At 70.4% G+C, this 229,997-nt stretch carries 192 protein-coding genes, 4 tRNA genes, 3 rRNA genes, 2 pseudogenes and 2 riboswitches (2 of these 203 cut by a window edge); of the genes and pseudogenes, 74 read left to right on the forward strand and 127 right to left on the reverse strand.

The window, feature by feature from the left end:
* Positions 1-332, forward strand: partial view of a GNAT family N-acetyltransferase gene (locus AB1046_RS15285; protein WP_369370161.1) — the 3' portion only. It extends 793 nt beyond the left edge of the window; only the last 332 of its 1,125 coding nucleotides appear in the window; its start codon lies off the left edge, out of view; it ends in the stop codon at positions 330-332.
* A 37-nt stretch (positions 333-369) separates the two neighbouring features.
* On the opposite strand, the gene AB1046_RS15290 is transcribed toward AB1046_RS15285, so the two are convergent.
* From AB1046_RS15290 to AB1046_RS15320, 7 genes are all read right to left on the reverse strand, one after another.
* Complete coding sequence (locus AB1046_RS15290; protein ID WP_369370162.1) at positions 370-1,863, reverse strand: M81 family metallopeptidase; 1,494 nt, start codon at positions 1,861-1,863, stop codon at positions 370-372.
* A gap of 123 nt (positions 1,864-1,986) precedes the next feature.
* The gene (locus AB1046_RS15295) at positions 1,987-2,457 is read right to left on the reverse strand and encodes a hypothetical protein (RefSeq protein ID WP_369370163.1); all 471 of its coding nucleotides are present in this window, start codon (positions 2,455-2,457) and stop codon (positions 1,987-1,989) included.
* A gap of 138 nt (positions 2,458-2,595) precedes the next feature.
* Positions 2,596-3,261, reverse strand: a complete 666-nt coding sequence (locus tag AB1046_RS15300; RefSeq protein WP_369370164.1) for a response regulator transcription factor — start codon at positions 3,259-3,261, stop codon at positions 2,596-2,598.
* Positions 3,258-4,754, reverse strand: a complete 1,497-nt coding sequence (locus AB1046_RS15305; protein WP_369370165.1) for a sensor histidine kinase — start codon at positions 4,752-4,754, stop codon at positions 3,258-3,260. The genes AB1046_RS15300 and AB1046_RS15305 overlap by 4 nt, the downstream gene beginning before the upstream one ends.
* Positions 4,751-6,004 carry a phosphotransferase gene (locus AB1046_RS15310; RefSeq protein ID WP_369370166.1) on the reverse strand — a complete coding sequence of 418 codons (1,254 nt, stop codon included), beginning with the start codon at positions 6,002-6,004 and terminating at the stop codon, positions 4,751-4,753. The genes AB1046_RS15305 and AB1046_RS15310 overlap by 4 nt, the downstream gene beginning before the upstream one ends.
* Before the next feature lie 137 nt (positions 6,005-6,141).
* On the reverse strand, positions 6,142-7,857 hold the full coding sequence (gene pgi, locus AB1046_RS15315) for a glucose-6-phosphate isomerase (protein ID WP_369370167.1): 1,716 nt from the start codon (positions 7,855-7,857) through the stop codon (positions 6,142-6,144).
* On the reverse strand, positions 7,854-8,618 hold the full coding sequence (locus AB1046_RS15320) for a copper homeostasis protein CutC (RefSeq protein WP_369370168.1): 765 nt from the start codon (positions 8,616-8,618) through the stop codon (positions 7,854-7,856). Before AB1046_RS15320 ends, pgi begins: the two co-directional genes overlap by 4 nt.
* A 108-nt stretch (positions 8,619-8,726) precedes the next feature.
* Here AB1046_RS15320 and AB1046_RS15325 point away from each other — a divergent pair, with 108 nt between their 5' ends.
* Positions 8,727-9,908, forward strand: a complete 1,182-nt coding sequence (locus tag AB1046_RS15325) for a PrsW family intramembrane metalloprotease (protein ID WP_369370169.1) — start codon at positions 8,727-8,729, stop codon at positions 9,906-9,908.
* Between the two features lie 5 nt (positions 9,909-9,913).
* Here AB1046_RS15325 and AB1046_RS15330 read toward each other — a convergent pair whose 3' ends face one another.
* Positions 9,914-11,059, reverse strand: coding sequence for a M20 family metallopeptidase (locus AB1046_RS15330; protein WP_369370170.1), 1,146 nt, complete (start codon positions 11,057-11,059; stop codon positions 9,914-9,916).
* 43 nt (positions 11,060-11,102) lie between these two features.
* A complete protein-coding gene (locus AB1046_RS15335; protein ID WP_369370171.1) occupies positions 11,103-11,456 on the reverse strand; it encodes a DoxX family protein in 354 nt (117 codons plus the stop codon).
* A gap of 126 nt (positions 11,457-11,582) precedes the next feature.
* Between AB1046_RS15335 and AB1046_RS15340 the strand changes: the two genes are divergently transcribed.
* Complete coding sequence (locus AB1046_RS15340; protein WP_369370172.1) at positions 11,583-11,963, forward strand: winged helix-turn-helix transcriptional regulator; 381 nt, start codon at positions 11,583-11,585, stop codon at positions 11,961-11,963.
* A gap of 59 nt (positions 11,964-12,022) precedes the next feature.
* On the opposite strand, the gene AB1046_RS15345 is transcribed toward AB1046_RS15340, so the two are convergent.
* The 4 genes from AB1046_RS15345 to AB1046_RS15360 form a co-directional block, all read right to left on the reverse strand.
* Positions 12,023-13,828 (reverse strand): CocE/NonD family hydrolase, encoded by a 1,806-nt coding sequence (locus AB1046_RS15345; protein WP_369370173.1) that lies wholly within the window; start codon positions 13,826-13,828, stop codon positions 12,023-12,025.
* A 176-nt stretch (positions 13,829-14,004) separates the two neighbouring features.
* On the reverse strand, positions 14,005-14,721 hold the full coding sequence (locus AB1046_RS15350) for an ABC transporter ATP-binding protein (protein WP_369370174.1): 717 nt from the start codon (positions 14,719-14,721) through the stop codon (positions 14,005-14,007).
* Positions 14,721-16,415, reverse strand: a complete 1,695-nt coding sequence (locus AB1046_RS15355; protein ID WP_369370175.1) for an ABC transporter permease — start codon at positions 16,413-16,415, stop codon at positions 14,721-14,723. The genes AB1046_RS15350 and AB1046_RS15355 overlap by 1 nt, the downstream gene beginning before the upstream one ends.
* An 8-nt stretch (positions 16,416-16,423) precedes the next feature.
* Positions 16,424-17,515, reverse strand: a complete 1,092-nt coding sequence (locus AB1046_RS15360; protein WP_369370176.1) for a thiamine ABC transporter substrate binding subunit — start codon at positions 17,513-17,515, stop codon at positions 16,424-16,426.
* Positions 17,511-17,615: riboswitch (TPP riboswitch) on the reverse strand. It overlaps the preceding gene by 5 nt.
* 39 nt (positions 17,616-17,654) lie before the next feature.
* On the opposite strand from AB1046_RS15360, the gene AB1046_RS15365 reads away from it, so the two are divergent.
* The 3 genes from AB1046_RS15365 (at position 17,655) to AB1046_RS15375 (ending at position 18,715) form a co-directional block, all read left to right on the forward strand.
* Positions 17,655-17,936 (forward strand): DUF4235 domain-containing protein, encoded by a 282-nt coding sequence (locus tag AB1046_RS15365; RefSeq protein ID WP_369370177.1) that lies wholly within the window; start codon positions 17,655-17,657, stop codon positions 17,934-17,936.
* A gap of 72 nt (positions 17,937-18,008) precedes the next feature.
* Positions 18,009-18,479, forward strand: coding sequence for a cyclic pyranopterin monophosphate synthase MoaC (gene moaC / locus AB1046_RS15370; protein ID WP_369370178.1), 471 nt, complete (start codon positions 18,009-18,011; stop codon positions 18,477-18,479).
* Positions 18,476-18,715 (forward strand): MoaD/ThiS family protein, encoded by a 240-nt coding sequence (locus AB1046_RS15375; RefSeq protein ID WP_369370179.1) that lies wholly within the window; start codon positions 18,476-18,478, stop codon positions 18,713-18,715. The genes moaC and AB1046_RS15375 overlap by 4 nt, the downstream gene beginning before the upstream one ends.
* A 53-nt stretch (positions 18,716-18,768) precedes the next feature.
* Here AB1046_RS15375 and AB1046_RS15380 read toward each other — a convergent pair whose 3' ends face one another.
* The 12 genes from AB1046_RS15380 to AB1046_RS15435 form a co-directional block, all read right to left on the reverse strand.
* Entirely contained in the window at positions 18,769-19,266 is a 498-nt protein-coding gene (locus AB1046_RS15380) for a molybdenum cofactor biosynthesis protein B (RefSeq protein ID WP_369370180.1), read from the reverse strand.
* Entirely contained in the window at positions 19,263-20,195 is a 933-nt protein-coding gene (locus tag AB1046_RS15385; protein WP_369370181.1) for a sulfite exporter TauE/SafE family protein, read from the reverse strand. The genes AB1046_RS15380 and AB1046_RS15385 overlap by 4 nt, the downstream gene beginning before the upstream one ends.
* 151 nt (positions 20,196-20,346) lie before the next feature.
* Positions 20,347-20,805, reverse strand: coding sequence for an Rrf2 family transcriptional regulator (locus AB1046_RS15390; RefSeq protein WP_369370182.1), 459 nt, complete (start codon positions 20,803-20,805; stop codon positions 20,347-20,349).
* 51 nt (positions 20,806-20,856) lie between these two features.
* On the reverse strand, positions 20,857-22,116 hold the full coding sequence (locus tag AB1046_RS15395) for an AGE family epimerase/isomerase (protein WP_369370183.1): 1,260 nt from the start codon (positions 22,114-22,116) through the stop codon (positions 20,857-20,859).
* Between the two features lie 170 nt (positions 22,117-22,286).
* A 5S ribosomal RNA gene (rrf, locus tag AB1046_RS15400) occupies positions 22,287-22,403 on the reverse strand.
* A 151-nt stretch (positions 22,404-22,554) separates the two neighbouring features.
* Positions 22,555-25,675 (reverse strand): 23S ribosomal RNA (locus AB1046_RS15405).
* A 570-nt stretch (positions 25,676-26,245) separates the two neighbouring features.
* A 16S ribosomal RNA gene (locus tag AB1046_RS15410) occupies positions 26,246-27,767 on the reverse strand.
* The 16S, 23S and 5S rRNA genes sit together here, the layout of an rRNA operon.
* 718 nt (positions 27,768-28,485) lie before the next feature.
* Positions 28,486-29,178, reverse strand: a complete 693-nt coding sequence (locus tag AB1046_RS15415) for a 3-oxoacid CoA-transferase subunit B (protein WP_369370184.1) — start codon at positions 29,176-29,178, stop codon at positions 28,486-28,488.
* Positions 29,175-29,888, reverse strand: a complete 714-nt coding sequence (locus AB1046_RS15420; protein WP_369370185.1) for a 3-oxoacid CoA-transferase subunit A — start codon at positions 29,886-29,888, stop codon at positions 29,175-29,177. Before AB1046_RS15420 ends, AB1046_RS15415 begins: the two co-directional genes overlap by 4 nt.
* Positions 29,885-31,078 carry an acetyl-CoA C-acyltransferase gene (locus tag AB1046_RS15425; protein ID WP_369370186.1) on the reverse strand — a complete coding sequence of 398 codons (1,194 nt, stop codon included), beginning with the start codon at positions 31,076-31,078 and terminating at the stop codon, positions 29,885-29,887. The genes AB1046_RS15420 and AB1046_RS15425 overlap by 4 nt, the downstream gene beginning before the upstream one ends.
* Positions 31,079-31,227: 149 nt before the next feature.
* Positions 31,228-31,300 (reverse strand) — tRNA-Arg (locus AB1046_RS15430).
* Between the two features lie 197 nt (positions 31,301-31,497).
* A tRNA-Ser gene (locus AB1046_RS15435) sits at positions 31,498-31,589 on the reverse strand.
* Between the two features lie 238 nt (positions 31,590-31,827).
* On the opposite strand from AB1046_RS15435, the gene AB1046_RS15440 reads away from it, so the two are divergent.
* On the forward strand, positions 31,828-33,540 hold the full coding sequence (locus AB1046_RS15440) for a GMC oxidoreductase (protein WP_369370187.1): 1,713 nt from the start codon (positions 31,828-31,830) through the stop codon (positions 33,538-33,540).
* A gap of 70 nt (positions 33,541-33,610) precedes the next feature.
* Here AB1046_RS15440 and AB1046_RS15445 read toward each other — a convergent pair.
* The 5 genes from AB1046_RS15445 to AB1046_RS15465 form a co-directional block, all read right to left on the reverse strand.
* Positions 33,611-33,695, reverse strand: a tRNA-Ser gene (locus AB1046_RS15445).
* 123 nt (positions 33,696-33,818) lie between these two features.
* On the reverse strand, positions 33,819-34,538 hold the full coding sequence (locus AB1046_RS15450) for an ATP/GTP-binding protein (protein ID WP_369375728.1): 720 nt from the start codon (positions 34,536-34,538) through the stop codon (positions 33,819-33,821).
* Positions 34,539-34,629: 91 nt separating this feature from the next.
* Positions 34,630-35,040 (reverse strand): DUF742 domain-containing protein, encoded by a 411-nt coding sequence (locus AB1046_RS15455; RefSeq protein WP_020017526.1) that lies wholly within the window; start codon positions 35,038-35,040, stop codon positions 34,630-34,632.
* Positions 35,041-35,050: 10 nt separating this feature from the next.
* A complete protein-coding gene (locus AB1046_RS15460) occupies positions 35,051-35,500 on the reverse strand; it encodes a roadblock/LC7 domain-containing protein (protein ID WP_020017525.1) in 450 nt (149 codons plus the stop codon).
* Positions 35,501-35,538: 38 nt separating this feature from the next.
* Positions 35,539-39,744 (reverse strand): ATP-binding protein, encoded by a 4,206-nt coding sequence (locus AB1046_RS15465; RefSeq protein ID WP_369370188.1) that lies wholly within the window; start codon positions 39,742-39,744, stop codon positions 35,539-35,541.
* A 142-nt stretch (positions 39,745-39,886) separates the two neighbouring features.
* Between AB1046_RS15465 and AB1046_RS15470 the strand changes: the two genes are divergently transcribed.
* Positions 39,887-40,864, forward strand: coding sequence for an NAD(P)H-quinone oxidoreductase (locus tag AB1046_RS15470; protein WP_369370189.1), 978 nt, complete (start codon positions 39,887-39,889; stop codon positions 40,862-40,864).
* A gap of 94 nt (positions 40,865-40,958) precedes the next feature.
* A complete protein-coding gene (locus AB1046_RS15475; RefSeq protein WP_369370190.1) occupies positions 40,959-41,594 on the forward strand; it encodes a bacterial proteasome activator family protein in 636 nt (211 codons plus the stop codon).
* 19 nt (positions 41,595-41,613) lie between these two features.
* Here AB1046_RS15475 and AB1046_RS15480 read toward each other — a convergent pair whose 3' ends face one another.
* The 3 genes from AB1046_RS15480 to AB1046_RS15490 form a co-directional block, all read right to left on the reverse strand.
* Positions 41,614-42,738 (reverse strand): hypothetical protein, encoded by a 1,125-nt coding sequence (locus tag AB1046_RS15480; RefSeq protein WP_369370191.1) that lies wholly within the window; start codon positions 42,736-42,738, stop codon positions 41,614-41,616.
* 117 nt (positions 42,739-42,855) lie between these two features.
* Positions 42,856-43,431 carry a dCTP deaminase gene (gene dcd, locus AB1046_RS15485; protein WP_369375729.1) on the reverse strand — a complete coding sequence of 192 codons (576 nt, stop codon included), beginning with the start codon at positions 43,429-43,431 and terminating at the stop codon, positions 42,856-42,858.
* A gap of 73 nt (positions 43,432-43,504) precedes the next feature.
* Positions 43,505-43,981 carry a TM2 domain-containing protein gene (locus tag AB1046_RS15490; protein WP_369370192.1) on the reverse strand — a complete coding sequence of 159 codons (477 nt, stop codon included), beginning with the start codon at positions 43,979-43,981 and terminating at the stop codon, positions 43,505-43,507.
* Between the two features lie 156 nt (positions 43,982-44,137).
* On the opposite strand from AB1046_RS15490, the gene AB1046_RS15495 reads away from it, so the two are divergent.
* Positions 44,138-44,208 (forward strand) — tRNA-Gly (locus AB1046_RS15495).
* A gap of 67 nt (positions 44,209-44,275) precedes the next feature.
* Here the strand turns inward: AB1046_RS15495 and AB1046_RS15500 are convergent.
* Complete coding sequence (locus tag AB1046_RS15500) at positions 44,276-44,647, reverse strand: hypothetical protein (RefSeq protein WP_369370193.1); 372 nt, start codon at positions 44,645-44,647, stop codon at positions 44,276-44,278.
* Positions 44,644-44,943 carry a hypothetical protein gene (locus tag AB1046_RS15505; RefSeq protein ID WP_369370194.1) on the reverse strand — a complete coding sequence of 100 codons (300 nt, stop codon included), beginning with the start codon at positions 44,941-44,943 and terminating at the stop codon, positions 44,644-44,646. The genes AB1046_RS15500 and AB1046_RS15505 overlap by 4 nt, the downstream gene beginning before the upstream one ends.
* Before the next feature lie 140 nt (positions 44,944-45,083).
* On the opposite strand from AB1046_RS15505, the gene AB1046_RS15510 reads away from it, so the two are divergent.
* Positions 45,084-45,803, forward strand: a complete 720-nt coding sequence (locus tag AB1046_RS15510) for a GntR family transcriptional regulator (protein ID WP_369370195.1) — start codon at positions 45,084-45,086, stop codon at positions 45,801-45,803.
* A gap of 94 nt (positions 45,804-45,897) precedes the next feature.
* Here AB1046_RS15510 and AB1046_RS15515 read toward each other — a convergent pair whose 3' ends face one another.
* Together AB1046_RS15515 and AB1046_RS15520 are read right to left on the reverse strand one after the other, a co-directional pair.
* Positions 45,898-46,935: a pirin family protein gene (locus AB1046_RS15515; protein ID WP_369370196.1), complete on the reverse strand. Its 1,038-nt coding sequence runs from the start codon at positions 46,933-46,935 to the stop codon at positions 45,898-45,900.
* A gap of 528 nt (positions 46,936-47,463) precedes the next feature.
* Complete coding sequence (locus AB1046_RS15520) at positions 47,464-48,390, reverse strand: hypothetical protein (RefSeq protein WP_369370197.1); 927 nt, start codon at positions 48,388-48,390, stop codon at positions 47,464-47,466.
* Between the two features lie 398 nt (positions 48,391-48,788).
* Between AB1046_RS15520 and AB1046_RS15525 the strand changes: the two genes are divergently transcribed.
* Both AB1046_RS15525 and AB1046_RS15530 read left to right on the forward strand, forming a co-directional pair.
* A complete protein-coding gene (locus tag AB1046_RS15525; protein WP_369370198.1) occupies positions 48,789-49,400 on the forward strand; it encodes a TetR/AcrR family transcriptional regulator in 612 nt (203 codons plus the stop codon).
* A gap of 64 nt (positions 49,401-49,464) precedes the next feature.
* A complete protein-coding gene (locus AB1046_RS15530) occupies positions 49,465-50,760 on the forward strand; it encodes an MFS transporter (protein ID WP_369370199.1) in 1,296 nt (431 codons plus the stop codon).
* A 24-nt stretch (positions 50,761-50,784) separates the two neighbouring features.
* On the opposite strand, the gene AB1046_RS15535 is transcribed toward AB1046_RS15530, so the two are convergent.
* The 3 genes from AB1046_RS15535 to ptsP form a co-directional block, all read right to left on the reverse strand.
* Positions 50,785-51,921 carry a magnesium and cobalt transport protein CorA gene (locus AB1046_RS15535; RefSeq protein ID WP_369370200.1) on the reverse strand — a complete coding sequence of 379 codons (1,137 nt, stop codon included), beginning with the start codon at positions 51,919-51,921 and terminating at the stop codon, positions 50,785-50,787.
* A gap of 315 nt (positions 51,922-52,236) precedes the next feature.
* The gene (locus tag AB1046_RS15540; protein WP_369370201.1) at positions 52,237-53,115 is read right to left on the reverse strand and encodes a sugar phosphate isomerase/epimerase family protein; all 879 of its coding nucleotides are present in this window, start codon (positions 53,113-53,115) and stop codon (positions 52,237-52,239) included.
* Between the two features lie 58 nt (positions 53,116-53,173).
* Positions 53,174-54,721, reverse strand: a complete 1,548-nt coding sequence (gene ptsP, locus AB1046_RS15545; protein ID WP_369375731.1) for a phosphoenolpyruvate--protein phosphotransferase — start codon at positions 54,719-54,721, stop codon at positions 53,174-53,176.
* A gap of 271 nt (positions 54,722-54,992) precedes the next feature.
* Between ptsP and AB1046_RS15550 the strand changes: the two genes are divergently transcribed.
* Both AB1046_RS15550 and AB1046_RS15555 read left to right on the forward strand, forming a co-directional pair.
* The gene (locus AB1046_RS15550; RefSeq protein ID WP_369370202.1) at positions 54,993-55,490 is read left to right on the forward strand and encodes a PTS glucose transporter subunit IIA; all 498 of its coding nucleotides are present in this window, start codon (positions 54,993-54,995) and stop codon (positions 55,488-55,490) included.
* Between the two features lie 18 nt (positions 55,491-55,508).
* Positions 55,509-56,153: an HAD family hydrolase gene (locus tag AB1046_RS15555; RefSeq protein ID WP_369370203.1), complete on the forward strand. Its 645-nt coding sequence runs from the start codon at positions 55,509-55,511 to the stop codon at positions 56,151-56,153.
* 44 nt (positions 56,154-56,197) lie between these two features.
* Here the strand turns inward: AB1046_RS15555 and AB1046_RS15560 are convergent, their stop codons facing one another.
* Positions 56,198-58,204, reverse strand: coding sequence for an NHL domain-containing thioredoxin family protein (locus tag AB1046_RS15560; protein WP_369370204.1), 2,007 nt, complete (start codon positions 58,202-58,204; stop codon positions 56,198-56,200).
* Between the two features lie 10 nt (positions 58,205-58,214).
* Entirely contained in the window at positions 58,215-58,430 is a 216-nt protein-coding gene (locus AB1046_RS15565) for a hypothetical protein (protein WP_369370205.1), read from the reverse strand.
* A 261-nt stretch (positions 58,431-58,691) separates the two neighbouring features.
* Between AB1046_RS15565 and AB1046_RS15570 the strand changes: the two genes are divergently transcribed.
* Both AB1046_RS15570 and AB1046_RS15575 read left to right on the forward strand, forming a co-directional pair.
* Positions 58,692-59,753, forward strand: coding sequence for a hypothetical protein (locus tag AB1046_RS15570; RefSeq protein WP_369370206.1), 1,062 nt, complete (start codon positions 58,692-58,694; stop codon positions 59,751-59,753).
* A 232-nt stretch (positions 59,754-59,985) separates the two neighbouring features.
* Positions 59,986-60,330 carry a hypothetical protein gene (locus AB1046_RS15575; RefSeq protein ID WP_369370207.1) on the forward strand — a complete coding sequence of 115 codons (345 nt, stop codon included), beginning with the start codon at positions 59,986-59,988 and terminating at the stop codon, positions 60,328-60,330.
* A 28-nt stretch (positions 60,331-60,358) separates the two neighbouring features.
* Here the strand turns inward: AB1046_RS15575 and AB1046_RS15580 are convergent, their stop codons facing one another.
* Together AB1046_RS15580 and AB1046_RS15585 are read right to left on the reverse strand one after the other, a co-directional pair.
* Positions 60,359-62,551 carry a prolyl oligopeptidase family serine peptidase gene (locus AB1046_RS15580; RefSeq protein WP_369370209.1) on the reverse strand — a complete coding sequence of 731 codons (2,193 nt, stop codon included), beginning with the start codon at positions 62,549-62,551 and terminating at the stop codon, positions 60,359-60,361.
* A gap of 48 nt (positions 62,552-62,599) precedes the next feature.
* Positions 62,600-64,648 (reverse strand): cytochrome c oxidase assembly protein, encoded by a 2,049-nt coding sequence (locus tag AB1046_RS15585; RefSeq protein WP_369370210.1) that lies wholly within the window; start codon positions 64,646-64,648, stop codon positions 62,600-62,602.
* Between the two features lie 38 nt (positions 64,649-64,686).
* Here AB1046_RS15585 and AB1046_RS15590 point away from each other — a divergent pair, with 38 nt between their 5' ends.
* Entirely contained in the window at positions 64,687-65,100 is a 414-nt protein-coding gene (locus AB1046_RS15590) for a WhiB family transcriptional regulator (RefSeq protein WP_369370211.1), read from the forward strand.
* A gap of 255 nt (positions 65,101-65,355) precedes the next feature.
* On the opposite strand, the gene AB1046_RS15595 is transcribed toward AB1046_RS15590, so the two are convergent.
* The 5 genes from AB1046_RS15595 to hisC all read right to left on the reverse strand — a co-directional run bounded on the left by AB1046_RS15595 (position 65,356) and on the right by hisC (position 70,436).
* Positions 65,356-66,252 (reverse strand): dihydrolipoamide acetyltransferase family protein, encoded by an 897-nt coding sequence (locus AB1046_RS15595; RefSeq protein WP_369370212.1) that lies wholly within the window; start codon positions 66,250-66,252, stop codon positions 65,356-65,358.
* Positions 66,162-66,833, reverse strand: a complete 672-nt coding sequence (locus tag AB1046_RS15600) for a biotin/lipoyl-containing protein (RefSeq protein ID WP_369370213.1) — start codon at positions 66,831-66,833, stop codon at positions 66,162-66,164. Before AB1046_RS15600 ends, AB1046_RS15595 begins: the two co-directional genes overlap by 91 nt.
* A 17-nt stretch (positions 66,834-66,850) precedes the next feature.
* A complete protein-coding gene (locus AB1046_RS15605) occupies positions 66,851-67,885 on the reverse strand; it encodes an alpha-ketoacid dehydrogenase subunit beta (protein ID WP_369370214.1) in 1,035 nt (344 codons plus the stop codon).
* A 5-nt stretch (positions 67,886-67,890) separates the two neighbouring features.
* Positions 67,891-69,060 carry a pyruvate dehydrogenase (acetyl-transferring) E1 component subunit alpha gene (gene pdhA, locus AB1046_RS15610; RefSeq protein WP_369370215.1) on the reverse strand — a complete coding sequence of 390 codons (1,170 nt, stop codon included), beginning with the start codon at positions 69,058-69,060 and terminating at the stop codon, positions 67,891-67,893.
* Between the two features lie 287 nt (positions 69,061-69,347).
* Positions 69,348-70,436, reverse strand: a complete 1,089-nt coding sequence (gene hisC / locus AB1046_RS15615; protein WP_369370216.1) for a histidinol-phosphate transaminase — start codon at positions 70,434-70,436, stop codon at positions 69,348-69,350.
* Positions 70,437-70,450: 14 nt separating this feature from the next.
* Between hisC and AB1046_RS15620 the strand changes: the two genes are divergently transcribed.
* On the forward strand, positions 70,451-70,858 hold the full coding sequence (locus tag AB1046_RS15620) for a phage holin family protein (protein WP_369370217.1): 408 nt from the start codon (positions 70,451-70,453) through the stop codon (positions 70,856-70,858).
* An 18-nt stretch (positions 70,859-70,876) separates the two neighbouring features.
* Here the strand turns inward: AB1046_RS15620 and AB1046_RS15625 are convergent, their stop codons facing one another.
* Both AB1046_RS15625 and AB1046_RS15630 read right to left on the reverse strand, forming a co-directional pair.
* Positions 70,877-72,358, reverse strand: coding sequence for a hypothetical protein (locus AB1046_RS15625; protein ID WP_369370218.1), 1,482 nt, complete (start codon positions 72,356-72,358; stop codon positions 70,877-70,879).
* A gap of 50 nt (positions 72,359-72,408) precedes the next feature.
* On the reverse strand, positions 72,409-72,660 hold the full coding sequence (locus AB1046_RS15630; protein ID WP_369370219.1) for a hypothetical protein: 252 nt from the start codon (positions 72,658-72,660) through the stop codon (positions 72,409-72,411).
* Between the two features lie 204 nt (positions 72,661-72,864).
* Between AB1046_RS15630 and purB the strand changes: the two genes are divergently transcribed.
* Both purB and AB1046_RS15640 read left to right on the forward strand, forming a co-directional pair.
* Positions 72,865-74,364 (forward strand): adenylosuccinate lyase, encoded by a 1,500-nt coding sequence (purB, locus tag AB1046_RS15635; RefSeq protein ID WP_369370220.1) that lies wholly within the window; start codon positions 72,865-72,867, stop codon positions 74,362-74,364.
* A gap of 41 nt (positions 74,365-74,405) precedes the next feature.
* Entirely contained in the window at positions 74,406-75,770 is a 1,365-nt protein-coding gene (locus AB1046_RS15640) for an amidohydrolase (RefSeq protein WP_369370221.1), read from the forward strand.
* A 37-nt stretch (positions 75,771-75,807) separates the two neighbouring features.
* Here AB1046_RS15640 and AB1046_RS15645 read toward each other — a convergent pair whose 3' ends face one another.
* Positions 75,808-76,398 (reverse strand): TetR/AcrR family transcriptional regulator, encoded by a 591-nt coding sequence (locus AB1046_RS15645; protein WP_369370222.1) that lies wholly within the window; start codon positions 76,396-76,398, stop codon positions 75,808-75,810.
* A 120-nt stretch (positions 76,399-76,518) separates the two neighbouring features.
* On the opposite strand from AB1046_RS15645, the gene AB1046_RS15650 reads away from it, so the two are divergent.
* The 3 genes from AB1046_RS15650 to AB1046_RS15660 all read left to right on the forward strand — a co-directional run bounded on the left by AB1046_RS15650 (position 76,519) and on the right by AB1046_RS15660 (position 79,327).
* Entirely contained in the window at positions 76,519-77,367 is an 849-nt protein-coding gene (locus AB1046_RS15650) for an SMP-30/gluconolactonase/LRE family protein (RefSeq protein WP_369370223.1), read from the forward strand.
* A 155-nt stretch (positions 77,368-77,522) separates the two neighbouring features.
* Positions 77,523-78,881 (forward strand): acetamidase/formamidase family protein, encoded by a 1,359-nt coding sequence (locus tag AB1046_RS15655; protein ID WP_369370224.1) that lies wholly within the window; start codon positions 77,523-77,525, stop codon positions 78,879-78,881.
* 71 nt (positions 78,882-78,952) lie between these two features.
* Positions 78,953-79,327: a hypothetical protein gene (locus AB1046_RS15660; protein WP_369370225.1), complete on the forward strand. Its 375-nt coding sequence runs from the start codon at positions 78,953-78,955 to the stop codon at positions 79,325-79,327.
* A gap of 69 nt (positions 79,328-79,396) precedes the next feature.
* Here AB1046_RS15660 and AB1046_RS15665 read toward each other — a convergent pair whose 3' ends face one another.
* The 3 genes from AB1046_RS15665 to AB1046_RS15675 are packed head-to-tail and all read right to left on the reverse strand — an operon-like array spanning position 79,397 to position 84,487.
* The gene (locus AB1046_RS15665; protein ID WP_369375733.1) at positions 79,397-80,275 is read right to left on the reverse strand and encodes a hypothetical protein; all 879 of its coding nucleotides are present in this window, start codon (positions 80,273-80,275) and stop codon (positions 79,397-79,399) included.
* A gap of 34 nt (positions 80,276-80,309) precedes the next feature.
* A complete protein-coding gene (locus AB1046_RS15670; RefSeq protein WP_369370226.1) occupies positions 80,310-81,647 on the reverse strand; it encodes a YhgE/Pip domain-containing protein in 1,338 nt (445 codons plus the stop codon).
* Positions 81,644-84,487 (reverse strand): MMPL family transporter, encoded by a 2,844-nt coding sequence (locus AB1046_RS15675; RefSeq protein ID WP_369370227.1) that lies wholly within the window; start codon positions 84,485-84,487, stop codon positions 81,644-81,646. The genes AB1046_RS15670 and AB1046_RS15675 overlap by 4 nt, the downstream gene beginning before the upstream one ends.
* A 125-nt stretch (positions 84,488-84,612) precedes the next feature.
* Between AB1046_RS15675 and AB1046_RS15680 the strand changes: the two genes are divergently transcribed.
* Positions 84,613-85,317 carry a TetR/AcrR family transcriptional regulator gene (locus AB1046_RS15680; RefSeq protein WP_369370228.1) on the forward strand — a complete coding sequence of 235 codons (705 nt, stop codon included), beginning with the start codon at positions 84,613-84,615 and terminating at the stop codon, positions 85,315-85,317.
* Positions 85,318-85,350: 33 nt separating this feature from the next.
* Here AB1046_RS15680 and pgm read toward each other — a convergent pair whose 3' ends face one another.
* Positions 85,351-87,042, reverse strand: coding sequence for a phosphoglucomutase (alpha-D-glucose-1,6-bisphosphate-dependent) (pgm, locus tag AB1046_RS15685; protein ID WP_369370229.1), 1,692 nt, complete (start codon positions 87,040-87,042; stop codon positions 85,351-85,353).
* Between the two features lie 74 nt (positions 87,043-87,116).
* On the opposite strand from pgm, the gene AB1046_RS15690 reads away from it, so the two are divergent.
* Positions 87,117-87,452 (forward strand): rhodanese-like domain-containing protein, encoded by a 336-nt coding sequence (locus AB1046_RS15690; protein WP_369370230.1) that lies wholly within the window; start codon positions 87,117-87,119, stop codon positions 87,450-87,452.
* Between the two features lie 20 nt (positions 87,453-87,472).
* Here AB1046_RS15690 and AB1046_RS15695 read toward each other — a convergent pair whose 3' ends face one another.
* Positions 87,473-89,173 (reverse strand): glycoside hydrolase family 10 protein, encoded by a 1,701-nt coding sequence (locus AB1046_RS15695; RefSeq protein ID WP_369370231.1) that lies wholly within the window; start codon positions 89,171-89,173, stop codon positions 87,473-87,475.
* Between the two features lie 267 nt (positions 89,174-89,440).
* Complete coding sequence (locus tag AB1046_RS15700; RefSeq protein WP_369370232.1) at positions 89,441-89,749, reverse strand: GNAT family N-acetyltransferase; 309 nt, start codon at positions 89,747-89,749, stop codon at positions 89,441-89,443.
* Positions 89,750-89,813: 64 nt separating this feature from the next.
* Between AB1046_RS15700 and AB1046_RS15705 the strand changes: the two genes are divergently transcribed.
* The 3 genes from AB1046_RS15705 to AB1046_RS15715 all read left to right on the forward strand — a co-directional run bounded on the left by AB1046_RS15705 (position 89,814) and on the right by AB1046_RS15715 (position 93,203).
* Positions 89,814-91,034: an MFS transporter gene (locus tag AB1046_RS15705; protein WP_369370233.1), complete on the forward strand. Its 1,221-nt coding sequence runs from the start codon at positions 89,814-89,816 to the stop codon at positions 91,032-91,034.
* Between the two features lie 125 nt (positions 91,035-91,159).
* Complete coding sequence (locus AB1046_RS15710) at positions 91,160-91,624, forward strand: NfeD family protein (RefSeq protein ID WP_369370234.1); 465 nt, start codon at positions 91,160-91,162, stop codon at positions 91,622-91,624.
* Between the two features lie 97 nt (positions 91,625-91,721).
* Positions 91,722-93,203, forward strand: coding sequence for a flotillin family protein (locus AB1046_RS15715; RefSeq protein ID WP_369370235.1), 1,482 nt, complete (start codon positions 91,722-91,724; stop codon positions 93,201-93,203).
* A 77-nt stretch (positions 93,204-93,280) separates the two neighbouring features.
* Here the strand turns inward: AB1046_RS15715 and AB1046_RS15720 are convergent.
* The 4 genes and pseudogenes from AB1046_RS15720 to AB1046_RS15735 all read right to left on the reverse strand — a co-directional run bounded on the left by AB1046_RS15720 (position 93,281) and on the right by AB1046_RS15735 (position 98,852).
* Positions 93,281-94,584: pseudogene (locus AB1046_RS15720) on the reverse strand (MFS transporter).
* 321 nt (positions 94,585-94,905) lie between these two features.
* On the reverse strand, positions 94,906-96,015 hold the full coding sequence (locus tag AB1046_RS15725; RefSeq protein ID WP_369370236.1) for a hypothetical protein: 1,110 nt from the start codon (positions 96,013-96,015) through the stop codon (positions 94,906-94,908).
* Positions 96,016-96,095: 80 nt separating this feature from the next.
* A complete protein-coding gene (locus tag AB1046_RS15730) occupies positions 96,096-97,535 on the reverse strand; it encodes a hypothetical protein (protein WP_369370237.1) in 1,440 nt (479 codons plus the stop codon).
* Positions 97,536-97,772: 237 nt separating this feature from the next.
* Positions 97,773-98,852 (reverse strand): VIT1/CCC1 family protein, encoded by a 1,080-nt coding sequence (locus AB1046_RS15735; RefSeq protein WP_369375735.1) that lies wholly within the window; start codon positions 98,850-98,852, stop codon positions 97,773-97,775.
* Between the two features lie 252 nt (positions 98,853-99,104).
* Here AB1046_RS15735 and AB1046_RS15740 point away from each other — a divergent pair, with 252 nt between their 5' ends.
* Entirely contained in the window at positions 99,105-99,716 is a 612-nt protein-coding gene (locus AB1046_RS15740) for a ribonuclease H (RefSeq protein ID WP_369370238.1), read from the forward strand.
* A 90-nt stretch (positions 99,717-99,806) separates the two neighbouring features.
* On the opposite strand, the gene AB1046_RS15745 is transcribed toward AB1046_RS15740, so the two are convergent.
* From AB1046_RS15745 to AB1046_RS15765, 5 genes are all read right to left on the reverse strand, one after another.
* Positions 99,807-101,279: an adenylosuccinate lyase family protein gene (locus AB1046_RS15745; protein ID WP_369370239.1), complete on the reverse strand. Its 1,473-nt coding sequence runs from the start codon at positions 101,277-101,279 to the stop codon at positions 99,807-99,809.
* Between the two features lie 508 nt (positions 101,280-101,787).
* The gene (locus tag AB1046_RS15750; protein ID WP_369370240.1) at positions 101,788-101,928 is read right to left on the reverse strand and encodes a hypothetical protein; all 141 of its coding nucleotides are present in this window, start codon (positions 101,926-101,928) and stop codon (positions 101,788-101,790) included.
* A gap of 157 nt (positions 101,929-102,085) precedes the next feature.
* Positions 102,086-102,994, reverse strand: a complete 909-nt coding sequence (locus AB1046_RS15755) for an intradiol ring-cleavage dioxygenase (protein ID WP_369370241.1) — start codon at positions 102,992-102,994, stop codon at positions 102,086-102,088.
* Entirely contained in the window at positions 102,987-104,810 is a 1,824-nt protein-coding gene (locus tag AB1046_RS15760; RefSeq protein WP_369370242.1) for an FAD-dependent oxidoreductase, read from the reverse strand. Before AB1046_RS15760 ends, AB1046_RS15755 begins: the two co-directional genes overlap by 8 nt.
* A gap of 65 nt (positions 104,811-104,875) precedes the next feature.
* Positions 104,876-105,889, reverse strand: coding sequence for an AraC family transcriptional regulator (locus AB1046_RS15765; protein ID WP_369370243.1), 1,014 nt, complete (start codon positions 105,887-105,889; stop codon positions 104,876-104,878).
* Positions 105,890-105,980: 91 nt separating this feature from the next.
* Here AB1046_RS15765 and AB1046_RS15770 point away from each other — a divergent pair, with 91 nt between their 5' ends.
* Both AB1046_RS15770 and AB1046_RS15775 read left to right on the forward strand, forming a co-directional pair.
* Positions 105,981-106,658, forward strand: coding sequence for a histidine phosphatase family protein (locus tag AB1046_RS15770; RefSeq protein ID WP_369370244.1), 678 nt, complete (start codon positions 105,981-105,983; stop codon positions 106,656-106,658).
* A gap of 22 nt (positions 106,659-106,680) precedes the next feature.
* Complete coding sequence (locus tag AB1046_RS15775; protein ID WP_369370245.1) at positions 106,681-107,172, forward strand: PH domain-containing protein; 492 nt, start codon at positions 106,681-106,683, stop codon at positions 107,170-107,172.
* An 87-nt stretch (positions 107,173-107,259) separates the two neighbouring features.
* Here the strand turns inward: AB1046_RS15775 and AB1046_RS15780 are convergent, their stop codons facing one another.
* Positions 107,260-108,087: a MerR family transcriptional regulator gene (locus AB1046_RS15780; protein WP_369370246.1), complete on the reverse strand. Its 828-nt coding sequence runs from the start codon at positions 108,085-108,087 to the stop codon at positions 107,260-107,262.
* Positions 108,088-108,129: 42 nt separating this feature from the next.
* Between AB1046_RS15780 and AB1046_RS15785 the strand changes: the two genes are divergently transcribed.
* Complete coding sequence (locus AB1046_RS15785) at positions 108,130-108,612, forward strand: DUF6194 family protein (protein WP_369370247.1); 483 nt, start codon at positions 108,130-108,132, stop codon at positions 108,610-108,612.
* On the opposite strand, the gene AB1046_RS15790 is transcribed toward AB1046_RS15785, so the two are convergent.
* From AB1046_RS15790 to AB1046_RS15800, 3 genes are all read right to left on the reverse strand, one after another.
* Positions 108,609-109,361 carry an MOSC domain-containing protein gene (locus AB1046_RS15790; protein WP_369370248.1) on the reverse strand — a complete coding sequence of 251 codons (753 nt, stop codon included), beginning with the start codon at positions 109,359-109,361 and terminating at the stop codon, positions 108,609-108,611. The genes AB1046_RS15785 and AB1046_RS15790 overlap by 4 nt on opposite strands.
* Before the next feature lie 44 nt (positions 109,362-109,405).
* Positions 109,406-110,635 carry a metallophosphoesterase family protein gene (locus tag AB1046_RS15795; protein ID WP_369370249.1) on the reverse strand — a complete coding sequence of 410 codons (1,230 nt, stop codon included), beginning with the start codon at positions 110,633-110,635 and terminating at the stop codon, positions 109,406-109,408.
* An 86-nt stretch (positions 110,636-110,721) separates the two neighbouring features.
* Positions 110,722-112,149, reverse strand: a complete 1,428-nt coding sequence (locus AB1046_RS15800; RefSeq protein ID WP_369370250.1) for an amino acid permease — start codon at positions 112,147-112,149, stop codon at positions 110,722-110,724.
* Between the two features lie 39 nt (positions 112,150-112,188).
* On the opposite strand from AB1046_RS15800, the gene AB1046_RS15805 reads away from it, so the two are divergent.
* From AB1046_RS15805 to AB1046_RS15825, 5 genes are read left to right on the forward strand one after another with little or no spacing between them, the layout of a single operon-like run.
* Positions 112,189-113,511 (forward strand): NAD(P)/FAD-dependent oxidoreductase, encoded by a 1,323-nt coding sequence (locus AB1046_RS15805; protein WP_369370251.1) that lies wholly within the window; start codon positions 112,189-112,191, stop codon positions 113,509-113,511.
* 45 nt (positions 113,512-113,556) lie between these two features.
* Positions 113,557-114,654: a metalloregulator ArsR/SmtB family transcription factor gene (locus tag AB1046_RS15810; protein ID WP_369370252.1), complete on the forward strand. Its 1,098-nt coding sequence runs from the start codon at positions 113,557-113,559 to the stop codon at positions 114,652-114,654.
* 32 nt (positions 114,655-114,686) lie between these two features.
* The gene (locus AB1046_RS15815; RefSeq protein ID WP_369375737.1) at positions 114,687-116,378 is read left to right on the forward strand and encodes an FAD-dependent oxidoreductase; all 1,692 of its coding nucleotides are present in this window, start codon (positions 114,687-114,689) and stop codon (positions 116,376-116,378) included.
* A 33-nt stretch (positions 116,379-116,411) separates the two neighbouring features.
* Entirely contained in the window at positions 116,412-116,864 is a 453-nt protein-coding gene (locus tag AB1046_RS15820; protein ID WP_369370253.1) for an arsenate reductase ArsC, read from the forward strand.
* Positions 116,861-117,628: an aquaporin gene (locus AB1046_RS15825; RefSeq protein ID WP_369370254.1), complete on the forward strand. Its 768-nt coding sequence runs from the start codon at positions 116,861-116,863 to the stop codon at positions 117,626-117,628. Before AB1046_RS15820 ends, AB1046_RS15825 begins: the two co-directional genes overlap by 4 nt.
* On the opposite strand, the gene AB1046_RS15830 is transcribed toward AB1046_RS15825, so the two are convergent.
* Positions 117,581-119,137, reverse strand: coding sequence for an FAD-dependent oxidoreductase (locus tag AB1046_RS15830; RefSeq protein ID WP_369370255.1), 1,557 nt, complete (start codon positions 119,135-119,137; stop codon positions 117,581-117,583). The two genes, AB1046_RS15825 and AB1046_RS15830, sit on opposite strands and share 48 nt — an antisense overlap.
* A gap of 119 nt (positions 119,138-119,256) precedes the next feature.
* On the opposite strand from AB1046_RS15830, the gene AB1046_RS15835 reads away from it, so the two are divergent.
* Both AB1046_RS15835 and AB1046_RS15840 read left to right on the forward strand, forming a co-directional pair.
* Positions 119,257-119,622, forward strand: a complete 366-nt coding sequence (locus tag AB1046_RS15835; protein ID WP_369370256.1) for an ArsR/SmtB family transcription factor — start codon at positions 119,257-119,259, stop codon at positions 119,620-119,622.
* A gap of 105 nt (positions 119,623-119,727) precedes the next feature.
* Positions 119,728-120,501 (forward strand): VOC family protein, encoded by a 774-nt coding sequence (locus AB1046_RS15840; RefSeq protein WP_369370257.1) that lies wholly within the window; start codon positions 119,728-119,730, stop codon positions 120,499-120,501.
* Between the two features lie 55 nt (positions 120,502-120,556).
* On the opposite strand, the gene AB1046_RS15845 is transcribed toward AB1046_RS15840, so the two are convergent.
* Genes AB1046_RS15845 through AB1046_RS15855 form a run of 3 tightly spaced genes read right to left on the reverse strand, consistent with a single transcriptional unit; the run spans position 120,557 to position 123,118 of the window.
* Positions 120,557-121,213 (reverse strand): uridine kinase, encoded by a 657-nt coding sequence (locus tag AB1046_RS15845; protein ID WP_369370258.1) that lies wholly within the window; start codon positions 121,211-121,213, stop codon positions 120,557-120,559.
* Between the two features lie 46 nt (positions 121,214-121,259).
* Entirely contained in the window at positions 121,260-121,751 is a 492-nt protein-coding gene (locus AB1046_RS15850; RefSeq protein ID WP_369370259.1) for a CoA-binding protein, read from the reverse strand.
* Entirely contained in the window at positions 121,748-123,118 is a 1,371-nt protein-coding gene (locus AB1046_RS15855; RefSeq protein ID WP_369370260.1) for an O-acetylhomoserine aminocarboxypropyltransferase/cysteine synthase family protein, read from the reverse strand. The genes AB1046_RS15850 and AB1046_RS15855 overlap by 4 nt, the downstream gene beginning before the upstream one ends.
* Before the next feature lie 79 nt (positions 123,119-123,197).
* Here AB1046_RS15855 and AB1046_RS15860 point away from each other — a divergent pair, with 79 nt between their 5' ends.
* Positions 123,198-126,737 carry a S41 family peptidase gene (locus tag AB1046_RS15860; protein WP_369370261.1) on the forward strand — a complete coding sequence of 1,180 codons (3,540 nt, stop codon included), beginning with the start codon at positions 123,198-123,200 and terminating at the stop codon, positions 126,735-126,737.
* 18 nt (positions 126,738-126,755) lie between these two features.
* On the opposite strand, the gene AB1046_RS15865 is transcribed toward AB1046_RS15860, so the two are convergent.
* Complete coding sequence (locus tag AB1046_RS15865; protein WP_369370262.1) at positions 126,756-127,448, reverse strand: class I SAM-dependent methyltransferase; 693 nt, start codon at positions 127,446-127,448, stop codon at positions 126,756-126,758.
* Between the two features lie 126 nt (positions 127,449-127,574).
* On the opposite strand from AB1046_RS15865, the gene AB1046_RS15870 reads away from it, so the two are divergent.
* The 4 genes from AB1046_RS15870 (at position 127,575) to AB1046_RS15885 (ending at position 130,995) form a co-directional block, all read left to right on the forward strand.
* Positions 127,575-128,546: a helix-turn-helix domain-containing protein gene (locus AB1046_RS15870; RefSeq protein WP_369375739.1), complete on the forward strand. Its 972-nt coding sequence runs from the start codon at positions 127,575-127,577 to the stop codon at positions 128,544-128,546.
* 79 nt (positions 128,547-128,625) lie between these two features.
* Positions 128,626-129,423: an amino acid ABC transporter substrate-binding protein gene (locus AB1046_RS15875; protein ID WP_369370263.1), complete on the forward strand. Its 798-nt coding sequence runs from the start codon at positions 128,626-128,628 to the stop codon at positions 129,421-129,423.
* A 62-nt stretch (positions 129,424-129,485) separates the two neighbouring features.
* On the forward strand, positions 129,486-130,145 hold the full coding sequence (locus AB1046_RS15880) for an amino acid ABC transporter permease (RefSeq protein ID WP_369370264.1): 660 nt from the start codon (positions 129,486-129,488) through the stop codon (positions 130,143-130,145).
* Positions 130,132-130,995, forward strand: coding sequence for an amino acid ABC transporter ATP-binding protein (locus AB1046_RS15885; protein WP_369370265.1), 864 nt, complete (start codon positions 130,132-130,134; stop codon positions 130,993-130,995). Before AB1046_RS15880 ends, AB1046_RS15885 begins: the two co-directional genes overlap by 14 nt.
* Positions 130,996-131,017: 22 nt before the next feature.
* Here AB1046_RS15885 and AB1046_RS15890 read toward each other — a convergent pair whose 3' ends face one another.
* The 6 genes from AB1046_RS15890 to AB1046_RS15915 all read right to left on the reverse strand — a co-directional run bounded on the left by AB1046_RS15890 (position 131,018) and on the right by AB1046_RS15915 (position 137,744).
* Complete coding sequence (locus tag AB1046_RS15890; RefSeq protein ID WP_369370266.1) at positions 131,018-131,824, reverse strand: ABC transporter ATP-binding protein; 807 nt, start codon at positions 131,822-131,824, stop codon at positions 131,018-131,020.
* Entirely contained in the window at positions 131,821-132,915 is a 1,095-nt protein-coding gene (locus AB1046_RS15895) for an ABC transporter substrate-binding protein (RefSeq protein WP_369370267.1), read from the reverse strand. Before AB1046_RS15895 ends, AB1046_RS15890 begins: the two co-directional genes overlap by 4 nt.
* The gene (locus AB1046_RS15900; RefSeq protein WP_369370268.1) at positions 132,912-133,703 is read right to left on the reverse strand and encodes an ABC transporter permease; all 792 of its coding nucleotides are present in this window, start codon (positions 133,701-133,703) and stop codon (positions 132,912-132,914) included. The genes AB1046_RS15895 and AB1046_RS15900 overlap by 4 nt, the downstream gene beginning before the upstream one ends.
* Positions 133,700-133,993, reverse strand: a complete 294-nt coding sequence (locus tag AB1046_RS15905; RefSeq protein WP_369370269.1) for an MTH1187 family thiamine-binding protein — start codon at positions 133,991-133,993, stop codon at positions 133,700-133,702. Before AB1046_RS15905 ends, AB1046_RS15900 begins: the two co-directional genes overlap by 4 nt.
* 90 nt (positions 133,994-134,083) lie before the next feature.
* Positions 134,084-134,205: riboswitch (TPP riboswitch) on the reverse strand.
* A gap of 114 nt (positions 134,206-134,319) precedes the next feature.
* Positions 134,320-135,303, reverse strand: coding sequence for a Gfo/Idh/MocA family protein (locus AB1046_RS15910; protein WP_369370270.1), 984 nt, complete (start codon positions 135,301-135,303; stop codon positions 134,320-134,322).
* A gap of 122 nt (positions 135,304-135,425) precedes the next feature.
* Entirely contained in the window at positions 135,426-137,744 is a 2,319-nt protein-coding gene (locus AB1046_RS15915) for an immune inhibitor A domain-containing protein (protein ID WP_369370271.1), read from the reverse strand.
* Positions 137,745-137,905: 161 nt separating this feature from the next.
* Here AB1046_RS15915 and AB1046_RS15920 point away from each other — a divergent pair, with 161 nt between their 5' ends.
* On the forward strand, positions 137,906-139,111 hold the full coding sequence (locus AB1046_RS15920; RefSeq protein WP_369370272.1) for an MFS transporter: 1,206 nt from the start codon (positions 137,906-137,908) through the stop codon (positions 139,109-139,111).
* Positions 139,112-139,115: 4 nt separating this feature from the next.
* On the opposite strand, the gene AB1046_RS15925 is transcribed toward AB1046_RS15920, so the two are convergent.
* On the reverse strand, positions 139,116-139,676 hold the full coding sequence (locus AB1046_RS15925; protein ID WP_369370273.1) for a septum formation family protein: 561 nt from the start codon (positions 139,674-139,676) through the stop codon (positions 139,116-139,118).
* Between the two features lie 266 nt (positions 139,677-139,942).
* On the opposite strand from AB1046_RS15925, the gene AB1046_RS15930 reads away from it, so the two are divergent.
* Positions 139,943-141,235, forward strand: coding sequence for an endonuclease/exonuclease/phosphatase family protein (locus AB1046_RS15930; protein WP_369370274.1), 1,293 nt, complete (start codon positions 139,943-139,945; stop codon positions 141,233-141,235).
* Between the two features lie 80 nt (positions 141,236-141,315).
* Here the strand turns inward: AB1046_RS15930 and AB1046_RS15935 are convergent, their stop codons facing one another.
* The 4 genes from AB1046_RS15935 to AB1046_RS15950 all read right to left on the reverse strand — a co-directional run bounded on the left by AB1046_RS15935 (position 141,316) and on the right by AB1046_RS15950 (position 145,585).
* On the reverse strand, positions 141,316-142,080 hold the full coding sequence (locus AB1046_RS15935) for an ABC transporter ATP-binding protein (protein ID WP_369370275.1): 765 nt from the start codon (positions 142,078-142,080) through the stop codon (positions 141,316-141,318).
* Positions 142,077-142,901: an ABC transporter ATP-binding protein gene (locus AB1046_RS15940; RefSeq protein ID WP_369375741.1), complete on the reverse strand. Its 825-nt coding sequence runs from the start codon at positions 142,899-142,901 to the stop codon at positions 142,077-142,079. The genes AB1046_RS15935 and AB1046_RS15940 overlap by 4 nt, the downstream gene beginning before the upstream one ends.
* Positions 142,902-143,145: 244 nt before the next feature.
* Positions 143,146-144,135, reverse strand: coding sequence for a branched-chain amino acid ABC transporter permease (locus AB1046_RS15945; RefSeq protein WP_369370276.1), 990 nt, complete (start codon positions 144,133-144,135; stop codon positions 143,146-143,148).
* A 13-nt stretch (positions 144,136-144,148) separates the two neighbouring features.
* Complete coding sequence (locus AB1046_RS15950; protein WP_369370277.1) at positions 144,149-145,585, reverse strand: branched-chain amino acid ABC transporter permease; 1,437 nt, start codon at positions 145,583-145,585, stop codon at positions 144,149-144,151.
* A gap of 251 nt (positions 145,586-145,836) precedes the next feature.
* Between AB1046_RS15950 and AB1046_RS15955 the strand changes: the two genes are divergently transcribed.
* Positions 145,837-148,140 (forward strand): S9 family peptidase, encoded by a 2,304-nt coding sequence (locus AB1046_RS15955; protein ID WP_369370278.1) that lies wholly within the window; start codon positions 145,837-145,839, stop codon positions 148,138-148,140.
* A 31-nt stretch (positions 148,141-148,171) separates the two neighbouring features.
* On the opposite strand, the gene AB1046_RS15960 is transcribed toward AB1046_RS15955, so the two are convergent.
* The 3 genes from AB1046_RS15960 to AB1046_RS15970 form a co-directional block, all read right to left on the reverse strand.
* Positions 148,172-149,464: a glycoside hydrolase family 3 N-terminal domain-containing protein gene (locus tag AB1046_RS15960; RefSeq protein WP_369370279.1), complete on the reverse strand. Its 1,293-nt coding sequence runs from the start codon at positions 149,462-149,464 to the stop codon at positions 148,172-148,174.
* A 19-nt stretch (positions 149,465-149,483) separates the two neighbouring features.
* A complete protein-coding gene (locus AB1046_RS15965; protein WP_369370280.1) occupies positions 149,484-150,611 on the reverse strand; it encodes a low specificity L-threonine aldolase in 1,128 nt (375 codons plus the stop codon).
* 138 nt (positions 150,612-150,749) lie between these two features.
* Complete coding sequence (locus tag AB1046_RS15970) at positions 150,750-150,953, reverse strand: cold-shock protein (RefSeq protein WP_036971009.1); 204 nt, start codon at positions 150,951-150,953, stop codon at positions 150,750-150,752.
* Positions 150,954-151,291: 338 nt separating this feature from the next.
* Here AB1046_RS15970 and AB1046_RS15975 point away from each other — a divergent pair, with 338 nt between their 5' ends.
* Both AB1046_RS15975 and AB1046_RS15980 read left to right on the forward strand, forming a co-directional pair.
* Entirely contained in the window at positions 151,292-152,572 is a 1,281-nt protein-coding gene (locus AB1046_RS15975) for an ABC transporter substrate-binding protein (RefSeq protein WP_369370281.1), read from the forward strand.
* Positions 152,573-152,754: 182 nt separating this feature from the next.
* Entirely contained in the window at positions 152,755-153,489 is a 735-nt protein-coding gene (locus tag AB1046_RS15980; RefSeq protein ID WP_369370282.1) for a hypothetical protein, read from the forward strand.
* Positions 153,490-153,564: 75 nt separating this feature from the next.
* Here AB1046_RS15980 and AB1046_RS15985 read toward each other — a convergent pair whose 3' ends face one another.
* Positions 153,565-157,548 (reverse strand): TM0106 family RecB-like putative nuclease, encoded by a 3,984-nt coding sequence (locus tag AB1046_RS15985; protein ID WP_369370283.1) that lies wholly within the window; start codon positions 157,546-157,548, stop codon positions 153,565-153,567.
* Positions 157,549-157,691: 143 nt separating this feature from the next.
* Between AB1046_RS15985 and AB1046_RS15990 the strand changes: the two genes are divergently transcribed.
* The gene (locus AB1046_RS15990; protein WP_369370284.1) at positions 157,692-158,948 is read left to right on the forward strand and encodes an excalibur calcium-binding domain-containing protein; all 1,257 of its coding nucleotides are present in this window, start codon (positions 157,692-157,694) and stop codon (positions 158,946-158,948) included.
* A 117-nt stretch (positions 158,949-159,065) separates the two neighbouring features.
* On the opposite strand, the gene AB1046_RS15995 is transcribed toward AB1046_RS15990, so the two are convergent.
* The 4 genes from AB1046_RS15995 to AB1046_RS16010 all read right to left on the reverse strand — a co-directional run bounded on the left by AB1046_RS15995 (position 159,066) and on the right by AB1046_RS16010 (position 163,214).
* On the reverse strand, positions 159,066-160,421 hold the full coding sequence (locus AB1046_RS15995; protein ID WP_369370285.1) for a hypothetical protein: 1,356 nt from the start codon (positions 160,419-160,421) through the stop codon (positions 159,066-159,068).
* A 2-nt stretch (positions 160,422-160,423) separates the two neighbouring features.
* On the reverse strand, positions 160,424-161,173 hold the full coding sequence (locus tag AB1046_RS16000; RefSeq protein WP_369370286.1) for a SigE family RNA polymerase sigma factor: 750 nt from the start codon (positions 161,171-161,173) through the stop codon (positions 160,424-160,426).
* Between the two features lie 137 nt (positions 161,174-161,310).
* A complete protein-coding gene (locus tag AB1046_RS16005) occupies positions 161,311-162,642 on the reverse strand; it encodes a hypothetical protein (protein ID WP_369370287.1) in 1,332 nt (443 codons plus the stop codon).
* On the reverse strand, positions 162,639-163,214 hold the full coding sequence (locus tag AB1046_RS16010; protein WP_369370288.1) for a SigE family RNA polymerase sigma factor: 576 nt from the start codon (positions 163,212-163,214) through the stop codon (positions 162,639-162,641). The genes AB1046_RS16005 and AB1046_RS16010 overlap by 4 nt, the downstream gene beginning before the upstream one ends.
* A 203-nt stretch (positions 163,215-163,417) precedes the next feature.
* On the opposite strand from AB1046_RS16010, the gene AB1046_RS16015 reads away from it, so the two are divergent.
* A complete protein-coding gene (locus AB1046_RS16015) occupies positions 163,418-164,170 on the forward strand; it encodes a response regulator transcription factor (RefSeq protein WP_369370289.1) in 753 nt (250 codons plus the stop codon).
* Complete coding sequence (locus tag AB1046_RS16020; RefSeq protein WP_369370290.1) at positions 164,167-165,216, forward strand: sensor histidine kinase; 1,050 nt, start codon at positions 164,167-164,169, stop codon at positions 165,214-165,216. Before AB1046_RS16015 ends, AB1046_RS16020 begins: the two co-directional genes overlap by 4 nt.
* 9 nt (positions 165,217-165,225) lie before the next feature.
* Here AB1046_RS16020 and AB1046_RS16025 read toward each other — a convergent pair whose 3' ends face one another.
* From AB1046_RS16025 to AB1046_RS16065, 9 genes are all read right to left on the reverse strand, one after another.
* Positions 165,226-165,993, reverse strand: coding sequence for an amino acid ABC transporter ATP-binding protein (locus AB1046_RS16025; protein WP_369375743.1), 768 nt, complete (start codon positions 165,991-165,993; stop codon positions 165,226-165,228).
* Between the two features lie 44 nt (positions 165,994-166,037).
* A complete protein-coding gene (locus AB1046_RS16030) occupies positions 166,038-167,015 on the reverse strand; it encodes an amino acid ABC transporter permease (RefSeq protein ID WP_369370291.1) in 978 nt (325 codons plus the stop codon).
* Between the two features lie 31 nt (positions 167,016-167,046).
* Positions 167,047-167,976 carry an ABC transporter substrate-binding protein gene (locus AB1046_RS16035; RefSeq protein ID WP_369370292.1) on the reverse strand — a complete coding sequence of 310 codons (930 nt, stop codon included), beginning with the start codon at positions 167,974-167,976 and terminating at the stop codon, positions 167,047-167,049.
* A gap of 248 nt (positions 167,977-168,224) precedes the next feature.
* Positions 168,225-168,401 carry a methionine/alanine import family NSS transporter small subunit gene (locus AB1046_RS16040; RefSeq protein WP_369370293.1) on the reverse strand — a complete coding sequence of 59 codons (177 nt, stop codon included), beginning with the start codon at positions 168,399-168,401 and terminating at the stop codon, positions 168,225-168,227.
* Positions 168,398-169,960, reverse strand: a complete 1,563-nt coding sequence (locus AB1046_RS16045; protein ID WP_369370294.1) for a sodium-dependent transporter — start codon at positions 169,958-169,960, stop codon at positions 168,398-168,400. The genes AB1046_RS16040 and AB1046_RS16045 overlap by 4 nt, the downstream gene beginning before the upstream one ends.
* A gap of 96 nt (positions 169,961-170,056) precedes the next feature.
* Positions 170,057-171,313, reverse strand: a complete 1,257-nt coding sequence (locus AB1046_RS16050; protein WP_369370295.1) for a D-arabinono-1,4-lactone oxidase — start codon at positions 171,311-171,313, stop codon at positions 170,057-170,059.
* 42 nt (positions 171,314-171,355) lie between these two features.
* Positions 171,356-171,736 (reverse strand): STAS domain-containing protein, encoded by a 381-nt coding sequence (locus tag AB1046_RS16055; protein WP_369370296.1) that lies wholly within the window; start codon positions 171,734-171,736, stop codon positions 171,356-171,358.
* 251 nt (positions 171,737-171,987) lie between these two features.
* Entirely contained in the window at positions 171,988-172,455 is a 468-nt protein-coding gene (locus AB1046_RS16060) for an aminoacyl-tRNA deacylase (RefSeq protein WP_369370297.1), read from the reverse strand.
* Positions 172,456-172,529: 74 nt separating this feature from the next.
* Complete coding sequence (locus tag AB1046_RS16065) at positions 172,530-174,215, reverse strand: M15 family metallopeptidase (RefSeq protein WP_369370298.1); 1,686 nt, start codon at positions 174,213-174,215, stop codon at positions 172,530-172,532.
* Between the two features lie 438 nt (positions 174,216-174,653).
* Here AB1046_RS16065 and AB1046_RS16070 point away from each other — a divergent pair, with 438 nt between their 5' ends.
* The 4 genes from AB1046_RS16070 to hrpA all read left to right on the forward strand — a co-directional run bounded on the left by AB1046_RS16070 (position 174,654) and on the right by hrpA (position 182,633).
* On the forward strand, positions 174,654-175,121 hold the full coding sequence (locus AB1046_RS16070; RefSeq protein WP_369370299.1) for a hypothetical protein: 468 nt from the start codon (positions 174,654-174,656) through the stop codon (positions 175,119-175,121).
* Positions 175,122-175,321: 200 nt separating this feature from the next.
* The gene (locus AB1046_RS16075) at positions 175,322-175,990 is read left to right on the forward strand and encodes an HNH endonuclease family protein (RefSeq protein ID WP_369370300.1); all 669 of its coding nucleotides are present in this window, start codon (positions 175,322-175,324) and stop codon (positions 175,988-175,990) included.
* A gap of 152 nt (positions 175,991-176,142) precedes the next feature.
* On the forward strand, positions 176,143-177,738 hold the full coding sequence (locus AB1046_RS16080; RefSeq protein ID WP_369370301.1) for a glycoside hydrolase family 76 protein: 1,596 nt from the start codon (positions 176,143-176,145) through the stop codon (positions 177,736-177,738).
* Positions 177,739-177,953: 215 nt separating this feature from the next.
* On the forward strand, positions 177,954-182,633 hold the full coding sequence (gene hrpA, locus AB1046_RS16085; RefSeq protein WP_369370302.1) for an ATP-dependent RNA helicase HrpA: 4,680 nt from the start codon (positions 177,954-177,956) through the stop codon (positions 182,631-182,633).
* A gap of 60 nt (positions 182,634-182,693) precedes the next feature.
* On the opposite strand, the gene AB1046_RS16090 is transcribed toward hrpA, so the two are convergent.
* A complete protein-coding gene (locus AB1046_RS16090; RefSeq protein ID WP_369370303.1) occupies positions 182,694-185,078 on the reverse strand; it encodes a hypothetical protein in 2,385 nt (794 codons plus the stop codon).
* A gap of 210 nt (positions 185,079-185,288) precedes the next feature.
* On the opposite strand from AB1046_RS16090, the gene AB1046_RS16095 reads away from it, so the two are divergent.
* On the forward strand, positions 185,289-185,486 hold the full coding sequence (locus AB1046_RS16095; protein ID WP_369370304.1) for a PspC domain-containing protein: 198 nt from the start codon (positions 185,289-185,291) through the stop codon (positions 185,484-185,486).
* A 21-nt stretch (positions 185,487-185,507) separates the two neighbouring features.
* Here the strand turns inward: AB1046_RS16095 and AB1046_RS16100 are convergent, their stop codons facing one another.
* Together AB1046_RS16100 and AB1046_RS16105 are read right to left on the reverse strand one after the other, a co-directional pair.
* Entirely contained in the window at positions 185,508-186,932 is a 1,425-nt protein-coding gene (locus AB1046_RS16100) for a hypothetical protein (RefSeq protein ID WP_369370305.1), read from the reverse strand.
* Between the two features lie 87 nt (positions 186,933-187,019).
* Entirely contained in the window at positions 187,020-188,300 is a 1,281-nt protein-coding gene (locus AB1046_RS16105; RefSeq protein ID WP_369370306.1) for a hypothetical protein, read from the reverse strand.
* A gap of 560 nt (positions 188,301-188,860) precedes the next feature.
* On the opposite strand from AB1046_RS16105, the gene AB1046_RS16110 reads away from it, so the two are divergent.
* Positions 188,861-190,294, forward strand: coding sequence for an alpha-amylase family protein (locus tag AB1046_RS16110; protein ID WP_369370307.1), 1,434 nt, complete (start codon positions 188,861-188,863; stop codon positions 190,292-190,294).
* A gap of 126 nt (positions 190,295-190,420) precedes the next feature.
* Here the strand turns inward: AB1046_RS16110 and AB1046_RS16115 are convergent, their stop codons facing one another.
* A complete protein-coding gene (locus tag AB1046_RS16115; RefSeq protein WP_369370308.1) occupies positions 190,421-192,859 on the reverse strand; it encodes an esterase-like activity of phytase family protein in 2,439 nt (812 codons plus the stop codon).
* A 100-nt stretch (positions 192,860-192,959) separates the two neighbouring features.
* On the opposite strand from AB1046_RS16115, the gene AB1046_RS16120 reads away from it, so the two are divergent.
* Together AB1046_RS16120 and AB1046_RS16125 are read left to right on the forward strand one after the other, a co-directional pair.
* A complete protein-coding gene (locus AB1046_RS16120; RefSeq protein ID WP_369370309.1) occupies positions 192,960-194,261 on the forward strand; it encodes an MFS transporter in 1,302 nt (433 codons plus the stop codon).
* Positions 194,262-194,366: 105 nt separating this feature from the next.
* Positions 194,367-194,771: a hypothetical protein gene (locus AB1046_RS16125; protein ID WP_369370310.1), complete on the forward strand. Its 405-nt coding sequence runs from the start codon at positions 194,367-194,369 to the stop codon at positions 194,769-194,771.
* A gap of 85 nt (positions 194,772-194,856) precedes the next feature.
* Here the strand turns inward: AB1046_RS16125 and AB1046_RS16130 are convergent, their stop codons facing one another.
* Positions 194,857-195,684, reverse strand: coding sequence for a hypothetical protein (locus AB1046_RS16130; protein ID WP_369370311.1), 828 nt, complete (start codon positions 195,682-195,684; stop codon positions 194,857-194,859).
* A 97-nt stretch (positions 195,685-195,781) separates the two neighbouring features.
* On the opposite strand from AB1046_RS16130, the gene AB1046_RS16135 reads away from it, so the two are divergent.
* Together AB1046_RS16135 and AB1046_RS16140 are read left to right on the forward strand one after the other, a co-directional pair.
* A complete protein-coding gene (locus tag AB1046_RS16135; RefSeq protein ID WP_369370312.1) occupies positions 195,782-199,066 on the forward strand; it encodes an SNF2-related protein in 3,285 nt (1,094 codons plus the stop codon).
* 51 nt (positions 199,067-199,117) lie between these two features.
* A complete protein-coding gene (locus AB1046_RS16140) occupies positions 199,118-200,047 on the forward strand; it encodes a hypothetical protein (protein ID WP_369370313.1) in 930 nt (309 codons plus the stop codon).
* A 70-nt stretch (positions 200,048-200,117) separates the two neighbouring features.
* On the opposite strand, the gene AB1046_RS16145 is transcribed toward AB1046_RS16140, so the two are convergent.
* On the reverse strand, positions 200,118-200,513 hold the full coding sequence (locus AB1046_RS16145) for a hypothetical protein (RefSeq protein ID WP_369370314.1): 396 nt from the start codon (positions 200,511-200,513) through the stop codon (positions 200,118-200,120).
* 289 nt (positions 200,514-200,802) lie between these two features.
* Between AB1046_RS16145 and AB1046_RS16150 the strand changes: the two genes are divergently transcribed.
* Positions 200,803-201,723: an HNH endonuclease gene (locus AB1046_RS16150; protein WP_369370315.1), complete on the forward strand. Its 921-nt coding sequence runs from the start codon at positions 200,803-200,805 to the stop codon at positions 201,721-201,723.
* 112 nt (positions 201,724-201,835) lie between these two features.
* Here the strand turns inward: AB1046_RS16150 and AB1046_RS16155 are convergent, their stop codons facing one another.
* Complete coding sequence (locus AB1046_RS16155) at positions 201,836-202,300, reverse strand: very short patch repair endonuclease (protein ID WP_369375745.1); 465 nt, start codon at positions 202,298-202,300, stop codon at positions 201,836-201,838.
* 50 nt (positions 202,301-202,350) lie between these two features.
* Here AB1046_RS16155 and AB1046_RS16160 point away from each other — a divergent pair.
* Positions 202,351-203,288, forward strand: a pseudogene (locus AB1046_RS16160) (NaeI family type II restriction endonuclease).
* Here the strand turns inward: AB1046_RS16160 and AB1046_RS16165 are convergent.
* On the reverse strand, positions 203,281-204,540 hold the full coding sequence (locus AB1046_RS16165; protein ID WP_369370316.1) for a DNA cytosine methyltransferase: 1,260 nt from the start codon (positions 204,538-204,540) through the stop codon (positions 203,281-203,283). The pseudogene AB1046_RS16160 and the gene AB1046_RS16165 sit on opposite strands and share 8 nt — an antisense overlap.
* Positions 204,541-204,731: 191 nt before the next feature.
* Here AB1046_RS16165 and AB1046_RS16170 point away from each other — a divergent pair, with 191 nt between their 5' ends.
* Positions 204,732-205,736: a hypothetical protein gene (locus AB1046_RS16170; protein ID WP_369370317.1), complete on the forward strand. Its 1,005-nt coding sequence runs from the start codon at positions 204,732-204,734 to the stop codon at positions 205,734-205,736.
* 112 nt (positions 205,737-205,848) lie between these two features.
* On the opposite strand, the gene AB1046_RS16175 is transcribed toward AB1046_RS16170, so the two are convergent.
* Both AB1046_RS16175 and AB1046_RS16180 read right to left on the reverse strand, forming a co-directional pair.
* The gene (locus tag AB1046_RS16175; RefSeq protein WP_369370318.1) at positions 205,849-206,334 is read right to left on the reverse strand and encodes a hypothetical protein; all 486 of its coding nucleotides are present in this window, start codon (positions 206,332-206,334) and stop codon (positions 205,849-205,851) included.
* A gap of 497 nt (positions 206,335-206,831) precedes the next feature.
* On the reverse strand, positions 206,832-207,536 hold the full coding sequence (locus AB1046_RS16180; protein ID WP_369370319.1) for a hypothetical protein: 705 nt from the start codon (positions 207,534-207,536) through the stop codon (positions 206,832-206,834).
* 249 nt (positions 207,537-207,785) lie between these two features.
* Between AB1046_RS16180 and AB1046_RS16185 the strand changes: the two genes are divergently transcribed.
* On the forward strand, positions 207,786-208,310 hold the full coding sequence (locus AB1046_RS16185; protein WP_369370320.1) for a PDDEXK nuclease domain-containing protein: 525 nt from the start codon (positions 207,786-207,788) through the stop codon (positions 208,308-208,310).
* Positions 208,311-208,396: 86 nt separating this feature from the next.
* Here AB1046_RS16185 and AB1046_RS16190 read toward each other — a convergent pair whose 3' ends face one another.
* Both AB1046_RS16190 and AB1046_RS16195 read right to left on the reverse strand, forming a co-directional pair.
* Entirely contained in the window at positions 208,397-209,269 is an 873-nt protein-coding gene (locus AB1046_RS16190) for a hypothetical protein (RefSeq protein ID WP_369370321.1), read from the reverse strand.
* Positions 209,266-209,865 carry a DUF6318 family protein gene (locus AB1046_RS16195; protein WP_369370322.1) on the reverse strand — a complete coding sequence of 200 codons (600 nt, stop codon included), beginning with the start codon at positions 209,863-209,865 and terminating at the stop codon, positions 209,266-209,268. Before AB1046_RS16195 ends, AB1046_RS16190 begins: the two co-directional genes overlap by 4 nt.
* A 291-nt stretch (positions 209,866-210,156) precedes the next feature.
* Here AB1046_RS16195 and AB1046_RS16200 point away from each other — a divergent pair, with 291 nt between their 5' ends.
* Positions 210,157-210,363, forward strand: a complete 207-nt coding sequence (locus AB1046_RS16200) for a hypothetical protein (protein WP_369370323.1) — start codon at positions 210,157-210,159, stop codon at positions 210,361-210,363.
* Between the two features lie 111 nt (positions 210,364-210,474).
* On the opposite strand, the gene AB1046_RS16205 is transcribed toward AB1046_RS16200, so the two are convergent.
* From AB1046_RS16205 to AB1046_RS16255, 11 genes are all read right to left on the reverse strand, one after another.
* Entirely contained in the window at positions 210,475-214,887 is a 4,413-nt protein-coding gene (locus AB1046_RS16205) for a LysM peptidoglycan-binding domain-containing protein (RefSeq protein ID WP_369370324.1), read from the reverse strand.
* Complete coding sequence (locus tag AB1046_RS16210) at positions 214,887-215,360, reverse strand: pilus assembly protein TadG-related protein (protein ID WP_369370325.1); 474 nt, start codon at positions 215,358-215,360, stop codon at positions 214,887-214,889. The genes AB1046_RS16205 and AB1046_RS16210 overlap by 1 nt, the downstream gene beginning before the upstream one ends.
* Positions 215,357-215,803, reverse strand: coding sequence for a TadE/TadG family type IV pilus assembly protein (locus AB1046_RS16215; protein ID WP_369370326.1), 447 nt, complete (start codon positions 215,801-215,803; stop codon positions 215,357-215,359). Before AB1046_RS16215 ends, AB1046_RS16210 begins: the two co-directional genes overlap by 4 nt.
* The gene (locus AB1046_RS16220) at positions 215,800-216,180 is read right to left on the reverse strand and encodes a TadE/TadG family type IV pilus assembly protein (protein WP_369370327.1); all 381 of its coding nucleotides are present in this window, start codon (positions 216,178-216,180) and stop codon (positions 215,800-215,802) included. The genes AB1046_RS16215 and AB1046_RS16220 overlap by 4 nt, the downstream gene beginning before the upstream one ends.
* A gap of 3 nt (positions 216,181-216,183) precedes the next feature.
* Complete coding sequence (locus tag AB1046_RS16225) at positions 216,184-216,477, reverse strand: hypothetical protein (RefSeq protein ID WP_369370328.1); 294 nt, start codon at positions 216,475-216,477, stop codon at positions 216,184-216,186.
* 85 nt (positions 216,478-216,562) lie between these two features.
* Positions 216,563-217,483, reverse strand: coding sequence for a hypothetical protein (locus AB1046_RS16230; RefSeq protein WP_369370329.1), 921 nt, complete (start codon positions 217,481-217,483; stop codon positions 216,563-216,565).
* Position 217,484: 1 nt separating this feature from the next.
* On the reverse strand, positions 217,485-218,363 hold the full coding sequence (locus tag AB1046_RS16235; protein WP_369370330.1) for a type II secretion system F family protein: 879 nt from the start codon (positions 218,361-218,363) through the stop codon (positions 217,485-217,487).
* A complete protein-coding gene (locus tag AB1046_RS16240; RefSeq protein WP_369370331.1) occupies positions 218,360-220,018 on the reverse strand; it encodes an ATPase, T2SS/T4P/T4SS family in 1,659 nt (552 codons plus the stop codon). The genes AB1046_RS16235 and AB1046_RS16240 overlap by 4 nt, the downstream gene beginning before the upstream one ends.
* Positions 220,015-220,932, reverse strand: coding sequence for a hypothetical protein (locus tag AB1046_RS16245; RefSeq protein ID WP_369370332.1), 918 nt, complete (start codon positions 220,930-220,932; stop codon positions 220,015-220,017). Before AB1046_RS16245 ends, AB1046_RS16240 begins: the two co-directional genes overlap by 4 nt.
* Positions 220,933-220,935: 3 nt before the next feature.
* A complete protein-coding gene (locus tag AB1046_RS16250; RefSeq protein ID WP_369370333.1) occupies positions 220,936-221,634 on the reverse strand; it encodes an SAF domain-containing protein in 699 nt (232 codons plus the stop codon).
* A 504-nt stretch (positions 221,635-222,138) separates the two neighbouring features.
* Positions 222,139-222,996: a sigma factor gene (locus AB1046_RS16255; protein ID WP_369370334.1), complete on the reverse strand. Its 858-nt coding sequence runs from the start codon at positions 222,994-222,996 to the stop codon at positions 222,139-222,141.
* Positions 222,997-223,247: 251 nt separating this feature from the next.
* Here AB1046_RS16255 and AB1046_RS16260 point away from each other — a divergent pair, with 251 nt between their 5' ends.
* The 6 genes from AB1046_RS16260 to AB1046_RS16285 form a co-directional block, all read left to right on the forward strand.
* Positions 223,248-223,577 carry a hypothetical protein gene (locus AB1046_RS16260; protein WP_369370335.1) on the forward strand — a complete coding sequence of 110 codons (330 nt, stop codon included), beginning with the start codon at positions 223,248-223,250 and terminating at the stop codon, positions 223,575-223,577.
* The gene (locus tag AB1046_RS16265; protein ID WP_369370336.1) at positions 223,574-224,710 is read left to right on the forward strand and encodes a conjugal transfer protein; all 1,137 of its coding nucleotides are present in this window, start codon (positions 223,574-223,576) and stop codon (positions 224,708-224,710) included. Before AB1046_RS16260 ends, AB1046_RS16265 begins: the two co-directional genes overlap by 4 nt.
* Before the next feature lie 14 nt (positions 224,711-224,724).
* Positions 224,725-225,009 (forward strand): hypothetical protein, encoded by a 285-nt coding sequence (locus AB1046_RS16270; protein WP_369370337.1) that lies wholly within the window; start codon positions 224,725-224,727, stop codon positions 225,007-225,009.
* A gap of 112 nt (positions 225,010-225,121) precedes the next feature.
* Positions 225,122-225,928 (forward strand): hypothetical protein, encoded by an 807-nt coding sequence (locus AB1046_RS16275; RefSeq protein WP_369370338.1) that lies wholly within the window; start codon positions 225,122-225,124, stop codon positions 225,926-225,928.
* A 6-nt stretch (positions 225,929-225,934) separates the two neighbouring features.
* On the forward strand, positions 225,935-229,774 hold the full coding sequence (locus AB1046_RS16280) for an ATP-binding protein (protein ID WP_369370339.1): 3,840 nt from the start codon (positions 225,935-225,937) through the stop codon (positions 229,772-229,774).
* Positions 229,771-229,997, forward strand: the start of a protein-coding gene (locus AB1046_RS16285) for a hypothetical protein (RefSeq protein WP_369370340.1). It continues 1,753 nt past the right edge of the window; only the first 227 of its 1,980 coding nucleotides appear in the window; the start codon lies at positions 229,771-229,773; its stop codon lies beyond the right edge, outside the window. The genes AB1046_RS16280 and AB1046_RS16285 overlap by 4 nt, the downstream gene beginning before the upstream one ends.

A 229,997-nucleotide genomic window follows, 5' to 3' on the forward strand; every position in this document is an offset into this window, starting at 1 on the left:
CGATCACCACCGCCAAGGGTGACCAGTACGTGGTGGCCGCCGCGGAGCACGTGGCCACGGGCGAGCTCGCCGCGATGACCATGCTCCAGTGGAACGACGAGAAGCCCGACCACACCGACCAGCAGGCGACGGTAGTGCTCCGGGCGCACCGCGGGCACCGGCTCGGGATGCTCGTCAAGGCCGTGAACCTGCGGGAGCACGCGCGCCTGCGGCCCGAGGCCAAGCGCATCTACACCTGGAACAACGAGGAGAACCCGCACATGCTCGGGATCAACATCGCGCTGGGCTTCGTCCCGGCGGGCGGCAGCGCGGAGTTCCAGGGCCCGCTGTAGTTCCGGCCCGCTGTAGTTCCGGGGCCCGCTGCAGGGGTCAGAGCAGCTCCGGGGTCAGGTCCGGGCCGTCCCCGAATGCCTTGTCGTCGTCGAACGGGTAGAGGGGGCCACCCAGGTTGGTGTGGCGCAGCCGGAGCAGGTCCTGGTCCACACCGCCCGGGGTGAGCAAGAGCATCCAGTCCTCGGCCATGTCGTGAAGCTCGGTCTCGAGGTTGCCGATCTTCACGATCACGACGTCGGTCCCGCGCGGGTCCAGGCCGATCGCCGTGAAGTCCGACTCCAGGTGATAGGGCTTGCGGCGTTCGGTCAGGACCACCTTGAGCCCCCCGACCGCCACGACGCACACGATCCCCGCGACCGGGTCGCCCGTGCGGACGTGCTCCACGACGCCGCGTAGCGTGACGGGCCCGTGGGGGCCGTCGTCGACCCGGGCTCCGGCCTCCACCTCGACGACGGCGCCCACCCCGGCGTCGGCGATCGTGTTGGCGGCCACGGCGTCGGGCAGGGACGCGTAGATCGCGGTGCGGCCGCCGTCGGCGGGCGAGGCCGCGAAAGCGGGCTCCGTCAGGAGCCGCGCGAGCGTCCAGGTGACGTCGCCCGCGCCGCCGGCCATGGGGTTGTCACCGGTGTCGGACAGGACGAACGGTCGCGCGTCGCTCGCCAGCACGGCCGCCAGGCACTCCTCGTAGGTGCCGGCGGGCGCGACGAGCGCGAACTCGTCGCGGGCGTCCCAGTACCGGCGGGCCAGGCGCTCCGCCTCCCGGGTGATGACCGCCTCGTCATCACCCATCACAACGACGGCGGCCCGGCAGCGCGGCTCGTCCGCCCACGCGTACCCGGCCCAGACCGAGGCATCCAGCACGCCTTCGAGCGCGCCGACCCGCGCCACGTCCTCGTAGATGCTCTTCGCGGGCTCGAGCAGGGTGCTCGTCTTCTCCCCCGGGAGCAGCACCGGTACCTGCACCCACGCCTTGCGCGGGCGCCCGGGGCCGTCGATCCGGCGCACCAGGTTGGTGGCCGCACGCTCGCGCGCCTCGTCGTCGTCCTCGTGCGCTCCCCTGCGGTGGCAGGCGATGAGGTCGACGGTCCCGGCGAGCTCCCGCGACACGTTGCCGTGCACGTCCATGGAGGCGGAGACCAGGCAGTGCGGCCCGACGGCGGCGCGCACGGCGCGCGCGAGGTCCGCCTCGGCGTCGGTGTACCCGAGCACGGACATGGCGCCGTGGATCTCCAGCAGCACCCCGTCGAACGGGCCCTGGGCCTCCAGGGCCAGGCCGATCTCGGTGCGGACCGTCTCGTAGACGTCGGTGAGGACCGCGCCGCCCGGGAGCGCACCGGCCCGGAGCACACCGACCCACTCTGCCTCGCGGCGCAGCGACGTGCCGTCGCGGAGGAACGGGTACCGCCGGACTAGCTCGTTACCGCGCAGCAGGGTGAACGCCTCCCAGCCCGAGCGGTGCGGGGAGAACGTACTGGACTCGATGGCCATGCCGCAGATCGCGATCCGCGGTCGATGGTTGGTACGGGTCACGCGCGCAGTGTAGGCGGGACGGGTTACGACTTTGTACTACTTCTAGTGGTAAAAGACCAGGTGACCGGCGGTCGATCCGCCGGTCACCTGGTCCTGCCGATCAAGCGGGCGAGCCCGCAGGGGTCAGTCGTCGGCGCCGTCGTCGTCCGCGTCGTTCGGCGTGTTGTCGTTCGGGGTGTTGTCGTCCTGGTCGTCGGACGCGTCGTAGTTCGCGTCGTTCGGGGAGTCCGCCGACTGCGCGGAGCCCGCGGTGTCGGTAGCCGACTCGTTCGGGGAGTCCGCCGACTCGGGCGACGGGTCGTAGTTCGCGTCACCCGGGGAGTCCGCCGACTGCGCGGAACCCGCGGTGTCGCGGGCCGACTCGTTCGGCGAGTCCGCCGATTCCGGCGAGGAGTCGACGGGCGCGGCCGGCGCGGCGCCGTCAGCCGGCTGCTCTCCACCCGACAAGGCGACGGCGGCGGACGACTCGGCACGCGGGGCGGGGTCGTTCAGCGCCGCCGCGGTGCTCGCGCCGGCGACACCGATCACGGCGGCCGCTCCGACGATGGCCCAGCGCTTCTTCATGGTCGGCTTCTTCATGGTCGAGGGGTTCATGCGAGTGACCTCCCGGGTCTCGTGGCACCCCCTTCGGGTGCCTGCTGATACGAGTCTGTGCCGCCAGGATGAGGCGACGAGGAGACCCGGATGAGACGCCTCTCATCCTATTCAGGCGGGTGCTGTCCGGGCGGTGCGTCAGCCCCGGAACCGGTAGCCCGCCCCGCGCACGGTCTCGATCCGGTCCGCCCCGAGCTTCTTGCGCAGGTAGCGCACGTAGACGTCCACCACGTTGGACCCGGGGTCGAAGTCGTAGCCCCACACGCGCGACAACAGCTGCTCCCGGGACAGCACCTGCCCGGGGTGCTGGAGGAACACCTCCGCGAGCGCGAACTCCCGCGCGGAGAGCTCCGTCTCGCGCCCCTCCACCGTGGCGGTGCGCGTGCGCAGGTCGAGCCCCACATCGCCGTGCTCCAGCCGGTCCGACGGCGCGGCCTCCCCCGTGGTGCGGCGCAGCCGCAGCCGGATCCGCGCGAGCAGCTCGTCGAACCCGAACGGCTTGGACATGTAGTCGTCGGCCCCGCCCTCCAGGCCGGCCACCCGGTCGGACAACGAGTCCCGCGCGGTCAGGATCACCACGGGCAGCGTGGAGCCGACGTCGCGCAGCCGCTGCAGCACCGTGAACCCGTCCAGCACGGGCAGCCCGATGTCGAGCACCATGAGGTCGTAGCCGCCCGACATGGCGTGGGCGAGCGCGGAGGCGCCGTCGGACACCACTGTGGGCTGGAACCCGTGCGCCTTGAGGCCCTTGCGCACGAACTGCGCGATGCGCTCCTCGTCCTCCGCGATCAGGATCTGGTTCAACGTGCCTCCCCCGTCGTCGGATAGCCGGCCCCGGCCTGGCCTGTCGGCCCGGCCTGCGCGGCATGTCCGACGCCGTCCGCGGGCCACGTCATGACGAAGCGCGCCCCGCCGCCGTCGGCCCGTTCGACCGCCACGTCTCCGCCGTGCCCCTGCGCGATGGCGCGCACGATCGCGAGACCGAGCCCGGACCCGGATACCCCGCCTGTTGTGCTCCCCCGGGCGAACCGGTCGAAGATCCGGTCGGCCTCTTCCGCCGGCACACCCGGCCCGGTGTCCCGCACCCAGAGGCGGACCTGGCGCCCGGCCGGTCCGTAGAACACCTGCGTGCCGAAACCCACCTCGTCCTCGGGGCCGGTGAACTTCACCGCGTTGTCCGCGAGCTGCAGCACAGCCTGCGTGAGCCGGTTCGCGTCGGCGGCCACCTCGACGTCGGCCCGCGCGTCCACCACCCAGCGGCGCGCGCCGAGCGCGCGCGCCTTGTCGTGCACGTCGTCCGTGAGCCGGCCCAGGTCCACCGGGGCGAGCGTCACGAAGTCGGACCGCTCCGCCTTGGCCAGCAGCACCAGCTCCTCGACGATCTCGCCCATCCGGGACGTCTCGTCGAGCAGGAGGTCCCGGGTCTCGCGCACGTCGGCCGGGTCGTCCGGGTCGAGCACCTCCAGGTGGCCGCGCAGCACGGTCAGGGGCGTGCGGAGCTCGTGCCCGGCGTCGTCCAGGAACTGCCGCTGCGTCTCGATCGCCGTCGACAGGCGGTCGAGCATCGTGTTGAAGGCGCCGGCGAGGTCACCGAGGTCGTCGTCGGTGGCAACCGCCACCCGCTGGGACAGGTCGGTCTCGGTGACCCGGGTTGCGGTGGCGCTCAGCTGCTGCAACGGCCGCAGCAGGCGGCTCACCACGAGCCACGCGAACAGCCCGAGCAGCACCAGCGCCACGGAGCAGACGATCGCGTAGGTGCGCATGACCGCGGTCTCCGCCGCGAGCGACCGGTCCAGGGCGGACGCCATCACGTACGCGCCCACCTCCTGCCGGTCCGGCACGACGACCGGTACGACGACGAACCACACCCGGCCGATCTCGGTCTCGATCTCACGCTGGACGGTCTGCTCCGACTGCGGCGTGAGGCCGTCCACGACGGCCTGGACCACCGGGCTGTCGACGACGGACCGCCCCAGGGCGGGCGGGTTCGACTGCTGGTGCACCCCGTCCAGGTAGCTGACGAAGATCTCGTTGTTGCCGGGAACGTTCCGCTCCATGGCGACGCTCATGAGCCGTCCCGCGCCGTGGAACGGCTCGCCCGTCTCCGGGTCCACCCCGTCGCTGGCCAGCCGCTGGAGCTCCCCGATCTCCTGGTTGAAGTCCTCGGAGATGCCGTCCATGATCTGCTGGGACTGGATGGCGTGGGTGAGCAGACCCGCCCCGAGCAGGCCGATGGCGGTGACCCCCACGACCACCGCCACCACCTTGGTCCGTACCGACGGCCGGCGCAGGCTCATACGGTGCCCACGCCGGACAGCGCGAGCCTGGACCCGTCCAGCCAGCCGGCCACTACATCCAGCCGGCGCGACGTCGCCGCCTGCCAGTCGCGTTCCTGGACCCGGTGCGGGCCCGTGGCCAGGGAGAGCAGCACGCCGGCGACCCGCGCCGCCAGGTCGCTGCGGTCGGCGCCCCGGCCCCCAGGGGCAGCCACGAAGCCCGCCGCGTAGTCCACGGCGAGCCGGCGCATCCGGTCGGCGTACGCCGACTGCGCGGCATCGGGCGCGTGCACGAGGGACAGCACGTCGAGGTGCGCGACGAGGCACGCGAGGTCGTCGGCCCGGTGCCCCGGGCCGGCCGAGTCGACGTCGAGCAGCCCCGTGATGTGGCCGTCGGTGAGCATGATCTGCGCCTCGTACAGGTCGCCGTGCGTCGGGTCCGCGCCGGTGCCGCGCTCCGCCAGGCGCTCCTGGACGGCACCGGCCAGGTCGGTGGCGCGGCTGGCCTCCGCGGGCAGCGCCGCCCCGATCACACCGGCGTAGTGCTCGGCCGACTCGCTCCAGGCGGGCCGGCGGGGCAGGTCACGCACCTCGGCGGGCAGCCGGTCGAGCACGTTCAGCACCTCCAGCGGGGACGGGATCCGGCCCCGGTCCCGCACGGCGGTGCGCATCTCCGTGCCGTACAGCGGGGAGAGCACGAGCAGGCCGTCGTCGGACCAGCCGAGGGGGCGGGGAACCGGGAGCCCCGCCCGCGACAGCAGCGCGTGCCGCTGGTGCAGGTCCGCGACCTTGCGCGGGCGCAGCACCTTGAGGAACACGCGGGACGACGCCGCCCTGGCCTCGATCACTGCGCGCCGGGTGGGGCGGTAGGCCCGGACCTTGAGCTCGGGGTGGGCGCGCTCCGCGGGCCCGACTCCCAGGCCGGCCAGGAGCTCCTCGACGGCCGCCGGGTCGAACGCGCGCGGCAGGGCGGGCAGCGCAGGGTCGCCGGGGAACCGCCACACGGCGACCGTCGCGTCGCCGTCGGACAGCGTGACCACACCCGGCTTGCGCCCGTCCCGGGCGCGGCCGACGCTCGCGCCGAGCGTCTCCGAACGGGTCACCCCGTCCCACCGCACGGTCGCGCGGTAGGCCACGGTGGTGGTGGAGCCCGGCCGGTGGTCCACCTGGCGCACGCGCCAGTCCACGAGCTGACCGCCGGCGGTCGCCACCGCGGCGTCAAGAAGGCCCGCGGCAGTGTCACCGGTCAGCAGGTCGAGGTGCGTGTTCACCCGGCCATCCTCGCAGCCGGTACCCACCGAAGCCCTGTAACCGGGATTAGAAACCTCTCACGTCTGTTTGTTGTGGGCGCGATCGTTGGCCCTAAACCGGACGCATCGGCGCAAAGATCGCGCCCACAACAAAGAGGTCAGGCGCGCAGCTCGCGGTACTTCGCGATCAGGGCCGCCGTCGACGGGTCCTGCGCTCCCAGCGCTGCCTCGTCGCCCGCGACCGCCGGAGCGATCTCCAGGGCGAGCTTCTTGCCGAGCTCCACGCCCCACTGGTCGAACGAGTCGATGCCCCAGACGATGCCCTGCACAAACGTGATGTGCTCGTACAGCGCGACGAGCTGCCCCAGCACGGACGGGGTCAGCGCGGGGGCGAGGATCGACGTAGTGGGCCGGTTGCCGCTGAACACCTTCGCGGAGACCAGCTCCTCGGCGACGCCCTCGGCCCGCACCTCGTCGGCTGTCCTGCCGAACGCGAGCGCCTTGGTCTGCGCGAAGAAGTTCGCGAGGAACAGGCCGTGCACGTCGGCGCCCGCGGCGACGGCGCCGCCGTCGCCCACCGGGTCGGTCAGGGGGTAGGCGGGGTTGGCGACGGCGATGAAGTCCGCCGGGATGAGCCGTGTGCCCTGGTGGATGAGCTGGTAGAACGCGTGCTGCCCGTTGGTGCCCGGCTCGCCCCAGAAGACCTCGCCGGTCTCGGACGTGACGGGGGTGCCGTCCGAGCGCACGGACTTGCCGTTGGACTCCATGGTGAGCTGCTGGAGGTACGCCGGGAACCGGTGCAGCAGCTGCGTGTAGGGCAGGACGGCGTGCGTGTGCGCGTCGCGGAAGTTCACGTACCAGACGTTGAGCAGCCCCATCAGCGCGGGCACGTTGCTCTCGAACGGCTCGGTCCGGAAGTGCTCGTCGATCGAGTGGAACCCGGCCAGCAGCTCAGCGAACGCGTCCGGCCCGATCGCCACGGCCAGCGAGGTGCCGATCGCCGAGTCGACGGAGTAGCGGCCGCCCACCCAGTCCCAGAACCCGAAGGCGTTCTCGGGGTCGATCCCGAAGGCCGCCACCTTGTCCAGGGCGGTGGACACCGCGACGAAGTGCTTCGCGACGGCGTCGGCGCGGCCCTCCTCGGAGTCCTCGATGGCACCGGCCGCGATCAGCGAGCGCCACAGCCAGTCGCGCGCGAGCCGGGCGTTGGTGAGGGTCTCCAGCGTGCCGAAGGTCTTGGACGCGACGATGAACAGGGTGGTGGTCGGGTCCAGGTCGGCGGTCTTCTGCGCGACGTCGGTGGGGTCGATGTTGGAGACGAACCGGCACTCCAGGCCGTCCTGGACGTAGGGCTCCAGGGCCTCGTACGCCATGACGGGGCCGAGGTCGGAGCCGCCGATGCCGATGTTCACGATCGTCTTCACGGGCTCGCCGGTGACGCCGGTCCACTCCCCGGAGCGCACCTTCTCGGCGAACGCGTACACCTTGCTGAGCTCGTCCTGCACGTCGGCCGTGATGTCCTGGCCGTCGACGGTCAGGGGGTCCTCGGCCGGGCGGCGCAGCGCGGTGTGCAGCACCGCGCGGTCCTCGGTGACGTTGATGTGCTCACCCGCGAACATCGCGTCGCGGCGCTCGGCGAGCCCGACCTCTTCGGCCAGGGCGAGGAGCGAGGCGAGGACCTCGTCGGTGAGCAGGTTCTTGGACAGGTCCACGTGCAGGTCAGCGGCCTGGTAGCTCAGGCGCTGGGCTCGGGCGGGGTCTTCTGCGAACCAGCCGCGCAGGTCGGGCTGGAGGTTCTTGGAGAGCTCGGTGAGCGAGCCCCAGGCGGTGGTCGTGGTGGCGTCGACAGGCAGACGGGCTGGCACTGAGGTCATGAGACAACCGTAGTGCGGAGCGCCTCCGCCGCAGCCTTTGCCAGTGTCTGATCGGTCACCTCGTAGCCGGCACCGTCGCCGCCGCCGGGCCCGCCGGCGTCGGCCACCGTGCGCTTGGCGGAGAGGTGGACGGCGTCCACACCCACGCTCACCAGGGCCGGGATGTCCGCGGCCGTGATGCCGCCCCCCGCCATGATCTCGATGCCCAGCTCTGCGCTGCGCTCGACGAGGGCGGCAAGGCGGTCCAGGCCCTCGGCCGCTCGGGCCGCGCCGCCGGAGGTGAGCACGCGGGCGACACCCAGCTCGGCCAGCGTGTCGAGGGCGGCGATCGGGTCGGCGACGACGTCGAGCGCCCGGTGGAACGTGACCTCGGCGGTGTCGGCGGCCTCCACCAGGTCGCGCATCCGCGCCTCGTCCACCCGGCCGGACTGCGTCAGCGCGCCCAGCACCACGCCGTCGGCCCCGGCGTCGACCAGGAGGGAGATCTCGCGGAGCATCAGGTCGTGCTCGGCGGACGTGTACACGAACCCGCCGGGCCGGGGCCGCACCAGGACGTGCACCTCCAGGATCGGCGCGCTGTCCGACGTCGGAACTACCGCCGCGGCCTCGACCACCGCCTCGACGAGCGCGGCGCTCGGCGTGATACCGCCGGTGGCGCCGAGCGCGGAGCAGAGCTCGACGCGTCGGGCACCGACATCGGCAGCGATCACCGCCCCGGCCGGGTCCTGGACAGCGAGCTCGAGAGCGACACGTTGGGGCACGTGCGCCAGCGTAGTCGGGTGTAGGGCCGCGTTCGCCCGCCGAGTCGCCGGCCGGGTCTCGCCGCGTCGCCCGCCATGGGCGCGGCCGAGTCGGTAGGGTCCCATGGCATGGCCATCGATCCCAGTGCGATCCTCCAGGGTCGCGCCCCAGGGCGTGCCCCGATCGGAGTCATCCTCGGGATCGTCTTCGCGTCCGTCTGCCTGCTCGTCATCCTGGCGTTCGACGCCGTGACGGGCGGCGCGTCGTTCATCGTCGGGCTGCTGCTCGCGGTGCTGCCGGTCGCCGTCTGGCTGCCGCTGGTGCTCGCGCTGGACCGCCTGGAGCCGGAGCCGGTGAACGCCCTGGTCTTCGCGTTCCTGTGGGGTGCGGGCGTGGCGGCGCTGTTCGCGAGCATCCTGAACACGCTGGGGCTGTCGCTGCTCACCGAGACCGAGCTCACGGGCGATGAGGAGGGCTGGTACCTCGTCGCGACGTTCGTAGCGCCAGTGGTCGAGGAGCTGCTCAAGGGCGCCGTCCTCTTCGGCATGCTGTGGTGGCGGCGGCAGGAGCTGAACGGCCCCACCGACGGCGTCATCTACGCCGCGATGGTGGGCCTCGGCTTCGCCGCGACGGAGAACATCCAGTACTTCATCGACGCCCAGGAGTCGGACCAGCTCGGGTACGTGTTCGTGCTGCGGGCCATCGTCTCGCCGCTGCTGCACCCGCTGTGCACGGCGATGACGGGCATCGGCGTCGCGGTGGCGGCCCTGGCCGGGCCCGGCCGGCTGCGGCGCACGGCGCCCGTCTACGGGCTGTTCGGCGCGATCGGCCTGCACAGCCTGTGGAACGGCTCCACCAAGTTCGGCACCGTCGGGCTCGCTGGCGCATACCTCGTGGGCTTTGTGGTGCTCATCGGGCTCATCGTGATCCTGGCCCGGGACCGCCGTCGGATCGTCCAGCTCATCGACCACTACCTGCCCCTGTACGGGCCGGTGGGCATCGTGACGACCGACGACCTGCGCATGCTCTCCACCCTGCCCGGGCGCCGGGCGGCCCGGCACTGGGCGCGATCCGCGGGCGGCCGGGGGGCCGAGCGGGCCATGACCGACTACCAGCAGGCCGCGACCGAGCTTGCCCTGCTGCACCAGCGGGCCGGCGCCCAGCGCGACCTGGACCCGCACGGCCTGGAGCAGCAGCGGCAGTACCTGGTGTGGCTCATGCAGCAGGCACGCGCCACGTTCCTCGCACGGCAGCCCCGGCCGCCGGCCTCCCCCTGGGGCACCACGGGCTTCGGCCAGGCAGGCCGTTGATCTAGTCAGCGGGTGGCGACCAGGTCCACGATCAGGGCGCGGAGCAGGGCGGTGCGGTCGGCGATCCGGTCGACGAGCACGTGCTCGTCGTCCGCGTGCGCGCCACCGCCCACGGCGCCGAGCCCGTCCAGCGTGGGGGTACCGACGCCCGCGGTGAAGTTGCCGTCGGACGCCCCGCCCACGGCAGCGCCGATCAGCGCAGGCAGCCCGGAAGCTTCGGCGATCCGGGAGGCCCGCGCGAACAGGTCGGCCGACAGCGCGGGCTCCAGCGGCGGCCGGTTGATCCCGCCCTCGATCTCGAACGTTCCACCGGGCAGCACGGGGGTCAGCGCGCGCACCGCGGCGTCGACCCGCTCCTGCTCCGCGACGGTCCGCGCGCGGACGTCCACCGCGAACCATGCCTCGGCCGGGACGGTGTTGCGCGTGGTGCCGGCGGCGGCGACCGTCGGCACCACCGTGGTCCCGAGCTCCGGGTCGCCCAGGGCGGCGACCGCGAGCACCTGGTGCGCCAGCTCGACCAGGGCGTTCACACCCTTCTCGGGTTCCAGGCCGGCGTGCGCGGCCCGGCCCTTGATCAGCACGCGGTAGATGGAGGTGCCCTTGCGCTCCAGCTTCAGCGCGCCGCCGTCGGCGGAGGCCTCCAGCACAAACGCGGCGTCCGCCCCGCGCGCCTCGTCCTCGATGAGAGCCCGGGACGACGGCGAGCCGACCTCCTCGTCCCCCGTCACCAGGAGGGTGACCCCGGTCCGGTCGTCGAGGGACGCGAGCACGTGCAGCGCCATGGCCAGACCGGTCTTCATGTCGAAGCTGCCGGGACCCCGCAGCACGCCGTCGTGGATGCCGAACGGATGTGTCTCCAGCGAGCCGAGCGGCCACACGGTGTCATGGTGCGCCAGCACCAGCACGCGCGTGGGGCCGCCGAGCCGCCACCGCAGGTGGATCCCGAGCCGCTCGGGCTCGACGCCCAGGTGTGCGGAGCCGAGCCGGGCCACCAGCTCGACCGACCGGGCCAGGGCATCCGGGTCCGACGACGGAGACTCGCACTCGACGAGCGTCCGCAGGTCGGCGATCAGCGCGTTGACGTCGAGTGGTGCGTCGGCGTCGAGCCGTGCGTCGGTGGCGGGCAGAGCGGGAGTCTCGTCGAAGGCCATGGGGGCACGGTATCCGTCCGTCCCTGAGGCACGGCGCCGACGGTCAGAGCACGAGCAGCTGCAGCGTGAACGCCGCCGCCGAGACCAGCATCAGCACGCCGGTCGGCACCAGGCCCGCCCAGTCCTTCACACGCAGGTGCGTGATCATGGCGCCGAGGAAGTACAGGACGAAGCACCCGGTCGCCGCGATTCCGATCGGCGCCCACCAGATCCCGGCGAGGGTGCCGGCCGCTCCCGCGATGAGCAGGGCACCGAGCACCGGCACCAGCCGCTCGGGCACACCGAGGTGGGTGTTCATCTGCTGGGGCATCTCCGAGCCGGGCCGCACCTTGTTGTAGCCGCTGCCGGCGGTGGCGAGGGCAAGCAGGGCAGAGACGATGACATGAGCGACGAACACGGGTCCTCCGAGGACGATGGCCGGGCCTGGCCGGCGAGAAGAGCGCGCCCTGATCGGGCACGCTCTGAATGGTCCGGGACCCGCGAGGGCTTGCCAAGGACGGGGTTAGCAACTCACTATTAGTAAGTGACTTCCCAGACGACGAGGCCCTTGGCCCGCACCCCCGAGAACCCCGTGAGCGAGGGCGACTGCCAGCTCTTCCAGCGCACCGTCGAGCTCACCGGCCGCCGCTGGTCAGGCGCCATCCTGTGGGCCGCGGTCGCGGGTGCTCGGCGCTTCGTCGAGTACCGCCGCTTCGTCGCGGGAATCTCCGACCGGCTGCTGACCCAGCGGCTGCGCGAGCTCGAACAGCAGGGGTTCATCACGCGCGAGGTGGTACCGACCATGCCCGTGCAGATCCTGTACACACCGACCGAGGCGGGGGCCGAGCTGATCGCCGCCATGCAGCCCCTGGGCGAGTGGGGGGCCAAGCACCGGGACGTCCTGGAGCGGATCGAGCCGGAGTAGGACACAGGGGTCTCGACAGGCCCGACCACCGCCGGCCGAACCTGTCGAGACCCCGCACGTCAGAGCTCGAGGTCGAAGCTCCCCGCGCCAACTCCGGTCAACGTGGTCGTGTTCGCGGTGAGGTACCGGGCCAGGTACGGCGCCGGCTCACCCTGGGTGGCGACGTCGGCGGCCGGGTCCTGCAGGTCGAGCAACAATCGCGCGCCCGTCACGGTCACGGTGTTGCCGGACGGTTCGTCCAACCAGCCGCTGGGCGTGATGGTCCCGACCTGCACACCGAGCTGGTGCCCGGCCACGAGCGTCCAGTCGGTCGACTTCAGGTCGAGCTCCAGCCGCCCGGCCCGCTCGATGAGCGCCACGTTCTCGTCGAACAGGGTCGCCCTGCCGCCCGGACCGATGTCCCAGAGCCGCACCAGCACGTTTCCGGCCGCGCCGGCGGTGAGCTCCACCGACGGGGTCCCGGTGATCCGCACGTCCGCGGCAACCGGCGTCGAGTACGTCAGGTACGACGTCGCGGCTATCCGGAGCGACCCGTTCCGCTCGGGCAACAGCTCGGGCAGCTGCCCTGGCAATTGCTCAGGGAGGGCCGGGGCGTTCTCCATGTCCCAGCCGCCCACCTGCGCCGTCGTCAGCCCGGAAGCCGAACCGGAACCCGACCCGGAAACCGAGGTACGGCCGTTGTCCAGGTAGGAGCCGCTGTCCAGGGTGGCCACAACGGGGCTGGCGACCTCGGGCCACGTGTCCTGCGCACGCCATGCGCCGGTGTTGTCCTGGATCGCGTACGCCGGGTCCTCGACGCCGGGCTCGATGCCCTTGAGGAACTCGTCGTAGAACCGCAGCATCTCGTCGTAGAAGCCCGCGCGGCCCATGGCGAGCCGCCCGTCGGGGACGGTGTCGCCGCCCCGCACGTGGTCCCACGGGCCGAGCCAGCCGCGCTCCACGCCCGTGTGGTTGTCGAGGTAGACCTGCATGTCCTCGGGCTTCGTGTTGGGCTCGATGAAGCCCTGGGTCACGAAGAGCGGAGTGTCGGTGCCGGCCGCGTCGTCGGCCAGGTTGCGGGCGTCCCAGTACGCCGAGGCGAGGTCCGGCTCGTCGGGGTCCGAGAGATTGTTCGAGAGGCACTCCGGGTGCGCGCGCTCGTAGCGGGCATTCGCGGCGTAGTGCGCGTCGTCGCCCGCCATGGGCGCCATCGTCGCTATGCCGTTGTACGCGTTGGGTGTCCCGGTCACGTTGGGCCGCGCCACCTCGTTGCTCCACAGGTAGTTGTACATGTTCCACACCGGCTCCTGGGCCACCACCGCCTTGAGCGGCTCCAGGCCCAGGTTGTTGCCGGCCAGCCCGGTGACGGCGTCGTACGACTTGCCGTACATGCCCACGTCGCCCGTGGACCACGGCTGGCTCGCCGACCACTCGATCGCGGCGGCGATGTCGGCCTGCTCGCCGGGCCCGACCCAGTCGAGGCACCCGGTGCTGCCGCCGAAACCACGGTTGTCGACCATGACAAACGTGTACTCGTTGGCCATCAGGTCGGCGCCGTTGATGAAGTCCTGGAACCGCGCCGACGGGCCCACGATGGCCCAGCCCTCCGAGCCGGTCTGCCCGGCGTGCGCGAAGTAGGGCCCGACCGACAGGATCACCGGCGTCTGCGCATCCGGGGCCAGATGAGCGGGTCGCAGGATGTCGGCGTGCAGCTCCGCGCCGCCCGCCGACGGGAAGTACGCCTCGGTCCACGCGGCGCCCTCGGGCACCCGCTCGTTCTCCTCGTGGGTGATCGGATCGGCAGCGGCCAGATCTACGGCGGCCTGCCCGGCGACGGCGGACATACCACCCGTCGCCAGCGTGAGCGTGGCCACTGTGGCGACCATTGGCACCGTTCTGCGAAGTCTCGTCCCGAGTCTCATCGAAGCGCCCTCCCAGGGTGAAAGCCGGTCAGATTTGTCCGGTTCACCCGAGAGGGTAGGGATTATTTACCCACAATGCACGTATTTGCCCAAGATTTGACGCAGACGTAACAATTCGCCAGCCGGGGCCATGCCCACAGTCAGCCGCGCAGCCCCAGGAACTCCGCCACACGGTCCGACGCCGGTGCGGTCCGCAGCTCGTCCGGCGCGGCCACCTGCAGCAGCCGTCCCCGGTCCAGCACACCGACCCGGTCGGCCACGGCGGACGCCTCAGCGTGGTCGTGCGTCACGAACACCGCGGTAGTCCCCGTCTCGACCAGCGCGGCCCGCACCTCGCCCGCCAGCCGCTCCCGGAGCTGCCGGTCGAGCGCGGACAGCGGCTCGTCGAGGAGCAGCAGGCGGGGCCGGGGAGCCAGGGCGCGCGCGAGGGCGACCCGCTGCTGCTCCCCGCCCGACAGCGTGGGCACCGCCCGCTGCTCGTACCCGGCGAGCCCGACGAGGTCGAGCAGCTCGGTCACCCGGGTGTCCCGTTCCTGGCGGGTGAGCGGTTGGGTCTCCAGCCCGTAGGACACGTTGCGCCGCACGTCCCGGTGCGGGAACAGCTGACCGTCCTGGAACATCAGCCCGAACCGGCGCTTGTGCACCGGGACCCCGGCGAGGTCCGCGCCGTCGTACAAGACCTGACCGCCGGCCAGGGGTTCCAGCCCGGCCACCGCGCGCAGCAGCGACGACTTGCCGCACCCGCTCGGGCCGAGCAGCGCGACGATCTCGCCGGCCGCGACGGTCAGCGATACCCCGTCGACGGCGGTGGCGTTCCCGTAGCGCACCGAGACGTCCCTGATCTCCAACCCAGTCATCAGAGCTCCCCTCCGGCGCGCTCGTCGCGCAGTTGTTCAGCCATCATCATCACGCCGGCCGTCAGCGCGGCGAGCACCACCGCCGCCGCGAGCGCCATCCCATAGTTCTCCGCGCCGGGCCGCCCGATGAGCCGGTAGATGACTACGGGCAGGGTGGCGCCGTCGGGCCGCGCGAGGAACGACGTCGCGCCGAACTCGCCGAGGGAGACCGCGAAGGCGAACCCGGTGGCCAGGCCGACCGAGCGCAGGGCGATCGGCAGGTCCACGGTGCGTAGCACGCGGCCCGGGCCGGACCCGAGCACTGCGGCGACCTCGCGCAGGCGGGGGTCGATCGCGCGGAGCACGGGCAGGACGGTGCGGACGACGAGCGGCACGGCGACGACGGCCTGCGCCACGGGGACGAGCAGCCCGGAGGTCCGCAGGTCCACGCCCAGCACGGGCTGGTCCATGGTGATGAGGAATCCGAAGCCGACGGTGACGGCGGATACGCCGAGCGGCAGCATGAACAGCCCGTCCAGTCCTCCGACGGCGCGGCGCGCGCCCAGGGACCGCGGCCGCCGGGACACCACGAGCGCCACAAGAGCGCCCACGACCAGCGAGATCAGAGTGGCGACGAGCGCGACCCGCAGCGACGTCGCCGTGGCCTCCCATACCGTCACGACCAGGGCGTTCCGCTCGCCGGTGGTCCCGAGCGCCACATAGTTGCCCGGTCCCCAGGACCCGTCCGGCTCCCGGAAGGACCGGGCGACCAGCCCGGCCAGGGGCAGCACCATCAGCCCGATGACGATCGCCGCGCCCGCCAGCGCTGCTGTCACGTCGCGGGGCGAGCGCCAGGTCAGCGGCCGGGCCGTGCCGCGCGCCGGTACGAGGTGCAGCGCGGCCTCGCGGCCCCTGCGGGCCCGCGCGGAGACGACGAGCGCTCCGGAGATGACAACAAGCTGCAGGATCGACAGCACCGACGCCGACCGCAGGTCCAGGAACTGGGTGGTGCGGGTCCAGATCTCGGTCTCGATGGTCCCGTACCGCACGCCGCCGAGCACCAGCACCACCCCGAACGCGGTGGCGCAGAACAGGAACACCACCGAGGCGGCCGACGCGACGGCGGGCGCCAGCGACAGCAGCGTCACGGTCCGGAAAACGCGCGCGGGCCCGGCGCCGAGCGAGGCGGCGGCTTCCTCGGCGCGCGGGTCAAGCCGCTCCCACAGCCCGCCGACGGTCCGCACCACTACAGAAACGTTGAAGAAGACGAGCGCGACGACTATCCCGGCCAGGGACTCCTCGAGCCCGAGGAAGCCGAGCATGCCGGTGGGCGCGAACAGCGTGCGGAACGCCACGCCGACCACCACGGCGGGCAGCACAAACGGCACGGTGACCAGCCCGCGCACCAGGCCGCGCCCGGGGAAGGACCGCCGGTACAGCAGGTAGGCGAGCGGCAGGCCGAGCAGCACCGAGAAGGCGGTGCCCAGCGCCGCCTGGGTCAGCGTGAGCCCCACGAGCCGCCACGTGCGCGGCCGGGACAGCACGTCGGTAAAGCCGGTGAGGTCGAGCGCGCCGTCGGGCACGAACCCACGGACGACGAGCGCGGCCACCGGCCACGCGAAGAAGATCGCGAGGAAGGCGAGGGGGACGGCGACCGCTACGGCCCAGAACAGCGGCGCGGGCCGCAGGCCGCGCCTCAGCCGGCTGTCGCTCAACCGGCCCCTCAACCGACCACGGTCTCGGTCCATCGCTCGATCCACTCGTCGCGGTGCTCGCTCACCTGGTCCGGGTCCACCTCGAACGGCGTGTCGGCCTGGGGCGCGAACCGCTGCCAGTCGTCGGGGAGCGCCACCGAGGAGTCGGCCGGATACATGTACATCGACTCCGGCAGCGCGGCCTGCACGTCCTGCGTGAGCAGGAAGTCCACGAGCGCCTGGGCGCCCTCGGGGTTGTCGCTGCCCGCGAGCACGCCCGCGTACTCGACCTGCCGGAAGCAGGTCTCCAGCAGGGCGCTCGTGGTCGTCTCCGAGCCGTCCTCAGTCACCGTGAACGCGGGTGACGTCGCGTACGACAGCGCGAGCGGACGCTGGCCGCCCTCGCCCGCCCCCGAGAAGTCCACGTAGTACGCGTCCTCCCAGGAGTCGGCGACCTGGACGCCGTTGTCCACGAGCGAGGCCCAGTAGTCCTCGAACCCGTCCTCGCCGAAGGCTCCGATCGTCGCCAGGAGGAACGCAAGTCCCGGCGACGACGTCGCAGGGTTGGCCACCACGAGCAGGTCCCGGTACTGCGGGTCCGCCAGGTCCTCCAGGGTCACCGGCACGTCAAGGCCGGACTGAGCGAACCAGGCCTGGTCGGCATTGATGCAGACGTCGCCCTGGTCGACCGGGGTCAGCGCCCCACCGAGCTGCTCGACGCCGTCCGGCAGCTCGGCAGGGGTGTACTCGTCGAGCACCCCCGCCTCCAGCGCGCGGGAGGCGAACGTGTTGTCGATGCCGAACACCGCGTCGCCGAGCGGGGCGTCCCTGGTCAGCACAAGCTGGTTCACCAGGGTGCCGGCGTCACCCGCGGCGGAGACCTCCAGGGTGTACCCGGACTCCTCCTCGAACTGGGCGACGAGCTCCTCGTCGAGCGCCCAGGAGTCATGGGTCACCAGGGTCACGGTGCCCGACGCCGACGGGTCGCCGCCGGTCCCTTCTGCGCCGGAGCCGCCGGAACAACCGGCGACCAGCAGCGACACGGCGAGTGCCCCGGCGACCATGCTCGCGGCCGTGCCGGGATGGATGGTGCCCCTGTGGGCACCGGAAGGACGCGACATCGTGCCTCCGACTTCCTCCGCCGGTGCTACCCGGATCAGGTTCAAGGGTCTGCGGCTCTCCGCACTCTCAGCGCCATCAGGCGCTCCCCTGTCGTTTCGTAAGGGAGCCTAGTCGCCCGCCGGGGGCTACGGTGTGCAGGTGGCTCAGATTGAGACGGAACAGACACTCGCCGAGAAGGTGGGCACCCTCGCGCTGACGATCGCGGCCGGCTGGGTCGCGCAGAAGGCGGTCAGCCTGATCTGGAAGGGCGTGACGGGTAACGACGCCCCCAACAAGCCGGACGACCCGGAGCTGGACCTGGTGCAGGCCGCCGTGTTCGCGGCGGTCGCGGCCGGGACCGCGGTGTTCGCCAAGCGCCTGGCGGCGAAGGGCGCGCACCAGGCGGCGGTACGGTTCGCGGCGCGTCGTTCAGCCGTGTGACCGGACGCCGTGTGACCGAATGCCGTGCGACCGAGTGCGGCCCCGGTCTGTAGGTCGTGACACCCTGGTCGCGTGAGCTTCACGCATCTTGATGACCGCGGCCAGGCCCGCATGGTCGACGTCACCGCCAAGCAGCCGACCATCCGCTCCGCCACGGCTTCGGGCACGGTGCGGTGCGCATCCGCCGTCGTGCAGGCACTGCGTGACGGCGCCGTGCCCAAGGGCGACGTGCTGGCAGTGGCGCGCATCGCGGGCATCGCCGCGGCCAAGCGGACGCCGGAGCTGCTGCCGCTGGCCCATGTGATCGGTGTGCACGGCGCGGCGGTGGACCTCGAGGTGACCGACGACGGCGTCACCATCACCGCCACGGTCCGCACCGCCGACCGCACGGGTGTCGAGATGGAGGCCCTCACGGCCGTGGCCGTCGCCGGCCTGGCCGTGATCGACATGGTGAAGGGCCTGGACAAGTCCGTCTCGCTCGCCGACGTGCGGCTGGAGCGCAAGACCGGCGGCAAGTCGGGCGACTGGGAACGCGCGGAATGATCACGGTCCGCTACTTCGCCGGCGCCCGCGAGGCCGCAGGCCGCGCCACTGAACAGCTCGGCGGCCCGATGTCGGTCGCCGCCCTCCGTGGCGCGCTCACCGCCGCTCACCCGCGCCTGGACGCCGTGCTGCCGAAGTGCGCCCTGCTGATCGCCGGCGCCCGGTCGACGTCGGACGAGGCGGAGGTCCCGGACAACGTCACCGTCGACGTGCTGCCCCCCTTCGCAGGAGGCTGACCCCTCTTTGGTGGTGGGGCAGTGTTTGGTGGTGGGCAGTGGTCGTTAGTGGGTCAGTGGTCGGCGCCGTCGAGCTGGGCGAGCACGTGCGGCCAGAGCGCGAGGACCACGTCAACCCCGTCCCGCACGCCCCCGGAGGAGCCGGGCAGGTTCACCACGAGCGCCCGCGTCCCGTCTCCGGCGTGCGCCACACCCGCCAGCCCCCTGGAGAGCGCGGCGGTCGGCACCCCCGCGGCGGTGCCGCGCTGACGAATCGCCTCGGCAATCCCCGGGATCTCGTAGTCGAGCACCAGCCGCGTGCCCTCGGGAGTGAGGTCCCGCGGCGTGATGCCCGTCCCGCCGGTGGTGAGGACCAGCCGGGCGCCGGCGCCGAGCGCGGTCCGCAGCACATCGCGGACCTGCTCGACGCCGTCGGGCACCAGGTGGGTGACCACGTCGGTGTGGTGCGCCTCGCGCAGCAGACCCACCGCCGTCGGACCTGACTGGTCTTCTGCCTCGCCCCGTGCACAACGGTCGGAGACGGTGATTACCGCAACTCGGTCGGACGTCATGCCGACACGCTATCGGCCTCCGGCTCCTCGCTCACAGCAACCTTGGCAGTCTCGGCGGCTTCGGCGGCCTTGGCCTGGCGGTGTGCGCGCACCGACCATGCGACGGCGGCGGCCCAGGCGACCCAGATCACGGCGTACACGGCGATCGCCACGCCCTCGGGGGCGGCGATCCAGTCGCTGCGGAGCAGCGTGCGCGAGTTGGTCAGGACGATGACGCCGCCCACGAGCGAGCCGAGGATGCGCGGGGGCACGATCCGCACCAGGTAGGCAGCGATCGGTGCGGCGATCAGGCCACCGATGAGCAGGGCCAGCACCCAGGTGAAGTCGATGCCCTCGCCGCTGAGGCCGACGAAGAAGCCGATGCTCGCGGCCACAGCCACCAGGAACTCGCTGGTGTCGATCGAGCCGATCACCTTCCGCGGCTCCAGGCGCCCACTCGCGAGGATCGCAGGCGTGCCGACGGGGCCCCAGCCGCCGCCGCCGGTGGCGTCGAAGAAGCCGGCCACCAGGCCGAGGGGGGCGAGGAATCGCTTGCGCAGCGGCTTGTCCGAGCGGGGCGGCAGGCCCCGGACCGTGAAGCGGATGAGGATGTAGATCCCGAGCGCCAGCAGGATCAGCGACATCACGGGACCAGCTACCTCTGTCGACAGCGACGAGAGGAAGGTGGCACCGGCGAACGCACCGATCGCACCGGGGATGCCGATCTTGGCGACCACCTTCCAGTCCACGTTGCCGAAGCGCCAGTGCGAGGCGCCGGAAGCGAGGGTGGTACCGATCTCGGCGAGGTGCACGGTGGCCGACGCCGCGGCCGGGTTGGTGCCGATCGCGAGCAGGAGCGTCGTGGAGGTGACGCCGTAGGCCATGCCCAGACTGCCGTCGACGAGTTGCGCGCCAAGGCCGACGAGCGCGAGCAAGATCAGGGTTCTCATGGTCGTGTGACCTTCCGGGTCCGGGGGAGTACGGCCAAGCCGTACAAAACGGCCCGCGTCAGGGTATCCGCCCCACCCGGTCGGAAACAACAAGCATCTCAAGGATCGGATAAGCCCGCATATTCAAAGGGATTCGAGGCCCTTCAACATCTCACGGGTTGGACCAGGCCGAGTCACCCTGCGTCAGCGCCCGGACTTCGTCCGGCAGCGTGCCCGACACCAGGTCAGCGAGCGATACCGCCTCCAGCACCGCACGCACGTTGGCACGCAGCGCTACCCAGACGTGCAGGAGGGGCGCGGCCGGCCCCTGGAACTCCAGGTCGGACGGCCGGCTTCCCCGGACGAAGACGAGTGGCCCGTCCACGGCGCGGACCACGTCGGCGATCGTGATCGACTCGGCCGCCCGCGCCAGGCGGTACCCGCCGCCCGCACCGCGGTGGCTCGTGACGAGTCCGTCGCGGCGCAGATCACTCAGGATCCCCTCCAAAAAGCGGTGGGGGATGTCCTGAGCCCGGGCCAGGGTCTCGGCGCGGACAGGTCCGTCGTGGTCGGCGGCCGCCAACTCTGCTGCTGCTCGGACGGCGTAGTCGGCTCGTGCGGAGATCCTCATGGGCCCATTCTCTCCTGCGTGCCGCCCATGGTGTGCTGGGCGGCCTGGCCGTCAGGCCAGGATGTGACCAGCCAGCTGCGCCGAGGCCGCGAACGAGCCGGTGAGCGGCAGCTCCGACAGGATCACCGCCTGCGCGGCGTGATAGACGTCGGGCTTGCCGACCCACGTGCGGCCTGACGGGTGGTTCTCCGTGTCGAGCTCGTGGTGCCACGAACCGTGCTGACCGTCGACCAAGTGGTCCTGGATCCAGGCCCACCACTCGGCCTCGAGCTCGGCGTAGCGCGCGTCGCCGGTAACACGCCACAGCACGTGCGCAGTGGCTGCTCCTTCGGCCGCTACCCAGTGGAACCGGCGGGCTTCGACCGGTTGGCCGGCCCAGTCAGTGGTGTACACAAAGCCACCGCCGCCCTCGGCGTCCCACCCGTCCGCCACAGCGCGGTCGAAGAGCTTCGTCGCCGCCTCGGTCCGGTGTCCGGCAGTGCCCGCCTCCGCATCGATCTGCAGCAGCAGCCGCGCCCACTCCAGCCCGTGCCCCGGCGTGGCGCCGTACGGCTTGAACGGGTCGTGCGGCCGGTCGGCGTTGTACTCGAGGAGCGGGCTCCACTCGGCGTCGAAGTGCTCGGGGATGCGCCAGTCGTTCGACCTGGCCCAGCCCACCACACGATCGCCGATCGCGGCCGCCCGTTCGAGCCAGATCGGGTCCCCGGTGGCACCATGAGCCGCGAGCAGTGCCTCGACGGAGTGCATGTTCGCGTTCACCCCGCGGTAGTCCGACGTCGTGGACCAGTCACGCGACCGTTCGTCCAGGTGCAAGGCGTGCTCCGGCTCCCAGAACCGCGCGTCGAGCACCGCAAGAGCCTCAGTGAGCAGCTCAGGCGCACCAGGGATGCCGGCGACCTTGCCGGTCGAGGCGGCCAGCACGACGAAGGCATGCGCATAGGCCTCCTTGTTACCCACCAGCTCGTCGCCCGCACCGCGTGCGGCAAGCCACCCGCCGAACTCGGGGTCCGCCAGCACCTCCTGCAGGCCGCTGATCGCCCGCGCGGCATACTCGCCGGCCCCGCTCACCCCCAGCAGATGCCCGACGGCGAAGATGTGCGCCATGCGCGCCGTAATCCACGTCTCAACCGGATGCGAGGTGTCGGGCTGTCCCAGGTCGTCGAGCCAGCAAGCGGCCCCGTCCTCGCGGATCGACCCTTCGGCAAAACGCAGCAGCGAGACGAAGTGACCGCGGCGCCACTCGGAGTCGGTACGGCCTGCGGGCTGGCTGCTGGTGGGAACCGCGCCGGTGCGGGTTGCTTCTGCGTTCACACGACCACGATAGTCGCGGCAACTGTGTGATCGGCAAGTTGCCCAGGGCGTGGTCGCCCACGGGCTGCAAGCGGGAAAGGCTGGGAAATGCCGTAAGGGGGTGGGAGTCTCTTCTCGAGCGATCACACGATCGCAAGAGAAGAGCCTCCCACCCCCTTACGGGAATGGTTGTCCGGCGGCGTCCTACTCTCCCACCCCGTCTCCAAGGCAGTACCATCGGCGCTGTAGGGCTAAGCTTCCGGGTTCGGAATGGGACCGGGCGTTTCCCCTACGCTAAGACCACCGTAACGCTATCGAGAACAAGGCAACCCCTTTTTGCCCTCACCAGGCGCCCCTTCGAGAAGGGGGTTGTGGCGGGGTGGGGGTGGTGCCCGTGACTCGGGAACCGCATAGTGGACGCGTCGCAAAACATTTGATGATTATTACCCGTGTTGGGTGGTGTTGAAGTTGTTGGCAGTTAGTACCGGTCAGCTCCACAGGTCTTTAGTCCCTGCTTCCACATCCGGCCTATCAACCCAGTGGTCTGCTGGGTGCCTCTCACACCACAAGGGTGTATGGAAACCTCATCTCGAAGCAGGCTTCCCGCTTAGATGCTTTCAGCGGTTATCCCTTCCGAACGTAGCCAACCAGCCATGCTCCTGGCGGAACAACTGGCACACCAGAGGTTCGTCCGTCCCGGTCCTCTCGTACTAGGGACAGCCCTTCTCAAGTTTCCTGCGCGCGCAGCGGATAGGGACCGAACTGTCTCACGACGTTCTAAACCCAGCTCGCGTACCGCTTTAATGGGCGAACAGCCCAACCCTTGGGACCTACTCCAGCCCCAGGATGCGACGAGCCGACATCGAGGTGCCAAACCATGCCGTCGATATGGACTCTTGGGCAAGATCAGCCTGTTATCCCCGGGGTACCTTTTATCCGTTGAGCGACGGCGCTTCCACAAGCCACCGCCGGATCACTAGTTCCGACTTTCGTCCCTGCTCGACCTGTCGGTCTCACAGTCAAGCTCCCTTGTGCACTTGCACTCGATACCTGATTACCAACCAGGCTGAGGGAACCTTTGAGCGCCTCCGTTACATTTTAGGAGGCAACCGCCCCAGTTAAACTACCCACCAGGCACTGTCCCTGAACCAGATCATGGTCCGAGGTTAGACATCCGAAGCGATCAGAGTGGTATTTCAACAATGACTCCACCCGAGCTGGCGCCCGGACTTCACAGTCTCCCACCTATCCTACACAAACCGCACCGAACACCAATACCAAGCTATAGTAAAGGTCCCGGGGTCTTTCCGTCCTGCTGCGCGTAACGAGCATCTTTACTCGTAGTGCAATTTCGCCGAGTTCGCGGTTGAGACAGCGGAGAAGTCGTTACGCCATTCGTGCAGGTCGGAACTTACCCGACAAGGAATTTCGCTACCTTAGGATGGTTATAGTTACCACCGCCGTTTACTGGGGCTTAAATTCTGAGCTTCGCCCAAGGGCTGACTCGTCCTCTTAACCTTCCAGCACCGGGCAGGCGTCAGTCCGTATACATCGTCTTGCGACTTCGCACGGACCTGTGTTTTTAGTAAACAGTCGCTTCTCCCTGGTCTCTGCGGCCCTCCCCGCGTCCCCCAGCAAGTGGGTTAACAGTTCAGGCCCCCCTTCTCCCGAAGTTACGGGGGCATTTTGCCGAGTTCCTTAACCACGATTCACTCGATCGCCTTAGTATTCTCTACCTGACCACCTGAGTCGGTTTAGGGTACGGGCGGCTAGTCCCTCGCGTCGAGGCTTTTCTAGGCAGCATAGGATCACCAGATTCCCACCAAAGTGGTCTCTATCAGCTCTCACCCTATGTGTTCCACGGATTTACCTATGGAACGGGCTACGACCTTGGACATGGACAACCATCGCCACGCCTGGCTACCTTCCTGCGTCACCCCTGTTAACACGCTTACCTACTACCGGATCAGGTCCCACGCCTTACTCACGATGTCACCCGAAGGTGACGGTGTGAGGTTGGGGTGGTTAGTATCACCGGGCTCGGTATGGGCGGTACTTCGCCGGTAGGAGAATATCAACTCCTTGTCCATCGACTACGCCTGTCGGCCTCGCCTTAGGTCCCGACTTACCCAGGGCGGATGAACCTGGCCCTGGAACCCTTGGTCATTCGGCGGACGGGATTCACACCCGTCATTCGCTACTCATGCCTGCATTCTCACTCGTGTAGGCTCCACCGCTAGGTCACCCTGCGACTTCACTGCCCACACGACGCTCCCCTACCCACCCACACACCTGAACACACACCACAAGGATGCATGCTGGGCTAACGTATGAGTGCCACGGCTTCGGCGGTGTGCTTGAGCCCCGCTACATTGTCGGCGCGGAATCACTTGACCAGTGAGCTATTACGCACTCTTTCAAGGGTGGCTGCTTCTAAGCCAACCTCCTGGTTGTCTGTGCAACTCCACATCCTTTCCCACTGAGCACACGCTTAGGGGCCTTAGCCGGTGATCTGGGCTGTTTCCCTCTCGACCACGGAGCTTATCCCCCGCAGTCTCACTGCCGCGCTTGCACTTACCGGCATTCGGAGTTTGGCTGACGTCAGTAACCTGGTGAGGCCCATTAGCCATCCAGTAGCTCTACCTCCGGCAAGAAACACGCGACGCTGCACCTAAATGCATTTCGGGGAGAACCAGCTATCACGAAGTTTGATTGGCCTTTCACCCCTAACCACAGGTCATCCCCCAGGTTTTCAACCCTGGTGGGTTCGGTCCTCCACGCCGTCTTACCGGCGCTTCAACCTGCCCATGGCTAGATCACTTCGCTTCGGGTCTAGACCCGGCGACTATGGACGCCCTATTCGGACTCGCTTTCGCTACGGATACCCCACACGGGTTAACCTCGCCACCGAGCACTAACTCGCAGGCTCATTCTTCAAAAGGCACGCCGTCACCCCTGCTAAGAAGGCTCCGACGGATTGTAGGCACACGGTTTCAGGTACTATTTCACTCCCCTCCCGGGGTACTTTTCACCTTTCCCTCACGGTACTTGTCCGCTATCGGTCACTAGGTAGTATTTAGGCTTAGCAAGTGGTCTTGCCAGATTCACACGAGATTTCACGGGCCCCGTGCTACTTGGGATCCCCTCCACCAGGCCGCACCATTTCGTCTACGGGACTCCCACCCACTACGGTCCGGTATTCAACCCGGTTCGACTATGACACGACTTTCTTACTGGCTGAAGAACTGTCAGATTCTCCCAGAAGGTCCCACAACCCCGCACACGCAACGCCTGACAGCTTGACACGCATACGGTTTGGCCTCATCCGCTTTCGCTCGCCACTACTCACGGAATATCTCTTCCTGTCGGTACTGAGATGTTTCACTTCCCGACGTTCCCTCCACACACCCTATACATTCAGGCGCGGGTAACCGAACATGACTTCGGCTGGGTTCCCCCATTCGGAGACCCTCGGATCACAGCTCGTCTGCCAACTCCCCGAGGATTATCGCAGGCTACAACGTCCTTCTTCGGCTCCTAGTGCCAAGGCATCCACCAATGTGCCCTAAAAAACTTCAACAAACCAACAATCACAGAAACCAAGAAACAAACCATGACAACAACCACAAACCCACCCAGGAAACCTGGGAGATCCATGGTCACACATCACGGTCGCAGTCTTGGAAAAAATCAAAGATGCTCGCGTCCACTATGCAGTTCTCAAGCAACGGACGAACCCACCAGGCACACCATGACCACCACTACCGGACACGCCGGCTGGTATGACCACGACCCAATGACCCGTACCTCAATCCAGAAACACCCACACACCCCCCACACCATCCACGAGGGACAGTCAGGGAAGCGGGCCGGTTGTCTCAGGACCCAACAGTGTGCTTGGCAGACCCCCGTCCACGACCAGCCGCGTTCCAGCCCGTGACAAGCACCGGCGTACTAGCAACCAACCCGCGAGCGAGCAGTCTTTCGTCAATGTTCCACCCATGAGCAACCACCCCAGACGCGTACGGCCTGGGCCTGGCCTCTGCCACCAGCACCATGCCACCCAGATCCGAAGACCTGTCAGTCCGAAGACCTGGCAGCGGTTGGCGTCCCCCGGTGTCCGGGGGCCTGATGGAGATGAGCTCCTTAGAAAGGAGGTGATCCAGCCGCACCTTCCGGTACGGCTACCTTGTTACGACTTAGTCCCAATCGCCAGTCCCACCTTCGACCACTCCCTCCCTTGCGGGTTGGGCCGTGAGCTTCGGGTGTTACCAACTTTCGTGACTTGACGGGCGGTGTGTACAAGGCCCGGGAACGTATTCACCGCAGCGTTGCTGATCTGCGATTACTAGCGACTCCGACTTCACGGGGTCGAGTTGCAGACCCCGATCCGAACTGAGACCGGCTTTTTGGGATTCGCTCCACCTCACGGTATCGCAGCCCTCTGTACCGGCCATTGTAGCATGCGTGAAGCCCAAGACATAAGGGGCATGATGATTTGACGTCATCCCCACCTTCCTCCGAGTTGACCCCGGCAGTCTCCCATGAGTCCCCGGCATAACCCGCTGGCAACATAGGATAAGGGTTGCGCTCGTTGCGGGACTTAACCCAACATCTCACGACACGAGCTGACGACAACCATGCACCACCTGTGTACGAGTGTCCAAAGAGTTCGTCATCTCTGACGCGTTCTCGTACATGTCAAGCCTTGGTAAGGTTCTTCGCGTTGCATCGAATTAATCCGCATGCTCCGCCGCTTGTGCGGGCCCCCGTCAATTCCTTTGAGTTTTAGCCTTGCGGCCGTACTCCCCAGGCGGGGCACTTAATGCGTTAGCTACGGCACAGAACGAGTGGAACCCGCCCCACACCTAGTGCCCAACGTTTACGGCATGGACTACCAGGGTATCTAATCCTGTTCGCTCCCCATGCTTTCGCTCCTCAGCGTCAGTAACTGCCCAGAGACCTGCCTTCGCCATCGGTGTTCCTCCTGATATCTGCGCATTCCACCGCTACACCAGGAATTCCAGTCTCCCCTACAGCACTCTAGTCTGCCCGTACCCGATGCAAGCCCACAGTTGAGCCATGGGATTTCACACCAGACGCGACAGACCGCCTACGAGCTCTTTACGCCCAATAATTCCGGACAACGCTTGCGCCCTACGTATTACCGCGGCTGCTGGCACGTAGTTAGCCGGCGCTTCTTCTGCAGGTACCGTCACTCTCGCTTCTTCCCTGCTGAAAGAGGTTTACAACCCGAAGGCCGTCATCCCTCACGTGGCGTCGCTGCATCAGGCTTTCGCCCATTGTGCAATATTCCCCACTGCTGCCTCCCGTAGGAGTCTGGGCCGTGTCTCAGTCCCAGTGTGGCCGGTCGCCCTCTCAGGCCGGCTACCCGTCGACGCCTTGGTAGGCCATTACCCCACCAACAAGCTGATAGGCCGCGAGCCCATCCCCCACCGAAAAACTTTCCAACACCCACCATGCGGCAAGTGTTCATATCCGGTATTAGACCTCGTTTCCAAGGCTTATCCCGAAGTAGGGGGCAGGTTGCTCACGTGTTACTCACCCGTTCGCCACTGATCCACCCAGCAAGCTGAGCTTCACCGTTCGACTTGCATGTGTTAAGCACGCCACCAGCGTTCGTCCTGAGCCAGGATCAAACTCTCCGTAAAAGAGAAACATCCACACCCCACCCAAAGACGAGGCATGAACAATGATACCGACCAGACTAAACCTGGCTAGATTCAGTCCAACCAAACAAAACCCCTACAAGCGTCACTCCACCAACCGAAAAGTCAGCAAAGCCACACCCACACAGGGCATAAAACATTGGCATTGACTATCAAGCACACTGTTGAGTTCTCAAACAACCGACGCACACCGCCAGAGTCATCATCCGCTGGATGCTGACCCCATCCGGGGCAACCTCTTTAACTTACCAGACCGGAACCCGCCTCGCAAATCCGCTGGTTCGAAGAACCAGCTCGCTCTGCAAGAGAGGGATCCACATCCGATATCCCGCAGGGCAGTGTTTATCGCCCTGCATCAGAGATGGGATCCAGCCCCGGCGCGGCCACTCGATCCGTTTCCGGGCCTCGTGTCCGTCGGCCCGTCGGGCTGACATCCAGAACAATACGTCAGGCTCTGGGGTGCGTCAAAGCCGGGACGCGTGACAGCGGACACAGAGCCGCAGTTCACCGGCTGTTTTTCCAAGAGGACCTCAGGGCGGGGCGGTCCGAAGCCATGCCGAGCGGCCCCTGCGGCCCCCTGGGCCGCTCCCTCGGGCGCGGACAGGCCAAGAACTCCCCTGGTCGGCCATGTCTACGTAATCTTTGATTCAGATTTCGCCATCAAGGCAGATCGCACTCGCCAAGCGTCCCGAGCGGGCGCCTAGTCCGCTGCAGAGCGCAGCCGGAGGCCCAGCAGCTCCTCGAGCTCGCCGTGCGTCAACCCGTAGGTCTCGACCACCCGTGCCCCGTCCCCGGCGGGAAGACCCGGTCCCACGTCGATCACCGCCACGTCGCTGTAGATCCGCGACACGCAGCCGACACCGGTGAGCGGGAGCGTGCACTCGCTCACGAGCTTCGGCCGGCCGTCCTTGGTCAGCAGCGTCATCATGACGACGCTTCGCTTGGCACCCACCGCGAGGTCCATCGCCCCGCCCACAGCGGGGACCGCACCAGCCTTGCCCGTGGACCAGTTCGCGAGGTCACCGGACGTCGAGACCTGGAACGCACCCAGCACGCAGATATCGATGTGCCCGCCGCGCATCATGGCGAACGAGTCCGCCTGATGGAAGTACGCGGCCCCGCGGAGCTCCGTCACGGGGGCCTTGCCCGCGTTGATGAGCTCCGGGTCCGCGAGCTCCGGGTCGGGTGCCGGTCCCATACCCAGCAGCCCGTTCTCCGTGTGCAGCGTGATACCCGAGTTCTCGGGCAGATGGTCACCCACGAGCGTCGGGAGGCCGATACCCAGGTTCACGTACGAACCTGGAGGGATGTCCGCGGCCACCCGCGCGGCCATCTGCGCTCTGGACAGCGGCGCACTACCCAGTGCGCCGGCCTCGATCATCTCGGCGCTCATGATGCGGCTCCCCGGTCCGCGGGCCCGGTGCCCGCAAGTGCGGTGACGCCGTCTACCGGCACCACGGCGTCGACGTATATGCCTGGGGTCACCACCGTCTCGGGATCGATGGACCCGGTCGGCACGACCTCACTCACCTGCACAACCGTCCGTCGCGCGGCGGTCGCCATGACGGGCCCGAAGTTCCGGGCGGTCTTGCGGTAGACGAGGTTCCCGACGCCGTCGGCCCGGTGTGCCTTGACCAGCGCGACGTCGGCGCGAATGGGGGACTCGAAGACCATGGGGACGCCGTCGATCAAACGGGTCTCCTTGCCCTCGGCCAGAGGCGTGCCGTAGCCCGTCGGCGTGAAGAAGCCGCCGAGGCCTGCGCCCGCCGCGCGGATGCGCTCGGCCAGGTTGCCCTGCGGCACCAGCTCGAGCTCGATGTCGCCCGCGCGATACGCGGCGTCGAAGTGCCAGGAGTCGACCTGGCGGGGGAACGAGCACACGATCTTGCGCACGCGGCGCTCACCGATGAGCCGGGCCAGGGCGTCCTCGCCGTTGCCCGCGTTGTTGGAGACGACGACGAGGTCGCCGGCGCCCTGTTCCAGCAGCGCCTCGACCAGCTCGACCGGCTGACCAGCAGGGCCGAAGCCGCCGATCATGACCGTCGAGCCGTCGGCGACGTCGCCCACCGCTTCCAGCGCCGTCCGCGCGAGATGGACACTCATGCGCCGGCCCGCACATTCTCCAGGACCACGGCCATGCCCTGGCCGACGCCGATGCAGATCGCCGCGACGCCCCAGCGCCGGTTCTCCGCGACCAGCCGGCGCGCGAGGGTGCCGAGGATCCGGGTGCCCGACGCACCGAGCGGGTGGCCGAGGGCGGTCGCGCCGCCCCACGCGTTCACGATGTCCGGGTCGATGCCCCACGCGTCGACGCAGGCGAGCGACTGAGCGGCGAACGCCTCGTTGAGCTCGACCGCACCGACGTCGGCCCAGCCGATGCCGCTCTTCGCGAGGGCTCGGTCGGCGGCCTCCACCGGGGCGTAGCCGAAGTACTGCGGCTCGTTCCCCACCGAGGCGCGGCCCGCGATGCGGGCCAGCGGCTCCAGGCCGATGTCGTCCGCCACCGACTCGGAACCGATCAGGGCGGCGCTCGCGCCGTCCGTCAACGGGGAAGCGTTCCCCGCGGTGATGGTGCCGCCCTCCGCGCGGAAGGACGGTTTCAGCGCTGCCAGCTTCTCCAGGGTGCCGCCCGGGCGGATGGGCTCGTCGCGCTGCAGGTCGGAATCGGGATGGGCACTGACCAGATCGTCGTACCGGCCGGCCTCCCACGCCTCGTGCGCCAGGCGGTGGCTGCGCAGCGCGAACTCGTCCTGGCGCTCCCGCGTGACGCCGTACTTCTCGCGGAGGCGCTCCGTGGCCTCGCCGAGGGAGACTGTCCAGTCGGGCTGCATCTTCGAGTTGACCAGGCGCCAGCCGAGGGTGGTGGAGACGAGCTCCGTGTTGCCCGCTGGGTAGGGCCGCTCCGGCTTGAGCAGGACCCAGGGAGCGCGGCTCATCGACTCGACACCCCCCGCCACAACGACCTCGGCGTCACCGGACTCCACGGCGCGCGCCGCCTGGACCGCTGCCTCCAACGACGAGCCGCACAACCGGTTCACCGTGACGCCCGGGACGGACAGCGGCAACCCGGCCAGCAGGACTGCCATGCGTGCCACGTCCCGGTTCTCCTCGCCGGCACCGTTCGCGTTGCCGAGGATCACGTCGTCGATCCGGGCCGGGTCCAGGCCCGGTGCCCGACGTACCTGCTCTCCGACGACGAACGCCGCGAGGTCGTCCGGACGTACCGTCGCGAGAGCGCCGCCGTAGCGGCCGAAGGGCGTGCGCACCGCGTCGTAGACGAATGCCTGCCTCATCGAACTACACCCCTGTCCGTTCGCAATGCGCACACAAGTTCCGTATGCGTACGCTCACGGTAACAGCCAGGCCCGGGCAGGGAACAGCCTCTGATTACGGACAGCAAGAAGGCCCCCCACCCGGCTTGTCGCCGAGTGGGGGGCCAATGTGCGCCCGAAGGGATTCGAACCCCCAACCTTCTGATCCGTAGTCAGATGCTCTATCCGTTGAGCTACGGGCGCCTGCTGTACTGCGATGCTACCGGCCCGCCGTTCACACGACCGACCGACGAGAACATTACCGCCTGTTCGACGCGGGCCCAAACCCAAATCCACGCCAACCTGGGAGAACTCCGTCACAGCTCCCCAGGGGGTCGCCGTGCGTTGAAGAAGACTCCCACAGTAAAGGCCCCGGGCGTCGCGCGCGGCCGGGACCTTCCTGGCGGAGACGGAGGGATTTGAACCCTCGAACGGGTTGCCCCGTTACCACCTTAGCAGGGTGGCGCACTAGACCTGACTATGCGACGTCTCCTTGCGACAGCTTCTACCCATGCAGGTCGATGCCGCGCGGCCCAGGGTACCTGGCGTACGGCGGGCTGAGCAAAGCGGAGGGGCCGACCGCTCCCCGACCCGCTTCGTTTCGCCGTCATCCCGCCGATTCTCGGCTGGAACGCGGCCGTCGTCCGCGGCGGACGGACCGTCTGGCGGAGCCAGACGAACGCCCTGCGCCCGTATTTCACACGGCGTCAATAGCGGGTAGATTCGCGCTCATGGACTACGACGTCTTGGTGATCGGGTCGGGCTTCGGTGGCAGCGTCGCCGCCCTCCGGCTGACCGAAAAGGGCTACCGGGTGGGCGTGCTCGAGGCGGGCCGGCGGTTCGAGGACCACGAGTTCGCCAAGAACTCCTGGCACCTCAAGCAGTTCCTGTGGGCGCCCGCCCTCGGGTGCTACGGGATCCAGCGCGTGCGGCTGCTGCGCAACGTGCTGTGCCTGACGGGCGCCGGGGTGGGCGGCGGCTCGCTGGTGTACGCCAACACGCTCTACCGCCCGCTAGACCCGTTCTACGCCGACAAGGCCTGGTCGCACATCACCGACTGGAAGTCCGAGCTCGCGCCGTACTACGACCAGGCGGAGCGCATGCTCGGCGTCGTCCAGTACCACGGGCGATCTCCTGCCGACACGATCATCCGGGGCGTCGCCGATGACATGGGTGTGGGCCACACGTTCCGGCCCACCCGCGTCGGCGTGTACTTCGGCCCCGGCGGTGCCGAGGCGCCGTCGCCGGGCGAACGTGCCGCCGACCCCTACTTCGGCGGCGTGGGCCCGGAGCGCACCGGCTGCATCGAGTGCGGCGAGTGCATGACCGGCTGCCGGCACGGCGCCAAGAACACCCTGGTCAAGAACTACCTCTACCTCGCCGAGCGCGCGGGCGCCGAGGTGCACCCGCTCACGACGGTCGACGTCGTACGCCCGCTGCCCGACGGCGGGTACCTGGTCCGCACGCGTCGCACGGGCCGTCCATTGAGCGGCCGACGGACGTTCACCGCCCGGGAGGTCGTGTTCGCCGCCGGCACGCTCGGCACGCAGCGCCTGCTGCACGCGATGAAGGACGCCGGCACGCTCCCGCGCCTGTCGGATCGGCTCGGGCATCTCACCCGCACCAACTCGGAGGCGCTCCTCGGCGCGATGACGCACCGGGTCGGCTCCACGGACTACTCGCGCGGGGTGGCGATCACCTCGTCGTTCTACCCGACCGAGAGCACGCACATCGAGCCCGTGCGCTACGGCCACGGCTCCAACGTGATGGCGGCCCTCCAGCACATGCTCGTCGACGGCGGGCCACACCGGTTTGCCCGCTGGCTCGGCGAGATCGGCAAGAACCTCAGGCAGCTGCCCATCCTGTTCGACTGGCGGCGCTGGTCCGAGCGGACCGTCATCGCACTGGTCATGCAGGCCCACGACAACTCGCTGACCACGGTGACCAAGCGCGGGTTCTTCGGCCGGTTCATGACGTCGAAACAGGGCACGGGTGCCCCGAACCCGAGCTGGATCCCCGAGGGGCACGAGGCCGTACGGCGGATGGCCGAGAAGCTCGGTGACGACCACAACGAGGGGATCGCGGGCGGCACCATCGGCGACCCGTTCAACATCCCGCTGACCGCGCACATCCTCGGCGGCTGCGCTATCGGCGACAACCCCACGGACGGCGTCGTCGACCCCTACCTGCGGGTGTTCGGCCACGACGGCCTGCACGTCATGGACGGCGCCGCGGTGACCGCCAACCTCGGGGTGAACCCGTCGCTCACCATCGCCGCGCAGGCTGAGCGCGCATGCGCGCTGTGGCCGAACGCCGGTGACCCCGACCGGCGGCCGGCCGTCGGGTCCGGGTACGCGCCGGTGGAGCCGGTGCGGCCCGTCGCGCCGGTTGTGCCCGAGACGGCGTCGGCCGCACTGCGCCTGCCCATCGTGGGGATCAGCTGACCTCGGCGGCGCAAGCACGAAAAAAGGCTGGGCTCCCGTCCGGGAGCCCAGCCTCTTGTCACTCAGCGAGCGGAGGGCGAGGGATTCGAACCCCCGGTGCGTTGCCGCACAACGGTTTTCAAGACCGTCACATTAGGCCGCTCTGTCAGCCCTCCTCGCGCCCTTACCCATCCTGGAACGGACGGTACGGCGCGGCGACACAGTCTAACGTCGAACGGAACAGCGACGGCGGGCCGCCCTCAGGGTGGCCCGCCGTCCGCGGAGTGCTGGAGGGTAGCTCAGCTCTGCGCCTGTGCGCCGGACCGCAGCTGCCGCATCGCGAGCTGAACCAGCGCGATGAGCGTCTGCTTGGTCGCCGCACGGGACCGCGCATCCGTGTAGAGCATCGGCACGTGTGCGGGGATCTGCAGCGCCTCACGCACGTCCTCGAGCCGGTGCTTGGCCACGCCGTCGAAGCAGTTCACGCCCACGACGAACGGGATGTTGCGCGACTCGAAGTAGTCGATCGCCGGGAAGCACTGCTCCAGGCGGTCGGTGTCGACCAGGACGACGGCGCCGATCGCGCCGCGCACCAGGTCGTCCCACATGAAGAGGAAGCGGTCCTGGCCCGGGGTGCCGAACAGGTACAGCCAGAGGTTGCCCGGGAGCTCCACACGACCGAAGTCCATGGCCACCGTGGTGGTGGTCTTGCGGTCGGTGACGCCGCCGACGTCGTCCACGCCCACCGAGTGCTCGGTCATGGCGGCTTCGGTGTTCAGGGGCTCGACGTCGGAGATCGACCCGATGAACGTCGTCTTGCCCACCGCGAAGCCACCCGCGACGACGATCTTGACGACCGTCGGCGCCGTGCGCTCAGCCGCGGGCTGCGCGCCCGGAGCCGCCTGCGACCCAGCGTTGCCGCTGGGCGCCTGCTGCATCACCGGGGGCGCAGGTTGTGCCTGCGCCGGACGAGACGCCTGTGCGGTGGGCGCCGAGGCTCCACCGCCACCACCCAGCACGCTCTGGCGCGCGGGCGTGTTCGAGGAAGCGGTCGCAGTGCCAGCGTTACCCGACACCGGGGCCCAGTTGGGACCGCTGCGGGCCCCGCCGTCAGAGGGCGGAAATGCCATTCAGAACACTCTCCAAGACGCTCAGCGACAGGCCCGAGTTCGAGCTGCCGTGGCCTGTGTGGACGTTAACCGGTGTCGAGGTGTGCACGGTGACGTGCCCTTCCTCCTGCATGTCCGCCACAAGGATCCGGACGACACCCAGGGGCAGCCGCAGAAGGGCCGAGAGCTCGGCGATCGACACGTACGTGTGCGCGGCATGCTGGAGGATGGCGCGCTTCTCGGGAGGTAGCCCGAAGCTGCTGACCGCGCCGGGCAGAACCTCCACGAGAGCCTCGAGCGGCAGATCGGACAGCTCCGACCGCACTCGGCCTCCGGTGACCGCGTAGGGGCGCACGGTGGACGTCTCACGGACATCCCCCTGCCCCTGGGAACCGAAAGGTGCGTACGTCATGGTCGAGTCCTCATCCCACGCTGGCGGCTCGGGTCTGCCCATCGACCGGGAGGCTGCCACGCATCTCCGAGATCAGCTGAGGCGTGAGCGTGGCCTCGGTGCGGGACACCAGAAGAGCCATCTCATAGCCGATCAGGCCAATGTCACACGTAGCCTCTGCGACCACGCCGAGCACTGACCCGTTCGACACGTTCATCAAGAAAAGAAAGCCGTTGTCCATCTCGATGATCGCCTGACGGACATTACCGCCGTTGAGCTGCCGAGAAGCTCCACGCGTAAGGCTTGACATACCCGAAACGATTGCCGCGAGCTGGTCGCCACTTGTGCGGTCCAGCTGGTCGGACATCGCCATGAGCAGGCCGTCTGCCGACACTACGAGCGTGTGCCGGCTGCCGGGAACGGTACGCACGAAGTTGTCGAGCAGCCACCCGAAATTCGTTGCTTCGGTGCTGAGGGTCACTCTCTGTTCCTCCTAGTCAGAATCCACAGACGCGCTTGTCACCGCGACTGCGGCGCTGAGTCAGGGACATGATTCACGGTCGAGGGTGCCCACGTCGAGTCCCCATCGGCCTTCTTACCGTTCTCGTGCTCTGATCCGCCCTCGTCCACGGACTCCGACCGGCCACGCGCGGTGGCCGACTGGAATGCCGAAAGACGTGAGCGAAGCTGCTCAGGATCACGGTCGATGCGAGCTGAGAGGCGTTCGACAGTGGGGTCCGCCCCGGTGCCGGAGGCACCGCGAGTGCGGCGGGTCAGACCACCGTTGGCAACCTCTGTGCTGACGGCTGCCGGACGGTATGAGTCGTTCTCCTTCACATCATCTTCCTGGTAAGCCCCCCGGCGCAGGAGGCTTGTCATCTCCTCGTAGAGGACCGCCGAGGCCGTCCACTCCGACCGAGCCTCCACCGAGTCCCGCACGTACTCCGGGTCCAGCGGATCCTTGCCGTCACCGTCCGTACCAGCGGCCCGCTTGGCGAGCGGAGCCGGTGAGCCGTACGAGGTCGGGTCGTACACAGCGCCGGTCGGGTACGGCTCGCTGAACTCGCGAACCGGGGCCTCGAAGGACTGCTGCGCGGTCGCCATCGGGAGGGCCTGAGTGGCCGGGCCCGACGCGAACGAGGTGGGCGCCTGCTCAGGAGCAGGCGCAGGAGCGGGCGCTGCCGCCGCGCGGGGTGCCGCGTCGACGAACGGGTTGGTGCCGTGCGCCGGGGCGGGAGCCTGCGTCTGCGCGACAGGCACGGGAACCGTGCCGCCCGCCGGGACGCTCGGCACAGCCGACGTCAGCGACTCCTGGACCGCCCGCTGGTAGCCCTCCTGGTAGCCCCGCTGGTACGTCGGGTCAGCGACCGGCGCCTGCTGCAGGGCCTGGGTCGGGAAGGCCCCGGTCGCCGGGCCAGCCTGCTGCGGAGCGGGAGCGCTCGGCAGCGGGCTGGTCGGCGTCCGGAACTGCGTCGGCAGCTCCTGCGGCTGGAAGTCCTGCGGCTGGTACGTCAGCTCAGGGAGATCCTGGGCCTGGAAGTCCTGCGGCTGGAAGTTGTGCGCGGGAAGGTCCTGTGGCTGGAAGTCCTGTGGCTGGAAGTTCTGCGGCTGGAAGTTCTGCGCCTGGAAGCTCTGCGTCTCCACGTTCGGCGCGGCCGGGGCACCGAAGGGCGACACACCGGCCACAGGGCCGCTAACGGTCTGGATCGGACGCGAGGCCGGGCGGTCCAGCGGCTGGTAAGCGCGCAGCTCGCCGGTGGCCGGCTGACCTGGGCGACGGCCGAACAGACCGCGCCGCTGCTGGGCCGGCTTGGCACCCTGAGAACCGGATGCGGTCGACCGGCGGCTCGGCAGGTCCGCCATGAGCTCCTCGAACGCGGGCAGCGCCTCGTAGGACGAGTCGGGACCCGGAGCGTCCGCCCCGAAGCCCTGGACCTGCCTGTCGTCGCCCTGCACCGGGGCACCGAAGCCCTCCTGCTGCCGCCCGAAGCTGCGGGCCGAGGCAGGGGCCGGCGCCGCCTGGGCGCCGCTCGCAGCCGGGAACCGCATCACGTCGGTGTCGGACATCCCCGGCAGCGCGGCCGGGTCCTGGGTGATCGGGTCCAGCTGCAGCGACTGGGTGCCGCCGTCGACCGGGTCGATCGTGTTCAGGGAGCGGAAGCTCGAGAAGAGCGCGCTGCGCTGGTCCACGTCCACCGCGACCGGCGTCGTGTCCTCGAAGATCGGAGCGATCGGTTCCTCGACCTGAGGCGCACGCTGCCGGCTCGGGAGCGAGCTGCCCTCGGACACGTTCGACGGCGGGGCCCAGGCGTTGTCGTCACCCTGGTACTCCTGCGGGAGCGACGGCGTCTGGAGCTCCGGCAGCACGATCGAGCCGGTCGGCGTGACCTCGCCGAGGGACTGCGCCGGGGTCGAGCTGCGGCGCCGGGCCAGGCCGAGCGCCGTCGTGCCGTCTGTCAGGGCGTTGAGGTCGACCTGCTGGGCGGTGGGCGCCGGCTGTGCGGCGAACGCCGCCGCGGCGATCTGCGACGTGCCGGTCGGGACCGGCAAGCCGCCCTGCTGCGGGACCGAGGTCGTCGCCGGTGCTGCCGCGGAGACGGCGGGCGAGCCGAAACCGCTGGTGGGTACACCCGCCGCGCTTCGCATCGCGCCGGTACCCGGGCCGGTGGCAAAGCCGCCGCCGTTGAACTGCGAGGCGGCCGCCTGCGTGTTGGCCTCGAGCGGGTCCGTCGGCATCGGCAGCGGCATCGCGTTGTCCGGCATGAACAGCACCGCCGGGAAGCGGACCGTCACCTCGGTGCCGGTGCCGCCCTCGCCCACGCCGAACGCCACCTGGGCGCCGAGCCGGTCCGACAGCCGGCCGACCACGTAGAGGCCGAGCCGCTGGGCGCCGACGGCGTCCGACGCGGCGTGGCTGAGCACCTTGCGGTTGGCCTCGGCGACCTCGCCGGGGTTCATCCCCAGGCCGTGGTCGCGGACGATGACGGTGACGAACTGCTCGTCGCGGGCCGTGGTCACCTCGACCGGCGTGTGCGGCTCGGAGAACATCGTCGCGTTCTCGAGCAGCTCGGCCAGCAGGTGTGCGGCGTTCAGCGCGTTGTGGCCCAGCATCATCGGGTCGACGACGAGGTTCAGGCGCACCCGGTCGTACAGCTCGATCTCGGAGGACGCCGTACGGATGACGTCGGAGACCGGCATGGGCTGGCGGACGCGACGGCCGGAGTCGATACCCGCGAGGACGAGGAGGGACTCCGCGTTGCGGCGCATCCGGGTCGCGAGGTGGTCGAGGCGGAACAGGTTCGACAGCGTCGACGGGTCTTCCTCGGAACGCTCCAGGTCGTCGAGGAACGCGAGCTGCCGGTTGAGGAGCACCTGGTCGCGGCGGGCCACGTTGACGAACATCTCGGCGATGGAGCCACGGAGGGCTGCCTGTTCGCGGGCGACGTCGATGGTTGTCCGGTTGACGTCGTTGAACGCGGCGGCCAGCTGGCCGATCTCGTCCGACGACTCGACGGTGATCGGGTCGAGGTCGATGCTCGGCCCCTGACCCGGCACCGACACCTGCTCCACCAGGGTGGGGAGGCGGTCCCGGACGACGCCGGCGGCCTGCGTGAGGCGGCGTAGCGGCGAGACCAGGCGGCGGGCGATGACGAGCGCGGTGATGATCGAGAAGCCGAGGGCCGCGATCGCGATGCCACCGGTGAGGTAAGCGCGGTTCGCGGCGACGTCGGCCTGCTCCTGCGCGAAGGCCGAGGCGTCCTCACGGACGGCGTCACGGACGATGCGGCCCTCCTCGACCCACCTGGCGGACTCGTCGCCGAACGCCGCGGCCTGCGCGGGCTGGATCGACGCGAGGTCGCCACGGGCCACGTAGCCGCGGACAGTGCCGTAGACGCCGTCCATGCCGGGCACCTGGTAGTCGCCGGGGATCCGGTCGAAGAGGTCCTGGGTGGAGTCCCACTCGCGGTCGCCCAGGTTCACCAGGTCCGCCGCGCGCAGCGCCATGGTCCTGGCGCCTTCCTCACCGAGCTGGGTCGCGAACAGGCCGAGGGTCAGCGCGACCACCGGGCGCTCGTAGGTGTTCGTCAGCATCAGCTGGTCCATCGAGTGGTACGCCTCGAGGCGGGTACCCAGGTCACGGTCCTCGGAGGTGTCCGCGATGGCGTCCATCACCTCGAGGGCGCCGTCGATGTAGGTGCCGTAGGCGTCGGTCGCCGTCTGTTCGGTGAGCCGTCCTTGGGCGACCTTCGTCTGCACGTCGGTGATGGCCGCGCGGTCCTCGATGGTCTCCGCGACCGCGTCCTTGACGCGCTGGTCCAGCATCGAGATGTCGATGTCCAGCAGCGCCCGGTCGCGTGCGTCGAGAGCCGTGATCGTCTGCGCCTGGGCCGCGGGGGCCGCCCACACGGGGTTGCCGGCCTCGTCCGTGACCGGGTTGCCGGCCTCGTCCAGCTCGGGCGTGCCCTGGAGCAGCGCGAGACGGGCGCCGTCGCCGGTCGGCCCGTCATCGATCATCGCCAAGATGTTGAGCGACCGTTCCTGCGCGAACGTCGTACCTGCATTGTCCTGGTACTCCAGCGCGGCGACGAGATCGCTCGTCTGCTGCGCGCGCATCGCGTCGACCACAGCCAGACCGATGATGTACGCCGCTGCGATGACCAGGACGATGGCAGGCGTGACCAGGGTCGCAAGAACTTTCCCGCGCACTCCCAACCTGCGGAACATGCGTACCTCTCTCCATCACTGATCCGGAAGGGGGTGGCGTGCGTGTGCCCGCCGTGCATCCCTCGGTGCTGCGTACAAGTTACCGGCACCCGGTTTCCGCTGGCGACCCTCGTGAGGCCACACGGAAGTAGGCTTCATCGATGTGCGAGCCGTCACGATATCCGGACCGGGCCCCTCAGGGAAACTCTCCATTTCATCCCTGAATCACCCGATTGCTGGCCAAAGCGACGTAGTGATCACTGTCGCTGCTGCCGGCGTGAACCGTGCTGACCTGCTCCAACGCGCCGGATACTACTCCCCTCCCGCCGGTGCCCCTGACTGGCCGGGGCTTGAGATATCAGGAACTGTGAAGCGTGTCGGCCCCGGCGTGTCGCGTTGGCGCGCCGGTGACAGAGTAGTCGCACTGCTTGAAGGCGGCGGGTATGCGGAGGAAGTGGCGATCCGCGAGACGCAGGTTCTCCCCGTGCCCGACGGCGTCGACCTGGTCGATGCGGCAGGCCTTCCCGAGGCGGCGTGCACGGTCTGGAACAACCTCGTCGACGTCGGCCGCCTGCGCGCCGGCGAGTGGGTGCTGGTCCACGGCGGGTCGGGCGGCATCGGGACCTTCGCCATCCAGGTCGCCAAAGCGCTCGGTGCACACGTCGCCACCACGGCGGGCGGGCCGGAGCGCGCCGCGCGCTGTGCCGAGCTCGGCGCGGACCTCGTCATCGACCACCGGGAGCAGGACTTCGTGAACGAGGTGCAGCGAGCGACCGACGGTCGCGGCGCCGACGTCGTGCTCGACATGCTCGGCGGTGGCGCCCTGGGCGACAACGTGCGCGCCCTGGCCCGCGGTGGCCGCCTGGTGGTCATTGGCATGCAGCGGGGCCGGCGCGGCGAGCTCGACCTCGGCGAGCTCCTGGCCCGGCGCGGGACGGTCACCGGCACGCTCCTGAGGTCCCGTCCCCCGGACGAGAAGGCGCGCATCGCGGCCGACGTCGAACAGCATGTCTGGCCGATGGTCGCCGACGGCCGGGTACGGCCGGTCGTGCACGCCCGGATTCCGTTCACCGAGGCACAGTCGGCGCACGAGCTGCTGGAGTCGGGCGAGCCCTTCGGCAAAGTGCTCCTGACCCCCTGATCATCCTGTGCCTATATATAGGCATGGCTGAGAATTTCGTTCCTTGCCTCTGGCTGCCATGCGGGCAACCACCGATCCGGGCAAGACTGGGTCCATGACCGACGAGCGAGCCACCCCCCAGCCCGACGAGAGCACCGATCGCGCAACCGGCCCGGCACCCACCGTGCACCCCCAGGTGGTGACCCCCGATGGCGCGGCCGTGCCGCCGGAGCAAGAACCCGAGGGCGCCGGTGACAAGGCCGCCGTCGACGAGGCCGAGGCCGTCGTGCGGCAGGTCGAGGAGCCGGCCAAGGTCATGCGGATCGGCGGCATGATCAAGCGCCTGCTCGACGAGGTGCGGGACGCGCCGCTGGACGAAGCCGCCCGCACGCGCCTGGCAGAGATCCACGAGCGCTCGATCCACGAGCTCGAGGACGGGCTCTCCCCCGACCTCGTCGACGAGCTGCACCGCATCACGCTGCCGTTCTCGGACGACTCCGCGCCGTCCGACGCCGAGCTCCGCGTGGCCCAGGCGCAGCTGGTGGGCTGGCTCGAAGGCCTGTTCCACGGCATCCAGACGGCGCTCGTGGCACAGCAGATGGCAGCCCAGGCGCAGCTCTCGCAGATGCGCCGTGCACTGCCGCCCGGCACCGGCGCGTTCAACCCGACGGGCCCCGGCGGCCCCACCCTGCCGGGTGGTCAGGGCGACGAGTCCGGCGGCGACCGCCGCACCCCGGGCCAGTACCTCTGACCTGACCCTGAACCAGCCCTCAGAGGTCGGAGGGGTCTACCAGAAAGCCATCCTCGTCGGCGATCTCGCCTCCGGCGGCGGTGTGGATCGCGCTCGCGAGCCGGGCCACCAGCTCTGCCGAGCGCTTGCGCGCCACCCGTAGCTCCATCGTGGGGACCTCCTGCTGCGATTCTGCGAGGTCTTGCGGCTCCCAGTGCACCCAATAGCGCACCGCACCCTGCTCGGCCCACGGCAGGCCGCGCAGGAGGCGGGGCAGCTTCTCCTCGCCGCTGATCTCGACGGAGACGATCCCGTCGACGCCGAGCTCCACGACCAGGCCGTACCCGTCCAGGACGCGCGGGCCGGTCAACGCCCGGATGTCGTAGTCGTCCGCGGCCGCGTGCAGCTTCTTGCGCAGCACCGGGTCCAGGGTCTCGCCCGGGTACAGCGCCTTGTCCGCGATGCCAGCCGGCGGACCGCCCCACTCCTTGCCCTCCATGTGCAGGCGGGCTCGCGGGTGGACCTTCTGCAGGATCGTGTGGGCGGCCTGCGGGTCGAGCCAGACGTCGGAGTACACGGTCATGTCGATGGCGGCCCCGGCGTCCGGGGTGAGCACTACGCCGGCCCCGGGCTTCGCCGTCGGACCGCCAGGTGCCTGGATGTCCCACAGGCCGCCCACGTCCAGCCGGAGCGAGCCGCCCAGCCGCCGCGCGACGGCGACGAGCCACTCGACGAGGCGGCGTTCCTCACGCTCGGGCATGCCCACCGCAAAGGCCCTGCCGATGCCGTCGCGGTCGCCCGCCGGGAACGGCGGCTCGCCACGCTCCCGGTGACACACGATGTCGAAGGCCATCGCCGCGCCCGGCGGCACGCCGAGGTCGAACCCGTCGCCCGAGGGCAGGTACGGCCCGTTCATCACCGCGTGCCGCGAGACCCGCAGCACGCCCACCTCCTTGCCCTGCGCGCGGCGCCCCTGCGGGGCTCCTGCCACGTTCCCCGGGAAGATGCCGACCGGCACCACGTCCCAGCGGGTGGCGGAGAACCGGGAGAGCGCGAGGACCTCGATCTCGTCCAGCTCGACGTCTCCCGGCACGACCAGTACGTGCCTCGCCTGGTGTGACTGCGCAACGGTGCGCGGCAAGGGCAGGAGCGCAGGAGCGGCCATCGGGGTCCCTTCGAGGTCCGGATGCCCGGTCCGTGCCGGGCATCCGGAGCCTACCGTCCGGCGAAGGCCGTCAGCGGCGCGATGGACCCCGTCGGCAACGCCGCCGGGGCCCGGCGGTCACACCTCGGTGCGGTGGAAGTTCTTCGCGGAACGGGACGCCGTCGGGCCGCGCTGACCCTGGTACCGCGACCCGTACAGGTCCGAGCCGTACGGGTGCTCGGAGGCCGACGACAGCCGGAAGAAGCACAGCTGCCCGATCTTCATGCCCGGCCAGAGCTTGATCGGGAGCGTGGCGACATTGCTGAGCTCCAGCGTCACGTGCCCGCTGAACCCCGGGTCGATGAAGCCGGCCGTCGAGTGCGTCAGCAGGCCCAGACGGCCGAGGGAGGACTTGCCCTCGAGGCGGGCCGCCACGTCGTCGGGCAGAGTGACCGCCTCGTAGGTGCTGCCCAGCACGAACTCGCCCGGGTGGAGCACAAACGCCTCGTTGTTGTCCGCCTCGACCAGGCGGGTCAGCTCGGGCTGGTCCACCGCCGGGTCGATGAACGGGTACTTGTGGTTGTCGAACAGCCGGAAGAACTTGTCGAGGCGGACGTCGATGCTCGACGGCTGCAGCATCGACGCGTCGTACGGGTCGAGGACAACGCGGTCGGCCTCGAGCTCGGCACGGATATCGCGGTCGGAGAGGAGCACCCCGATACGGTACTGGGCGCTACCGGGCGGCGCCGCCCGGTGGTAGGGCAGCGCCGTCGTCATCGGGCTGCTGTCACCACTGCAGCGGCTTGAGCTTCGAGTCCACCGACCAGTAGCCCTTGCGCATCACGAGATACAGGATGCCTTCGATCGCGCCCCAGATCGCCGGCACGAACCACGCCTGCCCCAGCGACACCACCGTGATCAGCAGCATGATCCAGCCCAGGCCCTTGTAGCCGAGGTAGAACCGGTGCGCGCCCACCACACCCAGCAGGATCCCGAGCAGGCCCGCGGTGATGCGGGACTTGCGCCCCGGTACGTGACCCACGGGCGGGGAGGGGCGGTCGTAGTCGTACTGCTGCTGATAGTTCGCCGGGCTGCTGCCGCCGGCCGGCCCTGCCCCGGCGGTCTTCGGCTGCCTCGGCACCTTCGGCGTCTGCAGCGCCCGGGTCTCGCGCTGCGACTGCGGGGGCCTGGGCGGACGCGGCGGAAGGGGCTTGGTCTCCTGGTAGATCGGCTCGGTCGGCTTCTCGCTGGGGTGCTCGGTCACTGCTGCTCCGGCTGCTCGGCGACACTCGCTCCGAAACCGGTTCGGGCATCCGGGCGAGGTTGGGTATGATCGGGTCGCGCACCAGGTTCGTGGGTGCTGTTGCGGGAACCCTAGCGGGATTCTCAAACAGCAGATACCCATACAGAACCGGACGATGCGGGTGTAGTTCAATGGTAGAACTTCAGCTTCCCAAGCTGATAGCGCGGGTTCGATTCCCGTCACCCGCTCAGCAAGAACGCCGCAGTCCGGACCCACCGTCCGGACTGCGGCGTTCGTCTGTGTGGGGAGCAGTGCTCAACCCCGGACCGGCGCCGTCACGTGTAGCGAGACCGGGAGCCCGCGCTCAGCGGCCTGCACCCAGCCGCTCCAGCAGCGCCACAACACGGGCACCCGCCCGTCGTCGTGCCGCCCCGGGCGCTCGGCGAGATGGAGCATCCTGGCGAGCCTCAGCGCGTCGGGTACCCGCGCGGCGACGACCTCGACGGTCAGCACCCGCACCACGTCGTCCTCGAGATCGAGGTGGTCCACACCCGCCCGGACGTCCAGCGTATGGATGTCGAAGATGTGGGCGATCATCGCCGTGACCCCGACGAGCTCAGCCAGGTGCGCGCCCGGCGCCGGGCAGTCGTCAGGGTCGGGGCCGGGGTCACAGGAGCCGGCGCTCACGCCGGCCACGACCGGGGCGCCCGCATGCTCCCGCGCAGAGCGCCGTAGACGAACATGTCCATGCCGTTCCAGCGGCCGGTCCAGACCGTGAAGCCCGGTCGCGTGGCCGGATAGTCCGTCGCGGCGGTGATGCCGAGCTGAGCGGCGATGTCCGCTCCCTCGATCAGCCGCGCCGGATGCACGACCAGATGATCGCGAAACACCTCGACCCACTTGACCCTCGCGTCTCCCACCTCCGCCAGCAGCTCCGCCGCGCCGGCCGCAGAATCGGCCAGGCTGCCCGCAATCGTCGCCATTCCTCCCACCTCTCCGCACCTACCTCTAGGCGCATAGACAGCCTGTTGCGGGTTAACTGGGAGTCGCAACCGCTACGCCGAAAAGTTGCGTATACGCACTGGCTGCGGGTTAGGTGGGTTCCGTGTCTAGAGAGGGACGTGTGACTGCCGCAAGCATCGCCAAGGATCTTCGTGCCGCGATCCGCTCCGGGACCTACAAACCGGGCGATCGTCTTCCGAGCGAAGCAGCGCTCATGTCGACCTACGGCGTGGCGCGCATGACCGCGCGCCACGGCCTGTCGATGCTCAAGGACGAGGGCCTGACCGTGACCCGGCACGGGTCCGGCGTGTTCGTCCGCGCCTTCGAGCCGATCGTGCGGGACAGCACGGGCGGAACGGTCGACGCGTCCACCGTGACCGCCGAGATCGACGAGACCGGCGCCGGGCTCAAGGTCCGCACCCTCGCCGTCACGGCAGAGGCCGAACCGTCCGAGAAGGTTCGCGCGGCGCTCGGCCTCGCCGACGGCGACAAGGTGACCGTGCGCGAGCGTCTGCACCTGCGGGAGCGCAAGCCCGTGCTGTTCGCGACGTCGTACCTGCCCGCGTCGATCGCTGGCGGGACACCGATAGCGGACCAGGAGGTCGGGCCGGGCGGCACGCACGCGCGCCTGACCGAGGCCGGGCACGCGCCGGTGCGGTTCCGCGAGGACGTGGTGGGCCGGATGCCGACGATCGAGGAGATCGAGGAGCTGCGGATCGAACCCGGCACCCCGGTGCTCTCGGTGACACGCACCGCGTTCACGCAGGACGGCACGCCGGTCGAGGTCAGCTACGTCGTGCTCGACGCCGGTGAGTTCATGCTCCGCTACGACATCGGCTGAGCCGGAGGTGCAGTGCAGGGTGGGGGCCGAGGAACGAGGCACGCGCCCGGAGCGGAACCGCAGGCTCAGCCGACATGGGTAGAGCCTGAGCCGATCAGCGGCCCGGCCGCGCCCTCGGCTTGAGGCGCAGGTCGGGCAGCTCCGGCGCGCGGAGCGGTCCGCTCCGGTAGCCCTGCACCTGGCCGAACCGGCGCCCGGCGGCGCCGTCGGCGTAGGTCGTCGAACCGTCGTCGAGGTCGGCGATCTGCGCCATCCAGTCGTCGCGAGCCCGGACGACGTCCTCGTGCGTGCGGCCCATGAAGTTCCACCACATGATGATGTCCTCGGCGAACGGCAGCCCACCGATCAGGACCGCCCGGGCCGGCGCCCCTGCGGCGGCGCGCACCAGGAGGGTGGGTCGCCCGGGCGCGGCGTAGCCGAGGTTCGACGGCGGCACCACGCTCTGCTCGAACGTCACCTCCCCGCTGTCCACGAGCAGGGCGTGCTCGTGCGCCGGGTCGACGTCGAGCCGCACCTCAGCGCCGGGCTCCAGGTCGACCTGCGCGCCCACGAGCGGCGTGTACGTCGTCGCGGGCGAGGCCAGCTCCTGACCACCCACCGCGAGGCGCCCGATGAACATCCGCACGACGGCGCCGTCGTGCCGGGCGACCGGCAGGTCGCCGTGGTGCTCGAAGTGCGGGTCGATGCCGAGGGCCGAACCGGGCAGCGCCGTCCACAGCTGCACACCGTGCAGCCGGGGTGGGCGCGACCCCTTGGGCGACTCCTCCGAGTGCGAGATGCCCACGCCCGCTGTCATGAGGTTGAGCTCGCCCGGCCGGACCGTCTGGAGCGAGCCCACCGAGTCGCGGTGCAGGATCTCGCCCTCGAAGAGCCAGCTCACCGTCTGCAGCCCCGTGTGGGGGTGCGGCGGGACCTGCATGCCCTCGCCGGACGTGACGTCGTCGGGCCCGTAGTGGTCGCTGAAGCACCAGGCCCCCACGAGCGAGCGCGCACGCTGTGGGAGGGTGCGGCGCACGTTCATCGCCCGTGGCCCCCCGAGGGGCACGTCGCGCGGGGTGAGAAGCTCGACGCCGTCGCCCTGCTCGCCCGCGGTGCAGACCTGCTCGGCCGGCCGGATCTCGAGGTTGCTCATACACCGAGCCTAGAACCGGTCCAGGTTCCTGGGCAGTCCCGGGACTACCCCCGGGACAAGGCCAGGGCCCCCGGGGCAGGCCGGGGGCCCTGGCTTAACCGCGCACCCTGGTCCGCACTCAACGAGGACCAGAGCGTCGTGTCGACGTCACGACCCCGAGGTAACCGTCAGACCCGGATCGCCGGGCCTGTTCTCCACGGATACTTCGGACGCGGGCGGTTTTCCGGCCCCGTACGGGCACCTGTGGCGTCATCCACAGCCCGTACCGCGGTACGGGACGTCCCGTCGTTCTCCGGTCAACCATGTGTTCGATGCTCGGGCCGGTCGGTACTGCTGCAGCGCACCGCATCTGCACCCGAATCGTCGAACCATTGCCACGTTTCTATCCGCGTGTCGCACGACCGGCAACCGCTCCGGGGTTGTAATTTTCACCCTCTCTTTGCCCACAGTTCTATCCACAGGTAAAGCCCCGGATTTCCCGTACCACACACAGGGCTGTGGATAAAATCTGTGGAAAACTCTCCGAGGTCAGACCCAGGCGCGAGAACTCTGTGCGCCGCCCGCTGTCGGGTCGCTGCGCCCGTCCAGCTCCTCCGGAGTGGCGATGAAGCCGCCGTCGTCCACGAGGATGCCCGCGATGCGGCTCTGGAGCGTCACCGCGAGGCGGGCGAGCGAGGCGCGCATACGTGACCTGGCGATGACGTGCAGCCCGGACGCGTGCTCGAGCTCAAGATCGTAGGGGTCGGCCGGGAGCCAGCTCATGCGGTACACAAACGGTCCGTAGCTGCGCCAGTCCAGCGGCCCGAGCGAGCGCGGCACCCGGTCGACCCGCTCGACGTCGACGACCAGCGCCCCGTCGTACGCCGTGCTGCCCGCGAGCGTGTAGCGCGGCGAGCCGTCGGGCGTGACCTGCTCGGCGGACACGTCGGCCGTCGCGATGAAGGACCGCAGCATCGGCAGCAGGTCGGCCGCCAGGACGGCGTGCGCGGAGTAGAGCGCCAGGTTGACGGATGCGGAAGGGTCCGGGATCAGCGGCTGCCGGCCGTCGGTGAGCAGACCTCCGCCGGTCTTGCGGGCCGCAGCAACCATCCACTGCACGATGCGCAGCTCCTCACCCTGCGGGAGCGCATGGGGAAAGGCGCGGGCGATGCCGTCCCGGTCGTCGTACGACGTCGGTGCCGCGCCGCGCACGTCCCGCAGGCCGTCACCGCGCGCCACGGAGTACGCCTCCGCGTTGCCCGCGGAGATCTGCAGCTCAGCGAGGTGCGCCTCGCCGACCTCAAAGGGTCCGGTGGCCACATGCTCCTCCCCCAGGCGCATGACGCCGGGGATGAGCGCGTCGGGCTGTGCCATTCCCCGGAACCGGGCGCCGGCCATACGTCGGCTGCCCGCGGTGCGGGCCGGTTCTCGGAGCCACGCGATATCGGAGAACCACGCGGCCCCGAGCTCGCTCACGGCTACGGGGCCGTTGGTACTGGGCAGGATCAGAATGTGACCCGAGGCGTGTTCCGCTGGAAGCACACCCGCCAGAAATGTCATGCGGGAACTTTACTGCGGGCCACCTTCCACGATGATGCAGGCGTGTTACAGGGGTGAAACACGGTCGTGACAGTGCGCGCACTCTGCTGCAACGCATAGCGATCGGATTTCCGCGGGCACGCAGGTATATGCCAGCGAATATACATTTGGCGACTGAGTCTCAGAGCGGGAACGGCGAATGCATAGACATTCAGCACCACAAAGACGGTGTATCCGGGCTTAACACCATCCGCGGGCTGGAGCCTGCCGCTGGCCCTGCCGGACCACCGATCCGGCGTCCCAGTTACCTGACGACGAAGGCATATGATGTCAGCATGCCCAAGATCATCGGGAAGAGCCTGCACGAGCACCGCCAGATGACTAGGCACAAGCTGTTCACCGCTCTGTCCACCCTCATGGCGGAGCGCGGGTTCGACACCATCACCCTGGCCGACATCGCCGCCGCGGCGCACGTCGGCCGGACCGCTGTCTACAACCACTTCCACGACAAGGAAGCGCTGCTCCTCGGGTTCATCACGCACGAGACCGAGCAGTACGCCCACACCCTGGAGCGGGCGCTCGACGGCGTGAGCGATCCCGTGGAACAGCTGCGTACCTATATCCGCCAGCAGGCTCAGCTCACCCGCGTCTTCCATCTTGCCCCCGGTCCGGACCTGCGCACGGTCCTGTCCCGCGCCACGCAGCAGCGCCTGCGCGAGCACGCCGACATCGTGGAGGCGATCCTGCGTCGCATCCTGACTGCCGGGGTCGATGCCGGGACGTTCCCGCCCCAGGACATCGAGCCGACGGTGCACCTCGTCAACGCCTGCCTGTCCGGGCGCCTCATCCCCGACGAGCCGGTCGCGCGCGAGCGCACCATCCGCGCCGCGGAGGCGTTTGTGCTGCGGGCGGTCGGGGCACGCGTCCCGGACCGCGTCCTCGCCTGAGCCGCAGGCTCGGGCGATACAGATAGAGCTTGAGCGGTAGAGCCTGAGCGGTAGCCTCTGGCGGGTGTCTTCCGCCGCCATTCCCTCCGGGCCTGCGCCCGAACCCGGACCGCTCGGCGGCGCGTTCACGCGGGTCGTCGCCGCCAACCTCAGCTCGAGCCTGGGCGACGGCGTCGCGCGTGTCGCCGCGCCGCTGCTGGCCGTCCAGCTCACGGACGACCCGCTGCTCGTGTCGCTCGTCGCGGTAGCCGCCCTGCTCCCGTGGCTCCTGTTCGCCATCCCGGCGGGTGTGCTCGTGGACCGCATCGACCGCCGTCTCGCCCTCGGCCTCGCGGGCGGCGTGCGTGCGCTCGTCGCGGGCGGCCTCCTCGCGTTGAGCGTCACCGGTGCGCTCACCATCTGGTGGCTCCTGCTGGTCGTGCTCCTGTACGGAGTACTGGAGACGGTGTACGACGGCGCCATCCGCGCCGTCGTGCCGTCGCTCGTCGGCAAGCGCGACCTGCCGCGGGCGAACTCCCGGATCGAGGCCACCGAGATCGTGGTGCAGCAGTTCGTCTCGCAACCGCTCACGTCGTGGCTGCTCGCGCTCTCTGCGGTCTGGGCGCTCGGGCTGAACACCGCCGCGTACGCCGTGGCGGGCGGGCTCGCCCTGGCGCTGCCCGCCATCGCGTCCGGCGTCGCCGGCCGACGGCGGAGCACCGAGCCGAGCGCGCCCGACGCCGATCAGGGCACCGCACGCACCACCGGCTGGCGGGCCGAGCTCGTCGCCGGCTTCCGGTTCATCTGGGCCGACTCGATGCTGCGGCCGCTGTGGATAGTGAGCGTGCTCATCGGTGTCTGCTGGGCAGCCATCACCTCGACTCTGGTGCTGTTCATCCTGGAGCGGCTCGACGTGCCCGAGGCCTGGTACGGCACCTTCCTGCTGGCGGGCGCCGCGGGCGCCCTGGCGGCGGCCGGGGTCACGAACCGGCTCAAGACGCGCTTCGGGACCGGGCCGGTCATGGCGGTCGCGAACGCGGTAGGCCTCGGGGCGTGGTTCCTCGCCGGCGCGTTCCCCCTGGCCTGGGTCGGGGCGATCGCCCTCTTCTTGACGTTCGGCAGCACAACGACGTGGAACGTGCTTGTCATGTCGCTGCGCCAGGCCGCGGTGCCGAACCACCTGCTCGGCCGGGTGCACGGCACGTGGCGCACCGCGCTGTGGGGCGCGATGCCGATCGGCTCCCTGCTCGGCGGCCTGCTGGCGCGCTCCGGCTACAGCACGCCGCTGCTCGTCGGAGCGGCGGCGGGCCTGGTGGTCACCGCCGTCGGGCACCGATACATCGTGTCCCTACCCGACCCCGAGACGCTCGACCCCGCATAGCGCCGACAGCGCGGCCGAACCGGCTCAGATCCAGCGCTTCCAGCGGAAGACGCCGAACAGGCCCACGCTCACGAACAGCATCGCGACCAGGGCCACCGGGTAGCCGTAGACCCAGTCGAGCTCCGGCATGACTTCGAAGTTCATGCCGTAGATCGTGCCGACGAGGGTCGGGGCGAACAGGATTGCCGCCCAGCCCGAGATCTTCTTGACTTCCTCGCCCTGCCGGATGCTGACCTCGGACAGGTGCTTCATCTCCTCGTTCTGCCGCTGCGCCGCGAGCGTGGCGGCGACGGTGAGGATGTCGCGCAGCGCAGCCCGGAAGACCTCGATGCGGTCGGCGGCCTCGGTGAGGTGGTCGGCGACGTCGCGCAGGTAGGCCTGCAGCTCCTGGTGCACGCCGTACTTGTCGGCGCCCTTGGCGAGCGAGGCGCAGAGGCTCTGCTCGGGCCGGACCGCGCGCTGGAAGTCGATGACCTCGCGGGAGAGCTCGTAGATGCGCCGCGACACGTCGGGGACGCCGCCCCACACGTCGGACTCGATCTCGTCGATGTCGTGGTCCAGCCCCGCGACCACCGGCGCGTACCCGTCCACGACGCTGTCGAGGATGGCGTACAGGACGGCCTCGGGCCCGCGGGCGAGCATCTCGGGGTCCGACTCCAGCCGGCAGCGCACCGCGGCGAGGTCGGGCGAGGCGCCGTGCCGCACGGTCACCACGAAGTCCGGGCCCACGAACACGTGCAGCTCGCCGAACTCGACCTCCTCGGCGTCGTCCAGGTAGCGCGCCGCGCGCAGCACCACGAACAGGGTGTCGCCGTACCGCTCGATCTTGGGCCGCTGGTGCGCCTGGATGGCGTCCTCGATCGCGAGCGGGTGCAGGTCGAACTCGCGCGCGAGCGACGTCAGCTCGGCCTCGTCCGGCCGCTCCAGCCCGATCCAGGCCATGCCGCCGGGCCGGGAGCGGAGCGCGCTGAACGTCTCGGCGAGGTTGTCGTAGCCGGCGGTGCGGACGCCGTCGTCGTAGATCGCGGCCGCGACCACCGACGAGCGGGGTTCCGGCGCGACGGTGCGCGGGGTGCTGTCAGGGACGACGCCGACGGCGCGCCGCTGACGCAGGGCGCCCAGCAGCGGACGGGAGGGGCGGGAGGGCAGGAACGTGGCCATGGGGAACTCCTGGGGTCGAGCGCAGGAAACGGACTGCGAACGCACCGCAACGCCGGACGGCCGTACTACCGGTGGACCTCACGCCCAGAAAGTGGGCGGAGCGCACCGGTGCGCGAGAGCCCGCTGGGACGCGGGCCGGGAACCGTCAGCTCAGCTGCGGTTCGGACTACTCGGAGGCTCGCTACGTGTCATGCGCGCCACCTCCTTAAGGTCCAGGCGGCGGATCGCCGCACCGTCTCGTTCTCGACAGTGGCCCAGTCTAGCCATGCCCGCGCGTGGAATCGAACCCCTTCGAGAGCAGGATCACAGAACTCGTCACCAGGCGTCGTGGGCCCGGTGGTGCACCCCGGGCGGGGTGTGGAACTCCCGCGGCGTCGGCGACAGGTAGGCCCGCGCGAACTCCAGCGAGGCGGCCAGGTCGTCGTGGCGCTCGGCGGCCGTGCGCGCCGCACGGGTCGAGATCTCCACGCAGACGTCGCCGCTCCACTTGCGCGCGACCAGCTCCTGCAGCACCTTCTCGGCCTGCATGCTGCCGCGGCCGGGCACCAGGTGCTCGTCCCGGGGGCCGTGGTTGCCGTCCGCGAGGTGCACGTGCCGCAGGCGGTCGCCGAAGACACCCAGCAGCATGAGCGCGTCCTGCTGCGCCACGCTCGCGTGCGACAGGTCGAGGGTCACGGCGTCGTAGTCGTGCTCGGCGGGGTCCCAGCCGGGCAGGTAGGCCTGGAACTCACGCTTGCCACCGCGCCACGGGTACATGTTCTCGACGGCGATCGTGATGCCCGTCTTCTCGCTCAGCGCGCGCACCTGCTCCTGGAACTGCCGCGCGTACTTGTACTGCCAGCGGAACGGCGGGTGCACCACCACGGTCTCCGCCCCGAGCTCGAGGGCCATGTCCGCGGTCCGTTCGAGCTTCGCCATCGGCGACCGGCCCCAGACCCGCTGGCTCACCAGGAGCGTCGGTGCGTGCACCGATCGCACGGGCATGCCCGTGTCGGCGGCGAGCTTCGCCAGGGACCGGGGGTTCTGCGTGACCTCCTCGGACCAGATCATCACCTCGACGCCGTCGTAGCCGAGCTCGGCCGCTGACTCGAAGGCCAGCGGCACACGTCGGGGGAACACCGACGCCGTCGAGAGCGTGACCTGCACGTCTGGTGCAGCGCTCTCCTGCGAGTCGGTCCGGATCGGTTCGGGCATGCGGGCCACCTTAAAGCGACTACGTGACTGGAATGTGACCTGAGGGTTCAGATGAGGTTCAGGTGAGAAGACGTTCTCGGACGGCGTCGCGCGCCGCCTGCGCCGTCGGGAGGTCGAGAACCGCCCGGGCCAGCGCCGCGCACTCGTCGCGGGACACCCCGGCCAGGGTGCTGGCTACGTCGGCCAGCGCACGGGGTGTCATAGACAGTGACGTTACGCCAAGCCCCACGAGGACGGGAGCGAGGAGGGGATCGGCCGCCGCCTCGCCGCACACACCCACCGGGACGCCGTGCAGCGCGCCGCCCTCGCACGCCAGGCGGACGAGCTGCAGGACGGCGGGCTGCCACGGGGTCGACAGGGCGGCCACACCGGCCAGGTCGCGGTCGGCCGCCATCGTGTACTGCGTGAGGTCGTTGGTGCCGAGGCTCGCGAACGACACCTCCGCCAGCACGTGCCGCGCCTGCAGCGCGGCGGCGGGGGTCTCGATCATCACGCCCGACTGCGCCAGGCCGTGGGCGGAGCACGCGGCGGCGAAGTCGCGGGCCTCGTCGACGGTGGCGACCATCGGCGCCATCACCCAGACCTCGGCCGTCTCCGCGGCGGCCGCCTGCGCTATCGCGTCCAGCTGGCGGTCCAGCACGTCGGGGTGCGCGACGGCGGTGCGCAGCCCCCGGACGCCGAGCGCCGGGTTGTCCTCGTGGTCCGGGGTGAGGAACCGCATCGGCTTGTCCGCGCCGGCGTCGAGCGTGCGGACCACCACCCGGCCGCCCGGGAAATGGGACAGGACCGCCCGGTAGGCGGTCACCTGCTCCTCGATGCTGGGCTCCTCGCCGCGGCCCAGGAAGCAGAACTCGGTACGGAACAGGCCCACGCCGCGCGCGCCCGCCGCGGCCGCCGCCTCTGCCGCCGCCGGGTCCGCGACGTTCGCGACGAGCTCCACCTCGACCCCGTCGCGGGTGACACCCCGGCCGTCGAAGGTGGCGGCGGTGATCCGGCGCCGGGCTCCCTCGACGTCGTCCGCGGACGGGGTGCGCAGGACGGTGCCGAGCGTGCCGTCCACCACGATCTCCTCGCCGTCGACGAGGTCGCCCGCACCGGGCAGGGCGACGACCGCCGGGATTCCGAGGGCGCGGGCCAGGATCGCCATGTGCGAGGTGGGGCCGCCACGCGCTGTCACGACCGCGGTGACCACTGCCGGGTCCAGCATGGCGGTGTCGGCCGGGGCTAGGTCGCTCGCGACCAGCACAAACGGGTGCCCCGGGTCGGGCACGCCCGGCGGGGCGGCGCCCGTGAGCGCGGCGACTATGCGGTCCCGCACGTCCCGCACGTCGCGGGCGCGCTCCGACATGGGCGGGCCGAGCGCCTCAAGCTGCAGGGCTACCGAGCCCGCCGCGTCCCACACGGCACGCTCCGGGGTGAGGCGGTCCTCCCGGACTCGGCGAGCTGCGCCGGCGGCGAGGGTCGGGTCGGCGGCCATGGCCGCCGTGACCGCCAGGACGTCGGCCGCGGTGCCCGCTGCGCGACTCGCGCGCTCCGCCAGGTCCGACTCGACCCGTGCGGCCGCCTCCTCGACGGCGCGGACGGCGTCGTCGGCCGAACCCGTCAGGCGACTGGTCCGCGGCTCCGGGACGCGGGCCGGGCATCCGGACCACTACGCCCACCGCCCGACCCGGGCTCGCCGGGACTCCCGTGAGCCTCTCGCTCGTCATCCGTGCGCTTCCCCCCAAGCTCTTCGTCGAGTGCGCTCGGAACGTTACACGCGAGCGCCCCGAGGGGCGAGACTCAGTTGCGGAGGCGGGGACGGGCCTGCCACGCCGGTCGGCGCGTCAGGCAAAGAAAAGCTCTCGGCACAGTCCGTGGTCTGACAAGATGACACCATGGCTGAGGCCCTGATCGTCGGCTCCCCCGTCGCAGGACGGGTGGTCGCGATGCGCGACGTGCCCGATCCTGTCTTCGCCGAGAGCATCGTGGGACCGGGGCTCGCGATCGATCCCGACCCCGGGCTCGGTGGGCGCGTCGTCGCGCCGTGCGCGGGGGTGGTGGTGAAGCTGCACCCCCACGCGTTTGTGCTGTTGGCGCCGCCCGCGGAGGAACCGGAGCCGGGCGCGGCCCCCGGCGGCCGGGGAGTCCTCGTACATCTTGGCATCGACACCGTCCAGCTCAAGGGCGAGGGTTTCACGCTGCTGGTCGCCGAGGGGGACACGGTGGTGGCCGACCAGGACCTCATCGTCTGGTCCCCCACCGCGGTGTCCGACGGCGGCCGCTCGCCCCTGGTGCCCGTCGTCGCCCTGGACCTGGGGCCCCGCGGCCTCGACGAGCTGGTCCGGCCGGGCACGCGCGTCCAGGCAGGGGATCCCCTGTTCCGCCTGACGTGACGCCCTAGGGTCGTGGGCATGGTGCGCACCGTGGTGTTCGACGTCGGAGAAACGCTGATCGACGAGTCCCGGATCTGGCTTCGCTGGGCCGAACGGCTCGGCGTCCCGCCGCTCACATTCCTCGGTGTGCTCGGCGGCTGCGCCGCGCTCGACCTGCCCCACCGGGATGCGTTCGAGATGGTCCGGCCAGGGCTGGACGTCGACGCCGAGATCGCGCGCTGGGCCCGGGACGACCCGGACGGCCTGCGGAACGGGTTCGACGCCGAGGATCTCTACCCCGACGTCCGGCCTGCGTTGACCGCACTGCGCGAGGCCGGCTACGACGTCGTCATCGCCGGGAACCAGCCGCCGGAGGCGCGTGCCGCGCTGGAGGCGATGGACCTGCCCGCGAGCGCGATCCGCACCTCGGACGAGTGGGGTGTGGAAAAGCCCGAACCCGAGTTCTTCGCCAAGGTCGCCGAGCTGTCCGGGGTAGCGCCCGAGGAGATCGCCTACGTCGGTGACCGGCTGGACAACGACGTGCTCCCCGCGGCCGACGCCGGGATGCGGCCGATCCTGCTTCGCCGCGGGCCGTGGGGATACCTGCACGCGCGTCGCCCCGAGGCGTCGCGCGCGACGGTGATCGGCTCGCTGACCGAGCTGCCCGAGGTGCTGTCGCGCTGACCTGGCGCAGGCCGACGGGCGCTGGGCCCGCCGGCCCGGGTGCCTCAGCCGCGCAGCGGGAGCGTGAGTCCGGCGTCGCCGTCCGGCACCACCCGGACCGGGACGCCCCAGTCCTGCTGCGCCAGGTGGCAGGCCGGGAAGACGTCGGGGTCCGGCTCGCCGTTCGGCAGCAGCGGCACCTCGTCGCACGACGCAGCCTTGGCGGTCACGTGCAGTACGCCCTCGGTCACCTCGGGGTTGATCACCAGGTCCCGGAACAGGTCGGTGCCGCTCCCGGCGCCCGAGAGCAGCAGCTCGGGTGGTGTCGAGCTGACCTGGAGCGACGTCGACGGACCCCAGCGCTCGTCGAGCTTCTGGCCCGGGGCGGGCACAAACGGCACGTCCACCCGGAGCGCCCCGGCGCCGATGTCCGTGGCGGGGCGGGCCACCCGGTGCGCGCCGTCGTCGAGCACCTCGCCCGCGAGGCTCGCCGGGAGCGCCACCCGGGTAAGCCGGTGCGCCGCCGACTCCACCACCAGCAGGTGCACGGCGTCGCCGGCGACCTCGACGAGCACGTCCGATGGCTCGGCCAGGTCCTTCGCCAGGGTCGTCACCTCGCCGGACGCCGGGTCGTAGCGGCGCAGCGCGCCGTTGTAAGTGTCCGCGACAACGACGGAGCCGTCGGGCAGCGTGGCCACACCGAGCGGATGCTGCAGCAGCGCCTGGCCCGCGGGTCCGTCGCGGTGCCCGAAGTCGAACAGCCCCTGGCCGACGGCGGTCTCGATCGTCACGTCGGTCTCGTCCACGGGGACGACACGGCGCAGCGCAGAGGTCTCGGCGTCGGCGAGCCAGAACGAGCCATCGGGGGCTGGGGCGAGGCCCGACGGCTGTGCGAACCAGGCGCCCACACCGGGGCCGTCCTCCAGGCCCTCGTTCATCGTGCCCGCGAGCAGGCGCACAGCACCCGACCCGTCGAGGGCGCCCGGATCGAACGACCACAGCGTGTGGCTCCCCGCCATGGCGACGACGAACGCGCAGAGCTCGTCGGACCACGTCAGATCCCACGGGGAGCTCAGCCGAACCTGGCGAGCGAGATGGACCGCAGCCGGGTCGAACGCCTCGGCCGGCCCGCCGATGTCCGGACGATGCGCCGCACCCCGCGGAACGTCGGCCCCACCGACCCACTCCGCCCGCAGCACCACGTTCTCCTGGCCGCCCACCATGAACTGCTCGCCCGTGCCCGCGACCGTGAAGACGACCCCGTCGGACAGCCGCACGCCCCGCAGGGCGTGGTTGACCGTGTCGGCCACCACGGCGTCGTACCCCAGCGAGGCCCGGAGGTCCTCCGGCACCAGGCACAGGCCGTTCGGCTCGCTGAACCGCGCCTCGCCGGCGCCGCCGTCCAGCAGCCCGCGCTCGCCCGACCCGATGCGCCGCACGAGCGTCTTGCCGTCGGGCGCGAGCTCGGCGAGCGAGTGGTGCCCGGCGTCCGCGACCAGGAGGTTCCCGTTCGGCAGGGCGAGCACCTTCGCAGGGAAGCGCAGCGTGCCCGACGCCGGAGCCGGCGGCACGTACGGCCCGGACCCGCGGTGCAGCGTGCCCTTGGCCGCGTGCTCGGCGATCAGGTCGCCCACGAGCGCGGCGATCGCGGAGCCGTGCCCCTCGCCCGCCATCTGCGCCACGATGTAGCCCTCGGGGTCGATCACCACGAGCGTGGGCCACGCCCGCGCCGTGTACGCACCCCAGGTGACGAGCTCCGGGTCGTCCAGTACGGCGTGCCGCACCTCGTACCGCTCGACGGCGGCGGCGAGCGCGTCCGGGTCGGCCTCGTGCTCGAACTTGGGCGAGTGCACGCCGATGATGACGAGCTCGTCGCGATGCTGCTCCTCGACCTCGCGCAGCTCGTCGAGGACGTGCAGGCAGTTGATGCAGCAGAAGGTCCAGAAGTCGAGGACGACTACCTTGCCACGCAGGTCGGCGAGGGTGACGTTGCGGCCACCGGTGTTCAGCCAGCCGCGCCCGACAAGCTCGGACGCGCGGACCCGGGGCAGATTCTGGACCTGAGTGCTCACCGGCCCATTGTCACTCCTGGGGCGTGCTGCCCTTCGGGGCGTCCGGCTTGCGGGCACGCCACTGCTCGACCAGGGCCTTGTCGGCCCGGCGGCGTGTGAGGTCGCTCTTGCTGGAGTGCACGGCCGCCCGGTGCGCGAGCAGAGCGGCACGGTCGCGCTCAAGAGCCCACATCAGAGCCTGGCGCACGTCAGCGCGACTTACCCGTGCGCTCCGTGTCTCGTCCATCGTCCCGATCATTCTCGCCGTCTCAGTTCCACCGGCGCCCAGGTGCGGTCGCCGCCAACGATTCAGGAGGTCACCCGGGGATGTTTTGTGACATCCCAGGTCTACCTGGCTTTCACCCGGTCATGATTGGGTGTAGCAGAGGAACGTACCGTGCAAACCCGGCGGCGGTATATCCGTCTATCGGATGACTTTGTGGGACAGACCGGCGTGTCGCCACTTGGCGTGCCGCGCCGCGTGGGTGGGTGAAGAGAGGATCAGGGCATGGACCGCGACCAGGCCAGGAAGATGAAGGAGCAGCTCGCAGCCTTCGCCCGAGAGCTCGCCGAGAAGCACGGAGTCGTGGCTACCCCGCGGTCGGTAGGCAGCCAGTCGGTCGCCGAGGCCGCCGACGTCGTACGCGCCCCGACCCTCGCGCTCGGCCTGGTACCCCAGGCCGAGGGCGGCTTCGGTATCGCTGTCCGGTACCGGCTCGGGGTTCCCCGGGCGCGTTCGATAGTGCGCAAGATCTCGGCGGAGGTCGGGCCCGACGTCGACGTCCGCCGCACCGGCCGAATCCGCCCCGTCAGCGACCTGGGTCCACGCCCGCCCGCACCGACGTCGCAGGCCGACGGCGACACGGACCGGAGCCGGCCGCTGCGACCCGGCATCTCGATCGGCCACGTGGGGGTCACGGCGGGCACGCTCGGCGCCTTCGTGACCCGCACCGGTCCCGGTGCGGTCGACGGCGAGCTGTACGCACTCTCCAACTACCACGTCCTGGCCGGGTCGCCGGCGGCCCAGCCGGGCGACATCGTCCTGCAGCCCGGACCCGCCGACGGCGGGCTCGCGCCGGGCGACCGGATCGGCGAGCTCACGCAGGTTGTGGACCTGGACGCCGTCGAGCCGTCCTACACGGACGCCGCGATCGCGCGGCTCGACAACGTCCCGGTCGACTTCGAGTACCCCGTGGGGCGCGTGGTGAAGACCGCGCGGGCCCTCGGTGGTGAGATCGTCGGCAAGATCGGCCGCACGACGGCGATCACCCGCGGGCGGGTCACCGCCATCGAGCTCGACGACGTCATAGTCGGCTACGAAGACCTCGGTGCGCTCGCCTTCGACGACCAGATCGAGATCGAGTGCCTCGACGACGGCCCGTTCTCCCGGGGCGGCGACTCGGGGGCGCTCGTGTACCGGGAGGACGGGGTGGCGCTCGGCCTGCTGTTCGCCGGGTCGGAGTCCGGCGGGCGCAGCGGGAAGGGTCTCACCTACGCCAACCCGATCGACCGGGTGTTCGACATCCTCGGGATCGAGCTGGCCGGAGAGCCGGCTCGACCGTTCGGATGACGCCCCTGATGAGGCTCAGGCGGCGTTCGGCATGCGCACCAGCGTTTCCCGCGCCGGGCGTGTCGCCGTCGGCGATGATGGGCTCGGGCGTGTTCGCCCGGCGCGTCGTGGAGCACAACCCGGCTGACCTGCGACGCCGTCCGAGGCCCCGGAATGTGTCCGAACCCATCTCCCGGACCGCTGGTAGGGGGTAGACACGGGGGACACAATGGATGACCAGGAGGTGATCGGGATGGCAACACTTGACGAGGCTCGGTCGGCAAAAGCCGCATTGCGGAAAAAAGTTACCGGGCTCGACGGTGTGATCGGAGTTGGCGTCGCCCCTGAGTTCACGACGGCCCTCGGACATGCACCGCGCGAATATCCGGCACGTCCCCACACCGGGCCGGGCAGATCGGGCGGATCCCCCGTCGAAGTACTCCCCGACGAGGTCTCGGTGGAGCAGGTCACCGGACCCGGCGGAAGCTGGGTGCTGCAGGTCAACGTGACGGACCCGGGCCTGGTGGACAAGGTCCCCGAAGAGATCTCTGACGTCGCAGTGCGCGTCCGGGTAGTGGGGGCCGTCCGAGCGGGCTGACGCACGTCAGCCGCCCGGACGGCGTGCCTCAGCCGAGGGTGGTCGGCAGCTCCGGCTTCTCGTCCAGCACCTGCTCGGCGAGGAACGCCGAGATCACCTGGTACCAGACCTTGGCGTTCTGCGGCGTGAGCACCCAGTGGTTCTCGTCCGGGAAGTACAGGAACCGGTGCACGGTCTCCCCGTCGTCCGACGCCGGGAGGCCCGACTTGGTGAGCAGCTCGAACCACAGGCGCAGGCCTTCACCGACCGGCACGCGGTAGTCCTTGTCCCCGTGGATCACGAGCATCGGCGTGCGGATCTCGCCCACCGACAGGTGCGGGCTGTTCTCCAGCGCCATCTCCGGCGTCATCTCGCGCGCCCAGTAGAACCCCGCGTCCGTGGTCGGGCCGAACTGGTCCAGCGCCCACAGGCTCGCGTGCGTCACCACCGCCCGGAACCGGTCGGTGTGCCCGGCCACCCAGTTGGCCATGTAGCCGCCGAACGAGCCGCCCATCGCGGCCGTACGGGTCTCGTCGATCTCCGGCAGCGCCTCGGCGGCGTCGGTGATCGCCATGAGGTCCGTGAACGGCGCCCTGCCCCAGGCGCCCCAGCCGCGCTGGATGAACTCCTGGCCGTACCCGGTCGACAGCGCCGGGTCCGGCAGCAGCACGGCGTACCCCTGCGCCACCATCAGCCACGGGTTCCAGCGCCAGCTCCAGGCGTTCCACGAGCCGAGCGGGCCGCCGTGGATCCACAGCAGGAGCGGGGCCTTGGCCTCCGGCCCGACGTCGGCAGGCAGCGCGAGCCAGGCGCGCACGCGCGTGCCGTCCTCGGTGGTGGTCTCGATCTCGGTGAGGGTGCCCGGCAGGGCCGGGGCCGGCACCGGCGAGCGCAGGAGGTCCGCGGCGACCGGCGTCCGCTCCCCCGGTGCGCCCGAGGCGAGGAAGGCTGCGAGGCCGATCCGCACCGGCTCGGCGGGCGCCGCGTAGGAGGTGCGCAGTGCGAAGACGGTGGCGCCGTCGGGAGTGACGGAGAGGTCGGAGAAGACCGCGTCGTCGGCGGTCAGCTTCTCGACGATCACGTCGCCGCCCGGGAGCGCCGCCGAGAACGTGAGCAGGAAGACCGGGCCGCGGCCGTCGTCGTCGGCCTGGACCAGCAGGCCGCTGCCGTCCGGGAGCCAGGTGGGGCGGCCGGGCCAGCGGTCCCAGTCGTCGGCGAGGACCACCGGTTCGGCTGAGCCGTCGGTCGGGACCAGGGCGAGGCGGACCACCGGGGCCTCGTCCGGGGACGAGATGGACTCGGTCACGTAGGCGACCCAGGCGCCGTCGGGCGAGATGCGTGGTGCGCCTGCATCGCCGTCCGGGTCGTCGACGAGTACCCGGCGGTCGCCGGTCGCGGTGTCGATGGCGACCAGGTGGCTCCGGAGTGCCGCGCCGGGGTCGCTGACGCTCCAGCTGCTGACGAGCGTGCTGCCGTCGGCGGACAGGTCCGCCGAGTGCTCGTCGAGGTGCCGGCCGGGCCCGGTGAGGTCACGCAGGTCGAGGTGCGTGCCGGGGGCGGAGGCTTGGTCCGGTGCTGCGTCCGGCGCCGGGTCTCCCGGCGCCGCGCCGTCCGGCGTAGGAGCGGCTGGCAGCGGCACCGCCGGGGCGTCGGCGAGGGCCGCGAGGTCGCCCGCGAAGCGTCGCTCCTGGTCCGGGCCGAGGTCGTGGTCCCAGAACCGGACCGGGTAGCCGGTGTGCAGGATCGCTGACACCTTCTGGTCCTTGCGGGCCTTGCGCAGCTTGGCGTCCTGCTTCAGGTCCTGCGCGGAAGGCAGGAGGCCGGCGGCGACGCTGACCGTGTCGGCGTCGCGCGCCGTGAGCGTGCCGGAGACGCCGCCTGGCGGGGCCGCGATCACGCGGGCCTCGCCGCCGCCCGCCGGCAGGAGCCAGAGGACGGGCCCCCGCTCGTCGCCGTCCTTGCCGTCCGGGTCGGGCCGGGCGGAGGTGAAGAGCAGGTCGCCGGTCCGGGTGAAGACGGCGGACGACTCGCCCTTCGCCGAGCGGGTCAGGCGGCGGGGCGGGGTCTCGCCCGTCGGGTCCACCTCCCACAGCGCGGTGCGATACCCGGTGCGCTCGGCGTCGAGCGTCTGGAGGGTGGCGACGAGCCGGGTGCCGTCCTGGCTGGCCGTGAGGCCGGTGACACGCGGGACGGCGACGTAGTGGTCGAGGTCGTGGAACGGGGTCTGTGGGGATTCGCTCACGCGCCCGTCCTATCACGCCGCCCCTGGGTTGTGGGCGGGATTTTTGGGTCAGCCCTCGCCGCGCTTGGCTGCCTGGTCCGCCTTCTCGGCCAGCATCCTGTTGTACGCCTCCAGCTCGGCGTCGCCGTCGCGCTCTGCCTTGCGGTCGGTGCGCTTGGCCTCGCGCGCGTCGGACCGGGTCCAGGAGATGGCGACGCCGATCGCGAGCAGCAGGGTCGGCAGCTCGCCGATACCCCAGGCGACGGCGCCGCCCGTCTGCTGGTCCTCGATGGCGCTGGCCCCCCAGGGGCGGCCCATGAGCCCGAACCAGTCGGGCACGAGCAGCGCGGTGCCCGAGGTCAGCGTCACGCCGAAGAAGGCATGGAACGCCATCGTGGCGAACAGCAGCACGAGCCGCAGCGGGTAGCTGGGCCGGGAGGGCCCGGGGTCGACGCCGATCAGCGCGTTCGCGAAGAGGTAACCGACGAGCGTGAAGTGGGCGACCATCCACAGGTGGCCGGCGTAGGTGGTGAGCGCGAGCTCGAACAGCGGCGTGAAGTAGAAGACGATCATGCCGCCCGCGAACAGGACGGCGGCCACCACCGGGTTGGCCATGAACCGGCCGAAGGCGGAGTGCACCAGGAGCAGGACCCACTCGCGCGGGCCCCGCGAGTCGTCCTTGCGCGCGGGAACGGCCCGGGCGAGCAGGGTGACCGGGGCGGCGAGCACGAGGAACAGCGGCACCACCATCGCCAGGACCATGTGCTGCACCATGTGGGCGCTGAACAGGACGTGCCCGTATGCGGCCGCGCCGCCGTTGGTGGCCCAGAACAGCACCACCATGCCGAGGCACCAGGAGATGGTGCGGCCCACGGGCCAGGCGTCCCCGCGGCGGCGTAGCCGCAGCGCCCACCGCACGTACACGAACACGGCGGCCGCGCAGGCGAACGCGAGGATGACGTCCCACTGGAACTCGGTGAGCCAGCGCAGCGGCGTGGGCTCGGGCGGCAGCGGGTGGCCGGTGACGAGCTCGGCCGGGGTGGCGTCGACGATCTCGTCGTCGGGCACAGGAGGCGCCGTAGAGCCGAGAGCTACCGCCACGCCCGACACCGCGCCCATCACGCCGACCTCCACGGCGGCGAGCCGCCAGAACAGCCCGATTGCGGCGTTCCTGGTGCTGGTCCCGGTGGAGAGCCGCGCGATGACCGTGCTGCGGTGCAGGTAGCCCAGCCCGCCGAGCACAACGAGCAGCACCGCCTTCACCACGAGCAGGATCCCGTAGTCGGTGCTGAGCCCGTCGATCGAGCCGATCCGGATCCAGGCGCTGACCAGGCCCGAGACCGCGACGGCGACGAAGCACCAGAACGCGATCTCGGAGTAGCGGCGGATCACGTCGGCGGTCGCCGCGTACCGCACGCCGATGAAGACGATGGCGCCGAGCCCACCGATCCAGAGGGCCGCGCCGCCGAGGTGCAGGAACAGGGCCGAGATAGCCAGGTCGTGGCTGGAGGCTCCGGCGGCGTGGCCGGTCGAGGACTGCATGCCCAGCGCCACCAGCGGCAGCGCGAGGGTGCACAGCGCACCCGTGGACCCGCGGACCAGGAGCGCGACGGCGGCCGTCACGGCCGCGATGATCACGATCCCCAGGTAGGTGCGCCCGAGGGGGATGGTGGAGACGTACTCCATGAGCGCCGGGCCGAACCCCTCCGCGTCCAGGGGCAGGTACGTGGACCATGAGAACCGAAGCACCAGCTGCACGAGCGCCGCGAGGGTCCACAGGCCGGCGGAGACCCCCGCGACCCCGAGGGCGCGGTCCACCAGCGGCCCGCGGGGCAGCACCCAGGCCGCCAGCGCGAGCGCGCCGACGGTGATCGCCACTGCCAGCTCGGTTACCACCGTCGCGACGGGCATGCCCCACCGCACGACGACGCCGGGGTCGGCGAAGTTGGCGAACGCGGTGAAGGCACCGGAGAACGTGCCCGCCGCGAAGAGCGCGGCCAGCGCCACGAGGGCCGCCGCTGGCAGGGCGCCGACGAGCCACGACGGGCTCGTGGGGCCGCTCGCGGGGCTGGTCCGGGCGGCTCTGCTGGTCCTGTTCCGGGCGTCGGTCGGGGTCACGCGCTCCAGCCTAGGCGCGCCGCAGAGCGGTTCCGAACGTGTCCGGGTCATCCGGTCGACCACACGTCGACCACGACCTGAGCACCCCAGAATCGGGCATTCCGGGAACGTTCAGGAAAAATTCGGTCGGATTATGCACCAAACCCAACCCTTTAGCCCTCTACTACGTTGTGACCAGTGTGGACCTCGCGAACATCATCACCGAGACCGATGACTCCGTACCGTGCTCGGAACAGCCCGAGCTCTGGTTCGCGGAACACCCCGCGGACCTCGAAGAAGCGAAACGCGCCTGTGCGGTCTGCCCGCTCAAGGCCCAGTGCCTGGCGGGCGCGCTCGACCGCCGCGAGCCCTGGGGCGTCTGGGGCGGAGAGATCGTCGTCGACGGCACGGTGCGCAGCCGCAAGCGTCGTCGCGGCCGGCCGCGCTCGATCGGGGGCATGCGCGTGGCGTGACCGCCGCGCGGCGTGACTGCCGCGTAGCCAGCGAACGTTGCCCGAGGCACGGCGATCGAGCGGTCGCCGTGAGATGCCGGAGCAGTGCGCCTGTCCGTACCACGGATCTCCCAGACCGATCCGGAGGGGCGCACTGCACCGGTAGCCTTGTATCAGGCCATTTGAACGTGCCAGACCCCGCAGGTCACACAAAAATGTCAGACCCTCAGTCACGCAGGTGGCTGAGGGTCTGACACTTTTGTGAGCCTCTGGAGCTCAGCTCCAGACCAGGCCGTGCGCCGGCTCTTCGAGCACCCGCGCGACGTCGGACAGGAACCGTGCACCCAGCTCGCCGTCGGCCAGGCGGTGGTCGAAGCTGAAGCTGAGCTGCGTCACCCAGCGCGGCTTGACCTTGCCCTTGTGCACCCAGGGCTGCTTGCGGATCGCGCCGAAGGCGAGGATCCCCGCCTCCCCCGGGTTCAGGATCGGCGTACCGGTGTCGATGCCGAAGACACCCAGGTTGGTGATCGTGATGGTGCCGTCGGACATGTCGGTGACCGAGGTGCGTCCGGCCCGCGCGGTCGCCGTCAGCCCCGCCAGGGCCTTGGCGATGCCGAGCAGGTCGAGCGTGTGCGCGTCCTTGATGTTCGGCACCACGAGTCCGCGCGGGGTCGCCGCGGCGATCCCCAGGTTCACGTAGTGCTTGTAGATGATCTCCTGGGCCGCGTCGTCCCACGAGGCGTTGATCTGCGGGTGCCGCTTGACGGCGAGCAGCACCGCCTTGGCCGCGATGAGCAGCGGCGTCACCTTGACGTCAGTGAAGTCGCGGTCCTCCTTGAGCTTCGCGACCAGCGTCATCGACTTCGTGACGTCGACCGTGTGCAGGACCGTCACGTGCGGGGCGGTGAACGCGCTGGCCACCATGGCCTCGGCGGTGCGCTTGCGGACGGACCGCACCGGGACGCGCGTCCGCCGCCCGTCCGGTGAGACCACGCCCGAGGCGAGCCACGGCTCGTCGTCGGGGTAGCTCGTCAGCTTCTGCACCGACGAGCGCTCGGCGTGCGCCACCACGTCCTCGCGCGTCACGATGCCGCCCGGACCTGACGCGTGCACACCCGCCAGGTCCACCCCCAGGTCCTTGGCGAGCTTGCGGACCGGCGGCTTGGCCAGCACACGAGCCCGCGCGGCGGTGGTGGTACCGACGTCCGACGCCGGCGCGGGGCCGGCGGTGCGGGCGTGGTGACCGCGACGGGCGCGGCCACCGGCGCGGGCGTCGCCACCGGCGCGGGCGTCGCCACCGGTGCAGGCGTGGCGACTGCGACGGGCGCGGTGGGGGCCGCGGCCGGCGCCGACGACTGGTGCCGCCGACGCCGTCCGCTCGGCTTCGCCTCGGCGGTGCCGTAACCGACCAGCACCGATCCGGAGCTCTCGTCCTCATCGCCGCCGGCCGCGGGGGCACCACCGGAGGCGGCGCCGTTCGGCGTCGACCCGGCCGGGCCGGCGTCGTCGGACACCGTGATCTCGATGATCGGGGTGCCGACGTCGACGGTGGTGCCCGACGCCACGAGCAGCGCCGACACCGTGCCGTTCCAGGGCGACGGCAGGTCCACGAGGGACTTTGCCGTCTCGATCTCGACGATCGTCTGGTTGATCTCGACGGTGTCGCCGACTGCGACCTGCCACTCGACGATCTCGGCCTCGGTGAGGCCTTCACCGACGTCGGGGAGTGGGAACCTCTGGGTCTTCAAGCTCACTCTCGGCTCACTCCTGGTCAGTGCGCGAAGGCACGGTCGACGGCGTCGAGCACACGATCGACGCTCGGCAGGTACTCGTGCTCGTGCTTCGCCACCGGGTACTGGGTGTGGAAGCCGCCCACGCGGAGCACGGGCGCCTCGAGCGCGTAGAAGCACTCCTCGGTGACCCGGGCCGCGATCTCGGCACCTGCGCCGAAGAACACGGGTGCCTCGTGGATGACGACGCAGCGCCCCGTCTTGCGCACGCTGGAGACCAGCGTGGCGGTGTCGAGCGGGGAGACTGCGCGCAGGTCGAGCACCTCGGCGGAGCGGCCCTCCTCAGCGAGAGCGTCAGCGGTCTTGAGCGCGGTAGCGACGGACGGACCGTAGGCGACGAGCGTGACGTCGGTGCCCTGGCGGAGCACCTTTGCGACGTTGAGCGTGTCCGTGCCGAGCGGCGTGTCCAGGTCGACCGGGCCCTTGCCCCAGTAGCGGCTCTTGGGCTCGAAGTACAGCACGGGGTCCGGGGAGGCGATGGCCTCCTGGATCATCGTGTAGGCGTCCTGCGGGTTGCTCGGCGAGACCACGCGCAGGCCCGCGGTGTGCGCGAACAGCGCCTCCGGGCTCTCGCCGTGGTGCTCCACGCCGCCGATGCCGCCGCCGTACGGGATGCGGATCACTACGGGCAGCTGCACCGCGCCACGCGTGCGGTTGTGGATCTTCGAGAGCTGCGTGGTGATCTGGTTGAACGCTGGGAAGACGAACCCGTCGAACTGGATCTCGCAGACGGGCCGGTAGCCGCGCATGGCCAGGCCGATGGCGGTGCCGACGATGCCGGACTCCGCCAGTGGCGTGTCCACCACGCGCTGCTCGCCGAACTCGGCCTGCAGGCCGTCGGTCACCCGGAAGACGCCGCCCAGCGGGCCGATGTCCTCGCCCATGAGCATTACCTTGTCGTCACGCCGCATCGCGGCGCGCAGGCCTTCGTTGACCGCCTTGCTCAGCGACAGCGTCGTGGTGCCAGACGCCGGTGCAGGGGCGCCGCCGGAGGTGGTGTGCGTTCGTTCCGCCATGGTTGTCATCGTGCGCCTCCCTGCGCTGAGTCCGCGATCGCGTACTGGGGGGCCGGCGGGTCGCCGGCGTCGTAGGCCTCGTACCAGGCCCGTTCCGCGGCGACGACGCCGTGGGGGGTGGCGTACACGTCGTCGAACGTGCTCGCGACGGCCGAACCTCCGTCGAGGGCACGGACGCCGGTGCGCAGCGCTGCGCTCAGCTCGTCGCCCGTAGCCTTGATCTCGGCGACGAAGTCGTCGTCGAGCGCGTCCTCGGCCCGCAGCAGCGCGCCGAGACGGTCGATCGGGTCGAGGAGGCGCCACTGCTCCTCCTGCTCGGAGCTGCGGTAGCGGGTCGGGTCGTCCGACGTCGTGTGGGCGCCCATGCGGTAGGTGAACGCCTCGATGAAGCTGGGGCCCTCACCCGCGCGCGCCCGCTCGAGCGCCTCCTGCGTGGCGGCGTACACGGCGAGCACGTCGTTGCCGTCGACCCGCAGGCTGGGCAGGCCGAACGCCTCACCCCGCTGGTAGAGCGGGCTCCGCGTCTGCCTGATGGTGGGCTCGGAGATGGCCCACTGGTTGTTCTGCAGGAAGAACACGACGGGCGCGTTGTTCACGGCGGCGAACACCATGGACTCGTTGACGTCACCCTGCGAGGTGGCGCCGTCACCGAAGTAGGTGATGACGGCGGTGCCGTCGTGCTTGTCGTGCGGGGTGCCGTCCCGCTGGACGCCCATCGCGTAGCCGGTGGCGTGCAGGGCGTGCGCACCGATGACGATCGTGTAGACCTGGGTGTTGAACTCGTTCGGGTTCCACCCACCGTGGTCCGAACCGCGGAAGAACCGCAGCCGATCGACAGGGTCCACTCCGCGGACGTGCAGCACTCCGTGCTCCCGGTACGACGGGAAGACGTAGTCCTGCGGCCGCAGGGCGTGGGCACTGCCGACCTGCGCGGCCTCCTGGCCACGAGCCGGCGCGAACAGAGCGAGCTCGCCCTGGCGCTGCAGTGAGGTCGCCTCGTCGTCGAAACGGCGAGTCAGGACCATGTCGCGGTACATGCCTCGAAGGTCTTCCGAGGTCAGAGCAGCGGCGCGGTCGCGATATCCCTTGGTAGCGCGTGTGGTGACGCGGTTGCCTTGGGGATCGAGTAGCTGCAACGTCGGGATCGCCTCGTTGGAGCTGATATTCGTAGTCACGCTTCCTCCTTCGACTGCGGACGCGAGCGCCCGCTGTTGCGGAGACGCCCGGTCCGTTCCGGGGACCTTTCCATCCTGGCACGGGTCCGGCCGGAAATTTAGCCGATCCGCAACCTACGCTCTCGTAGCCTACGCAAGCGTAGGCTACGGGTCCGTAGGTTGGTCTGCCGCGATGTCGGCCAATCTCTCGGGCGGCCGTTTGTCGGAACCCACCAACAGCCGCGACGCAGTCTCTGCCGACCGGGTCCGGGACCTGGCCTGGAGCGCCTGGGTCTCGCCGGGCCGAGTCAGCGCCAGGCCGACGCGATCGTCAGGAATGCGTCGTTCGCCTCAGGCTCGCCGATGCTTACGCGCAGCCCGTCGCCGGCGAACGGGCGCACCAGTACGCCGGCCGCCTTCGCCTCGGCGGCGCGTTGCATAGTTGACTCGCCCAGGCCGAACCAGACGAAGTTCGCCTGCGTCTCCGGGAGGTCCCAGCCCTGGTCACGCAGGCTCCCGACGACGCGCGTGCGCTCGCCGACCAGAGCCTCGACCCGCTCCAGCAGCTCGCCCTGCGCCGTCGGCTCCAGCGACGCCAGTGCGGCGACCTGTGCCACGTGCGAGACGCCGAACGGCGTCGACACGGCGCGGATGCCCGCGGCCAGGCGCGGTTCGGCGACCGCGTAGCCGACCCGCAGCCCGGCCAGCCCGTACGCCTTGGACAGGGTGCGCAGCAGCACCACGTTGGCGTGCCGCCGCAGCAGGTCGACGCCGTCGGCCACCTGGGGATCGCGGACGAACTCGAGGTAGGCCTCGTCCACCACGACGAGCACGTCCTTGGGCACCGCCGCGAGGAACGTCTCCAGCTCGTCGGCGTGCACCGCCGGGCCCGTCGGGTTGTTCGGCGTGCAGACCAGCACCACCCGGGTGGCGGGCGTGACGGACGCGGCCATCGCGGGCAGGTCGAGCCGGCCGGTGCCCTCCTGGACCGGGACCAGAACGGCCTTGCCGCCGGCCACCGCTACGGCGATCGGGTACGCCTCGAAGGACCGCCACGGGAACACGACCTCGTCCCCGTGCTCGACGACGGCCTGCAGCACGTGCGACAGCACCGCCACGGAGCCGTTGCCGACCACCACGTTCTCCGGCGCGACCCCGGTACGCGCCGCGAGCGTCTCGACAAGCTCGCCCGCGTACATGTCCGGATACCGGTTCGCCTCTGCCGCGGCGCGCGCTATCGCGTCCAGCACCGACGGCAGCGGCGAGTAGGGGTTCTCGTTCGACGACAGCTTCCAGGCCTGTGCGCCGGCGCCGGCACGCGCGCCGGGGACGTAAGCGGGCAGCGACGACACGGCACGGCGGAGCGGTACGGATGCTTCTTCCACGGGGGTCAGCATGCCACGATGGCCAGATGAAGATAGTGGCGCGCATCGTCATCACCGCACTCGCAATCGCACTGTCGGCCCTGATCCTCGGCTCGCACATGGACATCGTGAGCAACGGGACCACCCTCGGCGCGATCCTCGCCACCCTGGGGGTCGCGATCGTGTACGGCCTGGTCCACATGATCGTGAAGCCGATCGTCCAGCTGATCTCGCTCCCGCTCTACATCCTCACGCTCGGCCTGGTGTCGTTGCTGGTCAACACGCTCATGCTGTGGATCACGACGCTCATCACCAACCAGTCGTGGTTCTCCGACACGCCCAACTGGGGCCTGGAGGTGACCGGCGGCTTCTGGTGGTTCCTGCTGGCGGCGCTCGTGATCTCGGTGGTGCAGACCATCCTGCTGGCGCTGCTGCCGAAGCGGATCTCTGACTGAGGCGCCGCGCACCGGTGGTCACGGGTCGGCCCGTTCGGCCCGGTAGAAGCTGGTGCTCACCACCCTCCCGTCCAGCCGGACGGCGATCCGGTCGGCCACCTCGGTCACCCGCGGGTCGCCCGACCCGGTCGCGAGGTCCAACGTGCGGATGTGCGTCGCTATCGAGTGCGCCTGCGGCAGGCTGCCCGACGCCGCCCGGTCGCCTGCGTGGTCCGAGTCCCGCAGCGACCGGACGACCGTCACGCGGTCCCGCGTGCGCGGGTTCTCCGCGGCGGAGCGGCCATCGGTGTTCGAGACCAGCTCCTCCGGCGTCTCCAGGTTCAGCACCGGCACCCCCGGCGGCGTGGCCAGCAGGCCTGTCGGTGACCCGGCGGTGACCAGAGCGCCGATCCGGTACCGCTCCGCGAAGCCCGCCCGGGCCAGCAGCGCCCCGGCCGCGATCCCACCCAGGCTGTGCCCAACGAGGGTCACTGGCTCGTCGGGTCCGACGCCGGAGTCCGCGAGCGCCTGCTCGATCGCCGCCGTTGCGCCGTCGGCGTCGCCGGCGACCAGCTCGAGGTCGGTCCGGCCGTCCCAGGGATGGTCCGCGGGCAGCGCCGCCTGGGTACCGGGGACCAGCACGGTCCAGGACACTGCGCCGTCGGCCCCCGTCACTTTCTGGACGGCCACTGTGGCCGCGGGCACTCCGGTGCGGCTCGGGTAGAGGTCGTCGACCCGGGCGAGGGCCTCCTGCACTGACCACGCTCCGGTGTCGGCCCAGGCCGGGGCTGCGCCGTCCGGGAGATCCTCGGGGGCGAGCCGCGTGACCCGGATACCGGGAGCGTCGTTCCCGAGCAGCGGTGCCTCGCGGGCCACGTGCGCGAGCACGCCGGCCCCTCCGGCGGCCCCCGTGCGACCCTGCGCGAGCCCCGGCTGGGCCAGGGCGACCCCGTGGCCCGCACCGGCGAACGCCTCGTCCGAGTAGGGCGCCAGGCCGCGGGTCGCGGTGGCCGCGGCGAGCCCGAACCCCGCCGGGGAGAGGCCGCCGGTGAGTACTCCCGCGCGCAGCCGGCCCGCCAGCTCGGCACCGCCCAGGATGCCGACCCCGACGAGCCCGGCCCAGCCCAGGCTGCCGGCCACCACCGCGGGAATGAAGGTCCCAGCGGTGATCGCCGCGCCCAGCACCCGCTCGGCCGTCGGCTCCGCGTCCTCGTACAGGCCCGCCGCCCGCAGCAGGCGCCAGCCCAGCAGGTCGCACAGCTCGGCCCGGGCGACGAGGCACCGCGCCGCGTCTCGCGCGGCCGCCTCGAGCGCCAGGGCGGCCGGCGCGAGCCAGGCGGCCTGGTCGAGGGCGGCGGCGGGCCGGCCCACCGCGCCGGGCAGCACCAGGTCAGCGCTCGCCGCGGCGCACCGCACCGCGGCCGCTCTGAGGTCCTGGGCGGCGCCCGCCATCCGCGCCGCCGCGCGCCGCACCGAGTCGGACTCGACGCTGGTGGCGCCCGCTCCCCCGAAGACCGTCATGGTGTCCGCCGGGGCACGCGGGCCTTCCGGTGGACCGAGCCCGGCCGCCGTCATCCCGAACCGCCCGCGGCGAGGTAGGCGGCACGCCGCATCGCCTCCTCCACCAGGGACAGGTCTCGCACGACGGCGCGCACCGCATCGCCGACCTCCGCCCGGTACAGCCGCGCCGCGGGCGACTCCCACTCCACCTCCATGGCTGCCCGCAGCTGGTCCGTCCCACGGGCCACCAGCTCCAGCGCGGCCGCGAGCGCCGCCGTCGGGTCTCCTCTGCCGGGCCCGGGTGGCAGGCACGCATCGTTCATTGGCTCTCCCTCGTGGTTCGGCCTCGGTCGTTCTTCCTCGTACGACGACGCTAGGCGTGCGCCGGGCGCCGTCGTCGGCCCTGGACAGGCGCCTGTGCACAGGTGGCCGAGAAGGGTGGCTGTGGTCGGGCTCGCGCCCGCGGAACGGCGTCACGAGGGTCTGTGCGCGCCGTCGACGAATCCCGGACGGGCGCGCGTGGGAGAATGGAGCACGTGCCTGAGACGACCACTTCCCCCGCAAGCACGGCCAGTGCCGCCGCCGCCCGCGTCACCCTGGCGGACGTGAGCCCGGCCATCGCGCTCGGACCGCTCGACGGGCGGTACCGCAAGAGCGTCGCCCCGCTGGTGGACCACCTGAGCGAGGCCGCGCTGAACCGCGAGCGCATCCACGTCGAGGTGGAGTGGCTGATCACCCTGTGCAACGGCGCGCCCGGCATCGAGGCACCCGTGGTCCCTGGCGCCCCCACGCTGTCGCCGCAGGAGGTCGACTACCTCCGCGCGATCCCTGCGACGTTCGGCGCGGCCGAGATCGCCGAGCTGGCCGAGATCGAGCGCGAGACCGTCCATGACGTCAAGGCCGTCGAGTACTTCATCAAGCGCCGCATCGCCGCCGCGCCGGAGGCTCTGGGCAGCACCAGCCTGCCCGCGGCGAGCGAGCTCGTGCACTTCGCGTGCACCAGCGAGGACATCAACAACCTGTCGTACGCGCTGATGGTGCGGGGCGCGGTCCGGGCGGTGTGGCTGCCGGCCGCTACCGCCGTCGTCGACCAGCTCGCCGGTATGGCGCGGGAGCACGCCGCCGCGCCGCTGCTCAGCCGCACGCATGGGCAGCCGGCGACACCGTCCACCCTGGGCAAGGAGCTCGCCGTCCTGGCGCACCGCCTGCGGCGTCAGCTCCGCCGTGTCGACGGCGCCGAGTACCTGGGCAAGCTGAACGGCGCAACCGGCACCTACGGCGCGCACACGGTCGCCGTCCCGTCCGCGGACTGGCCTGCGGTCTCCAAGGCGTTCGTCGAGGGTCTTGGCCTGGACTGGAACCCGCTGACCACGCAGATCGAGTCGCACGACTGGCAGGCCGAGGTCTACGCCGACGTCGCGCGCTTCAACCGGATCCTGCACAACCTCGCGACCGACGTGTGGACGTACATCTCGCTCGGGTTCTTCACGCAGATCCCGGTCGAGGGCGCCACGGGCTCGTCCACGATGCCGCACAAGGTGAACCCGATCCGGTTCGAGAACGCCGAGGCCAACCTCGAGATCTCGTGCGCGCTCCTGGACACGCTGTCGGCGACGCTCGTGACGAGCCGCCTGCAGCGCGACCTCACCGACTCGACGACGCAGCGGAACATCGGCCCGGCGTTCGGGCACAGCCTGCTCGCGATCGACAACGTGTCGCGCGGCCTGGACCGCCTCGCCGTGAACGAGACCCTGCTGCGCGAGGACCTCGACGCCAACTGGGAGGTGCTGGGCGAGCCCGTCCAGTCCGCCATGCGCGCGGCGTCCGTCGCGGGCGTGCCCGGCATGGAGAACCCGTACGAGCGCCTCAAGGACCTCACCCGCGGCCAGCGGGTGGACGGCGTGCGCATGCGCGAGTTCGTGGCGGGCCTGGGCCTGCCCGACGACGTCGCCGCACGGCTCGCGGCCCTGACCCCCGCCACGTACACGGGCCTGGCCGAGCAGCTGGTGCACGACTACCTGGACTGACGCCCACCCGGCGCGGGGGGGCGGGCGCACCACTCCATACGATGGAGCGCATGAACCGCTCCACCCCACCCAGCACCGCGTACCTCGACCATCTGGTCGCCGAGACCGCGGGGCGGCGGGAAGCTCTGGCCGGGTCAGCATCCGCGGCTGACGGCTCGAGCGGATCCGCGGACGACGGCGGCGCGCCCGCCGCGCTGCACGCCGCGGTGGAGCGGGCGGCCGAACGGCTCGAGCCGGAGATCGCGGAGATCGTCCGGCGGCTGCACGAGCACCCTCAGCCGGCCTTCGAGGAGCACCGCAGCGCTGCGACGCTGGTCGAGGTGCTGGCGCGGCACGGCATCAAGGCGGAGCTCGGGTCCCACGGGGTGCCGACGGCGTTCCGGGCCGAGGCCGGGGATCCCGCCGGTCCCACCATCGCGATCTGCGCGGAGTACGACGCCCTGCCCGGCATCGGCCACGCCTGCGGGCACAACATCATCGCGGCGGCCGCCGTCGGCGCATTCGTCGCGCTGCACCAGGTCCTGGCCGACGACGACGCCCCGGCCGGCCGCGTCGTCCTGCTCGGGACGCCCGCCGAGGAGGGGCACTCCGGCAAGGAGGTCCTGGCGCGCAACGGGGCGCTGGAGGGCATCGACGCCGCGATCATGGTGCACCCGTACGGGCTCGACGTCGCCGACCAGGTCTGGCTCGGCCGCCGCCTCCTGACCTGGACGTTCACCGGACGGCCCGCGCACGCCTCCGCCCAGCCGTACATGGGCCGCAACGCGCTGGACGCCGCCACCCTCGCCTATCAGGGCATCGGCCTGCTGCGGCAGCAGATGCCGCCGGTGGACCGTGTGCACGCGACGATCGCGGAGGGCGGTACGCGGCCGAGCATCATCACGGAGCGGGCCGTTGTGCACCTGTACGCGCGGTCGAAGTACGTGGACACCCTGCGTGACCTCTCGCGTCGCCTCGACGACGTCGCGCGCGGTGCGGCCCTGATGACCGGCACCGACGTCGAGATCAGCTGGGACGACGGCGCCCACCCGAGCCTCCCGGTGCGCACCAACCGGGCGCTCACCGAGCGCTGGGTCACCGCGCAGCGGCGGCGCGGCCGGGACCCGCTGCCCGCCGGTGTGCTCTCGGAGACGCTCGCGGCGTCCACCGACTTCGGCAACTTCTCCTTCCGGATCCCCGGCATCCACCCGCTGGTGCAGGTCGCGGCCCCGGACATCGCCCTGCACACCGCCGAGTTCGCGGCCGCCGCGGCGACCCCGGCGGCGGTGTCCGCCGCCGTCGACAGCGCGGCGGGACTCGCGTCGACAGCCCTGGACTACCTGTCCGACGCCGGGCTCCGCGCCGCCGTGCACGAGGAGTTCGCCGCGGAGGGCGGCGCCGTCGACGTCGTGCGGTACTTCGACTGACGGTCAGGGACTACGGGCGGTCAGGGACCACGGGCGGTCAGGCGCGCGGGCCGTAGGCGCGCAGGAAGGTCGCCACCGCACGGTCGGCGATGCGGGCCAGGTCCGCGGCCGGAAAGCTTGCGCGGCCGAGCAGCATCGCCTCGTTGATCGGCGAGGCCATGACGAGCCAGTTGAAGTCCGTCGCAGCGGCCGCCGGATCGTCCACGACCAGCCGACCCTCGCGGGCGAGCTCCGCGAACCGGGCCGCGAGGCCGTCGATCGTCCGGCCCGGACCCTGGGCGAAGAAGGCCTGCCCGTGCTCGGGGAATCGGCCCGCTTCGGCGATCACCAACCGGCGCAGCGCGAGTACCCGAGGCGCAAGCACGGCACCGAGCTGCCGGACGGCGAGCTCGTGCAGGTCCGCGGCCAGGTCGTCCCCGGTGCCGAGCCGGTCGATCTCGGCGGAGACCGGGTCGGCAACCACGTTGACGGCACCGCCGACCACCGCGGCGAAGAGGCGCTCCTTGTCGACGAAGTGCTGGTAGACGGTCTGTTTGGCGACCCCCGCGGCGCGCGCGACCACGTCCATGCTCGTCCCGCGGAAGCCGTTGTCGAGAAAGACTCTCGTCGCCGCTTCGAGAATCGCCACCTGCTTTCGGCTCGGCGGCTCGGAGTGGGCTGCGGGGGGAAGTTGATCGACCACAGAGCAAAAGTACGCTACGTTGACCGACAAGACTAGACGGTCCAGTCTAGCGATAAGGAGCTGATCATGACCGTGCTACTCCCTCCCCCGCGACTGCTCACCGATGACCTGACGATGGTCGAGTCCGGACGCTGGCACGACGGCCGGCTGTGGTTCGCCCACTGGGGCAGCGGTGAGGTGATCGCCGTCGACCTGGCAGGTAGGCGTGAGGTCGTCGGGCCGGGCCACGACACGATGGGCTGGTCGATCGACTGGCTGCCCGACGGCCGCCTGCTCGTCACCGGCCCGGATGAGCTGACCCGGGTCGAGCCGGACGGCACGACGGTTCAGCACAGCCCGCAAGGCGCTAACGAGCTTGTCGTCGACCCGGCCGGCCACGTCTACGTCAACGGTGCCGACTTCGACTTCGCCGGCGGCGGTGCACCCGAACCCGGCTGGATTCGCCTGGTCGAACCCGACGGCACCACGCGGGACGTCGCCGGCGACATCGACTTTCCCAACGGCATGGTGGTCACTCCCGACGGCTCCACGCTGGTGGTCGCGGAGTCCTTCGCCGGCCGGCTGTCGGCCTTCGACATCGCGGCGGACGGCTCGCTGTCCGGCCGTCGCACCTGGGCGGAAGGACTCGGACCGGACGGTCTCTGCATCGACGCCGAGGGCGGCATCTGGTGCCAGACCGCCGACACGTTCGCGCACACCGGGAGCGGTCCTGCGGGTGCGGTGGTCCGGGTGCTCGACGGCGGGGAGGTCACCCACCGCATCGAGACCGAGCTGCCCTGCTTCGCGTGCGCACTCGGCGGCCCGGAGAATCGGCACCTGTTCCTCCTGTGCAACGAGTTCGAGGGCATCGACCAGCTCGGTGCGGTGCTCGCCCGGCGCAGCGCGCGGATCTACGTCACCGAAGTTCCCGCGTAGAGCAGCTACTACACCTCGCTGCGACAGGCTCGGTTCCAAGACATGAAACCGAGGAGCCGAATCGTTACGACGGGCTTATACGGGCGAAACGTTCGGTTCCTAACTTCGGGATCGCGCAGTGCACCGGCGCGCGCGATACGAAGGAGCGTTGACCTATGACTCTTCCCGGACACCAAGACAGACGCACGGCGGCTGACACCCTGGTCTCAGCACTGGGCCGGCGCCGGTTCCTGCAGGCAGCGCTCGGCGTGGGGGCAGGGTCGGCACTGGCGGCCGGGTCTGCGGTGCCGGCCGCGGCGACGACGTCGGCTGCGGCAGCGACGTCGGCAAGGTTCTCCGGCGTCCTGCAGCCCGGCCGCGGCCGCATCCCGGGCAACGTCTACCTGGGCTCCGACGTCGAAGACGTGCTGTGGGGCTACGTCCCGTCCGTGCACGCCGACGCCGTGGCGCGGGTGCGCTCGGGGCGGACCATCACCATCGACTCCGTGTCCCACGAGGGCATCCTCGAAGACCAGGGCCGCGACCCTGTCGCCTACTTCGCCGAGCACGGCGTGCGACGGCGCGACGTGCTCGACGACGCCGCCGAGATCGCCGCCGGGTACTCCCGCACCTCACGCAACTTCGACGTCGACGGGCCGCACATCGTGACCGGTCCCGTGTTCGTGGAGGGCGCCGAGCCGGGCGACGTGCTGAAGATCGAGACGCTCGAAGCCACGCCGCGCGTGCCGTACGGCGTCGTCTCGTCACGGCACGGCAAGGGCTCGCTGGCCGCAACGGCCACCGGCGCCCCAGCAGGGATCACGCTCGACGAGGTGATGCCGCCCGTCGAGACCGACGGGCGCGGCACCGGCATCCCGACCGACTACGGCAACGTGTCCGTGTTCGCCGAGGTGCAGGGCAACCGCGCGACGATGGGATCGGGCAGGGGCCGGGTGCGGTTCCCGCTGCGGACCTTCTTCGGGATGATGGGCGTCGCCTTCGCCGAGACGACAAACCTCACCGCACCCGAGGCAAACTCGATCCCGCCGACCCTCGGTGGCGGCAACATCGACATCAGCCACCTGGGCGCCGGCTCCACCTTCTACCTTCCGGTCAGCGCCGAGGGCGCGCTCTTCTACGTCGGGGACCCGCACATGGCGATGGGCGACGGCGAGGTCGCGCTCACCGCGATGGAGGGCTCGCTGCGCGGGACGTTCCGGCTCACGGTGTGCAAGCCCGGCTCCGGGGACGCGCCCTCGGTCGCGTACTCCTACCCGTTCGCCGAGACCAGGGACGCGTGGATCCCGATCGGTCTGTCCGACCCGGACGGCTCGGTGGGCGGGCAGCTCAGCGACCTCGACGTCGCGATGCGCCGGGCCGTCGTCAACGCGCTCGACTTTCTCGAGCACGACCACGGCCTGGACCGGGCGGTCGCGTACGCCTACCTGTCGGCGGCGGCCGACTTCGCGATCTCGCAGGTCGTCGACCGGACGGTGGGTGTGCACGGCCTGATCCGGAAGTCCGACCTGGGCTGAGCGGGCCCGGGCCACATCCTGGCCGCGAAAACAGCAGGCCCGGAAGCGGCGAGCAGCCTTATGGTCGGGCCATGACGACGCCGGAGATCGCTCCTGTCGACACCTGGCTCGCTGTCACGCGCGAGGACGGCGAGACCGTTGGCTACCTCGAACCCGTGACCGACGACTACGCCGACGTGATCCCGCGCAACCGCCTCGGTCACGCCGTCGGCGATGCCAGTGACTATCACGCGGCCGAGGAACTTGTGCTCGACCGCGGTCTGCATGAGCTCGCTGAACCCTGGCTGCTCGACGGCGAAGGCCCCGAGCTCACCGTCATCGAGCTCTCCCCCGAGGGCATAGTGCTGCGCGACGCGTTCCTGTCCAAGGCGCTGATCGCGACACAGCGCATACAGGTCCCGTGGCCGGACACAGCGGGCCGCCTCCGCCTCGCTCCTCCTCGTTGAGTGCGGGATGTTCGTTCGGTCCGCAGGTGTTGACCGAACGAATATCCCGCACTCGACGGTGCGTTCTGGTCAGGCTGGGCGGAGGAGCTCCGTGACTCGGACCGTCCGCTGACGCGCCACGATGAGCGTGGTCACCGCCAGGCCTGCGAGGGCCCACAGGGCCATCGCGGCGATCGCCGTCCCGATGCCGCCCGTGCCACCCTCGACGAGCCGCACGAGGCCGACCTGGCCCGGACCCACCGGGAGGAACCCGGCCAGTCCCGCCAGCACGCCCGGCACCGTCGACACCACACCCGTCGCGATCACAAGCACCGCCATCAGGAGGCTCACGCCCCGGCCGATGTGCCCGAACGCGGCGGCCAGCGCCTGGTTGACCGCCACGAAGGCGACCGAGACCAGCGCGCCGAAGCCCATGGTCGCGAACCATCCACCGAGGTCCAGGCCCTCGATCCCGGCCAGGACCGCACCCGTCGCCAGGCCGGTGACCAGGCCGATCGCCGCCGGGATACCGAACGTCTCGAGCACCAGCCGGAGCGCGCCACGGGTGGACCCGAGGGCGTGCAGCGGCACCGGCGAGAACACGAGCATCAGCGCGAGCGCGCCGAGCCAGAGCGCCAGCACAGCAAACATCGGGCCCGTCGTGCCGGTGTTGAGGTCGGTGACCTCGCCGTCCGTTGCGACAGGGTCGGCCACCACGGACGCGAGCGACTGGCGCTCGTGCTCCGTGTAGTTCGGGATCTCCTCGGTGGCCTGGCCCAGGCCGTCGGAGAGGTCCGTCGCCCCGCCGGCCAGCTCGCCGACGCCGTCGGCCAGTCCGTCCACACCGGTCGCGAGCTGGTCGGATCCCGTCTCAAGCTGGCCGACGCCGCTGGCCAGCTCCGTAGCCCCCGAGGCGATGCCGCCGGCGCCGCCGGAGAGCTCCTCGGCGGCACCCGACAGCTCGGCCACACCGACCGCAGCCTGGTCGGCGCCGGTCTGCAGATCAGCGAGGCCACCCGAGAGCTGGTGCGCACCGCCCGCCAGGGCCGACGCGCCGCCGGATACCTGCTGCGCGCCACCGGAGAGCTGGTTCGCGCCCTGAGAAAGGCCAGCGATGCCGGCAGTCAGCTCGTACAGGCCCGTGGGCTTCGATCCGGGAGTGCCCGGCAAGCCCGGATGCACCGTCGGCTACCTGCTGGGCCCCGACCTCAAGCTCCTTGAGGTCCGGCAGCTGGGCGCACAGAGCCGTGAGCCGAGGATCGAGCGCAGGGGTGGTACACGACTGCTCAAGACCCTGGACCAGCTGAGTCACCCCACCGGACACACCCTCCGCACCTGTCGCCAGCTGCGACGCGGCCGCCGCCGGGCCAGGCGCCCCTTCGCTTCCCTCAAGCTTCGCGGAAGTCTCCGCCAGCCCAGCTGCCAGGCCCTGCGCACCCGACGCCACACCCTGCGCACCAGTCGCGAGGTCGTCAGCGCCTGACGCGAGGTCTGCGGCGCCCGCGGCGGACTGCCCGGCACCGTCGGCCAGCTGGCTCACGCCCGCCGCCGCCTGGTTCGCACCCGTAGCCCACTGCCCCGCGCCGGAGGCCCACTGGCCCGCGCCGCCCGCCAGGCTCGTCACGCCGTCGCCCACCCCGGCTATGCCGTCCGAGGTCTGGTGCGCGCCGTCGGCCAGCTCCTGTGCGCCCTCGCCCGCGTCGGTGGCACCGCTGGCGAGCTGGTCGGCGCCGTCGGCGGCCGTGCCCAGCTCTTCCGACAGTGTGGAGAAGCCCACGAGCACGTTGTCCACGTAGGTCTCGGTGAGGGTGCTGCCGAGCACGCCGGTGGCGGTCTGCGCCACGACCTGCGCGAGAGCGTCGTCGAGCACGCGTCCGTCGGGAGCGGTGGCTACGTCGATGGTCGCCTGCTCCGCCTCCGTCGGGTCGTCCCCGCTGAACGACGTCGCCGCCGCAGAGAAGCCCTCCGGGATGGTGATGACCGCCGAGTAGGTGCCGTCGGCCAGTCCGTCGGCGGCGCTCGCCGCGTCGGAGATCTCCCAGTCGTAGCTCGCGTCGGACGCCGGGATCGCCGCCGCCTCGCCGGCTTCGGCGTCGGCCGACTCGCCGCCGCTCACCAGACCCGCGGCGAGCTGGCGGCCGAGCGGCACGGTCTGGCCGTCGATCTCCACCGGCTCGTCGAGGTTGACGATCGCGGCCTTGACGGTGTCGAGGCGCTCCTGCGGGTTCCACAGGGCAGAGATGAGCAGCCCCAGGATCATCAGGGGAAGCAATGCCACGGCGACGGCGCGCCACGGGTTGCGGAAGGGCTCGGGCCGGAGCCATCTCGTTGCGGTTGTCATGCGCGCACCTCCTGTTCGGTCAGGTCTGCTTGTTGATCGGGGATCGCACCCGGGGACGTGTCGTAGGTGCTCGGGCCGACGTCCAGCACCGGGGTGCCGACTGGCGCCAGGTCGGTCGCCGCGAAGCCGGTCGAGCCGAGCAGCACCGCGACCCCCGCGGCCTGTGCGCCGGCCACGGCCTGCGCCAGCTCTGCACGCGCCGCCAGGTCGCCAACCGTCTCGGTGGCGTCCACGACCAGCACTCTCGGCTTGTCGCGCAGTGACCGGCGGACCGCCTCGGCGGGATGTCCGCCCTCGGCCGCCGAGTCGACGACCGCTACCTTGTGCCGCACGGACGACGCGCGCTCGGGCAGCACCAGCCCGGCGGTCTTCGCCACACCGCCCGATACCTTCAGCCGCCCTGCGACAGCGAGCAGGAACGCGCTCACCGGGGCCGTGGCATCACCGTGCACGAGCAGCGTGCCGCCGTCGGGCACCCGGACGCTTACCGGGCCGACGATCACACCGGACCGGCCGTGCACCTCGAGGTCTCCGGTCGCCACCGCGTCGGTAGCACCCGGCTCCGGCCAGTCCACGAGCGACAGCTCGCGGGCCAGGCCCTCGCCCTCCACGTCGAACGACGGCAGCACCCGGTCGAGCCACTTCGGCATGTACCAGGCCTTCTCGCCCAGCAGCGCGAGCACGGCGGGGACGAAGACCATGCGCACCACGAACGCGTCGACGGCGACGCCGACGGCGAGGCCGAGCGCGATCGGTTTGAGGTTCATGTCGCCGTGCGGGACGAACGCCACGAAGACAGCGATCATGATGATCGCCGCGGCGGTGACGACCTTGGCCGAACCCTGGAACCCGCTCGTGATCGCGTGCTTGGCGCTGCCGCCGTGCACGAAGTCCTCGCGCATGCGGGACACGAGGAACACCTCGTAGTCCATCGCGAGGCCGAACAGGATGCCCATGAGCACGATCGGCATGAAGCTGATCACCGGCCCGGTGCGGGTCACGTTGAGCGCCTCGGCGAGCACGCCGTGCTCGAACACGAGGGAGACCACGCCGAACGCGGCGCCCACGGAGAACAGGTAGCCCACCGTCGCCTTGATCGGCACCGCGATGGAGCGGAACACCATGGTCAGCAGGATCAGCGACAGGCCGACCACAACGAGGGCGAACGGCAGCAGCGCGTCACCGAGCTTGTCGGACACGTCGATACCGACGGCCGTGAAGCCGGTGACCGCGAGGTCCACGCCGTACTCGTCGAGGAAGTAGTCGTGCTGTGCGCGGATCTCGCGCACCAGGTCCTCGGTCTGGGCCGACGTCGGGCCGCCCTCGGGGACCACCTGGATGATGCCGGTGTCCGCTGTCGGGTTCGGGGTGGCGAGGGGGACGTCGGCCACACCCGGCAGATCCGCGATCTCGTCGCCGATCTGGTCCATGAGCGCTACCGGGTCGGTGCTGGTCACGATGGAGCCGGTCACGATCAGCGGGCCGTTGAAGCCGTCACCGAAGTGCTCGGAGACGAGGTCGTAGGTGACGCGAGCCGGATCGTCCTCCTCCATCACGCCGGCGTCCGGGAGCGCGAGGCGCAGGTCCAGGGCGGGCAGGCTGAGCGCGCTCATGGCTGCGATGACCAGCACGACGGTCAGCGCCGGGACCTTGGTCACTGCCCGTACCCACCCGGTGAAGAAGCGGTTGGGCCGCTGCTCGGACGAGGGCACCGTGGCGGCGGCACGCGACCGGGGCGCCTCGGCGCCGTCGGCGACCGCTGCCGCCCGGGCGGCCCGGTCCTGCTCGGCCGCCTCGCGCCGTGCGCGGCGCGACGGCTTGGGCCGCAGCCGCTCCCCCGCGAATCCGAGCAGCGCCGGCAGGAGTGTGAGGGACACCAGCACGGTGACACCTACCGTCACCGCCGCCGCGACACCCATGATGGTGAGGAACGGGATGCCGGCAACTCCCAGGCCGACGAGCGCGATCATCACGGTGAGGCCGGCGAACACGACGGCGGAGCCGGCAGTCGCGGTCGCCCGCGCGATCGACTCGTCGACGGCCAGCCCCTTGCCGAGCTGTTCCCGGTGCCGGGACACGATGAAGAGGGCGTAGTCGATGCCGACCGCCAGGCCGAGCATCACTGCCAGCATGGGCGTGGTCGAGTTGATCGGGCCGAGGGCCGTCGCGGCGAACAGCAGCCCCATCGACGCTCCGACGCCGAGCAGGGCGTTCAGCAGCGGCAGGCCGGCGGCCACGAGCGAGCCGAGCGTGAGGACGAGCACCACCAGCGCGACCAGCAGGCCGATGCCCTCGGTGAGCGTCAGCTCGGGAAAGCTCGAGGAGAAGAGCTGGCCACCCAGGTGCGCCTCCGCGCCGTCGGGCAGGGACTGCGCGAGCACGTCGGCCTCCACGCCCAGCGCGTCCTTGGTCTCCTGAGTGATGGAGCCCTGATCGCCGTCGAGCTGGATCGTCAGCAGCGTCGCGCGCTCGTCGTCGGACACCGAGGCCGGCATCTGATCGTCGTACGGCGAGGTGACCACCTCGACCTGGGAAACGTCGCCAAGCTCCTCGACGCCGTCCTCGATTGCCGTGCGCATTGCGGCGTCGTTGATCGACCCGCCTTCGGGCGCGACCACAATTACCTGCGCCGAGGCGCCACTGACCTGCGGGAACGTAGCCGCGAGGCGGTCGAGCGCCTCCTGGGACTCCGTGCCGGGGATGGACACCTGGTTGTCGAGGCCTTGCTGCAGCAGGCCGGCCGCACCGCCCACGAGGACGAGCGCCACGACCCAGATGGCTACGACGAGCCGACGGGCGCGGACGGCCCAGCGGCCGAGCGAGTAAAGAACGGAGGACACGCACACTCCTGGGAGAGGTGGGGCACAACAGGGGACGTTCGATGCACCACTGTATCGGATACGCCGGTGTATCCGATACACGCTTGTATTGATAGACTGGTCACTTGCCACCCCGAGGAGTTGCCGTGACCACCGAGCCCGCCACAGACGTCGGCTCCGGGTCGTCCGTCGAGCGCGCGTTCGCCACGGCCCTGACCCCGCGCCGTGAACGAACCCGCGAGCGTCTGCTTGACGCCGCCTTCACCGTCTTCGCCCGCCAGGGCATCCACGGCGCGTCCATCGAGGCCGTCTGCGAGGCCGCCGGGTTCACCCGCGGCGCCTTCTACTCGAACTTCAGCAGCAAGGAAGAGCTGTTCCTCGCGCTCGCCGAACGGGCGATGCGCCGGCAGCTCGCCGCGCTGGAGTCCGTCGGCAAGGAGCTGGAGCCCGACATCATGCGGTGCGGCACCTTGGATCCAGACACGATCCAGGCCGTCCTCGCGGTAGTGGTCACCGACCACGGAGACGCCCGGCAGTGGGCGATGATGCGCGCGGAGCTGGAGCTGCTCGCGATGCGCGACCCCGCCGTCGGCCTCCCGTTCCTTGCTCAGGAGGAGACGCTCCGCAAGGAGCTTGCCTCGGCGATCGAGCGCCTCCTGGGCGACCTCGGCCTGCGGTTCACCGTCGACCGGCGGACAGCGGTCGACCTGCTGCTCAGCGTCTACGAGTCGTCCGCACGGATGGCGGCGGTCGCGGGCTCCACCGCCGAGACACCAGAGGACGACGGCGCCGTAGCGGGCACCGCCGTCCTGAGCGATCTGGTCAATCTCCTGGTGACGACCGTCGACTGATCCCCGGCCCGGAGTCGGCCGACGAGGCTGCGGTCAGGCCAGCGCTTCGTCGACCAGCGTCTTCGCAGCGGCCTGCACCTCGGTGAGGTGCTCGGCGGACACGAACGACTCCGCGTAGATCTTGTACACGTCCTCGGTGCCGCTGGGGCGCGCGGCGAACCAGGCGTCCGCCGTCGTCACCTTGAGCCCGCCGATCTTCGCGCCGTTTCCGGGCGCCTCGGTGAGCTTCGCCGTGATCTCCTGCCCGGCGAGCGTGGTGGTGGTGACGTCCGACGGCGACAGCGCGCCGAGCCGGGCCTTCTGCTCCCGCGTGGCGGCGGCGTCGACGCGGGCGTACCAGCTCTCCCCGTACTGCTCGACCTGTGCGGCGTGGTGCTCCGACGGGGACTTGCCCGTGGCCGCGAGGATCTCCGAGGCGAGCAGCGCGAGCAGGAGCCCGTCCTTGTCGGTGGACCAGACGCGGCCGTCCTTGCGCAGGAACGACGCGCCCGCGGACTCCTCGCCGCCGAACCCGACCTCGCCGGAGAGCAGGCCCGGGACGAACCACTTGAAGCCGACCGGCACCTCAACGAGGCGCCGGCCGAGCCCGCCGGCGACCCGGTCGATGAGCGCGGACGACACGAGGGTCTTGCCGATCGCGGCGCCCGTGGGCCAGCTCGGCCGGTTTCCGCCGTAGAGGTATTCGATGGCGACGGCGAGGAAATGGTTGGGGTTCATCAGGCCGTCGGCGGTGACGATGCCGTGCCGGTCGGAGTCCGCGTCGTTGCCGGTGGCGACGTCGAAGGGCGCCTCCGCCCCGGACGGGAGGTCCGTCATCCGCTGCACCAGCGAGGCCATCGCGTACGGCGAGCTGCAGTCCATGCGGATCTTGCCGTCCCAGTCGAGCGTCATGAACGCCCAGCGCGGGTCGACCTGGGGGTTCACGACGGTGAGGTCGAGGTCGTACCGCTCGGCGATCGCCCCCCAGTACTCGACCGACGCCCCGCCCAGCGGGTCGGCCCCGATGCGCACTCCCGACGTCCGGATGATCTCCAGGTCCAGCACGCTCGCGAGGTCGTCCACGTAGGTCGAGAGGTAGTCGTGCCGGTGCGTGGTCTCGGCCGCGAGCGCCTGGTCGAGCTGCACCCGCTTCACCTGCCCGATTCCGGTGCGCAGGAGCTCGTTGGCCCGGTCCGCGATCCACCCGGTCGCCTCGGAGCCGGCGGGGCCGCCGTGCGGCGGGTTGTACTTGAAGCCGCCGTCGCGCGGCGGGTTGTGGGACGGCGTCACGACTATCCCGTCGGCGAGCCCGGCGCCTGGCGCGGCCAGGCCGGGAGTGCCCTCGGCGAACCGCGTCTGGTTGTGCAGCAGGATCGACTGGCTGACGGCGGGTGTCGGCGTCCACGAGTCGCGTGCGTCGACCATGACGTCGACGTCGGCCGCGGCAAGCACCTCGAGCGCCGTCTGCCAGGCCGGGTGGGACAGCGCGTGCGTGTCCCGCCCGATGAACAGGGGGCCGTCCGTGCCCTGGTCACGCCGGTACTCAACGATGGCCGCGGTGATCGCGACGATGTGCGCCTCGTTGAAGGCGTGGTCCAGGCTCGACCCCCGGTGGCCGGACGTGCCGAACACGACCTGCTGGCCGGGGTCGTCCGGGTCCGGGGTGAGGTCGTAATAGGCACCGACCACCTGGTCGACGTCGATCAGGTCGCTGGACTGGGCGGGAGTTCCGGCACGGGCATCCATACAGCCGATACTGCCAGGTACCGGGCGTGTCCGTCGCCGCCGGAGTGCTCGCGTCGCCGTCGTAGGCTGAAGACATGTTCCCGCCGATGCAGCCCGAGGTCCCCTCGGTCCACCCCAGTGAGCTCGATCCGACGTCGCCCGTCCCCGACGGTTCAGTACTGCTGGACGTGCGCGAGCAGCACGAGTGGGACGCCGGCCACGCTCCGGGCGCCGTGCACATCCCGCTGAGCGACCTGCCCGCGCGGTTCGGGGAGCTCGACGCCGAGGCGCCGATCCTGGTCATCTGCCACTCCGGTGGCCGCTCGGCGAGTGCCACCCAGTGGCTCAACGACGCCGTGGGCTTCGAGGCGACGAACCTCGACGGCGGCATCGTGGCCTGGCAGGGCGCGGGACTTCCCGTCGAGCGCTGACGCGCTCGGCTCGGTGACGCCTACTCGGTGACGCGCGGCCGGCTCGGGCCGGTCTCGTTCCAGACCCGGTCCAGCGCCGTCACGACGTAGGTGTAGTGCAGGTTGGGCACGGCCGAGGCGTCGAGCCAGGACTGGATGCGCCCGCCCGTGGAGCGGAACGTCCCTACGAGGTTCGCCGGGTCGTCCGTGTCCACGGTTCTCGCGTAGCCCGGCACGCGGTACACCGCGAACGACGTCGCCCGGGAGGCCCTGGCGCCCATGTCGGCCACGTGGATCTGGACGCCGTCGGACACCCTGCGGGCCTTCGTGAGAACCGGGGTGACCACGGGCACGGCCGGCAGGTGCGGCATCGGCGGCACGAGTGCCAGGTTCTGGTAGTGGTCCTCGATGACCTGCGACATGGCGCCCTGCGGGTCGGCGGGCACGTGCTTCGCCGAGTAGTAGACGTTGCCGTGGATCGGTCCGACGTCGTGGCTGACCTCACGGCACAGGTCGAGGTGGTTGGAGAGCTCGGCCGGGTCGGTGAAGACCCCGCTCGTCACCTTGTAGAGGGCCTCACCGATGTACAGCTGGGTGCCGGACTGCGCCGCGATCTCGGCCCACCACGGGACGAGGGCCGCGTAGTCGGCGATCGCGAGCCCGATCTGCCAGTAGACCTGCGGGTTGATGTAGTCGAGCCAGCCTTCGAGCACCCACTTGCGGGTGTCGGCGAACTGGTCGTCGTACGACTCGGACCCGCCCGTGTCCGAGCCCAGCGGGTCGGTGGTGCTGTTGCGCCAGATGCCGAACGGGCTGATCCCGAACTTGACCCAGGGCTTGGCCTCCTTGATGCGGCCGCTCATCGTCTCGACGAAGCGGTCCACGTTGCCCCGGCGCCAGTCCTCGATCGTGTCGAAGCCCGCGCCGTACTGCTCGTACGTCCCGGCGTCGGGCAGTACCTGGCCGGCCACCGGGTACGGGTAGAAGTAGTCGTCGAAGTGCACACCGTCGATGTCGTAGTTCTCGACCGCGTGCAGGATCGCCCGCTGGATGTGCTCCTGCGCCTCGGGGATGCCCGGGTCGAAGTAGAGCCTGCCGCCGTAGGGCCACACCCAGTCCGGGTGCTGCCGCGCGGGATGGTCGGCGACGAGCTGCGCCAGATCGGCCTGCATCGACACGCGGTAGGGGTTGAACCAGGCGTGCAGCTCGATGTTGCGCTTGTGCGCCTCGGCGACCATGAATCCGAGCGGGTCGTAACCCGGGTCCTGCCCCTGCGTGCCGGTCAGGTACTGCGACCACGGCTCGTACGGGCTCTCCCAGAACGCGTCGGCAGTGGGCCGGACCTGCACGAACACGGCGTTCAGCCGGTTCTCCTGGGCCACGTCGAGCCAGTGCAGGAACTCGGCCTGCTGGCTCGCCGCGTCGAGGCCGCTGGCCGAGGGCCAGTCGATGTTGACCACGGAGGCGATCCACATGGCACGCAGCTCACGCTTCATCCTCGGGTCGGACGACGGCGGCGGTGTGGCGTTGCCCGTCATGGCCGGGGCGCCGAGCGCCGTTGCGGGGTCCAGGGCCGCGATCGTGACGCTGATCGCCGCGGCCGCCGTGCCCGTCGCCGCCATCGTGAGGAACTCACGCCGCCCCATCCCCGACATCAGCCCCGCCGCCTTGGCCGGTGGAAGCGACCTGGTGCGCGCATAGGCGGGCAGGTGTGTCGCCTCGTGGCGGGCGGGTTGCCTCACGTGCTTGACCTCCGGTACTGGCTGCTGGGGGTTGGTGCCGTGGTGCTCGGTGATGTGGTTGTGCTGCTGCGACCTTGCTGCTGTGGTCCCGCTGCTGCGCTCCTGCAAAGTTGGCCGGCGCCGAGCCGGAAACACTGAGGTGACAAACAATGCCACCGGGCGGCGCCGTGGGGAAACTCTCGCACATGTCGCTACGGATGTGAAGTTTACAAAGTGATCGAGATCATGAAACTTACTTTCACACCTCGCTGACCGGCCACTACGGCCTCATTCCGGCGTGTGCCCCCGCAGCAGATCGTCGTACTCGGGCGCGTGCTTGCGGACGTAGGCCCGGATGTAGGGGCACATCGGCACGATCTTGTCGCCCGCGTCGCGCACCATACCGAGCGCGGCCTTCGCGAGCTGCCCCGCCAGCCCCTGGCCCTCGTACTCCTCGAACACCTCGGTGTGCACAAAGATGACAGTTCCCGGATCTCTCTGGTAGACGGCGAAGCCGGCCAGCTTGCCGTCGACACTCACCTCGAAACGGGACTCCTCTGGGTTGTCGGTCACCGTCACCTGCGGTTCGTCGGTCATGGGAACATCGTGGCCCACCGGAAACAGCGGGACCAGTGTCAGTGGTCGATGCGACACTCGAACCGTGCCAGAGACTGCCGCAACACCCAGATCCAATCCGTACGCGGCAGTGCTCCGCACTCCTGGCGCGCTGAAGTTCTCCGCGGCCGGGGCGCTCGCCCGGCTACCCATGTCGATGATCGGCATCGGAGCGGTGCTCATGGTGCAGGGCCTCTACGACAGCTACGCCATGGCGGGCCGGGTCGCCGCGGTGCTGGGTCTGGCCCAGGCGTTCCTCGCCCCGCAGATCGCACGCTGGGTGGACCGGCGCGGCCAGCGGTCCGTGCTGCTGCCGGCGCTCGCCGTCTCCGCCGTCGGCCTGGGCGGGCTCATCACCGCGGCAATGCTCGGCGCGCCCGAATGGGTGCTGTGGCCGTTCGCCGCACTCGCCGGTGCGAGCCAGGGCTCCTACGGCTCCATGGTCCGCGCGCGCTGGAACCACGCGCTCGACGACCCGCGTCGCCTGCACACCGCGTACTCGCTGGAGTCCTCGATCGACGAGCTGGTCTACATCGTGGGCCCGGTGCTCGCCACGACGCTCGCCACCGCCGTCGCGGCGCCGTCGGCCCTGGTGGTCGCCGGGATCGCGACGGTGGTGGGCGGTCTGCTGTTCTTGATGCAGCGCGCCACCCAGCCGCCCGTCGTAGTGCCCGACGCCGAGGCGCGGCACCGCGCAGTCGTCCTCACTCCCGGCATGCCGGTGCTGGTGCTCGTCTTCGTGGCGATGGGCATGATCTTCGGCTCCACGGAGGTCTCCACCGTCGCGTTCGCCGAAGAGCTGGGTAGCAAGGGTCTGTCCGGTGTGGTCCTCGCGGTGTTCGCGCTCGGCTCGCTGCTCGCCGGCCTCCTCTACGGGGCCCGCCACTTCACGAGCCCGGCGTCGCACCGGTTCGTGATCGGGATGGCGACGCTCGGCGCCGGCGTGTCCCTGTTCCTCCTGGCGAACTCGCTCTGGATGCTGGCGGTCGTGATGTTCGTGGCCGGGCTCGCGATCGCGCCCACCATCATCACCGGCAACGGCCTGGTGCAGGAGATGGTCAGCAGGCACCAGCTCACCGAGGCGTTGACCTGGGTGGGCACCTCGATCGGGATCGGCACGTCGCTGGGCGCGTCGGTTGCAGGCGCGCGCGTGGACGCAGCCGGAGCGGACGCGGGCTTCCTGGTCGCCGTCGGCGCGGGCTGGTTCGCCGCCCTGCTGACCCTGGCCGCGAGCCGCACGCTCCTGAGAAAGCCGGCGGCGCGGTAGCTGACCCCTCCTCGATCCTGGCTGGAGCCGGTTGACCGGCACTTCACCCGCTCTACCGCCAGATCGCGGAAGCCTTCCTGATACGTTTTAGCCGACTTTTACAAAACTTCAAGAACGGACCCGGGATGCTCGTCTTCATCATCATCGGCCTCCTCGGGCTGGCGCTCGCGATTACCTCTTTGGTGATCGGCGACTTCTTCGAGCTGGCCGACGGCGCGCTCTCGGGCACCTCGCTAGGCGCAGGAGCCCTGCTGTTCGGCGCGACCGGCATGGTGGTGCTGTCCTCGGGACTTCAGCCGTGGGTCGCCTACCCGGCCGGCCTTGTGGTCGCCGTGCTGGTGATCATCCTGGTCAACGTGATGATCAAGCGCCTCAAAGCAGGTGACGACGGCACCCCCGTCTCCCTGGTCGGCATCCAAGGCACCGTGACGTCGGACGTCGACCGCGGCCACGGCGAGGTGTCGCTCGACGCCACCACAGAGCTCGAGACCCGGCTCGCGTTCTCCGACGAGCCGATCGAGCAGGGCCTTCGGATCATCGTCGTCGAACAGCACGGCGCACGCGTCAAGGTCGAGCCCGTCCCGCGCTGAAGCGCTCCGACGCTCCTCGCAAGAACCGCGCGCACGATCCCTTTACCGGCTGGGACCGACCTTCGGCCTGGCCACCGCCCTTACCCCAGGAGCCGAGATGGAACTGACCGGTCAACTAGTGGGCATCATCGCCGTAGTGGCGGGTGTGCTCGCGATCTTCCTCGTCCTCGCGTTCATCGCGAGCCGCATCCGGCGCGTACCGCCGAACGAGGCGTTGATCATCGTGGGCCGCGGTGCGGGCAAGTCCGAGGCGCAGATGGCGAGCCAGCGCGTAGTGGTCGGCGGCCGGGCGTTCGTGTGGCCGGTGCTGCAGCAAGGCTTCGCGATCTCCCTGGAACAGCGGCAGATCGGCATCACTGTCGAGGGCGTCGACAAGAACCGCATCAAGATCGCGATCAAGGCGTCGATCAACTTCAAGGTGCGCGGTGACGAGGAAGGCGTGCGGCGAGCAGCCCAGCGCTTCCTGTCCCAGCAGCATCTGCTGACCGAGATCATCAAGGAGTCTCTCGAGGGCTCGCTGCGGTCGATCGTCGGCGACATGACGATCGAACAGATCATCTCGGACCGCAAGGGCCTGTCCGACCGCGTGGTGCAGTCCACCAAGACGGACCTCTCGGAGCAGGGCCTCCAGGTCGACCTGCTGAACATCTCCGACATCTCGACGCCCGGGTCGGACTACCTCGCGAACCTCGGCCGCGCCGAAGCCGCCAACGCCCGTCAGCTCGCCGAGGTGTCCGAGGCGGAGGCCAACCGGGCCGCGGAGTTCGCCGTGATCGAGGCGGCCGAGCAGATCGCCGTACGCAAGAAGGCCCTCGACCTCAGGAAGGCCACCATCAAGGCGGAGACGGACCGGGCGAATGCCGAGGCCGACGCCGCCGGCCAGCTCGCCCGCGCCGAGCAGGACCGCCTCGTGGCCCAGCAGGAGCGCGAGGCCATGGCCGAGAAGGCTCGCGTGGAGCAGGAGCGCCTCGACATCGAGGTGCGCAAGCCGGCCGAGGCTCAGGCGTACGCGGAGGTCCAGGGTGCCAATGCCCGTCGCGATGCCAACAACGCGGCCACGGAGGCCGAGGCGTTCAAGCGCACCACCATCGCCGAGGCGAACAAGACTGCCGCGCTGCAAGACGCCGAGGCGTCCGCCGAATCGGTGCGCCGCGCCGGTGAGGCTGAGCGGGACAGGCAGGTGGCGCTGGCCGCCGGTATCGAGGCCGAAGGCCGGGCGCGCGCCATCGCCGTCGAGGCGGAGGGACTTGCGGAGGCAACCACTATCGATGCCAAGGCCGAGGCGCTGCGCAAGTACGGCGAGGCCGCTCTGGTGCAGGAGCTCATCGAGCGCCTGCCCGACATCGTGCGCGCCGCCGCCGAGCCGATCGCCTCGATCCAGGGCATGACTGTGATCTCGACCGACGGCGCCTCAGCGATCACGAAGAGCGTGACCTCCGTGCTCGGCGAGGGCCAGGGGGTCATCAAGCAGCTCACAGGCGTGGACATCAACCAGCTCATCTCGAACCTGGCAGGACAGACCAACGGCGCCGGCTCGAGCTCGGCCGGTAAGACCACGGACGTCGCCCCGAAGAGCTGACCCACCCCCTATGTTGTGGGCGGGATCGTTGTGACCAGGCACCCGTCACCGGCGCAACGATCCGCCCGCAACAAGGATCAGGGTTCCGGGTGGCGCGCGTCGTAGCCCCAGAACCGCGGCGTCAGGCGCACGATCAGCCAGAGCAGCACCACGCAGGTGAGCCCGCCGACGACGGCCGCCCACCCCTCGCCGAACCACGCCGCCTCGGCGCCGAGGACCATCTCGCCGAGTCGCGGCCCGCCCGCGACCACCACGATGAACACCCCTTGCAGGCGACCGCGCATGTGGTCGGGGGTGGCGGTCTGCAGGATGCTCTGCCGGAACACCGACGACACGCTGTCCGAACCGCCCGCGAACGCAAGGGCGATCCCGGCCGCCACGACCGCCCAGACGATCGCCCCGTCCGGTGAGCCCCGCCCCACCAGGACGAGGACCAGCCCGAACGCGGCGATCGACAGGCCCCACGCGGTGATCGACCAGATGATCACCTGCCCCTGCTTGCGCATGCGCGTCAGCCCGCCGGAGAACACGCTCGCGAGGATGCCGCCGATGGCGAAGGCCGCCGCGAGCACACCCGTCGTCGTCTCGCCGCCACCCAGGTAGATGACGCCGGCCGCCGGCCACAGGACGCGCGGGAAGGCGAGGACCATCGCGCAGATGTCGACGAGGAACGTGGTGCGCACGTTCGGCTGGGTGGCGAGGTAGCGCAGGCCGTCCAGGACCGAGCGCAGCCCGCTGGCGCGCACGCGGCCGTCCGGGGCCGTGCCGTCGGCGGCGGAAAGCTCCGGGAGCACGGGCGGCAGCCGGAACACCGCCCAGAGGGCCGCGAGGAACAGCACCATGTCCAGGGTGTACGCCAGGCGTAGCCGAGCTGGGCCACGAGCAGCGCACCGATCAGGGGGCCGCCGGTCAGCGAGATGTTCATCGACAGCGTCGAGAGCGCGTTCGCAGCGGGCATCAGCTCCCTGGGCAGCAGCCGGGGGATGATCGCCGACCGGGCCGGGTTGTTGATCGCGAACGCCGCGCTCTGGAGGGCGACCAGCCCGTACAACAGCTGCACCGACTCGAGGTCCAGCCAGGCCTGCGCGGCGATACCGGCCACGACCAGCCACAGCACCGCCGACGACAGGAGGGACACCTTGCGCCGGTCGTACCGGTCCACCAGCGCCCCGCCGTACAGGCCGAGCGCGACCAGCGGGACCAGCGAGAACAGGCCCAGCAGGCCCACCGCGAGCGTGGACCCGGTCAGCGCGTAGATCTGCAAGCCCACCGCGACGATGGTCACCTGCGTGCCGATGTTCGAGATCGACAGCCCGAACCACAGACGCCGGAAGTCCGGCGACACCCTCAGCGGTGTGGTGTCGGCGAGCAGATGGCGCATGGTGCTCCGATCGTAGGCCCCGGTCCGACGCCGGCCGAGGGCCTCCGCTGTGACGTGCGCCTCCCGCGCACGGGAGAGGGCACGGCAGAGGGCATGACAGGGGGCATGACAGAGCGGGCGCTCAGGTCACCCCCCGATGGCCTGAGCTCCCGCTCTGTTCTGTCCCGGTCCGCGGGCCGGGGCGCCCCCCAGCGGCGCCCCGACCCCACGAACCTGCCGACCCGGATTTGGGACGGCCCCCGAAGTGAGCCACCGTGGTGACTCACAACCGGAACCGCACCCCGGGCCGTTGTCTCCGTCAGAACATGGTCAGACCACGTTCTAACGGCGACGTAAGCGGAGCACCGCGATCCCCAGCCCCAGAAGGAGCGAGATCAGCGAGAGCTGCCCCGTGATCAGGTGTCCCGGCTGGATGTTGGCTGTACCCGGTACGACCACCGGTTCCGCCACCTCCGCGGGCTCAGGCAATGTGTCGTGCAGGCTTTCGCTCAGGCCACCCGGCAGGATCGTCCCGTCGTACTCGGACGGCGCGGGAGCAGGCTTGGCATCGTCGCCCCAGCCGATGTCGACGCTGTCGTCACCATCGGTGCTTCCAGAGTTGGCGGTGCTGTCGGCAAGGAGGTCTCGCGCGGCATCCGGCGCCGAGGCAGGCAGGCTCTGGCTGGTCACACCGTGGCGACCGGAGGTCTTGCCCGGGCCAGAACCCGTGCTGTCGACATCGTGGTCGAGGCGGGTGGGAGTCACGTTGCCGCGAGGCGTCTCGGATCCACCCGGGTGGTGGCCGGATCCGGGAGGGGTGGTTCCAGGAAGATCGACGCCCGGCTCTTCGACGCCCGGCTCCTCCGTACCTGGTTCCTCCGTACCTGGTTCCTCGGTGCCCGGCTCTTCCGTTCCCGGCTCCTCCGTTCCCGGCTCCTCCGTTCCCGGCTCCTCCGTTCCCGGCTCCTCCGTACCCGGTTCTTCGGTGCCCGGCTCCTCCGGCAGGGGGACCTCCGGTAAGGGGACCTCGATATCGGTCGGCGGGACACCAAGCAGGTCGCTGACCAGCCCGTTCTCGCCCAGCGTCCCGTCGACAACTCCGGCGACGTCGACGTGCACGAGCGAATCAAGTATTCCGTCCCGGCCGACGATGTCGCCCACCAGGCCCGCGTCGACGTCCCTGTCGACCTCGGTGTCGACATCCGTGTCCGCGTCAAAGTCTTCGGCCGGTGTCTCAGCCAGCTCGTCTTCCGTGCCTGCCGGGGGCGCGACGTCGCCAGGCGCGTCCGGGTCGCCGCGTGTGTCGGCGGCTTCCTGGCTGGTCTCGGTGGTCCCCTGAGTGACTGGATCCAACAGACCTTCCCCCGCGGCGTGCGCGGTGGAGGCGCCGACGACCACGAGGCCGCCCGCAACAAGTACCGTGTACAGGGCGCGTCGGATGCTTCTGTCCATACGTCTCTCCTTGGCTGGCGTGGAGCCGACGGAAATTCACCGTCGGGAGGTGCCGCACACGAGGGCGCGACCCAGCCAGGTCAGGCAGGAGAGACAGGGATGTCCGTGTAGCTGCTCGCCAGCTTGGCGCGCGACTCGTCCGTCGCGACGCGCCAGGTGCGAGCGCGGAAGATCAGGAGCGCGGCGAGGACGGCGAGGAGCTCGCCGCCCAGCAGCTTGAACTGGGGTCCGCCGCCGCCCAGGAGGCCGGCAGCACCCGCGACGACCGCGTTCCCGGCGCCCCCGGCGGCGAGCGGGAAGCCCGCGCCGAGGAGGCCGGGGCCGTCCGAGTGGACGACGTCCGCCATCGCAACGCTCAGCGCACGCGCGGTGTCCGCGGCGGTGATGCCCTCAAGGGCGCTCACCTGCGGCAGGTCGAGCATCGTGCCCTGGTCCCGGAGAGAGGTCCAGACCACGACCGAGACGGCACCGGAGGCCTGCAGCGCCCTCGGGTCCGTCGACTCCGCGTTCCCGGTCTGGTCGACCGGGATCGCCGTAGTGGGCCCGCCGGGTGCAGCGGGCAGTCCTGGCGCCGGCAGTCCTGGCGCAGGCAGCGCGGGCGCCGGAACGAGCGGCTCCACGATCGGGTTCAGCGGCTCCACAACCGGGGCGAGAACCTCACCCACAGGTGCGATCACCTCGCCGACCGGAGCCAAGATCGGCGCGAGGGCATCCGTGACCGGAGCGGTCGCCGGCTCGAGCGCGCGGACGATCGGGGCGGTCACGCCGCCGACGACGTCGGTCACCGGAGAGACCAGGTCGACCACCGGGTGGAGCAGACCGCTGGTCACGGGGGCGAGCGGCTTCGTGACCGCGCCGAGCACCGGCGCCAGTGGGGAAACAATCTGCCCGACGACGCCGGTCACCGGCTTGAGCTGCTCACCGAGCGGCTCGGTCACCGGCTTGATGGCCGTGCCAACCTGCTCGGTCACCGGCTTCAGGACGGGATCGGAGATCTGCTCGACGACCTCGGCGACCTGCGCCACTGGCTTCTTGGTGATCCCGGAGACGGCCTCGGCTACGGGCTCCGTCACTGCCGTCCGGACCGGCTTCGTCACCGGCGCGGCCGCCTGCGCGGCAGGCTTCGTCGCCGGCTCGGGCGCGGCCTGCGCGGCGGGCTTCGGCGCAGCCTCGGCGTTCTGCTCGGGCGCGGGGGCGGCTGACTCCTGTGCGGGCGGCTCCGTTGCCGCCCCGCCGCCGCCCGGCCCTGCCTGCTCAACAGGAGCCTGCTCAACCGAAACCCGGGTCAGCCCGAGTACGTCGGTAGTCCTCACGAGGGTCTGCGCCGTCGCCTCCACCGTGTCGCTGAGGGCGGAGCCGAGCGTCCCGGCGTCGGCGGCACTCGAATCGGCGGCACTTGACGGAGCCGCGAGAGTGACGCCGAGCGCGAGGCCCGCAGCGCTGAGGGCGAAGGTTCCGACGGCGCGCGCGACAAGACGACGGAGGTTGTCCCCCGTGCCCGTCAGCGCGTCCTTCGACATCGGACTCCCACCCTCCGGCCCCAGTGGCCAGCAGATATGTATGCAGATTCAATCTGCGCGGGGTTCCGGATATCGGCAACTGCACACCTGCGGTTTGCGGATCGAGAGTTTTGTGCTTCAGAACTGCGACATGTCGGAAGATGGGCGTTATCCCAGCCATCGCGCGGCAATGCGCACCATCGGCCCTGCCTCGGGACCCTGTGGGTGAACTCTGCCGAGCGGGTGAACTCTGCCGGGTCAGCCGACGGTGGCACCGAAGACGAGCCCGAGGACGTACGTGACGCCCGCCGCCCCGAGGCCGATACCGATCTGGCGCAGCGCCCTGGTGAGCGGCGACGTCCCCGACAGCAGCCCGACGACGGCGCCGGTCACCAGCAGCGCGATCCCGACGAGCGCCGTCGCGACGATCACGGCTGCCAGCCCTTCGAGACCGAACAGGTAGGGCAGCACCGGGATCACGGCGCCCGATGCGAAGAAGCAGAAGGAGGAGAGCGCCGCGCCCCAGGCCGTGCCGTGCGTCTCGAGATCGTCGACGGCGCCGGTCGGCTCGTCGTCGAGCGAGGCCTGCAGGAGCCGCCCCCGGCTGTCGGCGGGCGAGACGGCGAGCCGGGCGAGCACGGCGTCCGCACGCGCCGTCGCCTCCTCGATGCTCATGCCCCGCGCCCGGTACACGAGCGCGAGCTCGTTCGCGTCGACGTCGAGGTTGGGCAGGGCGGCGTCGGCATCGGGTGACGGCGACGACGCCTCCAGCAGCTCCCGCTGCGACCGCACCGACACGAACTCGCCGGCGCCCATCGAGAGGGCGCCCGCGAGGAGGCCCGCGAGCCCGGACAGCAGGACGGTGCTCGTCGCCACCCCGGACGCACCGATGCCCAGCACCAGCGCGAGGTTCGACACGAGCCCGTCGTTCGCGCCGAAGACGGCGGCGCGGAACGTGCCCGACAGCCGGTTCCGGCCACGGGTCGCGAGCGCCCGCACCACCTCTTCATGGATCTGCTCGTCGGCCGCCATGGTGACGGTGGCATCGGCGTCGTGCGAGTACGACGAGCGGGCCTCGGCCCGCTGCGCCAGCGCCAGCACGAAGACCCCGCCGAAGCGGCGGGCGAGGAAGCCGAGCCCCCGGGTACGGAGGTCGCCGCGCACGGGCGGGCCGACGTCGGGACCCAGCAGCGCGAGCCAGTGCGACTCGTGCCGCTTCTCCGCACGCGCGAGGGCGAGCAGGATGTCGCGCTCCTCGCCGGTGCGTCGCCCGGCGAGGTCGCGGTAGACGGCGGCCTCGGCGCGCTCGTCGGCCAGCAGCCGGCGCCACCTCCGGATGTCCGAGCGGCTCCGGCTCCGGGCGGGGCGAGGCTCGGGCGCGTGCTCGACGGGTGTCGGCGCGCTGTCGGACGGGTATCGGGCGGGGCCGGACGGGACGTGAGGCACACCGTCATCATGCCCAGGGAATGCCGCGCGTGGGTTTCGTGGCTCCGGCGCCCGGATTTCGCCCCACCGAACTCCGGGCCGGCCCGGGCTTCGACGTCGTGTCGCCCGGCCAGCCGTACGGATTCTCGGGCAGAAGGATGCACAATGGACGCCGTGATCATCGTCAGCACGCACGGGTCGGCCGCACCCGGCGGCGCGATCGGATGGGCGTGGATCAACCACGCGGGTGGCCAGTTCGACTCGGGCGGCGCTGCCCGTGGAGACGACCAGGTCGCGGCGCTCTCAGCCCTGCTGCGCGCGATCGAGGCACACCCCGGCGACGAGCCCCTGCTCGTCGAGTCCAGCTCGCAGTACGCCATCCGCTCCGTGTCCGAATGGTCCGAAGGGTGGAAGCGCAACGGCTGGCGCTCCCCGTCGGGCGAGCCTGTCCCCAACCTCGACCTGGTGGAGGGTGTGGACCGTGTCGTCGCGGAGCGCACCGGGCCGGTCCGGTTCCACTGGGTACGGGGACACGTGGGCAACCCTTATAACGAGCGCGTCGATCAGCTCGCCGGCTTCGCCGCCGAGGAATGGGCGGCGGGACGCGGCGGCGTCGGCGAGATGCTTGTGCCCGACGCCGGGATGATCCCCGACGCCGAGCTGCGCCGCGGGAGCCTCACCGCCGAGACCCGCGAGATACCGGTACACCTGACACCGCCGGCCCCGGTGGGATCCGGGGCCGGGCGGACATGGGTGGCGGAGACCCTGTTCGACTGACGGTAAACGGACTGCGCCCCTGACTCGCCGCACTTGGTGCGGCGAGTCAGGGGCGCAGGGTCGGTCGGTCGGACGACGGCGTCGGCCCGGCTAGAGACCGACCAGCAGGAGCTCCTCCGCGGTCCGGGCTACCGGCGCGACCCGACCGGTGGTGACCGGTGCGACGTCGGCGGCGTCGTCCATCTGCTTGACCGTCTCGCGGACGGACAGCGGCACCGGCTGCGCCGTGCGGGCGCTGAACTCGAGCCTGTCGGCCACGGCGCGCGCGTGCTGCGCCATCTCGTGCGCGATCGTGACGCTCTCGCCAAGGTAGGCGCTCGGGTCGATCAGGCGGCAGATCTCCGCGCGGTCGAAGTACGCGCTGACCGTCGCGTTGCGGACCAGCAGGTCGAGGAACTGCGCGTCGCCGCACGCCGACTCCTGCGCCACCTCGTACACGACCTCGTGCGCCTTCTGCCGGCCGATGCGCTCGCCCAGCTCCATCATGAGCGACTCCGAGCCGATGAGGCCCTCGCTCAGGGCGAGGTTGGCGCGCATACGCTGCTCGTCCAGCTCGAGGCCGTCGAGGATCACGTCGAGGCGGGTCAGGATGTCGCCGGCCAGGACGGTCGCGCGCCGGACCGTCTCCTCCAGGAGGTCGGTCATGCCGCCGTTGGCCTCGTGGTCGTGCTGCATCGACTCGAGGGCGGGCGCGGCGAGGGCGCGCAGCTGGGCGCTCATCGACAGGAGGTCGAGGGCGAGCTGCGGGTTGCGCTTGTGGGGCATCGTCGAGCTGCCGACGGTGCCGTCCGGGATCGGCTCGAACGCCTCGCCGAACTCCGGCTGCATCATCGAGTAGATGTCCTTGCCGATCTTGCCGGCGGTCCCGGCGACCTGGCCGAGGACAAGCACAAGCTCGACGATCCCGTCGTTGATCGCGCGTGACGGGACCGGCATGGTGCCGAGCCCGAGGTGGTTGGCGACCCGGCGCTCGACCTCACGCCCGGCGGGGCCGAACGAAGCGAACGTGCCGACGGCGCCGCCCATGAGGACCCGGAACAGCCGGTCCTCGAGGCGTTCGAGGCGGTCGGTGTGCGCCGTGAGCTCGTCGATCCAGACCGCAACCTTGAAGCCGAACGTCACCGGCACAGCGTGCTGGCTGTGCGTGCGGCCGGCCATCGGCACCGCTGCGGAAGCGTCCGCCTGCTTCGACATGCCGCGCAGCACCTTGGCGAGCAGGTCCTTGACGGCGCGCTGCGCGTCGCGCAGCACCAGCACGTCGGCCGTCTGGGTGATGTTCTGCGTGGTGGCACCCCAGTGCACCCAACCGCCGTGCTCGCGCCCGACGACGCGGGCGAACTCCTCGATCAGCGGCATGAGCGGGTGGCTTGCCGACACGGTCTCGGCCGCCACGCGCACGAGGTCCAGCTTCTCGATCTGCGCGGCCTGCGCGATCGCCTCGCCCGCCGGCTCCGGGATCAGGCCTACCTCGGCCTCGGCGAGCGCGAGCGCCGCCTCGACGTCGAGCCTCGCCTGGAATCGGTTCTCGACACTGAAGAGGTGCGCGATCCCGGCGTCGGGCACACGACCGTCAGTAAAGTGTCGAATCGATTCGTCGTTCATCCCTGGTAACCCCACTCAGCTCTTGTGTCGTACGTGATTGGACGTGCTCTGGCTGCCGCGTCCCCGTCTCGGGGCCGGGCTGCCGGCGAGTTCCTTCCACGTCGTACCGGCCGCCGCGGGACCTTGCCCGCCTGGCTTGCCGTGCCGAACTCGCCGTACCCCATGCGTGTGCATCAACCTGCTGTACCGACCTGCTGTACCGAATTGTGGAAGAAGGTGTACGGGCAAGGCTAGCGGAAGTGTTTCCAGAATGTAACGGGAGTGAGGTCTGTCACATGATTTGTAGGCGCCGCACGGCCCCAGACCTGCTGTTCGACGCCGATTACCGGGCCAGCGGGTGAACTTTCGGGAGATTGGCGGCTGTCTCGCATGGCGGGACGACGCGAGCCCGGCCGCAACTGCCACTGGGTGGCGTGCGGCCGGGCTCTCTGCTGAGGCACCAGCTGTGCGGAGCGAGCGCGGGTGCGGGTCAGCCCGTGGGCGCGTCGTCGGCCGGGGTTTCGCTCTCCTCGCGTTGCGACACGTAGGTGTCGGCGACGCTCCGATGCAAGAGCGTGATCCGGCGAGGGTTGGCGATGGAGTGGTACTGGGCGTTGTCGGCGTCCGTCATGGTCCTCCTCCGGTGCAGGCGTACGGCTACGGTGCACGTGGTTCTCCGCTGATGTGCGGGTCTCCTATTTTTGTTGCTACCGGGCCGCGGAGTCGACACAAGAGGCTGTGACATGGCCCTCATCAGGGCGTCGCAACCTTGTCGCGCGCGCGATCGTTCAGTCGGCCGGGGCCAGCACGACGTCGAACCGCGTGCGCGACCACATGCCCTCGACCGCGCGGCCGTCGGGCGTGGGGGTGCCCGCCGGCTGCTCCTCGAAGTCCATGACGAGCGAGTCCTTGACACCGAACACCGAGTCCGACGCGAGCTGCTCGTCGCCGCGCACGAAGATGTGGGTCACGAGCGTCCGCAGCCCGGGCGCGGTCACCATGAAGTGCAGGTGCGCCGCGCGCATGGGCGATCGGCCCGACGCCGCGAGCAGCGCGCCGACAGGCCCGTCGTGCGGGATCGGGTACGGCGTCGGCGTGATCCCCCAGAAGCGGTAGCCGCCGTCGTCCTCCGAGAAGAGGTGGGCGCGACCAGACGTGCGGTCGTCGCCGTACTGGACGTCGTAGAAGCCGTCCTCGTCCGCCTCCCACACCTCGATGCGCGCGCCCGGCACGGGTTTTCCCGACGTGTCGGTGACCGTGCCCTCGACCCAGCAGGGCTGGCCGGTAGCTCCGCCCGCGATGTCCCCGCCGTTGTTGATGAACGGCGCGTCGTCCACGAAGAACGGGCCGAACACCGTGGCCTCCGTGGCGCCTCCGTAGGCCTCGTTGTTGATGGCGATGGTCTGCATGGAGGCACCCAGCACGTCGGACAGCAGGATGAACTCCTGCCGCTTGTCGTCGGTGATGTGCCCGGCGGTGGTGAGGAAGCTGATGCCCTGGTTCCACTCGTCCTCGGTGATCCGCACCTCGCGCAGGAACGCGTGCAGGTGCCGGGTCAGGGACTGCAGGACGGTCCGCAGCCGCTCGTCGTCGGCGCCGTCGAACGATGCCACCACGCGGTCGGTGAGCTCCTGCTCCCGGGCGGCCTGCTCCCGGGTCGCCCGCTCGCCGCCCACCTGCTCGCCGGTCTCACTCATCGTGACCTCCCCTGCCGAGTATCGCCTTCAGTGCGTCGCCCAGCGCGGCCGCCGGGTCGTCGGCGAGCGTCTGCGCGCGCCACGCCACGTGCGAGTCCGGGCGGACCAGGATCGCGCCCGACTCCTCGACGCCGCGCATCTTGGCCCAGTCGTAGTAGGTGTCGATGACCTCCCGGCCCGGCCCGATGACGACGGCCTCGAGCGGCACCCCGAGCTCGTCGGCGACCTTCGCGGCAGCGTCGGCCCATGCCTCGCCCGCGATACCCGTGACCAGGGTGAACTGCCCGTACGGAACGAGGTCGTGGGTCGAGATCTTGTAACCGTCGACGTCGGCCAGCCAGACGTGCGGGAACCGCGCGCCCGGCACCGTGGACTGCTTGTAGTAGAGCTCGGGGTCGCGCTCGTCGAGCGGCTTCGGCGATCCGTCGGGGACGACGGCGACCGACTCGTAGAACTGACCCATGTCCACGCCGTGGGCGTTGAACTCGTAGTTCTTGAGGTCCATCGCCTCGACCAGTGCCGCCCGCTTGGCCTCGCCCGCTGGGGTGTTCGCCTTGCGCTCGTCGATCGCTGCCTGCATCGCCTCCGGGGTCTCGGCGTCGAGCACACCGAGCACCTCCATGAACCGGAACTCGCCGCCCGACTTGTTGGCCCGCAGCACTATCTGCTCGGCGACGGGGGCGCGCTCGGTCGAGTACGTGTCGAGCAGGGACGGCGCCGCCTGGCCGTTCAGCACCGCCGCGATCTTCCACGCCAGGTTGTACGAGTCCTGGACGGACGTGTTGGACCCGAGCCCGTTGCTCGGCGGGTGCCGGTGCACGGCGTCGCCGGCACAGAGGACACGGCCCTTCTGGAGGTGGGTCGCGTACATCTGGTTGTTGCCCCACAGCGAGTAGCCGGTGATCTCGACGTCCAGATCGTCCACGCCTACGAGCTGGCGCACGATCTCGGCGGCAGCGGCGTCGTCGAGCTGCGGCGGATCGCCCGTGATGTCGTATCCCCAGACGATGAGCCACTCGTTCCACGGCCGGACCATCCGGACCAGGCCCGCGCCGATGCCGCCCACGTTCGAGCCGGGCTGCAGCACCCAGTACAGGACGGACGGGCGGTGTCCCACGAGGTCCGTGAGGTCGGCCTTGAAGGTGATGTTCATGGAGCCGGCGATGTCCATCGCGCCCTCCATGGGCAGGGCGATGTCGGCGGCCACCTGGGAGCGGGCGCCGTCGCCGCCGATCAGGTACTTCGACCGGATCGTGTACCGGACGCCGGTGACGCGGTCGAGGACAAGGGTGCTGACACCGTCGTCGTCCTGGGTGTGGCTCAGGTACTGAGTGGAGAACCGCGACTCGGTACCGCGCTCGGTGGCGTTCTTCACCAGGATCGGCTCGAGGTAGGTCTGCGGGATGTCCACCGTGAGCGACGGCGAGGCGAGGCGCGCGTCGCCCTCGCGGGCGGGGTGCGTCTCCCAGGTGAGGATGCGGCCGATCTCCTCGCCCGCGATCGTCGTGCAGAACACCGTGTCGCCCACGAGCTCGTGGGGCGTCGCGTCCGCGAGGACCTGGTCCTCGATACCGAGGTCGCGGAAGATCTCCATGGTCCGCTGGTTGGTGATGTGCGCGCGGGGCGTGTTCGCCGTCCAGCGGTACTTGGTGATCATGATGTTGCTGATCCCCAGGCTCGCCAGGAACAGGGCCGCGGAAGCGCCGGCGGGCCCGGAGCCCACGACCAGCACGTCCGTCTCGACAACTATGTCGGTGCTCGTGTCCGTGCTGCTGGGGAGTTCGGTCGCGGTCTGACCGTCGTCGAAATCAGGCATGCGTCAGAGCGTGGCGCAGTCTCGCGCGCGAGAAAAGTGCTGACCAGGGAAGTCGGCCGAAACCCTCAAGGCCTGCGAAGCAGACCCATATGCCTGCGGGCCTCCGACGGCGACATCCCCGCCTGCTCCCGGAACACACGCGAGAACTGTGCGGCCGACGAGAACCCGCAGCGCAGGCCGATCGCCTCGACGGTCTGCTGCTCGTACGACGGCATACGCAGCATCCGTCCTGCCATCTCCACCCGACGACGGGCGACGAACCGCGGCACGCTCGTGCCGCGCTCGGCGAACACACGCGAGAGCTGCCGCTCGCTCAGGCCGATCGCGTCGGCGATCCGACGAGCGGACAGCGTGGGGTCGCGCAGCCACTGCCGCACGTACTGCGCGGCCGCCGCGAAGTGCGCGCCGGCAGTCTGCGCCCCAGCCGCCGCGGGCTGCGCCACCACTGCCGCGACCAGGTCGAGAGCCGCCCCCTCGTCGGCGACGCCGTCGCCCTTGGGCCCCACGGCGCGGGCGACGAGGGCGGCCAGGGCCGCCGCGTAGGAGCTGATGCCCGACGGCGGTCGGGTGCCCGACGTGCCCGACGTGCCCGACGTGCCGAAGTCGATCATCTGGGCCGTGCGCGGCACGGTGCCGCCAACCGCGCGGAAGACGTCGTGCGGGATCTTGATCGCGAGCTCCTCCAGACCCTGGGAGAACCCGCGCAGGAACGGCCGGTCGGCGTCGCACACCAGGAGCTGGCCGGGGCGCAGCATCCGCACGCCGTCGTCGTGACAGAAGAACGCCTCGCCCACGAGCGTGAAGTACAGGGCAACGGACCCGGTGGGGCGGCTGCGGACCATGCCAGCGGTGCGCTCGACGGCGTGCGGGTTGGCCTCGACGTGCGCCAGATGCAGCCGGTCCAGCTGGAGGTTGGCCTCCGATGCCTCGAGCGTCTCCTCGTCGAGCATGCGGCACTGCAGCGCCACCAGGGCGTCGGCGTTGTGCTCCTCCCACAGCTCGATCCGCCGCACTGTGGGCAGGCCTCGCGTGGAGAAGCGGTCGACGGCGCCGTGCGACGCCAACGTGGCACGGGTCACGTTCCCCAGGGTAGGTGCAGCGCACAGCCCGCACCAGGATCGGCGGTGGTCAGGGGGTGCATCCGGGCGCCAGTCGCGGGATGCTCGGTCCATGCCTCTGAAGCCCTCGCGCGACCCCCAGCTCGTGTTGCTCCGGCACGGCCAGACCGAGTGGAGCGTGAGCGGGCAGCACACCGGGCGCACCGACCTCCCCCTCACGGCGGCCGGCGAGGACCAGGCCCGGTCGGCGGCGGATACGCTCGCGGACTACGAGTTCGCCGCGGTCTACACGTCGCCGCTCGCCCGGGCGCGGCGGACGGCGGAGCTGGTGGGCTACCCCGACGCCGTCGTCGACGAGGACCTCGCCGAGTGGGACTACGGGCCCGTCGACGGCCTTACCTCGCACGACGTCTCCGGGATCCTGGGCCGCGAGTTCATGATCTTCGACGACGGCGTCCGCGTGCTGCCGCCGTCCGCCGAGCACGGCGACGGGCGGCCCGGCGAGACCCTCGACGAGGTCGCCGTGCGAGCGGCGCGGATCATTACCCGGGCGGAGGAGTCGCTCGCCGGCGCGGCCGGGGCTGAAGCTGGGTCGGGCACGGCGTCGGGCACCGGCGGCGACGTGCTGCTCGTCGCGCACGGGCACCTGCTGCGTGTGCTCGCCACCGTCTGGCTCGGCGTGGACCCGCGCCTGGCGGCCCGGTTCGAGCTGGGCACCGCCGCCGTCTGCCTGCTCGGCTACGGGCACAATCTGCGCACCATCGAGGGCTGGAACCTGGCCGCGCAGTAGGTTCAAGCAGTAGGTTCGCGGCATGAGGGAAGAGCACCTCGCCGACGGCGAGACCATCGTGTTGCAGCTGCGCACGCATCCGAAGAAGGTCATCAAGCCGATCCTGCTGCTCCTGGTGCTGGTCGCGGCCCTCATCGCGCTCTGGGTGCTGCCGCTGCCGGTCGACCAGATCGTGCTGTGGTTCGCGACGCTCGCGATCGTGGTGCTCGGCCTCGCGGCCGCCGCCGCACCTTTCCTGCGCTGGCGCACCACGCGCTACATCGTCACCAACCAGCGTGTCGCGCTGCGCACCGGCATCCTGACGCAGACCGGCCGGGACATCCCGCTCTACCGGATCAACAACGTCACGTTCGAGAAGCAGCTCAGCGACCGGTTCTTCGGCTGCGGCACCCTCGTGATCTCCGACGGCACCGACCAGCCGGGCATGGTGCTCGAGGACGTGCCCGACGTCGAGCAGGTGCAGCGCACCCTGCAGGACCTGATCCGCGAGGGCAAGCAGATCAGCGACGACTGAGGCCGAGTCTCAGGGCGTTGCCTCCCAGAGCGCACTGATTGCATGCTCACGGACATCCTGCCGCTCGGGTCACGGACATCCTGCCGCTCATGTCACCGGCCGCGGACTGACCCGATCGAGGACGGCGGCGAGATCCGCTCCCGCGCGTAGCAGGGCGACCGCGCGATCGGCAATCTGTTCCAACCGCCAGTCCAGGATTCGCCGGGCCTCAGGGATCCCCTCGACGCCATCGGCCCCGTGCAGGGTCGAGATGACCTCCCGCACGGCGGGGATCCCGTATCCGCTGCCGCGCAGCGCGGCCACGATGCGCGCCTCGTTGACCGCAGCTGGCCCGTACTGCCGGGCCCGCAGGGTCGTCACGCGCTCCGGAACCGCGAGCCCCTCCTGCTCCCAGAACCGGAGCGTGGACGTGCGCACGCCGAGGGCGGCGGCCAGCTCGGTGATGGTCATGACGTCCGTGCTGGGGCCGCCGGTGCGGTGCCGGTCCGCGCTGTGCCGGTCCGCGCCGTCGCCGTCGGGCAAGGACGTTTCGGCCTGGATCTTGCTCAGCGCCTCCTGCGCGTGGAGCGCCTCGTCGCGCTCGCGGGCGAGCTGGACGTGCAGGGAGCCGATCGCAGCGGCGGCGTCGGCGAGGCGCCCGGTCCTCGGCTCGGAGAACAGCTCGGCGAGCAGACGGCGAGCGACCACGGGCCCGGCCGCGCTCGCGAGTCCGCGATAGGCACGCAGCGCCTGCACGTGCACCGGCGTGTAGGTGCGGTATCCGTTCGCCGAGCGGACAGCCGGCGGGATGACCCCCAGCCGCTCCAGGTCCCGGACCTGTTGCAGGGAGTAGCCCGACTCTCGCGCGACGTCGGCCGTGCGGAGCGGCGGGCTCTCTCGCGTCGGGCGCCGGGTAGTTGTGCGCTCACCGGTCATTCACTCAACCCCACATAAGCACTTGAAGGTGATGCTTGAATCATGAGCATCAGCCTGAGTATCAACCAGATCATCGACGCCGTGCGAGACCTCGACGGCGCGCTTGTCGTCGCCCCCGCCGTCGGCGACCCGGCCTTTCCGGAGCTGGCCTGGGGCGACGCCTTCTTCTACTACGCCCCTGATCGCGTCATGCCCCGGAACGTCCAGCCGTACGGGACGATCGTCACGAAGGACTACCCGGGTGATACCGCCTCGGACCTCGACCCGGCGGACCGCTGGCGCGTGAACATTCATGTAGACCGGGCGGCGTTCCGGGAGCTCGTCGGAGATCGGGACGCCGGGGGCGGTGACGTCGGGAATCGCGTCGATCCTGCGACACCCGACGTCGTGCAGCAGCACCCGGTCTACGGTTCGGCCGGCTGGGTCGCCGTCGTCAACCCTGGCCCCGCAACCGGAACCACTGTGCTCCGTCTCCTGCGTGAGGCCCACGACGCGGCCCGCGCCCGCTACGAGCGGCGACGCTAGTCGACTGTCGCGCGGCCCGCGGCCTGTTCGGTGCGGCGGAGCATGTCCACGCTGAGCCGGATCTCGCCCGCGACGTGAGCGTTCAGCAGTCGCTGCGCCAGGATCTCCAGGGTGTCGGGGTCCGGCGCACCCTTCTCATCGGGCTCGGCAGCGACGTCGGGCGCGGCAGCGGCCGGCGCCGTCGTCGCCGGATCTTCTCCGCGGGCTACGCCGAACCGGCCGGCGAACCAGTCCGCGACCGTCACCCCGTGCCCAGGCCGGTGCACAACGTCGACGACGTCCCCCGAACCGAGGTCACCGTTGTTGATCACCCGCAGGAAGGCACCCGTGCGGTTCGCCTGCGTGAACCGGCGTACCCACCGCTGCTCCTCCAGACGGCGACCGAAGGTCTGGCAGGGAATGCGTGGCTGCGTAACCTCCAGCAGTGCCGAACCGACCTGCCACCGTTCGCCGATCACCGCGCGGTTCACGTCCATCCCGCGAGTGCGCAGGTTCTCGCCGAACAGGCCGGGCGTGACCTCCCGACCGAGCTCGGCGGACCAGAAGTCGGCGTCCTCCTGCGCGTACGCGTACACCGCCTGGTCGAGACCGCCGTGGTTGGCGCGGTCCGCCTGCACGTCCGCGTACAGGCCGAAGGGTCGGACCTTGACCCGCCCCTCGACGGGCCGCTTGTCGATCGCCGTCACACCCACGGTGCCGGCGTCGGGCAGCAGTACGTGAACGCGGCAGACCGCGAGAAGCTCAGCCATGCGCACATGCTCTCATCCGCACGGCTGAGCCCCCGCGGTCGTGCTCACTTGCGCTTCGGCAGCGGCAGCGGCTCCATCCACTGGTCGTTCGCCGTGAGGTCGATGCCGAACTCCCCGGCGAACCGCATGCGCGTACCGGTCAGCACACCGTCTACCGACTCGTCGAGGTCGTAGACCCGCGCGCCGCGCAGCCGGTTCCGCCCCGCCCCGTCCAGGCCGTACGTGCCGAACCCGGTGTTGCCTGCGTAACCCAGCCGCACGCCGTAGTAGTCGCCCGTGTAGGTGTTCACGTGGTCGTGGCCGCAGAACACGCCGCGCACGTCGCCGCGGTGCTGGATCGCCGAGAACATGCCCGAGTTGAACGGCCCGGGGCACTCCTCCTCGTTCCGCTCGCCCTCGATCCGGTGCCGCGCCAGGCCGCGCTCGTGGTCGGCGTCGGACCGGCCGTCGGTCGAGCCGAACCACATGAAGCGGTACTCCCACAGCGGGATGTGGATGAACATGAGGGCCGGGATCGCCCGCCCGTACCGACGCTCGATCTGCTCCGACGTGTCGTAGTACCACTTGACCTGGTCCATGCGCAGCCAGTCCCAGTGGGGGTAGCCGTCGAAGTCCTGGCCGGCCAGCGTCTCCGGCGCGTACCGCCCGGAGTCGAGCAGCCAGAGGTTGAACGCCGGCCGGCCGTTCGTACCGTCGATCAGGATGTTCGAGTTGCCCTGTCCGGTGACGCCGCGCGCCGTCGGGCCGTTCACGTTGTAGCGGTAGGACCGGTAGAAGGCGAGCATGTCGGCCTCGTCGACGCCGCTGTCCGGCGTCGAGTCCTCGTCGTGGTTTCCGAACGTGATGGCCCACGGCACGGCACGCTCCTCCATCGGCTGCACCACGTTGTTCATCGCCTGGTGCATCTCCAGCGGGGTGTCGCAGCCGCCGGTGATGTTGTCGCCGTTGAGGATCACGAGGTCCGGCTGCTCGTCGTCGAGCACCGCCCGCATGAGCTCCAGGGTGCGGCGGTCGATCTTCTCGTCGTCCTGCGTGTCGTTGAACTGGACGATCTTGAACTTGCCGTCCCGTCCGAACCGCAGGTCACGCTTCGGGTGCTGGCCGAGCAGGGTCGTGGCCGACGCCGGCGCGGCGATCGCGACCGTTGCCGCCGTCGCGGCGGTCGCCGCGCCGATGCTGCTCAGGGAAAGGAACGTCCGTCGGTCGACGCCGCTCGCGGGGCTGTCGCCCGGGATGATCTCGCTCGGCAGGTCGCCGGTTGTCTTCTCGCTCATGCCGACGACGATCGGAGGCCCCGCTGGCGACCGGCCGACCGGCGGGTGGACCCCCGATGACGGTCTGCTGAACGGCTGCCGTCGGGCTACCGGCGGCTGCGTTCCGCGGGCGCGCGACACACCGCCCGCGTGATGGCGTAGACCGCCAGGATCACCACGACGAGACCGGCGGTCGCGGCGATCTGCGGCCGGGCAGCGGCGTCGGACAGCATGAGGCCGACCACCGCCACGAGTGCCACCAGCGTGACCCACGAAAGCCACGGGTAGCCCCAGGCGCGCAGCTGCAGCTCCTCACCCCGCTCGGCCGCCGCGGCCTCCAGCTGCGGCCGCAGCCGCAGCTGCGAGACGACCACCATCAGCCACACCACCAGCAGCGCCGAGCCGACGGCGTTGAGCAGCACACCGAGCAGCGACTCGGGCAGCAGGTAGTTCAGCAGCACCGCCACCACGCCGAAGAAGACCGAGACCAGCACGGCCACCCACGGCACGTCGCGCCCCGAGACCCGGGTGGCGACCGCGGGGGCGTCGCCGCGCCCGCCGAGGGAGAACAGCATGCGGGACGTCGCGTAGATGTTGGCGTTGAAGGCGCTCAGCAGCGCGAGCACAACAACCACCTCCATGAGCCGCGCCGCGCCGTCGAACCCCGCCATCTGGAGCACGGAGACGAACGGCGACTCGAGGCGAGCGGCGTCGGTCCAGGGGATCAGCGCGACCATGATGGCTACCGAGCCCACGTAGAAAAACAGGATGCGCCAGAGGATGGTGCGGGTAGCGGTCGCGACCGCCGACTGCGGGTCGCGCGCCTCGGCCGCCGCGATAGTGACGATCTCGATGCCACCGAATGCGAACACCACGGTGAGCAGACCGGCCGCGATGCCGGGCAGGCCCGCGGGCGCGAACCCGCCGTTCGCGGCCCAGTCCCCCAGGACGCTGCCCGTCACGGGCACGACGCCGACGACGATGAGGACGCCCAGCACCAGGAAGCCCACGATCGCGGCGACCTTGATGGTCGCGAACCAGAACTCGGCCTCCCCGAACTGCCGCACCCCCACCAGGTTGATCGCGCCGAACAGCGCCACGACGACGGCGGCGACCGCCCACTGCGGCACCGCCGGCCACCAGCCGTGCACGATCCCGGCCACACCCGTCACCTCGACGCCGAGCACCATGACGATGGTGAACCAGTACAGCCAGCCCAGCAGGAACCCGGCCCAGCGGCCGAGTGCGGCCTCCGCGTAGACGGAGAAGGATCCGCTGGACGGCAGTGCCGAAGCCATCTCCGCGAGCATCCGCATGACGAGCACCACGATGGCGCCCGCGATCGCGTAGCTGAGGAGGACCGCGGGCCCGGCCGCCGCGATACCGAGGCCCGAGCCGAGGAACAGGCCCGCACCGATGGCGGAGCCCAGCCCCATCATCGTCAGGTGGCGGGGCCGTAGGCCATGGCCAAGCTGCCGGCCCGGGTCGGCAGCGCTCTTCGGATCTTCGCTCTTCTGGTCCTTGGTAGTGCTCACGACCGACCACGGTAACGCGGCGGTGAGACACTTTGGCACGTGACCGACTCTGACGAGGACTACGGCCTCGAGACTCCACTGATCGGCCACCCCGAACCGCTGCCGCACGTGGTCGTGGTGGGTGGCGGATTCGCCGGGATGGCCACGGTGCGAGCCCTGAAGGATGCGCCGGTGCGGATCACCCTGATCGACCGCCGCGTCTACAACACGTTCCAGCCGCTGCTCTACCAGGTGGCGACGGGTGGCCTGAACCCGGGCGACGTCACCTACTTCCTGCGCGGCCTGCGGCTGAACCAGAAGAACGTGCACGTGATCCACGAGCACCTGGTCGGGGCGGACCACGCGGCCAAGCGGATCCGCCTGCTCAACGACCACTGGGTCGGCTACGACTACCTCGTGGTGACGGCGGGTGTGACCACCAACTTTTTCGGCACGCCGGGCGCCAAGGAGTACGCGTTCCCGATGTACTCGCGGTCGCAGGCGCTCCGGATCCGCGACAACCTCTTCATCCGCCTGGAGAAGGCCGCGAAGTCGAAGCGGGTCGACGACGGGCTGCGGGTCGTCGTCGTGGGCGGCGGAGCGACCGGGGTCGAGGTCGCGGGCGCGCTCGCGGAGCTGCGCACCGCCGGCCTCGAGCCCGCCTACCCCGAGATCCACGGCGACGCGTTCGAGGTCAAGGTGGTGCAGCGCGGCGGCGAGATCCTCAAGGCGTTCGCGCCCAAGCTCCGGGAGTACGCCGCCAAGGAGCTGCGGCACCGCGGGGTCTCCCTGCACCTGGGCGCCGGCGTGGCCGCCGTGGAGCGTGAGGCCGTCGTGCTCACGGACGGGACGCGCATCCACGCCGACCTCACCGTCTGGTCCGCGGGCGTGCGTCCGCACGAGGAGGTCGCCGCGTGGGGCCTGCCGCAGGACGAGGACGGCCGCATCAAGATCGGCGAGGACATGCAGGTGGAGGGGCTGCCGGGGGTCTTCGCGGCGGGCGACATCGCCGTCTCGCCGTCGGACCTGCCGCAGCTGGCCCAGCCCGCGATCCAGGGCGGCCTCGTGATCGCCCGGAACATCCGGGCCCTGCTCGAGGGCCGCCCCTTGCAGAACCTGCGCTACATCGACAAGGGCACGATGGCGGTGATCGGCCGGCGCGCCGCGATCGCCGAGATCAACCTGCCGGGCGGCAAGCCGCTGCGGATCACCAAGGGCTCAGCGTGGCTGGTCTGGCTGTTCGTGCACATCATGTCGCTTGTCGGCCCCCGTAACCGGGTCACCACACTCGCGGGCCTGACCACGCGCTACGGGTTCTGGTTCCACCGGCGGCCGATCCCGATCGTCGGCGACGTCCCGACGGTGCGGCCGCCCCGGACGTGACGCGCTAGCCTTGCGCTCTGTATCGATGAGTGTCAACATAGAGACATGTCGATACAAGAGGGAGCTTCCTCTGCGGAGGCGCACGCGATCGGGGCCGACGCCGCCGCGGATCTTGCGTCGACGCTCAAGGCCATCGCCGACCCGCTGCGGCTCCGCATGCTGTCGGCCATCGCGAGCTCACCCACCGGCGAGACGACGGCAGGTGAGCTCGCGACGCTGACCGCCGTCTCGCAGCCCACCGTGTCGCACCACCTCAAGGTGCTGCGGGACGTCGGCCTGCTCACCTCGGACCGCCGCGGCACCTGGGTCTGGTATCGCATCGCGCCCGCGTACCGGGGTGCGGTCACCACCCTGCTCGACCGGTTCGCCCCGGCGGCCGTCGAGGTGCACGGCGGCCTGGCCGGAGCCGCCGCGGCGGGAAGCGCGGCGGCGGGACACGGCGAGGTGGCCGGTCTCGACAACGTGGAGCCGGCCCTCGACCGGCTCGCGACTTCGCTTGCCGAACGGTTCCCCGGCACGCCCGAGCGTGAGTGCTTGCGCGTGGTCCGGGAGTCGTTCGCGGCGCTTGCCCGCCGCGGCGGCCACGCCGCCTACCTCGTCCCCCTCACCGAGCACTTCGCGCGGCAGCGCATCATCGACGCCGAGAAGGTGCGGGCGCTGGACGCCGAGCACAAGCCGCAGGTGCTCTTCGTGTGCGTCGCCAACGCCGGGCGGTCGCAGCTCGCCGCGGCGCTGATGCAGCACTACGCCGGCGACCGGGTGGTGGTCCGGTCCGCCGGTTCGGCACCCGCGAGCGACGTGCACGCGGCAGTGCGCACCATCCTCGACGAGCTCGGCGACCCGGTCGCCGCGGACACGGTCGACGACGTCAGCCGCTTCTACCCCAAGCCTCTGACCGACGACGCCGTCCGCGCGGCCGACGTCGTGGTGACGATGGGCTGCGGTGACGCCTGCCCGATCCTGCCGGGGAAGCGGTACGAGGACTGGATGGTCGGCGACCCCGCGCTGGCCTCCCCGGCCGGGGTCGCCGCCATCCGGGACGAGCTGGACGGGCGGGTGCGCGGGCTGCTCGCGTCGCTGCTGACGTCTCCACCGACACCCGGACCAACGGCCCGGCCGACCACGACCGGAGAATCTCGATGAGCGCCTCGGCGAGGCCGTGGCAGCCCCGGCCGTTGAAGGTCGTCATCGTCGGATCGGTCGCGGCCGGCACATCGGCGGCCGCCAAGGCTCGGCGCAACACCGAGACCGCGCAGATCACCGTGTACGAGCGCGACCACGACATCTCCTACTCCGGGTGCGGCCTGCCCTACTTCGTCGGCGGGGAGGTCGACGGGATCGACGAGCTGACGCCGCGCGACCCGGCCTGGTTCAAGGCCCGGTACAACGTCGACGTGCGCACCGGGCACGAGGTCACCGCCGTGGATGCGGAGGCCCGCACCGTGACGGTCCGTGACCTGACCACCGGCCGCACCTTCGTTGACGGCTACGACGAGCTGGTGCTGGCGACGGGTGTGCGCAGCGTGGTCCCGCCGCTCGCCGGCATAGACCTGCCAGGGGTGTTCACGGTCCGCAACCCGTCCGATGCGCGGGCGATCCGCGAATGGGTCGAGCAGCGCCAGGTGCGCCGCGCCGTCGTCGTGGGCGCCGGCTACATCGGGCTGGAGATGACCGAGCAGCTCACCAGGCGCGGCATCGAGGTGACCGTGGTCGAGGCGCTGGAGCACGCGATGCCCCGGATGGACACCGACATGTCCGCGCGCGTCGATGCGGAGCTGCGCCGCAACGAGGTCGACCTGCGCCTGTCCACACGCGTCGCCGCGATCGAGGGGGACGACGACGGTGTGACCGGCGTGCGCGTCGGTTCGCCGGACGACGGCGATACCGTCCCGGCCGACCTGGTGATCGTCGCGGTGGGCGTGCGGCCCAACCTGGAGCTTGCGCAGCAGGCCGGGGTGCGGATCGGTCCCACGCACGCAATCGCCGTCGACCGGCAGGGCCGTACCAGCGTGAAGCACCTGTGGGCGGTGGGAGATGTCGCCGAGTCGTTCAACCTCATCACCGGCGAGCCGATGTGGGTGCCGCTCGGCTCCACCGCGAACAAGACGGGCCGCATCGCCGGCGACGCGATGACCGGGGGCAGGCTCGAGCACCGCGGAATCCTCGGCACCTCCATCGTGCGTGTATTCGATCTGGGTGTCGCCCAGACCGGGTTCACCGAGGAGCAGGCGCGCGCCGCCGGGTACGACATCGAGGTGCTGCACAACATCAAGCCCGACCGGCCGGAGTACCTGGGTGGCAAGCCCTTGGTGATCAAGGCCGTTGCCGACCGGGCCTCGAGCAGGCTGCTCGGCGCCCAGGTGATCGGGGCGTCAGGAGCGGACAAGCGGATCGACGTCCTGGCCACCGCGATCACCTTCGGCGCCCATGTCGCCGACCTGTTCCACCTCGATCTCGCCTACTCCCCCACCTACGCCACCAAGGACCCGGTGCACTACACCGGCATGGCGCTGGCCAACGCGATCAGCGGTCAGGCGCCGCTCGTCACCCCGGCCGAGCTGGACCGGCGTCGGGCCGACGGAGAGCGGATCCAGGTGGTGGACGTGCGCTCCGCGAAGGACCGTGCGAAGTCCGCCGTGCCGGACTCGGTGCACATCCCCCTGGACCAGCTGCGGCAGCGGTCGGGCGAGCTTGATCCGAACCTGCCCACAGTGACCTACTGCAACAAGGGTGTCACCGGGAACGCGGGCCAGAACGTGCTGCGCAACCTCGGCTTCTCCGACGTCGCGAACCTCTCGGGCGGGAACCAGAACTACCAGCAGAGCCACCGGACGCGCGCCCCGGCGCCGTCCCGAGCAGACCACTAGTCCGAACGATCCACGTACCGCAATGGAGAGCCCGTGTCCGAGCCCCAGACCCAGACCCAGACCCAGACCCAGACCCAGACCAAGCCGTCCGCCCTGTTCGTCTGCGTGCACAATGCGGGCCGGTCCCAGATGGCCGCGGGTTTCCTCCGCGCGCTGTCCGACGGCGCCGTCGAGGTCCGGTCCGCCGGGTCCATGCCCGCCGAGATGATCAACCCGGTCGCCGTGGAGGCCATGCTCGAGAAGGGCATAGACATCCGCGAGGAGAGGCCGAAGGTGCTGACCACCGAGGCGGTCGAGGCGTCCGACGCCGTCATCACCATGGGCTGCGGCGACGCCTGCCCCTACTACCCCGGCAAGAACTACCAGGACTGGGAGCTCGACGACCCGGCAGGCCAGGGCATCGAGGCCATCCGCCCCATCCGCGACGAGATCGAGCGGCGCGTACGCGGCCTGATCGCCGAGCTCGGCGTGCAGCCGGTCGCGTGAGCGCATCTCGTCCCGTCCCCGGCCCCGCGCCGTTGTGGCGGCGGGTGGCCGGCGAGGCCCTCGGGACCGGGCTGCTGGTCGCGACGGTGGTCGGGTCCGGTATCGCAGCAGCGAACCTGTCGCCCGACGACGTCGGACTGCAGCTCCTGGAGAACTCGATCGCCACCGCGCTCGGCCTCGCCGTGCTGATCTCCGTGCTCGGGCCCGTGAGCGGAGCGCACCTCAATCCCGTGGTGACCCTGGTGGACCAGGTCCTCGGCCCGCGCGAGCCTGCCGGGAGGCGGCTCGGCGAGGTCGCCGCCTACATCGGCGCGCAGGTAGCCGGCGCGATCGGGGGCGCACTGCTGGCGAACGCCATGTTCGGTGAGCCGACGTCGATCGCGACCACGGAGCGGGAGTCGGGCGCCGCGTTCCTCGCCGAGGTTGTTGCCACGGCGGGCCTCGTCCTGGTGATCTTCGGCCTGATGCGCGCCGGGCGCGCCGGCCTGGTCGCCCCGGCCGTGGGCGCCTACATCGGCGCTGCGTACTGGTTCACCAGCTCGACAGCGTTCGCCAACCCGGCCGTCACCGTGGGCCGCATGTTCAGCGACACCTTCGCGGGGATCGCGCCCGGCTCCGTGCTGCCGTTTGTGCTGGCGCAGCTGGTCGGCGGGGCGATCGGCGTCGGGCTGACCGCCGTGCTGTACCCGGCCCGACCCGGGCCGGGTACAGCGGGGTCAGTCGGCCGACCGGCCGTGCGCCACTCCCGTGCTGAAGCCGACTGATCCGGTCGGCACTGATCCCGTTGCCGGCGTGCCCGCCGGCGCTGCCCCGATCGTGACCTGCTGGGAGCCGGCCGGAGCGGCACAGCACGACCCGGACCCTGAGGTGGCGAGCTCTGGCGAGACGACCCCGTCCTCGTCGGCGGCCATGGCGAGGTCGGACGAGCAGACGCCGGTCTGCGGGAGGTTCAGCTCGACGGAGTCGGCCGCCGCACGATCGCCGGCCAGCGCGGCGGCGATGGACCGGACCTGCTCGTACCCGGTGGCAAGGAGGAAGGTCGGGGCCCTGCCGTAGGACTTCATGCCCACCAGGTAGAAACCGGCGTCCGGGTGCGCGAGCTGGGCCTCGCCGTGCGCGGGGACGGTGCCGCAGGAGTGGAAGTTCGGGTCGATGAGCGACGCGATCTGCCGGGGCGCCTCCACCACGGGGTCGAGGTCGAGCCGGACCTCCCGCAGCATCGCCAGGTCAGGCCGGAAGCCGGTGGCGGCCGCGATGTTGTGCACGGTCAGGTCGAGGACGCCGTCGTCGCCGTCGCGGCGCGCCGTGCCGAGGACGCGCACCGTGTCTCCGCCGACGGATTCGTTGGTGCCGACCGACGGCACGAGCCGGTCGATCACCACCCGGGTGAGCAGCTCGATCCGACCAGCCTGCACCGCGTCGCGCAGCCGGGTGCCGAGCAGGCCACGCGCGGGAAGCTCGTCGTCCGCCCCGCCGCCGTACAGGCGGCGCGGCGATCCGCTACGGATCGCCCAGGTGATCCTGGTCCTGGGTGCGTCTTGTTCGGGTGTGTCCTGCTCGGCGAGCTCGACCAGGCTGAGCAGGGTGTTCGCCGCCGAGTGGCCCATGCCGACCACCAGCGTGTGTCGGCCGGCGAACAGGTCCCGGTCACGGCCGAGCACGTCCGGCAGGGCGCCCCTGAGGAAGCGCGCCGACGTCTCCTCGCCCATGGCGGGCAGGCCCGAGGTCCCCAGCGGGTTGGGCCGCTCGAAGGTTCCGGACGCGTCGATCACCGCCTGCGCGCGGATCTCCTCGACAGCGCCGACGAGACCAGCGCTGGCACCTTCCGCAGGTCCGGTAGTGACCCGCACCAGGTAGGGCAGCCGCTCGCGCCCCAGCGAGCGGGAGCGGTCCGCGCCGTCCCTGGTCACGGCGAGCACCCGCACGCCATAGCGGATCTGCGCCCCGGCGGACTCGACGAGCGCGGCAGCCAGTGGTTCGAGGTAACGCTCGACGAGGTCAGCGCCCGCAGGTAGCGCGTCCGGGTCGGGCTCGTCCCACTGGTCTTCCTCCGTGCCGGAGGTGAGCAGACGGCGGGCGGCGGCGTCGACGTCGTACCGCCATGGCGAAAAGAGCCGCACATGCCCCCATTGCGCGACGGCGGCCCCAGGGCCGTCGCCGGCCTCCAGGACCAGGGGTTCGAGCCCGCGCTCGGCGAGGTGGGCCGCGGCGGCCAGGCCTACTGGACCCGCGCCGATCACCACGACCGGAAGGTTCTGCGCTGTCGTCGTCATGTTCCCGTCACCATCTTCTCTGTTCGTCGCTGTCATGCACTGTCGGTCAGATTGAAGAACTTCGATGCGTTACTGAGCAGAACATATCCAGAAACTTCGATGCGTGGCAAGATGGGGGCATGACGACGATCGCGATCGAGACCACACCGGCAGCTTCGCCGTCCGGCGCCTGCTGCGCTCCCCTCGTCCGGGAAGCTGCCGACCCGGCCGCCGCCGCGGAGCTCGCCCGCTCCTTCAAGGCGCTGGGCGACCCCACCCGGGTGCGGCTGCTCTCGATCGTCGCGGCGCACGACGGCGGCGAGGCCTGCGTGTGCGACCTCACCGAGCCGGTCGGCCTGAGCCAGCCCACGGTGAGCCACCACCTGAAGATCCTGGTCGACGCCGGTCTGCTCGCCCGGGAGCAGCGGGGCAAGTGGGCCTACTACTCGGTGGTGCCCGGGTCCCTCGACCGGCTCGGTGCGTTGCTCAACGAGGCGGCGAAGTAGCAGGATCGCGCGGGCGGTCGGGGCCTCGGCGGGGAGTGTCAGTGACCAGGTGCAAGGTAGGAGCGTAAGCACTCCTCGTATGACCACCTCTTGAAGGGCCGAGTCATGACCGAACCCACGTCCACCGAGCAGACTTCCGCAGACGGCAAGGGCGCCGCGCCCGTGTCCGGCGGGATCGGCACTCTGAAGACCGTGGCCCTGGACGTCCCTGACCTCGCCGTCGAGGCCACCTTCTGGACGGCCCTGACGGGCGGTGCCGTCGACAAAGATTCCGACGACTGGGACTGGGTCACCGTGGTCACTCCCGACCAGTGGCGCATCGCGTTCCAGCTTGCGCCTGACCACATAGCACCGCAGTGGCCGGGTCAGGAGCACCCCCAGCAGGCGCACCTCGACCTGTACGTACCGGACCTGGCGGCCGGGAGCGCCCGCGCGGTGGAGCTCGGGGCGCGCGTCCTGCGGGAGAGCGAGCAGTGGATCACCCTCGCCGACCCCGCCGGGCATCCCTTCGACCTCTGTCTCAAGGAAGGGTCGGAGGGCGTCGCGGTCATGGGCACCACGTTCGACTGCGCCGACGCATCGGCGCTCGCCCAGTTCTGGTCGGGTGTGCTGGGTCAGCCGGTGACCTACGACGCCGACGGCGTCGCCATGCTCGGCGGCGACAGGCCGGTGCTCTTTCAGTCCGTCGAGGAGTACAACCCGCCGCGATGGCCGGATCCCGCTTACCCACAGCAGGTCCACCTCGACATCCGGGTGCCCGATCTCGATGCCGGCGAGGCAGCGGCACTCGCACTCGGTGCCGCACGCCTCCCCGGCCAGGGTGACGGGTTCCGGGTGTTCGCCGACCCGGCGGGGCATCCGTTCTGCCTGGTGCTCTGACCGGGGCTGGTGCTCTGGCGCCGGCTGGCGCTCCGACTCGGGGCGGTTCGCCGGTTCAGGCGTGCGTGAGGGCGGGGTGGTCCGGGTGGTCCACCCGGACCACCAGGTCCGGCAAACCCTCGATCTCGCGTGCGTACTGCTCGTAGGCGGGGATCGTCCACGTCTGCTCGGGTGGCGTCCGACGCCGGATCGTGGCCGGCTTGAGCGAGAGGTGCACCGCGACGTCGACGTCGAGCCCCCGGCCGATCGCGAGTGCGCCGTCGAGCACCAGGACGGTTCCCGGCGCGGTGGACACGTAAGCGGAACGGGTGGCCCGATCGGTGTCCGGGTCGCGCAGGCTGGGCAGGTACTCCCGCCGCTCGACAACACGGGTCAGGGCCTCACGGTTCAGCGCACCGACGTCGATCCAGCTGTCGAGCAGGCTGTCCGGGTCCTCGCGCCCCCGCTCGAGGCGTAGCGACCGCGGTCGAAGGTAGTCACCGACGCTGACCCGGGCCGTGGGGCGGCCCGCCGCTTCGAGCGGCGCGACGAGCGCGTCGGCAAGCCGCTCCGGACGTGTGGACGGGTGCCCGTCGATGAGCAGCCGCACCGGAGAGCCGGCGTCGTGGCGCCCCGATGGCGCGCCAGCCCGGTCCCCCGAGCAGGCGAGGACGAGGTCGACGATGCGTTCGACGAGGACCGTCTCGCTGACCGGCTCTGCGCGTGTGCTCATCGTGAGGTGACTCTAGGACGTGCGCTGGGTTCAGCGATCAATGGTGCTAGCGGTCCGCCCGGCGGGAGCTGATCACGCCGGTGTCGAACCCCGCCAGATGCAGGCCGCCATGGAATCGCGCGTGCTCGATCTTGATGCACCGGTCCATCACCACCTTCAGCCCGGCGGCCTCGGCCTTGCGCGCCACGTCCTCGTGCCAGGAGCCGAGCTGCAGCCACAGCGTCTTGGCGCCCACGGCCAGTGTCTCGTCGAGCACGGAGGGCAGGTCGTCGTGCCGCCGGAAGACGTCGACGAGGTCGGGGACGACGGGCAGGTCGGCCAGGCTCGGGTACACGGGATGGCCCAGGATCTCGGTTGCGTGCGGGTTCACGAAGTACAGGTCGTACGGGGAGGAGGAGAGCAGGTACGTCGCCACGAAGTAGCTCGCCCGCGCCGGGTTGGTCGACGCCCCGACTATCGCTATCGACTTGGTGGAGCGCAGGATCCGGAGCCGTTCGGGCGCGCTCGGACCCTGCCAGGTCCTGGTGGTCTCGCTCATCGGTTCGCTCCCGTCGCCTTGGTCAGGGCCTGGTCGAGGTCCCAGAGGATGTCGTCGAGGTCCTCCAGGCCCACGGAGATGCGGACCAGGTCCTCGGGCACGCCCGCGGCCTCAAGCTGGTCGCCCGACAGCTGCTGGTGCGTCGTCGACGCCGGGTGGATCACCAGGGTGCGCGAGTCACCGACGTTCGCCAGGTGCGAGGCGAGCTGCAACGCCTCGATGAACAGCCGGCCGGTCTCCCGGCCGTCGAGGGCGGATTCGGCGTCGGACAAGCCGCCGTCGGCGAGTGCACCAACGCCGTCGGACGCGCCGACCGCCGGGGCCTGCAGACCGAAGGCGAACACCGAGCCCGGCCCGAGCGGCAGGTACTTCTGCGCGCGCTCGTAGTGCGGGTGCGACGGGAGGCCGGCCCAGAGCACGTAGGAGACGCGCGGGTCGGAGTCGAGCCACTCGGCGACGGCGCGGGCGTTCTGAAGGTGTGCGTCCAGGCGGTGCGGCAGGGTCTCGATGCCCTGCAGCAGCTGGAACGCGGACTGCGCCGAGAGCGCGGGCCCGATGTCGCGCAGCTGCTCGGACCGCAGCTTGGTGAGGAACCCGTACTCGCCGAAGTTCCCCCACCAGCTCACGTTCCCGTAGGACGGGACGGGCTCGGTCATCTGCGGGAACTTCCCGTTGCCCCAGTCGAACCGGCCCGACTCCACCACGACGCCGCCGAGCGTGGTGCCGTGCCCGCCGAGGAACTTCGTCACGGAGTGGATCACGATGTCGGCGCCGTGCTCGATCGGCCGGGTCAGGTACGGCGTCGCGAGCGTCGCGTCCACGACCAGGGGGATGCCCGCGGCGTGGGCCACCTCGGCGAGCCCTTCGAGGTCGGCGACCTCACCCGACGGGTTGGCAACGACCTCCGTGTACAGGACCTTGGTCTCGGGTGTGATCGCGGCGGCATAGTCCGCGGGATCGGTGCCCGGCACAAAGGTCGTCTCGACGCCGAAGCGGCGCAGGGTCACATCGAGCTGCGTCACCGTTCCGCCGTACAGCTGCGCGGACGCGACCACGTGGTCCCCCGCACCGACGAGCGCGGCGAAGGTGATGAACTCGGCCGACATGCCCGACGCCGTCGCGACCGCGCCGATGCCGCCCTCCAGCGACGCGAGGCGCTCCTCGAGCGCTGCGACAGTCGGGTTGCCGATGCGCGAGTAGATGTTGCCGTACTTCTGCAGCGCGAAGAGGTTCGCGGCGTCGGCGGTGTCCTTGAACACGAACGACGTGGTCTGGTAGATCGGCACCGCCCGCGCCCCGGTCGCCGCGTCGGGGATGCCCCCGGCGTGGAGGGCCCGCGTGCGGAACCCGAAGGTGTGCTCGGTCACGAGAGCCAGCGTAGGGCTCGCCTGCTGCCCACAGCGATTCCCAGTGACGGGTGTCAGACCCCGCGAGTACGTTGAACCGGTGACCAAGCCCTATCTCCGGTACCCCCACATCCACGGCGACCAGGTCGCCTTTGTAGCCGACGACGACGTCTGGCTCGCCCCCGTGTCCGGCGGCCGCGCATGGCGCCTGACCAGCGATCACGCCCCCGCCACCACACCGCGCTTCTCGCCCGACGGCACGCGGCTGGCGTATGTGTCCCACCGGGACGGCCACCCCGAGGCCTACGTGGTCGAGCTGTCCGACGGTGCCACCCGGCGCCTCACCTGGTTCGGCGGCACCGCGACGACGGTGCTCGGCTGGGACGACGCCGGCCGGGTGCTCGTCTCCTCCAACGCCGGCACGCACGAGCGGTCCCTGACCGTGGTGCGCGCGGTGGGGCTCGACGGCGTGGTCGAGACCCTGCCCTACGGGGCCGCCTGGGGTGTCGCCGAGCATCAGGGCGCGGACGGCGCCCGCACGACCGCCCTCGTCTCCGCGGGCTACCGCACCCCCGCGTACTGGAAGCGATACCGCGGCGGCACGGCCTCGGTGCTGTGGCTCGACCGCGGCCCGGCCGGGCCCGACGGCGCGGCCGACTGGCAGCGCCCCCTGCCCAGCGACACCGCCGGCACCTACGACCCGATGTGGATCGGCGACGCGCTCGTGTTCACGTCCGACCGTGCGGCGACGTTCCCCGACCACGCCGACGAACAGGCGAACCTGTGGGTGTGGGACGGCCTGGCGACCGGCACCCAGGCCCCTGAGCCGCGACAGCTCACCACCCAGACCGAGGCCGAGGGCTACGTCCGCGACGCGTCGTCCGACGGCGCGCGCATCGTGTGGCACAGCCGTGGCGACCTCTGGCTGCTCGACGAGCTGGCCGGCGCTCCACGCCGCCTGGACATCACGCTCACCAGCGCCCTCCCGCAGCCGTACTCGGCCGACCCGCACTCGACGCGGACCAGCATCGACGGCCTCGCTGTCGACAAGACCGGCGACGCGAGCGTCGTGGGCTGGCTCGGCACCGCGTTCTGGGTGACGCATCGCGCGGGCCCTGCCCGGGCGCTGGTCGCCGACCCGTCGGTCCGCGTGCGCGAGCCCGTGCTGCTCGGCGATACCGGTCGGGCGGCCGTGGTGACCGACGCGCCGCACCGCTCGGGCGCGGACGAGAGCCGGGAGGACGCCCTTGAGATCCACGCGCTCCCCGGCACCTCGGGCGTCGCCCCAGACGCCACGCCGCAGCGCCTCGCGGCCGGCGAGCTGGGCCGGGTGCTGCACCTTGCCGCCAGCCCCAACGGCGACGTGGTCGCGGCGATCTCGCACGACGGGCGGGTGAGCCTGGTCGCCGTGCCCACCGACGACGATGCCGACACCGGCACCGGCGGAGACACGAGCGCCGTCGTGCCCGGCACCATCACACTGCTCGGCCGGTCCACGAACGGCGAGGCGGAGTCCCCGACGTTCTCCCCGGACGGGCGGTACCTCGCCTGGTCCAGCCCGACCGGCGCCGAGGGCGACTACCACCAGATCCTCGTGGCGGACCTGCACTCCGAGACCCCGACGGGGACCCCGCTGACCTCGGGCCGGTTCCACGACTTCTCGCCGGCGTTCAGCGACGACGGCAAGTACGTCGTGTTCCTCTCGAACCGCACGTTCGACCCGTCCTACGACTCGCACGAGTTCGCCCTGTCGTTCAGCGCCGCGACGCGGCCCTGGCTCATCCCGCTGTCAGCGACCGAGCCTGCGCCGTTCGGGCCGAGCGCCGACGGCTGGCGCCTGAGCAAGCCGGACGAGAAGGACGGCGACAAGCACGCCGACAAGGACGCCGACAAGGACGCCGACAAGGACGCCGGAAACGACGCCAGCAACGATGGCGACGCCAGCGACACGGAGGGCACCGAGCACAACAAGAGCAAGCCCGACGAGGCCTCGCCCGACATCGACTTCTACGGCGCCGAGGAGCGTGTGGTGCCGTTCCCGGTGACCTCGGGCCGCTACCGCGACCTGCTCGCTGCCAAGGGCGGTGTGCTCTGGGTGCACGAGACCGACGATGCGGGCGTGCTCGGCTCGCGGCACGCCGGTGCGGAGGACGAACCGACGCCCAACGCGCTGCAGTTCTGGTCGTTCGAGGCGCGCAAGGCCACGGACATCGCGGAGAAGGTGAGCTCGTACGCCGTCTCAGGCGATCGCGAGCGTCTGGTGATCCGGTCGGGATCCGGGCTCAGCACGCAGTCGGCCACGAGCAAGCCGGGCGACGAAGACCCCAGCGCGTTCGACATCGACCTGTCGCGCGTCCGCTACGAGGTGGACCCGCGCGCCCAGTGGCACCAGATGTTCGACGAGAACGCCCGCATCATGCGCGACCACTACTGGCGCGCGGACATGAACGGCGTCGACTGGGACGGCGTGGTGGCGCGGTGGCGTCCCCTCGTCGACCGGCTCGCCACGCACGACGACCTGGAGGACGTGCTCTGGGAGACGGTCGGCGAGCTCAACACGTCGCACGCCTATGTGCGGCGGCCGCACGAGCCGGGTGACACCTCCCGCAAGCTCGGCCTGCTCGGCGCGGACCTCGCCCGGACCGCCGAGGGCTGGCGGATCGAGCGGGTGCTGCCGAGCGAGTCGTCCGATCCGGGGGCGCGGTCGCCGCTGCGCGCGGCGGGTGTCGACGCGCGGCCCGGCGACCTGATCGTCGCCGTGGACGGACGACCAGTGGACCCGGTGGCCGGCCCGGCGGCGAACCTGGTCGGCGCGGCCGAGATCCCAGTCGAGCTCACGCTCCGACGACCGCCTACGACGGATGATGACGCGGCGGGCCCCGAGACCACGGATGCTGGAGCGGCAGGCGGCGACTCGACCAGCAGCGACCGCCGGGTCGTAGTCGTGCCGCTCGCCAACGAGTCCGACCTGCGCTACCAGGACTGGGTGCGGTCGCGCCGCGAGTACGTCGCCGAGAAGTCCGGCGGGCGGCTCGGCTACGTGCACGTCCCGGACATGATGAGCACCGGGTGGGCGCAGCTGCACCGCGACCTGCGGCTCGCCGCGGACTGCGAGGGCATCGTCGTGGACGTGCGGTTCAACGGCGGCGGGCACACCTCGCAGCTCGTGATCGCGCGGCTGGCCGCACGCGTCGCGGGCTGGGGGCTGAACCGGCACTACGACCGCCCGACCCCCTACCCGGACCGCGCACCGCGCGGCCCGGTGGTGCTCGTCACCAACGAGTACGCGGGGTCCGACGGCGACATCGTGAATGCGGCCGCGCAGGCGCTCGACGTCGGGCCGGTGATCGGCGTGCGGACGTGGGGCGGTGTGGTCGGCATCGACGGCCGCTTCGAGCTGGTGGACGGTACCGGCATCACCCAGCCGCGGTACGCCTTCTGGCTCGACGGCAAGGGGTTCGACGTGGAGAACCACGGTGTGGACCCCGACATCGAGGTGCGGCACACGCCGGCGGACTACTTCTCCGACGTCGACCCGCAGCTCGAAGCCGGCATGGCCGAGGCGTTCCGCCGGCTGGCGGAGCGTCCCGCGGCGGCACCCCCGGCGCTGCCGGAGCCGAAGGTGCGCCGCCGGTCGTAGCCGCGGGCCCGCGACCGGTCAGTCGCGGGTGGCCTGCACAAACGTGATCGGCCCGAAGCGATGCTCCACGTGCGCCACCTCGCGGGCGTCGGTGAACCCGGCGTCCGCGAGGAGGCGCAGCAGGCCGCCCTCGAGATTCCGGGCCGTGTGCGGGTTGGCGGCCACGGCCGAATGGCCGCGGCCGGATCTGCCGTGCGCGCCGTCAGCTCTCCCGAAGTCCACGATCGTCACCTTGCCGCCGGGCCGGAGCACCCGGAGCGCCTCGCTCCCGAACCGGACCCGCGCCTCGTCGGGCACGTGGTGCAGCGCGAGGGAGGACACGATGTGGTCGAGCGATCCGTCGTCGGCGGGGAGCCGCTCGGCGAAGCCCTGGACGAGGGTGAGCGGCTCCCGCAGCCGGGACGCCTTGCGGGCCGCGAGGCGCAGGGCGGCTGCGTCGGGATCGAGGCCGGTGACCCGTGCGGCCGGCTGCGCACGCAGCACGGCGAGCGACAGGTTCGCGGTGCCGCAGCCGACGTCGAGCACGGACTGCCCGGGGGCGATGTCCGCGAGCGCCACCGTCCGCTCGTGCAGGGGCCGCACGCGGGAGAACCGCGAGAACACGTCGTAGAGCGGAAGCAGCCAGGGCTTGCCCATTCCCGGCAGGAACTCGCGCTCGCGTTCCTCGGGGGTGCGGTGGTCGAGGATCCGTACCGTGGTGGTGTCGTTCATCTCTCCAGCATTGGACATCCTGCGGTGTGCTGGCAGGACGGAAGTCGGTGACGACTGCACGATCCTCGGTCGGGGAGTAGCGTCGGGCGCGGCACTACGACGGCGACAGGGGACGGTGACGTGACGATGGCACCTGCTCAGGCTCGGTTGCGTACCGTGCGCCCGGACGGCACCCCGGTCTACCGGCACCCGGCGCGCCCCGGGGCCGCGCAGGTCCAGGTGACCCGGATCGACTTCGAGGCCGAGCACCCGCACCTGCCGCCCGACCACCGGCACGCGCACGACTTCCTGGTGCTCGTCTACATCGAGCGGGGCGGCGGCACGATCACGCTGGGTGGCCGGGACACGCCGCTGCGCGACGGCGATGTGCACACCGTCGCGCCGGGTGAGGCGATCAGCTCGGCGTCGCTCGCGGACCTGCACCACTGCCGGGCCTGGAGCGTGGCTTTCACGCCCGACGCCGTCCCGTCGCTCGCCTCGGTGTCGCCCCTCGCCTGGGCGCACCACCCGCTCCTGGCGCTGTTCTCCGCGGGCTCGGTGGGCTCCACGGGATCGGCAGGTTCGGCGGGTTCCACAGGTTCGGCGGGTTCAGCAGGTGCCACGGGTTCCGGACACGTCCCGGAGGCCGAGCGCCCCCGCTGGTCGGCGTGGCTGGCAGACCTCGCGGAGGAGCTGGCGGAGCCGGACCGGCTCGGGGCGCGGGAGGCGGCGGCGGCCCTGCTGACGCGGGTGCTCATCGGGGCGGCGCGCCTGGCGCCGTCGGCCCCCGCACCGCCCGACCCGCTCGTGACGCGGGTCTTTGACGAGATCGAGACGACGTTCCGTGAACCGGTCTCCGCGTCCGACGTCGCTCGGGCGCTGGGTTACACGCCCGGGCACCTGACCACCGTGGTCCGGGTGCGCACGGGCCGCACCCTGCTCGAATGGATCACCGAGCGCCGGATGACCGAGGTGCGCCGGCTGCTCCGCGAGACCGACCTGCCGCTTGGTGTCGTCGCGGCGAGGACGGGGCTGCGCGACGCGGCGTACCTGGTTCGGCGGTTCAAGGGTCGGTACGGGATCACGCCGGAACGCTGGCGTCGGAGCGAACGTGCGTGAGTTCAGTCTTTCTATCGGCTAACTTTGGGTCACGCATCGGCACGACCGATATGTGCCGCCCACGAACGGAGCCATCAACATGCCTCGCAACCGCGCCTTTCTCTCGGCCGTCGCAGCCTCGGCTGCCCTCCTGGCCCTGACCGGCTGCGGCAGCTCCGGCGAGCCTGGCGGCGCGGGCGAGGAGCTCGGGCTGGTGTCCGGGGACACGTTGACCGTCGCCACGGAGGGCACGTACCGGCCGTTCAGCTACCACGACGAGACGGGTGAGCTGGTCGGGTACGACGTCGAGGTCGCGCAGGCCGTCGCCGAGAACCTGGGCCTGGAGATCGAGTTCCAGGAGACCCAGTGGGACGCGATCTTCGCCGGCCTGGATGCCGGCCGCTTCGACACCATCGCGAACCAGGTGACCATCACCCCGGAGCGTGAGGCCGACTACGTCTTCTCGACGCCGTACACGGTGTCGACGGGTGTGCTCGTCGTGAGCGCGGACAACACCGACATCACCAGCTTCGCCGACCTCGACGGCCGGACGACCGCCCAGTCGCTCACCAGCAACTGGCGCGAGCTCGCCGAGGAGAGCGGTGCGACGGTCGAGGGTGTCGAGGGCTGGGCCCAGGCGGTGGCGCTCCTGGAGGAGGGCCGCGTGGACGCCACGATCAACGACAGCCTCACCTACCTCGACTACGCGAACACCGAGGACGCCTCGGGCATCAAGGTCACCGCGGAGACCGAGGAGGAGTCGCAGTCGGCGTTCGTCGTGACGCCGGAGCGCGAGGCCCTCGCCACGGCGATCGACGGCGCCCTGGCTGACCTGCGCGCCGACGGCACCCTCGCCGAGCTGAGCGAGCAGTACTTCGGCGAGGACGTCTCCGAGTGAGCCCGCGCACCACAGCGGACCCCCGGGCCACCCGTCTCCGCTGACGGCATCGAGAGGGAGACATGGACTGGCAGCTCATTGCCGACTCGTTCTGGCCACTGCTGTCGGGCGGCCTGACCGGCACCATCCCGCTGACCCTGGCATCGTTCGCGATCGGGCTGGTGCTCGCCCTCGTCGTGGCGCTGCTGCGGCTCTCCCCGAACCGGCTCCTGTCGTGGATCGCCCGCGCGTACATCTCGCTGATCCGCGGCACCCCGCTGCTGGTGCAGCTGTTCGTGATCTTCTACGGCATGCCGTCTCTGGGCATCCTGCTCGACCCGTGGCCCGCCGCGATCATCGCGTTCTCCCTGAACGTGGGCGGCTACGCGGCCGAGGTGATCCGTGCGGCGATCCTGTCGGTGCCGAAGGGGCAGTGGGAGGCGAGCTGGACGGTGGGTATGTCCCCCGCCCGGGCCCTGGGCCGGATCATCCTGCCGCAGGCCGCACGCGTGTCGGTGCCGCCGCTGTCGAACACGTTCATCTCACTGGTCAAGGACACGTCGCTCGCGTCGCTGATCCTCGTGACCGAGCTGTTCCGCAGGGCGCAGGAGATCGCCGCGTTCTCGAGCGAGTTCATGACGGTCTACGTCGAGGCCGCCCTGATCTACTGGCTGTTCTGCACGGTGCTGTCCACGGGGCAGAACGCACTTGAGAAGAGGCTGGACCGGTATGTCGCACACTGAGGACCAGCAAGGCGAGGACCGCCCCATCGAGGACGCTCCGATCACAACCCTCCTGACGGCCCACGGCCTGCAGAAGTCGTTCGGGGACAACCACGTGCTGCGCGGGGTCGACCTGAACGTCCGCCGCGGCGAGGTGATCGCCCTGATCGGCCCCTCGGGCAGCGGCAAGACAACGGTGCTGCGCTCGCTCAACGGCCTGGAGACGCCCGACGCCGGGGTGCTCGAGCTCGACGGCGGCCCGGTCATCGATTTCGGCGCCCAGGCCGCCGCCGTCGGGTCGGCTGCCTGGGCCGGACGGCGCACCGCCGCCCGGCTCGCGAAGGAGAATCGCTCGGCCCTGCGCGACCGGTCCGCGATGGTGTTCCAGCACCACAACCTGTTCCCGCACCGCACGGTGCTGGAGAACGTGATCGAGGGCCCCACCCAGGTGCAGCGGATCCCGCGCCAGACGGCGGTCGCCCGCGCCGAGGAGCTGCTGGCGCGCGTCGGCCTGGCCGACAAGCGCGACGCCTACCCGCACGAGCTGTCGGGCGGCCAGCAGCAGCGGGTCGGGATCGTGCGTGCGCTCGCGCTCCAGCCGGACCTCCTGCTGTTCGACGAGCCGACGTCGGCCCTCGACCCCGAGCTCGTGGGCGAGGTGCTGACCGTCATGAAGGAGCTCGCGGACGAGGGCTGGACCATGGTCGTGGTGACCCACGAGCTGCAGTTCGCGCGCCAGGTCGCGACCGAGGTGCTGTTCCTCGACGGCGGCGTGGTGGTCGAGCGCGGCGCCCCCGCGCAGATCTTCAGCGACCCGGCGGAGGAGCGCACCCGCCGCTTCCTGGACCGAATCCTGCACCCCCTGGACTGACCTTTGGTTGTGGGCGCCCTGGTCAGTACTCCAGGGTCGCCAGGACTTTCTCCCGGCTGGGGGCCGCGGCGTCCAGGACGACTCGGCCCGGGCGGGCGCTCAGGACGATGATCCGGTCCGCCAGGGCTAGGGCCTCGTCGACGTCGTGCGTCACCAGCACTACCGTTCGCTGCCCGACGGCGGGAGCCGCGCCCACTCCGGGCCCGCCCGCCGGGCCCGCGCCGGCGCCCGCGAGCCCCACGCCCGCCAGCCACTCGTTCATCCGCCGCCGCGTGATCGGGTCCAGCGCACCGAACGGCTCGTCGAGCAGCAGCACCGGGCGCCCCGCCAGGCAGGTGCGCAGGAGCGCGAGCCGCTGCCGCATCCCGCCCGACAGCTCGTGCGGCCAGGCCCGCTCGAAGCCCGCCAGCCCGAACGTCTCGAACAGCTCGGCGGCGCGCGCCTCGGCATCGGCCCGGGGTATCCGGGCGATCCGGGCGCCGAGCAGCGCGTTCGACCACGCCCGGCGCCACGGCAGCAGGCCGTCCCGCTGCGGCATCCAGGCGGTGGCGGGTCTGCCGCCGGCACCTCGCTCGGCTCCGCCACGGGACGTCGCGGCGCCCCCGGGTGCGGCCCCGTCGTCGGGCAGCGTAGGCAGCGCGAGCGAACCAGAGACCGCCGCGCCCGGCGGCAGCAGGCCGCCGAGCGCGCGCAGCAGCGTCGACTTGCCGCACCCCGACGGTCCGACGACGGCGACAAACTCGCCGTCCTCAACCGTGAGATCAACCCCGTCCAGCGCCGCGACGTCGCCGAACCGGACGCCGAGCCCCCGCGCCTCAAGCACACTCACGGCTGGCTCTCGCCTGGCTCGGCAGAGTCCTGCGCGTCCGCGCCTGGAAGGTACTGGTCGGTCCACGCGGCGTCCGTGTCGAAGCCGGGCTCGGTCAGGCCCTCCTCCTCGAGGAAAGCGACGAACCCGTCCCAGACCTCGGCCCGCTGCGTACCCCAGTCACCCGACGCATACTGCGGCCCCAGCCACTCCGCGCTCGCCGAGACCAGCTCCGGGTCGAGCTCTGGCGCGGCCTCCAGCAGCACCTCCGCCGCCCGGTCGGGATCGGCTGCGGCCTCCTCGTACCCGCGCGACAGCGCGGCCAGGAACCCGCGCGCGACGTCCGGGTCCTCGTCCAGCAGCGCCCGGGACGTCGCCACGAGCGGCGTGTACCAGTCGGGCACGCAGTCGAAGTGGTCGCGGAATGCGATCGTGTCGACGTCGAGCCCGTCGACCTCGCCCAGCCGGATCGTGTCCCAGGCGTCGAACACCCAGGCGGTGTCGAACTGGTCCTCGGTCAAGCCGATGCGGAAGTCGTCGCTGACCAGCGGCGTGAACTCGACCTGCGCGGGGTCGCCGCCGTCGCACTCGACAAGCTTGCTGATCAGGGCCTTCTCGAGGTCGGACTCGTAGGAGCCGTACCGCTTGCCCTCGAGGTCACGGGGGCGGGTGATGCCGTCGTCGGACAGGCTGATCAAGGACGACGTGTTGTGCTCGATCACGGTGGCCACGGAGACGACGTCGGCCCCAGCGGCCCGCGCCGGGACCAGGCCCTCCGCGACGGAGTACGCAAAGTCGGCCTGCCCGGCCGCGACGAGCTGCAGCCCGGACGTCTCGCCGGGCTCGACGATATTGACGTCGAAGCCCTCGTCCGCGAACCAGCCCTCGGCCTGGGCGAGGTAGAGGCCGGAGTGGTTGGTGTTGGGCGTCCAGTCGAGCACGACGGTGACCTCGCGCAGACCGGCGTCGGACGCCGCATCACCGCCCTGGCCTCCCGAGCCGGTGCCGCACCCGGTGAGGGCCACTGGCACAACCGCAGCGAGCGCCGTCGTGCGCACAAGGAGGGACCGCGTACGGAAGTCCCGTGCACCGAGGGACTGGGAGTGCTTCATGATTTTCCTCTCTGCCACGGCGTCGCGACACGCGTGAGCGCTGCGACGAGGGCGAAGAACAGGCCGGACAGGAGGGCGATCAGGACGACGCCCACAAAGATCTGGTCCACGGCGTACGCCTTGCGGGACCGCTGGACGAACACACCGAGCCCGGACTGCCCGGCGAGGTACTCAGCCACCACTGCCGCGCCCACGGCGTAGGTCGCGGCGACCCGCAGCCCCGCGAGCGCGCCCGGGATCGACGCCGGCAGCCGGACCAGCAGGAACTGGTCCAGGCGTGTGCCGCCCAGGCCGGCGACCATGTCGGAGTGCTCGGCGTCGACGGCGCGCATGGCGCCCACCGCCGAGACGAGCACGGGAAAGAAGACGGTGAGCGCCACGAGGACCACCTTGGGCAGCAGGCCGAAGCCCGCCCACAGGATCATCAGCGGCGCGAGCACCACCACCGGCACCGTCTGCGTGAGCACAACCAGGGGGTAGACGGCGTCGCCGGTCACTCGCGAGGCCGTGACCAGGATGCTCAGCACCAGGCCCGCCACCGTGCCGAGGGCGAGCCCGGCCACGGCTTCGGTGAGCGTCGTGACCACGTGCGGGCCGAGCAGGGGCGCCACCTCGACGGCGGTGCGCGCCACCTGCGACGGCGCGGGCAGCACGAACTCGGGCACGTCCGCGAGGCGCACCCACCCCTCCCAGACCGTGAGCAGCACGACGACGGTGACGAGCGGGGGGACTACGCGCCCGGCCCGCCGCCACCGAAGGCCCCGAGCGCCCTGGGCGCCCTGGCTCACGCCCGGAACTTGGTGATGAGGTCCGCGATGGTGGGACCGGCGTCGGCGGCGGCCTCGCTGACCTTGATGTTGGACTGGACGCCGTCCGCGCCCGCGCCGAGCGTCGCCTCGTGGACGGCGCGCAGCAGCGCCCACACCTCGTCGGGGCTGCCCTGGACGAACGTCCCCATGGCGCCCACCTCGTAGGTGAGGCCGGAGGCCTGGATGACGGCGATTGCGGCGTCCACGTACGCGTACTTCGCGTCGGGTGTACCGCTGGGACGGGGAGAGACCTGGATCTCGGCGAGCATGTGCGACCTCCACGGGCAGGCCAGAGGTCGCCGGTTCCGACGGGGGGGCGCGCGACCACGTCCCCGCCGGGGACGGCCTCGACCGAACGCCCGTGCCGTCAGGCACGTCCTTCCGCTGGCATTACCCAGTTCAAGTGATCGGGTCGACGGCGTCGGCACAAGGCCCAGGCCATCCTCTCAGCCCGGCTACCCGAGCTCCCCGCGTTGGCGGAGGTACGGTACCTCTTCGCACGGCAGGTTCGGAAGCCTGCTCACCTTCGAGCCCTAGGTTTCTTCGCCTTGAGGCGTCTCAGAGCGGAGAAACTTAGGGCTCGAAAGGGTGGGGGTCATTCACCCGGGTACTTGAGGTCTATCTGGGTGCGGATGGTGTCCAGCGTCGTCATGATCGCTATCGTCTCCGCGCGCGGGAGCAGGGGGCTGTCCAGCTCGCCCGCCGCGACCAGGCGCTCCGCCTCGGCGGCCTGGAACTGCATGCCCCGGCTCGGTACAGCGCCGTCGAAGGTCTCGATCTCAGCGCCTTCGGAGTTGTACACGTGCACGAGCGTCGGGCTGTACCAGACGGCGTCGATCTCGATGCGGCCCTCGGTTCCGAGGATCGTCGCGCGGTTGGGTCCCTTGGTGTCCGACGCCGAGATCGTCGTGGCGACCCGTGCGCCGTCGTACCCGAAGATCGTGGCGATGGTGGCGTCCGCGCCGGTCTCCTTGAAGGTCGCGTGCGACTGGATCGTGAGCGGCTCGCCGAACAGGTCCCAGGCGAACGAGACCGGGTAGATGCCCAGGTCGAGCAACGAGCCGCCGCCCAGGGCCAAGTTATTGATGCGGTGCTCCGGGTCGTCGGGCAGGTCCTGCGTGTGGTCCACCATCAGGGTCCGCACCTCGCCGATCGCACCGGACGCGATGATCTCCCGGACGCGCGCCATGTGCGGCAGGAACCGGGTCCACATCGCTTCGAGCGCGACGAGCCCTCGGGCCTCGGCGAGGTCCATGACCTCGCGCGCCTCGGCGGCGTTCAGCGTGAAGGGCTTCTCGATCAGCACGTGCTTGCCAGCCTCCAGCGCGAGCTTCGCAGCCTCGGCGTGCATCGGGTGCGGCGTGGCGATGTAGACGATGTCGACCTCGGGGTCGTTCACGAGGTTCTCGTAGGAGCCGTGCGCCGTCGGGATGCCGAGGCGGTCGGCGAACTCCCGTGCCTTCTCCAGGGACCGGGACCCCACCGCCTGCACGGTGAAGCCGTTGTCGTTGAGGTCCGAAACGAAGGCTGCGGCGATGCCGCCGGCCGCGAGGATGCCCCAGCGCAGGTGTGTCGTCATGCCTTCGAGCGTAGTGCTGCATCTCGCCAGGGTTGAACCAGGGGGTCAGACACTGCTGGGGGCATGGACCTTGAGTCCATGCCCCCAGCAGACCTACGTACTTCGGATGTCAGCTGACCAGGTCAGCTGACGGGTCCGTTGACCTGGATGGTCATGTGCCCGTTGCGGGTGTCCTGCGACACCACCTTGATGGTGGTGCCGGTGCCGCCGACCTTCACGGAGTGTCGCGGGTTGTCCGGGTTCCAGTACGCCTCCGGGTTGGTGTCGTCGAACGTCGACACCTGCCGCTGCTTACCCAGGACCAGGGTGGTCAGGGAGGTCGCGGACACCTGGCGGTGCAGCGACAGCGTGTCCGTCTTCTGCAGCCCGAACGTGGCGTCGAAGGACTGGATCCGGTTGCGGGCGAGGGTGCCGTCCGACCACGTCAGAATCTGGGGACGCGCGTCGACCGGCAGGGCCTCGCCGCCACCTTCGTGCTGCGACGTGTTGTTGTCGCCGTAGAGGCTGTTCACGTACCAGATCAGCAGGCCGTCCTGGTAGGCGTAGTGCTCGACCTGATCGGGCGAGGTGAAGGACCAGCCGAAGTTGTACGGCCCGGTCTTGAGCGTCTGGTCGTACCCGCCGTACACGCGGTTCTCGGCCACGTAGTAGTGCGTGTAGTTGACCTCGTAGGTGCCGTCTGCGCCGACCGTCAGGAAGCCGTCGGTGGTCCAGTCGGCGAAGTCCTCGAAGTCCTCGCTCAGGGCGTCGCCCACGGCGACGTCGTCAACCAGCAGACCCTTCTCGTTCGCGCCGCCGTCGCTCGAGTAGCGGAACCGGACCGACGCCGTGTCACCGGCGTACGCCGAGAGGTCGGCCGACAGCTCGACCCAGGCGCCCGCCGAGGTGCCGGTGATGCCGCCGCCCGGGTTGGTGCCGTTCGGGTCGTCGTCCGTGGAGAGGTTGTTCGGCAGGGCGGTCCAGGTGGAACCGCCGTCCGTGGAGATCTCGGCGAACGCGTAGTCGTAGCCCTCCTCGATCGCGTACTGCACCTGTGCGGTCAGGGTTGCGTCCGCGGGCACGGTGAACGCCGGCGAGGCGAGCGTGTTGTTCAGGTTGTTGCCCGTGCTGGAGTACACGAACTGGCCGTCGAACGGCGCAACCTCCACGTCTACCTGCTCGACGCCGTCGGGCAGGTTCACGACCGCCGCCTGCGCACGCGTGGTGGCGTGGTACGACGGGCCAAGATTCACGCGCTCCCGGGCACCGGCCTCCACGGTCTCGTAGTCGAGCCAGCCCAGGAACAGCTTCTCGGTCGCACCCATGTGGTCCGGGCTCGTGCCGATGGTGCCGTCACCGTGGCCCAGCCAGGAGCCGGAGCTCATGAGGTTCCAGAATCCGGTGCCGTTCTCGCCGCCGGCGGTGTCGTAGTAGTCCGGCAGGCCGAGGTCGTGGCCGAACTCGTGCGCGAACACCCCGAGTCCACCGTTCTCCGGCTCCGTGGTGTAGTCGCGGATCCAGATGTCGGAGTCGCCGACCTTGATGCCGCCGAGCTTGGCGAACGCAGCCGGGCCGTCCGTGCCCAGACCGCCCTGGTTGACCGACCAGCGGTGCGACCAGATGGCCGACTCAGGTGCGCCGGCCTCCTCGCCCTCGCCGGCGTGGATCGCCTGGAAGTGGTCGATGTAGCCGTCGGCCTCGGCGGTGATGCCGTCACCGTCCGCGTCGTAGCGGTCCCAGACGTCGAACGACTGCAGGTAGGCGTCGATCTCCGCGGCGGTCTTGCCCGCGGCAACCTGCTGCTCGTACCAGGCGTCGGCGCTGTCCTGGACGAATCGCGTCATGTCCGTGCCGGACTCGGTGGTGCCGTAGGACGCCGAGCTGTAGGGCACGGTGACCCAGTCGGACACGTCGCCCTGCAGGTCGAACCGGCCCGACGACATCTCGTCGTAGATGCCGGCGAACGACTCGCCGTCCTGGTCCTCCAGGCCCGTGAAGAACATCTCCATGTAGTGGTCGCGCGAGAAGTCCGCCTCCCAGTACGTGGAGTTGTCGCGCCTCTTCGGCTCGGGGATCTGGTTCTGCACCGGGCCCGCCGTGGCCTCCGGGTAGCGCTCGTCGACCTGGTCGCCGAAGCCGACGAGGATGCTGAACAGCTGCGCCGTCTCCTCGACCCCGTACTCGACGTACTCGCGCGGGGAGATCTCCACGACCCTGGACTGGTGCTTGCCCGAACCGCGCGTCTCGACCTGCGCCTCGCCGGTGGCGACCATGTCCACGGCGGTCTGCCGCTTCTCGGTCTGCTTCTCTGCTAGGGCGTCGGGACGGTTGTCCTCCTGGGCTGGCACCGCCTGCTGGGGCGCTTCCTCGGCCGGGGGTGCGGCCGAGGCGGTGATCGGTATGAGGGCGGTGGAGAGCAGCAACGCCGCTCCCGCTCCGACCGCGCAGATACGTGGGTTCATGTTTCCTCCGTGGAGAGTGCGACGTCCGGGACGCGGAGGTGATTCGAGTCTCCGGACCTGCGGGACACCTTTGTCCACGTAGGAGGAAAGCAGGGAAATATTACGACAATGTTGCCTACGGCACAGGTAGGTTCACTACCTATGGGTGAATTGAGAGCAGGATGACCACTAGCAGGACCAGCGCCGCCGCGAGCTTCGCCACGCCCCCCGTGAACCAGCGGCGCGCGATCATCGCGCTCGTCGCGCTGTCCGTGTCGGCGTTCACGTTCGTCACCGCCGAGAATCTGCCCGGCGGCCTGCTCACCCTGATCGCACCGGACCTAGGCCGCACCACTTCGGAGATCGGCCTGCTGGTGACGGCCTACGCCGCCGTCGTCGTCCTGGCCTCGGTGCCGCTCACCGCGCTGACCCGCCGGTTCCCGCGCCGCTACGTGCTGGCCGCCACCACCGCGGTGTGCACCATCGGCACGGTGTGGTCGGCGTTCGCGATCGGGTATGCGGACCTCATGGTCGCCCGCATGGTCACGGCGCTGGGGCAGGCCGTGTTCTGGTCGGTAGTCATGCCGGCGGCCGCGAGCCTGTTCGCGCCAGCCGTGCGGGGCAAGATGATCGCGCGGCTGGCCATCGGCAACTCGCTAGCGCCGTTGCTCGGCGTGCCGCTCGGCACGTGGGTGGGCCAGCAGGCCGGCTGGCGCACGGCGTTCCTGCTGTTCTCGGTGGTGAGCCTCGTCGCCTGCGTATCGATGGCGATCGCCATGCCGAACGTCAGCGGCGAGCAGAGCGGGACGGCCCGTGGCACGCACCCCAGCCGGCGCCGCTTCGTCTCCCTCATGGTGGTCATCGCCCTGAGCATGACCGGGGCGTTCATGATGCTCACCTTCGTGACGCAGTTCCTGCTGGAGACAGCCGGGTTCCCCGACGAGTACCTCAGCCTGCTGCTGCTCGGGCAGGGGACCGCGGCGCTCGTCGCCACGATCGGGGTCGGGCAGGTGCTGGACCGGTGGCCTTGGGGCGCGACGATCTTCGCCCTGATCGTGCTCATCGGATCGCTGCTGCTGCTCTGGACCCTCGGGCACGTCCAGGCGCTCGCCCTGGTCGGCCTGGTGCTGTTCGGCAGCGCCGTCGGCACCATCCCGCCAGCGCTGTCGTTCCTCACGATGCGGGTCGCCCCTGGCTCCACCGAGTCCGCGAGCGCGGTGTCGAGCTCGGTGTTCAACATCGGGATCGCCGGCGGGGCGGGGCTCGGGGCGTGGGTGGTCGCGGGCCTCGGCGTCGGCTCGGTCCCCCTGGTCGGGACGGGATTCGCGCTGCTCGCGCTGGGCGTGCTCGCCGTGGACCTGCGCCGCGCGGCGCAGGTCGCTCCCTGAGGTACTACTCCGCGATGCCCTCGAGGCTGCCCGTCACCGGCTCCTCGGAGCTGATGATGCACTGCAGGGTGCGGTCGTTGAGCTGCTCCCAGGTCTCCTGGGTCGGGTAGAAACCGGTGTAGCTGTACACCGACTCCTCGAAGCTGAGGCCCACGAACTTCTCGAACTCGGCGTAGCACCAGTCGTCGAACGTCTGCGACATGCCCTCGTCGCCCGGATAGGTGTCCGTGTCCATGACCAGCTCGGCGTAGACCTCGCCGGTGTGCTCCTCGGCGCACGGCACCACGGGCACGGACTCGACCTCGAACTCCTCGCCCTCCCCGGAGTCGCCGTAGCCGTCGAGAGCCACGAGGTCGATGCAGTCGCCCGTCAGGATCTCAAAGGCGTCCGCCTCGGCCGAGGCCGTGATCTCGCCGCCCGGCTCGTCGCGCGGGGCGTCGCCGCCCGACGTGATCTCGTCAAAGATCGCGCCGCAGCCACCGAGCACGGTCAGCGAGACGACGGCGGCGGTCGCGGCCACCAGCAGGCGGACCGGACGGCGGGCAGAGCTGAGAGTGCGGTTCATCGATTCTTCCTTCAGGGTCTGCACGACGGCGGACGCCGACGCCGCGACTCACGCAGCCGCCCCGGAGAACTACAGGTCGGAACGTCCACACTGGGAACCACCTGGCGACAATTCGATCACGAACCGCAGCGCGGTGGCGAGGGTCCGGGGCGGGCCTGTTCATACGCTGTTCACCCCCGTGCACCGAGGTCGCCCTAAGGTGACGGACGCGGACCGCCGACGAAGGCTGGGCCGACCCGAAGAATCGCACGTCAGAAGGAGCAGTCATGCGAGCCAGTACTCCCGTGCGCCTGACCAGCGCCGCCGCGGCAGCGACCCTGCTGGCCGGGGCCTTCCTCGCCTCGGCGAGCACGGCCTCGGCAGGCACGACGGCAGGCACCTCGGCAGGCACGACCCAGGCCACCACGAGCCGGCCCAGCCCCCGGCCCAAGACCCTGCGCGCCGCGACGTACAACCTGTCGCTCAACCGGGCGGTGGAGGGTGAGCTCGTCGCCGACCTGTCCAGCGGCGACGACGTCCAGGCCGCGACGGTGGCCGAGGTCATCCAGCACGCGAACCCCGACATCGTGCTGCTGAACGAGTTCGACTACTCCGGCGACGCCGACCCGTACGCCGCCGCGGACCTGTTCCGCGAGAACTACCTCGAGGTGCCGCAGGGCACCGGCAAGCCCGTCGAGTACCCGTACGCGTTCGTCGCGCCGTCGAACACCGGGATCCCGAGTGGGTTCGACCTGAACAACAACGGGACCGTCGGGGGCGGCGACGACGCCCTCGGCTTCGGCCTGTTCCCGGGGCAGTACGGCATGGTCGTGCTCTCCAAGTACCCGATCCAGGTGGGCCAGGTCCGCACGTTCCAGGACTTCAAGTGGGCGGACATGCCGGGCGCGCTCCTGCCGGACGACCCCACCACCGCCGCCCCGGCCGACTGGTACTCGGCCGAGGAGCTGGCGGTCCTGCCGCTGTCGAGCAAGTCGCACTGGGACGTCCCGGTGCGGGTCGGCCGCGAGACGGTGCACGTGCTGGCCGCGCACCCCACCCCGCCGTCGTTCGACGGCGTGGAGGACCGCAACGGGCTGCGCAACCACGACGAGATCCGGTTCTGGGCCGACTACGTGCGCGGCGGCTGGGCCGCCCGCTACCAGTACGACGACCAGGGCCGCCGCGGCGGCCTGCGCCCCGGCTCGTCGTTCGTCATCGTCGGCGACTACAACGCCGACCCCGTGGACGGCGACTCCGTGGACTCTGCGATCGACCAGCTCCTGGACAACTGGCGCATCACCGACCCGAAGGCGACGTCGGCGGGCGCCCCCGAGGCCTCGGCACTCCAGGCGGGCGCGAACCTCACCCACGTGGGCAACCCCAAGTTCGACACCGCCGACTTCGCCGACACCGCGCCCGGCAACCTGCGCGTCGACTACGTCCTGCCGTCGCGCGACCTGCGCGTCCGCGACGCGGGCGTCTTCTGGCCGGCCAGCACCAACCCGCTGTCCCGCCTGACGGGCGTCTTCCCGTTCCCCAGCAGCGACCACCGCCTGACCTGGACCGACCTCAAGCTCTGACCTCCGGGTACGAGGAACGGGACGGGGGATGGTGCGGCAGGCCGCACCATCCCCCGTCCCGTTCCGGAAGCAACCAACAATCAGGACGCCTTGTCCACGTCCTCCGCCAGGGTGCCGAGGTACAGCGAGATCACCTTGGGGTCGGACTGCAGCTCCTTGCCCGTCCCGGTGTACGCATCCTTGCCCTGGTCGAGCACATACCCGCGGTCACAGATCTGCAGGCACCGCCGGGCGTTCTGCTCCACCATGACCACGGACACGCCCGCCTTGTTGATCATCCGGGTGCGCAGGAAGGTCTCGTCCTGACGCACCGGGGACAGCCCGGCGGACGGCTCGTCGAGCAGCAGCACCGACGGGTTCATCATGAGCGCGCGAGCCATCGCGACCATCTGGCGCTCACCACCCGACATGGCACCCGCACGCTGCGCGCGCCGGTCCCCCAGGGTGGGGAACAGGTCGGCGATGAACTCGAACCGCTCGGTGAACGTCTTGGGCCGCAGGTACACGCCCATCCGCATGTTCTCCTCGACGGTGAGCGAGGGGAACACGTTGTTGTTCTGCGGCACGAACCCCACACCCTGCGACACAAGGGTGTTCGCCTTCTCGTTCGTGATGTCCTCGCCGCCCAAGGTCACGCTGCCGGAGCGCACGTGCACCAGGCCGAACAGCGCCTTGAGCAGCGTCGACTTGCCGGCGCCGTTGGGGCCGATGATGCCGACGAGCTCCCCCCTGGCGACCTCGAGGTTGCACCCGTTCAGGATGTTCACGCCGGGCACGTAGCCCGCCACGATGTCGGTGGCCTTGAGCAGGATCTCCCGCTCGGCGGTCTTGGCGGTGTCGTTCATCGCTTTTCCTCCTCGGCCTCGAGCCGGGCGAGCACCGCGGGGTCGAGCAGCGAGTCGTCCCCGAGGTCGGTGTCGTGGTGCGCCCCCAGGTAGGCGTCGATCACTGCCTGGTCCTGCATGACGGACTTGGGCGGGCCTTCGGCCACGATCCTGCCCTCCGCCATGACCACCACCCAGTCGGAGATGTGTCGCACCGCGTGCATGTCGTGCTCGACGAACAGCACGGTCATGCCGTCGTCGCGCAGCGACTGGATGTGGTGCAGCAGGGACTGCACCAGCGCGGGGTTCACACCGGCCATGGGCTCGTCGAGCATGATCATGGTCGGGTTGGTCATCAGGGCCCGCGCCATCTCGAGGAGCTTGCGCTGACCGCCGGACAGGGAGCCGGCGAAGTCGTCCTTCTTGGTGTCGAGCTTGAACCGGCCGAGGATCTCCAGCGCCCGCTCGGTGTTCCGCTTCTCCGTGCCCGCCCAGAGCGGGCGCACCAGGGAGCCGAACAGGTTCTCGCCCGGGTTGTCCATCGCGGCGAGCAGCATGTTCTGCATGACCGTCAGGCGCGAGAGCGCCTTGGTGAGCTGGAACGTGCGGACCATGCCGTTGCGCGCCACCTTGGCGGCGCCCATGCCCGCGAGCGACTTGCCCTCGAACGACCACGTGCCCTGGTTGGGCTTGTCGAACCCGGTGAGCAGGTTGAAGAACGTCGTCTTGCCCGCACCGTTGGGACCGATCAGGGCAGTGATGACGCCGCGCTGGACCTCCAGGTGGCCGACGTCGACGGCGGTCATGCCGCCGAACCGGCGCTGCACGTCGTCGACCAGCATGATCGGGTCCGGCTTGCTGACGCCGACCTTCGGGTCGACTCCGGCCAGGACGTGCTCGGCCGCCTTGGCAGCCGCGGAGTCGCTGCGTTCGACGGCGTCCAGCGCCTCGACCGTGCTCTCGGGCTCTGTCACCTCAGTCACTGTGTTCTCCGTCGTCGGGGCGGTCGTCGCATCGGGAGTCTCGTCAGGAGTCTCGACGGGCGCCTGGGCGGGCGTCTCGTCAGGGGCCGCATCGGGCTTCGTCTCATCGGACATCGAAGGCGAGCTCCTTCTTGTTCCCCAGTATTCCTTGTGGCCGGAAGATGACGAGGAGCATGAGCGTCACGCCGACGAGCAGTCCACCGATCTGCTCGACCATCGTGCTCGACACGATGCCCTCCAGGCCCTCACGCATGCCCGCGCGGAGCAGCATGTAGACCGCGAAGAAGAGCATGGAACCCAGCACCGGGCCGAACAGGGTGGCGGCGCCACCGAGCAGGAGCACCGTCCACACGAAGAACGTGAGCGAGCGGCCCATGGAGTCGGGGGCGATCGACCGGGGCAGCACGTAGAGCATGCCCGCGAGCGAACCGCACATGCCGCCGAGCACGAGCGCCTGCATCTTGTAGGAGAAGACGTTCTTGCCGAGGGCGCGGACGGCGTCCTCGTCCTCGCGGATGCCCTTCAGCACGCGGCCCCAGGGGCTGCGCGTGAGGAGCCAGATCACCAGGACCGCGATGAGCACCACGGCCCAGGCGAACAGCCGGGTCCACCACGAGTCGGAACCCGTGAACACGTATTCGAGGGGTCCGAACGCGCCGCGCTCCGGCGCTGCCGGCAGGAACGACAGGTCCTGGAAGGTCGCCTTGAAGGAGTTACCCGTAAGGCCCGCCGCGCCGCCGGTCCATTCCTGGAACACGGTGGCACGGCCGAGCATTCGGATGATCTCCGCGGCGGAGATGGTCACGATCGCCAGGTAGTCCCCCCGGAGCTGCAGCGTGGGCAGACCAAGGATGAACGCGAAGAGCGCGCCGGCCGCGAGCGAGACGAGCAGGGCGAGCCAGAACGGCGCGCCGGAAATCGTGGCGATGCCGAAGCCGTAGGCGCCCAGCAGCATGAAGCCTGCCTGCCCCATGTTGAGGAGGCCGGTGAACCCGAAGTGCAGGTTGAGGCCGATAGCGGCCAGCGCCATGGCGGCGGTGGTCGGAGCGATGAGCTCGGCGAGCGCCTGGGTGAGGATGCGGCTCAGTTCCATGATGGTTCTCCTTTCAGCCGATCCGCTCGGCGCGGCCGAGCAGGCCCTGGGGCCGCAGCAGCAGCACGAGGATGAGGATCACGAGGGCCGACGCGTACCGCAGGTCGCTCGGCATCCCGGGGATGAGGGTGGACATCTCGACGACGAGGCCGATCACGAGGGAGCCGAGCAGGGCGCCGTACGCCGTGCCCAGGCCACCGAGGGTGACGGCGGCGAACATCAGCAGCAGCAGGAGCATGCCGAGCGACCAGTTGAACGAGCCGAACGAGATGGCCAGCAGCATGCCCGCGAGGCCCGCGAACCCCGCGGACATGACCCACACGATGCGGATGATGCGGTCGGGGTTGATGCCGGTGGCCGCCGCGAGTGCCGGGTTGTCCGACACGGCGCGCGTGGCGCGTCCGATCCGGGTTCGGGTGAGGAACCAGGCGATGAACAGGATCACCAGGACGGCAACCCCCATCGAGATCCACGACACCGTGCTCAGCGTGATGCCGGCGAGCTCCAGGGGCCGGGGGTTCTGCGGTAGGACGCGGAGCGACCGCCCGCCGATGACCATCTGGATGGCGTACTGCAGCGCGAGCGCCAGACCGATGGTCACGATCATCATCTGTGTGACCGGGGTGCCGCGCTTGCGCAACGGTCCCCAGATGGCGGCGTCCTGCAGCCAGCCGGTTCCGGCGCAGACCGCGATGACCAGGATCACGGTGAGCCAGACCGGCAGGTTCAGCCAGTTGATGCCGATGAAGCCGAACATGGCGCCGAGCGTCACCTGCTCGCCGTGGGAGAAGCTGGACAGCCCGGTCGTGCCGTAGATGAGGCTGATGCCCACCGAGGCGAGGGCGAGCAGCAGGCCGAAGCGGATGCCGGAGCCGAACTGCTGCCAGATCTGCTGGAAGGACGGGCCGCCTCGCGTGGTGGTGTCGGCGCCGCCGAGGCCTTCGTCGACGGGTGCGGTGCCGTCGGTCGCCGCGTCGGTCGGCTCGCTGCTCCCGGTCTCGCCGTCGGAGGGAGCCTCGGAGGGCTCGCTCTCGGGCGGCGTGGTGCCGAGGTTGAACGCGGCGCGCGCGGAGATGCCGGTCTGTGCCGTGACCTGCCGTTCGGTGGCGTCGGGGAACAGCCCGTCCGGGACGGTCGTCTCGTCGAGGGTGAGCGTGTAGCTGCCGACTTCCGGCACCTCTACCGAGGCCGGACCTTCCGCGCTGGTGGTCACTTCTGTTTCGAACCCCGCACCCGAGACGGTGACGCCGACGTCCGGGACGGGATTGTTCTCCTCGTCCAGGACGATGGCCACGACACAGGCGGTCGAGCCGTCAGGGGTGCAATCGGCGGCGGGCGCTTCGGCGGCCATGGCTGGCGCCGCAGCGAGCACGGCTGGAATAGCCGCTGCCGCGAGCGTGGCGAGCAGCCTCCGCGCGGCCGTCGCGAGGTTCGGTCGGTCGGCTGTCATCTGCCGGGTCCTCCGTCGGTTCTGGTGTGTAGTGCTCCGAGGTCTCGGTGCCGCACGATGCCAGGATGATTCAGTCCTGCTTAACCAGGCCTGCATCAAACTGATGGCATCGGCGTGCCGAGAGTGTAGCCGTGCGATGTGTCACTGGTTACACGCACCCGTCACACCAGGGTCACGATGTCCCACCGTCGACGGGCAGGTCGGACATCGTTAACCCCACGCCGGCAAGGCGCCGCGGCTAGGCTGACGCGGTGTCCGAAGACGCCATGCCGGCCCGAGCGGCCTCCCCAGCACCCGATGGATCGACCACTTCCGTGCGTGTCCCGGCCTCGTCCGGGCCCGCCCCGCACGCTCCCGAGCTCCTCACCGCCGCGCCCGAACCCCCCTTGACGGTGCGCCGGCCCACCGAGCGCACCTTCCACGGCGACACGTTCGTCGACGACTACGAGTGGCTCCGCGACAAGGAGGACCCCGAGGTCGTAGCGCACCTGGAGGCGCAGAACGCCTGGACCCTGGCGCGCCAGGAGCATCTTGCGCCGCTGCGGCAGACCCTGTTCGACGAGATCAAGGGCCGCACCCTGGAGACCGACCTCTCGGTCCCCGCACGTGACGGCGACTGGTGGTACTACGCCCGCACTGTCGAGGGCCAGCAATACCCGATCCACGCCCGCTACCCCGTTGCCGGCCCGGACGACTGGACGCCTCGCGTCCTTGAGCCCGGCACGCCCGTGCCGGGCGAGCAGGTGCTCCTGGACCAGAACGTCGAGGCCGAGGGTCACGACTTCTTCGCGCTGGGTTCGTTCGACGTGTCCGACGACGGCGGCCGCCTGCTCTACGCGACCGACACCGAGGGCGACGAGCGCTACACGCTGCGGGTCCGGGACCTGGCCACGGGTGCGGACCTGCCGGACGAGGTCCGGGAGATCGCGCCCGGCGCTCTGTTCGCGCCCGACGGCGAGCACGTCTTCTACCTGACCGTCGACGACGCCTGGCGGCCCTGGCGAGTCTGGCGGCATCTGCTCGGCACGCCCAAGGCCGACGACGTGCTCGTCTTCGAGGAGCCCGACGAGCGCTTCTGGGTGAACGCCGGGCTGTCCCGGTCGAAGAAGTACCTGCAGCTCGACCTCGGCTCCAAGGTGACGAACGAGACGTGGCTGCTGGAGGCGGACAACCCGACCGGCGAGTTCTGGGTCGTGTGGCCCCGCCGCGAGGGTGTTGAGTACTCGGTGGAGCACGCGGTGCTGCCGGACTCAGCAGGTCAGGCCGTGGACTCGCTGCTGATCCTGCACAACCAGGACGCCCTGAACTTCGAGCTCGTCAGCTCCCCGGTGCCCGCGCCCGGCGAGACGGTGACCCCGGAGGCGGCAACCGTCGTCGTGCCGCACGATCCTGGAGTGCGGCTGGAGGGTGTGAGCGCCAGCGAGCGCTACCTGGTGCTCTACTACCGTCGCGCGGCGATCTCCCGGTCGGCGGTGCTGCAGCTGCCGCAGGCAGAGGCCCCGCAGGCCGAGCCCTTCGCCTGGGACTTCCAGGAGCTCTCGTTCGGTCAGCCGCTGGAGTCCGTCGGCGCGGGGGTGGGCGCGTGGGAGCAGCCCAACCTCAAGGTCGGCTACACGTCGTTCGTCACCCCGCAGTCGCTCTACCTGTACGACGTCGCTTCCGGCGAGCGCACGCTGCTCAAGCAGCAGCCGGTGCTCGGCGGTTACGACGCCGCCGACTACGACCAGCGCCGCCAGTGGGCCGTCGCCGAGGACGGCACCCGCGTCCCGATCTCCCTGGTCTGGCGCAGAGACAAGGTGCAGTTCGTTGCCGGCGAACAGGGTGGCGACCCCGTCGAGCCCGCCCCGCTCTTCCTGTACGGGTATGGCGCGTACGAGTCCTCGATCGACCCGTACTTCTCCGTCGGCCGCCTGAGCCTGCTGGACCGCGGCGTCGTCTTCGCGGTCGCGCACGTGCGTGGCGGCGGCGAGATGGGCCGCGCCTGGTACAACGACGGCAAGCTCGCCGCCAAGCGGAACACGTTCACCGACTTCGTGGCCTGCGGGCGGCATCTCGTCGAGGCCGGCTGGACGGCGCCGGACCGGCTGGTGGCCGACGGCGGCAGCGCCGGCGGTCTGCTCATGGGCGCGGTCACCAACCTGGCGCCCGAGCTGTTCGCGGGGGTGCTCGCCGGGGTCCCGTTCGTGGACGCGCTGACATCGATGCTCGACCCGACGCTCCCCCTGACCGTTACCGAACGGGACGAGTGGGGCGACCCGCTGAACGACTCCGAGGTCTACGCGTACATGCGCTCGTACACGCCGTACGAGAACGTGCCCGACGACGCCCGGCACTACCCCCCGATCCTCGCCACCACGAGCTTCAACGACACCCGCGTCCTGTACGTGGAGCCGGCGAAGTGGGTGGCGCGGCTCCAGGCCGCTGGGGCGCCCGCGATGCTGAAGATCGAGATGTCCGGCGGGCACGGCGGCGTCTCGGGGCGCTACTCGGCGTGGGAGCAGGTCGCGTTCGAGCACGCGTGGACGCTGGACGTGCTGGGCCTGTCCGACCACTGACCCGGTAGCCCCCGCGGCCGGCCAGCGGGGGCTACAGGCTGGCCTTGGCCGCGACGACCCGGGCCGCCGCCGCATCCACCTTCGCGGCGAAGGCCGGGTCGGCGCGCGCTGCCTCGACCAGCGCGTCCACCATCGCGGGCGCGACGGACGGCTTGGCCGAGGCGAGCACCAGGTCCACCCCGGCGTCGACGGCGCGGACCGCGCGCTCGCCCGCGGGAACACTCTGGACCTGCACCGCCGCTGACAGGTCGTCGGAGATGATGACGCCGTCGAACCCAAGCTCACGCACCAGGCCCACAGCCTTCGGGCTGAACACGGCCGGCGCGTCCGGGTCGATCCGCGTGTAGATCGCGGACGACATCATGACGAGGCCGGAGCCCGCCTCGATACCCGCGTCGAACACGGCTACCGACGCGGCGTCCGGGCCGGTGACCTTGTCGGTCACGCCGGCCGTGGTGTCGGTGTTCGCGGTGACCCGGCCCAGGCCGGGGAAGTGCTTGATCGACGTCTGCACACCCGCGTCGCGCTGGCCCTGCGCGAACGCGTTGCCGTGCGTGATCACGGACTGGGCCGTATACCCGTAGTTGCGCGCGAAGACGCCGATCGGCGGGTTCGACGCCGCGGTCTTGGCCGGCACGAGGTCGAGCACCGGCGCCAGGTTGAGGTTCACACCCGCGGCCGCGAGCTCGGCGCCCCAGGTCCGGGAGCGGGCGCGCAGGTCGGGTGCGGACAGCTTCGCCTGGTCGAGCGCGCTGGGTATGTCGCTGAACCCCTGCCCCCGCAGCACCTGGACCTCGCCGCCCTCCTGGTCCGTGGCGACGTAGAGCGGGGCGCGCTCCTGGGCGCCCGCCGCGATCGCGGCATCGACCAGGTTCTTCACCGGCTGGCGGCCGGCCTTGGTGCGGCCGTGCAGGAAGACGCCGCCGATCCGCTGCTGTTGCAGCATGTCGAACGTCGGCTGGAACGGACCCTTCAGCGGGAGGCCGACCATCACGATCTGGCCCACCTTGTCCGTCAGGGACCAGCCGGCCACTAGCGACAGGTCCGGGGCGCCGGGCGCCGGCGTCGGCGCATCGGTGGGGCCGGCGGTAGGTTCGCCTGGTGAACCGCCGTCGGACGGATTGCCCGGACCGGCCGGCGAGACGGTCGGCGACGGGGAGCTCGACGGTGAGCTGGGCTGGGTCTCGGGCTGGCCGCTTGACTGGACGGGTCCGGGCAGCGCGGTCGGATCGGGCTCCGCCGTCTGGCCGGTGCAGCCCGCGGCCAGCGCCCCGACCGTGAGGACTGCCGCGATGACCAGCCCGAGCGGGCGAAAACGGCTCATGGTCCTCAGTCTCGCCCCATCAGAGCGCGGCGGCGACCACCGCCACGAACTCGTCGACGTCCGCCTCAGTGGTGTCCCAGGCACACATCCAGCGGACCTCGACGCGGTCGGGCGTCTCGCCCGGCGCCCAGTCGTAGAACCGGGCGTGCGCACGGACCCGGTCGGCCGCCGCCCGGGGCAGCGTCGCGAACACGACGTTCGCCTCGGTCGGGTAGGCGAAACGAAGCCCCGTCTGCTCGGCAGGCCCGGCCGGATCCGGCCCGGTCAGCCCTGCCGCCTCGAGCCCGGCGCGCAGGCGCGCCGCCATCGTGTTGGAGTGCGCTGCGTTGCGCAGCCACAGGGGCGCACCCTCGCCGGCGCCGGAAACCGGCGTGCCCGCCTCGCCGAGCAGCGCCAGGAGCTGCGCCGAGACGAACCGCGTCTTCGACGCGAGCTGCATGGTGGCCTTGCGCAGGTACGGCACGGCCTCGCTCAGGTCCGACGGCGCGTCGCCGACGCCGTCGGACAGCACCACCACCGCCTCACCCAGCATGCCGCCGTTCTTCGCCGCGCCGAGGGACACGATGTCGGCCCCGACGTCGGTGGTGATCTCCCGCAGCCCGACGCCGAGCGTGGCCGCGGCGTTCGCGAGCCGGGACCCGTCGATGTGCACCCGCAGGCCTGCCGCGTGGGCGGTGTCCGCGAGCAGCTTGAGGTCAGTGACCGAGTAGACCGTGCCGAGCTCGGTCACCTGCGTGAGGCTGAGGACCGCCGGCTGCGCGCGGTGCACGTCACCGAGGTCGCCGGTCCAGCGGTCGACGGCGTCCGGCCCGATCCGGCCCGCCACGTTCGGGACGGCCAGGAGCTTGAGGCCGCCCACCCGCTCGGGCGCACCGTTCTCGTCCGTGTGGATGTGCGCGCAGTCGCTGGCGATGACCCCGCCCCAGCGCGGTGCGGCGGCCATGAGGCTGATGACGTTCGCGCCAGTGCCGTTCAGCACGGGGAAGATCCGCGCCGAAGCGCCGAAGACCTCAGCAGCGCGGTCCTGGAGGCGGGCGGACACCGGGTCGTCGCCGTACGAGACGGCGGCTCCGTCGTTGACCGCGACGATCGCAGCCATGACCTCGGGGTGGACGGGGGCGTAGTTGTCAGAGGCGAAGTGCTGCACGAGCCCATTCTCCGCCCGCCGGAACCGGGTCCCGCTCACCGGAGCCGAGCAAAACGAAGGCCCGGTCACCTCGAAAGGTGACCGGGCCGACGTCGTACAACCAGTGGGCTCAGACGAGCCCCGGACCGGCTGTCAAGATCAGATCGGGCGGATGTTCTCCGCCTGGAGGCCCTTGGGGCCCTGCTTCACGTCGAACTCGACGCGCTGGTTCTCCTCCAGCGAGCGGTAGCCGCTCGACTGGATCGCGCTGAAGTGGGCGAACACGTCCTGCCCACCGTCCTCGGGTGCGATGAACCCGAAGCCCTTCTCGGCGTTGAACCACTTGACGGTTCCGAATGCCATGTACTGCTCCTTGCAAGATGCGACGACCCCGGCCTTCGGGATCGCAGTAATCACGGTGTCGTCGTCATCTCTTGGAAGAACGATCGAGGCACTGCAACGCACCAAGCGTACCCGCCCTCGTCCAGGAAAGCCCGACCAATCTGAGTGACGTGCGTCAGGCGGACGAGGGGATGAACTTTCCTTGGGTCTAGAGTGAGCTGGGTCACGTCCTCGTAACAATAACTGCCCATGGGGTCGATTCGACACGTGGGCGTTACACAAGATGGCTACTTTCATCGACCACGACGGAGCAAAGTGCGCCGTTCGGATCCACTCCCGCTTGAAGGGGAACAGCAGACATGATTCGACGTTCCACGGCTGCGCGTGGTCTCGCGCTAGCGGCAGTCCTCAGCGTGGGCCTGGCAGCCTGCTCCACCTCGGGAAATGGCGGAGAAGGTGAGGGTTCAACCGAGCCGCTCACCATCGGCACCATCCTCCCGGTCACCGGTTCCCTCGCCTACCTCGGCCCGCCCGAGTTCGCCGGCGTCGGACTTGCGGTCGACGAGATCAACGAGGCCGGAGGTGTGCTCGGCAACGACGTGGCGGTCGAAGCCGGTGACTCCGGCGACTCGACCGACATGAGCGTCTCGACCAACACCGCCACCGACCTCATCGGCAACAGCGTGGACGTCGCCATCGGCGCGGCCTCCTCGTCCGTCTCGCAGAACGTGATTGACCAGTTCACCGAGGCCGGGGTGCTCCAGATCTCCCCCGCGAACACCGCGAACGAGCTGTCCGGTGTCAGCGACCTGTACGCGCGCACCGCCCCGCCGGACACGGTGCAGGGTGCGGCGCTCGGTTCGCTCATCCTCGACGCCGGTCACCAGTCGGTCGCCTTCCTCGTCCAGAACGAGACCTACGGCACCGGCCTGCGCGACGTCGTGCAGTCGACCCTCGAGGCCGCAGGTGCCGAGGTTGTCTACGGCGGCACCGGCGACGGCGACGAGTTCGCCCCGGGCGAGACCAACTTCTCGTCCATCGTCACCGACGCGCTGGCCTCCGAGCCGGACGCGATCGCCATCATCGCGTTCGAGGAGACGACCGCGGCCGTGTCCGAGCTCGTCTCCCAGGGCTGGGACTTCAATGGGACGACGTACTTCTGCGACGGCAACACCGCCGACTACTCGGAAGACTTCGACCCGGGGACGCTGGAGGGCGTCCAGGGCACCATCCCCGGTGCCGACGCCGCGCAGTCCTTCAAGGACGCAGCGAACGCCTGGTACGAGGAGAACGAGGGCGAAGCGCTCACGGACTACGCGTACGCTGCTGAGTCGTACGACGCCGTGATCCTCGCCGCGCTCGCCGCGGTGAAGGCGGAGTCGACCTCCGGTACCGACATCGCCGCGGAGCTCCGTGCGGTGTCCGGCGCGAACGGTGGCACCGAGGTGACCACCTTCGCGGAGGGTGTCGAGGCACTCGAAGCCGGTGACGAGATCCACTACATGGGTGTCTCCGGCATCGGCCCGATCAACGAGGACAACGACCCGTCGTCCGCGTTCGTCGGTGTCTACAACTACGACGGTGACAACGCGATCGTCTTCGACCGCACCATCGAGGGATCTGTCGAGGCCGAGGGCTGACGCTCCCGGCAAAGACACATACCGGAGCCCGGTCACCGCACGCGGTGGCCGGGCTTCGGCGTGTCTCGTTCACGTGTTCGGGGCACGATGGGTGGGAACCCGGGGCGACGGCCCGCCGTTGAGCCTGGTGGACCGTCAGCACTGAACCCTCCAGCACTGAACCTCACGAAGGACTTGAGACCATGGGCTTTCTCGACCGACTGCTCGGCCGCGAGCCGCGCGAGCAGATCCCCGGCATGTACCAGGGCGGCGGTGCGCCGCGACAGCAGTACGGGCAGGCGCCGGGCCAGACGCCGGAGTACGGGACCGCACCCGTCTACGGCTCGGCCGCGAGCACCGGCCGCAGCGAGGACGAGGTGGCGGTCGAGCGGTACCGCTACCTGCTGCGCACGGCCCCGCCGGACCGGGTCGAGGAGGCGCACGCGGAGGCGTTCGCGCAGCTCACGCCCGAGCAGCGGACCCAGGTCCTCGCCCAGCTGAGCGAGACCGTGCCGCCCGGCGAGCGGGCGACGTCGGATGACCCGCGCGACCTGGCCCGCATGGCCACCCGCGCGGAGATGCGCAACCCCGGCACTCTCGAGCGGAACTTCGGTGCGAGCCGCGGGCCGGGCTTCGGCTCCATGCTCGGCGCCAGCATGCTCGGCACGATCGGCGGCATGGTCATCGGCTCGGCGGTGGCCGACATGATGTTCGGCAGCTCCTTCGGTGACCCGGCCCAGGACTTCGCCGGCGGCGAGGAGGGCGCCGGTGCCGAAGGCGGCGGCGAGGAAGCGGGCGCCGAGGCCGGGGCCGAGCCGGTCGAGGCCTCCGGTGCCGATGCCGGCGGTGACGCCGGTGCTGACGCGGGCGGCGGATTCTTCGGCGACTTCGGCGGGGGCGACTTCGGCGGAGGGGACTTCGGGGGCGGCGACTTCTAGCCCCGGTGCGCACAGGAGGGCCAGAGCGAAATTTTGCTCTGGCCCTCCTTTGCGCGGTTCTTGTCTGCCCGGTGGTCAGGTGCCGATGAGGCGCAGGAACCCGCCGAGCTCCATGAGATGGCGCACGCCGTCGGCCTCCAGGTCTCCCGGCAGGTAGTCGGTCAGGCGCGGCGCCGAGATCACCACCGCCCGCCACTGAGCGCGGGACACCGCCACGTTGATGCGGTTGCGCGACAGCAGGAATCCCATGCCGCGGGAGACGTCGTCGGGCGTCGAGGCGGCGAGCGTCAGGATCGCCACCGGTGCCTCCCGGCCTTGGAACATGTCGACGGTGCCGACGGGAACCTCGCCCAGCCCGGCGGCGCGCAACGCCTGGCGGACCAGGTGGACCTGGGCGTTGTAGGCGGCAACCACCACCACGTCGTCGGGCCCGAGTGGGCGGGACGGACGGCCGGCGCCCGGAGCCCACCGCCGCCCGATCACGTCCTGCACCTGGCGCACCACCTCGTCCGCTTCCTCGGGGGACGATGTGGAGTGCCCCTCGTGGGCTACCGGGGCGTGCACGACCCCGGGGTCCACGCCGTCCAGCAGGCGCGTGGTGGTGACCGGGTTGGCCGAGAGCCGGCCCGCATAGGAGAGCTGGGACACGGCGGCGCAGACCGCCGGGTGCATCCGCCACGACTCGGGCAGGAGGTAGCCCAGCCCATCGGGCAGCACGGAGCTGCCTGCCGCGAGCCACGCGAGCGCCGACTCGTCGACCGGTTCGGGATGCCGGCCCTGGCTCACCTGCGGGAGCTGCTGCGGATCACCGAGGAGCAGGAGACGCTGCGCGGCCCGTCCGACGGCCACGGTGTCGGCGAGCGAGAACTGCCCGGCCTCGTCGACGACGAGCAGGTCGAGCCCCTCGTCCGGCCAGCGCTCGTGCGCGAAGTCCCAGGCGGTGCCGCCCACCACACAACCCCCGCTGCTGCGCGTGGCGAACTCCGCTAGCTTCTCGCTGTTCACCTCCTGCCATGGCCGGGCGGTTTGCTGCTCGGTGCCCTTCGCCCGCTGCTTCTTCGCGACCAGCTCGACCGGGACGCCCGCCTTCTCGACGACGGCGCTCAGCATGTTCTCGACCGCCGCGTGCGACTGGGCCACCACGCCCACCCGCCAGCCCGCGCCCACCAGCTTGGCCACGACGTGGGACCCGACGTGCGTCTTGCCGGTGCCGGGCGGGCCCTGCACCGCGAGGTAGGAGTGATCGAGCCGCTCGACGGCGGCAAGCACGGCCGCCTCCAGGTCGAGCCCGCGGCCGTCGTCGCCGGCTACCCCGCCATCGCCGGCTACCTCGCCGAGCGCCGGCAGGTCCCCGCCACCGACCAGTCGGGGCGGCCGGCGGCGCAGCAGGTCGACGGCGGCACCGTCGGGCAGCGTACGGTCCGCGTCCCAGGAGGCGAGGCCAGCGCGGGCGGCGTCCTCGACCGCGCGCTCCTGCGCGTCGTGCGCGGGGCCGCGCTGCGGCGCGAGAGCGACCGGGATCTGGTCGTGCGGCTCCGCTCCCCCGGACAACCGCTCCCGCAGGACGACGACGTCACAGCCGCGCGGCAGGTCGTCCCCCTCCCCGTCGAGCGCCCGCACCTCCAGGACAACACCGCCGGCGTGCTCACCCCGGATGGCTCGCGCCTCCAGCTCACCGACGACGGGCGGCACGGGCTGGTCGTACAGAACGTGCACGGGATCGCCGACCCCAAGGTCGGACCCGTCGACCCGGGACCCGTCGAGCATGCGCCCCACCAGCTCGATCTCCCGCGAGGGGAGCCGGTCACGCCCCACGACACTCCAGTCGCGCAACACGCCGGAACGTTCCACGTGGAACGTCGACCGACGACCGGGCCACTCGTCCAGCGGCAGCTCCAGCCGCGCGAAGTGCTCCAGCCAGAAGGGCTTCTCCTCCCGCTGGTAATACCCGACGGCGGCCCCTAACAGCGCAAGCGCCTGCACCTCAAGCGACCGCTCCCCCCGGTTCTCCCCCACCCGCGAGGCGATCTCCCCGGCCAACGCCAGCCGCCGCTCCCGCCCAACCCGCCGAGCCAGCGCCCGAGGCGACTCCTCGCCCTGGCCGGTGGCTCGGTCAATGCCACGGTCAACGTCAACAGCAGCAGGCTCACCCCCGACCTCTGTGGGCCCCCCTCGCTCAACGGCCCCCTCCCCGCCAACCCCAACCCCCTGCGCAGGCGACGCACCAGCGGAGGCCGTGGGGAGCGAGAATGCGCGCGCGGATGTATCTGTTCCCGAAGTGGAGGGCCCCCTGGGGCCCGTGAACGCATCCGCGCGCGCGTTCTCGCTCCCCACGGCCGCCCCAGCCACAACAACAGACCCGACCGACGAACGCGCACCCCTCAACCAATCCAGCAACCGCAAAGTAGACCGGCAGTCGTACTCGTTGTAGTCCAAGATCCGCTGCCTGAGCTCTGCCGCCCGCTCGTCGCCGTCGGCTGCGAGCTTCGCGTACTCCGCGTACTCCGTAACGGACGCCGTAGCGCTCGTAACCCCCTCGCGCGCCGGGTCGTCCTGCATGTAGAGCGGTTCGAGCTTCTTGATCGACTTCGACCGGTTCGAGATGCGCAGGCACGAGCGGACCGCCGCGTAGAGGTCGACCAGCACCCCGTCGCGCAGCAGCTGGTCCACCTCGTCCTCGTACACACCGTGCCGTGCCGCGATGGAGAGCAGGTGGGTCTTCTCGTAGGCGGCGTAGTGGTAGACGTGCAGGTCGGGATACGTCGCCAACCGGGCATTGAGATAGTCGACGAAGCGGACGAGCGCGTCCCGCTCCGCCGCCAGGTCGTCGGCCCAGAGCCCGTGGAAGGGCGGGGTACCTTCGCCCGGGCCAGGTCGCTCGACCCAGCCGAAGAGGTAGTCCAGGCCCATCGCCGGCGCCTGGTCGTCGCCGGGCAGGCGCTCCTCCTCCCACAGCGGGTCGCCCTCGAAGTCGAAGAACACGTCGCCAGGGCTGGGCGGCGGGAGCCGGTCGATGGCCTCGGTCGCCACGAGCTGCCAGCGCAGTCGCGCCTCGGGTCCGTCCGGGTCGACGCCGTCGGGCAGGTGGTCGAGCGCTACCGAGCCGTCGCCGTCGTCGAGCCCGAGCTGGAGGCGCGCCTGGGCGCGCAGCCCCGCGAACCGCCCGGCGGCCATGCCGTCGGGCGGGTCCTCGGCGGTCGCGAGGGCGTCGATAGTCGTGATGCCCGACGCCGAGAGCTTCGCTCGCTGCGTCCCGTAGACGCCGCCGACCAGGAGCACGTCGCGGCTCTGCGCCGCGGCTTCCGCGCAGTCCGGGCAGCTCCGGAGCTTGCCGCAGGCCAGGTACCGCTCGTCGTCCCAGCGCACCAGCGCGTCGTCGGCCACGTGGGTGTCCAGGACCTCGATGAGGCGCGCGCGCCGCTTGTGGAAGACGGGCAGCAGGTCGGCGAGCCGGTGTGACGTGGTCTCCCCCGTGCCCAGCACGAGGTGCACCTCGTCGGTCGGGTCGATGCGTGCGCCGATGAGCTGGTCCGCGTACGCGGCGAGCTGGAGCAGCGCGCGGACCTTGGTGCGGCGCGCGAGCTTGGAGTCGTGCACGGCGTACCGCGGCACAACGCCCGGGTCGCCGAGGTGAATCCCCTCACCGAGCGGGTCGTGCACCAGGAAGTCGGCCCGGCCGTGGAACCGGCCGTCGAAGAATGAGGCCTGGTAGACCACGTCGGCGCCCTGCTCCATCGCGGCCAGCGTGCGCGCGTGCGCGTCGGCCAGGTCGTCGCGGGACATCCGGCGCGCCGGCGCGACCTCCAGCACCCCGCCGACACGCTCGGCGCCCGCCGGGCCGAAGGAGCGGAGATACCCGTCCAGGACGCGGCGTTCATGATCCTCACCGAGGGCCGCGGTGCGGGCGAGCATCTCGTCCTCCTCCCGTGGCCTGCGGGGGATGCGGCCGAGGAGCTCGTCGAGGCGTCGCAGCAGGCGAAACTCGCACTCGCCCGCGATCACTAGGTCGCTTGCGGAGTGCACCAGGGTGCCGGCGTCTGCACGCTCCAGGAGGAACATGTCCCCAGGTCTACCAGTGACCCCTGACACGAGCAGGCTAGTCTCGCCCTCACAGGCGGTAGATATGTCCGGTTCGACCCCGATTCTGGCGCCAACCCGCCTGGATGGCCGATAGTGGGGCCGACCGTATCGAAGGAGTAACCATGCCCGTGCGCTTCAACCCGCCTCCGGGTTGGCAGGTGCCCCCGGGATTCAGACCCGACTCCAACTGGGCTCCCGACCCGTCGTGGCCACCGGCCCCGCCCGGCTGGGACTACTGGGTGGACCGGCCCGACACTCCCGAAGCCGATTCAGCAACCCGCGTCAACATGCCCGCTGTACCGCCCATCGTCGCAGCACCTCCCGCGCCTCCCGCGCCCCCTGCGCCCCCTGCAGGAGCGACCGCAGGAGCGACCGCCGTCCTGGCCTCCAGCTCCGCAGCCGGCCTGCCGGACGACGGCGGGGACACGCGCACTGTCGCGATCCAGCTGATCAACGTGCCCGACGGCCGCCCAGCATCCGGCCCGATCGCCGCCGGTGCGATGGGTTCGACCATGACCATGGCGCCCATCAGCGCTCCCCCGGCTCCGGGTGCGACCCGGCCGGGCTCCGGCCCGCAGCCGGTGTACCCGCCACATCCGGTCTATCCGCCGCAGCCCGGCTCGGCGCCCCCGCCACCCCCGCCGGACTCGCCGCGAAAGGGCCCGACCACGGGCATGCTCGCCGCCCTCAAGGGTCTCGGCGGCAAGGGTTCGACCCCGCCCGCCGGCCCGCCGCCGGCCGCCAGGCCGCTGATGGGGCCGGGCCCGCTGAGCATCGACGACGCGAACGGCTCCGGTCCGAGCGGGCCGATGCCGATCGCCCTGCCCGCACCGCGCCCCGGCACACCCGCGCGCCAGGGCGGCTCGCGCACCCCGGGTACCGGGCTCATGATCGCCATCGGCGTGGCCTGCCTCGCGCTCGGCGTCATCGTCGGCGTCATCATCACGGCCGGGCAGCAGGCCGATGCGAACCAGGCGATCACCGACGCCCAGACCATGCAGACGCAGTTCGACGAGCAGCGTGCCGAGATCGAGGCGGAAAGCGCCCAGGTCGAGGAGCAGCGCAATGACGTGGCGGAGCGCGAGCAGGCCCTCGGGGAGCGTGAGGCCCAGGTCGAGGAGCGCGAGACGGCTCTCGAGGAGCGGGAGACAGCCCTCGAACAGCAGGAACAACAGCAGCAGCAGGAAGAAGAGCAGCAGGACGAGGAAGCGGAGACCGGAGGCGGGAACGGGAACGGGAACAACCCCGGCACCGTCTTCTACTGGAACTGCGACGCTGTACGCGCCGCGGGCGCGGCTCCGCTCGCGAGCGACCAGCCGGGCTACCTGCCGCACCTCGACGCCAACGGGAACGGCATCGCCTGCGAGGACGGCGAGTAGTCGATATCCGTCCCGGAAAGTGGAACGGGCCGAGGCAGATCCCCAGATTCTGCCTCGGCCCGCTCGTTTGTTCCCGGCCCACGCCATCTCCCCAGACGAGACGCGGACCGGGAAGCTTTATCCCCCGAAGAGTCCCTCCAGGAGTTCACCGAGACCGAGGGGATCCTCGTTCTCGGGAGCTTGGGTCGGCTCCGGGCTCGGAGCCGGGATGGGCGTCACCTCGCCGCCGGGCGGTGCGTCGCCCGTCGATGCGAGCTGCAGCGCCTCGCTCAGGTCGATCAGGCACAGCCGCCAGACGTCGGCGTCCACACCCTCCGGCGCGCGCCAGAACGACCTGCCGGTGAGCTCCGGCGGCGCCGTCCAGCTCGTGCCGGTGCGCTGCGCGACGCAGGTCTCCATGGCGGGGACCTCGTTCGCCTGCGGGTCTCCGGCCAGCATCGGGGCGAGCCTGGCGACCAGCGGGGTGGGTTCCGCGGCCCTCGGCGTGTCCACGGACCGGCCGGCGACGTCGTGGATGACCGCGCACTCGGGCGAGGTGGTCCGGCACCAGGAGGCGCTCCACGTGTTCTCGTTCGAATAGATGAACCCGCGCGGCTCCGCCGTCGAGCGGTCGACCTGCAGGACCCGCATCCAGACGGTTCCGTCGCCGAGCACGTCGAACGGTGTGACCCTCAAGGACGAGCCGGCCTCGGGCGCATCGGCCTGCGCGTCCGGGCCGGCGTCGGTGTCCGGTGACGCGGGCGCCCCCTGCGCGTCCGCGGCACCACCGGTCTGCGGGTCGTCGAAGACCAGGAACTGGTCACCCTCCGTCGCGGCGGAGGAGAGCCCGAACACGAGGGCCGGACCGCCGTCGGACGGCAGGACCATCGCGTCGGAAGTGACCCCCCGCCAGAGGAGTGTTCCGCCGAGGTTCCCCGCGCGGAGGTTCTGCAGCGCGGTGTCGCCGCCCGCGATGACCTCGAGCTGGGTGGCGCTGTGCCGCCCGTCGATGTTCGCCAGGGTCACCACCGCGAGATAGCGGTCGCCGCCCCCGGCGTCGAGACCGAGGTCGAGCACCGCGGTGTCCGCGTCGACGCGGTACGCGGCGGGACTCGCCACGGTACGCACGCCGGGCGCGAGGTAGACAACTTGCGCCTCCGGGTCCGACGACGGGATAGCAGTGGCCGACGGCGGTGCGGGCTCGACCGGAACCGTCTCCATCAGCTGCGGCACCTCGCTGCCGGGCGCGACCTGCACCGGAGAGTTGTCCCAGAGGCCCGGGATCCCGGGCAGCGCGCCGGCCGCGCCGGCACCGATCGACGCGAGCGCCAGCGTCGACGCCAGCGTGACGCTCGCCCGCCGCGTGGTGTGCTTGCGGCGGCTGGACCGCAGCACGCTGTCCAGGTTCAGCGTCGACGCGGGCACTGACGCGTGCGCCGACTCGCGGAGCCGGGCGACGAACTCGTCGTCGGGCGGGCCTTGGGAGAGGTTCATGTTCATCGAGTTCCGCCCAGTGCATCCAGGTCGAGAATCGCGCGCAGGTGGGCGAGGCCACGCGAGGCTGTGGACTTGACGGTGCCGAGGGGGATGCCGAGCTCGCTCGACACCTCGGACTCCGACAGGTCCAGGAGATGACGCAGCACCACAACTCGGCGCTGCTTCAGGGGGAGGCGCAGGAGGGCGCGCACGACTGCGTCGCGATCGTCCACCGTGCGTGTAGGCATCCGGGCCGCCGCGCGCGCGACGCGAACGTCGTCCTGCGGCAGCTCCTCCGGGCCGGTCAGCACCTCGCGCCGAGTACGGCGCCAGGCGTCGATGCGCAGGTTGGCCAGCACGCGCCGCGCGTACACCAGCGGGTCGCCCTGTCGGGCCTTGTGCCAGTGGCGGTAACAGCGCTCGAAGGTCTGCTGGGTGAGCTCTTCCGCACGGTGAGCGTCACCGCTCAGAAGGAAGGCCATCCGGTGCAGGGGATCCTTGGCCTCTCGCATGAACGCGGTGAACTCCTCGTTCTTGGAGATCTGTGCGTTCCTGCGCGCATGAATGGCCGTAGGCCGGTCTGTACGCACGGGCAGCGAGGCTACGTCATCGACGCCCGCCACCCCACCTCTGACCACCGTGAGCGGCCGGGTCGCGGGGGCGGGAGCTGTAGTAGTGGGGGTGGGAGTCGTAGTGGTCGGGGTGTCTGGGGTGTTCTGCTGGGTTGTCACGTTCTCCAGGTCGTCCGCAGAGCTGGAGTCGGCGCGCACGATATGCAGCATCACGGGCTTGGGGGCCCGGGAAACTGGCGCTGGTGCGCGCTGACTCGTGACTGTCACGAACGGAACACGGGCCAGCCAGGACGAAGGTTCCATCGAGTTCCACGGAGATTTTCCGCACCGGGAGCTCAGCGGCGGAAGTCCAGCGTCCCCAGGAAGGTGTGGAGGTCCTGCAGGCCCTGCTCGGTGCCGTCGAACTCGACGACGAGGAACAGGTTCTCGCCCTGGTCCTCCTGGTGGAGGTAGATGTCCACCCAGTAGTAGTCGGCCTCACCGTCCGCGTTGTAGACGGTCGGCAGGACCTCGGCGTAGTCGGCGCCCGGCACGTCGATGAGCTGGGACTGCGGCGCCACCATGTTCTGGCTCCACCAGTTGTTCCCGGGCAGCCCGCCCTGGATGTAGACCCGCTCGGACCACTCCGGGTCGACGCCCGGATCCGCGTGCGTGATCGTCGGCCCGGTCCACTCGACGCCCGGCGAGAACTCGCCCTCCGTCTCCTCGGCGGTCCAGCCCGGCGGCACGGCGAACTTCAGCCCGTTGTGCTCGGTCCTGACCCAGCCGGCCGGGACGCCCTGCTCGATCGCAGCCAGCGTCGGATAGGAGAACGCCGGCTGGTACCAGTCGGGCTCGCCCGCGTCCCTGAGCCACAGGTTTCCCACGAAGTTGCGCAGCATGGTGTCACCCGCTGCGTCCGCAGTGAAGCGGGTCTCGATGATCCAGCCCTCGTCACCGCTGCGGAGCGTGATCGTCACCGGGCGGATCTTGCCCTCGTCCTCGTGCTGCTCGATGACCACGAGGTCCGCGCCCTCGATGTCGAGCGTCGTCGCGCCCGAGTCCCGGGCCGGGGCGGTCCAGCCCGCGACGTCGAACACGTTCCGCAGCTCGATGGTGGCGTCCATGTCGTCGATGGTGCGATCCGCGCCGAGGCTCAGGGCATCCGGGCGCTCCGGGTCCAGCCACCCGGCGACCCCGCCCGCGTTCACGTCGCCGACGGCGCTCCAGCCACCCGGCGGGACCTCGTACCAGAGGCCGCCGAGGATGTACGGCGACTGCTCCCCGCTCTCGACCACACCGCGCTCCACCCCCGGGAGAACGGGCAGCGTCCCGCCGCCGGTCTCCAGGTACTCGGTCGGTGCGTCCTCGAGCGCTTCGCTCGGGGCGGGCGCCGGCAGCTCGCTCGTCGGACTCGGCTCCTCCGACGACTTGTCCGCCCCCGGCAGCGGCACCTGCTGGTCGGCATAGATCGCGCCGGCGGCGCCGATGCCCGCGCCGGCGAGCACGAGCCCGGCGAGCGCCGTAGTCGCGGCGACCACCACGCGCCGTCGGCGCACGTTCCGCACCGCGCGCACCGCCATGGCGGTGGCGTCCAGCGACTGCGGGGGCTCGATGGTCGCACCGGCAGCACGTAGGCCGGCCACGATCGCAGCGTCCTTCTTCGCGTGGATGTCGTGCACGTTCATGATCGGCTCCCCTCGCCGTCGGATGCCACGAGGACGCGTAGCTGCGCCAGGGCGCGGGACGCGGTGGACTTGACCGTGCCGGCGGAGATGCCGAGCTCGGCCGCGGTGTCGGCCTCGGAACGGTCCAGGAGGTAGCGCAGGACCACAACCCGGCGCTGCTTGACCGACAACACCATGAGCGCGCGGACCAGCCGGTCCCGCTCGGCCAGCCCGGTGTCCGACGCCGGGACGCTCCGCACCCGGGTGATGCTCGCCGGGTCCTCGCTGAGCACCTCGCGCCGGGTACGACGCCACGTGTCGATGCGGGCCGTCGCCAGGACACGACGCGCGTAGGCGAACGGCTCGCCGTCGCCCACCTTCTTCCAGGCCTTGAACGTCCGCTCCAGGGCGAGCTGCACCAGGTCCTGCGCACGGTGCTGGTCGCCGCACAGCAGGTACGCGATCCGGTACAGCGCAGGGGTGCTGGCCTGTGCGAACGACGTGAAGTCCGCCACCGGGTCAAGACCGCTCCGGACGACGGTGAACTCGCCGCTGCCCGGCTGGACCTCCGTGCTCACCGCCACCTCACTCATCCGGAGCTCCGGCCGGAGCTAGAGCCGGCGGCGTACCCCGGCGCTGGTTCGCGGCGCCCTGTGCGCCGCTTCGTCTGCGTCATGCACCATAGACGCAGGATCCGGCCGCCGGGGTTCCATCCATGCAGGACGGGTTCTTACGGGGTCCTGACGACCCCACCAGCCAACCGGGCTTCCGCCCCGCCCGACCGTACCCTTCAGAAGTGGCCCGAGTTCTCGTGATCGACGACGACGCCACCGTCGCGCAGGTGGTCGTCGCCTACCTGGAGCGCGCCGGTGTGGTCGCCGAGCATGCCGCCGACGGCCCGGCAGCCCTGGCCGCCGCCGCCGCGAACCCGCCCGACGCAGTTGTGCTCGACCTCATGCTCCCCGGCATCGACGGCCTGGAGGTGTGCCGACGCCTGCGCGCCGAACGCGCGGACCTCCCGGTGCTCATGCTCACGGCGCGGGGCGAGGAGGAGGACCGCGTGCTCGGCCTGCAGATCGGCGCCGACGACTACGTGGTCAAACCCTTCAGCCCGCGCGAGCTGGTGCTGCGGGTGCAGTCGCTGCTCCGGCGCGCAGGAGGCGCCCCGGCGCCTCCAACGACCGGCGGGCCCCCGGACGGCCGCACGCCCGCCTCCGAGGCACACAGCCCCCTGTACGACGGCAATCTGCGACTCGACGCCGTCGCCCACCGCGTCACCCGCTCCGGGACCGAGCTACAGCTCACGGCGCGCGAGTTCGACCTGCTGCGCTGGTTCCTCAGCCACCCCGGCCAGGTGCACGACCGCGAGAGCCTCATGCGCAAAGTCTGGGGCTGGGAGTACGGCGACCAGTCCACCGTGACGGTGCACGTCCGGCGCCTGCGCGAGAAGGTCGAGGACGACCCGTCCCGGCCGGCGCGCCTGGTGACCGTGTTCGGCGTCGGCTACCGGTGGGACCCCGCCGCGCCCGCGACGGAGGCCGGCGCGTGAACTACGTCGCGGGCATGCTCGTGTCGGTAGCCGTCGCCGCAGTGGTGGGCGCGGCGGGCGCCGTCGCCCTGTTCGCCCTCGCCCGGCGCCGGGTAGCGCTCGCCGCGACGCTCGCCCCGCTCGTCGTCGTCGGATCGGCGACGGCCGGCGTCTACGCGAGCGCGCGGGCGATGTTCCTGTCCGGCACCGGCTCCATGACCGTCCTGCTGCTCCTGCTCGCAACGGTTCCGGTGGCGCTCGCCGTCGGGCTGGTGCTGACCGCGCGCATCCGCACGGTCACCACCGAGGCCGCGGCCGAGAAGGCGGCCCGCGAGCGCGACCAAGAGGTCGAGGTGCGTCGGCGCGAGCTGGTGGCCTGGGTCTCGCACGACCTGCGGACGCCGCTGGCCGCCGTGCGGGCCCTCGCGGAGGCGCTGGAGGACGGCGTCGGCCAGGTGGACGAGCACGTTCCCCGCATCCTGGCGGAGAACCGGCGGATGGCCGCGATGGTCGACGACCTCCTCGCGCTGTCCCGGCTGCAGTCCCCCACCGCGACGCTGCACCGCGAGCCGGTCGCCGTGGCCGACCTCGCCTCCGACGCGATCGCCGCCGCCCAGCCCCTGGCCGACTCGGGCGGGGTCACCCTGGCCTGGGACGTCACCGACCCGGTGGTGACGTCGCTCGACGCCCGGCAGGTCGGGCGGGCGCTGGAGAACCTGCTGGTGAACGCGATCCGGCACACCGGCCAGGGTGGCACGGTGCGGGTGGCAGTGGGGTCTGCGGGTGGCGACGCCCGCACGGTGGTGCTCGCCGTCGAGGACGAGTGCGGCGGGATCCCTCCAGCCGACCTCGACCGGGTCTTCGAGGCCGGCTGGCGCGGAACGGGGGCACGCACCCCGGAGCGCGGCGACGGACCCGGGGCTGGTGCGGTGGGCAGCGGCGCGGGCCTCGGCCTCTCCATCGTTCGTGGAGTGGCCGAGGCCCACGGCGGCACGGCGAGGGTCACCAACATGACCGGAGGCGGAGCTCGAAGCGGCTGCCGCTTCGAGCTCCGCCTCCCCGCCTGACCGCCCGCGTCAGAGCACGTGCGCCAGGAAGTCCTTGGTGCGTTGCTCTCGCGGAGCGTCCAGGACCGCGCTCGGCGGCCCGCTCTCGACGATCACGCCGTCGTCCATGAACACGACGTGGTCGGCGACCTCGCGGGCGAACCCGATCTCGTGCGTCACCACGATCATCGTCATGCCGGACCGCGCCAGGTCCTGCATCACTGAGAGCACCTCGCCCACCAGCTCGGGGTCGAGCGCCGACGTCGGCTCGTCGAACAGCATGAGCTCCGGGTCCATCGCGAGCGCCCGGGCGATCGCCACGCGTTGCTGCTGACCGCCGGAGAGCTGCGCCGGGTAGTGGTCCATCCGGTCGGTGAGTCCCACGCGCTCGATCAGCTCGAGCGCGCGCTGCTTCGCCGCCTTCTTCGACAGCCCGCGCACCTGGACGGGCGCCTCCATGACGTTCTCGAGCGCCGTCATGTGCGGGAACAGGTGGAACCGCTGGAACACCATGCCGATGCGCGAGCGCTGCTTGGCGATCGCCTTGGGGTGCAGCCGGTGCAGCGTGCCCTTGGCGTCCTCGCGGTAGCCCATGAGCTCACCGCCGACGACGATGGAGCCGCCGGTGATGTCCTCGAGCTCGTTGACACAGCGCAGCAGGGTCGACTTGCCCGACCCGGACGGGCCGAGGATCACCGTGACCTCGCCGCGCGCGACGTCGAGGTCCACCCCCTTCAGCACGTGCACGGCGTCGTGCCCGTGACCGAACACCTTGTGCACGGCACGCACCGCGACCATGGCCGCGGCGGCGTCCGTGGAGACCGGAGCGTCAGCGACGGCGCTCATGGTGTCACCTCCTTGGTGATGTCCACCTTCACGGTCCCGGCGGCCGCGATGGCCGCCTGCCTGCCGCCAGGCCCCTTGCCGCGACCGCGACCGCTGCGGGCGGCCGTGCCGAACCCGCGCCCGTAGTACCGCTCCAGGTAGTGCTGCCCCACCATCAGGATCGAGGTGATGAGCAGGTACCAGAGCGCCGCGATGACCAGGAACGGGATCGGCAGGAACTGCCGGTTGCCCATGGCGGACGTCGCGAACTGCAGCTCGAGCGTGAACGGCACGGCGACCACCAGCGAGGTGGTCTTCAGCATCGAGATGGTCTCGTTGCCGGTCGGCGGCACGATGACGCGCATGGCCTGCGGCAGGACGACCCGTCGCAGGACCTTGCCGTCCTTCATGCCGAGCGCCTTGGCGGCCTCGGCCTGGCCCGGGTCCACGGAGGTCAGGCCGGCCCGCACGATCTCCGCGAGGTACGCGGACTCGTTGAGCGCCAGGCCGAGCAGCGCCGCCCAGAACGCCGTGACGACGTCGGCGGTGGTGAACGAGAAGAACTCGGGCCCGAACGGGACGCCCACCGACAGCCGCGGGTACAGCACGGCGAGCAGCCCCCAGAAGACGAGCTGCGTGTAGACGGGGGTGCCGCGGAAGAACCAGATCCAGGCCCAGCTGACCCAGCGCATCACCGGGTTGTCGGACTGGCGCATGACCGCGAGCGCGATCGCCAGGGCGATCGCGATGGCCATGGACGCGAACGTCAGCAGCAGGGTCCACAGCACACCGCGGATCACCAGGACGTCGCGCAGGTACAGCCAGACGACGTCCCAGCGGAAGTTGTCGTTGGTGATCAAAGCGTTGGCCGCCATGGCGGCCAGCACCAGCACGACCACGGCCGCCACCAGGCGGCCGGGCCGGGGTACACCCCGGGCGTGGATCCGGTTGGGCACGGGATCGACGCCCGACGCAGATACGTTGTTCGAGCTCATCTCACCCCTCTCGTAGGTACCGGGACCCGGCTCACTCGGCCGGGTTCAGCTCTGCCTCGTCCACGACGACGTCCTGGCTGCCCCAGCCCGCGAAGGCCGCGGCGAGAGTGCCGTCGTCGATCAGGCTCTGGACGGCCGCCTGGACGGCCTCGCTCAGCTCCGGGTCGTCCTGGGAGACGACGATGCCGTAGGGCGCCGCGTCCCGGATCTCGCCGATGGTCTCGACGTCGCCCGAGGTCTGCTCGACGGCGTACGCGGTGATCGGGGAGTCGGCGTACATGGCCTCGAGCCGGCCGCCCACGAGGTTGGTGGTGACGTCGGCCTGCGAGTCGTAGCGCACGACGTCGATGGCGTCCTCGCCCTCGTCCTCGCAGGTCTGCGAGAGCTCGGTGAGCTCGTCGTCCTGGATGGTCGCCGTCTGCACGCCGACCGTGGTGCCGCACAGGTTCTCGGGGTCGAAGCCCTCGGGGTTGCCCGCGCCGACGCCGAACTGCGAACCGGCGGTCGCGTAGCTGATCATGTTGACCTCGGCGGTGCGCTCGTCCGTGATGGTGAACGCGGAGATGCCGACGTCGTACCGCGAGCCGATGGACGGGATGATCCCGTCGAACGCGGCCGACTCGATCTCGACGTCGAGGCCGAGCACGGCGCCGACGGCCTGGATGGTGTCGATGTCGAACCCGACCGGCGTCGAGCCGTCGGCGTCGATGAACTCGGCCGGGGCGTAGGCGGTGTCGGAGCCGACGGTCAGCGTGCCCTCGTCAGCGATCTCCGCCGGCAGCAGCGCGGCGATCTCCTCGTCAGCGCTGATCGAGGCGAGGTCGAACGAGGCCTCGGCGCTGGCGCCGTCGGTCGCGTCGGTGGAGCCGGTGGGCTCCTGCGACACGCTCGTACAAGCGGTCAGGGCGAGGGTGGCGGCGGCGAATGCAGCCGCGGCGGTCAGGGCGGGAAGCCTGCGCATCAGGGGTCTCCTGGTCGGGTATTGAATGTCTCGCGAGGCCCCTCAGAAACCCGGCAGATCTCTGTCATGTTGGGGAGCAGAGAACCCGACGGCGCACGAGGCGCCCCGACTCGGGTCTCACCCAACCGTGAGTCGCCCCTTGCGTAAACCCGCAAGTTGGAGATCTATGTCACATTGTGATGAGAGGCAGTTTTCTGTTAGCTTTCGCCCCTTTATGCGGGGCTTGACCTGCAATGATGCCTGATCGCTCAGGTGTCGTGCTCGACCGGCTCGTCCGGCCGGCCCTCGGGATCCCCCTCGTCCTGCCAGCCGTGCGGCCACTCGGTGCGCTCCGGCCGCCGCGCGAGGGCGACGATGCTCAGCGCGAGCCCGCCCCACACCACGACGAGTGAGACGACCAGCAGTGCGATCGCGGCGCCGCTCATGACTTACCTCCGAACGTGGGCCAGGTTTCGAACGTGTCGGGGTCGACGCGCCACCGCATCCGCGTGAGCACGAACGCCGCCACGAGGAACAGGGCGACGGTGCCCCACCCCATGAGGTTGAGGTACCAGCCGGCGTACCCCTCGTACCCACCCTGGATCAGGGTGACGATCCGTGAGACCAGCATGTAGGTGAGCACCACAGGGCCGAGGACCACCACGCAGAAGGTCCACCAGCGGCCCACCTGGATGGTGGACACCCCGTTCAGGTGGAACCGCATCTCCTCAGTGCGTCGCAGCACCCAGCCGACGGCGACGGTCGTCACCACCGCGGAGGCCACGATGCCGATGTTGTTCGCCCACTGGTCGACGGTGTCCAGCGCGATCAGGCCCGTGGTGGTGGAGAACGCCAGCACGGAGAGCACCGCCGCGACGACTCCGATGCGGACGGAGGCCTGCGTGCGTGTCCAGCCAAACTTCTCCTGGAACGACGCCGAGACCACCTGCAGGATCGACAGCAACGACGTGAAACCAGCCATCACCAGCGAGCCGAAGAACAGTGCCCCGAAGATTCCCCCGGCCGGCATCTCCGAGACCAGGGCGGGGAAGGTGATGAATGCGAGGGTGGGCCCGGTGAGGCCGTCCAGCTCGGCCACCGGCATGCCCTGCTGATGGGCGAGGAAACCGAGCGCGGCGAACACGCCGATGCCCGCGAACACCTCGAAGCCGGAGTTGGCGAACGCGACCACAAAGCCGGGCGAAGTCAGGTTGGCGCGCCGCCTCCGGTAGGAGGAGTACGTGATCATGATGCCGAACGCGATGGACAGCGAGAAGAAGATCTGGCTGTAGGCGGCAATCCACACGTTCGGGTCGGCCATCGCACTCCAGTCGGGAGTGAACAGCGCGTTCAGCCCGTCGGCCGCCCCAGGCAGGAACAGAGCCCGCACCACCAGCGTGCCGAACGCGAGCAGCAGCAGCGGCATGAACACGAAGTTGACCTTCTCCAGGCCCTTGGCCACCCCGGCGGCGAGCACGACGATCGTCGCAACCCACACCAGCACCAGCGGAATCAGCACCGCCGGCACGAAGTCGAGGCTGAACCAGGCGTCCGTGCCGCCGACGTCGGCCAGCTGGAGATAGGTGCCGGTGAAGAAGGCCGCCGTGTCATCGCCCCAGCGCAGGTCGAACGAGTAGACGAAGAAGCTGAGCGCCCACGCGATGATCACCGCGTAGTAGACGGCGATGACAAAGCAGATGGCCACCTGGAACCAGCCCAGGCCCTCCAGCCAGCGCTTGACCCGGCGGAAGGCCAGCGGAGCGGAGCCCCGGAACCGGTGCCCGATCGCGTAGTCCAGGAACAGGATCGGGATGCCCGCCGTCAGCAGCGCGATCAGGTAGGGCACCATGAAGGCACCCCCACCGTTCTCGTAGGCCACCCCGGGGAAGCGCCAGATGTTTCCCAGCCCGACGGCGGACCCGACGGCGGACAGGATGAAGCCCAGCTGTCCGCTGAACTCCTCGCGCTTCTCGGGCTCCGCTGTCGTGCTCTGCGCGTCGCTCATCCCCTGATCCTGCTGGAAAATCACCCGCAGTGCGAAATCGGGCTTTCCCGACGATGCTCGGCCGGCGTGCTTCGCGCGGCGGATCTCGCCCTGGGATCAGCCGCCGAGCAGCGCCGCCACGTACCCGCCGCGGAACTTGCCCGCCGGGTCGAGGCGCCCAGCCAGAGCGGCGAAGTCGCCGAACCGCGGGTACAGGCCCGGGAGGTCGGCCACCGGGACCGTGAACAGCTTGCCCCAGTGCGGCCGAGCGCCCAGCGGCAGCAGCGCGGCCTCCAGGGCGGGCAACGCGGCGCGGACGGCGGGCCAGTCCTGCCGCCACGTGAAGTGGAACGCCAGGCTGTCCTCGGGCGTGGTGCTGAGCCACAGGTCGTCGCCGGCGATGGTGCGGATCTCGGACGTGAGCAGCAGCGGGCCGAGCCGGTCCCCGAGGGCCCGCACGGCGCGGACGGCGTCGGGCCCCGCAGTGCGCGGCAGGAGGTACTCCGACTGCAGCTCCGCACCCAGGGAGGGCGTGAAGTCGAGCCGGAAGTGCGGCAGCCGGTCGAACCACGGCCCGGGCACCCCGCCCTGCTCGGTGCAGGCGACGGCGGAGACGTCGGGCAGGGGGTGCATCGGCCGGGTCGCGGGCGCGGCACCCAACTCGACCGGGAGTGCGGGCGCGGCGCCCACGCCGTCGTCCACCCGGGACTTGCACCAGACCAGGCGTACGTCGGGCTCGAACCAGCTCGTGAAGACGCTGACGGAGTACGCGCTGCCCATGACCGCGTCGAGGTTGTCGAACAGCGCGTCCCACGGCAGGCCGGTGAAGACGTCCTGGCGTACGTCGAACGTCGGCACGGTCGCGAGCTCCACGCGCGTGACGACGCCGAGTGCGCCGAGCGCCACCACCGAGCCGGGGAAGTCCGCGTCGCCGCGGCGCAAGGTCAGCACGTCCCCGGAGGCGGTCATCAGCTCCAGCCCGACGACGTCGCCCGCGAGCGAGCGCGTCCCGTCCCCGGAGCCGTGGGTGCCCGTGGCGACGGCGCCGGCCACGGAGATGTGCGGCAGGGAGGCCATGGCGGCGAGCCCGCGGCCCTGCGCGTGCAGGTCGACGGCGACCTCGCCGTAGCGCAGGCCGGCGCGGACCGAGGCGACGCCGGTGGCGGGGTCGATCGTCAGCGGCGGCCGGTCGTCGTCGAGCAGGTCGAGCTGGACGTGCACACCCGTCGTGTCAGCGACGTCGCTGAACGAGTGGCGCGAACCGAGGGCCCGGACGCGGGGCTCACCGGCGACGGTGCCGGCAAGCTCCGCGAGGGTCCGGGGGCGCTCGATGCGCGCGGACGAGTACTTGAGGTTCGCTGCCCAGTTCTGCACCGGACAAGCGTGCCACTGGTTCAGCTGAGCCGAGCTACGGGGTCAGGCGCTGGCCGCTGCGTTACGGACCACCGGGATCCGCTGGCTGATACCGACCATGTCCAGGACCTCCATCACCACGGCGGACGGCTCGCGGAGCAGGACGGGTGACCCCGTCTCCTCGCCGAGCACAAACACCTGGAGGATGAAGGCCACCCCGGAGGAGTCGATGAACGTGACGTCCCGAGCGTCGACGATGACGGGCTCGGGGTCCGGTCGTGCTGCGAGCGTGGCCATGGCCTCGCTCGCGTTCTCGCGCAGCAGCGCGTCGATATCGCCCCAGAGGGTCAGCACCGTGCCCTCGTAGGTGTTCCGGCATGCGATACCGGATCCCGGGCGTCCGGGAGCCAGGTCCTGCGCTGAGTCTGACGGGAGAGGGTCCATGGGGTCATTCGCTCCGTCCTGCATTGGTCGGGCCTCGACTTCGGTAGACACTGACTTCCACACTGACTTGGACGCTTCTTGGTGCTCTCTGACCGCCCCCTTGGCCGGGAGGGGCAAGAATTGCCTGAGGTGAGTGTTCACCCGGCACATGCCTTCCGTCCACCCCCGCGGCGTTACGGTCACGTTGCACGAAGGAGAACTGCCCGCCTCCGTGCCCTCGCGGGCCCGCTCGGCGCCCGCCTGAGCCGGGCTCAGGCAGGGTCGGTCACGTCCGCAACCGTGGCATCGAGCGCCGTCGTGAGATCAATGGCGTCGACCGTGGCGCCCACTCCGTGCGCACCTCCGCCGATCGACACGAGCCCCGGCTCACCGAGCCGGGAGTCCGCGACGACGGGCCACTTGTGGAACGACCCGAACGGAGTGATGGTTCCCCGTTCATAGCCTGTGACCTCGAAGGCCACCTCTTTGCTGGGCATCGACAGGCGCGAGACGCCGAGCAGGGCGCGCAGCTTGGGCCACGAGATCTGCCGGTCTCCCGGGACCAGCACGAACAGGAAGTCGTCGTCGGCCCGGCGCACGACGATCGTCTTGATCAACTTCGACGGATCGACCCCGCGCGCGGCCGCCGCCTCGGCGAGGCTGCCGACCTGGTCATGCCGCTTCAGCTCGAACGGGATGCCGGCCGCCTCGAGCGCCGCGACGGCACGTTGTTCGCTCATGGCATTTCCTATCCCGAAAACCCGAGTCTCTGTTGTCTCACAATATGGTCAAGATATCGCCCGCGGGTAACGGCTCAGGGCTCCTCGGTGTCGTCGGTGACGACGCCGGTCCCCTTGGGCAGGGTCGCGAGCGGAGCCGACGACGCAGACGAGGACGGCACGGGGTCAGGCGTGCCCGTCTCCCCGGAGCCGTCCCCAGGCTCTTCACCGGGGCACGACGGCGACGGCGAGGGTGACGGTTCGGGAGCAGGTGACGCACCCGGCTCGGGGTCGGTGTCGTCGGGCGGCGGGCAGGACGGCGACGGAGATGGTTCGGACGGTGACGGGCTCGGCGCCGGGATCGTCGGCCTGGTCGTCCGTGTGGGCGTCGGCTCCGGCTCGGACGGCGTCGGCCCGTCGGACGGCACCGGCGGCTTCTGCGACGGCGGGTTGCTGCCCGGACCGTCCGACCCCTCGTCCGGCCCGTCAGGCCTGTCCGGCTCGTCCGCGGACCCGCCGTCGCTCGGCTTGGGATCGAACGCCGGCTTGTAACGCGGGGTCGCCGAGTCGGTCGGTGTCCAGGTGCCGACGTCGGACGGATCGATGGCACGGTTCGGGATGGAGCCGGCCGCGAAGAACTCGAAGTGCCACGGCTCCGGCTTGGCGCCGCCGAGCTGGGCCCACGACGGGTTGTCCCAGCCGTAGTCGGGGCCGTGCAACCGCAGCCAGACGTACTCGGGGGAGTTGCCGCCCGCGATCGGGTTGTCCAGGTCCACGGCGAGGCCCCAGCCGTGGTTCGACGTGCCGGGGATCGCGGCGAGGTGCGGCTTGGCGCTGGCCACGGCGACCTGCGCCTCGTAGGAGCGGTAGGAGTCGGTGATCGGGATCGGGTAGCCGAACTCCTCCTCGAACAGTGCGCTGAGCGCCGTCAGCCGCTCGGCCGCGTCGCAGCGCAGCATGTGCCCGGACGCGAACTCCAGCTGGCACAGCACGTCGGCGGGGATGCGGCCGTTCGCGTATCCAGCAGTGGAACCACCGAACGCGCTCACGACGTCGAGCAGGCTCTCGCGCAGCGAGAAGCCGCCCGGTGCATCCAGGCCCTGCACCTCGACCAGGGCGTTGGGCACCGACGGGTCCAGCATGTTCGCGAGCCGCACGGCCGCGATCACTACTTCCTCGTAGGTGATGTAGCCCGCCTGCGGGTCGTCGACGTGCGGGTCGATCACCGAGGTGCTCCCGTTCGACACCTGCACCACCGGCGGGGCTTCCTCCTCCGGTTGCGGCTCCTCGGTGTCGCCGTCGTCTGCATCGGTGTCGGTGTCGGTGTCGGTGTCGGTGTCGTCAGCACCGTCCGTCCCGGTGCCCGACTCCGGGGCGTCGGCGTCCGGCTCCGACCCGCGCGCGACGGGCGCGTCCTCGATGCGGAGGCCCTCGTTGTTCTCGCCGAACGCCAGCTGCTGCATCTGGTACGTCGTGTAGAGCATGCCGAGCTCGGCGGCGGCCTGCGCGATGGTGGGGCTGAAGTTGGGCCCCTGCTCCTGCGCTTCCTGCTCGGCGCGCTCGAGGACCGCGACTACCTGGCCCAGCGTCACGCCGTCCGGGGCGGTGCTGGTGTCACCGACGGTCAGGCTCTGGAGCAGCCCGTAGAACCGGATCGGGAGCTCGCCGCCCTGGCCGGACGGATGCGCGGCCGGGATGCTCGCCGAGGCCGTGAACAGCACACCGATCGCGATCACGGCGGCGACGGCGCCGGTCCCGGCGCTCCGAAGCAGACCCCGCAACCGCTCACTGCGAAGCAGAACCCGCAGCCGCTCACTGCGAAGCAGACCCTGCAGCCGCTCACTGCGAAACAGACCCTGCAGCCGCTCACGAGGGATAAGCGCAACGAGCTGCTTCGCCTTGTCGTTCACGCGTCGCCCCCTCAGTCGGTGCGCGGCCGCAAGGTGCGCAGTACGTGCGGTTCGGATACTTGTACAGGACTATCACGCCTAGGTGAACTCACGCCATGGAGTTCTCGACGCCCTGTTGAACCGAGGTCAAGGGTAACGATTCGGACGTACTGCGCAATGAGCTCTTCCAGGTAGATCTCAGGATCCTCCACACTGACGCGGGTCCGTAGGGTGGCGTCAGGTACATACCGGCCTATCCAAGACGTTTCGGATACTCCACAATATGGCCTGACATTTCCTAAAACCTGCAACCAGGGGAGCACGACCACCATGACCACGCCCGACACCACGACCCCCGAGGCCTTGATCGAGGAGAACGCCGCCTCGACCGCCACCCAGGTCGTGGAGCCCGAGCCAGCCGCGCCGGAGGCGCCGTCCGAGGTGACCGAAGAGATCGAGGCGCCCGTGGCCCAGGCCGTCGCCACCGACGAGCCCGTCACCACGACCGCCGTCGCCGCCCCCGTCGCGACCGAGACCGCCGTGGCCGAGACGACCGCCGTCGTCGTCGAGGAGGAGCCGCAGAGCACGGTCTTCAGCCTCGTCACCTTCTTCCTGGCCGCGCTGCCGATCATCGGCGTCATCCTGAACGCCATCGCGGTCGCCCGCGCCGGCAAGGAGGGCTTCGACCTGTGGCTCGCTCGCTGGGGCCTCGCGCTCGCCATCATCGAGACCGTCGGTGCACTTCTCCTGGTCGGCCTCGGTTACTACTTCGGCCTGCTGTCGGCCGGCGCCGTCTGAGCAGACCCAGGCAGGTCGCCTGTCAGAACCACCCAGACGTGTCAGACCCTCAGGTCGCCTCAGCGGCCTGAGGGTCTGCCATGTTCCGGGGTGGACAGATCGGGTGAAATTTCGCTAATCGTCACATCATGGCCATTCGCCCGTCATGGGCCGCCACGACGATGAACGCGCTCAGGTCAACCTCTAGGAAGGTCTGTCCCATGTCGCAGTTCGTCGTTCGACGAGGGCTTCGGCTCCGCAGCCTGATCGCGTCGGTCTCGGCGCTGGTGCTCGTCGCGCTCCTCACGGTGGCGCTCCCCCAGCCCGCCGACGCCTACCCGCCCGACCTGCCGTCCAAGGCGGTCGTGCAGTCCGAGCTCAACTCCCTCACCGTCCAGGCGGAGAGCGCCTCGGCCCCGTACAACCGGGACCTGTTCCCGCACTGGATCAGCCAGGGCAACAACTGCGACACCCGCGAGGTGGTGCTGCAGCGCGACGGCACCAACGTGCAGGTCGGCAGCGACTGCTACCCGACGTCGGGTAGCTGGTACAGCGAGTTCGACGGCCAGACCTCCACGCTGGCGTCGGACATCGACATCGACCACATAGTGGCGCTGGGCGAGGCCTGGTACTCGGGCGCCAGCTCCTGGACCACCGCCCGCCGCCAGTCCTTCGCGAACGACCTCACCGGACCGCAGCTCATCGCCCTCACGGACAACGTGAACGTCTCGAAGAGCGACAAGGACCCCGCCGAGTGGGTCCCGCCGCTGGCCAGCAAGCGCTGCGCGTACTCGAAGATGTGGATCCACACGAAGTCCCGCTGGGGCCTCACCGTGGACTCCGCGGAGAAGACGGCGCTGCAGGGCCTGCTGAACACCTGCTCGTTCTGACGGCTCCTCCCCCCGGTACGGTGCGGCGGCACGGTTGACGTGTCGCCGCATTCCCGTGAGTCTGGTCAGGCCGCGGGCCTCGCCTGCCGTGTGCGTACGCTCCATCGCTCCACTTCCAACGACGGAAACCAGGACGAGCACAGGGAGAACCAATGACAACGCTGTCAGCGATTTCCTCCACCCCCGGGCGCTCCAGGACCCGCTTTCTGCGACGAGCACTCGGCGCGGGCGCGGCCTTCGCGATCGCCGGCCTGGTGGTCGCTCCGCTGTCCCCCGCGCCCTCCGCCGGCGCGGCAGACGCGGTCGGCGTGACGAACACGGTCGGTGCGACCAGCACGGTCCGCGCGGCCGGCGTCGCCCCGCCGTCCGAGGCCTCGGCACAGGCCGTGATCTGCGACATCTACTGCGACGCGCGGGATCCCGCGCAGGCGACGGGCGATCGCATCCCGGTGAGCGCCACGATCCACGGCCGTACGCTCCGGCTCCACGTCTCCGACGCCGACGTCATGGGTTGGGGCTCGATCGAGGGCGGCCAGGCGGGTGACGAGGTCTGGCTCGACCGGTCGTTCGACGGCGGCCGGACCTGGGCGTCGGGGAGCAGGCTCGGCAACACGACGATCCCGAGCGGCTCGACCGGCTGGCGTACGCAGATGTACAACGTCGACGACTGGGCCAACGCCGGCGTCGGCGCCTTGCGTGCCTGCGGCAAGGCCGGCGACCGCCCCGAGATCGCCTGCACGGGCTGGGCCCGCAACGACCGCAACGCCGGCAGTCGATCGACGGCGGCGGCCACCGCGCTGATGATGCTGTGGGACCGCAACACCGGCCTGTTCGAGACCAACGGCTGGTGGACGGCGGCCAACGCGCTCACCGCCGTCATCGACAACGCCCGGATCAGCGGGATGGGCAGCTACCGGTACGCGATCGCCGAGACCTACAACAAGAACGTCAACGCGCGCGACGGCCAGTTCCGCAACGAGTACCTGGACGACACCGGCTGGTGGGGCCTCGCCTGGATCGCGGCCTACGACCTGACCGGTGACAGCCGGTATCTGAACACTGCCCGCGCCGACGCCGACCACATGCGCGCCTACTGGACCAGCAAGTGCGGCGGGGGCGTCCAGTGGAACACCGGCATCGCCTACAAGAACGCCATCACGAACGAGCTGTACATCCAGCTCAACGCGGCACTGCACAACAGAATCCCCGGCGACACCACCTACCTCCAGCGAGCGCAGGAGGGCTGGAACTGGTTCCGGGCCAGCGGCATGATCAACTCGGGCAACCTGATCAACGACGGGCTGAACGACTCCTGCGTCAACAACGGCCAGCCCACGTGGACCTACAACCAGGGCGTTGTCCTCGGTGCGCTGGCCGAGCTGCACCGGGCCACCGGGGACGCGGCGCTGCTCACCACCGCGCGGAACCTGGCGAACGCCTCGACGTCGTCCACCTACCTGAACCCGGGTGGAGTGCTGCGGGAGGTGAACGAGGGCGACGACTGCAGCAGCGACGGCGCCTCCTTCAAGGGTGCCTACGTGCGTGGCCTGGGCAAGCTCAACGCGGCGCTGCCGGATCGTCCGTACAGCGGGTACATCGACCGGCAGGCCGACGCGGCCTACGCCAACAACCGTGACTCGCTCGGGATGTACGGCCCGCACTGGGCCGGGCCGCTGGTCCGGCCCGCGACGGGGCACGGCTGCCAGCACGGCGCACTGGACCTCCTGAACGCGGCCCAGGCCAGCTGACCGACCTGTTTGATCCCTACACGCTGCGCGCGTCCCGCCGCGGATTCCGTGCAGCGTGTAGGGGTCAAACCGGTGGAACGGACCACCGGCCGAGGCCGGTCGGCAAATGACCTTGCCGGTGCTGGGAGAATGGGGGGTTGTGAGTACCGAGCCTTCTTCCACCCCAGTGTCCGACGGCGATAGCGGCCGCCCGGGCGGAGGCCGGAACCGCGGGCGTGGTGCACGCGGGAGGTCGGCCGGCGGGCTGGCCAACAAGACGGCCCCCCGAACGGTCAGCAGGACCGCCGGCCCGGCGCACCGGGCCGCGCCGCGTCTCGACGGCGCAGCTCGAAGCCGCTGCCGCGAAGCGCGCCGCCGTCGAGGTGCCGCCCATCACCTACCCGGCGCAGCTGCCCGTCTCGGCGCGGCGCGACGACATCTCCGCTGCGATCCGCGACAACCAGGTAGTGATCGTGGCCGGCGAGACCGGCTCCGGAAAGACCACGCAGATCCCGAAGATCGCCCTGGAGCTGGGGCGTGGCCGGCAGGGCCAGATCGGGCACACGCAGCCCCGGCGGCTGGCCGCGCGCACGGTCGCGGAGCGGATCGCCGAGGAGCTCGGCACGCAGCTCGGCGGCGTGGTGGGCTACCAGGTGCGGTTTACCGACCAGTCCAGCGAGGACACGCTGGTCAAGGTCATGACCGACGGCATCCTGCTCGCGCAGATCCAGCGCGACCCGCAGCTGCTCGCCTACGACACGATCATCATCGACGAGGCGCACGAGCGGTCCCTCAACATCGACTTCCTGCTGGGCTACCTGTCGCGGCTCCTGCCGCAGCGGCCCGACCTGAAGCTGATCATCACGTCGGCCACCATCGACTCGGAGCGGTTTGCCGCGCACTTCTCCCCCGCGGCCCTGGCCCAGCGGGGCGGAGCGCCCACCTACGTCACCGACCTGCTCGCGGACCAGGCCCCGATCGTCGAGGTGTCCGGCCGGACGTTCCCGGTCGAGATCCGCTATCGCCCGCTCTCGCCGGACGAAGGCGAGGCGGGTACGGAAGGCGAGCGGCCGCCGTCGGGCAATGCCGGCGGACCGAAGAAGAAGGGCCGGGCGCGCGGCGGCGAGGAGAAGGACCTCGTCACCGGCATCATCGATGCCTGCGACGAGCTGCTGCGGGAGGGCACCGGCGACATCCTGGTGTTCCTCTCGGGCGAGCGGGAGATCCACGACACCGCCGACGGGCTCGCCGGCCACCTCAAGGAACGCGCCCGCGACCCCAAGCATCCGCAGCACATCGAGATCATGCCGCTGTACGCGCGGCTCTCCAGCGCGGAGCAGCACCGGGTCTTCCAGCAGCACAGCTCGCGGCGCATCGTGCTGGCGACGAACGTCGCCGAGACGTCGCTGACCGTCCCGGGCATCCACTACGTGGTGGACCCCGGCACGGCGCGCATCAGCCGCTACTCCAAGCAGACCAAGGTGCAGCGGCTGCCGATCGAGGCGGTGTCGCAGGCCTCCGCCAACCAGCGCAGCGGCCGGTCCGGCCGCGTCGCGGACGGCATAGCGATCCGCCTGTACTCCGAGGAGGACTTCGACGGGCGGCCCGAGTTCACCGAGCCCGAGATCCTGCGCACCTCCCTGGCGTCGGTGCTGCTGCAGATGATCTCGGTCGGAGTGGTCAGCACGCCCGACGACGTCGCGCGGTTCCCCTTCGTCGAGCCCCCGGACACGCGCGCGATCCGCGACGGCGTCCAGCTGCTCACGGAGCTCGGCGCGCTGGAAGAGGTCTCGTCGGACGGCGGGACCGTCACGCAGCTCACCGAGGTGGGCCGCACGCTGGCTGCGCTCCCCATGGACCCGCGCCTGGCGCGGATGGTCCTCGAGGGCTCGCGCCAAGGCGTCGCCCGCGAGGTCGCGATCGTGGCAGCCGCGCTGTCGATCCAGGACCCGCGCGAACGCCCCGCCGAGCAGCGCGCGCAGGCCGACCAGCAGCACGCCCGCTTCGCCGACCCGCGCTCCGACTTCCTCACCTACCTCAACCTGTGGGAGTACGTGCGGGAGCAGCAGCACCTGATGGGCAGCTCGGCCTTCCGCCGGCTGTGCAAGTCCGAGTACCTGAACTTCCTGCGCATCCGCGAGTGGCAGGACGTCGTGGCGCAGCTCCGCGAGATGTCGCGGCCGCTGGGCATCGAGATGTCGTTCCAGCCGCGGCGTCGGTCGTCCGACGGCGGTGGGTCGGGTCCGGTGGAGGGCGGTGATACGCCTGAGGTCGAGTCGCCTTCGTATCGGCAGACCTGGGACGACGACACCATTCACCGTTCGTTGCTGGCTGGGCTTTTGTCGCAGATCGGGATGCAGGACACCGGTGAGGTCAAGGCATCCGCCGTCGCGCATCTGCGGGGCGAGGCCCGCGAGCGGGCGCTGAAGCGCGCGACGAAGCAGGCTCGCAACGAGTACGTCGGCGCGCGTGGGGCGCGGTTCGCGATCTTCCCCGGGTCGCCGCTGTCCAAGAAGCCGCCGGTGTGGATCATGGCGGGCGAGCTGGTGGAGACCAGCCGGCTCTGGGCCCGCGACGTGGCGCGCATCCAGCCCGAGTGGGCCGAAGACCTGGCCGGGCCGCTCGCGAAGCGCACCTACTCGGAGCCGCACTGGTCCAGCAAGCAGGGCGCCGCGATGTGCACGGAGAAGGTGCTGCTGTACGGGGTGCCGATCGTGTCCGACCGCCGGGTGCTCTACGCGAAGGTCGACCCCGAGGCGGCGCGCGAGATGTTCGTGCGGCACGCGCTCGTCCAGGGCGAGTGGACCACGCACCACCGGTTCTTCCACGACAACCGTGCCCTCCTGGAAGAGGCCGGCGAGCTGGAGGCCCGCTCCCGCAAGCGCGGCCTGGTCGCCGACGAGGACGACCTCTTCGCCTTCTACGACGAGCGCGTCCCCGACTCCGTGGTGTCCGCCGCGCACTTCGACCGCTGGTGGTCGCGCGCGCGCAAGGAGACGCCGGACCTGCTCGCCTTCACGATGGAGCAGCTGGTCGGCGACGCGTCCGTCGACACCGCGCAGTTCCCGGAGACCTGGCCCCAGGGCGAGCTCTCCCTGCCGCTCACCTACCAGTTCCAGCCCGGCTCCGAGGCCGACGGCGTCACGGTGCACATCCCCGTCGCCGTGCTCGCGCGCGTGGTGCCCGACGGGTTCGACTGGATGGTGCCCGGGCTCCTCGAAGAGCTGACCGTCGCGACCATCAAGTCGCTGCCCAAGGCGGTACGGCGCGAGCTCGTGCCGGCACCCGACGTCGCGCGCGAGATAGTCGCGTGGCTGCGCACGGAGTGCCCTGCCTGGGAGGACATCGTCCGGGCCGGCGACATGGCGGAGCCGTTCGTGTCCGCGTTCACGCGGGCTGTCCGGGTGCTGCGTGACGTGGTGGTGCCGGCTGAGGTCTGGGACGACGAGCGTCTGTCGCGGCTTCCCGCGCATCTGCGGGTCACGTTCCGGGTGATCGAGGAGCGCGGGCGGGGGCGGTCGGCGTCTTCGATCGTGCTGGACGAGTCGAAGGATCTGTTGCTGTTGCAGCGGAAGTTGGCTGCGCAGGCTGAGGCTGCTGTGCGGTCTGCTGTGCGTGGGGCTGTTGGGGCGGCGTTGGCTGAGGCTCGGGCTGCTTCTGTTGCTGGTGGTTCCGCTGGTTCTGCTGTTGCTGGGGCGGGCGCGGAAGGCGACGACCCTCGCGCGGACGCGTTCACGGGCCCCAGGGGGCCCTCCACTTCGGGAAGGAATACGTCCGCGCGAGGGTCTTCGCCTTCCGCGCCCTTCGTAGGTTCGTCGCCTTCTGGGGTGGGGCGCGGCTCCAGTGACGGGGTGGTTGGCGGGGGCGTTGGCAGTGGCGTTGGTGGTGGCGGTGAGGTTGGCGTTGGGAGTGGAGTCGAGGGGCTTGGGGGTGCTGGTGGGAGTGTTGTCGGGGAGCAGGCTGGGTTGAGTGGTTGGCCTGCCGGGCTGCCCGACGGCGGGGTGTTGCCCGCTTCGGTGGCTACCGATGTGGGGGCCGGGGTTGTGGTGCGGGGGTTCCCTGCGCTGGTGGAGGAGCGTTCTGCCAAGGTGAAGGGGCAGGCCCGGTCCGTCGGGGTTGCGCTGCGGATCCTGGCGGACTCGACGCAGCAGGACGTGCTGCACGCGGCCGGCGTGCGGCGGCTGCTGGTGTCCGAGGCCGCGCTGGGTGCTGGGCGGATCACGTCTCGGTGGACGGGGACGCAGTCGCTGACGATGGCGGCGTCGCCGTATCCGAGCACCGAGGCGCTGGTGGCCGATCTGCAGCTCGCGGCTGTTGTGTCGCTGACTTCTGGTGGCGAGTCTGCGCGGTATGACACGCCGCCGGGCGGAGTGGATGCTGCGGCCGTGCGGTCCGCGTCGGCGTACGCCGACGCGCTGGCGTTTGTGCGGCAGCACCTGGAGGACGAGGTCTACCGCGTCGTCGGGCACGTGGTGGCCGCACTCTCGGCGAGCCGGACGCTCGAGGCGGAGATCCGCGCGTCGGGCAGCCTCGCCCTGCTGAACACGCTCCAGGACCTGCGTGAGCATCGCGCCGCCCTCATCCACGACGGGTTCGTGTCGACGACGCCGCCGCGGCGGCTGCCCCACCTGGCGCGCTACCTGCGCGCGGACTCGCACCGCCTGGTGAAGGCCACGGAGAACCCCGCGCGGGACTCCGATCTCGCCTGGCGGATCGGCGATGTCACCGCCGCGTACGAGAAGGCGCAGACCGCATACGCGGCGGGCTCCCCCGACGCCGCCCGCGCGGCCGAGCTCGCGGATGTGCGCTGGATGCTGGAGGAGCTGCGTGTCTCGCTGTTCGCGCAGCAGCTCGGCACGGACGGCCCGGTCAGCGAGAAGCGCATCCGCAAGGTGCTGGTACCGAACGGCTGGTGACCCCTGCCGATACAGAGGGGCCGGCTGCGCACTTCCGCGGCCGGCCCCTCTGGCGGGCGGTCAGCGCTGGTAGGCCGCCCGGCTGTAAGCATTCGGCGGTGCCGGGTCGCCCTTCGCCACGAGCAGCACCTGGACCGCGGTGACCCGCTTGGTGTAGCTCTCGGTACCTGCACCGTCGCCGTTCTTGGCCCAGCCGAGCCAGCCGGTCCCGGCGACGTGGGTCCGGTAGTAGATGTCGAACTGGGCGGCCATCTGGCCCGTCAGGCGCATCCTGTAAGCCGACGTCCGGTTCGTTGCGTGGTACGTCCCCGCGACACGATCGTCGGCCACGTAGCTGCGCCAGCCGTCACCCTCGACCTTGGCCGACACCTGGACGCCGCCCGAGTACTGCGTCCCGTCGACGTCAACACGCAGCGCGTTCAGCCGCTGAGTCGTGCTGGTCAGGCCCGCGGTCGAACCGCCCATCACCGGCGCGCGCCACACGTTCGACGGCCGGAGGTAGGACCTGACGTGCACCTGCTGCTGCACCGGCGCGTAGTAGTAGGCCGCATTGCCCGACCCGGACTCCAGACGCTCGCCCTTCGGCAGGACCCTGATCTGGACGGCCTCGATCCCGTAGCCGAACCCGACGGTGCCTGCCTCCGCACCGTTCTTGGCCCAGCCCAGCCAGCCGTACTTGGGCACGTAGGCGCGGTACCAGACGTCGTAGTAGGGGGCCAGCACCCCGCCATCGTCGATACGGAACGCCTCAAGACGGCGGTTCTCCCCGACACTTCCGACGTAGAAGACCGTGTCCTTGACCTTGAATCCTTCCCACCCCTGGCCTTGGACGTATCCCTCCATGTCGAACCAGTAGTCGGCAATGCCACCGCCGTCGTCGGGGAGTTCCCCACCTCTGGAGCTCACATACCCAGGAGCCGGCCACGGTTCAGCCACCAGCATCTCGAGCCCCCTGCCGCTCCCCGGAGAGCCGATCGAGACGGCGTCGGGGCTGCAGTACGAATAGTTCTTCAACCAGCTTGATCCGACGAGTTTGCCCCCGTAGCAGACGTCGGCGTCCTCCCGGTCGCCGATCTTGACCGAAGCCGTGACCGTCTTGGGCGCCATACCCGGCGCGTAGGCGGTCACTCGGGCCGTCAGCGTGTGTCCCTCGTCGGGCGGAAGGCTGAGGTAATGAGCGTCCTCATCGCTTAGACCGGACGAGACCACCTTGCCCGCCCGCAGCCACTCGAACTTGTAGGACGTCGGCTGCGGCGAGAACCCGGACACCTTGACGTACAGGTTCGGGTCCAGGCGCACGTCGTCGAACGCCGTGATGGTGGCCTTTCCACCGGTGAAAGGACAGCCGTCCGCACAAATCCGGGCCGTCGCGGACAACGTGGGGGCGCCCTCGAACTGCCGGTACTCGGCGGAAATCTCCTGTAACCCGGTACCGAGCGGCGCCTGCTCCACGAGGACGGTCTCGGACTGTGCGTCGAACGTCGTACGGCCGACCTCCTGAGTCCCGTGCCGGAGCACGACCTCGCCCATCGGTCTGACCTCCAGGTCGCTCGTGAGCGTGACTTCCAACGGGATACGACCGTCGCCCGGGATCGAATCCTCCAGACCGCGCACAGTGATCGCCGGCGGTGCGGGCTGCGTCGTGCTGGTGGTCCCCACCAGGAAGTTCTTCCACCGAGCAGGACCGCGCACGCCATACCGGTCGACTCCCCGCACGTGCAGGTACTTGCTACCGGATGTCGTGGGTACCACGGGGATCACCACCGGGCTGCTGTCCGCCACAGAGATGCTCTCCCACGTCGCGGGTCGGCTCGAGCTCTCCGTCACGGCGTACTCGTACGCGACGGCCTCGCCCTGACGTGTGGCGGCCACCAGATACTGGCCGGCCACGCCCGCCCCACCGCGAGCCTCGCCGTAGACATACACGGCTCCGGCGCCGAGCACTGGCACGGTCAGCGCGACGACGGGTGGCTGCCGCACCCCGAAGCGGCACGACGCCACCGGCTCCGCCCCCCAGACGTCGCCCTCGCGGACACGGACCTCGAGGGTGTAGACGTTCTCGTGGCTCAGGTACAGCTCGCGCTCGACCGTGCTCAGTCCGGCGTCGACCGGGTCGGGGAACCCGGTCACCGACACACCGTCCGGCCCGAGGATCGAGTAGAAGACCGACGACACCTCCGTAGCGGCGTCGAACGTCGTGGCCCACTGCAGATCGATGTAGTCACCGGTGCCGGTGTACCAAGCAGGCTCGGCGCCGCAGGCGTCACCGTTCACGGTGATCGACGGCGCAGGCTCGACTGACGCTGACGGCTCCGCTGACGCAGACGGCTCCGCCGACGCGGCCGCCGGGATCGCGGGCACCGTGATCAGGCCGGCGAGCAGCGCGCCGCCCGTCAGGGCTGCCAGGACACGGCTCGGTAGACCCGAAGATTGCAAGGGGTTCAAATCGTCGTTCCTCTCAAGGGCCCCTCAGGGGCCGCCAAGCCCCCGCGCAGGAAGGGCTGCGCCGAGACTAGATCGGGCGATAACGGCACAACAACGCGGTTTCGCGAAGTTCACCCGCGCTCGCCCGCGTCAGAACCCTGGGCCGGATCAGGGCCCTACCAGGGAATCACCGGATACTCGACAGCCTGCGAGGCGCGTACCGTCGATGGCATGAGCACACCGACCCTCTCCCGTCCACGCCAGGGGCGCATGATCGGTGGCGTCTGCGCCGCCATCGCCCGCCGATTCGGCTGGAACCCGACGCTCGTGCGCGTGGTCACCGTCGCGTCCATCCTCATCCCGGGTCCGCAGGTCCTGGCCTACATCATCGGCTGGATCGCCATTCCGAACGAGCGCCAGGCGGCCTGACGACGCCGCCCGGCAGCCGGCTCAGCGCTGGTAGGCCGCCCGGCCGTTGCCGTTCATCGGCGCGCGCTCGCCCTTCTTGACGAGCACCACCTGCACCGCCGTGTTGCGCTGACCGTACGACTCCGTGCCGGCGCCGGCACCGTTCTTGGCCCAGCCCAGCCAGCCGGTGCCGGCCACGTAGACGCGGTAGTAGATGTCGTACTGCTCGGCCATCTCGCCGGTGAGCCGCATCTTGTAGGCGGACGTCCGGTCCGTGGAGTCATACGTGCCCGCGACCTTCGTGTCGCCCACGTAGGGCCGCCAGCCGTCACCCTCGACCTTCGCCGAGACCTGCACGCCGCCCGAGTAGCGCAGGCCGGTCACGTCGACCCGCACCGCGTTCAGCCGTTGCGAGGTGCTGGTCAGCCCGGCGGTCGAGCCGCCGTGCACCAGCGGCTGCCAGCCGTCAGGCCGCAGGTAGGGCTGCACGGTCACCTGGTTCTGGGTCGCCTTGTCGTAGAACGGCGCGTTCCCCGTGCCCGATGCCGTGGGCGCCTTTCCCTTCGGCAGCACCCGGATCTGCACGTCCTCGATGCGGTAGCCGTACCCGGTGGTGCCGGCGTTCTCGCCGTTCTTGGCCCAACCGAGCCAGCCGTACTTCGGCGAGTACGCGCGGTACCAGACGTCGTAGAACGAGACGTGCGGGCCGCCGGGCGTGATCCGGAAGGCTTCGAAGCGGCGGCTCTGGCCGATGCTGCCGACGTACGGGATGTTGTCCCGGTACTTCTGCCCCGACCAGCCAAGGCCCTGGACGTAGCCCTCCGTCTCGAACCAGAAGGGCGCGGGCATCTCGTCGCTGTCGGTCGACGGGTCCGTACCCGCGGCGTACGACCCCGATGTCGGGTAGGCGATCAGCGCCTGCGCCGTCGCCCCGCTGCCCGGCAGCCCCGCACTCATCCCGTCCGAAATTTGGCAGTAGCAGAAGTTGCTCTCCCACGGGGAACCGATCCAGCTGAGCCCGTAGTTGACGTGCATCGTGTCGCGGGGACGGACCGTGAACGGCGTCGAGGTCGCCGAGGTCGAGGTGGTGCCGGTCCGGTGCGCCGTGACCTGGACGGAGACCTCGTGCCCGACGTCGGCCGGGGAGCTGAGGTACCGCCAGCCCGTCTCGCCCTCGATGGCCGCGCCGTCCCGGAGCCACTGATAGGTGTACGACGAGGGCTCAGGCCTGAAGCCGCTGATCTCGGCCCCGTAGTCGCTGTTGTAGCTCGGATGGGTCTCCCCCGCCGACCGCAAAGACTCGACGACCACGGACCCACCAGTGAACGGCGGCTCGACGACAGCCGCGGCAGCTGAGACCGCCGGCACCAGCGCCAGGGAACCTGCCAGTGCTCCGGCGGCGAGCCCCGCCACGGCGCGGACCACCCTGACCCGGAGCCGCGCGGAAGGGGACAGAACAACAGTCATTACGATCTCCGGTCATCGTGCGAGCGGATCAAGGCTAGATGGCGCCGCACAAGCCGCCGGACCAGATCGGCAAAGTTCACCCCGACCTCAGAGCGGCTGCGGTCCGGGCAGAAGCACCGTGATCCCTGCGGCGGCAGCCGCATCACGGACGCCTAGGTAGTCGGAGCACGTGATGGCGACATGGGTGTCGTCGGGCAGGACCAGCCATTGCTTCCCGCCGCGGACGAGCTGGCCGACCCCGCTGATCAGAGCGGTTACCGGGAGGTCTAGCTCCGGGACGGACTCGTCGATCGGCATCAGGTGGGCGCGCCCGTCCGACAGCGTCAGAACCATTTCGCCCACCGGCACCGAGGTGCTTTGCGGGCGCGGGTCCCGCGGAGGGTCCACTCGGACCAGGAAGCCCGTCCATTCTTGGCCGGCGGTCTGCTGCCCTGACCTAAGCCACAGCAGCAGTGCCAGGCAGACGGCCCCGAGAAACGCCACACCGCCGAGGAGGATGAGACCGTTCTCTGGTTCCCTCAGCACGGCCAGTACCCCGACCAGCCCGAAGACACCGAAGAGGAATACGGCGACGGCGACCAGCATCACCCGCGATCCTTGCTCTTCGGCGCGCGCTGCCCGGACGTTGGCCCGCGGGCCAGGACCCGCACCCGGTCTGCTGCCCGACGGCGCGTGCGGACCGCGGCGCGCCGACCCGTCCCGGCCGGGCACCCCGTGCAGCAGCTGCCAGCCCATCCACTGGTGCCGCTCCTCGACCTCCGCTCGAGCGAGTCTCGTGGCGAAGGAAGCTCGCCGGTAGTAGCGAACCTGCGAGCAGACGGTCGGCGGTAGCGCCGCGAGCAGAAAGGTGATGAGCAGCAGCACATACTGACCTGGCTCGAAGTCCCACCAGCCTGGGGATGCGATAACACCGATCAGCGTCAGGAAGAAGGCGTAGAGCGGCAGGTGCAGCCGCAGCACCTCCCGACCACGCGCCCGGTCGGTGTGGCTGCCGGAGAAGTACACCGCTCCGACGAACGGCCGCTCCTCGATCGGAAAGAACCAGCGAGCCCGGTACGGCTGCGTCGCCTCAGGATCGACATCGATGTCCCGTTCCTCACCCGCGGGGAGCGGGCGTACCGGCAGGGCCAGCACTCGCGGGTCGTAGATCGCCCATGACCACGCCTTTCTCAGCTCCCAAGCCCGGTTCCATCGACGTCGATACCAGGCCCAACCCGTCCACGCGACGGCGAGCAGGCCGCAGCCGGCGAGAGCCAGCACGGGATCAGGGCCAGCAACCGGTACGCCCGGCAGCAGTGCGGCCACGAACCACACCAGGGGCGCGAGCCCGACGAGCTGGAAGAGGATCAAGAAGCTGCCGGCGACCATTCGGAAGATTGAGAGATCCACCTGCTCCGCGCGCCAGAGGTGAGCGCATGCGGCGGCATACCAGTCTCCGAAGGTGCCGGCGGGCGTGACATCGTCCGGATGGGGCGGGAGCCCGCGCGTGAGGGCCTCCGGCTTGAGGGGAACCACGCCCCAGTAGGTCCGACGGGCCTTGGCCCCCAGCGGCCCGACCCATGCGGGTGTCCTGTGGACGTACCCCAACGCTGACCTCCCAGGTGGACCGGCGCGACGGGAGCCAGCGTACGGGTGGTGCAGTTGCCCACCCTTGGACAAGGCCGCATTTCACCCCGGCTTTTCCTCGGGCGAGATCCTCTCCTTCCTCATTCACGGACCGCAGTTCATCGCGTACCTCGCGTTCTGGCTCCTCATGCCGAACGACTCCGAGTAGCCGACCCGCACTGCCAAGCCACCGGAGCCCGGACCGCCACGGTCCGGGCTCTGGCGTTTCACCCCGAATGTCTGCAATGCTTTGCAGCAAGATCCGGAAAGGGCCCCGCAATGACGCGCGCGCCCGCGCCGGGACGACGCCGCAAGGAGCCGCAATGATGCGCCATCCGAACGTGCCCCGACGCCTGTTCGCCACCCTGACGACGTTCGCCACCGCACTCACCCTGGGCCTGGTCGCCGTTGCGGCCGCTCCCACCGTGGAACGAGCCGACGCCGCTACCCCGCCGCACGGTGACGGGGACGTCATCCTGAACATGTTCCAGTGGACCTGGGACTCGGTCGCCGCGGAGTGCGCCAATACGATCGGCCCGGCCGGGTTCGGCTACGTGCAGGTCTCTCCACCGATGGAGCACGTCCGTGGCTCCCAGTGGTGGACCTCGTACCAGCCGGTGAGCTACCGGATCGAGTCCAAGCTGGGCACCCGCGCCGAGTTCGCGAACATGGTCGCCGCCTGCGACGCGGTCGGCGTCGGCGTGATCGCGGACGCCGTCGTGAACCACATGGCGGCGGGTTCCGGCACTGGGGTCGCAGGCAGCACCTACGGCCAGGACTCGTTCCCCGGCACCTACAGCGCCCCGGACTTCAACGACTGCCGCACCAACATCGCGGACTACACCAACCGGTACGAGGTGCAGAACTGCCGCCTGGTCTCGCTGCAGGACCTGCGCACCGGCTCCGACTACGTGCGCGGCCGGCTGGCCGCCTACTTCAACGACCTGGTCTCGCTCGGCGTCGACGGGTTCCGGATCGACGCCGCGAAACACATCCCGGCGTCGGACCTCGCGGCGATCAAGTCCCGGATGAACAACCCGAACGTGTTCTGGGTGCACGAGGTGATCGGCGCGGCGGGCGAGCCCATCCAGCCGGCCGAGTATCTGGGCAGCGGAGACTCGCACGAGTTCAACTACGCCCGGCAGCTCAGGGCCAACTTCGACGGGCAGATCAGGAACCTGCGGTTCATCGGTGACGGCAAGCTGCCGTACGACCGAGCGGGAGTGTTCGTGGACAACCACGACACCGAGCGCAACGGCGAGACGATGAGCTACAAGTGGGGCGCCAAGTACATCCTGGCCAACACGTTCATGCTGTCCTGGCCCTACGGTTCGCCCACCGTGTACTCGGGTTACGAGTTCTCCAACAACGACGCCGGTGCGCCCGGCGCCACCGAGACCACGGTCCCGGACGCGACCTGCGGCGCCGGGCGGTGGACGTGCACGCAGCGGTGGACGGAGATCCGCGGCATGGTCGGCTTCCACAACGCCGTCTCCGGCACGTTGGTCACAAACTGGTGGGACGACGGCGGCAACCTCGTCGCCTACGGCCGGGGCAACCGGGGGTACGTGGTGCTGAACAACACGGCCTCTGCCGTGTCGCGCTCGTTCCAGACGTCGCTCCCGGCGGGGACGTACTGCGACGTCGTCGCGTCGTCGAACTGCTCGGTGACGCGGACCGTCGGCAGCGACGGCTGGTTCACCGCGACGGTCCCGGCGTACGGAGCACTGGCGATCCACGTGAACGCCCGAGGCTGAGCTCCACTCGGCGACTACACACCTGCGGGGTGGGTTGCGCTGAGTAGATCTTGTCTACTCAGCGCAACCCACCCCGCATTCCTATGGTTACCGCGCGTGGCTACCGCGAGACGCCCAAACCCTCGGTCAGCGGAACAGCCTCCACGAGCTGCCCAGGTCGAGGAAAACCGTCTCGCCGGTCGCGTCCTGCACGCCGTCGTTGTCGGTCACGGCGTAGACGCGGCCGTCACCGCCGATCGTGAGGCCCTCGAGCTTCTCCTGCGTCCAGCCGTTCGTCGCACGCAGCGCGGGCAGGACGTCGATCGCCAGCTTTTTGCGGAGCACCGGAACCGTGCCCGGGCGCGGGTCGCGCTTCGGCAGGTCCACCGTGTACACGGCCTTGAGCTCCGCCGCCGGGCCGTTGAGCTTGTCCCGCTCGATCACGGCGAGCGTGTTGCTGTCCACCACCGTCACCTCGGACAGGCCCACCCAGTCGCCATCGGCGGTCGGCGCGGACAGCGGGTAGCCGAACCAGGTCCACTCGCCGGTCGCGACGTCGTACCGCCCGATGCGGGCGTAACCGCCGAGGCCGTCGTCGCTGGTCAGGCCACGCTGCAGCGCGACGAAGAGGTGCTCACCGTCGCGGTCCACCGTCCCGGCCACACCCTCGATGCCCCATCGCCCGAGGCCCGAGGCAACGTCGTCGGGCAGGCTGATCCGCTGCTGGACGCTGCCCGACGCCGACACGCGCACCAGCGCGTTCTGCGCGCCGGTCGCACCCTCGACGCCGAGCCAGAACCCGCCGGCTTTGCCCCGGACGGACGGCCGGGCCCAGATGCCCTCGGCGTCCAGGCCGACCGGTTCGCCGGCCTCGGTGACGACGATCTCGCGGTCGATCACCGCGGGCTCGTCGTCGGTGCCGCGCGAGCCTGCGGTCGAGACGGAGAGGATCGACGTCGGCGACTTCGCGGCGTCGGTCACCGTCCACAGGCGGTCCCGCCGGTCCGGGTCGGCCGAGAGGGCGCCGAGCGCGGTCCAGCCGATCGGCTTCTTCTCGCCGTCAGCGGTGCGGACGTCGGCGGAGACGATCGACGGGAACGCGGGCGTTCCAGCATCGCGGGCGTACCGGTACCCCTTGCCGAACACCGACACCGACGCGCGGACGCCGACCTCGGCGTCGTCCTCCTCGGAGGAGACGACGAGCAGGTTCCGCGACGGGACCGGCAGGATCCCCTCCGGACCGTTCGTCGTGGCCAGGACCTGCACGAACCGCGGCCTCGACGCGCGGGACACGTCGTAGACGGCCACGAAGTTGGACCGCTCGGAACCCACGAACGCGTACCGGACCCCGTCGAGCGTCGCGACCGCGAGGCCCTCCATCTCCACGCCCTTGTTGTCGGCGCGGTCGTCGTTGTGCAGGCCCACGCTCACGGCCAGCTCCTCGAGGTCGGCGCCCGCGTCCCAGACGACGTCGCCGGTCGCGGCCTCGAAGACCGACCAGCCGCGCGTGCCGCCCTTCCAGTCGCCCTCGTTCGCCGTGGCGACGTGCTCGTCGTCCACCCAGCCGATCGCGTCGGGCTCGCGCGGTACCGCCGGGAGCGAACCGGTCTGGTCGATCACATCGTCGTTGTCGACGTCCACGCCCTCCAGCGCGACGTCGCCCGCGGAGAACACGCTCTCGAGCTCGCCTGTGACGACGTCGAGCACCGCGACGCCGTTGTTCTCCTGGAGCGTCACCGCGACCTTGGTGTCGGACGGGTTGATCGCCACGTACTCCGGCTCCGCGTCCTGCGGGGTGTCCAGGCCCGCGTCCGCGAGCGCCTGCACGTCGAGCGCAACGGGGCGCGTCTGCCAGGCCGCGGGGTCGCTGCCCGGGAGGTCCACGAACTGCAGGAACCCGGCGGGGGCCTGCGGGAGGTCGCCCTCCTCGCCCTCGCCGGTGTCGGGCAGCGCGTCTTCGTCGCGCTGGTTCTCCATGGCGATGACGGCGTGGGCGCCGTCGTGCGTGACGGCTATCGAGTCGGGCTGGCCGCCCAGGTCGATCGAGCGCACGCGGGTGCGGGTCGCGAGGTCGACGATGTCGAGGCGGCCCGACGGCGCGGTGAACGACGGCGAGCTGTCGACGACGACGAGCACGTAGTCGCCGACGACGGCGACCGACGTCGGCTCGTCATGCTCGGAGCCGAGCTCCGCGAGCGAGAGGGTGCCGAGGCCCTGCGGCGCGTCGGGGTCGCTGATGTCGACGAACCCGATCCGGCGTGCGGCGGCATCGGTGTGGACGAGGGTCTTGCCGTCGTCGGTGACGGCGGAGATCTCGGCGAGCGTCGTCTCCGCGGGGTCGGTGCCAGCGGGGACGTTCTGGAAGACGGGGTAGGTGGCGAGGCGGTGGAAGGTCTCGCGTGCGCTGGGCGAGCCGAGCGGGCTGGGCGAGCCGAACGTGCCGGCCGAGCCGAAGGCGCTGACGCCGCTTGCAACCGAGCTCGTCGAGGCCTGCTGACCGGCGGCGTACGCCGGGATAACGCTCAGCCCCAGTGCGAGGGCGGCGCCGGAAGCGATGAATGCCGCGTGGCGGCGGTTGGGGGACACGTTGCGCACGTTTGCCTGACCTGGTGGCGGTCAGGCTGCGCCCCGATGGCGGCGGGGTTGCGGCAGGGTGAACACCGCGGGGGCAAACTACTGTGAAGGAGTGACAGTCCTTGCAGAGCTACGTGCGCTGCTGCGCCTCCCCGGGTTCCGCAAGCTGTTCGCGGTACGCCTGGTCTCCCAGGCCGGTGACGGCATGTTCCAGGTGGGGCTCGCCAGCCTCCTGTTCTTCAGCCCGCAGTCGCAGGGGTCGGCCGCGGCGATCGCCGGCGCGTTCGCGGTGATGCTGGCGCCGTTCACGGTGGTGGGTCCGTTCGCCGGTGTGTTCCTGGACCGCTGGCAGCGCCGCCAGGTGCTGGTCTACGGCAATGCGGTGCGGGTGCTGATCACCGGCACGATGGCGGTGCTCATGCTCACCCAGGGCGTCTCCCCGGCGATCTACGTGCTCGGGCTCGCCGCCCTGAGCGTCAACCGGTTCCTCCTCGCGGGCCTGTCGGCGGGCCTGCCGCGGGTGGTCCAGGGCGACCTGCTGCTCACGGCCAATGCGCTCACGCCGACGCTCGGCGCGGGCGCGGCGTTCCTCGGGGGCGGCATCGGCTTTGTGCTCGGCCTCGCGATGCCGGCCGGCCGCATCCAGGACGCGACGGCGCTGGCCTGCGCGTGCGTCGTCATGGGCTGCGCCGCGCTGCTCGGGCTGCGGATGTCGCGCACGCTGCTGGGCCCGGAGCGCCCGGCCGTGGACTCGATCCGCAACCAGATCGTGGCCGTGGCGCGCGGCCTGGTCGACGGCGCCCGCTACCTGGCCGCCCGCCGCACCCCCGGCCAGGCCCTGCTGGTGATGGCGCTGCACCGGTTCCTCTACGGGGTGGTCTTCATCGCGTCGATCCTGATGTCGCGCAACCTGCTGGCCGACCCGGGTGATCGCACCGCCGGGCTCGCGACGTTTGCCACGGTGATCGGGGCGACCGGCGTCGGCGGCGGGCTCGCGATAGTGCTCACCGCGGTACTGGCCAGGCGGATGGCCCCGCAGACGTGGATCGCCGTGATGCTGCTTGTGGCGGGGGCGTCGCAGCTGATCCTCGTGCCCGAGCCGGGCATTGTCACCGTGGTCACGGCCGCCGCGCTGCTCGGGCTCGCGGCGCAGGGCGCGAAGATCGCCGTCGACACGATCGTGCAGCGCGACTCCGAGGACGCCTACCGCGGCCGCGCGTTCGCGTTCTACGACGTCCTCTACAACGCGGCGTTTGTGGGTGCCGCAGCCATCGCGGCCTTCCTCGTGCCCGACGCCGGATGGTCACCCGGGCTCTTCGTCGCTCTCTCCCTGGGGTACGTGGCGGCAGCGATCCTGTTCGGGATGCGGGGTGCACGCACGGCTTCGCTGCCTCGGCAAACGCAGAGCGGGTGAATTTGTGGATGAGGTCCGGTCGATTGAGCCGATCACGTCCGTTTTGACGGCTGAACGGTGCAAGGATTACGAGAACTTATCTACAGGGACTGGAGGTTTCCGTTCATGTCCGACGCACCAACCGTCACCCCGACGCCCAGCTGGGGTGAGGTGTTCCCCTGGTTCCGCGAGGTCATGGCCGAAGACGACGCCTGGTACGTCGGTCAGGTCGACAGCAAGACCGACGTCGGGGTCGCGCGCCTCGCCGACGTCGCGGTAACCCGTCTCAAGTCGTTGCCCGTGGGCCGGCTCTTTCCCGCAGTGCGGCGGATCGAGCGCCTCGACGGGCTCGGCTGGCCCAAGCACCGGCTGCTCAACGCACTGCACCGGGGAGGCTGCTTCACCGGCGACGACCTCTCTTACATGGTGATCGCAGAGATGCTCTCCTGGGAGTCGGTCGGTCCGATCATCGTGAAGCAGATCCTCGAGGTCGTCGCGCTCGAGGAGATCCGGGCCAGCTCGGCCAGGTAACAAGTGAGCTCGGCGAAGCGGGTGGCCAGGCACGTCAAGCGACTGGCTCGGCCAGGCAGGGGGCCCGCTCGGCCAAGCGCACGGATCACGTCTCGGCGGCGACCGTGTCCGGAACAGCAGCCGCAGCCAGGCGCCGAGCCGCGACCAGACGCCGGGCAGCTAGGACCGCGAACACCACGGCGGTCAGCATCAGCAGCCCTTGCAAGACCTGCACCGCCGCGTAGCCGCCACCGAAGGCGCCGAGCGCGACCACGGACGCCATGATCCCGAGCAGGCCGACCATCGCGGCCAGCAGCGCGCCGATCCGCCGTGCCATGGGTGCGGCCCAGCCGCACAACGCAGCGGCGGCAACACCGAGCAGACCCAGCGACGCGTTCAGCAGCAGGGAACCGACCAACCCGGGCATGAGGTCCCCGTAGGGCAGCATCGAGACCAGCGGGAGCAGCGCACTCGTCCACAGGGTGTGGATAACCGCCCCGACCAGCGCGACGGCCAGGCCGATCCATCGAGCCGACCGTGGGTTGCGCAGGCGCAGGGCAATCAGCAGGCCCGCCAGCGCGACGGCCAGCACGAGGATCCCGGAGAGCGTACCGAGGACCAGCTCCGCCTGGGCGCCGACCGCGAGCTGCACGATCACCGTGCCGACCTGGAACAGCAGGTGCACACCGGCCACCGCGACCGCCCCGAGCAGGAGCCTGCGGGCCCGGACCGCTGCCGATCCCACCGCCAGCACGACCGTCGACATCATCGCGGCGTTCTCCACCACAAAGACCACGTTGCTCGTGGTGAAGCCGAGATCGAGCTCCATCCCGGGGTTCAGCAGCCGCAGCGGCACCACCAGCCACGCTGCAAAGGTCAGGGCCAGGACACTGAGCGCGGCGGGCCGGCGACCGGCGTCGGGCAGGGTTTTCATGCGCACACTCTCCCAGAGGTGACTGACAAGGGGCGGGTCAACGGCACGCTGTGGATAACTCCGCTGGCCAGGTTGCCGAGCGTGGAACCATGGACGTGTGCCCACGCCGATCCCCGCCCCGCGTATCCACCCCGCGGCCATCAGGCTGCTGGTGGGCAGCGGCGCCTACCAGCGCGGCGAGGACTACCAGAAGCAGGGCCGGGTCATCTCGTGGGAGTGGCTGCCGGACGATCTCCTGCTCATCTCGTGGGTGCGCGGCAGCGGTCGCAGCACCTATTCGTGCTCCATCGAGTTCCGAGCGGACAAGGCCGGGCCGCCCGTCGTCGTCGGCTCGGACTGCACGTGCCCGGTGGGATCCGCCTGCAAGCACGTGGTGGCGACCCTCATCGAGGCAGGTTCGGACGGGCTGGCCTCGATGGTCCGGCCGGCGTCTTCGCTGAAGCGCGCGCAGGTCCCGGCCTGGAAGGCGGCGGTGCAGCAGCTCGTCCCGACCAGCCAGGACGTGCCCCCGCAGTCGGCCGGGTCGGCGGCGGGAGCCGCGCCCGAGCTGGCGCTGCAGTTCCGGATCGATGGTTCGGACGCCGCGCAGACCCTGTCCCTCTCGGTCCGCCCGGTCCAGCGCAACGCGCGCGGCGCGTGGGTGGGCGGCACGGCGTCGTGGAACTACATCCGCAACGGGTTCCTCCGCGACGTGGAACCGCGCGTCAGGGAGTGGTTCACCACGCTCGACGCCCTGCGCGCCACGAGCCCGCACGGTTACGGGTACCTCAGCACCGGCGACTGGATCAGCCTCGACGACGTGCTCCCCCGCCCGTTCTGGCGCCATCTCGCCGACGCCGCCGGCCTCGGTATCAGCCTCGTCGGCAAGTCCAAGCAGGAGAGGCTGCGCCTGGCCGGCGAGGCATCCATAGCCCTGGACCTGTCTCTGCCCGACGGCGGTGCGCACCTCGCGCGCACCGTCACCTTCGACGGCGCGGTCACCCCGGCCACGGCCGTCGGCCCGCTCGGTTACCACGGCCTGTTCGCGGTCGAGGAGTCTCCCTCGGGCCGCACCATCACCCTGGGCCCGACGACGGCGCCGCTGACCGAGCAGGAGCGCGCGGCGGCACACCTGGCCGACGTCGCCATCCCGGCCGACGCCGTCGACGAGTTCCTGGCGGACTACCTGCCGCTGCTGCGCCGCGAGGTGCAGGTGCGCGCCGAGCCCGACGTCGAGCTGCCCGAGCTGCCCCGGCCGCAGCTCGTGGCTTCCGTCGAGGCGGTCTCCCCGGCGGAGATCAGCGTGTCGTGGCGGTGGGCCTATCCGCCGTCGGACAAGGAATACCCCCTGACCACGGCCCTGGAACCGGGCATGGACCTGCGCGATGTTGCGGCGGAGGCCGCGACCCTGGGCCGGGCGGTCGCCGCGGTGCGCGACGTGCCGGGCTTCAACCACTTCCGGGTGGCGCCCGAGGTGTTCCGCGGGCTGCAGGCGATGGACTTCGCCACCATGGCGCTGCCCGCGCTCCGGGAGCTGCCGGACGTGCTCGTCGAAAGCGACGAGCTGCCCGAGTACCGCGGGCTCGAGGCGACGCCCGTGGTCAGCATGCGCGCCGACGACACCGGCGACCTGGACTGGTTCGACCTGGGTGTCCTGGTCACGGTCAACGGACGGGAGATCCCGTTCGGGCCGCTGTTCGACGCCCTGGCCAGGAACAAGAGACGGTTCATGCTGACCGACGGCACCTGGCTACGCACCGACCTGCCGGTGTTCGCGCGGCTCAAGGCCCTGATCGAGGAGGCGCACCGGCTGTCGGACAAGCCGGGCAAGCTCCGGATCAGCCGGTTCAACGCCGGCCTCTGGGCCGAGCTGGAGGACGTGGCCGACATCGTCGAGCAGTCCGACCGATGGCGGCGTTCGGTGAGCGACCTGGTCGCACTGACCGCGGACGGCGGTACGGGCGGGCCGGAGCCCGTGGCGCCGCCCGTGGGGCTGAAGGCGGAGCTGAGGCCGTACCAGCAGCACGGGTTCGAGTGGCTCACGTTCCTGTGGCGGCACGGGCTGGGCGGGATCCTCGCCGACGACATGGGGCTGGGCAAGACCGTGCAGACGCTCGCGTTCGTCGCGCAGGCCCGGCAGGAGATGCCCGCCGGCAGCCCGCCGTTCCTGGTGGTCGCGCCCGCCTCGGTGGTGAGCAACTGGGCCGCGGAGGCGGCACGGTTCACACCCGACCTGAAGGTCGTGACGCTGCCGACCACCGCGCGCAAGGCGGGTACAACCGTCGCGCAGGTGGCCGCCGGGACGGACATCGTCGTGACGTCGTACGCGATCTTCCGGCTGGACTTCGACGCGTTCACCGACGTCGAGTGGAGCGGCCTGATCCTCGACGAGGCGCAGTTCGCGAAGAACCACCAGACGCGCGCCAACGAGTCGGCCCGCCGGCTGCAGACGCCGTTCAAGCTGGCGATCACCGGCACGCCCATGGAGAACAACCTCATGGAGCTGTGGGCGATGCTCGCGATAGTGGCGCCGGGGCTGTACGGGTCGGCGATGAAGTTCCGAGAGGACTACGTCAAGCCGGTTGCGGGCGAGGGTGATTCGACGCCGCTGCTGGCCCGGCTCCGCCGTCGGATCCGGCCACTGCTCCTGCGCCGCACCAAGGACCAAGTGGCCCCGGAACTGCCGGAGCGGCAGGAGCAGGTGCTCCGCGTGACCCTCGACGCGAAGCACCGCCGGATCTACGACACGCACCTGCAACGGGAGCGGTCCCGCCTGCTGGGGCTACTCGACTCGTTCGACGAGAACCGGGTGGCCGTCTTCCGCGCGCTGACCACCCTGCGGCGTATGGCGCTGGACGCCTCGCTGGTGGACCCGGAGTACGACGGTGTGCCGTCGGCCAAGCTGGGTCTGCTCGCCGAGCACCTTCTGGAGGTCGCGGCCGAGGGCCACCGCGCGCTGGTGTTCTCGCAGTTCACGTCGTTCCTGGCCAAGGCGGCCGAGATGTGCCGCGAGCTGGGGATCCCCTACGAGTACCTCGACGGGTCGACCCGACGGCGGCCCGAGGTGATCGCGCGGTTCAAGGACGGGACCGCCCCGGTGTTCCTGATCAGCCTCAAGGCGGGCGGGTTCGGGCTCAATCTCACCGAGGCCGACTACGTCTACCTGCTCGACCCGTGGTGGAACCCGGCCACGGAGGCGCAGGCCATCGACCGGACGCACCGGATCGGGCAGACGCGGAACGTGATGGTGTTCCGGCTGGTCTCGGAGAACACCATCGAGGACAAGGTGATGGCGCTCAAGGAGCGCAAGGCCCGGCTGTTCGACGCCGTGCTGAGCGACGACGCGGGGGCGTTCGCCGGGGCGCTGGGTGTAGACGAGATCCGGGGGTTGCTGGAGGGTTGATCGTTCCGGCTGTGCCGACCGTTTTGGCCCTGTGACCGCTATGTTTGCCCCGTGGCCGACATGATCAGTGCAATCGCCAGCCTCCTGTGGCCCCTGCTTGTGATCGTCGTGCTGCTGGTGTTCGGGCGGCAGCTCCTGTCGAAGCTCCGCAGCTCCGACGACGTCACGCTGGAGATCGGCGGGCAGCGGATCAACTTCAAGCAGGCGACGGACCAGCAGTCGGACATGATCACCGACCTGCAGCGCGAGGTGGCGTCCCTGAAGCGGCGGATGGATGACAGCGGATCTGGGGCGAGCTACCGGCTGCTGCCTGGGGCGCGCCCGCCGTACGAGTACTCGCAACGGACGGACGAGAACGACTGGTTCCCCCCGATCGAGACCCCGGACGAGGCTGCCGTGCCGGAGGAACCCGAGCACGAGGAAGCCGAACCCAGGGAGGCCACGCCGTCGCCCGAGCCGGGCTCCTGGGGGGTTCCGCGGCCGGCCCCGGGCGGGCCCGCTTCTCCCGGCGGGCCGGCTGCGCCGAGCGTGCCGCCTGCTCCGAGCGTGCCGGCTTCTCCCGCTCCGGGCGCGGCTGCGCCGGCCCACCCGTCGCAAGGCCACCCGAGGCCGCGGTCGATCCTCTGGGTCGACGACCACCCCGAGAACAACGCGGTGCTCGCGGAGTCCTGGCGGCGTGACGGCGCGGAGGTCGAGACGGCGCGCACTACCGGTGAGGCCCTGCGGCTTATGGGGACGCGCAAGTACGGCCTGATCATCTCGGACATGGGTCGCCGGGAGTCCAACGTCGACGTGCCCGACGCCGGCCTGCAGTTGCTGGCGAAGGTGCGGGCTGCTGATCCCGGCGTGCCGTTCGTGCTGTACGGGAACGTGGGGACCTTCGGGGAGGCTGCGCGAGCTGTCGGGGCGGCGCTGGTGACCGACTCGACGTTCGATCTGGTGGAGTTCGCGAGCGGGCTGGGGATGTTCGACAAGGTGTGAAGGCCGTGCTTCCGGTGGTCGAGCTCTCAGTGAGCGACTCTGTCGAGCCCGCCTGCTTGCACGACGTGCGCTACTTGCGCGTCGCCGCCAGCGCCCACGCCACGAGCACGGGCTGACCCAGGAGACGTAGCGCCCGCTTACGGTCGGTATCCAGGCCGAACGCGTCCCGGTGCTCCACGAGCTGCGCAATGTTCCCGGGGAATACGGCAACGAAGAACGCGGCGGCCAACACCCCGAGCCGACGCCGGGCGGGCTGCCTCCAGGTTGCGACGAGTGCAGTGCCCAGGCCCATCTCGACGATGCCGGAACCGACCACAACCGTGTCTGGATCGACCGGGAACCACGTGGGGACCTGTGCCTGGAATTCCTTGCGCGACCTGGTGAGGTGGCCGATGCCCGCGGTGAGGAGGGCGGCGCCTAGCGCCACTTGGCCGATGCCGCGGACGATGCTGCCGGTGGTTGCCATGGGTCCATCTTGCGTGCAGGGATGGTGATCGGGCCCGTCGAGACCAGGTAGTGACTGCCAACCGCTGGACAACGAGCCTTGCAACCACGACGGCCGAACCGTAGCGTGCTGACCTGCATCTTTGCGCATGTGCAACTGCCCTTAGGGATCGTAGGCGTACTCACTAGGCGTCAAGGATGTATTCGTCAGCTCCAGCGCCTCTCCGACAGTTCTTTCTTCCCGCGGGCGCTACCAGAGAATCCGGTCAGACGATCTCAATGAGATCGTGCCCAGTGAACAGGTGAGATCCGTGAGCATCAACCAACATGGCGGTGCCGACAATCGGGCCCTATCGCCGACGGAAAGCATCGGCGGCGCCGACGAGATGTCCCTGCCGAATCCTGGCGACCCTATTCTCCAGGAACTAGGACTCTCGACGCTCCAACAACAGCTCTACGAATACCTCCATGCTAGGCGTGAGGATCCGCCTACCATGAGGGAGATTCGCGTTTTCGATCAGAATCTTCAGTCGGATATCGGGGAGGGGGCTAGGGCACAGGTGGATCGGCGCCTCAGAGAGCTCTATCGCCATTTTATAGTTCGCAAGGTGCGCCACAAAGGTGATCGAGGTCCACGCTACAAGCTCGAACGGTGGGTGCGAACCGTGCCCCAATCGCCAACTGCCAAGATTTCCGGCGGGGTTCGGGCGCGGGTCCTGGCACCGCAGCGGTGCGCGATGTGCGGTCGCACGCCTCTTGAGCACAACGTGGAACTAGCAGTGGACCACAAAACCCCACAGTCTTGGGGTGGCACGAACGACATTGAGAACCTCCAGCCGCTGTGCACAGAATGCAACGGAGGGAAACAAGCATGGTTCGCGACCTACGATCAACACGCGGACAAGATTCGTGCGGCTATGGCGCACCCAGAACCACAGGGGCGCATCGGGGAACTCCTGAAAGCATTCCACGGTGAACTTGTCCCTGGAGAACTTCTGGGAATCGTCGCGTCCCATAAGGCGTTTCAGGAGGACTGGCAGAAGCGTCTCCGCGAACTGCGAGAGCTTGGCTGGATAATCGAAAACGTAAAGTCCACATTCGGAAATAGGCGAGTCATCTCACATTACAGGCTCGTTCACGCGCAACCGTGGGGTCAGGGGACAATTCGCGAACAGCTTCGCCGCACACGCCAACACCGCAAGGAGATCGAGTCCAGAATCGACGATAATTAGTTCAATTCTCGACTCGGGCGGCACTTCCCCTATACGGATATTGAGAGAAGTGCCAACGTGAGCGACCCCGATCAAGTTGGCTACGCAGTATGCGCAATAATATTCAGCGGAATTACGTCGGCTCGGCGCGCGCAATTGCGCGGTGAACCGCCTCCCAAGCTGTCTGGGCGCATTCTTCCGGATCCTCGTGTTCCCAGAATCGGAGCACCGTCCAGCCGGCCTCTAGCAGCCGCGTGTCTGTGTCGCGGTCCCGCTCGACGTTCGTCGCGATCTTGACCGACCAATAGCCCGTATGCTGCTTGGGAACCCGGTAGTGCTCGGGGCAGCCATGCCAGTAGCAACCGTCCATGAACACTGCGACCCTCGCCCGACGGAACACGAGGTCCACCGTACGACGTAGGGCCGGAAGCGGTCGTGCAGCGATCCGGTACCGCAAACCTCTGGCGTGCAAGAGCTTCCTCAGGGCCAGTTCGGGGCCTGTGTCACGACTGCGATTCGCCTGCATGTTCCGTCGGCGCCCAGGCGAGACTGCCCAGGACCCATCGACCGCTGCCGGAACCTCGATCCCGACCATCATGTGCTCGTGTTCAACAGGTTCGTCATCGCAGACCACGCTACAGTCCCACCGTGACTCAGCCGTTCGACATCTTCACGCAGACCCCTGACCAGGCACTCGAAGAAGTCGCAGACACACTTCTGCGCGCCGACCCTCGAGGCGAACGCTGGGCCAAGGTCATCCGGCACACGTACGACATGATCTACAACGGCCAGGAAACAATGCGGTACCGCTGGGACCAGCTCATGAAGACCGAGAAGACCCACTTCGGAACGCTCTTCGAGATAAACGCGCAGCGCCAGTTCTTGTTTGAAGGTGGCAACACAACCGACTACCGGATCTCGGGCCATCAGGTCGACGCCAAATGGAGCCAGACTCTGGGCGGCTGGATGCTCCCCCCGAAGTTTTCGGCGAGATCGCCCTTGTCGCGACGGGCAGTGATGAGAAGGCTGTCTGGTCCCTCGGCCTCATCCGAGTCACGCAAGAAGTCCGCCGGGAAGCCACCAACCGGGACAAAAAGAGTCAACTCAACGAGTTCGGACGACAGTCAATCCGGTGGCTTTGGCGCAACGCGGAATTGCGCCCAAACGTTCTGCTTCAGCTCCCGTCGAGCGACGTCGACAAGATCTTCGAAAGCAGACACGGCACGAGGCGCACTGACGAGCTGTTCAGGCGCGCCGAGGGCATGATCGTCCACCGCAACGCAGTCGCTACGGTGAGTTCACAGCTTGACGCGCAGAAGCGTGTTCGCTACAACGGCGGATCTCGTTCATCTCTCCAGCCCGAAGGCTATCTCATCTTCAGCGGCTCATACCACCGGCATCTGGCTGAGAAGCTGGAGCTTCCGGTGCCGCTTCTTGACGAGTATGTGTCAACGCGTGTAGCACCGAGCGAAACGTCGGAAGGGATCATGATCGAAGGTCGTCGATGGCGGCGAGCGCGGCCCGACGAGTATGTCGCCGAGCCCGCGCCGCAGCTCCCCAAAAAGGATGTCGCCGAGCTCAGCTGATCCGAGCGCGCGTCTCCGCGAACACGGCATGCCTCTCGTGGTCATCCTGCCCAACAAACCCCTTGAAGCCCATGAGCTGGTACGAACGGGTGCTATCTGAATCGGACTCCTCGATCACGAAATCACGAGCGAGCATCGCCATCCGCCGCTCGAACTCACGCGCCTCAATTCGACCACCGGCCTCACGCATAATTTGCTGCGCGGTCAATGGCGTCGTGGCGGCCTTGAGCGCCGCGTAGATCGCATCATGCATGACCTCTGCCTCAAGGCTCGACCGGTCTTTCCTCTCGCCCGTCTTGAGCAGGGCACGCGCGATCGACTCCCCCACAGCGCGTGCCACCGGCGGGGGGAACGCGTTGCCGATCTGCCTGTAGCGAGTCGTCTTCCGCCCCGTGAAGGTCCAGTCGTACTCCGAACCCACCTGCCAGCCCTGGATGCGAGCCACCATCTCGGTGGTCAACCTTGGAACGAAGTCGACGGGAAAGTCCGCGCCAGGCGCTCCGTCCGCGACGCCCTTGGCGTCGACGCCGAACTCTCGCCAGGCGGCCTTGGCACGTGTCGGCCCGAGATCGGCCCCACCATGCTTCTTCGAACCGCCGACAATCGTCGGGGCAATTCTGCTGGCACGCTTCGCCCACAGTTCCGCGCCCGACCAGCCGTTGGCCGCCATCATCTCGTAAAGTGCCTGGCCAACTGTCATTTCAGTCTGCTCTTCCTCGGGCCACTCAAACCACTGGGCCTCGTCGGAGCGGAGCGCCACAAGGACGAATCGCGGCCGAAGCTGGGGCACGCCGAAGTTCCGAGCCTCAAGGAGCTTCCAGTCCGACCAGTACCCGAGTTCACTCAGGCGGTCTTTGACATGCTGGCGATACGCTGCGAAGCGGGGCATCGACAGACCTCGGACGTTCTCAAGCAGCAGCGCACGGGGCTGCATCCGACCGGCAAGCTCCACGGCCCAGGCAAACAGGTCTCGCTCGTCGTTCGCTCCAAGCTGTTTGCCGGCGATGGAAAACGGCGGACACGGAACGCCGCCCGCCAGGAGGTCAACTCCCTTGAACTCGTCCGGGTTCCAGACCTCGACGTCGGCCACGTCACCAACCCGCACATCCCAACTAGGCCGGTTCTCCCTTAGAGTCGCCGCCGCATTCTCGTCCAGCTCAACTGCGAGCCGATGCTCGAAGCCGGCCAACTCCAGTCCCAGGGACTGACCGCCAGCACCCGCACAGATCTCAACGACAGTCAGCTCGCTCATCCCTTGCCTCTCTTACGACCGATCCTCCGGCCCGACGTCAGAGTCTCTCGCACTCGACAGGGTCTCCCTATGAGGCTCGCCCTAGGACGTCAGGGTCATGTGGCGCATTCTTCCCGACGCCACTGACATCCCGCTGACCTGCATCTATGCTGGCTGTTGCGTATACGCAACAGCCGAGGTCAGGAGCCTTCGTGGCAGGCATCGATGCTGGGGTCGAGCTCGAACGTGAGCTTGACCTCTTGTCAGGGGTGTCTCCGCTCGCTGCACGAGCACCTCGCGGCACCGGGCTCTACCGCTTCCTCGCAAGTGGTCTCGCCAGCGAGGATTCAGAGACTACGCCCAGAGCACCCTTCACTTGGCTGACCGAAGAGCTCATCATCCGCCTAGGCGTCTGGTGGTCTCCGTCTGGATACGCGAGGCTGCCCACGATGACTCCGTGGTGCATCCGCGATCGCTCGGCTCGGTACGACCGGGGCCCAGAAAGCTGGGGGGCGCCCCGCCAAGACGGATACTTCCGCGACGACAATTCGATCATCAAGAAGCTTCCGCTTCCGCTGAACATCACCACCACACCGGGTCATCGATATGCGGGACGCGCACTCAGTAAGGGCCGTGGTTTCACCGCCTGCCATATCTGGCGGCTACTTGGCGACGGCTACATTGCAGGAGCTGACCCCTGGCTCTACTCCTTCATGCCAAATCTCGTGTGGATCCCCAAGCCGATAGCACCTCTTACCGATCAGTCGGGCTCTCTCCATATCCAACGGATTCTCAAGCGAACCAGTCTGGCCCTCTATCGCGATGTCATCCCGACAACTGCAACCTCGCCATACATTGAGTATGCCTGGTCCCGCCTTAACGAGCCCGAGCTTGGTCGAACCCTTCCGCTCGACCGGCTCTCGCACTTCGATGTGGATGACGCGTTCGTCAATCGACGTCTCAAGTATCTGGACAAGTTTGCTGGTGCCGCAGAGTTCGTACTCGATCGCGGCGACGCTCCGTCATATACAGTAAGCAGCCGCTACACCGCAGGACTACCTCTACTCGAGCGCCATGCCCTTGAGGCGTTCGGTCGGGCGATGACCGACTACGCGGTGGCAGTGAAGACTCCTGCGACCAGCGGCGCCAGTTTCAGGGTTGATGTCGCCCGCGGAAGCATGGCTGACAAGCCCCCGGCGCTCCGCGACGTGCCGTAGCCGACAGCCGTTACTCGCAGAGACGTTGAGGCCGATCAGTAGCCCTCCGCGCTCGTAGTAGCGCAGGGTCTGCGTTTTCTGGCACGTGATCCATGACACAGCCTGGGGCGCATCAGCCTCGTACAAGCGCCTGGAGCTCACCGATCTGGATCTGGGTGCTGTTAGGCAGGGACGTAAAGAGAATCTGGCCGGACTCTCCATTGGTGCTCTGCCACTCGACGATCCAGTGCGACGTTCCGGTCAGAGTCAGGTTGCCTGCACTGTTGTTCAGATCGGCACCGAATCCACAGGTGGGCGACGGCTCCGCGCTATTGCGGCCGTCGTATGGCGTGCCTGGTGCGTTGGGGCCATCACACGAAATTGCACCTACCGTGGCGCCGTTCTCAGTGGTCAATGTCCACTCGACACGATCAAGCGTGCCCGTGGCCGTGACGCTGAGGCCTCCCACGGGCGGAGGAGAGCTTGTGATTGGGCCGGTCGTGTTCAGCGCGGGATTGGCGATCCAGAGCCAGATAGGAAGTCCGATGGTTCCGACCGAACTAGGCGCGCCGGTGGACGATGGTGGGGTGGAGCCAATCTGGCCCATGGTGAGCTGCATCGCCGCCAAGGCTTCCTGCGCGAGTTGCTCCGCTGAAGGGCCTGGCGCAGCTGGAGTGGCAGACCAGTAGTACGAGTGCCCCGGGCAGTTCTCGAGATTGCCACCAGCTTCTGCGCAAGCAGGGGTGGTGCACTCAAGAACGATTCCGTCTCCTGGTAGATGGCCTTCCCACGCCGGGTCGCCAGCAGGAGGCTGCGGACTTGCGTTGCGCACATAGCAGCGGCCATTCCAAGTGCCGTACTCAGTCGAGCAAGGCACCTCCTCACCGAAACGCTCACACGTCTGAGGGCCGCCGTTGCCGCCGCCATCCTCATCCCCGCCACCGCCGTCCCCGCCACCGTCATCTACGCAGGGGACTACGACGCCGTCGGGAAGAGTGGTGGGAGTGCACTCATCTGCGGCTGCACTCGTAACTGGAACGAGCACAGCGAGCACCGTTATAAGAGCGAACCCTAGAGAAGCGAAGGATCGTCCGAACGTCCGTCTAGTCGTAGACCTCAACATGCTTGCTCCGGGTGAGGCACTTGCTCGTTGACGGTCCAGATGCTGTCAAACCCCTGATGCCGCATCACATAATCGAACCTATAGCGGACGGGTGCACCATCGGAACGAGGAATCGATTCACCGTCGCGCGCGAAGTTGCGCACCTCGCGAAAGTCAACGCACGCATCGAGATGCACTTCCTCGTTGCCGACGTCCGATGCCTGGTAGCCAGTAACTACCATCTCCTCGACTGAGGCCGCACCCGTCGTGTACTGCCCCTGCTCGGCAAGGTCCGTGTACGACGTAGCGAGAGGAACCCAGACGTCCGGGTGGCCCCAGAACGGATCAAGTTCGTCCTCCCAGTCCTCGTAGCCGTTGTTCGCCACCTGCGCCGTCGTCTCGTAGTACTCCACGAGGCGCGCCTTTGCGTCCGCGATGTTCTTCGCCCTGATCTGCTCGGGCGTCGTCGGCGACGGTGAAGCTGACGGAGCCGGCGGGGTCGAGGGGCTCTCCGATGCGGAGACCGAGGGCGACGATGAACCCGGGCCGGGGATCGCTCCTTGGAGGCTGTCCGGCTCGAACACTCCCGACCGCACGGCCGCGAACCCGGCCACCGCAATGATCGCGACCCCGATGAGGACGGCGATGGTGCGCGTGGGCGTGATGGCGGACGAGACCATCGGCAACTCCCTCAACTTCGGGCAGAACTCAGTGAACACGACCGAAACCAAGGGTGCGCCACATCCGTCTTCTCGGCAAGGTGCTTCCGTGATAATTCACAACATCCCGCCAACGTATGACAACGACGGTCCACGGTCCTGTCATGGTCTGGCCTCACGACCGCCTAGCCTCATGTGGTTTCGTTGCGTATACGCAACTCGGGTGGCGGATGCCGCAATCCCTCTACAGGCTTGCCGTATGAGCCTTCACACACCCCCACATAAGCCCAGCCGTAAGGGCGGTGGACGATGAGCATGTTCCGGAGCATCGACTTCCAGCCCGAGGGATTCGAGGATCTCATTGGCGAACTCGTCGACTCCATCCGACGCACGTTCACGGGCATCGTGGTGGACCATCTCGAGGACCTGCTGGCCGTGCCGAACCGGCGCATGTGCATGGTCGACCGGCACATACGAATCACCGAGGACGACCGCGACTACACCGTCGATCTGCTGCTCTTCCACGTCACTCAGATGCGCTACATCGCCATCCAGGTCCAGGTCGGCAGGTTCGACCCCGCCCTCGTCGCGCGTGCCCGCTACACCCTGGACCTCGTGGACGACCTGGTCCGCGTCCCCGAAGCCCACGGTGCGACCGTCGGCGTACTGCTCTGTACTGATGCCGCGGCCGACCAGGAGGCCGGACCCATCGCCATCACGCTCTACGACGGACTCTCTCCCACCGAACAGACTGAGCTGCCGCTCTCCATCGAGCTCACCGCCATGATCGACCGCTGTCTCGACTCCACCGACGCCATGGATCCCGCGCCCTGATGACCGGGCGCGACTGACCATGCGGTTGCTGCCAGTCCGGACTTGGCCCTGGCAGCAACCGCATGGTCATTTGGCTTCCGGCAGGATCAACCGCCGTACAGGTCCTCCACCAACCGAGCCCGCGCTTCAAGGATCTCCAGGCTGTCGGACGACGACACCGTGGTCGCCTCTCCCGGCACGTCCCGCCAGGTGGGGTCGCCGGCCAAACGGAACTGGCCGTGCCAGGTCGTCGTGAGCGAGATGGTCGCCACGCCCGTCTTCGCGTAGGCGTGAGCGATGGTGTGTGCCGGGTACGGGGCACCTGGATCGGTTGTGGCCAGGGGCGCTGAATCGTCGCCGAAATCCCAGGAGTAGCTGCTCGGGACCGCCTTGATATCGACCGGGATGCCGAACAGCTCTGTGCTTATCGTTCGGGGATCCCGATCGGTGTACGCGATGGTGTCGACGTTGACGAGTGTCCATCCGTTCGGCGGCTGCACGATCACCTCCGATGGAGTGATCTGCATCTCCTGGAAAGCACGCGCGGCGGCAGCCGGGATGTCGATCTGTTGGCGCTGCTCGGCGAGGCAGGACTCGGCTTCGACGAGCTCAGCGTCGGTCCACTCGCCGGACTCGCGGCGCTGCTCGAAGAGGGCGCCCACCGCCTGCTCGTCTTCCTCGCACTCGATTCCGGCGTAGGCGAGCTGATGGCCCTCATCGCAGGAGTCGGCGAGTGCGGTGGCGCCGCTGAGGTCCCGCAGGAAGCACAAGGCGGGAGTGACGCGCCATTGGCGTATGGGTGGCGCGGGCGACGCAGCCGATGATCGTGTAATCGCTCCAGGTTCTACAGGTGCGGGTCGCGGCGGCAACTCGGCCGACACTCGGACCGTGTCCTGGTCGCTTTGCCCCTCAATATCACCCAGACCTCCTGGCGGGGTCGCCAGGGCGACTGCCAGAACGAGCGACGTCACGCCGATCATTGGTCGGCTCCTGGAATCGGGGCGACTGTAACGACCACCCATTCACCGTCCCTAGTCCCCATCTCGACCCTGCGATCGAATCTCTTGGATTCAACGGAGTAGATCTCGTCCCCGTTAGGTCCTGTGATCCGAGAAGGTGCCTGTGAGATCTCGGTGTCCAGCGGGTAGATCCCAGTGACTTCGTCGCGCATGTAGACCTGCGTCACTGACAGCGACGACTCACCGCCCGCGTATGCCCAGCCCTCCTCATCGATCTCGTTGGCCTGCTCAAGCGCTTCCTCGCAGAACCCGCACGCCTGGTGCGACATCGCCTCGAACTCCTCCGTGTCCCCCGTCGCCATCACGTACGGGTAGAGCTCGATGAAGTACTCCGCCGCAACCGCCGCCCCCTCCGCGTCGTCGCGGTCCATCGCGGCCGGCCGCTCCGGCTTCGCCGGCAGCGACGAGGACACGGACGGGCTCGCAGACGCCGTCGGCGTCGGATCGCCGGTCGCGGAGCCAGAGGCGTCGGGATCCGGCGTCGGGCCCGTGCAAGCCGACAACACCAGGCCCGCCGCGACGACCAGCCCCACCGTGCGCATCACCACGTCGCTCATCCGCATCCCCCGCCGCTCAGACCCCACCGTTGCGTATCCGCAACGGCCGATAAAAACGCTAGCCGGGCCCCTGTGATCCGGAAAGTGGGCCCTGTGGAAAACCTGGCCCAAGGGAGGCTCCGCCAGGCGCTCAGCGCGGAACATCGTGCGCGAACGATCGCCATCCACACCTATCGGTATCTTTTATGCGCATTGAGTGGCGGATCGTGAGATTGCTCTACACACTGGTGCCATGACATCTCACCACACCGCCGTCGAGCCGGCCGCACCCACGCAGAGACCGAGACCCTCGTGAACAGGTACACCGCGGTCGCGTACCGCGACGAGAGGCACTGGACGCTGCGCGCGATCGGCGTCCCCGGGGCAGTCACCCAGGCCACGTTCCTGGACGACGCCGAAACCGCCCTGCGCACGCTGCTCGCGCGCCTCACCGGTGAGGACGTCGACAGCTTCGCCATCGACCTCGCGCCGATCCCGGGACCCGGTGGGTTCGACTGAACGCACACAAGCCGACGGCACATAAGAGATGTGTTGCGGTGCATCGACGTTGTCTACGCACCGCAACACATCCCACCGAATACCTGTCTCCGCCGGCGCGGTCGGCCGAGCTCAGCGCCCGCTACGCTCCCGACGCCGCTCCTGCTCGTCCACCTGGGCCAGCAGCTCCTCGGTGTCGGGCTCGGGCTCCATGGAGAGCTGCTCCAGGTGGTCCCGCAGCCGGTCCACGAGGCGGCCCACCGCGTCCCGCCGCCCGGAGGCGATCTCCGCGCGGATGCCGTTGCGCCAGGACCGCTCGTCCACGGGGTCGGCGAGCCGCCCCACCTGCGAGGCGTGCCGGGCCATCGCCACGTCGCCCGCCAGCAGCGCGCGGCGCGCCACCTCGTGGGAGACGTCGACCACGCCCGACGAGATCGTGTGCATCAGCTGCTCCGCCCACGCGTACTTGCGCAGCGGCACACCCTCGAACGGTCGCCCGCGCACCATGTCCAGCGCGGCGAGCAGGTCCGGCGTCGGCGTCTGCGAGAGGTCGGGGCCGACCAGGTCGCAGAACAGGTGCCAGTCGGTCCGGACCCCACGCAGCCGGTAGCCGGCGGACTCGAGGTCGGCCTGGCCGCCGTCGTCCGTGGACCAGTAGCGCGGCAGGTGCTCGTGGCCGGACGGGTCGGTGCCCAGCCAGCGTCGGGCGCGCGAGACGGCGGACCGGCGGGTCGCGAGATTCGGCTCACGGGACGGCCACAGCGCCTTCGAGATGTCCGACCCGCGCGAACCCGGGTGGAACGCGAGGAACGCGATCAGCTCGGTCGCCTGCCGCTGGTGCGTTGTCGGCAGCTCGACGCCGGTCGTCCCGGCGAGCTCCACGCTCCCCAGCACGCGCACAACAGGAGCGGTGACCTCGGCAGGCGCGACCCGCGATCCGACGTCGACCCCCGAGACAACCGGCGTACCCAGCGGCGGTGTCGCGACACTCACGGCGGCCGTCGCCCACGGGGCGAAGCCCGCAGGAACCGCAACCGGCGCAGTCGAACCACCCGACGGCCCAGAGACGTAGCCCGGCGTCGGCGCAAGACCATCCGCATGGCCGCCCCCGACGTCCGAATCCGCGGCACCAGCGCGGACAACGTCCATCGGGATCTCCTCCAGCGTCGGTTCGGTGCGATCGATCGACCGGCTCCACGTGGGGCCGGGCGCGGTCTCGGGTTCGGCCAGCAAGGCCAGGGCTTGCGCGTAGGTAGCGGCGTCGAGCTGTTGCGGACGCACGGCGACATAGGCGGGCGTGAGGATGCCGCGTGTGGTGTCGCCGTTGGTGAGCTCGCCGGTCAGGTCGAGCACCCAGTCGCCGACCTCCGCGCTGGAGGTCACCGCCGCGATCCCCACCCCGGGCACCCGTTCGACCAGGCTCTCCAGCTTGGCGCGCTCGGCGAGGCCGAGCCGCTCACCGACGAGCAGGATCTCTGGCGTCCAGGCGTCGGTCGCCAGCCCCCGGCCGCGCGCGTCGGCGACGGACGTGGCACCGACCTGGGCGAGCGTCCGGTCGACGTCGTCGGCGCGGGCCTCGAGCTCGCGGATGATCCCCGCCAGGCTGGCGACGTGCCGCACCCGGCCGGTGTCGACCACACCCGGCAGCTCGCCGAGCGCGCCGACGACGGTGACCTGCAGGTCGTCCGCCCAGAGGCTGGTGGCCAGCTCGATCGCGAGCGCCGCGAGCGTGGCCTGCGCATCGGCGTCCGTGCCGCGGATGTCGAGGCACGCGAGGTTCTCGAGATCGAGCATGAGGTGCGTGTCCTCGTCGTCGTGGCCGACGGTGACCAGCGCCGGGTAGGGCGCCTCGCCGTCGGCCTCGATCCCGACCGACTCGGCCGGACCGGCGACCGAACCGACCCGCGACGCGTCCTCGGCGTCGCCGGCCGCGAGCTGCCACACGAACCTGTCGGTGGTGCTGGCCCAGGGTTCAGGCAGGTCGGCGGGACGGTCGAGGTAGAGCTCGACGAACTCGCCGCTCTTCAGCCGCGCGATGCGCACTCCCGGCAGCGGCAGGTCACGTTCGCGGTGCCACTGCGCGAGGCTGCGCAGCGCGCGGTCGACCTGGCTGCGACCGAACGGGTCCTCGACGGTCCGCAGATCACGTTCGAGCGCGCCCGCCGGAGTGTCCGGCCCTGGTACGACGACGGTCTCGCCGGGCTCACGACCCTTGCGCGCGCGGAGCCGCTTCACGGCAACCAGCGCGATCAGCCCCGCCGCGAGCAGCGCGCCGATCCCGGCCGCCGTGCGGATCCCGACCGACTCCTCGAGCTCGTCGCCGATGTCGGACACGACATCTGATACGACGTCGGTGGCCGAGTCGAGCAGGGACTCTTCGCCCCCGCTCGCCGCGCCGACAACGTCCGCAGCGCCCGCGATGCTCGCACTCGCAACGCTCGCCACGCTGGCGCCCATGATGCCGACGCCCGCGGTGCTCGCACCCGCCGCGGCAACCGGCCCGGCAACCGGCCCGGCACTTGCAGCGGCGTCAGGCTCAACTCCCACCGCCGCAGACGACTCGATGGCAACCTCAGGAGCGCCCTCCCCGACGACCGGGTCGTCGCCGTCGATCTCGTCAGGCAGCACCTCCTCGGTCAGCACGCCGCCGACGGCGGTGCCGGTCACGTCGGTCCCAGTCGCGTCAGTCCCGGCCACCTCAGACTCCGGAGCGCTGCCCGAGGTAGTCCCGCTGCCCGACGACGTCTCCTCCGCAGCCGGCTCCTCCGGCTCGCCCTGCGGCATAAGGCTTTGCCCGAAGAGCTCGTCGGCGATCAGCCCCTCCCCGGGAATGGACTCGTCCGGCCCGCCGCCCTGCGATGCTGGCTCGTCCGGCTCCAGGTTCGGGTCGTTCTGGAGGTCCTCGGGTGTGACCTCGTCGTACAGGGGCTCCGGCGCATCCCGGGGCGCGGGCGGCGCCTGCGGAACGAGGATCCCCTCCGCCGTCTCCTCGGGAGCGGGATCCTGGGTGCTGAGCCCGGCCGTGCCGGTCCCGGCGTCCGCGGGGTCGCTCGTGTTGGCACTGTCCTGTTCGGAGTCGGACTCCTTGGGCGGCGCGTTCTGCCCGACGCGGTTCGGCTCCGCCGCGGAGGGGGCCTCCCCGGCAGGCTGCTCGTCGGAGGGCTGGTCGCCCGATCCCTCCTCCACCACATCGTTCCCCGAGCCGCCCGGTTCCCCGACGTCGTCCGGATCGACCTCGACGGCGCCCTCGGGCGTCACCTCGGTGGATGGCGTGGCGGACGGCGTCGCGCCCGCCTCCGAAGCGCCGTCGTCCGGCGTCGGGTCGGAAGACCCGCTCGGAGAGGCATCGGGGGTCGCGCTCGGCTCGGCCGAGGGCTCCTCGGCGCCCGACGAGGCGTCATCGGCGGGGGCGTCATCGGCAGGGGCTTCATCGGTTCCGGGCTCCGGCGTCGCCTCGGCCGCACCCGGGACCGTCACGGTCCAGCCCGGAAGGATGTAGTCGGGATCGGTGAGCCGCATTCCACCAGGCTGTTCCGTGTTGCGCGACGCCTCGTAGATCTCCGGGTACTGGATCCCTTCGCCGAGTTCCTCCTCGGCGATGTCCCACAGGGTGTCGCCGGACTCGATGACAATCTCGACGGCACCCTCCGGGACGTCGTTCGACCCTTCGGCACCGGGATTGCGGACGTCGACGGTGCCGTCGTCGGCCGGCTCGTCGGCCGGGCTCTTCGACGGCGCGATCCCGATGGGATCGTCGGTCGAGGTGGGCGTCACCTCGACCGATCCGCCCGTGGCCCCGGCCGGCAGCCTCAGCACCCAGCCCGGCTCGATCCAGTTCCCGGCGTCGAGCGCACCGCCGTCGGGCTGTGGTACGCCGTAGTTGAGGTCGGCGATCTGCTTGAACCGCGCGCCGTCGCCCAGGGTCTGCTCGGCGATCCGCCACAGGGAGTCGCCCGGCTGCACGGTGTAGGTGGCCGACGGCGCCTCGTCGGCTCCGGCGCGCCCGGTCGTCTCCGCAGCGGCGGAGACGCCAGCCGACACACCGGCACCCGGCGAGACCGGCGCGGACACCACGGTCCCGGTCTCGGCCAACTCGACGGGCGTGGTCGCAGCCATCGCGGGCGCGACCGAAGGCGCCGCGACCAGCATCGTGATCACCGCGCCGACGAGCACGGCCGCGGCACGCTGCTGCGCCCCGAGCCCCCGCACGTGCGGCGAATGGCGTCCGCGCAGCGCCGCGATCACCTCGATCACAACGGCGATCGCGAACGTGAGCCACGCGATCCAGCCGACGACCTTGACGAGCCCGAGCAGCACGGAACCAGTCACGTCCGGACTGGTCAGCGTCATGATGACCCGGTCCAGGCTGACAGGGCCGGTCCAGACCGGCCCGCCGAGCAGCCACAGACCGATCGGGATCCCGACGACGAGCGCGATCAGCAGCAGTGCCGCGCCCAGTCCTCTCACCACACGTGCGCCAGTGCCTCGTCGTGGCGCGCCGGACCCACCGGCCACCGAACGACCCTGGGCTGTCGAGGTGCTCATCAGGATTCCTCCTGTCCTATCCCGCGGACCGCTCGCGCCTCGGCATCGGCCGAGACGTCGAGCGAGCTGATCCCGATCAGTGTCAGGAACGTGGTCTCGTACGTGACCTGGGTACCCACGCTGACGGTGGCGCCGTTGACCGCGGTCACGCCACCCTGCACGCCCAGCGCGTCGAGGGTGTCGGCGGCGGCCTGCGTCGCGCGCGCGGGATCCACCTCGGGAGGCAGTCCCAGCTGCGCGCGGTCGATCCGGATCTGCTGCGCGGCGGCTCGCGCCGCCTGATCGGCGGCGTACTCGGCCTCGTCCTCGGCCTGCAGCCGCCCGCCGCCGTCGACCACCAGGCCGATGGCGATGATCAGCGCGGGCACCATGCCCGCCGCGAGGATGTTTATGTCGCCCCGTTCCCGCACCCTACGAACGCCCGACGGCGCCCGCCTCGTCCGCAGCCACATCCGCATGATCCCCCTGGTCATGACCGCCCCCGATAGGCGTCGAGCACCGACGTCCCCGTAGCGCTGATGGTCCGTGAGCCGGGCGCGCCCGGCAGGCCGAGATCACTCAACGGCACCACGCACTCGACGCGCACCGTGATGGTCCCGACGGTCCCGAGCGGCAGAGCGAACGCGTCAGTCGCCGGCATGACCGACGTCTGCGCACAGCGCACCCCGGAGTTCACCAGCGTCGAGGTCGCGGTCGACGTCGCCTGCGCCCCGGCCACGCTGGCCGTCCGGCTGATCGACGCCGCCCGCGCGGCCTCGTTCGCCGCCGACTGCACCACACCCTCGGCCAGCACGAGCCGCCCCGCCATCACCAGGAGCAGCCCGATCAGCAGCAGCATGGGAAAGATCACGACGGTGTTGATCGCGACGTTCCCGCGCTCGCGATCGGGCCTCCCGTGCTCGCCGTCGGACCTCATGGCCCCACCACTGCCGATGTGAACCGCTCGACGGGCCCCGTGGCCGACTGCTCGATCCGCAGCCCGCGGAACCCCGGGACGATCGACGGCGCCAGCCCGACGACGCGCGCGGTCGCCGTATCTTGCCCGCGGGTCACCGACACGTTGACCGATGCGAACGCGTCGCCCCCGCGCGCGAGCCGCTCCGCCGCCTCCGCGTACCCCGCCTCAAGGCTGCCGCCCTCGACCCGCGCCGCCTGGACCGCGCCGTTAGCGACGGACTGGGCAGTGTTCTGCGCGTGGAAGTAGAGCATGCCCTGCACCATCGCGAAGATGAGCATGAGGACTATCGGGTAGGTGATGACGGTCTGGAGAGAGGCGGCGCCGCGTTCGTCCATGCGTCATCCCCCGAGCTGCGACATATATCGCTCGACGAGGCCCTGGATCGCGGCCCCGAGCGCGATGGCGATACCCAGGCCAATTACAGACAGCACAACGATCTCGATGGACTCCAGCCCCGCCTCGTCCGGCTCGCCCGCGCGGCCGGCGGCAAGCCGGCGACGTAGCTCGGCCGAGCGCTCGGCGAACCGGGTGTTCAGGGTGTCGACTCGGCCGCGAGCAGCGTCGAGGCGCAGTGCGGCACGGGCGGTGGCGCGCGCCGCCGCCGTCCGGCCTTGGCTCAGGTGCTGGTTCATGGTGACTCCTGGGGTGCTGTCGACTTCAACAAATGGGTAGGACGCGGCTCGTGTGACATCCGCATGCCACAGGGGGCGGGCCGGATCAAGGGGCGGTCTGAAACATAGTGACCCCGATTGGGAAGATAAGCATCAGAAAGTACACAAAAACTGTCAACGTCCCAGGCACCGTCATCCGCACGGTCGCGTCGTGCGCGATCTGCTGCTCGACGTCGAGCTGCGCGTCGCGCATTGCCGCCGCCTTGGACTGCAGCTGGTCGTGGATCGCCGAGCCCTGCGTACCCGCGAGCTCCACGATGGCGGCAACCTCGCCGAGCGCGTCCACCCCCACCTCTTCGCCGAGCTCGCGCAGCGCCACCCACGGCGCCTGACCCTCCCAGCGACCCCGTTCGAGCGCCTCGGCGATCCGCCGGAACGGCCACGACCCGGCGACCTGCGCCGCGGCGAACGTGGCCTGCGTGGCGCCCGCACCGGAGATGCGCTCGATGGCGAGCAGCTCCAGGTACGTCGACACGGCGCGGGAGAACTCCTGCCGGGCGCGCCGGGCCTTCGTCCGCGCGTCGAGGTCGGGCAGGAACCAGGCGCCGAGGGCGAAGATGATCGATGCCCCCAGCGGCACCCCTACCGGCATGCCTAGGTTCAGCAGCCCCACGCACAGTCCCAGGAACGGCACCGCGACCAGGGCGATAACCGCGCCGAGCGCCTTCTCGCCGTAGTGGTCGGTCGCCGTCTTGCCGATGAGGTCGAGGTCCGCCCGGGTGGGGCCCCACCGGCCCAGCAACCTGACGGGCAGCCGGCGCTGCGCCCACGCGCCGAACACCTGCGTGTATCGCTGGGTAGAGGTGAGCTCGCCGCCGGCGGACACGGTGATGGGCTCCACCTTGTCGTCGCCGCTCAGCCGGTCCAGCGCGGACTGGAGCCGCGGCGTCGACGGAAGAAGCTCGCGCACGACGAGGAACAGGCCGAACCCGGCCACCGCTCCGAAACCCACCGCCCAGGGCCACATGTCAGGCCCTCCGCTCGTCGGGCAGGAACCGCGGGATCGGCTGCCCCAGGCTGATCTTGCGCATCCACAGCAGGCAGACCACATACGCGCAGAACAGGATCACCGCGATGACCTGGCCCAGCGGCGAGTCATAGCCACTCAGGTAGCCGGACATCGCCGTGGCCCCCAGCACCAGGAGCGTCACGATCGTCACCCAGCGCACCGTCGCGCGGCCGGTGGAGCGCTCGGTCTCGATCTCGCGCCGGGCCTTGGCCTGCGCGGACAGGGACTCGGCGAGCTGCCGGAGCGCGGGCGCCACGGCTCCGGTGCGGTTGTCCGACTCGAGGATCATCGCCGAGGCGATCATGTCCGCCGAGTAGTCGTTCATCTCCTCGGCCCACCGGTAGAGCGCGGGCTTGATGGGCTGGCGCGCCTCCAGGCGCGCCACCAGCCGCGCGAGCGAGGGCCGCACGGAAGGCGCGGCGCTGTGCAGGGTCGCGGCGATCCCCTGCTCCAGCCCGACGGCGCCGCCGGACAGCACACCGATCAGCGACCGCACCCAGGCGGTCAGGTCGGTCAGCTTCTCCACCTCGTTGGACTGCGTGGTGGTGCGGAACAGCGACGGCAGGCCGACGATCAGCACCGGCACGATCAGCACGAGCGACCACCAGCCGGTCAGGATGCCGATGACAAGGCCCGCCGCCGCGCCGACCCCCAGCACCTTGCGCTGCGGATACAGCGGCCCACCCTTGGTCAGGCCGAGCAGGCGGAGCAGCCCGTGGAAGGGCGGGGTGGTGCGCACCGGCTTCGGCGTCGGCTCGTACTTCTGCGCGCCGACGATGACGAACCACACCCCGAGGCCCAGACCGAGCCCGGTCAGCACCGCGATCAGCGTGATCATGGCGTCCCCCAGAGCCCGTCCCGGTAGTTCAGCAGGCTCGCGTCGAAGCCCTCAGCCTCCAGGTCGGCGAGGAACGACGGCGTGACGTTGGGCACCGCGCGCCCGTTCGGCCCGGGCTCAAAGACGTCGGTGATCGCCACCGGGTTGCCGGCCTCGCCGCGCGTCACCTCGATCACCTCGGAGAGGTACCGGCGGCGGAGGCCGTCGGCTCCGACGTCGACCCGGAGGAAGACGATGAGGTCGACCGACTGCGCCACCTGCCGGTACGCATAGGTCTCCGACAGCGTGGAGTCCTGCACTGCCATACCGACCAGGCGTTCGACGACGTCGCGCGCGCCGTCGGCGTGCACCGTGGACAACGAGCCGTTGCCCATCTGCATCGCCTGGAACATGGACACGATCTCGGGGCCGCGCACCTCACCCACGATGACGCGGGAGATGTTGTGCCGCAGCGACTCGTAGACGTTGACGTTCGTATTGATCTCGCCCACGCGCCGTCCCGACGTGTTCATCTCACCGGAGCCCTCGCGCGTGCGCAGCGCCACCACCCGCTTGTGCTTCTCGGGTTCGAGGTGCAGGTAGAGCTCGTAGTCCGTCTCGATGGTGGCGATGGACTCCCAGGGATCAAGGCCAGCGCACAAAGCCCGCAAAAGGGTCGTTTTACCGCTGCCCTGGCCCTGCCCGGAGACGACAATCGACTTGCGCGCTCGCACCGCCGCCGTCAGGAACTCGACCAGCACCGTGTCGATGGTGTCGTTCCGGCGCAGCAGCTCCAGGTCCACCGACTGCAGGCGCTGCAGGCGGATAGTGACGCGCGGCCACGGCACCACCCAGCCGACGGCGGCGAGGCGCACGCGACCCGGCAGGTCCAGGTTGAGGAACGGGTTAGCGCGTGTGAACGACCGCTCGTTCGCGGGGTCGCGCGCCGCGAGGAACTGGAGGAAGTCGATGAGCTCGGCGTCGGAGTCCGCGATGGGCTCCGCGTAGGTACGGCGGCCGTCGCCCATCAGCATGAGCACGGGCGCGGTCCCCGTGATCTCGATGTTCTCCACGTCGGGGGTGTCGATGAGCGGCTGCAGCCGGCCCAGCCGGAACAGAGCGTCGAACAGCGCGCGCGTCACCTCGACCTGGTACTCGGTGGTCCAGTTCCGCTGGCCGCCGGAGAGCAGGGCGTCGTTGTGGTCGCGCACCACCTGCTGGATCAGCTCCTGGCCGAGCGCCTCGCGCTGCTCCTCGTCCAGCTCGCGGGCCGCGAGCGCCGTCGTCAGCCGTGAGGACACCTCGCCGCGCAGGCTGTTGACCTGGCGCCAGAACTCGGAGTCGCGCAGGCGCGGGTTGCCCGGCTGGCCGTGGTACTCACGGCCCGCCCTGGCCACGGCGCCGACCCACGGCGAGGCGCCGCTCCCCGGTGGCTGGACCCTGCCGTCGGGGGTCCGCACTGGCGCGGCGGTGCGGGTCCCGGCGCTGGCATGGCGTGCCGTGCCGGTGCCCTGTTCCACGGGTACGGCCCAGGACTGCTGCGTCGGGGCGGCGCCGTCGGCAGTCCGGGGCTGTGCCCCGACGACGGGCGCGCGGCGCGGCGCGGCGGGCGCCTGGTCGTCCGCCTCGTGGAAGATCGGCAGCGAGGAGAGGTCGGGGAAGTCAGGCGTGCTCATGAGGCTCTCCCGGCGTCGCCGCGCCACGGTGCGACCGGCTGCGCGGATCGCGGGCCGGTACCCGCGTGGTCGGGCCCGCGGCGCGGGCCGGGTCCGGCCTGCGGGCCGGGCCCGCCGTCGCGCGGACCGGTGGAGAACCGGCTGCGCCGCTTCTCGATCCGGTCCTGGATCCGTGAGATGACGGGACCGGCCGAGCGCACGAGCGCGGACGTCGGGTAGCGGCGGCCCGCGGGCGAGCCCACGGACAGCACCTCGGCGTTCACCGGGTCCCAGGCCAGCGAGCCAACGGTGCCCAGGCCGAGGGTCCGCGAGATCTCGGCCGCGTCGTACGGCCGGCCGGGGCCGACGGTCAGGACGGTGAGGTTGGTGAGCTCGCGCGCCGCGGCGTCGACCAGCGAGGTGCGGGACTTGACGAGCTCGCGGGTCACCGCGATGTCGGGCAGGCGCGAGCCGGTGGTGATCAGCACCTGGTCCGCGAGCCGGACGATGGGCTCGCGGTCTTCGCGCACGATGCCGCCGGTGCCGAGCCGGCCTAGGTCGACCAGGACGTCGACGCCCCCGCGTTCCAGCGCGACCAGCTGGTTGGCGAGCGGTCCCCAGAGGTTCGCGACGGCGGGTGCGGTGTGCGGACTGACGATGCCGGGCAGCAGCTTGCGGTCCGGATCGTTTCGAACCAATGGAATGGTCTGCTCCCAGAAGGCGGCTTCGAGGTCACCATGGGAGTGGGCGATCGCGAGGGGCTGCAGGCCGCGGTCGTGCGGCAGCTGGCCGCGGAAATACCCGGCCAGGATCGAGGAACCGGCGAGGTCCGCCTCCACGAGGAGGACCGGCCGGGGCCACTGGAGCGCAAGCACGAGCGCCGCCGTCGTGGTGCCGGGCGAGCCCTTCGCGTTGGCGAGAGCAATGAGAGCCACGAGTCACCCCGCCCCGACGGCGTCGATCACGATGGCGACGCGGCCGGTCGCGGCGCGGGCCGCGAGCGGGGCAGCGTTGGCCGAGGTGACCTCCACGTCGACGACCATCCCGTCGCCGAGCGGCGACTCGGTGACACCGATCACGACGGCGGAGATGGCGAACGGCGCCGTTGTAGGCGGCTCACCACCGGTGGCCGGCGTCTCGACGATCCGCACGGCGTCGCCGGCGACCAGGTCCCGGGTCCCGGGCATCTGGTTCGGCGCGAGCGCGATGCCCACCACTGAGTGCCCCGCAGCGGGCTCGATCTCCTCGACGGTGCTGTCCAGCGTGAGGAGCTGGCCCGCAACGAGGTCCACCGCGGCGATCCTGTTCGCCATCTCGTCGGCCTGGTCGGCCGGGATCGGCTCAAGCAGGGTCGGCTCGTTCGGGAGGCTCACGGGCCCGAGGTCGTTCGCGGTGATCGCGGTGCCCCGTGGGATGTCGCTGGTGACCGCGAGCACCTGATAGGTACGGCCGAGCGTGCTGACCAGGTAGACGCTCGCGAGCACGCTCAGCGCCACGAGCGCGAGGCCCAGCGCGACGAGCGCGGGTCGACGGCGGGCGCGCGTCGGTTTGAGCGGCCCCGGCGGTGCGGGTCGCTGGGGTTGTGTCGCGGACCGGGCCTGCTTGTCCTGGTTCGCGATCTGGGTGCCACTGCTCACCGTGCCGTCTCCTCCGAGCCCGTCGGCAGAGTCCGCCCCGGGTTTCCTCGGGGCGGGTCCCATCGAGGTCCCCATCCGTGCGTCCGTGTTCACCGTGCTCCCACCCGTGCGGTTCGAGGGCCTCCTGCGGTGTCACACGAGTGTCACCGCAGGTAATCCTCTTCCACGCGGGCGGACCCGGCAGGTTGAACGCTAATCAGGGTTAAGGATGCTCGCTAGGCCAGGGAGACTGCAAAGTTGTGGAGATGGCTTGAATATTGAGTGACTCCCAGACGATCTGCCGCTTACGTACCGGAACCACACCTGTGGTGTTGACTTCGCAGGTCAGGACGTGAGAAGGGCGATTCCATCGCATGATCCACGTAAAGATCGTTCGGAGAATCTTTACGTTTGACGGGCGATCGTGCGGTGTCCGGACAGGACGAGAGGGCCCCGCTGGCGGTGGGGCCCTCTCGCGATGAGTAGATTTCCGACGATCTCAGGGCATCACGCACCCCCCAGTGCTCAGCCCGTCGGTCGTCGTCGTCCCTCATCGTCCCGTTCGCCCGGTTGTCCCCCAGACAGACCACCGGACTGAACGGCTTCCGCCAGCCGTCGCACTGCGCGACTCGCCCGCTGGCGCAAGGCTGCGTGCGAGATGCCCAGCTCGTGGGCCACCCGCCGCTGATAGTTCCCGCGACCCGAGCCGAGCTCGGCGTACTCCGGGAGATCGGGGTCCGGCGCGTACAACCGCGCCAGAAGTGCTGACTCGTCCCGTGTCAGGACGTTTCGGTCGAGCCCCCACGCGATGACGTCGAGGACCTCGCCCGTCGGGCCCAGCGACATGCTCGCGAGCGAGTAGACGACTTCGGGCCCGGACTCGGGCGGCGTCTGCCGTTCGAGGACGGTCAGCGTGTCCGTGTCGGTGGGGATCTCCGCCACCTGGGGTCCGCGGCTCACCCGGCCACCCCGAGCGTGCGGGGCCCGGTCGCCGACGACGCGCGTCAGCGTGTGCCCCTGGAGGCGCATCGCCACCCGGCTGCTGCGCTCGAGGTCGTAGTGGGTGATCGCATCCCACATGGCGGCGGCGGCCTCCTGCTCGAGGTCCTGCACGTCTGGATAGTGGCGGCGCGACCGCCGCACGATCTTGCGCACCGCGGGGAGCATGCACTGCAGCACCGCGCGCCCGGCGGGGAAGCTGCCGCCCGCGTGCTCGACGATGAGCGCGTACAGCACCTCGTCCGCGTCGTCGGGGGCGAGCTGGACGGTGTCACCCGTGCGGAGCCCCGCGAGCTGCGGGAACCGTGCGACGAGGCGGCCGATCTCGAGTGCGAACGACCGCGTGCGGACCAGGTCGGCCCAGTCATGGTCAAGCTCTCGCATCAGCGTCCCTGATGCCGGTGCTGGTGTACGTGCAGGCATGGCGGTTCCCCCCTCCGGTCAGCACCGAGTCCATCCGGGGGGTGTTGCCCGCCACTGTTGCCCGCTGGTTCTGGCCAACTGTGACCTGCGTCACAGTTGGCCAAAACCCGGGGAAGACCGATGTCACACGAACTCGTCACCTGCCATTTGTGCTCAGCAGACGCAAGAGCCTGCTCAGCAGGCGTTGGACACGGAGAAACGGGAGAGGCGAGATGAGCAAGGACGAGCTCGACCAGGCGCCCGGCGCCGGACTCGGCAGCACCGACCTCGGCAGTTCGGGCCTGCGCAGCGCGGATCCCGCCGCCCCGGACTTCGACCGCACGTGGTCCCTGCTGCGGGACACCGCCGAGGTGCACGCAGCCCGCGGCGAGGTGGCGCCCGTGGTGCGCGACCTCATCGCCTCCCTCGCCGAGGACCCCCTCGGCGAGCAGGACACAACCGTGCGCCTGATCGAGGCGCTCGACAGCCCCCGCGTGCGCAGCGCACGCGAGGCCCGCGAGCGCATCCGGGCGGACCTGCAGAACGAGGTGCGGACGCGATGAGCTCGGTTCTTGTGCGACGGCGTGGCAAGAAGTCGGCTGAGCCGGCCGAGCTGCCGCCCCCTGCCGACGTCGCCTCCGGTACCGCCTCGCCGTGGACCGGTGGACCCGATCAGCCCGCGACGCCGTCGTCGTCGGGCGGGGGAGGCGACGACGAGAACCAGCCACCGCAGGTGGTGGAGTGGTCCAACGGACCCGCCCTGGTGACCAAGGCCTGGGGTGCCCTGCTCGCGCTGGCGCTGCTGGCCGGGCCGGCCGCCCTGGTGTGGACCGCGCTGCGCCCCGAGGCCGCCCCCGCCTCGGCGGTCGCCGGCTCAGCCGATACCGCTCAGGCGGCGGCGGCCCAGGAGCGGGCGATCGAGCTCGTGGAGACCTGGCTGCGGGCCGACAGCGACGACCAGCAGCTGATCGCCTCCCTCACGAACGCCCCGGTCGGCTCACTCCCCCAGGAGGGCCTGACCATCCGCGACTCGTCGGTGGCACAGATCGAGCAGGCGGAGGACAACGTGTGGTCGGTGACGGTCGGCGTCGACGTCGCGGAGCCCGCTCCCGGCTCGACACCCCCGCCGGCCGTGGAAGGCGAGGAGGCCGAGGTGCCCCTGGTCTGGGTGCGCCGCTACTTCCAGGTGCCGGTGCTGGTAAGCCGCACCGAGACCGAGTGGTCCGGGCCCCACCTCGCGGTGACCGCCGTCGCCCTCCCCGCGCCCGTCCCGGGCCCGGCGGCCGCCGCCGAGCCGCCGGACCTCGACTACCCCGAGACCATCTCTCCGACGTCGGCCGCGGGCCAGTCCGTGGCCGGGTTCCTCGCGGCGATGATCGCGGGCGACGGCGAGATCACGCGCTACCTGCGCCCCGGCACCGCCATCTCGGCCATCAGCCCCGCTCCGTACTCGGCCGTCTCCGTGACCGACATCAACGGGTCGCACGAGGTCACGGAGGACCCGGCCGACGGCGACGGCACGCACGCACTGATCACCGTCGAGCTCACCCGGCTCGACGGCAACACGACCACCGCCCAGTACGTCCTCACGCTTGTTGCGCGGGACGGCCGCTGGGAGGTTGCCGGCGTTCAGCCGGCCGTCCGTATCGACACGACGCCATCCGGCACGATCGACTCCGGCACCGCCGGGGAATAACGAAGGAGAGAACCATGATCAACGAGATCGTTATGGCCGACGGCTTCCTCGACCTCATCACCGTCAAGTCCGAGGAGGTCAGGACCACCATCGAGTCGGTGACCTTCGTGGTCGTCATCCTCATGGTGGTGATCACCGCCGTGAAGACCAAGATGTCGATCGCGGCGATCCTGATGTCCGCGATCGTCGGAGGCATCGTCCTGTGGCTCGTGAACGGCGGGATCAACGTCACGTCCGACCTGGCCCGGGACGAGTTCGACTCCGCCCCTGCAATCGTGAACTCGCAGACAGTTCTCTGACGACCGCTGGGTCTGACGGGGCTGCACGGGTGGGCAGGACGTCGAGGGCAGTGCACAGGGTTGGTCAGACGGGCACGTATCTGTGCCCAGCACGTGGTGAGGAGGGTGTCCGGTGACCGAGACCGCGAAGTTCTATACGAAGGCCCGACGCATCCCCATGCTGGTGGGGAAGCTACCCAGCGGCGGGCGCATCTGGGGCGGCCCGTACACCATCACCCAGGTGGGAGCGGGCGCCGTGGTGGCGTTCGTCCTGTGGCGGACCGCTCCGCTGTGGGCTCAGATGGGCGGCTTCATGAACATCGCGGTCGCCGTCGGGGTGGTCGTTGGCGTGGTCTGGGCCACCGGCAAGCTCCCGAGCAGCGGTCGCAACCCCGTCGCGTTCGTCATGGACGCGATGAACCTGAGCTCGAGCCGGGGACGGCTGTCCGGCGGGCAGGTCACCCTGCCCAAGCCGCGCCTGATCACCCACCGGGTAATGGTCGTGCTGCCCGCACCTCCCGCCACCGCAGCTCGGCGCAGTGCGCCCGTGGCTGGCCCGGCCCGTTCGGTTGCGGTTCCAGTAGCTGGTCCGACGGCGGGGCCGGCTCCGGGGCAGACGGTTAGGCCGGCCGGCCCGCAGCGCCCGACCGTCGTCGGGCCGGTCCCGACCGAGCTCCTCCCGGAGCTGACCGGCCACGGTCCCGCGGACGCGACCTTCGAGGGCCGGCAGCTTCAGCCGGCGACCAGCCCACGACCCCAGCCGGTCCCGGACAAACGCTCGCCCGCGGACTGGGCGGCAGCAGCCGCAACCGCTGCGGCAACGGCCAAGGACCGCGAGAACGCCGACCTCACCGGCGTCGGGCAGCTGCTCGCCGGCAAGCCCGCAGGAACGAAAGAACCCGGCGAACGCACCGCCCCCACCACTCCGCGAGAGGACTGAGCCCCCATGCTGAGCCACATCTCGGCCCTGACCGACGGCCTCATGTGGACCCGCACCGGGACCGTGTGGGCCCTCTGGCGTGTGTCCCCCGTGCCCTACGCGTTCCAGCCCGACGACAAGAAGCACGCGGCGCGGCGGCACCACACCGCGCTGTACCGCGCGCTGCGCGGCGAGTCGCTGCACCTCGGGCTGACGGCGGCCACCGACCCGGCGTCGGTGGTGCTCTCGATGATCGAGGGTGTCGACCTGACCGAGCGTGAGGCGTGGGCCGCGGAGTGCGAGGCCACCCTCGACTTCCTGGAGCAGATCCCGATCGGGCGGCGTGTGCACTGGATCGCCGCGCCCCTGGCCAACCCGGGCGCCAAGGCATTCAGTGAGCCGCTGCGCGCGTCCTGGTCCTCGCTCCAGGACACCCTGATGATGCCGCGCGCCGTGCCGGGCCGGCACGCGATCGGCGAGCGGGCCGCGCAGGCGGAGGCACTGCGCAAGGAGATGCCCGCCGCGTTCGACCCGCGGCCGGCGACCGTGGCCGAGATGGCCTGGATGTTCGGGCACGCCATGCAGCGCGGCCTCGGTCTGGACACCGCGGTGCCCCTCGACGGGTCGCTCGACGCCGAGATGCACTTGTCGGGGCCTTCGGTGCTGCCGTCGTCGCTGGTCGATCCGGCCGGTCAGACGGACTCCGAGAAGCGCCTAGGGCCGCTGCAGATCCTGAAGCAGCCCTACGTGAAGGTGCTCGACCCCACCAACCCCGACCTCGCCTCGTACCAGACGACGCTCGTGGTGGCCGATACGCCGTCGGGCGGCATCGTGTACCCGGGGTGCGAGTGGATCGGACGTGTCGACGAGTCCGGGGTGCCGTGCGACTGGGCCATCCGGATGACCGTGCGCTCGCGCGACGAGGTGACCAACCGCAACCGGCGCGCGGTGCGCACCCTGAACGACCAGTTCGACCAGCGCTCCGAGGAGGAGCGCGCGGGGTCGTCCCTGGACACGACGGCGCGCGCTCTGGGCGAGTACCAGGCGGTGATGGACGCCGACGAGCTCGAGGTCGAGGTGGACGCCACCACGATGTTCACCGTCTCGGGCCACACCCCTGAGCAGGTGCTGGACGACGCCCGGGACCTGACCAAGTACTTCGCCGCCATGCAGTTCTCGCTGCGCACCGACCCCACGATCCAGCCGACGCTCTTCGAGGCCACCCTGCCGGGCACCCCGACCCCGCGCGCCGTGCGGGAGTACTCGCAGATCACGACGGCGCGCGCGTTCTCGGCAGCGGTGCCGTTCGCCACCACCGAGCTGGGCGACACCTCCGGTGCGCTGTTCGCCCTGGAGATCTCGAACGGGGCGGCCCGGCCGAACCCGGTCTTCGTGAACCTGGCCGGAGCCACCGACAAGCTGGACGTCGCGCTCGCGATGGGCTTCGTGGGCGAGCTGGGTGCGGGTAAGGCTCTCGCCCTCGACACGCCCATCCCGACGCCGAGCGGCTGGACCACCATGGGCGACCTGGCGCCGGGGGACCGCGTCTTCGACGAGAACGGGGCGCCCACGGAAGTCGTCGGCGTCTCCCCCGTCATGCGGGACCACCAGTGCTACCAGGTGGTGTTCTCCGATGGATCGACGATCGTGGCCGACGCCGAGCACCTATGGACGACGGTTCCCCTGAAGACCCGCGGCCATCAGGCGAAACTGAACCACAAGCGCAAGCAGCGCGGCGAGACGCCCGTCGACGTGCTCGACGCGACGCTCGACCTGAGCGGACCCGGGTGGCACGAACACGGCACTGTCGCGACGACCGAGCAGCTCCGCGAGACGCTCCTGGCGGGCAAACAGCTCAACCACGCGGTGCCGGTCGCCGGGGCCCTGGAGCTTCCCCCCGTCGACGTCCCCGTCAACCCCTATTACCTCGGCCTCTGGCTCGGCGACGGGAGTTCATGGCGCTCCGAGATCACTACCGCAGACCCCGAAGTGCTCTCCCGCCTCGAGCTGTGCGGATACGAGGTCAGGAAGCTGTCGGCGGAGTACGCGTACGCTGTCCGGCTCCCGCACGAGGCGGATGACGGTTTCACGCCGGAGCAGCGGCCCTGCTTGCAGTGCGGAGCCCAGTACCTCGCTTGGTACGAGCAGCGTCGCTATTGCGGCAAGACCTGCGAGGCTGCCGGACGCAAGGCTGGCGTGCCACCCCTGCCGCCACGCCGCTGCGGCCGGTGTGACAAGCCCATGCTCAGGACCAGCACTGGCCGGCGGTGTGCGGACTGCCGCAAGGCGTCATCGATGACCGGACGTCTCGACTCGCTCGGCGTGCTCAAGAACAAGCACATCCCAGCTGCGTACCTGCGTGCGGGAACGATCCAGCGCCGAAGCCTCCTCGCCGGGCTGATGGACTCCGACGGCACAGTGACGCCGTCGGGCAGCGTGGAGTTCACGAACACGAATAAGCGGCTGGCGCGAGACGTCCATGAGCTCGCGCTGTCACTTGGATACAGGTCGGTGCTCCGAGAGGGGCGTGCCCGCCTGAAGGGGCGGGACGTCGGCCCGAAGTGGGCCGTCACCTTCACGACCACTGACGATGTCTTCATGCTCCAGCGAAAGGTCGACACGCACCTGGAGCGCGGGGAGAACCGCAGCGCCGCCCGAAACGCTTACCGGTACGTCACCGAGATCCGGCCGGTGAAGTCCGTTCCCGTGCGGTGCATCCGGGTGGCAGCAGAATCGAGCCTGTTCCTGGCGGGGGACGCGATGATCCCCACCCACAACTCGGTCAGCATGAAGACCGTGGCCATGGACAACGTCGACATGGGCGCCACGCTCATGGCGGTGGACCACACCGAGATGGGCGAGTGGGGCATCGCCGTCTCGGAGATCCCCGGCTCGCAGGTCGTGGAGATCTCCGAGGACGCGACGGTGTCCATGGACCCGCTGCGGATCCTGCCGCCGGCGCAAGCACCGCGGGTGGCCCGCGCCTTCATCACCGTGCTGCTGTCGGTGCAGACCAAGTCCGAGCAGAACGTGCTGCTGTCCAAGGTGCTGCAGACGGAGTACATGTGGCGGCACAAGATCACCTCGCTCGGGTCGCTCGCGCGGCACCTCGAGGCGGACTGCGAGTTCCCGGGCGCCCGGATGCTCGCCGACGAGATGCGGATCTTCTCCGAGCTCGACTTCGGGCGCGCTCTGTTCGACGACTCGCTGCCGCCGCTCGACCTGAGCTCGCCGGCGATCGTGCTGCACACGCACAAGATGCAGCTGCCCTCGAAGGCCGACATGGAGCACGGGCACCTGTTCGCCGAGCTCAGAGCCGAGAAGGTGTTCGGCCGCGCCACGTTCGCGCTCATCGCGGCTCTCGCCAGGTACCGCTGCTTCGCGGACCGCTCCCGGCTCGACATCTTCGCCGCCGACGAGGCGTCCAAGACCATGTCGTCACCGGAGGCGGCAGAGGAGATCGGCATGTTCATCCGGGACGGCCGTAAGCACAAGGCGGCGCTGCTGCTGGGCAGCCACGACGCCGAGGAGGACTTCGGCAACGAGGTGGTGCGCGGGCTGATCCCGTTCCGCGTGCTGCTGCGCCACCGCGACGCGAACCTGGCCCGCCGTGGCCTGCGGTGGCTGCACGGGTTGCCGACCACCGCACCGGTGGACGAGGGCCTGGTCAAGCTCGTCACGGAGGGCACCGCGCCGGTGACCGACGCCGCCGTCGGCGTGGTCGAGGAGCGCCGCGGGGAGTGCCTGATCCGGGACTTCCAGGCCCGCTACGGCCGGGCGAAGGTCATGGCGCCGCTCGTGGAGAGGCGCGCCGAGACCGTCAAGACCACGCCGACCAGCTCCTCCGGTGCGGTGATCGGGGCATGAACCGGCTGTCGCCTCTTTCGCTCGCCGCGCCATCGGGTGGGCTGAACCTGGAGGACACCCAGGGTGTGAGCACAGAACGGTTCGTGCTCCAGTGGGACACGGGCTCACCGTGGAACCCGCTGAACGTCGACTCCGAGATCTTCTCGACCCTCGCGGGCATGTTCTGGGCCTGGTACCGGGACATGGTCTCGGTCCAGATCTGGGTGCTCGACTGGGTGCTCGG

Origin of the sequence: Promicromonospora sp. Populi, assembly GCF_041081105.1 — a bacterium.
GTDB lineage: Bacteria > Actinomycetota > Actinomycetes > Actinomycetales > Cellulomonadaceae > Promicromonospora.

Excerpts from the sequence above, each read along its gene's own strand:
- AB1046_RS15415 (WP_369370184.1), bottom strand. The coding sequence starts at position 29,178 with ATGAGCGCCGAGATGATCGAGGCCGGCGCACTGGGTAGTGCGCCGCTG.
- AB1046_RS15785 (WP_369370247.1), top strand. The coding sequence starts at position 108,130 with ATGAGCATCAGCCTGAGTATCAACCAGATCATCGACGCCGTGCGAGAC.
- AB1046_RS16260 (WP_369370335.1), top strand. The coding sequence starts at position 223,248 with ATGAGCAAGGACGAGCTCGACCAGGCGCCCGGCGCCGGACTCGGCAGC.
- AB1046_RS15945 (WP_369370276.1), bottom strand. The coding sequence starts at position 144,135 with ATGGAACTGAGCCGCATCCTCACCCAGGCGCTCGCCGAGCTCATCGCT.
- AB1046_RS15690 (WP_369370230.1), top strand. The coding sequence starts at position 87,117 with ATGTTCCCGCCGATGCAGCCCGAGGTCCCCTCGGTCCACCCCAGTGAG.
- AB1046_RS16070 (WP_369370299.1), top strand. The coding sequence starts at position 174,654 with ATGACCACGCCCGACACCACGACCCCCGAGGCCTTGATCGAGGAGAAC.
- AB1046_RS16225 (WP_369370328.1), bottom strand. The coding sequence starts at position 216,477 with ATGAACCAGCACCTGAGCCAAGGCCGGACGGCGGCGGCGCGCGCCACC.
- AB1046_RS15555 (WP_369370203.1), top strand. The coding sequence starts at position 55,509 with ATGGTGCGCACCGTGGTGTTCGACGTCGGAGAAACGCTGATCGACGAG.
- AB1046_RS15775 (WP_369370245.1), top strand. The coding sequence starts at position 106,681 with ATGAGGGAAGAGCACCTCGCCGACGGCGAGACCATCGTGTTGCAGCTG.
- AB1046_RS15990 (WP_369370284.1), top strand. The coding sequence starts at position 157,692 with ATGCCCGTGCGCTTCAACCCGCCTCCGGGTTGGCAGGTGCCCCCGGGA.
- AB1046_RS15840 (WP_369370257.1), top strand. The coding sequence starts at position 119,728 with ATGACCGAACCCACGTCCACCGAGCAGACTTCCGCAGACGGCAAGGGC.
- AB1046_RS15845 (WP_369370258.1), bottom strand. The coding sequence starts at position 121,213 with ATGAGCACACGCGCAGAGCCGGTCAGCGAGACGGTCCTCGTCGAACGC.
- AB1046_RS15810 (WP_369370252.1), top strand. The coding sequence starts at position 113,557 with ATGTCGATACAAGAGGGAGCTTCCTCTGCGGAGGCGCACGCGATCGGG.
- AB1046_RS16100 (WP_369370305.1), bottom strand. The coding sequence starts at position 186,932 with ATGACTGTTGTTCTGTCCCCTTCCGCGCGGCTCCGGGTCAGGGTGGTC.
- AB1046_RS15330 (WP_369370170.1), bottom strand. The coding sequence starts at position 11,059 with ATGGCCTTCGACGAGACTCCCGCTCTGCCCGCCACCGACGCACGGCTC.
- AB1046_RS15515 (WP_369370196.1), bottom strand. The coding sequence starts at position 46,935 with ATGAGCAACCTCGAGATCCGGCCGGCCGAGCAGGTCTGCACCGCGGGC.
- AB1046_RS15295 (WP_369370163.1), bottom strand. The coding sequence starts at position 2,457 with ATGAACCCCTCGACCATGAAGAAGCCGACCATGAAGAAGCGCTGGGCC.
- AB1046_RS15715 (WP_369370235.1), top strand. The coding sequence starts at position 91,722 with ATGGAACTGACCGGTCAACTAGTGGGCATCATCGCCGTAGTGGCGGGT.
- AB1046_RS15830 (WP_369370255.1), bottom strand. The coding sequence starts at position 119,137 with ATGACGACGACAGCGCAGAACCTTCCGGTCGTGGTGATCGGCGCGGGT.
- AB1046_RS15420 (WP_369370185.1), bottom strand. The coding sequence starts at position 29,888 with ATGAGTGTCCATCTCGCGCGGACGGCGCTGGAAGCGGTGGGCGACGTC.
- AB1046_RS15865 (WP_369370262.1), bottom strand. The coding sequence starts at position 127,448 with ATGAACGACACCACCACGGTACGGATCCTCGACCACCGCACCCCCGAG.
- AB1046_RS15870 (WP_369375739.1), top strand. The coding sequence starts at position 127,575 with ATGGCACCTGCTCAGGCTCGGTTGCGTACCGTGCGCCCGGACGGCACC.
- AB1046_RS15535 (WP_369370200.1), bottom strand. The coding sequence starts at position 51,921 with ATGGCCACGTTCCTGCCCTCCCGCCCCTCCCGTCCGCTGCTGGGCGCC.
- AB1046_RS15930 (WP_369370274.1), top strand. The coding sequence starts at position 139,943 with ATGCGAGCCAGTACTCCCGTGCGCCTGACCAGCGCCGCCGCGGCAGCG.
- AB1046_RS15770 (WP_369370244.1), top strand. The coding sequence starts at position 105,981 with ATGCCTCTGAAGCCCTCGCGCGACCCCCAGCTCGTGTTGCTCCGGCAC.
- AB1046_RS16255 (WP_369370334.1), bottom strand. The coding sequence starts at position 222,996 with ATGCGAGAGCTTGACCATGACTGGGCCGACCTGGTCCGCACGCGGTCG.
- AB1046_RS16055 (WP_369370296.1), bottom strand. The coding sequence starts at position 171,736 with ATGGACCCTCTCCCGTCAGACTCAGCGCAGGACCTGGCTCCCGGACGC.
- AB1046_RS15375 (WP_369370179.1), top strand. The coding sequence starts at position 18,476 with ATGATCACGGTCCGCTACTTCGCCGGCGCCCGCGAGGCCGCAGGCCGC.
- AB1046_RS15750 (WP_369370240.1), bottom strand. The coding sequence starts at position 101,928 with ATGACGGACGCCGACAACGCCCAGTACCACTCCATCGCCAACCCTCGC.
- AB1046_RS15905 (WP_369370269.1), bottom strand. The coding sequence starts at position 133,993 with ATGCTCGCCGAGATCCAGGTCTCTCCCCGTCCCAGCGGTACACCCGAC.
- AB1046_RS15795 (WP_369370249.1), bottom strand. The coding sequence starts at position 110,635 with ATGAGCGAGAAGACAACCGGCGACCTGCCGAGCGAGATCATCCCGGGC.
- AB1046_RS16165 (WP_369370316.1), bottom strand. The coding sequence starts at position 204,540 with ATGAGCGAGCTGACTGTCGTTGAGATCTGTGCGGGTGCTGGCGGTCAG.
- AB1046_RS15440 (WP_369370187.1), top strand. The coding sequence starts at position 31,828 with ATGGACTACGACGTCTTGGTGATCGGGTCGGGCTTCGGTGGCAGCGTC.
- AB1046_RS15575 (WP_369370207.1), top strand. The coding sequence starts at position 59,986 with ATGGCAACACTTGACGAGGCTCGGTCGGCAAAAGCCGCATTGCGGAAA.
- AB1046_RS15730 (WP_369370237.1), bottom strand. The coding sequence starts at position 97,535 with ATGTCGAAGGACGCGCTGACGGGCACGGGGGACAACCTCCGTCGTCTT.
- AB1046_RS15625 (WP_369370218.1), bottom strand. The coding sequence starts at position 72,358 with ATGACGGTCTTCGGGGGAGCGGGCGCCACCAGCGTCGAGTCCGACTCG.
- AB1046_RS15630 (WP_369370219.1), bottom strand. The coding sequence starts at position 72,660 with ATGAACGATGCGTGCCTGCCACCCGGGCCCGGCAGAGGAGACCCGACG.
- AB1046_RS16075 (WP_369370300.1), top strand. The coding sequence starts at position 175,322 with ATGTCGCAGTTCGTCGTTCGACGAGGGCTTCGGCTCCGCAGCCTGATC.
- pgm (WP_369370229.1), bottom strand. The coding sequence starts at position 87,042 with ATGGATGCCCGTGCCGGAACTCCCGCCCAGTCCAGCGACCTGATCGAC.
- AB1046_RS15895 (WP_369370267.1), bottom strand. The coding sequence starts at position 132,915 with ATGAAGCACTCCCAGTCCCTCGGTGCACGGGACTTCCGTACGCGGTCC.
- AB1046_RS15940 (WP_369375741.1), bottom strand. The coding sequence starts at position 142,901 with ATGCTGGTCGACGACGTGCAGCGCCGGTTCGGCGGCATGACCGCCGTC.
- AB1046_RS15505 (WP_369370194.1), bottom strand. The coding sequence starts at position 44,943 with ATGGCGACGATTGCGGGCAGCCTGGCCGATTCTGCGGCCGGCGCGGCG.
- AB1046_RS16105 (WP_369370306.1), bottom strand. The coding sequence starts at position 188,300 with ATGGTCGCCGGCAGCTTCTTGATCCTCTTCCAGCTCGTCGGGCTCGCG.
- AB1046_RS15380 (WP_369370180.1), bottom strand. The coding sequence starts at position 19,266 with ATGACGTCCGACCGAGTTGCGGTAATCACCGTCTCCGACCGTTGTGCA.
- AB1046_RS15325 (WP_369370169.1), top strand. The coding sequence starts at position 8,727 with ATGGCCATCGATCCCAGTGCGATCCTCCAGGGTCGCGCCCCAGGGCGT.
- AB1046_RS15640 (WP_369370221.1), top strand. The coding sequence starts at position 74,406 with ATGGAGCGCATGAACCGCTCCACCCCACCCAGCACCGCGTACCTCGAC.
- AB1046_RS15925 (WP_369370273.1), bottom strand. The coding sequence starts at position 139,676 with ATGAACCGCACTCTCAGCTCTGCCCGCCGTCCGGTCCGCCTGCTGGTG.
- AB1046_RS15425 (WP_369370186.1), bottom strand. The coding sequence starts at position 31,078 with ATGAGGCAGGCATTCGTCTACGACGCGGTGCGCACGCCCTTCGGCCGC.
- AB1046_RS15360 (WP_369370176.1), bottom strand. The coding sequence starts at position 17,515 with ATGTCGCGTCCTTCCGGTGCCCACAGGGGCACCATCCATCCCGGCACG.
- AB1046_RS15700 (WP_369370232.1), bottom strand. The coding sequence starts at position 89,749 with ATGACCGACGAACCGCAGGTGACGGTGACCGACAACCCAGAGGAGTCC.
- AB1046_RS15915 (WP_369370271.1), bottom strand. The coding sequence starts at position 137,744 with ATGAACCCACGTATCTGCGCGGTCGGAGCGGGAGCGGCGTTGCTGCTC.
- pgi (WP_369370167.1), bottom strand. The coding sequence starts at position 7,857 with ATGACCTCAGTGCCAGCCCGTCTGCCTGTCGACGCCACCACGACCACC.
- AB1046_RS15995 (WP_369370285.1), bottom strand. The coding sequence starts at position 160,421 with ATGAACCTCTCCCAAGGCCCGCCCGACGACGAGTTCGTCGCCCGGCTC.
- AB1046_RS15910 (WP_369370270.1), bottom strand. The coding sequence starts at position 135,303 with ATGACGACACACCTGCGCTGGGGCATCCTCGCGGCCGGCGGCATCGCC.
- AB1046_RS16215 (WP_369370326.1), bottom strand. The coding sequence starts at position 215,803 with ATGAGGTCCGACGGCGAGCACGGGAGGCCCGATCGCGAGCGCGGGAAC.
- AB1046_RS15465 (WP_369370188.1), bottom strand. The coding sequence starts at position 39,744 with ATGTTCCGCAGGTTGGGAGTGCGCGGGAAAGTTCTTGCGACCCTGGTC.
- AB1046_RS15970 (WP_036971009.1), bottom strand. The coding sequence starts at position 150,953 with ATGGCATTCGGAACCGTCAAGTGGTTCAACGCCGAGAAGGGCTTCGGG.
- AB1046_RS15960 (WP_369370279.1), bottom strand. The coding sequence starts at position 149,464 with ATGAGCCGTTTTCGCCCGCTCGGGCTGGTCATCGCGGCAGTCCTCACG.
- AB1046_RS16205 (WP_369370324.1), bottom strand. The coding sequence starts at position 214,887 with ATGAGCACCTCGACAGCCCAGGGTCGTTCGGTGGCCGGTGGGTCCGGC.
- AB1046_RS16025 (WP_369375743.1), bottom strand. The coding sequence starts at position 165,993 with ATGGTCGCGGTGCGTGCCGTGCACAAGGTGTTCGGTCACGGGCACGAC.
- AB1046_RS16045 (WP_369370294.1), bottom strand. The coding sequence starts at position 169,960 with ATGAGCGACGCGCAGAGCACGACAGCGGAGCCCGAGAAGCGCGAGGAG.
- AB1046_RS16035 (WP_369370292.1), bottom strand. The coding sequence starts at position 167,976 with ATGCGCAGGCTTCCCGCCCTGACCGCCGCGGCTGCATTCGCCGCCGCC.
- AB1046_RS15975 (WP_369370281.1), top strand. The coding sequence starts at position 151,292 with ATGATTCGACGTTCCACGGCTGCGCGTGGTCTCGCGCTAGCGGCAGTC.
- AB1046_RS15920 (WP_369370272.1), top strand. The coding sequence starts at position 137,906 with ATGACCACTAGCAGGACCAGCGCCGCCGCGAGCTTCGCCACGCCCCCC.
- AB1046_RS16175 (WP_369370318.1), bottom strand. The coding sequence starts at position 206,334 with ATGCAGCTCACCATGGGCCAGATTGGCTCCACCCCACCATCGTCCACC.
- AB1046_RS15780 (WP_369370246.1), bottom strand. The coding sequence starts at position 108,087 with ATGACCGGTGAGCGCACAACTACCCGGCGCCCGACGCGAGAGAGCCCG.
- AB1046_RS15710 (WP_369370234.1), top strand. The coding sequence starts at position 91,160 with ATGCTCGTCTTCATCATCATCGGCCTCCTCGGGCTGGCGCTCGCGATT.
- AB1046_RS15755 (WP_369370241.1), bottom strand. The coding sequence starts at position 102,994 with ATGAGTGAGACCGGCGAGCAGGTGGGCGGCGAGCGGGCGACCCGGGAG.
- AB1046_RS16060 (WP_369370297.1), bottom strand. The coding sequence starts at position 172,455 with ATGAGCGAACAACGTGCCGTCGCGGCGCTCGAGGCGGCCGGCATCCCG.
- AB1046_RS16265 (WP_369370336.1), top strand. The coding sequence starts at position 223,574 with ATGAGCTCGGTTCTTGTGCGACGGCGTGGCAAGAAGTCGGCTGAGCCG.
- AB1046_RS15935 (WP_369370275.1), bottom strand. The coding sequence starts at position 142,080 with ATGAACGACACCGCCAAGACCGCCGAGCGGGAGATCCTGCTCAAGGCC.
- AB1046_RS15885 (WP_369370265.1), top strand. The coding sequence starts at position 130,132 with ATGTCGCACACTGAGGACCAGCAAGGCGAGGACCGCCCCATCGAGGAC.
- AB1046_RS16240 (WP_369370331.1), bottom strand. The coding sequence starts at position 220,018 with ATGAGCACGCCTGACTTCCCCGACCTCTCCTCGCTGCCGATCTTCCAC.
- AB1046_RS16220 (WP_369370327.1), bottom strand. The coding sequence starts at position 216,180 with ATGGACGAACGCGGCGCCGCCTCTCTCCAGACCGTCATCACCTACCCG.
- AB1046_RS15455 (WP_020017526.1), bottom strand. The coding sequence starts at position 35,040 with ATGACGTACGCACCTTTCGGTTCCCAGGGGCAGGGGGATGTCCGTGAG.
- AB1046_RS16190 (WP_369370321.1), bottom strand. The coding sequence starts at position 209,269 with ATGATCGGCGTGACGTCGCTCGTTCTGGCAGTCGCCCTGGCGACCCCG.
- AB1046_RS16270 (WP_369370337.1), top strand. The coding sequence starts at position 224,725 with ATGATCAACGAGATCGTTATGGCCGACGGCTTCCTCGACCTCATCACC.
- AB1046_RS15875 (WP_369370263.1), top strand. The coding sequence starts at position 128,626 with ATGCCTCGCAACCGCGCCTTTCTCTCGGCCGTCGCAGCCTCGGCTGCC.
- hisC (WP_369370216.1), bottom strand. The coding sequence starts at position 70,436 with ATGCTGACCCCCGTGGAAGAAGCATCCGTACCGCTCCGCCGTGCCGTG.
- AB1046_RS16010 (WP_369370288.1), bottom strand. The coding sequence starts at position 163,214 with ATGAGTGAGGTGGCGGTGAGCACGGAGGTCCAGCCGGGCAGCGGCGAG.
- AB1046_RS16185 (WP_369370320.1), top strand. The coding sequence starts at position 207,786 with ATGAGCATGTTCCGGAGCATCGACTTCCAGCCCGAGGGATTCGAGGAT.
- AB1046_RS16195 (WP_369370322.1), bottom strand. The coding sequence starts at position 209,865 with ATGAGCGACGTGGTGATGCGCACGGTGGGGCTGGTCGTCGCGGCGGGC.
- AB1046_RS16210 (WP_369370325.1), bottom strand. The coding sequence starts at position 215,360 with ATGACCAGGGGGATCATGCGGATGTGGCTGCGGACGAGGCGGGCGCCG.
- AB1046_RS15390 (WP_369370182.1), bottom strand. The coding sequence starts at position 20,805 with ATGAGGATCTCCGCACGAGCCGACTACGCCGTCCGAGCAGCAGCAGAG.
- AB1046_RS16110 (WP_369370307.1), top strand. The coding sequence starts at position 188,861 with ATGATGCGCCATCCGAACGTGCCCCGACGCCTGTTCGCCACCCTGACG.
- AB1046_RS15655 (WP_369370224.1), top strand. The coding sequence starts at position 77,523 with ATGACTCTTCCCGGACACCAAGACAGACGCACGGCGGCTGACACCCTG.
- AB1046_RS15660 (WP_369370225.1), top strand. The coding sequence starts at position 78,953 with ATGACGACGCCGGAGATCGCTCCTGTCGACACCTGGCTCGCTGTCACG.
- AB1046_RS15345 (WP_369370173.1), bottom strand. The coding sequence starts at position 13,828 with ATGGTCGCCACAGTGGCCACGCTCACGCTGGCGACGGGTGGTATGTCC.
- AB1046_RS16155 (WP_369375745.1), bottom strand. The coding sequence starts at position 202,300 with ATGATGGTCGGGATCGAGGTTCCGGCAGCGGTCGATGGGTCCTGGGCA.
- AB1046_RS15305 (WP_369370165.1), bottom strand. The coding sequence starts at position 4,754 with ATGAGCCTGCGCCGGCCGTCGGTACGGACCAAGGTGGTGGCGGTGGTC.
- AB1046_RS15985 (WP_369370283.1), bottom strand. The coding sequence starts at position 157,548 with ATGTTCCTCCTGGAGCGTGCAGACGCCGGCACCCTGGTGCACTCCGCA.
- AB1046_RS16145 (WP_369370314.1), bottom strand. The coding sequence starts at position 200,513 with ATGGCAACCACCGGCAGCATCGTCCGCGGCATCGGCCAAGTGGCGCTA.
- AB1046_RS16005 (WP_369370287.1), bottom strand. The coding sequence starts at position 162,642 with ATGAACGTGCACGACATCCACGCGAAGAAGGACGCTGCGATCGTGGCC.
- AB1046_RS16125 (WP_369370310.1), top strand. The coding sequence starts at position 194,367 with ATGTCCGACGCACCAACCGTCACCCCGACGCCCAGCTGGGGTGAGGTG.
- AB1046_RS15725 (WP_369370236.1), bottom strand. The coding sequence starts at position 96,015 with ATGGACAGAAGCATCCGACGCGCCCTGTACACGGTACTTGTTGCGGGC.
- AB1046_RS15790 (WP_369370248.1), bottom strand. The coding sequence starts at position 109,361 with ATGGCTGAGCTTCTCGCGGTCTGCCGCGTTCACGTACTGCTGCCCGAC.
- AB1046_RS15950 (WP_369370277.1), bottom strand. The coding sequence starts at position 145,585 with ATGACAGCCGACCGACCGAACCTCGCGACGGCCGCGCGGAGGCTGCTC.
- AB1046_RS16230 (WP_369370329.1), bottom strand. The coding sequence starts at position 217,483 with ATGTGGCCCTGGGCGGTGGGTTTCGGAGCGGTGGCCGGGTTCGGCCTG.
- AB1046_RS15475 (WP_369370190.1), top strand. The coding sequence starts at position 40,959 with ATGACCGACGAGCGAGCCACCCCCCAGCCCGACGAGAGCACCGATCGC.
- AB1046_RS15760 (WP_369370242.1), bottom strand. The coding sequence starts at position 104,810 with ATGCCTGATTTCGACGACGGTCAGACCGCGACCGAACTCCCCAGCAGC.
- AB1046_RS15670 (WP_369370226.1), bottom strand. The coding sequence starts at position 81,647 with ATGACAACCGCAACGAGATGGCTCCGGCCCGAGCCCTTCCGCAACCCG.
- AB1046_RS16030 (WP_369370291.1), bottom strand. The coding sequence starts at position 167,015 with ATGAGCTCGAACAACGTATCTGCGTCGGGCGTCGATCCCGTGCCCAAC.
- AB1046_RS16235 (WP_369370330.1), bottom strand. The coding sequence starts at position 218,363 with ATGATCACGCTGATCGCGGTGCTGACCGGGCTCGGTCTGGGCCTCGGG.
- AB1046_RS15880 (WP_369370264.1), top strand. The coding sequence starts at position 129,486 with ATGGACTGGCAGCTCATTGCCGACTCGTTCTGGCCACTGCTGTCGGGC.
- AB1046_RS15350 (WP_369370174.1), bottom strand. The coding sequence starts at position 14,721 with ATGACTGGGTTGGAGATCAGGGACGTCTCGGTGCGCTACGGGAACGCC.
- AB1046_RS16040 (WP_369370293.1), bottom strand. The coding sequence starts at position 168,401 with ATGAGCGGCGCCGCGATCGCACTGCTGGTCGTCTCACTCGTCGTGGTG.
- AB1046_RS15650 (WP_369370223.1), top strand. The coding sequence starts at position 76,519 with ATGACCGTGCTACTCCCTCCCCCGCGACTGCTCACCGATGACCTGACG.
- AB1046_RS16280 (WP_369370339.1), top strand. The coding sequence starts at position 225,935 with ATGCTGAGCCACATCTCGGCCCTGACCGACGGCCTCATGTGGACCCGC.
- AB1046_RS15480 (WP_369370191.1), bottom strand. The coding sequence starts at position 42,738 with ATGGCCGCTCCTGCGCTCCTGCCCTTGCCGCGCACCGTTGCGCAGTCA.
- AB1046_RS16130 (WP_369370311.1), bottom strand. The coding sequence starts at position 195,684 with ATGAAAACCCTGCCCGACGCCGGTCGCCGGCCCGCCGCGCTCAGTGTC.
- purB (WP_369370220.1), top strand. The coding sequence starts at position 72,865 with ATGGAGCACGTGCCTGAGACGACCACTTCCCCCGCAAGCACGGCCAGT.
- AB1046_RS15570 (WP_369370206.1), top strand. The coding sequence starts at position 58,692 with ATGGACCGCGACCAGGCCAGGAAGATGAAGGAGCAGCTCGCAGCCTTC.
- AB1046_RS15850 (WP_369370259.1), bottom strand. The coding sequence starts at position 121,751 with ATGAGCGAGACCACCAGGACCTGGCAGGGTCCGAGCGCGCCCGAACGG.
- AB1046_RS16095 (WP_369370304.1), top strand. The coding sequence starts at position 185,289 with ATGAGCACACCGACCCTCTCCCGTCCACGCCAGGGGCGCATGATCGGT.
- AB1046_RS15385 (WP_369370181.1), bottom strand. The coding sequence starts at position 20,195 with ATGAGAACCCTGATCTTGCTCGCGCTCGTCGGCCTTGGCGCGCAACTC.
- AB1046_RS15540 (WP_369370201.1), bottom strand. The coding sequence starts at position 53,115 with ATGCCCGAACCGATCCGGACCGACTCGCAGGAGAGCGCTGCACCAGAC.
- AB1046_RS15620 (WP_369370217.1), top strand. The coding sequence starts at position 70,451 with ATGAAGATAGTGGCGCGCATCGTCATCACCGCACTCGCAATCGCACTG.
- AB1046_RS15550 (WP_369370202.1), top strand. The coding sequence starts at position 54,993 with ATGGCTGAGGCCCTGATCGTCGGCTCCCCCGTCGCAGGACGGGTGGTC.
- AB1046_RS15740 (WP_369370238.1), top strand. The coding sequence starts at position 99,105 with ATGGACGCCGTGATCATCGTCAGCACGCACGGGTCGGCCGCACCCGGC.
- AB1046_RS15525 (WP_369370198.1), top strand. The coding sequence starts at position 48,789 with ATGCCCAAGATCATCGGGAAGAGCCTGCACGAGCACCGCCAGATGACT.
- AB1046_RS15980 (WP_369370282.1), top strand. The coding sequence starts at position 152,755 with ATGGGCTTTCTCGACCGACTGCTCGGCCGCGAGCCGCGCGAGCAGATC.
- AB1046_RS15835 (WP_369370256.1), top strand. The coding sequence starts at position 119,257 with ATGACGACGATCGCGATCGAGACCACACCGGCAGCTTCGCCGTCCGGC.
- AB1046_RS15565 (WP_369370205.1), bottom strand. The coding sequence starts at position 58,430 with ATGGACGAGACACGGAGCGCACGGGTAAGTCGCGCTGACGTGCGCCAG.
- AB1046_RS15605 (WP_369370214.1), bottom strand. The coding sequence starts at position 67,885 with ATGGCGGAACGAACGCACACCACCTCCGGCGGCGCCCCTGCACCGGCG.
- AB1046_RS16080 (WP_369370301.1), top strand. The coding sequence starts at position 176,143 with ATGACAACGCTGTCAGCGATTTCCTCCACCCCCGGGCGCTCCAGGACC.